We start from the raw sequence: 230,686 nt of genomic DNA, 5'->3' as shown, positions 1-230,686 counted from the left end.
GGTTATGAAAATGAATACGAAGCTAAAAATCTCATTAAAAGCATTACTAATTTCGGCAATGGCTATGATACTACTAGTTGGTTGTTCAGGTGAGAAATCAAGTTCAACACCTGATTCATCATCGGAAAGTACCGAAACATCTAAAACAGAAAAACCTGCTTCTCAAGATGAAAATACTGAATTTCCGATCGTAATAAAGCATGCATTTGGCGAAACTGAAATTGCTAGCAAGCCTGAACGAGTTGTTACAGTTCAATGGGCTAATCATGATGTTGTTCTCGCTCTTGGAGTTATACCTGTAGGCTTCTCAGCCGCTAATTACGGGGTTCAGGATGACAGCGGACTTTTGCCTTGGACAGCTAAAAAACTCGAGGAACTCGGCGCAGATGAACCTAATATCTTCCAGGATACCGATGGTCTTGATTTTGAGGCTATTTCAGATGCAAATCCTGATGTAATTCTTGCAGCTTACTCGGGTATAACACAGGAAGACTATGATGTTCTTAGTAAAATCGCTCCAGTCGTAGCCTATCAGGACGCTCCTTGGGCAACCGAATGGCGTGACCAAGTTATATTAAATTCAACAGGTATGGGAATGAAAGCAGAAGGCGAACAACTTATTAAGGACACTGAGAAACTAATTGAGGAGGAATCAAGTAAATATCCTGAGATGGAAGGCAAAAAAGTTGCCTGGGTCAACTTCTCGGCTAAAGATATGTCTAAACTCCATCTTTATACACCTAAAGATCCTCGAGGTGCTTTTCTAATTGAGCTAGGTATGGAATATCCTGAAAGTATCACGAATCAGATTACTGATCCTACTAGCTACTCATTGTCATTAAGCGCTGAGAATGCTGACATTCTTAACGACGTTGATATCATAATTGGATATGGTGATGAAAGCCTTTATGAAGCAGTTAAAGCTGATCCCCTGTTAGGCAAAATTCCAGCGATTCAAAGAGGTTCTGTTGTGTTCATTGGTAACGATACTCCTATGGCCGCTTCTGGAAATCCAAATCCACTTGCGATATCTTATACGATTGATGAATACCTTGAATTAATAGGAGGAGCCATTAAGAAATTAAATGAATAGTATATCGGTTTCCAAAATAAAAAAGTCAAGCTTACATATTCCGAAGAATTTTATAACAGTTCTGGTGATCTGTTTTGTCCTGCTCGGCTTGTGCATGTTTGCATCCCTGGCTTTAGGTTCTCGTATGGTGGGATTAAATGAAGTGATGGACGGTTTATTTCACCCTGACGTAAACTCCTACGAAGCAAATGTGGTTCGCAAAAGGATTTCACGAACAGTTTTCAGTTTACTTTGCGGTGCAGCACTCGGAGTTTCAGGAGCGCTTATGCAAGCGGTCACTCGCAACCCGATTGCAGACCCGAGTATACTGGGAGTTAATACAGGTGCATCATTGTTTGTCGTTTGCGGAATTGCATTCTTTAACATAAGCAGCGCCAATCAATATATATGGCTAGCTTTAGCTGGTGCTGCGCTTACTGCGATTTTCGTATTTGGTATTGGCTCTATGGGGCGTAGTGGAGCTACGCCCATTAAGCTTGTTTTGGCGGGAGCCGCTACAAGTGCCGCCCTTTCTTCCCTAGTCATCGCAATAATGATCCCACGTTCTCATGTCATGGATCAATTCAGGTTTTGGCAGGTAGGAAGTGTTGGCTCAGCAAACTGGAGCGCTATTACGACTTTTACCCCTTTTTTGATAATTGGAATACTGATAGCTATTATTTCTGCACCAGCACTAAATGCACTTGCCCTGGGAGACGATGTTGCAACCGGACTCGGCGTTAAAACAGGAATACTGAGGCTTGTTGCAGCTCTTGGGGCCGTTCTTTTGTGCGGCTCAGCTACTGCCCTGGCAGGTCCAATTGGCTTTGTTGGGCTTTTATCAACCCACGTCATGCGCCTTATTCTTGGCCCTGACCTGCGTTTTGTTATACCGATGTCTGCTATTTCAGGAGCCATCATTTTGACTGTATCAGATGTAAGCGGCAGGCTCATCGGTAGCCCTGGAGAGCTTGAAGTCGGTGTAGTTACAGCATTTATAGGAGCACCGATACTAATACTATTAGCTATGAAATCGAAAGTGCGGTCATTATGAAAAATGAATCTGTTAAGTTTATTATGGCGGGCAGACGTCAAAGACACCGTCGATGGATACTTGTTACCGGCTCCCTGGCAGCACTTGCATTCATTCTTTGCTGTGCGATGCTTTTACTGGGGAACACCATCTATCCCGTAATAGATGTAATCCGAGTACTTTCTGGAGAAGAACTCCAAGGTGCTTCTTTTGCCATTAATACCATACGTCTACCAAGAATGCTGGCAGGTCTTTTCGCTGGATTCGCTTTCGGCATTGCCGGAAACACCTTTCAGACTATGTTGCGCAATCCCCTAGCTAACCCGAATGTAATCGGTATTACTAGCGGCTCGAGCGCAGCGGCTGTTTTTTGTATAGTCATACTTCATACTAGCGGAGCTGTTGTTTCCATTGCTTCCGTGATTGCTGGCCTTGCTACTGTAATACTAATTTACATATTATCTAGGGGAAAGTCATTTTCAATCGGGAGATTAATTCTTATCGGAATAGGCATACAAGCCATGCTTGGCGCTTTGATATCCTATCTTTTGCTGATCGGTGCAGAACAAGATCTCCCCGCAGCGTTCAGATGGCTCAGCGGTAGCCTCAATGGCTCACAAATGCACGAACTTCCGCCTTTGATACTATCAGTTTTCATCTTTACGCCTATTATTATAGTGCTAGGAAAACACCTAAGTATATTGGAACTTGGAGAACAGTCGGCCACTTCTCTCGGAGTGAACACGGACAAGACAAGAATTGTGCTTATTTTTAGTTCCGTCTGCATGATTTCTCTTGCTACTGCTACCACCGGCCCAATAGCATTTGTCTCCTTCCTCTCCGGACCGATTGCAAAAAGACTAGTCGGAGTTGGCTTCTCAAGCGCAATTCCCGCAGGTCTTGTTGGCGTTAATTTAGTTTTGGCGGCAGATCTAATCGGACAATTTGCTTTTGTGGCCAGATACCCCGTGGGCGTCATTACTGGAATACTCGGAGCGCCGTATCTGATCTTCCTGCTAATCCGAATGAATCGAAGGGGAGAATTATAATGAAACCGACACATGTTTTTCAAGCCGAAGAGATAGTAGCGGGCTATGATAATAAAACGATTATCCATGGAGTCAGCCTTATTATCCCAAGTAATAAAATAAGCGTTATTATTGGAGCAAATGCCTGCGGAAAGTCTACGCTTCTTAAAACACTATCAAGGCTTATAAAGCCTACGTCTGGAAAAATCACCCTTGACGGAAGACCCATCAGCAAAATCCCATCAAAACAATTAGCTCGTGTTTTAGGACTTCTACCGCAATCCCCCATTGTTCCAGAAGGAATTTCTGTCGCTGATTTGGTTGGACGCGGAAGATTTCCGCACCAATCATTGCTCAGCGGTTGGACAAAAAAGGATTATGATGCAGTCGCCGAAGCTATGAGTATTATGGATATAACTGAGCTTGCAAATAATGATATTGACGAGCTTTCTGGCGGTCAAAGACAGCGCGTCTGGATCGCAATGGCTCTGGCTCAACAAACAGATATTTTATTTCTTGATGAACCAACAACCTTTTTAGATATCACATATCAAGTCGAAATTCTTGACCTACTCACAGACCTTAACCGAAAGCACGGAACTACGATTGTAATGGTTCTTCATGATATAAACTTGTCCGCGCGCTATGCAGACTATATTTTTGCACTTCGTAAAGGAAAGCTTATAGTTGAGGGTGAGCCATCAAAGGTTATTACAAGCACATTAGTTAAAGACATATTCGGCCTCGATTGTATGGTGATAAAAGACCCTGTTTCAGGCTCTCCTTTTGCCATACCAAAAGGACGTTATCATGTTAATAATGAATGTACTCCTTAAATGACCCAAACAGTGAATCAAACTACTCGATTTTATTTAAGCATTCATCATTGCCCTTATGCTTATGTGCACATTCACTTCAGCATTGCCAGTATTCCTTTCGACCTCCACTGCTTTGATTCGACACCAATACAGTAGAGGATTTTGAAAGGCAACAAGCTTTTTTATTCTCTAAGTTGCATAACACTATAAGTAAATATAAAAAAGTCCAATTTCTCAGTATAATAATTGAGAAATTGGACTTTTTTCGTTACTCCGGAAAAGTGCCCTTTGATGGAATAACCTTAATTCTGAAGCAATGCTGATTAACCGCTCAGTGAATCACTAGCTAGTTTAAATAAAAACTCCCTACATACGCAGATACTCAGTTCATTCCTATACCAAACGCTTTGGTGCCACGCGTTAATAGGTTGCTTAGCTTAACTCTATTCTGTTATCCGCATAAAGTTACTGCTGGATTATCTGAATATGGTTTCCACATGTATCGTCGAAGACAGCTATTGTAACTTCGCCCATTTCTGTTGGCTCTATAGAAAAGTTCACGCCGTGTTTCAATAACCTATCGTACTCTTTGTGAACATCTTCAACACCAAACATTGTTACAGGTATGCCTTCTTCAAATAGTTTCTTTTGATACTCCTTGGCTGCTGGATGATTATTTGGTTCAAGCAAAATCTCAGTACCTTCTTGCTCCTCGGGAGAAACAAGTGCAATCCATCTAAATTCTCCGGTAGGAACGTCATGCTTTTTTACAAAGCCCAACGTTTCTGAATAAAACTCTAGTGCCTTGTCTTGATCTTCTACGAATATACTAGTAACAATAATTTTCATACTGTTTTTTGCCTCCTTCGATATTTGCGATGTATGGTGCTGTGCTAACAATCTGGTTGCAAGTAAAAAAACGCACGTTCGTTCGAAATCCTGTTCCTACAATACCCTTTTTAATATACCATTCAAAACACACTCAGTGACTTCATCCGCCTTTTATCCCCTTACTTACGTCTTTGGAATATCTTTTTCTTGTTTTCCCACAAAATTACTCTATCCATCCATTCAGCAAGTTTTTAAGTGGTTCGGTGTTGAACATAAGTACTCGATATTTTCCCTTTCGTTTTGATTTTACAAGCCCTGCATCTTCCAATACAGAAAGATGTTTAGCTATCCCTTGTCGCGAAATGGTAAGGTTGTGCTTCGTAATGAGACGTACCGTAAGTTCATACAACGTTAGCTCGTTGCGTTCGGATAGTTCGTCTAATATCAGCCGCCGAGTCGAGTCGCCAAGTGCTTTGAATATAGCGTCTTTGTCCTTCATACATTAAGTATAAGCAACCGTGTAGTTGCTTGTCAATCGAACCGGATGCATACAATCCTTTTTCCAACTACCAAAGTTCACTTCATAAACTCAAGAAGTAACCTTAGCCCGAACCATCATGATTTTCACTTTCCCCAATAATTTGCGCTTATTTAAATTGTTATTTTGCACATCCAACTTTAAAAACCCAGCTACCTTCAAATGAGAAGATAGCTGGGTTTCATTATTATTTATAAAAAAATTCGGATCTCCCTAGTTAGAAAATGACTGCTCATATATCCTTGTCACAGGGTTCTAAACATAGACCGCAAAGCACCATGATGTCAATGATTCTCCTAAATCGAATGCTCTTCTTTTAAGATTTAAATGTATTGAATTATAGTATTTCTATATACCCTTCTGTTCCATTTACTCGAATACGTTGTCCATCTTTTATCAGCTTGGTAGCATTCTCCACTCCGACAACTGCTGGTAAGCCGTATTCACGTGCGATAACTGCTCCATGGGTCATCAGTCCACCAACTTCGGTAACAAGACCTTTTATGGAGACAAATAATGGTGTCCAGCCGGGATCAGTAAAGGAGGTGACTAATATATCTCCTTCTTTTAAAACAGCTTCTTCCATGTTTAAGATGACACGTGCTCGTCCCTCAATAACTCCAGAAGAAACAGGTAGTCCTACAATCGCTTCGGCTGGGAGATTTTCTCGTTTGTAGTTACCTGCAATGATTTCACCATCAGACGTGAGTACACGCGGGGGCGTTAGTTTCCCATAAAATTTGTAGTCGTTCTTACGTTTGCTGATAATCTCGAAATCCAGTTTTTTTGTTCGTACGACTTCACGAAGTTCTTCAAATGTGAGATAGTATATATCTTCTTTTTTATGAATAACGTTGGCTTGTACGAGTTGTTCGGCTTCTTTCAGTAACGCCTGCTTATAAACGAAGTAGCGACTAATCATGCCGTATTTGGGATATTCACGATAACCGATGAAATTCCGGATTAGGCTAATCACTCGTTTTGTCTCTTCGGCTTTTCGTTTACCATCCGGTAATTGCATCAATCGATCTACTAACTCTTGTTCTTTTTTCAAAGCTGCCTGCCGCCCTTGCTCAAATTTCCGTTTGCCAGAATCAGGCTCAAGTTCTTTGATGTTACTGAGAATCATAGGGACAAGTGTAGTTGGTTTTTCACTCCAACGAGTTTTAGTCATATCGATTTCTCCAGCACATCGCATTCCGTATTTGTTGAGATAAGCTATTATTGCATCTTGGCTTTCCTGTCCTCCTTCAAACGTAACGATTCCCTCCAAAAAGTTATCATCTTTTACATGCTGTAAATAATGAATTACTTCTGGATATGGACGAATCACATCTGCGACATCCAATAGCGCCAGACCCATTTCCGAAGTAATATTGTTTGGTACAGATTGGGAAAGCGTGTCTGCTACGTTTTTTTCACCCAACCACATATTCATTTTTTCATTGATCCATGATGAAGCATCCATAGCAGTCATAATCACACCCAAACTTTGTGGGTCAAATAGAATCTTCTTTAATTGCTGCAGATCTTCTAGTATAAAATCAAATAAATCTGATCCCGATTTCGTTTGGATGGTTTGTTTTAACTCGTTTATCGATGTTTCACCACTCTTTATCAAATCAGAAACGATTGTCGGATCGTTTTCGAATTGTGTTTGAAAACCCGCAGAAGACATACTTATATTACTACTACTTGGACTCAGCTCTTTGTCATCAGTTGGTAACAATTTAATGAAATCCCGCTCGATTATGGTCATTAGTGCGTCTTTTATGAGCGGATCGGATTGTCCCAGCGTATCTACTAAAATTTCTCTGCTAACAGGTGAAGCCAGACTATGTGTGATATCAACAAACAGCCTTCCACCAGCTTTACGCATGGGTGCAGGAGTCGTTAACAGGTAAAAAGCCAATCCTAATGGTTTCATGGGGTCGGTCATCATTTGTTGATGACCGACAGAAACGTAAACGTGATTTTCTTGATCATTCGCTTCAGGGACAGGGAATAAAGTAGTGATTGGGCGACTCTGGACAATATAAAATGTATCTTCAACCAAACACCATTCGATATCTTGTGGGCAACCAAAATAAGCTTCAATCTGTCTTCCTTTGCGTGCTAGTTGTAAAATTTGTTGGTCAGTAAGTGTTTGAGACTTTTGCAGATCAGGATTGATCTGCTGCGTCTCTGTTCCGCCTTCTTTTAGCCCATAGATAGCCAGTTTTTTGGTTGCTATCATCTTATCGACGATTTCATCTTCTTGCACCTTATAGCAATCCGCCGATACCAAGCCGGAAACAAGGGCCTCCCCTAGTCCAAAGCTAGCATCGATCGATAGTAGCTTTCGATTAGAAGTAAGCGGATCAGCAGTAAATAAAATTCCTGAAGCCTGTGGAAAAATCATGCGTTGAATGATAACGGATAGGAAAACTTGGCTGTGATCAAATCCATTTTGGATTCGGTAAATTACTGCGCGATCAGTAAATAGGGAAGCCCAACATTTACTGATGTGGCGCAATACTTTATCTCTTCCGATGATATTTAAATAAGTGTCATGTTGACCAGCAAAGGAGGCAAATGGAAGATCCTCGGCTGTTGCACTTGAACGAACAGCATATGCATGCTCTAGGCCAAATGTTAAGAGACATCGATCGATATCTTGTTCGATCCCCTTCTCGATTTCAATCCCCTCAATCAGCTCACGAATCTTCCAGCTAATTTCACTAATTCTTTTTCGTTCGTCCACTTTTTGAACTGCTAGTTGATCTAGTAATTGTTGAAGCTCCTCATTTTCCCCAATGACTCTTTTATATGCCTCAGTGGTAACACAAAAACCTTCTGGTACAAGTGTTCCTTCAATCCTCGAACACTCACCCAAATTCATCCCTTTGCCACCAACCACCATTTGACTCATTTTATCGATTTCCCGTAACTCTAGTACATATGGTTTCATTTCTTTCCCTCCCATTTATCGCTCAATACCAAGACGAATCATATGACAAAAGTTGTTCATCTGATCAACGAATTACGCTGTCCACTCGTTCTTGCTCCTGGCGAAGTTCCATATTCACATCAAACACTTCTTTTTTCAAAAAATGATTGACTGAAAAGGACTTTATGATGTATAATTAAAATAGGGTAATTTATATACTAATTCCTTGATGATGTGTAACTATATAAATTTACCACAGTTTCTCATTTTTTTCAATGAATTTATGCGATCATAATTGTTGCGAATTCGAAGATGAAAAATGATATCCAATTATTTAGTGTAGCATCAGGAAAATACGGATTTAAAACATTAAGAAATTCCAATATTAAAAAGTCCAATTCCTTAGTATTAATATTAAGATATTGGGCTTTTTTCGTTCCCCCTTATTAAAGAGCCTGATCACTGAGCACACTGCTGTTCAATTTGAAAGAGACGTTTTTTTCACTTTTTATAAACAATCAATTCCAACCAAATTCTTACCATAAAAAAACACCTAAAACATTGAAATCAACAATGTTTTAGGTGTTTTTTATTGAATCAATTTTCGTTACATAATGTCCCACGAGGACGTTTTTAGAGCGTTTAATTCCTGATATACCTAGGTTTCTTCTATTCAATCTCTATAATATGTGTAAGGCTTTTCATGACGTTATTTGTTATAAAGACTTACTTTTTCGAGTTAACGCTACCCAATATTCTCTTTAACTATATACACTGACCACTTATGTATTTTGCAACTTCAAATACTCTTTTTCGAATTCATTCGTCTGGCATAGAATAGCATTACTAATTGAATGGGAATATACAAAATACAGCTTGGGGTATTCGAGAATACGATTCGTTATAAATAAAGCGCGAAACGAACATTTTTTTATTTAGAAACTTTAAATCTTAGCACAGTCTTTAATTTTTCTGGAGCTGTTCTTCTAGCATCTGTAATATAGATTTCTCTATGGCTTTTTTCAATTCGTATCAAACCTTGTTCCTCACAATACTTTTCCATCTTAGAAAACGTTTCTGGTTCTTTATCGTAGCTACCATGGTGCATCATCTGAACACATAATCCATCAGAAAAAGATTCGAGTGTTGCTGTATCAACTGGTAAATGTTTCTTTTTTGCTCGTACACTTTCAACAGCCCTTTGAAAAAGTTCCCTCGTCACAAAGTCAGGCTGTCTGATCATTAATTGATAGACAAAATGATTTTTATTCAGGTAATCTAATTTTCTTCCCTCTTCATCTAAATCCCAAATTCCTTCAAGCGGAAATACTGTATATTCATAGTAGTCTTTTGGTGTGTAGCCACCCTTTGGCATCATTCGAATACTATAAGACAATGCATATAAAATTTCCACATTTATCCGGAATGAATCGCTATCTGGATGTCCTGCACCTTGCAATTTGATATACGACTTTTCGGTATCATTGTAAATAGTAGGTATCTGTTTTGGTAAATAGATTTTTTTATCCTTTTTTCGCCACTCATACTTTATCAATAAATTGCCCCCCTCATACTTCGTTTCTCTATCTACTACATTGTGCCAATTTGCTTCTTCCCATCCCAAGCGGGCTTCCACACGTGCATACTTTAACCGCCTTTTCTATTTATAATTGCTGCCTAGTTCTGTATGGTATTATCTTCGTCAAAATCGCCACCACTTCAGACTAGACTTGTTCCTTCTATAATAGGGGATTCAAGTGAAAGTATCAAAAAAACTCAAACTATTCTAGCCTGTACAATCTAGATAGTATATCTTATCTTCATTTCTCATATTTCTATTCCCTCTTTCAGTAACGTACTCGTTAGTTGAATAAGTGTTACCCATAAGAGTGAAATACCATATTTTTTTACAATGCCATTGTATGTTTGCAACCTTTTAGATAACAATATATTTGTGAGTAGTAACTTAAAAAGACTCAGAATAACTTCTGAGTCTAAACTTCTTATCATTTTCTCCCCAGTAGCGCCATTAAACCTTTATACATTAGGACAAGGGAGAAAATCACAATTGCCAAAATACCTATTAAGTTAGTTATCGGCTCTAAACCCGCTAAAAAAGTATCTGATAAGGGAACCTTTAATAATGCAAATCCAGCTAAAATACTAGCCAACATCAAAAGAATAAATCGATCCATTTAGTTTAACCTCCTCTCAATACATTATATGAACAAGTAAAAGGAAGGTTGAACCAATTGTCTCTCATGGACCGTTAGCTTATATAAAGCCTACTCAATTAACGAAGCGGGTTAACCATTCTCATTTTGTGTATACATAAATGGATTTATGCAAATAATATTTATGTATAAATTTCCCCTCACTGTTTAAAATGCTCTTAGAAATTATGTGTCAGATTAGATTTCAACCTCAAAGTATTGAATAAAGGGGAAAAGTAGATGAAAATCCGGTTCGGATATGTAGGTAATGCACTAGGCTTATGGGATGCGAGTCCATCAAAAACTCTAACTTTTACACGGTATTCAACGCTCCCTATAAACGAGAGAATGGAAAAATTGAAATCGATAACAGCACAAAATTTACAGCACACAAAAAGAATTTTGTATTATAATATCGCGCATGAAATAGAATTATACCGGTTTTCAAGCTCACTTGTCCCTTTAGCAACCCATCCGGAAGTGATGTGGGATTTCTTAACTCCATTCAAAAACGAATGGGAAGAAATCGGGAATTTAGTCCAAAATTTCAAGCTTAGAGTAAGCTTTCACCCAAATCAATTTACACTTTTCACAAGCCAAAGAGAAGAAGTCACAACGAATGCAGTAAGAAGTATGGAATATCATTTTAGGATGCTCAAAGCTATGAACATTCTTGATACGGGATTAATTAATATTCATATTGGCGGAGCCTATGGGGATAAAACTGCGTCATTAAACCGTTTCCATCAAAATCTCAAAAAATTGCCAAAGGAGATTAAGAAGCAGATGACGCTAGAAAATGATGATAAAACGTATGATGTTCGGGAAACACTCATTACTTGTGAAAAGGAAAACATTCCAATGGTACTCGATTATCATCACTATATGGCGAATAACGTGGAGAGTGACCTCCCTCTTTACTTAGACCGCATATTTAAGACTTGGAATACCTTTAATATTGTCCCAAAAGTTCACATTTCTTCACCGAAATCAGATCAAGCCTATCGTTCTCATGCCGACTTTGTTTCTTTAGACTTTGTCCTCCCCTTCTTAAAGATGGCAAAGGAGCTTAATAAGGACTTTGACATAATGATAGAAGCAAAACAAAAAAACCTTGCCATGCTGAAACTTGTAGATGAAATAGCTGCAATTCGAGGAGTCAAACGTATTTCAGGGTCATCTGTGGAATGGTAACCGCGAAGAATAGAGTTATTCAATTATTGAGTCCAGATTTTGAATCGAGCTTGAGGCCTACAGGATGTAGGTCATGCAACCGTTGCCGCAGGACGCGGCGAACTTAGATTGCCATTCTTTCTTTGGTCAGCGGACATTTGGATACCCGCTTAACAGGTAAAAAAAACGCATTCATCTCCCACCTATGGAGGTGAGAGTCTTCTGTAGCTGACGCTTCGCTTTCAGTACATAAACATTTGCTGAATAATGATAATACAGATGAGGTGGAATAAATGACGATTGTACGTCTTGGTTATGTCGCAATGAGTATGGAACTTGATAATGCATCCCCTTCGCAAACAATGACTTTTACCCAATTCAAAAAAATTGATGATAGGGAAGCTGCCATCCGTAAATTAGAACGTATTGCACTTTCGAATTTACATAATACACTAAGACTGTTAAAACATAATGTAGCGTCTGATATTCATTTTTATCGGCTAACCTCTCGCCTTATTCCTTTAGCAAACCACGAGGAGCTTCTTAAATGGAATTATATAAAGCCATTAATAGAACCGCTTCGTGAGATTGGAGATTTCGCAAAAAAACATAAGATTAGAGTTGATTTTCATCCAGATCACTTTGTTCTGATTAATTCTAAAGAGAAGCATATCTTAAAAAATTCAATTAGTACCTTAAAGCTACATTACTTATTACTAAAGGCGATGGGGATTGACCCGACTCATCGCTGTGTCATGCATGTTGGTGGTAATTATAAAGAAACCGAACTCTCACTTGAACGTTTTGTTGATAATTGGATGGACGTTCCGAAAAGGTTTCAAAATATGATTATGCTTGAAAATGATGATACTTCTTTTACGTTAGAAGATACACTTTACTTATGTGAAAAACTAGATATACCTCTTGTTTTCGATTATCATCATCATCTGGCCCATCACCTAGGTACAAATTGGAAAACCAACTGGAATAGAGTTATTCAGACATGGAGACATTCTCCGCTCTCAATAAAAATGCATATATCAAGTCCAAAGAGTGATAAAGCTTTTCGCCATCATTCAGATTATGTAGACATCGATATGTTTTTTAGATTCCTTCATGAAATAAAGGGCAGTATTCCACGAATTGACTGCATGATTGAGGCTAAGAAAAAAGATGAGGCGCTTTTCAAATTAATGGATGAAGTAAAAGCAAGGAAAGACGTTGAAATTATTGATGGCTCTTCATTCTCTTTAAAGTAAATGAAAAAGAGGTTACTTCCACAATTAGTTGAATTGTTTGTACATCGTTTTATAATGAAGTGGAAAAGAGCACAATCTGTAATTTTCAAAAAAGCATATTGGTAATAAATAAAGAGGACATTGAAGCCATTTGTATCGCTGATTTCGCAATGAAAAAGAGAAAGAGTTACGGTACCATCATGGTGAACCTAGCCAATGGTCGGGTCATTAATCCCGTAGAATCAAGAGAGATAGAAGATGCAGTTATCTAGCTTTCTTTTTTTGCTAATATAAATTATGTCTCAAGAGATAGCTCTCTTACTACTGAGATTTGGAAAGCCCCTCCTGAAGCCCACCATATCAGTGATCGATTTCAACTAGTGATAAATTTGACGGACGCAAACACTCATTTGAATAAAATGTATCTCTATTCTACAGGACAGACAAACAATTACTTGAATGAAAATAAAAATGAACCGTTATTTCCTTATGCAAGGACGTAACGGTTCATTTAATAAAGTAATTTTCTTTACCCAAAAGACTTCTTTTGTTTAATAAAAACCATACAGTAAGCAATAATCATAAAAGCTGATACCAACATAACTCATATGGTATAAACCCTTTAATTTCACGGAAGTACAAGCTTCCAATAGCGTTAGATTCATTCATCCAATTATATTTTTCTTTGTTTTATTAGGTCTATCAACACTTCAAGCCAGCTCGCTGTATGCTCGGCCTTGCTGGGGAAATAATCGCCCATAAATTCCATGAGCTTTTCTTTTTCTTTTCCAACATCTACGTGCTCATTTAAACTTTTCAAATACTCCCAGCGGTCTTTATGATCGGCTAACTTCCTTTCAAGAATGGCAATCACTTTGTCGCGATCAACGTACTCGATACTGGCTAAGCCCACAAGCATTTCACTGATTTTGTCGGCTTTTTCGAATAACTTGTATATTTTTTTCGGCAGTTCTTCACGGCCTTTTGCAGTAATAGAAAATACTTGCTTGTCAGGCCGATGATCTTCTTTGATGATTTCCACTGCCTCGATAAGTCTTTGTTTTGCTAAAGTATTAAAATTATAATACAACTTACTTTCTGTCAATCCGGCAAGTTTATCAAATGGAATCGGATCCGACAGCTGTCTTTTTAATTTATATGGATAATTATTGCCTTCGATTAATTTACTCAAAATGTATATTTGGATTGTCATGATCAATCTCCTTCGGCAAGTGACTCCCTCATTGTAACAAAATCATGCAGTGATTTCAGCCGTCTTAATACTTACAGACTCTGTTTCAGGTTCCGATACAGGCTGCGGCTTGTGGAGGAAAGCCACAATTAATATATTAATTAACATAGCCCCGGCTCCCACAGCCACCATCATCCACTGATTAGGCGCTGCACTGACGCTGCCATATAATGTCGCGAAGTACGCTTGGACAGAATAGTACATCGGCGAAATATAGCTCATCCATTCATATGGCAAGTACATCATTTCCCGAGGGATTGTCGCACCGTTGGCAAGTGTTTGGACCAATAGTATTGGCAAGTTGAGAACCATTCCGCCTTCACCCATCAAGAAAATTAAAATCGCCGTGAAATTGAAGCATACCATATAGTTCAAAATTTGCTGTGCAGTCAGGCTCACAAATATGTCAGCTCCATGGCTGCTGACTAAATATGCTATACCCAAAGCTACAAGGGATGATACAACCGCGATTAACAATGCTGTTAATTGAACATATAAGAATAGCCGCGTCTTGCTTGCTTTTCCGCGACTGGCTCTAAATGCTCCGACTAATTGCATAGCGCCAATCATTGCACCCGTGTATCCGGCCATTGTTAAGAACATTGGTAGCATAGTATTATTCATGCCCGCTGGAATCTCATTGATCGTGACCAAATTTCCAGCATATGCAGTTTCGATCATTTCCGCCATTTCAGTTGCTTGCTCTTCGGGTATATTCAAATTCATCAATACACCTTGTGCTGTTTGTGTGGAAAACTGTGTGCTTAATTGATTATTGATTTCGTTAACGATGGAAGTCATTGTCGAAGAAACAACTGTCGCACTTGCTCCATTGGTTGTAAAGTCAATGCTTGATGCTGTTTCCCCATTTTGCATGTCTTCAGAAAACGTTACAGGAATATGGATGATTAACGCCAATTCATTTTTTTCTAATTGTGCTAACGCTTGCTTGTTTGTCAAATCCGTTTCAATTTCTTCAAATGGTAGTTTCTCTGCAAGTTGTTCTGCAATCATTATCCCATATTCGCCTGCATCGTCATTCACCATAGCGATCGACATTTGATCAATATTATTCGGAATGGCTGAATACCCGGGGATAAATATTCCGAGCATGGCGATTGCGTAAAAAATCCCCATAAAAATAGCGGCAATAGCCCCTTTTGTTTTTAAGAAATGTATAAATTTCATGTATTTCTTCCTTCTTTCCAATAAAATATGTTTTTCGGTTTCAACAAAGTACTCTAATTAGAGTACTTCCGTATCTTACTCTTCCCTTTTTTAAAAGTCAATTGAATCGATTTCATATTACGTACTCTTAAAAAATCATAAAGAAACAGAGTCCAAATGATTTCTTTAAAAAAACCAATGAAAATTCCGATTACGCTGTTGTGAATAGTTGAAGCTGGATGAGTTGATTAACTGCAAGTTACTAGTGTTGCACTCAATATGAACTCCGACGAAATGAACTTTGGCTTTCTCTCCTGTATAATGTTAGATCTGATTTAGTAGAAAATAACCTTTGAGATTGGTGTTTACACGTTCACCGGAATTTATTTCCTTATAAGAATTCATTCCATCTCATCAATCCTCTTACAGGCGCTGTATATCGTCTGAGTTCATAATCTGTCTACTTTCTAAATCGACTTGGAAAAAGGATGGACACCAATATTTACAATTTTTTAGTAATCCTCTAGAGCTACATCCATTGAAGATAATCATGTTAATTGCTCTTTACGCTACAATCAATTTTATTAATTGATAAACAGAAATAGCTTTTTACTCCGTCCCTCTTCAGCCGTTTGCAGTAAGTGATCAGTATAGTCAACCCATTTCATCTTTCCACACCTTGTTTCGATTTTTCCAGTTAATTCTACTTCAATAGCAGTCATCAGATGGACCACTTTTGTTATGGGCAATTTAAAATGACGGCCCGCGAGTTCGTACGGAGAATTTGCCACTAGAAGACTAAGAAAATGATCAGCCGTTTCAGCACTTTCAGCCAAAGAATCTTCTAACTCAATGACAAACTGATACAGGCTCCTTTTTTCTTCCGTAAGCTTTTTAACCTCGCTTCTTAATAAAGACTCCATTAATCGATCATTCATTTTCCTCACCTCACGTATTTGTAACTTAAAAACCCAACCATTCTTTAATTAAAGAATGGTTGGATAGACTTTACCAACTTGCTTTTTTAACGCCTGGTAGGTGACATTTCACACAGAATCAGTGGTATGGAAGAATAAATGATTTATTCGACTTTGCATCTTCTATTAGACTGACTTTCACATTGTAAACATCTTTAATCGTTTCAGCGTTCAATACCTTTTTCGGTGTTCCGCCAACATACAGCGAGCCGTTTTTCATCAATAAAATTTCGTCCGCATATTGAAGTGCTTGGTTTAAGTCATGTAATACCAATAAAATTGTTTTTTGTTCTTTTTGATTAATCTCTTTTATCAATTCAAGCATTGCTAATTGGTGTTGGATATCTAAAAACGTTGTCGGTTCATCCAATAATATAATCGGTGTTTCCTGAGCAAGCGCTAAAGCAAGCCACGCCCGCTGTCTTTCTCCGCCAGACAAATAGTCCAATGGCTTATTCTTCAAATGATCAACTGAAGTCATTTCCAAAGATTTTTCGATGGCAACATGATCTTGTTTTCTGAGCATGCCAATTGCGCCCATATGGGGATATCTACCCTGCTCAACCAGTTCTTCCACCGTTATCCGAATCGATGCATCGTAAACTTGCGGGAGCAACGCCATTTTTTTGCCAGAGTTTTAGCAGAAAGGCTTGAAATTGGTGTATCTCCAAGCAAAACTTTACCTGTTTGAGGCGTTACAATATTTGAAATAGCTTTTAATAGCGTTGATTTCCCACAGCCATTCGGGCCTAAAAGAACAGTGATTTTCCCTTCTTTAATCGTTGCAGTAAATGCTGTCACTACGTCCTTTGAGCCAAAAGAAATCCCGATATCCTGCAATTGTATATCTTGTTGACTCAACTGACTTTACCACCTTTCATGTTTTTAGAAATTAAGTACATAAAGAAGGGTCCGCCAATTAAAGCTGTTACAGCACCCGTCTGCAATTGGATAGTAAACGGTACCCAAGCATCCGGCAGTAACGGAACTGCAACTTGAGCAATTATATCTGCAGCCAATAAAAGTAAAGAGGAAGTCAAGAAACTTATAGGCAGGAATAGTCGGGCATCTTCTCCAGCTAGGTGTCTGGCGATGTGCGGTCCAATGAGTCCTACAAACGCAATTGCTCCAACTGTTGAAACGGCACCTGCAGTTAGTAATCCCGCAACAAGCAGTATGTATTTTTTTGATGATTGTAAATTGATGCCCAATGTTTGAGCTTTCTCGTCACCTAGACGCAAGCCGTTCACTATACCTGCAAGAGAAAGTGCTATCGGTATCAAAATCAGTGCAAAAGGTACCACCATATAAAATTGCGACCATGTACGTCCGTTTAGCGATCCAATCATCCATAGTAAAATGCTCCCCATAGCTTGTTGTTGCTGCAATAGAATGAGAGAAATAAAAGCTTGTATAATAACTGAAAAAAGTACACCAATCAAAGCCAATTTCTGCATCCCGATATGAGGAAACTTCGAGATTCGATAAAGCAACGCAACAGAAAGCGTTGCTCCGATAGCTGCCACTACAGGAAGGCTATAACTCATAAGAATTGAAAATGGCGAGTAGGTAATCCAAAGAACAGCAAACAGCGTACTCAAAGCTGTCACACCAATAACACCGGGTTCAGCTAATGGATTTGAAATGACACTTTGCAATAAAGCACCTGCTAACCCAAGCATCCCCCCACAAAGAACAGCAATAATCGCTCTTGGTAAACGCAGGTTTAGAAGAATATTCCGGACTGTAGAATCATGATTAGGATTCATGAGCTCTTTAACAACTGTTTGAATTTCCACACTCAAACCACCTAAAATCAAATGAAGAGAAAAGAACAGCAAAAGTAAGATACATAGAATAGACCATAATCTTTTAAAAGTATATATATTCATAAGCCGGTTCTCCTTTTTATAAACATAAACAAGAGCCAGCTCCCACCAATTATGGAAGTGAGCAATCCTACAGGAATTTCAACCGGATAAAAATAAATTCGTGTAATTAAATCCATTCCTGTCAAATATGTTCCGCCCGCAAGAATACTTAATGGCATAACAACATAGCTGTTTGTACTTTGAACACCCCGACGTATTAGATGAGGGATAATAAGCGAAACAAAACCAATTGGACCACAATAAGCGACAACAGCAGCAGTTAAGGTAGTGCTTATTCCAAATACCAAAAGTCTGATGCGATCTACGGAAACTCCCCGCCCCTTTGCCGCTTCATCTCCCAAACGGAAAACATTTAAAGCTTTTCCGGCAAGTAATGCCAAAGGAACGCCGATGATAAACCAAGGTAAAAGGGCCAAAACATGCTCTTGCGTTCGGTTCGCTAAACTGCCGGTGAGATAGAAAAACAACAATCCGATGTCATTTGGACTTCCAATGCTTATCACCACAATCACCAGTGCATTTATTGTTGCGGTCATAGCAGCGCCGACCAGTAAGATAGAAGATCGTCGCAATTTACTGGAGGCTACTGTGACCACAATAATTCCGCTAAACATAGCGCCAGTCAGTGCTGCTAACGGATAAAGTGAAAAAGATAATGGCAGGCTAAATATAGTAACACATGCCATTACCATCGCAGCACCCGCTGACACTCCTGTCAATTCCGGTCCTGCTAAGTCATTTTGAAGGACGTCTTGAAGCATTGTACCAGCAAGTGCTAAAACAGCCCCTGCAATCCATCCCACAACCCATCTTGGTAATCGTATCTCAAAAACAACAATTTCCTCTAACTTCGTGGCCTGCCCATCCAACACTTGTAACAAGGAAGCAAAAGAGAGTCTAGGCTCGCCCAACATTAAACTTAAAATGAGTAGAACAAACGATAGAACCAAACATAAAAGTGCGAGGGATAAACTAATGGATAGTATTTTTTGCCCACTTCTCGGCTTATTTACCGTTTTCAATAATCCCAGTCACTTCATCTAAAACAATTGATAATGAACCTATCCCTCTACCATTTGCCCAGATATTGGTCCTAACTTCATAGACCTCATCATTTCGAACAGCTTTTAATTCTTTCCAAATTGGACTTTCAGAGAGTTGATCGGACAATGTCGGTCCTTTCTTATCAAAGGAAAATGTTTCGACAAAGATGATATCTGGATTTTGCTTAAGGACTTCCTCTAAGGAAAATTGAGCCCCCCCACTAGTATGACTTTCAGCATCTCCACCAGTAGACCATGGATAGCTGACACCTTCGGCTAATAAAGAGCCGACAACGCTTTCTTTTGTATCAATACCAAAATTCACATCAGATCCGTACATCACTAATGTGGTAATATCCATAGATGCTTGTTCTTTAAATAATTCAATTTTTTCCTCAAAGTTCTTAATTGCAGCCTCGGCCAAGTCCTGCCTTCCTGTTATGCTTCCCATTACACGTACGAATTCAATAGAATCTTTGTATGACAATGGACTAACTATATAAAGCGGTATATCTCCTAAACTTTCACGCAAGCTATCATGAACGCCACCTAAACCAATAACCAGTTGCGGATTCGTTTGATAAATATCTTCAATGTTTGGCTCAAAAAAAGTTCCGCCTATCAATGGGATAGCGACACCCGCTTCTCCAAAAAATTCTGATTCCTGCGTGATTCCAGCAGCTGATACAGCACTGGGCTCAATTTTTAAAAGATGCAGGGTATCCACACAGATTTCTGTTAAACAAATAATTTCAGAGGGTATCTTGTCTAATACAATTTCTGTACTCGTGCTATCTAGTAGCTTCTTCTCTTCCTTTGACTCAGCAGACGATTCCTCCGTTTTATTACTACAAGCTCCTACAACAAGTAACATGAGTAACAAACTGCTAAGCAGTTGATGTTTTATTGGCAAGACACTTAAATCTCCCTTCCGTTTCCTGTGTTAAACTGATACAGGCTCATTTATCCCACGCACCTCACATTGGAATAATTCAACCATTCTATAGTAACCGAATGGTTGAATATCTTTTACCAACTGGCTTTTTTAACACCTGGTAGTTGCCCTTTATGCGCAAGTTCCCGAAAAGCAATCCGTGACATGTTAAATTTCCGCATATATCCTCTTGGTCTCCCCGTCAGTTCGCATCGATTTTTCAATCGTGTTGGGGAAGAATCCTTAGGTAGCTTATTTAACGATTCATAGTCACCTTTCTCTTTCAATTCTTTACGAAGTACCGCATAGTGAGCAACCAACTTCCGTTGCCTCTTGTCTTTCGCTACCTTAGATTTCTTCGCCATTCTATTTCCACTCCATAATTAGTAATCATTACGATTTAAAACTTTGCAAATTTTTTTACTTTGTTTCTCTATGAATCGTGACTTTTCTCAAGCGCGGGCTGTATTTATTTAATTCAATCCGTTCGGGATTAGTGCGTTTGTTTTTTGTAGTTGTGTAATTGCGGTCTCCTGATTCTGTACAAGCTAATGTGATATTTACCCTCATACTAGTTCCTCCTATAGGTCAAATTTCGATTTGAAAATTAGGCAATGGATCCACAAAAATTGTCAAATCTTGCACTAATTCTTCTTCCGTAAGCAAGCATTTATCTAAGCCTTCCGTAATTTCCTGTTGATTCATCCGAATGCCAATCATTAACGATGACGGCGACTTTCAGCCCGTGTCGATTGTGTAAAGTATGATTCAATAAGGTCGTCTTCCCCGAACCTAAGTAGCGGCTTAACAACGTTACGGGTATCCTTTTTTTCATTCTCCCACTCCTTACGCTTTACTTATTACCCAATGCTTCCGCAAGTGTTGCAATGTTGTATTCCATCAAAGATAAATAGTCTGCTTTGTTTTCCACATCCTCACTTGTTAGAACACCAAGATTATGCAACATCAGTGAATTCGCTCCAATTTCCTTTCGAATGACATCAGTTAGTTTAGAGGAGACGTTTTGTTCGAATAAAACATATTTCACTTCATGTGCTTTCGCGTATTTAACAAGAGCAGCCAATTCCTTTTGTGAAGGTTCACTTTGCGAATTTAATCCGGCAACTGCGACTTGTTCAAGTCCATACGAATCAGCGATATAACCAAAAGCTGCGTGTGAAACGAAAAATGTTTTTGTAGTAGCATTGGAAGCCATGTCTTTAAATTTCAGATCGAGGGCGAGTAAATCCTCTTTTAACCCTTCAAAATTTTCTTTAAACATATCCTTTTTTTCAGGAGATGCTTCGATGAGTGAGTCTTTAATTACCGTTGCGAGTTCTATACTTAATAAAGGAGAAATCCAAACATGAGGGTCGAATTCGCTGTGCTCATGGTCGTCATGATCATGTGAATCGTTTTCTTCATGGTCCTGTTCGTGTGACTCATGCTCTTCTTCATCGTGCCCATCAGACTCATGCCCCTCCTCTCCGTGATCATGTCCTTCACCTAGCGACTCTTCTGGAATATTGTCAGCGACCGCTATCATTTTGACATGCTCGCCTTTCATTGTCTTTTCGGCATTCTCCACAAATCCTTCAAGTCCAAGTCCGATATAAAAGAATAAATCTGAATCAGCGAGTGCCATCATATCCTTTTGTGTTGGGTCAAACGTATGCTCATCTGCCCCCGGCGGATAAATAGATTGTACATCGACCGCGTCGCCGCCAATCCGTTCTGTGAAATATTGAAGCGGATAAACAGTAGTATAAACGGATATGAGGTCTTCGTTACCTTCCGCTTCTACCCTCTCATTCGTATGCTCTTTGTTGCCGCATGCTGCGAGCAATAGTAGAGTAATAATTGAAAAAATAGATAAAAACTTTTTATTCGCCACAAAAAACTCCTCCTTTATTCCCTTAAATCGTAATCATTACGTTTTAAGTATTTATTTATCATACAAGAGCATTTTTGAATTAGCAACTGTTTTTATTTCATATTGTGAAAAGTAATTCCTTTAAACTAAGCACACCTGTACTTTCAGGTCATGAATGAACTCTTTTTACTTTGCGAGTGATAAGGTAACCTTAATTATGATTAATGAATTCTTTAAATACTGTTTCACAAGATTATTGGAGTTAGTATAGAAGTTTGAACACACGTTGGTTAAGTCTACAACCTAAAAAGTAGAGATGACCGTTACCACATTAGTTCAGGCAATGGCGGTGGCATTTATTGAGTATTATTCCTTTCGTTGTATCAGGTCCATTTATTTCACGATAGCTATAAACAGGTTTCCGCACATTATCACACCTAAAAAACATAGCCCTTGTCCGGTTGACAAGGGCTATGTTTAATTTATATATGGATTTTCGGGCTCTTCTACCTTCTCTATGTCAGTTATCTGCAGGTAAGGATAATCCCAATCTTCTAGGGTTATTTTCGATAAATAGCCCGTTGCCCTAATCCATTCATCTTCCTCTACTTCAAACATTTCACCAGAAGTCGACAAAATGCCAAAGACAGAAGCATCTGCAACACAACAAGTAATTCCGAATCGTGCAACTACAAACTGATCTTCTTCCAAGTCAGGTTGCTTGTATACAAACCCAACAATTTCTATTTCCTTACCAAGAAACCAATCGAGATAAGCATAAATATTATCGGTAATATCCAGATATCTTGCTTCACTTACAATGATTTTATCGTTTTCTAATAGTTCATCTCTCAGACTTTCCATACGAGTAGGGTATTCATCATTTTCATAGTTCACATCTTCATCAGTCTTCGTTCCATCAATGGATTCTTCTACAATGTCAGGATCTGTTCCTGGCAAGTCATAGGAGGTATCCGTTTCATCATTTCTAACGGCTGGCAGTGTGGTATTCAAACCTGTTCCATATATAACCCCTCTTTTGGCGACAATTGAACTATCTAAAACGGTCATTGGAAACCACAATCCAGTCAGAACAGGTAAGACAAACAAAGTGTATATAAAAAATGTTTGTAAGGGGGTTCCAGTTTGAGTATGGCTAAAGCCACAATTACAGTATAATTCCTCCAGATTCTTCGATCCACTTCTCCATAGTTGCATAAGCCCCAATACCAATAAAATCACAAGTGCAAAATAAGAAAAGGGAATCATTTTAGGAGCAATATAATAAGTAATATCCCCTGATACTAGCAATCTAAATAAGAGTAGAAAAAAACCTAGTAATATAATTCCTCTAAACAAAGCATGAGAACTGTAATCCCGTTCTTCCTGCATAACGCACCTCACATAAATAAGTATTGGTATATCAAAATCATCACATATACAGACACAGTAATAATAGCCATTAAGCCTATAACGAATTTAGCACGGAAATAAGCAAATAGCATAACCGTACCTTTCAAATCTAGCATCGGCCCATAGACTAAAAAAGAAAGGAGTGATCCTGCGGAGAATGTGTGTGCAAACGAGGATGCTACAAATGCATCCGCTTCGGAGCAAAGTGATAAGATGAACGCAAATCCCATCATAACAAGAGGTGAAGTCATGTCATTGGCAGCAATACTTACCAATAGCCCCCTATCAAAGAACGTCTGAAATAAACTGGCAATCATTGCGCCCATGATCAAAAATTTCCCCATATCGAAAAACTCATCACTTGCATGATAAAATACAGCTTTTATTTTAGGGACTTCCCTGCCACCCGACTGTATAGGTCTATCCAACAGTTCCTCTGTTGTCCACTTTAATTGATTACGATTCCGATAGAAAGCATATATGAGACTACCAATTACAATGGCCAATACGAACGCCAATCCCATCCGGGCATACGCAATTGCTGGGGTAGATTGGAAGGCATAATAGGTAGATGCAAAGACGATGGGATTTAATACAGGTGCCCCAACAATAAAAATAATACCTATATGCAACGGCATTCCCTTTTTCATCAATCTTCGCACCACTGGAATAATTGCACATTCACAAACGGGAAAAATTGCACTTACTAGTACAGCTGGCACGATTGCTATAATAGGATTTTTAGGAATAAACCGTTGTACAGCCTCTTCAGACACAAACGTTTGGATTAGAGCTGATGTAAACACCCCAAGAAACACAAAGGGTAATGCTTCTAATACGATGCTCAGAAAAATGGTATTTACATGCAATATGCTTTTTGGAATTGCCGCTTGTATTTCTGTGAATCCTATTGATAAAAAGAAATAGAGGAGCACTCCTATGAAAAGTAAGCTCACCCCTAAACTTCGTTTGCTTGTCATGAATCGTACTCCTATCTCTCTAATATCCTTAATTTCTGTAAAGTGCTACGCAAAAAAATACGATTTTCATTGCTTTACGAGTTGCTTCCAATGATCGTTTATCTGCTCTGTGTCAAGCCCCAAGCCAATTAAAATAATAACTGGTTTTCTATTTAAAGCGGCGGGGACTGGAGTAAATGCTACCTTCCTTGAAGCATATTGGAAACTGTAAAGTTGGTGTGAGCTTTCGATTTCAACGAACCCCTTTCCTCGTAGTACATTGGCTGGAAGGTGTTTGAGCCATTTTTCGAATTCTTTCTTTCGAACTACAGGGCAATCCTCCAACTTAAGCGCTTGCAATGTCGAGTGATGATGATGATGATGTTCAACATCCAAAGGCGATTTTCCAATCGTAACAGAGTGGATACGCTTTTCAAAAAGCAATTCAGAATCAATTTTACCGTAGACACTTTCCATAATAGTTTTTTCTTGTTTCGATTTCTTTGTGATTTTTTGTTTAATACTTTCAAGTTGATTTAAAGGAACTAAATCCGTCTTATTTAACACCAGTAGACTTCCACAAATCATTTGTTCATATATTAAATTCCGGACTTCTGTTGAGCTTGAAAATATGCTTTGATACTCCAAATAATTACTAGCATCCAAAACTGTAATAATAGACATTAAGTCAAATTGATCAGTATATGGATGACTCAGAAGAACTTCTTGTATTTCCATCGGATTGGCTACTCCGGTTCCTTCTATAAATAAAACATCGAGTGGACTGTGTTCCATTTCCGTTATCAACTCGTTCATTGTTTCTTTTAAGTCTTCTTGGATCGTACAACAAATACAACCGTCTAACAGTTCAAATACCTTTTGATTTTCAAATAAATGACCTTCTACGTTTGTTTGGCCTATTTCATTTAAAATAATTCCCGGCTGTAGCCCCTTTTTCTTACAATGTTCTAGCATATTTAATAACACGGTGGTTTTACCACTCCCAAGAAAACCGCTTAGTACATATACTGGAATCTTCTTACTTGAGTTAATAAAAATCTCTCCTCTCAAATTAGGTTTATATCTATCCTTCTCTCATCAACGACCAAGACAGTTAAAATTATTATGCTCTGTAACAACTTTAGCCGGCACTATTTCTACTTCACTAATCACAAACAGTAATGTTTACGATTTACTTGTTTGTTTATCATACAAGAGAGTTTTTAAATTAGCAACTGATTTTTTCGTAATGCGTATTTCTAAAAAAAACCCCTAAAAAAGGTATATCTGACGATCCAATTGCATAGTTTCAAAATACAATCCAAGTCAACAAATCACTAAAATCACGCGCTTTCTTGGTTTATCTAGAAACTTATCGTTAAGAAATTGACCTACTTTAGTTGCATATTTATTGAACATTAAAAGGAATTGATGAACCTTGCCGCATCTTCGCATTGTGTAGAGAATTAATCTTGAAAAGGAAAAGATCATAGTGAATTCTCCTTACTATTTGTGATATCAAAAAAGCCGACTACCCCGTTTTGGGTAATTCGACTTTTAAAAGAAACGTCCCCTATTTTACTTTGACTAACCTAACTTTCTTTTGGCACTCATTTTCTGTTTTAAGTAGTCTTTACCAGCATCAGTAAGTGTCGCATTCTGATGATGACTGTTCTTTTACTCTACTTACTAAAAAAACTAGTTTGATATCATTCATATATTTTTTGTCCAAGGAGGGATTCGAGCCCCCGACCGACGGCTTAGCTAGACGCCAGGAACCTCACGATAATCTTTTGCAAATTTTACGTTGTGTAACTGATTATTCTTCGGTGCATCTACTCTCAAGCTAAATGACTTATCAAATCGTTTAGGCTCAAAGTAATAGCATTTCATCGGTTTGTGGACAATAAACGCAGTACACATCAATTTTGTTTTTGTCGACAACTGATGTAACTATTCCTTTTGTGTTGCAATAAGATGAACGAAATCTCACTTCTAGAATCCCTCTTGAAGTTAGCTCCCTATAGGAACACTTTGATATCCAGCTTCTCGAAAAGCGATCTAGCCGGTTCCAGAGTGACCCCTGCATACATCTGTTCAGCTTCCTCCAACGCTGCCGTATTAGCAAATGACTGACTGCTTACTTACATACTCATTGACTTTTTTCGCTACATCTTGCCCTTCTTTAATGGCCCAAACGATAAGACTTTGACCTTTTCTCGCATCTCCTGCAGTAAATACGCCATCTACATTTGTTGCATAATCTTTTGTTGTTGCGGCAATTTTTTTGTTTACAATGTTCACGCCCAATTGATTTGGTAATGAAAGCTCTGCTCCTTCAAATCCAATTGCAACAAACACAAATTGTACAGGCCAAATTTTTTCTGTACCAGGTATTGCTTTAAAGAAATGAACCCCATCTTCCCCTAGTATTTTTTCCATATGAATTGTATGAAGCTCTTTTAAATTTCCTTTCTCATCTGCGACCATTCTCGTTGTTTGGATTAAGTATTCACGAGGATCTTTGCCATATTTAGCTTCCGCTTCCTCATAAGCATATTCCAATTTGTAAATATTCGAATCGGTTGGCCACAAATTGTCTTCCGCTCTTGTATCTGGTAGCTGTGGATGTTTTCCGAACTGGACAACTGATTTACAGTTTTGACGAATTGCAGTTGCCACACAGTCTGCCCCCGTATCTCCTCCACCAATTATGATGACATCTTTCCCTTTTGTATTGATAAATTGCCCGTCAGCAAAATTAGAATCCAGCAAACTTTTGGTAGTAAAAGTTAAGTAATCTATTGCAAGATGAACTCCATTTGAATCGCTACCTTCCATGCGAAGTTCACGTTGTTTCTGTGCGCCGATACATAAAATAATCGCATCGAATTCAGCTTTTAATTGATCTGATGAAATATCTTTACCAATTTCCGTATTTAACACAAAATCGATTCCTTCTTGTTGGAGTAACTGAATTCGACGTTCGACTACATCTTTTTCTAGTTTCATATTTGGAATGCCGTACATGAGTAGTCCACCAACACGGTCCGCACGTTCAAATACAGTTACAGAATGACCCGCTTGATTTAACTCATCTGCGCTTGCAAGTCCAGCAGGTCCAGAGCCGACTATAGCGATTTTATTCCCTGTGCGCTCTACTGGAATTCTAGGTACTATCCAGCCATTTTCAAATCCTTTATCGATAATAGTACGCTCAATATTCTTAATCGATACCGCTGGATCTGAAATGGCAAGTGTACAAGATCCTTCGCAAGGAGCTGGACAAACACGACCAGTAAATTCCGGAAAATTATTTGTCATCGATAATCTTTCTAGTGCTTCCTGCCACTTTCCTTTATACACTAAATCATTCCACTCAGGGATTAAGTTATTAATAGGACAACCGGCAGTCGCACCTTGTATTTCAATCCCCATATGGCAAAAAGGAGTCCCACAATCCATACATCTTGCACCTTGTGTTTGAAGTGCTTCATCTGTTAACTTCGAGGCATACTCTCCCCAATTTTCAATACGTCTGAGAGGGGCTTCTTCCTTTCCTTTTTCTCGTTTATAATCCATAAATCCAGTAAGTTTACCCATTTACTATTCCCCCTCTCTTATTTTTTCACAAGCGCGAGTGGCTTTATTTCTCCGTTCACGGAAGTTGCTAAAAATGCTTGCATTGCAGCTGCATCATCCGTTAAACCATTCCTTTTAAAGTCAGCGATTTTTTCGAGCATTTTCTTATAATCATTTGGCACGACCTTTACAAATCTTTGAACATTTTCCTCCCATTTATCTAGTATGTTCATAGCTTTCGTGCTTTTCGTGTAATAATAATGATCCATAATTAATTGGCGAATCGCATGTTTTTCTTCTGATAATTCAATTCGTTCAAATCCAATCATTTCTGTGTTACATTTTTGTTTGAATCCGTCCAAGTCATCAACAAGTACATACGCAATTCCGCCAGACATTCCTGCACCGAAATTTTTCCCAACATCCCCTAATATGACAGCACGACCACCTGTCATATATTCACAGCCATGATCCCCAATGCCTTCTACGACAACATCTACTCCACTATTTCGAACTGCAAAGCGCTCTCCAGCACGTCCATTTATAAATGCAGTTCCACTTGTTGCACCGTATAACGCAACATTTCCAGCAATAACATTTTCTTCAGCAATACCTTGAATAGGTGCAGTGACAATCAGTTTTCCACCAGATAATCCTTTGCCAAAATAATCATTTACATCCCCTGTTACATACATAGACATGCCTTTTGGTATAAACGCACCAAAACTTTGCCCGGCTGCTCCGGTAAATCGAAGTGTGATCGAATCGTGGGCTAATCCTCTAGCACCATATAGTTTGGATATTTCGCTTCCAATAATCGTGCCTACTACACGGTCCGTGTTTGCAATTGGATAATTCAATTCCACTTTGGATTCATTTAGAATAGCATGTTCTACTTTTGGTAATAATTCACGTAAGTCAAATGATTGTTCTATTTTATGATTTTGTGGAATTTTAAACGTCCGTGCTCCCTCTGGCTGATAAAGCAATGCCGTTAAATCCAATTGTTTTGCTTTCCAATGTTCTTTTGCACGATCACTAACTTCTAACACATCCGCACGTCCTACCATTTCTTCTACAGTTCTGAATCCAAGTAACGCCATATACTCACGAACTTCTTCCGCTACGAATTTCATAAAATTCACAACATAATCAGCACTTCCTGTGAATTTATTGCGAAGTTCCGGATTTTGAGTCGCAATTCCAACTGGACAAGTGTCTAGATGACACGCACGCATCATAATACAGCCTAAAACGATTAATGGAGCTGTTGCAAATCCATACTCCTCAGCTCCAAGTAAGGCAGCCATTACAACGTCTTTACCAGTCATCAATTTCCCATCTGTTTCCAGTCTCACTCTATCACGTAAACCGTTTAATATTAATGTTTGATGCGCTTCTGCGAGTCCTAGCTCCCAAGGTAGTCCCGTATGTTTAATGCTCGTTTTAGGAGATGCACCTGTTCCACCGTCATATCCACTAATGACAATCACATCTGCTGCACCTTTTGCCACCCCAGCAGCAATCGTTCCAACACCCGATTTCGCCACTAATTTCACACTAATACGAGCAGTTCTATTCGCGTTTTTTAAGTCATGAATTAATTGCGCCATATCTTCAATCGAATAAATATCATGATGTGGAGGTGGAGATATTAATCCAACTCCAGTTGTCGATCCACGAACATCGGCTACCCACGGGTATACTTTATTACCTGGTAACTGACCACCTTCGCCCGGTTTCGCACCTTGCGCCATTTTAATTTGCAGTTCATCTGCCTGCACTAAATAATGACTTTTCACTCCAAATCGACCAGACGCTATTTGTTTAATGGCACTTCTTCGGTTATCTCCATTGGCATCTAGTTCATAACGGCTAGGATGTTCTCCACCTTCTCCGCTATTACTTTTACCACCTAGACGATTCATCGCAATAGCAAGTGTTTCATGGGCTTCTTTGCTTAATGAACCAAACGACATCGCTCCCGTTTTAAATCGTTTGACAATGGAATCTACAGACTCGACTTCTTCCAGTGGAATACATTTAACATCTTTTTTAAATGTCAATAAATTACGCAAAAATCCAATACGCTCTTCATTTGCCATTTCTGCATATTGTCTATATAAACCGTAATCCCCTTTTCGAGTAGCCCACTGAAGTGTGTGGATCGTCTTCGGATTAAATGCATGATGTTCACCAGTACTTCTCCACTGGAAATCGCTACCTGAATCTAAAGAAGCCCCAGTGGAATCTACAGCTGCTTGATGTCTTTTATGCGCTTCTTCCAAGATCGTTTCTAGATTAATACCTCCTATTTGAGAAACAGTTCCTGTAAAATAACGTTCAATCACTTCTTTACTAATCCCTACCGCTTCAAAAATTTGAGCTCCGCGATAACTTTGAACAGTTGAAATACCCATTTTCGACATTACTTTCACTACACCATCTGCAATACCTTTATTATATTTCGCAACCGCTACTGCATAACTACTATCAATATGCCCTTCTTCGATTGCTTCTGCAATCGTTGCATAAGCAATATATGGATTAATCGCATCTACCCCAAATCCAATCAGAGCAGCAAATTGATGTACTTCTCTTGTTTCACCAGATTCCACAATAATACTTACCTTCGTTCGATTTCCTGTGCGAAGTAAATGTTGATGGAGGCTACTTGCAGCTAGTAGGACTGGAATTGTAGATTGCTTTACATCCAACAGTCGGTCGGAAAGTATGAGCAAGGCTATTCCTTGTGCTATATATTCATCCGCTTGTTTAGAAACATGACATAAATCGATTTCTAATTTTGCAGACATAGTTAAATCTATAGTTGCACTTCGGAATTTGTTTGATTTCATATCGTTTAATTGGCTAAACTGGCTATTTGTTAAAATAGGTGTGTCTAAAAAGATTCGTTCGCTATTAGATCGATTTTGATGCAGTAAATCTCCTTCTGCTCCAAGTAGCGTCATTGTAGATGTCACAATATGCTCACGAATTGAATCTATTGGTGGATTTGTTACTTGTGCAAAGAGCTGTTTAAAATAATTAAATAACGATTGTGGTCGATCTGATAAAACGGCTAGTGGTGTATCATTCCCCATTGATCCAATTGGGTCTTTGCCATCTAACGCAATCGGAATCATGTATTTTTGAATATCTTCATATGTGTAGCCAAATGCTTTTTGTTTGAACAACAAATCATCTATTTGCTCTGGTTCTTCCATTTCAGATGTAATAGTTACTAAATTTTCGTCTAACCATTGTTGGTAAGGTAATGCATTTGCCATATCTGATTTAATTTCTTCGTCTGAAATAATACGACCTTGTTCTAAATCAACAAGTAGCATTCTTCCAGGGGTTAAACGTTCTTTGTATAAAATATTTTCTTCCTCTACATCTACTACCCCTACTTCAGAAGAGAAAATAATATAATCATCTTTTGTCACATAGTACCGAGCTGGTCGTAAACCATTGCGATCTAAAATTGCCCCAATTTGTTTCCCATCTGTAAATGAAATAGCTGTTGGTCCATCCCATGGCTCCATTAAACTGCTGTGATAAGAATAGAAAGCCTTTTTCTCCTCAGTTATATGAGGGTTTTCTGTCCAAGGTTCTGGTATTAACATCATGGCAGCGTGAGCTGGTTTTCTACCAGCAAGTACAAAAAATTCAAATGCATTATCTAACATGGAAGAGTCGCTCCCATTTGTATCAATGATTGGCAATAGTTTTGGAAGATCCTCCCCAAATGCTTCTGATACAAATTGTTGTTCCCGTGCTTTCATCCAGTTAATATTTCCACGTAATGTATTTATTTCACCGTTATGAACAATATATCTGTTTGGATGTGCTCTTTCCCAACTTGGAAAAGTATTGGTACTATAGCGAGAATGTACTAATGAAAAGGCAGATGTAAATAGCTCATCTTGAAGATCCACGTAAAAAAGATTCACCTCTTTGGGAGTAAGTAATCCTTTATAGACGATTGTCTGACTTGATAGACTTGCACAATAGAATTTTTTATCCTGTTGTACTGCCCAGTGCTCCACTTGTTTTCGAATGATATATAATTTACGTTCAAATGCAAGTGAATCAGTTGTGTTTATTGCTCTGATGAATACTTGACGAACGACTGGTACTGTTTCTTTTGCTTTTTCACTTAGAACACTAGCGTTTATTGGAACTGTTCTCCACCCGATGAGTTCTTGCCCTTGCGCAATAATCATGTCGTTAATTTTTTGTTCAATGCCCGCACGTTCTTCATTATTGTCTGTAAAAAATAGCATTCCTACGCCATAAGCTCCTTTTTCCGGCAAATCCCATTCATTACACACAACACGAAAATAAACATCTGGTATCTGCACCATCAGTCCTGCACCATCACCCGTTTGACCATCGCTTCCACGTCCCGCACGGTGATCAAGTCGACATAACATTTCTAATCCTTTTTCTACGATATCATGTGTTGCATTTCCTTTTATATGTGCATATAAACCTATCCCGCATGCGTCATGTTCAAACGTTGGATCATACATGCCCTGTGCTTTCGGTAATTGATGAAATGTCATTTGAACCCCTCCATTTTCCATAAAAAGTAACTTACTAATATTATATGTTTTCAAACTAATACAAACAATATATAATTTGGATATAAATGATCTGTTTTTGAGATAGATTAGGAGGGAAGTATGGAAATACGCCAGTTGAGGTACTTTATCGAAGTAGCAGAACGTGAACATATTTCAGAAGCAGCTATTCATTTGCATGTAGCCCAATCAGCTGTAAGTAGACAAATTGCAAATTTAGAAGATGAACTTGGAGTAGAATTATTTGAACGTGTTGGTAGAAATGTGAAGTTAACACAAATTGGCAAGATTTTTTCAGAACATAGCATTTCTGCTTTGCAAGCGATTGATTATGCGAAAAAACAAATAGACGAATATTTAGATCCAGATAAAGGGACTATCAAAATTGGATTTCCTACTAGTTTAGCTGGTCACCTATTACCTACTGTCATTTCAGCGTTTAAAAAAGAATATCCCAATGTAGCGTTTCATTTACGTCAAGGATCATATAATTATTTGATCGATGCTGTGAATAAAAGGGAACTAAATCTTGCCTTTTTAGGACCGCTTCCTCCAAAAGATGACTCGATCAACACATCTATTTTATTTACTGAAAATTTCTCTGTACTTTTACCTTCGAATCACCCCTTTGCAAAACGTGAGAAGCTACAACTTATTGATTTAAGAAACGATGATTTCATATTATTTCCAGAAGGATATGTACTAAAAAAAATCGCAGTAGAAGCATGTAATAGCGTTGGCTTCACACCGAAAACTTCATCAGAAGGAGAAGATATGGATGCCATCAAAGGGTTAGTAGCAGCAGGTATCGGTGTAACTATTTTACCCGAAAGCTCTTTTTACGATTCTACACCACGATTTACAGTTAAAATACCAATAGAAACACCAATCATTCGAAGAACCGTTGGAATCATTAGCCCCGCAACTCGAGAGCTTTCGCCATCCGAAAAGGTATTCCATCAATTCGTCACCCGCTTCTTCTCTATACTTGGTCAGTACCAGTAAAACCCCTGTAATATTGGCAAAAAATTATTAATAATAGGAGAAAAAATTGTGAGTTTCATGTTTTTCATTACTCATAAATATTCTGGATGGTTTTTACCCCATCCAGAATTTTACGGTAAATAAAAAACTTTAATTGGACTGTATTCATTGTTCTCGACAGCGGAGAATTTCTTGCGCACCCTTCAGGTCAACCCGCATGCGAATTAGTTTAAGGTCCCACTTTTTTCAAAATCTCCCGAATTCTTTTACCAGAATTCGACATCTGTTCCCTTAAGAAATACAGCCGTCTTCATTTTCACACAATACATTTCGTTCTTTGCCTAAAATCTTGTATTTGAAACAGCGTTTATCCTGACAAAAAAACGTCAAAACCTTATCAAAAGGGTTTGACGACTTTACGTGAATACTTTCGGAATTAGCACAGTGCCTCGGCAATCTACAGTTAAGATTGCAAAGGGTCAAATCTCTCCACCTTACTTAATAAGAAAGTCACGTCTGTTGATTAACCATTTTCTTGCATAAATAACAGGTATGCATAAGCTTGAAAACCCATTTTCACTGGATCATTTCCGGTTCGCTTTCGGCACACTATTCAAGTGAAAAATGCTGTTGCTTTAGAAGTAAAGAAGAGCAACCTTTTTCACAAGGTATCGGTGCCCGAAGATGCAATTTCGGGCACTCTGGTACATTGCACAATGTGTTCTTTAATAAGGCTTAAACTCCACATCAGGTAAGCTCCTATAGAAAGTGACACTTCCTAAAATAAGAAAAGACCATAGAGAAAGCTTCAGCCGCCAAAATTGCATCTTTGGCGGCTTTTACCCAGTTAGGAACCCTCCATTCCCTCGTTCCCAAAAGCATTAGCACTTCGTGTACCTTTGTCTTTGGGTCGCGACGGATGAACGACCACCAGACGATTACTGAAGAAGATGTATAGTAATGCGGCGAAGTCGCATTCCTATACATCAAAATAGCTCAGTTATATAAAGAAGTTGTTCAATGCAATGCGAGCCAGAAGCAACTGTACACCGAGCGTCTAGTAGTCAATTAAGTTATTTATTGGTTATTTTCAGTTAATGAACACATGTGTAAGAAAGTTTTCTATTCTATAATTTATAAGGTTAATAGATATTGTTGATTAGCAAGCTCTATTTTTTACGCCCGAATCCATTTCCAAATTTCGCCCGGTGTAGCGTTCTTGCCATACATCAGGATGCCAATCTTGAAGACTTTGCCCGCAAGTTTCATGAAGACCCAGACGCTGACGACAAGAATTCCGATGGCGATAATGATTTGCACCCACGGCCATTCTTCAAGAAGTGACAGGCGCATAATGAGAACGCCAGGTGATGTAAACGGGATATAGCTTCCAAGCTGCGCCCAGAATCCGCTTGGATCGCTGAAGACTGGTCCAATGAAAAGGAATGGGCTGAATGGTAACATCATGACCATGCCCTGGAAATTCCCCGCTGTCGAGATATCAGCCATTGTGGCACCGATTCCGACGAATAGCGCCGCATAGAGCAGGTATCCGAGGATAGAAATGAATATTAGCACTAGAAGTTCGGGCACTAACAGATACTCAATAATCGGAAAATCGATTTTCCAGATGAGCACCGGCAGCGCGATGACAATATAGACAACGACCTGGATGATACCGAGGACAAAATAGCCGATGATCTTGCCTTGCATCAGTTCTGCAGGCGTTAAAGACGACAGAATAATCTCAGCAATTTTGTCTTTCTTCTCCTGGGACGCGCTTTGGAAGATTGCCATTCCGGTGAAGACAATTGACAGCATGACGACAGCGGCAAATGCTCCTGGAATCACACGTTCCAGCATGTTTTCACTGAACAGGCCGCCTTCTTCCGGTTTTTCTGAAGCATCTTCAAAGACGACTCCCTGCGCGACAACTGCCGCTTCTTCCTGTGTCAGGCCGAGCTGTTCGATCTGCAGCATCTGTAGCGGACCACCGAGGATCTGGACTTCATCCATGAAGGCTGAACTCGTATCTTCATGCGTGTAAACTGCAACTTTTCCGGTTTCAATTGCCTGTTCGTCGATGAAGATATACGCAGCGTCTTCTTTGCCTTCAAGCGCTGAGGTGGCTTCCTGTTCTGTGGTGTCTGTCTGTTCCATCTGCCATTCGGTATTTGCTACCGCTGCTTCCAATTGTCCGTAGACCCCGAGCTGGTCATTGACGTAGACTGTCGTTGTCGCTGCTTCATCATCCGAACTGAACAGGTCCGGCAGCAGGAAAAATGCTAGGAAGATGATTGGTGTCAGGAATAGGCCGATGATGAACGACTTGCTTTTCATATTGCGTTTGATTTCCCATTTGGCGACTTTCATCGTGTTACGCATGCAACTCCCCCACTTCCTTCAAAAGATTCTTGTCCGTGGCGATATCTATGAAGATTTCATGGAGCGAAATCCGGTCGATCGATAGTTCCTGAATGTCGAGTTCATCTGGAAGATTTTTCAGCCAGACAGCGGGTTGCACATGTTTTGTGAGATAAAGCACAGCCGTTGCCCCGTTCTGTTCGACCCGCTCGACTTCTGGCAGGTTTTCAAGCAGGCTGCGGCTGTTGCTGCCGTTGATCGTGCATTTGAAATTAGCATATTCCTTTTTGACATCACTCAGGGTCCCGTAGATCACTTTCGTGCCGCGGTGAATCAAGAACAGCCGGTCCGCCATCTCTTCGACAAGGTTCATCTGATGCGAAGACAATAGAATCGCCGTGCCTTTTTTGGCCAGTGAACGGATTTCTTCTTTGAACAGCTCCTGGCTGACCGGATCAAGACCTGAGAACGGCTCATCCAGAATCAGCAGTTCCGGTTCATGAAGAATGGAGGCGATAAACTGGACTTTCTGACCCATCCCTTTCGACAACTCCTCGACCGATACTTTATCCTTGCCCTCTAGGCCGAACTTTTTCAAGTACTCGAGCGCGCGTTCTTTAGCTAGGTCCAGCGGATAATCCTTCAGGTCCGCAAGATACAGCAGAATGTCCATGACCTTGACGTTTTTGTAGAGCCCCCGCTCTTCCGGCAGATAGCCAATTTTATCACGCGGGATATCTTTCGTAGAGCGGTTCCGGAAAGCGATCGTACCTTCATCGGGATACAAGATGCCCATGATGTTGCGGATTGTCGTCGATTTCCCCGCCCCGTTCGGTCCGAGCAACGCCATAATCTCTCCCTTTTTCACTTCGAAGGAAATATTTGAGACAATCTTCTTATCCTTGAAGGATTTTCCTAAACCTTCTACAGTAAGCATTGTTTCCATTTCTCTCATCCTCTCTTAGTTCTCTACTTCAGCAGAAGGCTGATGATTTCTTCCAGTTCCAAGGCTTTGACGTCAATGACACTGTGTTCGTGTTGCGTGAAATACTGTTCCGTTGTGTCAGGATTATCTGATATCAGCTCGTTTTCGGAACGGGAAACCTCACCCGGTACTCGCACCGCTGGCATTTCTTTGAGCCAATAGCGGCGGAATCCGGCAGCGAGCATGTCTTTCTCATACCGGCCGACCGCCTGCCCGTCCTTCATCAGAAACAAGTAATCCGCCAGTTTCTGAAGATCCTCCGGCTGATGAGTTGTCAGGATGACAGCACGGTCCTCCTTTTCCATCCACTCGACAAGCAAATCCATGAATTGTTTTTTTGATGGGATGTCGAGTGACACGGTAGGTTCATCGAGAATCAGGATATCAGTATTCCGCGGCAATGCGAGCGACAGGCTCAGCTTCTGCTGGAGACCTGGCGATAATTTGCCGAAACGCTTATCGAGTGGGATGTTGAGTAGCTGGATCATGCGTTCAAAAAGCTTCTCATCCCATTTCGTATATAAAGGGGCAATCAGCCTTTTCAGGTCCTCTCCTGTATAGGCGTTCCAGCCAACAGCGTTTTGCGGTTGGTACGTGACATGCCTTTTCCAGCTTTCGTCTTTCCCGTCGACCGATTTACCAAAGACCCTGATCCCTCCTCCGTCCAGATTCGCCAGATTCATGATCAGCTTCAGCAAGGTGCTTTTGCCAGAGCCGTTATTGCCGACCAGCGCCGTGATGGTCCCCGGCTCAATCGCTAGACTGACAGGCCCGAGCTGAAAATCATCAATCTTTTTATTCGCGTCTTTTATTTCAATCCATGGCTGCATTGTCATTCCCCTTTCGCGAGTTTTTCTAAAGTCTCTTCAAAAACCGTTTTGATTTCATCGACAGTATAGTCGTAATCCATCGCGTTGCGGATGGCCCGTTCGAATTCCGTTTGGACGGAAGCCGTCATCGTTTCCTGTTTCATGGAGTTCTGTATTTCCGCGACAAAAGTCCCTTTGCCATGGACTGTTTCGATGAAGCCCTGTGACTCCAGGTCCTGATAGGCGCGACGTATCGTGATGACGCTAATCTCCAGGTCTTTCGACAGCACCCTGATTGATGGAAGCGGCGTTCCTGCAGGCAAATGGCCTCCCGCAATCAGTGCTTTCAGCTGCTTTTCAACCTGGTGATAAATCGGTTCACGAGAATCTTTGGATAAGCGTATCGGCAGCAAAGTCCAGCCCCCCTCTCACAGATATTCCGTTTTCTTTATGGTTTTTCTCATATCCGCTTGCCAGTATTTACAGCCCGCAATGCTCAAGACAATAGCCACGATGACTGACAGCAGTGTCCATTCAGTTGCAAGCGACATCGTCCAGTGGATAAAGCCGTTCTCTGATAAAAGCGGGAACATGAAATAAAGTGCAACGGCGCCAATCACCAAGTAAATAAACGATTTTACGATGGTACTCGTATTGAAATTTCCTCCCGCTTCGCTCGCCGCCATGATAAAGCCGACTGAAATCGATAAACCCAGCCAAATCAGCAGGAATGCGATGTAAGCGATAGGCGTCATCATGTCCCGGAAATTCTCCGACATCAGCGGCATCGCGATGAACAGAACCAACTGGAACGGAAATGAACAGAATGCATGAATGATGAAGCGGCTTTTGACGATGATGTTTTTGGAGATCGGCAGCTGCTGCAACATGATAATTGAGGGCGCTGTCCATAAATCCCCATCCATCTTCTGCATCTGGAATTCCTTACCTTTCATCCAGGCCGGAAACATGAAGAAAATCAGCATGAACATAAAATCAAAGAATTTGAATTCGCCTTCCAGGTAAACATCGAACGACAGCATGAAAATCAGGCTCATCACAATATAGAAAATCAAGATCAGTAGAAAGCTTTTTATTGAAGCCTTTATTTCAAAAGCTGCGAGCCTGTATGCTTCTTTCCATTCATTCATATATAAACACCCTTTCTTAACTGTTATACTGTTTATACTCATATACACAGTAACACATTCTTTTTAGAGTGGTCAATTCATTTTAAAAAAGAATAAACAGTAGTTGAGGAGCGTGGCATAATTTTCTTGAAGAGAAATATAGTGAAAACAGTTGAAATAGATGGAAATATCTATATTACAACTGGTGATGATTTTGCTTATTAAATAGCAGTGGACGCAAGTTATAAAAAACTTGCGTCCACTTTTTATTTATGATCAGATTTTATTCTCTATCTACAAGTTCTAAGAATTTATCTCTCCAAGCTACAGTAACTGCACGACCCTCTTCCGGCAAATCGTTTACAAATGGAGATAAATACAGTACTGTTGGTATCCTGTTCTTTTACCCTACTTACTAAAAAGACTGATCTGATGTCATTCATACATCTTTTTTTAATGCCCAAGGAGGGATTCGTCACCCCACCGACGGCTTAGCTAAACTCTAGGAACCTCGCGATAATCACGTTGTGGGCCTGATTATTTTTCGGCGCTTCTACTCTAAAACTTATGACTTATCAAATCGTTTAGGGTCAAACTACTAGTATTCATCGGTTTGTGGACAATAAACACAGTACAATCAATTTCGTTTTTGTCGGCAACTGATGTAACTATTCCTTTTGTGTTAAAAAAAGATGAACGAAATCTGACTTCTAAATTCCAACTTTATAAACAACATATCAATCGATATTTCTTTCAAAAGCATAGTGTCGAAACGCGCTAATCAATTGTCGTGTGAGAAATCCGCGTAGTTACTGTTCAAAACAATCAAATTCAACCAGGCTCTCAGCAAATAAAAAACACCTGAAACATTGAATTAACAATGTTTCAGGTGTTTTTTATTCAAATTAATTTTATTACATTATGTCCCAGGAGGACGTGCAAATGTATCGATAAACCTTGTGGCTATCACATTTCTAAATACGATGTGTTGTATTTGTGTTGTGTTTGATTAGAAACCAAGATTTCCAACACTCTAATATGCGAGACAGAAATACAATTACATTTTCAGTTAATCACCATCCTGCTTTAACCAAACATTCAACCATTCAATTTCCTCTTGCTGTAAACTCTGTTCTTCCTTCTTTTCTCTATCTACTACATAGTGCCAATTAGCTTCTTCCCACTCTAAGTGTGCTTCCCACTCACGTATTACTATAACGGCCTTTTCTGTTTCTAATTGCCGTCTAGTTTTGAATGGTATTATTTCAGCCATATTTGTCACCTCTTTGAACTAATATGTTACTTCCATATTAAATGTTATGGGATAAATAATCAAAAATGAAAAAAGAGCCAAAACCGAATTGGTCTATAGCTCCACTTTTACACTTTATTTAATTCAGTCATAATCTTTAGCGATTTAACCTACCAACTATACTTTTCAACTTTACTTCGTAAATGTCTCGTCTTTTTTAAGTATCCTGACCTAATCAACTTGTGCAAATCTCCCGTAGGTTTACTTTTGATAATGTTCGATATATCTTCTTTCTCAAAAGGTCGACTGCCGTTCGAATAACCCATTTCATTTACTTTAAATGCGACCTTTTCAACACTACCTATGTATGCGTACTCCTTAATGATTTGATCTTCGAGTGTCTCTGGCTGAAAGGATTCGACCAAATTAACAAACTCTTTTAATTTCGCAATTTCATCTTTTGCTTGATCTACGGTTTTCAAGTTCTTCATCAATCTCACCCCCTTATGCGGAATATTCTACACAATCACTAAAAACCCTCTTATTAACGATGCCAATGTTCTATAAGGTGAAAGTTAATATAATATTAGAATAACCCGTTTAGTTCACTGGTACAAAAACGTAATTAAACAACAAAAAAGAGTCGCCACCATTCGCATATGAATTGGGACTCTTCGTTTTGCCTATATATCAACCTTTAGGGTTAAAAAGCAACAGCTTTAGATAGCTTATCAGCAGACCAATCAACAGGCATACAATAACTATTGTAGCTCTGCTAATATATATGTTAAAGCCACTGCTAATTTGTAGGTTTAAAACACATTGATGTATTTTGTTAACTCATAAATATAAGGACCTATTAATTAGGTCCTTTCAAATTTCTTATTCCATTATCGCACCCGGTAGTTGAATAAGAACTTCAACCAATTGATCTTTTTTCAATTAAAACAATTAACTCAAATATACCTATTCATTAAATAAAGTAACTATAGTTTCATATGATGGATTGCTCACTCTTGCGATAATTTAAGAAGCCAGTTCAAAAATCCGGTTTTGTGCTTCAAGATAACGCTGCAGATTAATGATTGTATTCTCAGGTTGAGAAGATGTTTCTTTCTCTAGACTGGTTAGTTTTATCGCATTATCTGCTGCAAGTTTTTTTGTATACTCAAACATTCGATTCACAAATACATCCAACCCGTCCGTTGAAAGTACAATTCTGATTTTTTCAAAATCAGAATGCATTTTCATTTCGCCCAAACGTGCCATCAAATCAGTAATTATCTCCATTGTAAGAGCACCCTCTAGCACAGCATTGACGTAGACATCTAGAGCCTTTCTAAATTTTACAACAACATCAGGTTCTTGATTTTTCTTTGCATTATTATAAATTCCAGTGCCAATAGCTTTTGCTATTACAAACCCTCCTATAATAAGGGTTGTATTATTCTTGGCAAATTGTAAAACCTGTCCTCCCATTCCTCGTATTTTATCTTCATTCAAGTTGACCGGTTTAAGGAGTTTTACAATTTGCCCTTTCTGTCTGCCTATATTATGACGTACAACGCCTCCAATTCTTATATAATCTCCAGTTAGAATCTTCATATTAATTTCATCAGTTATGTTATATGTATCTTGGACAATTACCATTCTTTCATCTCCTGTCATCTGTTTCATCGGCCCGGCTACAGACTTCACGCCTTACTTTTAAGGTTACTAAATAAAGTAACTAACTCCATTTCATTAACCTATTATAGATTAGACTTCGATTCCATAACCTATTTTGGAAAGTTCCTTCTTGAACTTGGCCCGTTTGTTGAACTGTGAGCCTAAACTTACTTTACCGTTAGTATAGCAGAATTATTCCAAAAGTTTTTTTAAAAAAACCAAATGGCACAGTTAAATCCAATGCCATTTGATGTTCTAATTCGATGTTAACTCGCTTATTATTTCAGCTTTTGTACCACTCAACTGAACGGGTTAATATTAGAATCCCCTGATTTAAAAAAAAATTAAAAGCACTACCCTAAGGCAGTGCGAAATCGTACAGTTTTATTCTTTAGATTTCAAACGCAGTAAAACTTCCATTATCATCGAAATCCTTAACTTGGACAACTCCATCGGAAAACTCTGTCACCGTATTTGTGCTACTACCTATTACAAGGGATAGTACATTGAAGGCTTTTTCTTTTTTCTTCTTATTGAATGCATCTAAAAATGAATCCCTTAATCCGTCTTCGCCATCCGTAACAAAAACGACATCTGCTTGTTTAAAACGACTTTCGTTTATGACGTTCATCGCCTTTTCAAGTGGCAGTGCAAAGTTCGTACCTCCGCCTAGGAAGGTTTGAGCAAAATTAACCATATCAGAGCCTTTAATTTTCCCTTTCTCATATTTAATGATCTTTGTCCGAGTAGAAAACAAGATTAAACAAAAATCCCTTTTCTGTTTTCTCGCAATCGACATAAGAGCTAACGTAAACCCTTTTGATTGAGTATCAAGTTTGTGCATACTTCCTGACTGATCCAGACAAAGCACGATTGGACCTTTCCCCAATACCTCATGCCCTTTCTTCTCATATTGCATGGCCTGTCCTTCCACAAAGCGACTTAGGAAGTCGTTCTTCGTTATTGGATGTGTGTATAAGCCCAATTCCATCGGCAACAGCAGCTCAATATCGTTGCCTAACGTAACCCCACTTCTTTCCATCGAATCACTATGCTTGGATTTCTGCTTTCTACGGGCTATCTGTTTAAATCGACCAGCCCAATCTGCAATTTCTTTCATCTGTTTATTAAATGCAATTTTTTCAGCTAATGAAATTTGGTCCCGCAAAGGGACTTTTTTCAGTTCTGCGTCACCACTACCAGCACTCGTGCCTCCAAGTAATGATTTCAAGCTATCTTTCGTCTGTTTTGTTTCCTGCATTGCTTGTTCCATCGCTTGGGAGAAGCTATGACTGTTGTTCTGCAACGTCTGTTGAAGTTGATCCCCCAAGTCTGACATTGCTTTTTTTAAGTCTTCTTGTAACTCCTCACTACCATTTCCAGCTCCAATTTGTTGTTCCTGCTTTTGAAGTTGCCTTTTCATCGCCTGAATTTCTTGCATTTGTTTTTGCAGGTCTTCATCATGCTCTTTTTGGTCAGCCAGCCATTGATTCGTCTTCTCCCCGAATTTCACCGTGCCTATTGCTGATGATAAATCATCCAAACGAGTGAAGCTTCTATAATTGTCAAAGGATTCATCTGACATAATTTTTTCCATCAGTGATTTATTGACTTGAAGATCCGCGGCAACGTCCTCTTTCGTCATTTCAGGTTTCATCTTATATAAGGAAGCCCAAATATCAGCAAGTAATGGCTCGAACGTCGGCAACTCCCCCTCATCACTTATCTTCTGAAGTCCTTGTGACATCTCATAAATTTCTCTAAAACGCCTTTTATCGAATGCGTCTGTATTTAATACAGAACGATTTTCATTTTGAATTGTATTTCTTCTCATGAAGAACACTTCCTTTCCTTATTTTAAAAGAAATGACAAAGGAAGTCCCCTTGACATTTCAACACTTAATTCATCAATTTTTAAAACGGCATCTCTACTGTTTGCTTTTCATTTGAATTCTTAAAATCCATGGGCTCTAAAATGCTATCCAGGATCTTTTGTTGCATGGACTTCACTTTATCGAGCATTGGATCGATATCCATAGATCTGCTTTGATTATGTTTCTTAAGCTTATTCAAGTCAGTGACCAATGCCTTCATTTTCTGGGTAGCTTCCATCCCTGCATCAGTCGAATTATCCTTCAACATGGAATTGAACACTTCATTTGCTTCATTTTGTATGGAATCAATGGCACGAGTCACTACATCTTGTGCATGACTACGAACAATGAGCGATACGGTATCCTTTTGATCAACCGTTTCCCAGAGTGCGTTTTCAAGGATGACAATATCATCGATAATTACAATTTGTCTTTGGTTGATGAGTGCCTTCGCTTGTAGAACGCTAAGAGATTGTTTGAAGCGTCTATCCGAAGGGCGAATTCCTTCATCCCTTAATTCCATGCGTATCTTTGATAGTGCTTCATACACTTCATTAGGAATTGCAACCATGTCAGTAAAAAACTGAAGTTGAACTAATTCATCCATTGTCATAGATGGCATGATCTGATTTTGACCGGTGCCCTTCATCATAGAAACAAAATTCGTTTCATCTGCAATATAATCTAGCTCGAATCGAAGTAAGAATCTGTCGAAAAGAGCTTCAAGCCCTTCTCCTTCTTCGGGGTATTCATTTGAAGCTCCAATGACTGACATCAAAGGTACCTTTACAGGTGTGCCGTTATTATAGAATAGCCTTTCGTTTATAAGCGTTAGCAAACTATTTAGGATTGCTGAATTAGCTTTAAATATCTCATCCAGAAATACGAGATTGGCTTCCGGCATTTTAGTTGCTGTATTCCGCTTGTACACACCCTGTTCAAGGTCTTTTAACGACAATGGTCCAAAGACTTCTTCGGGTGTACTGAACCTCGTTAGCAACCATTGAAAATAATCTGTTCCCTGTACAATCTTGGCCAACTCTACCGATAATGCTGATTTCGCTGTTCCGGCAGGTCCAATCATGAGCATATGCTGCCTAGATAGTAGCGCAACAAGAATCCCCTCAACTTCTTCTTTTCGTTCAAAAAACTTTGCATTAAGCGCCTTTTTAATTTCCTCTAACTTGGTGAAATTAGTGTTTGTCATTTTGATTAACCCCTTTTTTTAGTTTAGATAGCAAAAGGAAGCAGGCTTCTAATGAAACCTTACTTCCCCTTTTAAGATTCATTTTAGTTTTTCGCTGAAAGAATAAATATTTCTTGTTCTTTTATCGATAGCTCCCGCATTTTCAACTGCAATTCCTGTTCTTTCAATTCATTTGAACGCTCAAGTTCTTGTGCAATTTTCTTTATAGATTGCACACACTCGACAACATCACGCTCGTAGAATTTTCTTCCCATTATTGTTTAAAAAAACTCAGACATTCTAATCGCTCCATTCCAATATTTCTTAAAGATTCGCAACCATTTTCGCAACTGCTGCACGAATCGTCATGATTTTATTTTCTAGCGTATCCGCTTCATTGGTGACAATACCTTTATAATTTCGGTAGTTAGCAATAACAGACTTCGCATTTTCAATAATCTCTTTCACTTGCCCCTTTTTCAGCCCAGCACTCGATTTACAATCATGTAAAATGGATTCCAAATGATCATTTAGTTTTGTGTTCACCATTTGCCTATTGTCGAATGTATTAACAACGGGGATTTTGAATCCTTCACTGTTCTCAAGCGAGGACGTGAAGTTTACGAGTTGGTTTAGACCCTCCGTATGTGAATCTGGGACAAAATATACGCCACCATTTGGACGTACAGGTGTGGGTGCTAACGATTGCAGAATTTTACTCACCATTACTCTTATTTGCTGCGCTGAATAATGGTCTTTATAAATATTGAAATTCCGCTCTGCTTCAAAGCACAGCTCTTTTGCAATTTCGTTCTCTGTTATAAACGTTAGAGAACTATTCTGCTTATCTAGTGTGATTACTCCCGCTTTACTGTTGTAATCAAGTCGTTTACCGGCCTGATCCACTTTTTCCACTACAATGTTTCTTTGCACGTGGCTTTTGTCCGAGAATACTTCACGTATAAGGAAGTTCTCGAATACCCCAGCGTGTCCAGTAGATTTTCTAGTCTCAATCTCCTTAGTACTTCTTCGGAAGGCATCGGCTAGACGAATCGCATTTGGCATCCACTCAACAGGTAACCCTGATTGAACAAGACCCCGCTCTAAATCATCCATTTTGACTAATTGCTTGCCTACAGAGAACCACATTAAGTGTCCTAAAATACCGCCTTGTTGCTCGTTTTGAACAGCTGTCATTTGATCAAGATTAATTGACATACCTATCTACCCTCTCTGTTTTGTATTTTAAAATAAATAAAAAAACGCACTTAACCTAGCAATCGCTAAGTAAATGCGTTTTAAAATAAACCGTTTTATGCTAGTTAAATAAACCTTCTTCAATCTCCCTCCATTACCTTTTCAAATGCAAAAAATCGACCTCTCCTGAATAGGAAAAATCGATTTTAATATATATATCACGCAAAATGCGCAAGTATACTCTATATAATGCTCAAGTAATTAATGACGTCAAAAACGTCTACCTAACTTTTCCTATAAAAAAGGAATACAAAGGCTCAAAAGTTTATGCCGAATCTCTTTCTGCGTGTGCATAAAGTATAACGACTTTCACCAGTAGAACAGTGACTTAATAACATAAAGAATATACTTTCACTTTATCAAAACCTAATGTAAATCGCAAATTCATCGAAAAAGATAACTTTGAATTTGGTTTATCAGCATCTGTATAACTATTTTATCGCTTCTGATCATTATTAAAGTTCTTATTCATAAGCTTAATTCTTCTATCTTCCTCATCTTTGGTTTCAATAATTGTTTTGACTTGCTTTGATTCTTTATTTGCAAATGACACCATTCTTTTTTCTTCTTCTTCCATAATCGGTTTTGCAAAAGCAACAAAATTTTCAATATCCTGTGGATCAGGAAACTCTTTTATTTGTGCTTCACCTAATAACTGCATGTACTCATTTTTTACTTCCTTCTTTATAATTAAAGGTGGTAAATTATTTTCCAGTAATGAATAGTTCATAATCATCCTACCTGTTCTTCCATTTCCATCAGAAAAGGGATGGATTTTTTCAAACTGGATATGGGTTTCTAAGATGATTTTTAATAAATCATCTTTTGTCTTAGCTTCTTCCAGTCGATAATTCAAATTTCCAATTAACTGATCCATTAATTGTGGTACTTGTTCAGGTGATCCCGTCGAGAATTCTACCCCTTTTATATAATTATCCTCAGTTTTAAATTGCCCTTTATCATGTTGCAGTCGATCCGTTAATTTTTCATGTATCTCTTTTATGATAGATACTGATAAAGGTTTATTATTTTCTATTGAATGCACAAGATACTCAAATGCTTGTTGGTGATTATCTACTTCGTAAAATTCTCTTCTCGTTATATTTGCGTTATTGGGTAGCGTATCATTCAGTATGATTGTAACTGTTTCTGGTAACGTGATTGTATTACCTTCAATTGCACTTGAATGATGTGCCAAACGAACCAAAACATCCTCTAAATATTCATATGTCATCTTTTCGATTAAGTGGCTCATTTACACCAACCCCCTTATTTCTATATTTTAATTATACCATTTTTAAAATTCTGAAGGTACAAGTGTATCTTCTATATTCTCGTTTTGAATATTCAAGTATGAATTGGTAATCAGCCTTTCATTAATTACATTTTCAAATCCGATTAGCCCATGCCGTGACTTATCAATTGTCATTTTATAATTCATCTTAATAAAATCTTTAATTAAAATGAAAAAAGAGAGGTAAGTATGACTACTCCTCTGTTCGTCTCGATTATAGTGATTAGGTTTTTATGTTGCTTGCCAACGTCTGGTACCCGAAGTCCAGATAGAGTATCAAGTTTTCACAGTGCCTAATCATCACCATAGTTCTATTATCAAGATAACATAAAAGCACTTCGATGAACATTGGCTTATCCGCTACTGAAAATCTTATTCATGACTATGTTCCATCTATTATATGCGTGAAATCTATACATGGACGCAATAAGCATAGCTGTTTAAACTAAAATTTTTAATGGTTGGAATTTTCACTTTACCTTGGAAAAGACAAAATAAATAACAAGCTTCATTGATTGGTTAAATGAAACGTTTTTTGTGTAAACGATTAATATAAAATCATATCATTTAAGCTGACATTAAATTCGTTGTAAATCTTATCCATGTGCCACAAACGAGCCCCAGTGTTGCATTACACCAATGGTTCATCTTTATCGCTTAATTTGATTCGAAACAGAAGAAATGGAATGAACATAAGGCTAACCCATCCCAGTGTAAATAGTCTCTGTGTTTCACCAGAAAGGTATTGTTTCTGCTCGCAATCAGGACACTTCTTTCCTATTTTCGAAAAACCAAGTTGCAGGATATCCCTCAGACTCCATTTATAATTACAATTTGTACATCGCGGCATAAAATCCCCTCTAATTTCTTTATTCCTATCTCGTAATTTAGGCCGATTACTTAATAATGACTTACATTTTATTTGTTAGCGCGATTGGCTTCGATTTCATCACTCAACTCAGGAAATTGTTTTTTAAAAGTTTTTACTATTTTTGTGGTTTTACTCACTGTATATTTTTTCACTTCGCTATAAGGTATCCATATTTCTTTATTCTGAATCTGTTCATATAGAGATGATATCACCATATCTCGGTGAACAGGAGGAAGCTTTCTTGTTGTACATCTTTCCTCCATCTTATCGTGATAAAGTTTATAAAGTTCCGTTGCGATCCAATCCTTTTGATTACTTTTTAATTGTGAAAAACGTTTGTTTATTTGAAGAAGTTTACCATCTATTTTCATATGATTTTTCATCAAGATTCATCCTTTAACGCAAGTTTTTATTGAACCATGTAAACGCTACTTGACGCTTACAAACCTTCTCCAATTTGATACCAGCCTTAAGAATGTACCACTTCCTCCATCTCCTATACCAGCAATTGCCCCAAACCTTACCACTCGCTGCCAATGAGTTTAAAAATGCGGTAACGTCAAGAATGTGCAAGTTTACAACGTTATGGATTTTGAAAGATAAAAAAGCCTAACTCCTCCATATATTGAACGAGGAATTAGGCTTATGATCTTCCGCAATCGCGCCCGTTTCTAGAATACAGTTATTATGAATAACTATCTTCCTTCTTGCTATAAATTTTATAAGCAAAATAACCAAATAACATACCCATTCCAGGTCCCCAAGCAATTGCAGATAGGAAGGAAAAGGGGGTAAATATGCTAAGAAGTATAGCAATAGCCAAACCAATCATCATTCCGAATGGTATTAAACTATCTAGTAAATTTTGAGCACTTTTTGTTTTTTTCTTACCCAGAGTTCCTTTCTTATACTTATGTTTCATTCTTAGAATTACAAATACTGCAATCCCACCTACTATTGCAACTGGCAGTACAATACGCGCAATTTCCAAAGATAAACCCATATTATAACCCTCCTTCCTTTCGCTTTTTTAGTTGGTTCAATTTCAACATAGTTTATTCCGTTAAATGGCCCGATTATTGCACAACAATAAACTTTTCGTACTTCAATACCACTATACGAGATACGCCCAAAGGAACCTTTTAAAAATTAACTAGCATCCGAAATATACATCAAATTCTTTTGAACACTAATATTCTATCCACATTAAATAATTCAATAAATCGACAATCCATTTAATTATCCATGTCATGTATTCATGTTAAGCTTGCTGTATGGAGTTGATGCTAATGGTTCAATCTATTAAGGCGAATATATTGCTCATAGAAGCAACCCGCTTTATTAATAATTGTTATGATGAACTTGATTTACCTAAAGAAGATCAATTGAAACGAATTGAGGAAATTGAGAATGAAATAAATACGACTGGAACATATTCGCATAAGACTTTTGAATTAACACATGGGGCAAAAATGGCTTGGCGGAATAGCAATCGTTGTATAGGTCGTTTACTTTGGAATACGTTACATATTTTTGATGCACGAGACGTACTAACAGCAGAAGATGCCTATGAAAAGTTAGTTAATCATATTGACTTTGCTACAAACGACGGGAAAATCCGATCAACAATTACAATCTTTGCACCTCGAAAAAATGGAGAAGATCCGATTAGAATTTGGAACCATCAATTGCTACGTTATGCCGGATACAAAGAAGGCGATAAAGTAATTGGTGATTCGACATCTAACCAAATGACAAAAATGTGCGAAAAAATGGGCTGGAAAGGTGATCGTACTCACTTCGACATTCTTCCTTTCGTCATTCAGGAAAAAGGACAAAAACCTAAACTATTCGAAGTGCCTAATGGAGTGATTAAAGAAGTGCCAATCACTCACCCGGAGCTTGATGGGATTCAGAAGCTCGGCGTAAAATGGTATGCTGTTCCAATCATTTCAAACATGCTTTTAGAAATAGGTGGCATCGAGTACCCGATGGCGCCATTTAATGGTTGGTATATGGGGACTGAAATTGGAGCAAGAAACTTAGCTGATCAAGACCGCTATAATTTATTACCAAAAGTCGCTGAAATAATGGAATTGGATACTAAATTAAACAGTTCACTCTGGATTGACAAGGCTTTAGTCGAATTAAATATTGCAGTTATCCATTCTTACCAACAAGCGCATGTCACGCTCGTTGACCACCATACTGCTGCAAAACAATTTAAGGTTTTTGAGGAAAATGAAATGAAAAGTGGTCGACCGATTACAGGTAATTGGGCATGGCTAATTCCACCAATATCACCTGCATCAACTGACATTTACCATAAACCATATAACAATAACATTGTAACGCCTAACTATTTTATTCAAGCAGACCCTGAAGAAAACTAAATATATAGTTCCAAAACCTTTTAAAATAAAGAAAAAAAGTCACGTTCCAAAGCAATGTAAACTAGCTTTGAAGCGTGACTTCTTTTAGTTTTTCAAAAATACTCCAAAGACACTATTTCACAAAGAACCTTTTAAGCGTATGAATGTAACCCTGCAAGAATCAAGTTTACAGCAATTAAGTTAAACATAATGATAATAAATCCTACCACTGCCAGCCATGCTGATTTTCGACCTTCCCAACCACGTGAAAGTCTTAAATGAAGAAAAGCTGCATAGAATAACCAGGTAACGAGTGCCCAAACCTCTTTTGGATCCCAACCCCAAAACCTTGACCAAGCTTCATGCGCCCAAATCATCGCGAAAATCAGTGCACCAAGTGTAAACACTGGAAAACCAATGAGGACTGCACGGTAAGTAATTTCATCCATTAATTGCGCATTCGCTTTTTTAGCGAATGGTTGAAACAATGTAACAAGTGGGCGTCTAATAATTAAGCGAATTAAACCATATAAAATCGAACCTACGATAATTGACCAAACAAATGATGTAAGTGTCTTTGCGTTAATAATTGGTGGTAACGCCACAAATGGCTCCATTTTATCAGGTGTTAACGACTCGTATTCATTCATCCCAAATAGCGCAGGCATATTGTACGTCAACTGACTAATTTGTTCATTTTTATCAACATAAGAAAACTTGGATTCATAACCTGAAATCGCAAATCCGGATGATACAATAATGAAACCTACAAATAAAGTAATCGTGAAAATAACTGATTCCAACCAAAATCTGTCTTTCGACTTTTTTGTTACATCTGTCGTTTTCAATAAATAGATCAGTCCTGCAACTGCACTAATCGATAGAATCGCTTCTGCGAGAACTGTCGTACTCACATGAACAGTTAGCCAATAGCTTTTAAGTGCAGGAATTAATGGCGTTATTTCAGTTGGGAACATACTTGCATAACCAATAATAATAATCGCAATTGGCAATGCAAATAAACCAAGTGAAGGTGTTCGATATAAATAAAACAGTAGAATGAATGCACCAACGAGCATCATTGCAAATGCGGTCGTGAATTCAAACATATTACTAAGTGGTGCATGTCCGGATGCTGCCCATCTTGTACCGAAATAACCAAGATGGGTAATAAATCCAATAGCTGTTAAGATGATCCCGATTGTACCGGAACGACTATTTTTATAACTTGCTTCTGATTTTGCTCCTCTAACTGCCCCACCAAAAAATAAGGTAGCAATTAAATAAGTGATGAAAGAGACGAGTAGCAAATTCGAGCTAAGTGATGCTAAGTCCATTATTTAAAATCCCCTTCCTGATTCTCCAACACAGATTCAGTATCTTCGCGGTCATTATAAGTAGGTAATTCTGCATACTCTTTTACGATGTTCATTTCTTTCTTCAAATAGTACCAGTTTTTATTCGTATGACTCGCCAACAACATTTCGTTGTTAGCGCTTTTTTGAACCCAAATTCTTCTGTGATTCCAATATGAACCCATTGAAACACCAATCATGAAGATGATTCCACCAAGAAGTAATACATAAAGCGTACGATCTTTTCGAATCGTAAGTCCAGAAATATCACGAGTTTCCGCACTTAAAAAGTTCACTTTATAATCATTTTCTTCTGTTTCTAGTGTCTGCTTAATCGCTACGAAACTCATTTCACCTTCTGGCGTATTTGGTGTAATTAACTTGAAAATAAATGCTGGATTATTTGGAATCGGTGATTTTGAGATTAATTCACCATCTTCGATGCCACCATAGTCTGGATAATAATCACGTAGCAACACTTTTGACCCATTCCCAAGATCATATTCATCTTCTGGGCTTATTAAATCTACTGTAAATTCACCTAATGATTCATTTGTTGCTTTTTCTGTTAATTGGAACTTCATCGCTTTCAATTCATCTAACCGATAATCCATTTGGAATATATTGTAACCGTCAAACTTCAATGGATGGTTAACGATGATTGACTCATCTTTTACAAATTCCAAGTTATCAGATTGACCCGGAAGTGCATCTTCTGGATTTTTGTACAAAGAAACATCGGTTTGATAATTTTTAGCGATTGTTCCGACGCGGTCTAATGCTGTTTCAAAAACTACATTATCCTCATTCGAGTAATTCTCAAGAATAAATTCTTTATTTTCAATATAATAGCCTGGTGCGCCTGGTATTGCTAGCGTATCCCCTTCACGCAGCCACATTGTTTCGTCCACGTAAAAGCCAGGTATGCCTCGTAATAAAATACCGAACAAAAAAGTAATTAATCCTACATGGTTTATGTAAGGACCCCATCTTGAAAAGCGGTTTTTTTCAGCGAGAATTGCGCCATCTTCAATTTTAACATTATACTTTAACTCTTTTAATTTCTCTTCTGCTTTTTTAAATGACTCATCTGGATTGCTTACCTCACCGATTCCGTATATACGTTGTCTCTTCATAAAGGAAGGGTGGCGCTTCGTACGCTGTTTCTTCAAAGATTTATACAGTGGAATAACACGGTCAATACTCGCAATGATGATTGATGTTCCGAGCATTCCAACAAGTATCGTAAACCACCAACTATTATACATGTCATAAAAACCAAGGTTGTAGTAAAGCTTACCAACAACTCCATATAAATGTTCATAGTAAGCAGCATACTCAGCATCTGTTCCTGCTGGGACGTATAGTTTTTGAGGAAATAATGTCCCAAGAGCTGACGTAATAAGAACCGCAAGAATAATACTAATACCAATTTTCACACTTGAAAAGAAATTCCAAACTTTATCAACTATCGTCCGCTTATATGTTTGAGATCTTCTTGCTGATCCTTCATAACGCATGTCCACAGTTTCGCTTTTTTTTGCTTCTTCAGTTTGTGGCCTTCCACATCGCTCACAAAGCACTGTGCCAAATGGATTTTCATGGCCACACTGGCATTTGATTTTGCTCATTTCAAATTAACTCCTTATTCGAGTTTAATGCTCAACAGGATGGTTCTTATTTCATTTACTTTAAGTTTTAGGTTCGATCCCGATATAAATAATTTCCCAAACCCATTTTGCCCATGCTTTATTATCCGATTTTAAAGAGGTTGGCTTATTAATGGTGTTAAACAATAAATTAACCAACACATCAGTTGGGATTTCTTCCCGAATGACATTCGCTTCTTTACCAATTCCAACGATGCTTTGAACTTGTCTGATGATGTGCACATGGTCTTTTATAAACTCTTGTTTTAATTTCGTTACGACGTCAGAATCACTTTGCAATAATGGGATGATTTGGAGAACACTATGGATATGCGAATATTTAATCATTAATTCAATGAGATGAAGCAATTGTTCTTTTGCATCCTCATGTGCAACGATTATCGCTAACTCATTTATGTAGTTCACCATCAGATCAGTCATGTAATCGGCAATTAAGTCGTCTTTTGAGGCGTAATATTCGTACATCGTACTTCTGCCAACTCCAAGCATTTTTGAAAGCACTGAAAAGTTGAATCCACCGTAACCTTGTTCGAGTAGTAGTTTTTCGGTTAATATTAGGAGTTCTTGTCGTTCTAACTTTTTACGTGTCATTTTATATCACCTTAATTATTTTTTTATACTCAATATACCACACTCCGATAGTTTATTTGGGAATTGATTAATTAATTGATGAGAATACTAATTGCTAAACTACACCTACTCGAATGCTGAATATTATTATTTTTTCGAAGAGGTCACTTTTTGTGGCCAAAGCGCCCATTTATCTAATTTCACCATAAGTGCTGGTACTAAAATGGTGCGCACTAAAAACGTATCTATTAATACGCCAACAGCGACTGTAAAACCAAACATAAATAGTTCAAGTATAGGTTGAGTCATCAGTACAGCAAATGTTGCCGCCAATATAATACCGGCTGATGAAATAACGCCACCCGTGCGTGCTAATCCTATTTCCACAGCTTTCTTAATTGGGTGTTTTTTCGCTTCTTCCTTAATGCGAGATATGAGCATTATGTTATAGTCGACGCCTAATGCGACTAGGAAAATAAATGAATATATTGGGATACGATAACTCATCGCATCATAGCCGAAGACGTTTTTGAACATGAAAATACTAAATCCTAATGCGGCAAAGTAAGATAAAATGATTGTTGCCATCATATAAATGGGTGCAATGAGTGATTGTGATTGAAAACCGAGTAGGATGGTTATCAATAACGTTATTGCAATAACAATAACGATGGTGTCGCGATCATTGATGGCTCTTGTATCAGCTTGCTTCGCCGTTTCACCAGCAAAATACAAGTTTGTTTGATCAAAACCCGCGTTTGACAGTAGCTTTTCCTCATTGTCTCGCAAAAAATTTAAATCATCCATTGTTTCTATCTCATAAGGATTTCCAGAAAAAACGATACTAAGCTTCGCTGTTTTTTCATCCTCCGTCAACCAGGAACCTTTGCCAAAAGCTGCTATTTCAGGGTTCGATAGGTCAGGTGTAACATTATCTACACCTTTACTGGCGAGAATTTCCTCTCTTAGCTTTGCTAGCTCTTCAACATTAAGTGCATCTTTTCCCTCTACGATTACAGTTGTCATCGCTAATTCACCTGGGGCAAAGTTTTCTTCAAGCACCTCGAATCCTTGTCGTGATTCCATATCCTCCGGAAAAGATTTAATGAGGTTAAAGGAATATTCATTCGTGGTGACATTAAACGAAATAATAATCAAGAGAACAGCGATGATTGAACCACTTGTAATTGGTCGCTGTGTTACTTTAGCGGCAAGTTTATCCCAAAAACCACGTTTCATTTTTTCAAGTGAACCAACTTTTGGAATGTACGGCCAAAATGATCTACGACCAAAGAGCACGAAAAGTGCAGGGAGTAGCGTTAATCCGCCCAATAAAATAAAGACGAGCGCAATCGAGAATACTGGCGCAAAATTTCTATAAGGTTCAAATACTGCTGCAAACAATACGAGCATTGCAGCAATGACTGTTGTTCCGCTAAAGAAGATAGGCTCACTCACTTTCGCTATTGCCAGCGCCATGGCTTTGTGTTTATCTTCGTGTTGGCGTAATTCTTCTCTAAAACGAGAGACGATGAATAAAGCATAATCGGTAACGACTGCTAGAAGAAGAATCGACATAATAGATAGTGACTGGCTTTCAATCGCCAACCCATTTTTGCCGAAAATACCAATCGTTTTATCTACAATTTGATAAATAATTCCCGCACCTAAAAGAGGAACCAAGGCAATAATTGGTGAACGGTAAATGATGATTAATATTACGAAGATTAATCCAACTGTCCCTAATAGTAAAACGAGGTCTGCACTCGCAAATATCGCAATCATATCCGAAACAATTCCTGCTGGACCTGTGATTTTTAATTCAAGATCTTTGTTATCTTTTAATTGTTTGGTGGCGATTTTGTTAATATCTTTAATTGTTGCGTTAATAACTTTTCGCTCAAGTCCATCTTTTAAATTAACTGGTAAAATGAATGTAGTTTCATTTTCCGAGATGAAAGTAGATTTAATTTCATCAGTTAATGCATAAACGGGTATAACTTCTTTTACGTCTTTTAATGACGCTTTTTCAATATTTTCGTTGATAATATCAATCTGTTTTAAGTCTTCGGAGGTAAGACCCTCTTCATTATGAAATACTAAAATTGCAGGAACACCGATTTCACCACTAAAATATGTTTGCAATTTATGTTCTGCAATAATGGAATCAGCATCTTTTGGAAGCCCTGTGTTATTAATACTTGTAGCATAATCTTTTGCACCTGAAGAAAGTCCACTGACCACAATCGCCAATATAATCCAAATAATGACTGTCCATTTGGCGCCTTTCTTACTACTCGCAGCTTTAGTTACTTTGTTTATTAATGTAAACAACTTACACCTCTTATCCCGACACAAGTGTCGAATTTAGTTAAAAAATAACCTCATGTCTAATACTAGTCAAACCCGACACAAGTGTCAATATAGAGATATAGAATTTTTTGTCTAATTTATGGCATTTATGATCTGATACAAAAAGAAGTCCTAACCGTGACGGGCTCTTTTGAAGGATGTAAAACGTTAAAAAACATATCAAAAGGGACCCACAATATTTTTAGTCCCTTCATTTTTGTTGCTATACATCGGTTTATGAGTGTTCTAAAACTATAGCGGTAAGCCAATTAGTACACTGATTATTAGTATTACAATAGCTGTTATAGCGTTACAAATTGAATAGATACAAATCCTATATGACAGATTCGTACTTTCCTGAAAGTTCAGACCAATCGCACCCTTATAGACAACCTTAAATTTCATTGTTCACTTCTCATACTTTGAATCGTAACACGGATTAACATTATAAGGCTCAAGCCTAAGCCTGCATATCCAAAGACATTTAAAAAGAAGTACCCATTAGATGCATCTGACTGCGCTAAAAACAAAGCTCCTAAAGAAATCTGTCCAAATGCAAGACCTGAAAAACCCATAAATACCAAAGACAGGACCGAATTAACGTATTTCACATTCGCTTCATCAGAAAAAAGCGACATTCTCAACCTCTTGAATAATGTTTTACTTTTCTGGGGAACTCCTTGATTTCGGGCAAAATGTTCAGTAGATCATCTTCCATACTTTCAGTGATTATTTCTTTCATACTTTTCAATGTCATTGTACTCCTAAATTGCATTATTAGGTTAGCCACCTTGTTAAAATCCCATGTATTTATGAAAGGCAAGGTTTTCCATTAACCTTAAAAAATCGGTTTTTGTTATGGATTCTAGTTGTGCAACGTCTCGATAATTTATTGCATGGTGCATATGCACGCATTTCCACTCATAAACCAAAAGCCCTCCGACCGATTGCTCGAACAGAGGACTTTTATTTCGTATCTATGCTTATTCAACGAAATGGCATCACTGCTTTTCATACGCTTTCAGGTAGAATCATGCTGTAATACTTTCGGAATCAGCTGATCACGCCAATGCCTAGTAAAATACCGAGTACAAATGAAATGACCCACAGTGTCCAAACGCCCAGACTGAATTTGTGAAACTGGCGTTTTGCTTCTTCATCACCTTTGTTATACACCCAGACAGCCCATAGAAAGTGAAACGCCATTAACACAAGAGCTGCGCCACCTGTAACCTGATGAAGCCCGAATCCCGAGTCGCCATCATGTGTTGCGATGCGGTTCATCAAAGTGGTGCCAATCGTATCGAACACCAGGCCACCCAAGAAGAACGTCAAGTGCTTGAATTGAATCGTGCCGCTTATCTTTTCTCCAAATACTCCGATACTATAAAAAATTAGTGCAATCACCATTGCCGAAGAAGCGAATATCAATAACGTACTCATTTAGCTCATCTCCACCTTTTATAAGTTCATGATAGTCCAGTAAAGTGAACGGAATGTGAACTGGAGTTTACAGATAGGTGGGTCAGTAACGCGTGCACCGCACAATTATAAATCGATAACAAAACTGAAAAACTCAAAAAATATTTTACCTTTGTAAAATTTATGTAGTTTTTTAAAAGTTATTTAGATTAATCTTTATGATGCAGGCTTAAAATAATGCTTGTTTATTTTATGCTTACTTCCACTTCGAAGTTTCGTAATAAGAAAAAACACCTCTAAAAGGTGGTGCCCCCCGAAAGTTAGAGTTTTAATTATGCAGCTGATTGGTTGGTTCGAGTCCGGTATTCTACTGGGCTTAAACCGACCAATTTTAATTTAATTCGTTCATTGTTATAATAATAAATATTCTTTTCGATTTTCTGTTTAAGCTCACCATAAGATAATAATGCCTCGCCATGATACATTTCTTGCTTCATAATCCCAAAGTAATTCTCCATTGACGCATTATCTTCGCATGTTGCTTTTCTCGACATACTTTGAAAAAACTTGTTTCTCTTTAATATTGTCACCCATTTATTGTGCTGGTAATGCCAACCTTGATCTGAATGAATAGTCGTACGATATTTTGCTTCTCTTTTAATGATCTCTACCGCTTCATGTAATGGCTGAAGAACCAATTCTAGGGTTGGCTTGTTTGAAATACCATAAGAGATAATTTCACCATTGTATAGATCTAGAATTGGATTCAAGTAAAGTTTTTCGTTGCCTAAGCACTTAAATTCGGTTATATCCGTGACCAATTTTTGTAGGGGTATCGTCGTACTAAATCGACGATTTAAAAGGTTTTTAGCCACCTTACCCACTTTTCCTTTATATGAATTGTAACGACGTGACTTGCGGGTAAACTTAATACATTTCAAACCAATAACTTTCATCAGCCGTTGTACTTTTTTATGATTTATTTTGATCCCTTTAGCTCTTAAAGCAAGATAAATTCGTCGATACCCATATTTTCCTTCATGTTGGTGAAATAACGTTGTTATTAATTCTTTGATTTCTTTATCGGGATCATCTTTCATCAATTGCTTAATATGATAGTGATAAGTCGCTTCAGGAATATCAACTATTTCCAAAGTATCTTTTAATTTGAATCCTTCTTGCTTGAGTTCAAACGCCAGCGCTGCTTGTGCTTTTCGAGATAGGCATCCGGATTCTCCTGAAAAGCTTTCAACTTTTTTAAATAGGAAACCTCAAGTCGAAGAAGTTCAATTTCCCGTTCTAATTGTTCTTCTCGTTCTATTCCTTTTTCTTTTTTTGGTGGGTTAGACTTAGTTTTTTTAGACATAGAAGGACGTCCTTTCGGTTTAGGTTCAAGCCCTTCTACTCCTTTCTTAAGAAAGATTCTATTCCAGTTTGCAATTATAGACCTTTCAGGTATGGAAAATCTATCTGCGGTTTCCTGGTAAGAAGCGCCTGTTTCTTTCTTAAAGTTTAATACATCTAGCTTAAATTGAACAGAGTATTCCTTTTTAGAATAATTTCTACGCAAACTGTCCTTACCTAGAGCTTGATAAGAATTAACCCATTTTTGAATTGGGGACTTGTCAGGCATGCCGTATTTTTGAGCTAACCGCTGATATCCTAGGAACCCTTCAAGATATTCTTTTACAATTATTAACTTAAATTCATCGCTATATTTCGCCATATAAAAACACCCCAAGAGTTAGATTTTTAGCTCTAACTTTTAGGGTGCGGTACCGTTTGTCATGACGAATTAATCAATCTCACTTCCAATAAGTTCAACATTAGAATTTATTATTTTGATGAACCCAGTGAAGCAAATAATTTGGGGGGTATATACCGTATTTTTTTAAACGAAAATCAAAGTCGTCAAAAAGTCTTGCAGGATTTTGCTCACGAACTAGGACACATCTTAAGGCACGAAGGACATCAACAAGCCATGTTTGAGCAGTTTCGTATCTACCAAGAATGGCAGGCTAAACAATTTGCTTATCATTTTTGCATACCCACATTTTTGTTGAACGAATTAGAACTGCCACAACTCCGCTGTGAAGCTGTCTGGGTCATTGCAAAGACTTTTAATGTCGAATTAACTTTCGCTGCTGAACGGTTAGAAAAATGGTTTCAAAATAGAAGGGATAATCTAACAGTTACTTATTAAAACTAGAATTGAGGTAAATTTAAATGGCAAAGTTCCTTCAGAGGGGAAAGACGTGGCAATACACCATAAGCCGATACACAGACGGCAAATATGATCCTATTCGAAAAGGAGGATTCCGCACGAAAGGAGAGGCGAAAATAAACGCCGATATAATCGAAGGTGAAATGGCGCAAGGTATATCCCCTATTTTGTCAAAAGACATTTTTGCGGATTACTTCTTCGAGTGGGTAAAGGATATGAAGTCAACAAAAGAAGAAGTGACATATGTGCGCTATCTGAACACGTTCCAAACCATAAGAGAATTACTTGGCAGGACTACTCTCCAAGCTATGACTAAACGACAGTATCAACGCTTTTTGAATGATTATGGAGAAACACGCGCATATGAAACTATAAGGAAATTAAATACGCATATACGGGCCTGTGTGAGGGATGCTGTGGACGATGGAAGGATACGAGTAGACTTTACCAGAGGTGTGGAATTCAACACAAAAATTGTTTCTAAAAGACCTGAAGAACGTCATCTAAATTATGAAGAGAGCGTAGCATTGATAGCTGAGTTGAAGGATCGGCTAGAAAAAAGTTTGGGATATTATCTGTTATTACTTGCGGTAGTTTCGGGTTTGAGATTTGGAGAACTATGCGGACTAAAAAGAAGCGATTTCGACTTTAAAAAGAATATCATAAAAGTAAGACAAGCTTGGGACTATAAAAAAGGGACTGGATTCGCCTCCCTCAAAAATCCCCAATCGAAAAGAAATGTTGCTATCGATAAAGTAACGATGGATATATTTAGAGACTTGTTTTCCAAATTACCAACCAATATTTACGAAACTTTATTTTTTAACACCCAATCGAGTAAAGGAACTTTAACAAATGAAGCAACCAACAAACTGCTTCGTAATACTTTAAAGAAATTAGAGATACAACCAATATCAATTCACGGATTGCGACATACACATATTTCGGTTCTATTATACAAAGGTGTATCCATTCAGTTTATATCTGAAAGAGCAGGCCATAAAGATATAGAGACTACGTTGAAATATTATTCACATGTATTAAAAGAAATGCGAATAGAGGAAGAGGAGAAATCAGTTAGAATAATGACTGCTATGCATGCGTAATTACATATTAAATGTGTTGCATTTGTGTTGTGTTCATTCGTTTCCAAACGTTTTCAGACGTATACTCAAAAAACAAAAAACGACTACAAACGCTGTTTTATCAACGTTTGTAGTCGTTTTTTCATTTCTAATCGTATTCAATTTTCACTGAAATATGTCCCAGGAGGGATTCGAACCCCCCCACCCGAAATCTTAGTAGGCCGTTGCTCTACCCAGCTGAGCTACTAAGACAACACAGTCATACCAACAATTTGAGACGTTTTTAAACTCTAATAGGGATTCGGTCAATTTACTTTTTCAGACCGTAACTACCTTTGAACCAATGATAACCTTATACAAGCCTATTGCAAAGCCCAGTTCGTTTCGTTAGCAATTTCAATTCACATGGGTGTATGAGGTCACTTATATATAGAAAGTTACCCTTCCTATATATCGGAAACTATGCCCCTCTATTTCCACAATAAGCTCTTTTTTCGCTTATAAGGAGAAAACAATGAAAGCAAGTCAACATCAAAAGATAGGAACGCTCACAGGATATTCTCAGATGGTATTATCTGTTTTGGCAATACATATAAAAAACGAGATAAACACTTGGTTACCTCGCATTCTCTTGCTTCTCAACCGCCTGAACTTGTTCTATACGCTCTTTTAAACTCACCTGAGCAACATACATATATATATACATTTGCCTTCGTAGGAGCGCTCATAAATCTATTCTCTGACCTCGCATTTGCCCAATATCAATGTTCTACCTGCTCATGTAAAAGAATGATTTTACTTTAATCCTCTTTACATAATCAAATTGTAATATATTAAATACTTAAACAAGTGTTATACCGTCACTAATTCTAAAATAGCCTTTTGCCATTGGTCTATTTTTGATAATTTTGAAGATATATCTTCCTTTTATTTATCTGTTTGTTCTTGCTTCTTTTTCAAATACTCCGCACGTATTTTTTCAAGTTGCTGCTTTTTATCAAATTTGGCAGGTATGTTTTTTTCATGATACTTTGTCACAGCTGCCTGACCTTTGGTGTCCAATTGATATTTTCCCACTTTGTTCACCTACTTTTCTTGTTTTTAAAGAGAATCTATTCAACAAATATAATATACTTTATTTTCGGAAGATAATTTCGTGTCTTATTACACGTAAAATACTAGGGTACAAAAAAAGGATTCTGCACCAGTGACCGAAGCCCTGACCGAATCCCTAATCTGTCTCAAACCCTATCACATCAAGGCTTGAACTGCGCTTTTTTAATGTCCCAGGAGGGATTCGAACCCCCGACCGACGCCTTAGAAGGGCGTTGCTCTATCCAGCTGAGCTACTGAGACGTGCGTTTCAAACTTTCATTCATTCCCTAAGGACAATACTTAGTATATATTGCATTAGGAATAAAGTCAACGCTTTTTTAAATCTTTTTTATTTCTATAAAATCTACTATTTCCGATGCCATATTCTTGAATGTAACGCGCACTGTTTCATCCCATTCTACAACAGCATAAGTCGCATCTTTCCCGCCCCGCGGCTGCATTGTGCTGCCTGGATTCAAGAACAGTATTCCGTCTTTCATCTCAGCACCATACAAATGCGAATGGCCAAATAGAACGATATCTGCTCCAGATTCTTTTGCATAATAATAAAGCCCCATCAACGATTGTTTCACATCATGCTCATGACCATGTACAGCTAAAACTGTCTTCCCCTCTACCTTGACCGCAACAGATGCGGGAAACCTAGCATCCCTGTCACAGTTTCCACGGACTCTATGCATTGTCTGTAAAACTGAATCATCGAATGACAGCTCACTATCACCGCAATGGAAAGTCGCGTCCGCAGAAAGTGCAGAAACGGCTTTCACCGTTTCCTTATCTCCATGCGAATCACTCATAACAACAATCTTCATTCTGAATCACCTGCCACTGTCATATATTGAGGTAATTTGAATTTCAACTGAGCTAAAGCTGCTCCCCTGTGTGAAATCTCATTTTTCTCTTCAGGTGACAATTCCGCCATCATTCGATTCTTTTCAGGCACGAAGAAGACTGGATCATAGCCGAAGCCGTTCTTTCCTTGACGTTCATGGTGAATCAGACCTTCACAGCTACCCGAAAACGTTTCTGTAACCAAACCAGGACCAGCCACTGCTAGCACGCAGCGGAATCGAGCGGTACGACCATCCACAGGCGTCGTTTCTAGCTCCTGTAGTACTTTGTCGATATTTGCATCATCATTCTTCTCGAGACCCGCATAACGCGCGGAGTAGACGCCTGGCGCGCCGCCAAGCGCATCGATTTCAAGTCCACTATCATCTGCAATAACGATTTTGCCAAGCAAGCGTGCGACCGTCTCTGCTTTCAGAATCGCATTCGCCTCAAATGTGTCGCCCGTTTCTTCTACATCGATATCTCCTTCGATATCATTTAACGTAAGAACTTTTACTCCCAGTGGCTTAAACAACGCTTCAAAGTCTTTTGCCTTGCCCACATTATTCGTGGCTATCAATACTTCCTTCATGATTCACCTTGTTCTTTCGGTTTGATCAACTGCGCAACAAGTCCAAGTGCTTCTTTTTGCACTTCAACTAGTTGGTTAATTCCTACTTCTGCAAGCTCCACAAGACCGTTCATCTCAACGCGCGTAAATGTCGATTCTTCGCCTGTCCCCTGAAGTTCGACGAAAGCGCCGGCACCAGTCATAACAACATTCATATCGACAGCAGCCGACGAATCCTCGATGTAGTCAAGATCCAGAATGAGTTCACCCTCAACCGTCTTCCCTACACTCGTTGCAGCAAGGAAATCAGTTATCGGGAATTTAGCTAATCCTTTTTCGATGTGTAGTTTCGAGATTGCCATTGCTGTTGCGACGAACGCACCCGTAATCGACGCTGTACGCGTACCACCATCTGCCTGGATAACGTCACAGTCCACCCAGATAGTTCGTTCACCAAGCGTCTCCAAATCGATGACAGCGCGCAGTGCACGGCCTATCAAGCGCTGTATTTCCATCGTACGTCCGCTAACCTTACCTTTTGAAGCTTCACGTTGCGTTCTTTGTCCAGTAGCGCGTGGCAACATAGAATATTCCGCTGTTATCCAGCCTTTTCCGCTATTACGTAAAAAATGTGGAACCCGTTCTTCTATAGAAGCTGTACAAATCACCTTCGTATTTCCGACCGTAATAAGAACTGAGCCTTCGGGGTGAATTAAATAATCTGTTTCAATTGTTACCGGCCTAATCATGTCGGCCATTCTTCCATCATGTCTCATATCGTGTACCCTCCATCATTCAGATTGCGCATTCATCTTATCATAACTCATTTCATATACGCAAAAACCCGGATGTCCAAATCTGGACATTCCGGGTTTCTTACAATTCAATATAGCTTACATTAGGCTTTTCAATCGACAACCAGTCTTCAACAATGCCTTGAAAAGTTTCTGACTCCCCTGTTGTATAAAAAACAGGTGCCACTACGCTGTCAGCAATGCGCTCAATGCCTTTAGAAAGTAGAATACGTTCAACATCACACACTGTTTCTACCGCGGATGAAATAATTTTTACATTATTCGGAAGGGAGGTTGTAATATGTTGCTGCAATAATGGATAATGTGTACACCCCAATATCGCCGCATCAAAATCTTTCCCCTCAAGTTCACGGAGTGTACGGTCAACAATGATACCTGCATTATCTGACTTATACTGACCACTTTCGACAATTGGAACAAATTCAGGACACGCAAGTGAGTAAACCATCGCATTCGGTGAAAGAACATGGATTGCATCATTATAAGCGCCACTTTTAATCGTTCCAGCAGTCCCAAGCACAGCAATTTTTCCCGCCACGGACGCATTAACTGCAGCCCGTGCACCTGGCACGATAACGCCGATGACAGGAAATGAAAATCGTGCTCGGATATCATCGAGTGCAACAGCCGTAGCCGTATTGCAAGCAATGACAAGCATTTTTATACCCATTTCGGAAAGTGCTGATGCCATCTCCATTGTAAACTCCCGGACTTCGTCAATCGGCCGGGGCCCATATGGACAACGAGCATCATCCCCTATATAGACAATGGGTTCATGTGGTAGTCGATTGAGCATCTCTTTAACCACGGTTAGCCCGCCGACGCCCGAATCAATTACTCCAATTGGTGCTTCCACTAAAATCCCTCAATCCTTTTTCATCTCTTGATGTAGTTTACTCAGCAAATCTGAGAAGTCCTTCACTTGTTGTTCATCGAAGTCTACTAACACCGAATTCAAATAATGACGGCGTTTATCAATTACTTCTTCGATTACCCGTTCACCTTCGCTAAGAAGATGAATTCGGACAACACGGCGATCTTGATCATTGCGGACACGCTTCACAAGCGAGTTCTTTTCCATCCGATCGACCAAATCAGTCGTAGTACTGAATGCAAGGAACATCTTGTTCGACAAATCCCCAATCGTCATATCTCCATGTTCAAATAGCCACTGTAAAGCAACGAATTGAGGTGGAGTGATTGTATAATTACTAAGAATTCTACGGCCTTGTTGTTTGATGATTGCTGCAACATACCGTAATTCTTTCTCCATATGTGCAACTTCATCTGTATATTGAATTTTTGGTGGGTTATTTTCCATCAACTGAACCAGCTCCCTGAAAACAAATACTGTCTACCTATTGTCCCCCTTTTTTGCGCTTATGGCAATACCTAATAAATTGATGGTAAAAAACGTTAAAAAAAAGCTGTTTGAGAGCTGCATAATGCAGATCAAACAGCTACTGTTACAAGGCATCAATCACCTACACTCGGCTATGATCACCCTTCATCATTAACACCTGCTTCAACGCAATTGTAACTCTCCCAACCGTAACAATTCGATTACCGCTTGTGCTCTGCCGGAAACACCTAGCTTTTGAATTGTGTTCGAAATATGGTTGCGAACAGTCTTTTCGCTGATTCCGAGCCGCCCCGCAATATCTTTTGTCGTTTGATCTTCAACGAGCAGATTAAAAATTTCTCGCTCTCTTGCCGTAAGCAAAGAACGGTTTTTAGAGTCCTCTATCAAGACGCGCCCTCCTATCCACTTTCACTTTAAAATATGTGAAGAGGCGGCGAGCTGTGCCGGCTACATGGTGATTTAGTTAACAAAAAGTATTTTCTCCTCTTCAGACCACGCAACACCTTTGCCCGTCTGTCTGCCAATCTGAACCATCGTACCTCGTCCTGTGAAGACGATATCATCTTTACTGTTCTTCGCCATATAGTGAATATCAACAGAACTGTTACCAACTGCGGCAGCTTTAACGAATATTTCCAACTTTTCATCAAAAAAGACTTGCTTCAAAAAATCACATTGCAAATCAGCAACGACCGGAAAATTTTCACCCTTTGGATCAAGCCAATTATTCATAAGCCTAATCTCTTTTAAGAACTCAATCCTCGCATGCTCAAAATAAATAAATGGGACCGTGTTGTTCAAATGACCATACATGTCCGTCTCAGAAAAACGAACGGATATAGGTACAGAAAACTTGAATTCCGATTCCCATGTCGACAACTCTTTTATGTACACTGCTTTCACTCACCAAACATCTCCTCTTCTAAAATGAATACCCATTCATCTATTCTATCAAATACTCCCTAATAAATGAAGGTGCTAAACAAAAATAGAAAAAAGCCCCGCCAAGGCATAATGCCGTAGCGAGGCTAGGGACTGAAATCAGTCCACCATATGGTCACTTCCGAAGAAGTTTTTGAACATTTGTACGTTCGTTGCACGGTTCATTGCTGCAATCGAAGTAGTCAAAGGAATTCCTTTTGGACATGCAACTACACAGTTTTGTGAGTTACCACATTCGCCAATTCCACCGTCTGTCATAATCGTCGCCAGACGTTCGTCTTTGTTCATTGCACCAGTTGGATGCGAGTTGAACAGCCGTACTTGTGATAGCAATGCAGGTCCCATGAAGTTCGTATTGTCGTTAACGTTCGGGCATGCCTCAAGACATACACCGCACGTCATACATTTTGAAAGTTCATATGCCCATTGGCGTTTACGCTCAGGCATACGAGGTCCTTCACCAAGGTCATACGTGCCGTCAATCGGAACCCATGCCTTAATTTTTTTCAACGAATCAAACATGAATTCTCTGTCAACAATCAAGTCGCGAACGACTGGGAATGTCTTCATTGGTTCAAGTTTAATCGGCTGTGTAAACTGATCTACAAGTGCCGTACAAGATTGGCGTGGACGTCCGTTGATAACCATTGAACATGCCCCACAAACCTCTTCCAAACAGCTCATTTCCCAGTTAACTGGTGTTGTTTGCTTACCTTCTGCGTTGACCGGGTTACGACGAATTTCCATTAAAGCAGAAATGACGTTCATATTCGGTCTATATTCTAATTCAAAACTTTCCCAATAAGGTTGTGATTCAGCAGTATCCTGACGTCGAATTTCAAAACGAACCGTTTTCTGTGACGTCTGCTGTTCACGTTCTTGTACTGCCGTATTGTTCTCGCTCATTTAGGTCAATCTCCTTTCTTCGCGGAGTAATCGCGTGTACGTGGTGGAATCAAGGAAACATCTACTTCTTCATAATGGAAGATTGGTGCAGAATGTCCATCGAATTTCGCCATCGTCGTTTTCAAGAAGTTCTCATCATCACGATTCGGGAAGTCCGGTTTGTAATGGGCTCCACGGCTTTCATTACGGTTAAGTGCACCAAGAGTGATAACACGAGCCAAGTATAGCATGTTTTTCAGTTGGCGCGTAAATGTTGCACCTTGGTTAGACCATAGTTGTGTATCCGTAATGTTGATGTTTTCATAACGCTCAAGAAGCTCAACGATTTTATCGTCTGTCGCTTGTAGTCTGTCATTGTAACGAACTACTGTTACGTTATCAGTCATCCACTCGCCGAGTTCTTTATGAAGAACATAAGCGTTTTCAGTACCGTTCATTTTAAGCGTATCATCCCACTTCTGCTGCTCTTCTTTCACTGCTGCGTCGAAGATTGTAGAAGGAAGGTCCACTACAGAACGTTTCAAACCTTTCATGTAATGAATAGCGTTCGGTCCTGCGACCATACCGCCGTAAATTGCTGAAAGGAGTGAGTTTGCGCCAAGACGGTTTGCACCGTGCTGTGAATAATCACATTCCCCCGCCGCGAATAGACCTGGAATACTTGTTTGCTGATTATAGTCAACCCATAGTCCGCCCATTGAATAGTGGACAGCCGGGAAGATTTTCATCGGTAATTTACGTGGATCGTCGCCTGTGAATTTCTCATAGATTTCGATGATTCCACCAAGCTTAATATCAAGCTCTTTTGGATCCTTATGGGAAAGGTCCAGATACACCATGTTTTCACCGTTGATACCAAGTTTTTGGTTAACACAAACGTCAAATATTTCACGTGTTGCGATATCACGCGGTACTAGGTTACCGTAATCCGGATACTTTTCTTCAAGGAAGTACCAAGGCTTGCCGTCTTTATAAGTCCAGACACGTCCACCTTCACCACGTGCCGATTCACTCATAAGACGCAGTTTATCGTCTCCTGGAATTGCTGTTGGGTGAATTTGGATAAATTCACCATTCGCGTAGTGTGCACCTTGCTGATAAACGATAGAAGCTGCAGAACCTGTATTGATGACAGAGTTTGTCGTTTTCCCGAAAATGATTCCAGGTCCACCTGTTGCCATAATGACTGCATCACCTTTAAAGGCTTGAATCTCCATCGTTTTCATGTTTTGCGCTTTAATACCGCGACAAACGCCTTCTTCATCAAGAATAACACCAAGGAATTCCCAGTGTTCGTATTTCGTCACAAGTCCAGCAACTTCATGACTTCGAACTTGCTCGTCTAATGCGTAAAGGAGCTGCTGTCCTGTCGTCGCACCAGCGAAAGCCGTACGGTGATGCATTGTACCTCCGAAACGTCGGAAATCCAACAATCCTTCTGGCGTACGGTTGAACATAACGCCCATCCGGTCCAATAGACTGATGATTCCTGGTGCTGCATCCGTCATTGCCTTAACTGGTGGTTGATTCGCAAGGAAGTCTCCGCCGTATACAGAGTCATCGAAATGAATGTCAGGTGAGTCGCCTTCCCCTTTTGTATTTACTGCACCATTAATGCCGCCTTGTGCACATACAGAGTGGGAACGTTTAACCGGAACAATGGAGAACAAGTCAACCGGCGTACCTTCTTCAGCGGCTTTGATAGTTGCCATCAGGCCGGCTAGTCCACCGCCGACGACAATCAATCTGCTTTTTGCCATTATTGTTTCACTCCTCAAATTATAGGTGATCTCGTAGTCATTTAGTTAAGTTGTTATTCAATTACGCCTCGGCGTAATTGCGTCCAAATTTGAATCAGCAGGGATTTCTGCTGATTCAAATTAAACAAATGCAAGTAGTGCTTGTATACCGATTACAGAAAGCACTAGGAATATTGCCATTGAGATATACGTAACGATGGTTTGTGAACGTGGAGATTGTGTAATTCCCCAGCTTACTAGGAATGACCAAACGCCGTTCGCCAAGTGGAATGTAGCTGCAAGGACACCTGCAATGTAGAACGCAAGCATGAATGGACTCGATAAGATGTCAGCCATCATATCGTAGTCCACATCAGCTCCCAATGCTTTTTGAACTCTTGTTTGGAAGATGTGCCATGCGATGAACACGACTAGGAATACTCCCGTAATTCGTTGTAGCATAAACATCCAGTTTCGGAAAGTCCCGTAACGCTTTACGTTATTTTTCGCTGTGAAAGCTATGTACACACCATAGAACGCATGGAACATAAGTGGGATGTAGATGATGAACCATTCAAGAAACAATACGAACGGTAAGTTACCCATGAAATTGGATGCAGTGTTGAATGCCTCTGGGCCGCGTGTGGCAAAATGGTTAATCACTAAGTGTTGGGCAACAAAAAGCCCCACTGGAATGATTCCGAGCAGTGAATGAAGACGACGCAAATAAAAATCTGATTCTCTCGACAAGTCTTTTACCCTCCTTTATTAACTGAGTCCTTCAGTGCGCCTCTGTCATCATTTCGACATGAAGCGACCGTTGACGACGTACCTCTTCGTGGTACAATATTATGACATAACCATTGTACTCCTCAGTTTTGAAGAGGTCAAGACGATGTGGGCTTTTCGACACGCCCGAATTTAATATATTATTATTCTCTTGGATTCACTAACGCTATCATTTAACCGAAAGGGTTGCATATTCGATTGGAAAATACTACATATGATTCACCAACCCGTTTTGGCTATGAAATTTTACGAGATCACGTGTTGCCAAGTATCCTCGGGAAACATGAAGATGAAATCCTCTATTGGGCCGGAAAAGAAGTAGCTCGAAAATTCCCGATTTTTGGTGTTGATGAACTTCCTGAGTTCTTTCAAGAAGCCGGATGGGGGCCCCTTCAACTCGAAAAGACGTTGAAAGACGAGGCTTTTTATTCTTTAAAAAATGATTTCGCTACAAATGCCCAAAACAGATCTTGCCAACTTGAAGCCGGTTTCATTGCACAACAGTACCAGAAATTTAGTGGATTGCTCACTGAGTGCTACGGAGAATTTAACGCAAAGGATGGTCTCATCCATTTCCAAGTCAAATGGGACTTAAAAACGAAAGTTGAGGCATGAAAAATAAGATGCATCCTTTAAATCGGGCGCATCTTCTTTTTCATACAACTAATATATATATGTTGAACTATTGATTCTATATGATCTCCAGCGAAGGCATCTCTATGCGCCGTGCGTTGTTCAGAGGTTTCTTTATGTCAACATATATAACTAAAAATAACCAGTAAATTACTGCTTATTTTCATGATGAAACACCCTATGTACAGTTTCCGTTGGGTTGCACCTCTCGCAGTTTTCTCGTTAATCGCATGAGGGGTTTTTGGGAACGAATGAATAAGCACTTTCCAATCCATAATAGAGCAGCCAAAGATGGAATTTTGGCTGCTGAATCCATCTATATAGCATTTCCTTTTTGATTTTAAGGAAGTGTCACTTTCTATATGGAATTGCACTGTAACTTGTATAGTCTTAACTAAAATTTACAAGGTAGGCTTTATTAAAAGTGATAGAGCGCCCTTTGTCTTCAGGCACTTGCAATAAAATGGTTAACAATAGACATAACAAATTATTTCAGTCGTTGTCTAACCCGAATTGTTTATGAAGCGCCGCTACCGCTATTTCCATATCCGATTCTGGAATAACTACGGATACCTTGATTTCAGACGTACTAACCATTTTCACAGGAACTGATGCACTACGGAGTATCTCAAACATTTGTGCAGCGACTCCTGGGTTGGATACCATTCCACTTCCAACGATTGAAACTTTCGCAAGACCCACTTCAAAGTCGGCTCTGTTGTAACCAAGGGCTTCTTTTTCTGTCTCCAAAACATTAATAGCTTCTGCAAAATCCTCTTTCTTAATGGAAAATGACACAGACGGCTGTACGCCTTCCATAATTGTCTGGACGATAATATCGACGTTAACATGGTGATCCGCAAGTGCAGTGAATATATTCGCAAGCGAGCCATTGTATGGAACGTCATACATAACTGTAATCCGAATAATATCTCTTTCAAAGGCGATGCCCCGAACAATTAAATTGTTTTCCAAATCAATTTCCTCCTTGATAATCGTTCCTTCACCTTCCATATGTGCAGGTCTGACCCGAAGCGGCATTTGATGGTTCTTGGCAAACTCCACCGCTCTTGGGTGAAGTACTCCTGCGCCTAAATTCGCGATTTCAAGCATTTCATCATATGATATTTCCTCAAGTTTCTTCGCTTGTCCAATTAATCTTGGATCTGTCGTAAATACCCCTTCAACGTCTGTGTAAATATCACAGATAGCTGCATCTATTGCAATCGCAATCGCCACAGCACTTGTATCAGATCCCCCGCGACCAAGTGTTGTCAACTCACCCGAGCTGTCAGCACCTTGAAAGCCGGTTATCACTGCAACAGCACCCGATTCAAGCGTCGATACAACCTTATCTGCATGGACTTGCTCGATTCGCGCATTGCCGTGAACTGACTCTGTCGTTACACCCGCTTGCCACCCTGTATATGAGCGAGCCTCCAAACCTTGTGCCGCAATTGCCATCGCTAAAAGGGATGCTGTTACTTGCTCACCTGTCGCAAGTAGCATATCAAGTTCGCGGCGGCCCGCTTTCGGATTAACTTCCACGGCGAGCTTTAGAAGATCATCCGTTGTTTTCCCCATTGCAGAGACGATAACCGCAACTTGATTCCCCCGACTTACTTCATCTTGTACAAGCTTTGCAGCGCGTGCAATCCTCTCGGGGTTCGCAACTGATGTGCCACCAAATTTCATTACAATTCGTTCCATAATTATTCCCTCCAATTTCCCCCTGAACGCAAAAACGGCCCTCATAAGTATGAGAGCCGGTCCGATTGGAGCGCTCGCCGAAGAGCCGCCCCGTTCAGATAGCTCTCCAGGTATTTTTATACCTGACAGACTTCCATTTATTCAATGGAAATCCAGCAGGACAATCGTGACAGCCGATTGGTCCGCTTCGGCGAATACTCCTTTCAATCCCGTTCATCAGGCTGCCGCCTTCCGGAGATTTACTATTGGTATCCGCACCTCTATCTTCACTACATATGCAATTTTTTAGTGAAAAAACTCAGTGCGTTCACTCTATCACATTACTTCTTTTCTCGCAATGCCTCTTCACGGAAATACGTTTCCACTGATTCCGCAACCACCTTCGGCAAGCCCGCTTGTTGCAGCTCTTCAACGGATGCTTCACGAATCTTTTTCATAGATTCAAAGTGTTTAAGTAATAATGTTTTCCGTTTCGGTCCGACGCCTGGTAATCCATCGAGCGCTGATGTCAATGAATTAGTTTCGCGCCGTTGCCTGTGGAAAGTAATTGCAAACCTGTGCACCTCGTCTTGAATTCGCTGTAACAAGTAAAACGCTTCACTCGTTCTCTTTAGCGGGATCATTTCAATCGGATTGCCATAGAGAAGTTGCGCCGTCTGGTGTTTATCGTCCTTCGCAAGTCCAGCAATTGGAATCGACAAGTTCAACTCATCTTCAATGATTTCCCTGGCCGCTTCCATATGACCTTTACCACCATCTATAACGATAAGGTCAGGTAATGGCAAATCATCCTTTAGCACACGGATATAACGCCGCCTTACAACTTCACGCATCGCCGCATAGTCATCGTGTGCTGCCGCAGTTTTCGTCTTATACTTTCGGTAGTCTTTACGGTTCGGTTTCCCATCAAGGAATGACACCATCGCAGAGACGGCATCTGAACCGTACATATGTGAATTATCAAATGCTTCAATACGGTACGGTATGGTGATATTCATCGCCTTGCCAAGTTCTTCACATGCGCCAATTGTACGAAGTTCTTGTCGTTCAATAAGTTGGAACTTTTCTTTCAATGATATCTCAGCATTCTTGATGGCTAGATGGACGAGATCTTTCTTTTTACCGCGCTGCGGAATGAAGACGTTGACATCTAGAAGTTGACGGACGATTTCACTATCCATTCCCTGAGGCAACAGGATTTCTTTCGGGATTAAATGTTGGGACTTACCGTAAAACTGCCCGATGAACGTTAGCAGTTCTTCTTCCGGTTCTTGATAAACCGGGAATAGCGATACATCCCGTTCAATTAGCTTTCCCTGACGGACGAAAAAGACTTGAACACACATCCATCCATTGTCCACAGCAAATCCGAAGACATCACGATCAGTGAAATCACTCATCGTCATCGCCTGTTTTTCCATAATCGCTTCAATATTAACAATCTGATCGCGGTATTCTTTCGCGCGCTCAAACTCCAAATTCTCCGCAGCTACAGCCATTTTTTCCGTCAATTCTTTTTTCACACTTTTATAGCCGCCATTCAAAAAGCGGGTAATATCATCAACCATTTCCTTGTACGTTTCCAATTCCACTTCATTGACACAAGGGGCGAGGCACTGGCCAAGATGGTAATACAAACAGACCCGATCAGGCATCGTATGACATTTTCGATAAGGATAGAGCCGGTCAAGCAACTTTTTCGTTTCACCGGCGGCAAAAGCATGAGGATACGGACCGAAGTATTTCCCTTTGTCTTTTTTCACTTGTCTCGTAATGATTAGTTTCGGATGACGCTCTGCCGTTAATTTTAAGTATGGATAGGTCTTATCATCTTTTAACATGATATTATATTTCGGATCATACTGTTTGATAAGGTTCAACTCGAGGACAAGCGCTTCCAGATTGGTTGAAGTGACAATATATTCAAAGTCTATGATTTCTCCAACAAGTCGCTGTGTTTTAGCATCATGGCTACCCGTAAAATAACTACGAACCCGATTTTTCAACACTTTCGCTTTTCCCACATAAATGATTGTCCCTTGCCTATCTTTCATCAAATAACAGCCTGGCAACTCCGGTAATATGGCCAACTTTTCTGCGATTAACTCATTCATCTAATTCACCTACCAAAAAACCGGGTGCCAATGAAGGACCCGGTTATTCTATCAAATACATCTCGGCTATTTGCGACTGCCGCTTCGCTTTCATCGCAAAAAATATTTCGCCCAGATTTTGAACTTCTGCTAAATCAAGTTACTAATTAAGCGTGTTTTGCAATCAATTCAGCAAGTGCTTCTTTTGGTTTAAAGCCGACAACTTTGTCAACAATTTCTCCATCTTTGAAAAGAACCAAAGTAGGGATTGACATGATACCATATTTACCAGCTGTTTCTTGGTTGTCATCAACGTCAACTTTAACAATGTTCGCTTTACCTTCGATTTCGCCGTTTAGTTCTTCAAGAACTGGAGCGATCATTTTACAAGGTCCACACCAAGGTGCCCAAAAGTCAACAAGGACAAGTCCTTCTTTAATATTTTCGTCAAAATTCTGATCAGTCGCGTGAATAATAGCCATAATAAATTTTCCTCCTCTTAATAGATAACCTATGTCTGTATTATAGCATGCAGCTATATGACGGGCTAAATATATGCTTAGTTATTGAAAGAAGCTCCCCACTATTGAGGGAGCTTCACTTTAAATTAGTTTGTCTTAATTTTTTTAATTTCTTCAATCATCATCGGAATAACCTCGAAAAGGTCACCAACAATTCCATAGTCTGCTACTTTGAAAATATTCGCTTCTGAATCTTTATTGATTGCCACGATTACTTTCGAGTTAGACATTCCTGCCATATGTTGGATTGCCCCCGAAATACCTGCAGCAATGTACAAGTCCGGTGTAACAACTTTACCAGTTTGCCCGATTTGTAGAGAATAGTCACAGTAATCCGCGTCACACGCTCCACGAGATGCACCGATTGCTCCACCTAAAAGTGTCGCAAGTTCTTGCAATGGTTCGAAGCCTTCCGCACTTTTCACGCCACGGCCCCCTGCAACAACAACTTTCGCTTCTGAAAGATCGACACCCTCTGTCGATTTACGAATAACTTCTGAAATGATTGTACGAAGATTGGTAACATCAACAGATAGTGCAGCTACGTCGCCTGTTCTGCCTGCGTCGTGCTCTAAAGGCGCAATATTATTCGGACGTACTGTGATGAATAGAAGTCCGTCTTTGTTCTTCACTTTTTCAAATGCTTTACCAGAGAAGATTGGACGGATGAATACCGCAGCATCGCCCTCGCCTTCAATAGTAGTTACATCAGAGATTAAACCTGATGCTAGTTTACTAGCAATCTTAGGTGACAAATCTTTCCCTAAAGCTGTGTGACCGAACACAATAGCTTCTGGTTTCTCTTGTTCGTAAACCGCCATAAACGCTTGGCTGAATGCGTCAGAAGTATATAGTTTCAAATGTGGATGTTCCACAGTTACGACACGGTCTGCTCCGTAATGAATCATTTCTTCTGCAAGTGACTGAACAGCATCGCCGAGCAATACTCCGACAACCTCTCCGCCTCCCGAAATCTTTTTAGCAGCTGCAATCGCTTCGAATGAAACGTTACGCAAAGCTCCTTCTCGTGCTTCCCCAAGTACTACTACTTTTTTAGACATTTATAGTCCCTCCATTACAATTAAAAGTCTGATTAGATTACTTTAGCTTCATTTTTAAGCAGATTTACAAGTTCATTCACTTGATCAGAAATTTCGCCTTCAAGAATACGTCCAGCAGCTTTTTGCGGCGGAAGGTAAATTTCGATTGTTTGTGTTTTCGCTTCTACGTCATCTTCTTCTAGGTCAAGATCATCTAGTTCAAGCTTTTCAAGCGGCTTTTTCTTCGCTTTCATAATACCTGGAAGTGACGGGTAACGTGGTTCATTAAGACCTTGCTGAGCAGTCACTAGTAACGGCAGTGACGTTTCAATTGTTTCAGAATCCCCTTCAACATCACGAATGATTTTGACGGATGTACCGTTGATTTCAAGGTTCGTAATCGTCGTTACGTAGTTAATGCCTAGAAGTTCTGCCACACGTGGACCAACTTGTCCAGAACCGCCATCAATTGCAACGTTTCCTGCAAGAATCAAATCTACTTCTTTATCTTTCAAATACTCAGCAATAATTTTAGCAGATGTGAATTCATCCATTTCATCAAGGTCATCTTCAGTATCGATTAGAACCGCTTTGTCTGCACCCATTGCAAGCGCTGTGCGAAGTTGTTTTTCCGCGTCTTCTCCACCGATTGTAATGACAGTTACTTCGCCGTCATTTGCGTCGCGTACCTGGATAGCTTCTTCAATTGCATATTCATCATAAGGATTGATGATGAACTCCGCACCATCCTCAGAAATTTTACCGTTAGAAACCGTGATCTTTTCCTCTGTATCAAATGTCCGTTTTACTAGTACATAAATATTCATATTGCAGGCCTCCCTAACTTTTTAATTATTTCCCTTTAAATACAGGTACACGTTTTTCAAGGAATGCTTGGATTCCTTCTTTTGCATCCTCAGAAACGAAAACTTCACCGAATGAATCAGCTTCTGCTTTCACACCTTCATAATAAGAAGGATGCTTCGTAAATTGCAGCATCTCTAGTGCAGCTTTCACTGCGACAGGACCCTTCTTAGCAATCTTCTTAGCAAGCTCCATTGTTTTAGGCAGGAGTTCTTCATCTGTATAAGCATGATTGGCAAGTCCTAGACGGGCTGCTTCTATCCCACTGATTGGATCACTCGTTAATAACATCTCCGCTGCTTTCGGCATGCCGACGTAACGCGGAAGACGCTGTGACCCAGCAAAACCGGGGATTAGACCCAATTGCAATTCCGGCAAGCCCAGTTTCGCATTTTCAGTTACAATCCGCATGTGACAGGCCATCGCTAGTTCAAGCCCACCACCCAGTGCCGCGCCATGAATAGCGGCAATAACCGGTTTAGAGAAACGTTCAAGCCGTTCAAAAACTTCTTGTCCGCTTGCGGAAAGTTTTGAAAATTCTTCGCCTGAAGTGACAGATGTAAATTCTTTAATATCTGCTCCAGCCGAGAAAAACTTGCCTTCTCCGTGAAAGACAATGACTCGTACAGAATCGTCGTTCTCCACTTGATCAAGTAATGCATTCACTTCCAGTATGAGTGCGCGTGAAAGCGCATTCGCGGGTGGCCTGTTAATTGTCGCAACAGCTACCCCATCATCAATTGCTACTGTTAGAAACTCCATTTCATCCCCACTTTCCATCAATTACGCCTCGGCGTAATTGCGTCCAAATTTTGAATTGTGCCTGCTGGATGCAGGTATGCAACCTTTGCCGCAGGACGCGGCGAACTTTGGTTGCCTTCCCGAACCCACTTCAAAATTTGCGACATCCGCCAGAGGCTACTTAACTTGATTCAAGTTACGCTTTCATTCCATTCATAATCAGCCTATGTACTTCGGGTGATAGTTTCATTAAATCATATTTTTGATCATTCATCACCCATGAAGTGATTGTTTCGTCAATTGTACCAAATACCATTTGTCTAGCAAGTCGGATATCAAGGCCTTCGTCTAGCGCCCCATTCACGATTCCCTCTTTCAAAATTGCATCTAGGAGCGTTAAATATTCTTTTAGGACTTCGTTAATACGAAGACGTAATTCTTTATTCGATTGACGAAGTTCTAGTTGCGTAACAATTGCCAAGTGACGGTCTTCATGCAGAATGCGAAAATGACTGTCAATCAGTCTGAATAGTTTTTCAGATGTATCAATATCCTGTTTCAATATAACTTCGACGTTATTTACGAAAATCGCCATTTTTTCTCTAAAAACAGATATCAGGATATCTTCTTTATTTTTGAAGTAAAGATAGATTGTCCCGTCAGCAACCCCCGCTTCTTTTGCTATCTTCGAAACTTGGGCTTGATGGTATCCATTCTCAGCAATGACAATGACTGCCGCATCTACTATTTGCTTATATTTTGGTCTATCTCGTTTCATATCTATATATCACCACCAAAAAGAAAATATGAATGATGATTCATTCATATTTTCATATTAGTTGTTAACGGCTACTATGTCAAGCATTACATCACAGTGGAAGTAATTCCTTTTCAGCTTTCTCTTTTTCTTCATCAATCAAAGCACGGCGTAAAATTTTCCCGACAGCTGTTTTCGGCAATTCTGTACGGAATTCATAAAGTCGCGGCACTTTAAACGATGCTAAATTCTCTCGACAATACTTATCAAGCTCTTCCTCCGTTACAGTAGCTCCTTGTTTCAAGACAATATAGGCTTTGACAGTTTCGCCCCTGTACGGATCTGGGATACCCGCGATAACACATTCCTGTATCGCTTCATGTTCATAAAGAACCTCTTCAATCTCCCGTGGATAAATATTGAAACCGCTTGCAATGATTATATCTTTTTTACGATCAACAACATAGAAATAACCCTCGTCATCCATATATCCAAGATCCCCAGTTAAAAACCAGCCATCGCGGAAAGTTTGTTCCGTATCTTCCGGTCTATTCCAATAGCCTTTCATCACTTGAGGGCCTTTTACCGCAATTTCACCAATTTCTCCATTCGCCAGCGGTTCTGATGACTCAGGACCAAGTATGCAAGAATCTGTATCAGGCCATGGAACACCAATTGATCCTTTAGCTCGTTTGTCTGCCCAGACGAAATTTGAATGGGTAACAGGAGATGTTTCCGTAAGGCCATATCCTTCAACTAGTTTTCCACCGGTGATTTTCTCGAATTTTTCCTGCACTTCGACCGGTAATGCAGCAGAACCACTAATACATGCTTTAATTGAAGACAGATCATATTTTTTAAGATTAGGATGGTTTAATAGTCCAATATAGATCGTAGGTGCGCCAGGAAATAAGGTTGGCTTCTGTTTATCGATTGCTTTCAAAGCCGTTTCAAAATCAAATTTAGGGATAAGTACCATTCTATTCCCTTGCATGACAGAAAGAATTAATACGGTTGTCATTCCATATACGTGGAAGAATGGCAAAATACCCATGACCGTTTCTTCGCCTTCTTTACACTTATACAACCATTCGCCACACATTTTAACGTTAGAAATTAGATTAGCGTGTGTCAACATGACTCCTTTTGGAGGACCCGTTGTGCCACCCGTATATTGCAGCAACGCAATATCTTCATCGTAATCAAAGTCATAACTAACCGGATCTGATTTTGCGACTTTCATAATTTCCGTGAATAGATGGTTCATTCCACGGTGCTCAACTTTCACTGTAATCCCGTGTTCTTTTTTCTGAATGAATGGATAGATGAGATTCTTAGGAAACGGTAGGTAGTCTTTTATTCCCGTTATTATTACATGCTCAAGTTTTGTGTCTTTAACGATTTTCGAAATTCGCGGAAATAGAATGTCGAGTGAAATGATTGCTTTCGCTCCAGAATCAACCATTTGATAAGCCACTTCACGCTCCGTATAAAGAGGATTCGTCTGAACGACGATTGCACCCACATACAATATCCCATAGTAGGCAATTGCCCCTTGTGGACAGTTTGGAAGCATGATTGCAACCCGGTCCCCTTTGACAATTCCGATAGTTGTCAAATAGTTCGCGAACTTCAAAGCTGATTCATGAAACTCTTTAAATGAGATGTCTTTACCAAGGAAATGCATAGCCGTCTTGTTAGGATATTTCTCGCTGGATCTTGTCAAGAATTCCTGAATAGGAATATGTTCATAGTCAAGCGTCTTTGAGATTTCAGCGGGATATAAGTCCAGCCAAGGTTTCATTGTCAAATAAAAGCCTCCTTTTTCCTCTTCTTCAATTCTTTGAATATTCCTAATCTAATTATAGTAGTAATTGAGTCAGGTTTCAAATAGAATATTTTATGTCAATAAAAAAAGCCTTGACCAGAATAAACTGGTCAAGGTGTATTTGCCGTCATCCAATAAATACCTACTGCGATAAATAATACGCAGACAACGAGTAATATTTTAGCTAATTTTTCCACAACTTCACAACCCTTATGAAATACTTGCTCCTATAACGAATGAAAGTCCCACTGATATCGTCAAAGATATGAAACCGACCGCACGATTATCTGCTTCGATTTCCTTATCAATATTGAATTTAGGTGTCAGGAATTCAAACAACAAATAGGCGAAAATAAGCAGGGTAAATCCAAACAAGCCCCAGCCAATCATTTGAGGTAATGAATTATGCTGTTCGATTGAGTATCGAAAAATGTTTGCTACCCCAAATATTTTACCACCTGTCGCAAGTGCCACTGCAACGTTTCCTTTTCTAATTTCTTCCCAATTCTTATATTTCGTGACGAGCTCAAAAAGCACCATTGAAACGATAAGACATAGGACTACTACACTGAAATAGCCTGCTGATTCTACTAATGGATGATTCCAAAATTCGGTTTTATTCATAGTTTTAGACTCCTTTTACGTTCGGTCATTCCTTCCTATACGGATAAGCACGTAAAAGGTTTCAAAAACGGGAATATACTTTTTCATTAGCGCATGAAACTTTGAGAGAATCTTATCCACTGCATAGGTGGATATAGAGATTCCTTTCAAGTCGCTGCGGCGCTCGGGGATGCCTTCCGCCCTTAGCGAGAGCACTGAAAAAGTACGATTTCCTTCAATCCCGTTGATTTCCGTTCCGAGCGGGCGCTTTCCGCGGGCACGGCTTCAGTCAATCGAACTACGAAGGGTTCGATTTGCCGTATTTCTGTGTTCTTTGCAGAAATTAAGGCATTCTTGCCCCGTGCTCCCAACGCTAGCAAAAGCCGCTCTTCACTACAATCAACTAGTTCTTACTATAAAAAAGAACTTTTTCAGTGACTCCCCCTTGTAAGGCGCCTTTGCTTGGTTTATACAGGTATACATTGGTTAACTTAAACAGTGGAATTATTTCAATTCAACAACAGTAACGCCGTGTCCGCCTTCACTGGCTTCGCCAAATCGGTACGTTTTCACGCGGCTGTGATTTTTCAAGAATTGCTGGATACCTTGCCTTAACGCCCCTGTCCCTTTGCCATGAATAATCGACACTTGGTGATAATTTGATAGGAGCGCATCGTCCAAATATTTCTCTGTGCGGAAAATTGCATCTTCATAGCGTTCTCCCCGCAGGTCGAGTTCCATTTTAACATGTGTATCTCGTCCCGCTACTGAAGTTGATAAATACTGTTTTTTCTCTTTTTCAGGTTTAACAAATTCCAGTCCTGATTGATCAAGCTTCATCTTCAAAATACCGATTTGGACAATCCATTCATGATCTGAAACTTTATCAATGAGCGTCCCTTTTTGACCATAACTGAGCACTTTCACTTCGTCACCTGTTTGAAGGGCCCTTGGCGCTGCCTTCGCTTTCACTGCCTTCTTCTTCGCTTCAGCAGGAGCAGCGCCTTCAAGACGTTTTCGAGCTTCAATCAATTCGTGTTCTTTTACGTTTGCCCCCACATTCAGGCGCATTGCACGTAAATCTGAAATGATTGCTTCCGATTCACGCTTCGCATCTTCGATGATTTTTTTGGCTTTCTCTTTTGCTTTTGCTTCCATTCGTTCTTTCTTGTTATCAAACTCTGCTAACTTTTCTTCCAATTCACGTTTCAAACGATCCGTTTCCAGTAAGATGTCATGCGTTTCTTCTGCATCTTTTTCTGATTGCACACGGCTTGTCTCGAGCGAAAGGATCATTGAATCGACTTCACCGCGATCTGTACCCGTGAATTTTTTCGCCCGATCAATAACCCAGTCCTGCAATCCTAGTCGCTTTGAAATTTCAAACGCATTACTGCGTCCTGGAACGCCTATTAACAAACGGTACGTAGGACTAAGCGTGTCAACATCAAATTCAACACTTGCATTGGCAACGCCTGGACGGTTATAGCCATATGCTTTCAACTCTGGATAATGAGTTGTTGCCATTACTCTTGCACCACGTCCATGCACTTCATCCAGAATCGAGATGGCAAGTGCCGCCCCTTCCTGCGGATCCGTACCCGAACCGAGCTCATCGAATATAATAAGGGAACGGTCATCGTATTTCTCTAAAATATCGACGATGTTCACCATATGTGAAGAGAATGTACTAAGGCTTTGCTCAATCGATTGCTCGTCTCCAATATCAGCATAGATCGAATCGAACACTGCAACTTCAGAGCCGTCGAGTGCCGGTATAGGAAGTCCTGCCTGTGCCATTAGCGTACATAATCCTACCGTTTTTAATGTGACCGTTTTCCCGCCCGTATTAGGTCCGGTAATAACGATGGTTGTGATATCTTTACCGAATTCAATTGTATTCGCAACTGCTTCTTCCATCGACAACAAGGGATGTCGCGCTTTCGTTAGACGAATATAGCCTTTATTGTTCACTTCGGGTTTCGTGCATTTATGCGCTTTGCCAAATTTTGCTTTCGCAAGGATAACGTCGATTTCAGATAGTATCGCAACAAGGGTGAATAAATCATGTGCGACTTCCTGCACTTTCGCGGACAGATCGATAAGGATTTTCTCGATTTCTTCCTGTTCCTGCAGTTTTAATCTTCTAATTTCATTATTTGCCTGCACGACTGCATCAGGCTCGATGAAAAGCGTTTGACCAGACGACGACATATCGTGAATAACACCACGGTAATGCGAACGATACTCCGACTTTACTGGAATCACATAACGGTCATTCCGGATAGTGACAATGGCGTCGGATAACATCGTTGCAGCATTTTTCCCACGTGTATAACTTTCCAGCTTTTCACGTACGCGGCCTTCCTGCATTCGCAAACCTTGCCGAATTGTACGTAGCGATCCTGAAGCGCTGTCGACAACATGTGCATTGTCATCAATGCATGCATTGATTTCGTGTTCCAAGCCTGTCAAAATCGGAATGGCATCTTTTTTCGCAATGAAATGCGGAATTTCAATATCTTCATCTGCCACAATCGCTTCAATGAATTGACGCAGGTTCCGGCTTGCACGGATTGTGTTGGCTGTTTCCATCAATTCATAAGCACTCAGCATGCCGCCCATTTGTGCACGTTTGGCATGGGGTCTAATATCGCTAATTCCGCCCATTGGCACATTGCCACGAACGCGAAGTATCGATAACCCTTCGTCTGTTTCTTCCAGCAGTTTTACAACTTCGTCAAAATCACTGACGGGTACTAATTTCTCCATATAAGATCGACCGGCGAATGATGTGCAATGAGTTGCTGCCATATCCCGGATTTTATCGAACTCAAGTGTTTTTAAGACACGGTTTTCCAATGTCTTACACTTCCTCTCACTTCCGCACAATTTCGCGGATAAATTTATCGAGCGGCCACGTATTAACGACCGTCTCTTTTTTCAACCATGCTTTTTTACCGTAGTTTACACCAGTAGTCATATAATTTAGTTGTTCAATTGCATGTGCATCTGTATTAATGGCAATAGTAACTCCAGCTTCCTGCGCCATAATCAGATGATCAGTCGCAAGGTCGAGCCGATATGGGTTCGCATTCAACTCAAGTATTTTACCATACTCCTTCGCCCACTGAATAAGTTGGGGTACATCAGGATTATAACCTTCCCGTTGACCAACGATTCGACCGGTCGGGTGTGCAATCATATCGACGTGCGGATTTTTCATAGCCGTATGGAGCCGTTCCATAATCAATTCCTGTGATTGACTGAAATTAGAGTGAATAGAAGCAATGACAAAATCTAACTCACTTAGCAGTTCATCATCAAAATCCAGTGTCGCGTCAGGTAGGATGTCCATTTCCGTTCCGCAAAAAATTTCGATATCATCATATTCTTTATTCAACGAACGGATCTCCACGATTTGTTCACGTATTCGTTCAGGTGTTAGTCCGTTCGCAACTTTGAGATACTGCGTATGGTCTGTGATAACCATATAAGAATAGCCCTTAGCACGGCAGGCCTCAACCATTTCACGGATTGAGTACGCTCCGTCCGACCATGTTGTATGCATATGAAGGTCCGAACGGATGTCCTCGATCGCTACCAAGCCGGCTAGTTCATCGACACGATCGATTTCACTGCCATTTCTGCGCACTGCAGGCGGGATGAACGGCAAACCGAAGTGAGCGAAAAATTGTTCTTCTGAATCGAATGTCTCGATGGAACCATCTTCATTCTCCACTCCGTATTCACTTATTTTCATTCCTCTAGATTTCGCAAGTTGGCGCATTTTGACGTTATGGTCTTTCGAGCCAGTGAAATGATGAATAGCACTTGCGAATTGTTCTGCTTTCACGAAGCGGAAATCGGCGTCAATCGCCTCTTCCAAGTCGAGTGTTACAGACAGTTTCGCATCCCCTGCCGCAATCGTCGCAACCAGAGGTAATGTGGCAAGTAGCTTTTCCCGTACAGTTGCGGGATCGTCCGTCACAATGATGAAATCGACGTCACTACTTTCCTCTTCCGTTCGACGGTAACTTCCAGCGACAGAAAAATGTTTAATCTCTGGTATCAAACGAAGTTCCTGCTCAACAAATGTAACAACCTTCTCCATTTGCCAATGCGGAAATTTCCCTTGACGAGTTCCTAAGATTTCAATTTCGCTCAACATATTCTCTTCTGTCTTCTTGCCGAAACCAGCTACTTTACTTACTTCCCCTGCCATGCATGCCGCATGGAGCGATTCAACCGAATCGATGCCAATCGCTTCCCGTAGTTTGGCGATTTTCTTGCCACCTAGGCCTGGTATTTTCAACAATGGAATAAGCCCTTTTGGCACAGCTTCTTCCAGTTCTTTCAGCAGATCAGACTCTTCTTTTTCTAGCAAATCGGTAATGACAGCACCCGTGCCTTTGCCAATCCCTTTCAACTTTAAAATATCATCCATTTCGGATAAACTGCGTGGATCTAGTTCAAGCACGTTGGCCGCTTTTCTAAATGCTGCTACTTTGAAATGGTTTTCCCCAAGCAACTCCATATATAAAGCGATTTTTTCAAACGTGCGAATGATTGTTTTTTTATTCACTATAAGCCCTCCTGTTCTGATATACGGAAGCGTCCTTTTGCATTCGGCCGCTGCGGATAGACAATTCTAGAAAAAAGCTTCCCTCCAAAAAGGGGGAAGCCGTCAGTTTGTATAAATGTACCACCATTTTTTCACAGTTTCAGATAACACCGGCGTATGTTCAAACATCGACTTAGCAAGCAATGAATTGCTTATCCTTTCTTGGATAAACTCTATCGGTAGCATAGCCAGCAGATAGAGAACAAGGAACATAAGTATATAGAATTCGATAAATCCGAACAAAGCCCCCGCAATACGTGCAACGAAACCTAGGACGGGCAAATACTTCAGGAAATCAAACATAGATGCAATGAGCTGCAATCCAAATTTGACAACAAGAAATATCAATACAAATGCCAGTAATTGATAGAACGTCCCATCTAGATCAAGTTGTTCGACTGTCATGGATAATTTTGAACCGGCAGTCACACCTGGATAAGGAACCCAAAGAACAAATGCTTCCGCAAGTTGTTTATAGTACGTATAAGCGACGACAAGTGCGATGATGAAACCTGTCATATGTATAATTTGGACAATGAGTCCCCGTCTGAATCCAGTTACGAGTCCCCCAAATAGGAGGATAATAATTAATAAATCAAGCATGTAATACCGTCAACCCTTCAGCTTATTCAATTCTTCTTCTAATTGTTCAATTTGCATTTTTAATTTAAGATTATCATGTACACTATTAACGGCGGTTAGCACAGCGATTTTTGTACTGTCGAGATAAGGGTTATGGGCACTGATTTCCCTCATCCTTTCATCGACCATCGAGGCGACCAGCCGCATATGAGTGCTTGTTTCGGTACCGACCATTTTATAGGTCTGTCCGTATATGTCAACTGCTATGCGTGTCTTCTGTTCGTCTGCCAATGATACGACCTCCCACATAAAAAACTCTGTTATTAATCATACCACGAAATGGTTTTAGTTGTGAATTAAGTCGACGAGAGGAAGTTATAAATTGAGTAATCAAGTTATTATTGTAAACAGTCAAGATATGAAAAAAGTGATAAATCATTACACGTCTTCAAAAGTCGTACGCAATGCTCCTGGCGTCGTCTTTGCAGCGAAACTACCTGATACCTCAATCACAGCCTACAAGTCCGGAAAAGTACTATTCCAGGGCGCAGGATCTGAACGGGAAGCCGCACGCTGGGGTACTGCAGAAGTTAAAGCGGGGTCGGCCGCATTGAAAACAAAAGGTGATGTGCTGCCAGACCGCTTAGCACAGTTATCCGTTCTCGGGTCAGATGAAACAGGAACGGGTGATTTCTTCGGGCCTGTTACTGTTGCAGCTTGTTTCGTCCGTGCCGATCAAATAGAGCTTGTTCGCGAACTTGGTGTAAAAGATTCAAAAATGCTAACAGATGACCTCATGCGAAAAATCGCACCTGATTTACAGGAGGCGCTCATTTATAGTGTGCTGACGCTTGAAAACGAGAAATACAATGATGTACAAGCGAGCGGCTGGTCTCAGGGAAAGATTAAAGCCCTCCTTCATAATCAGGCACTTAAGCATGTACTCCGGAAAATGGACGGAGAGAAACCCGATTATATTTTGATTGACCAATTTGCGGAGCGCGGCATTTATTATAATCACATCAAAGCGGAGTCTGAAATTGTGCGAGAGAATGTGCTGTTTTCGACAAAAGCGGAAGGTCTTCATATGTCGGTTGCAGCTGCGTCAATTATTGCACGTGTTGCGTTTTTAGAAGAGATGGACCGGTTGAGTCGTATTGCGGGAATGACACTGCCGAAAGGCGCGGGACCAAGAGTGGATGAGGTGGCCGCCAAGATTTTATTGAAAAGCGGTGAAGATACGTTGAAATCACTGACGAAGTGGCATTTTGCGAATGCAGGGAAAGCTAAGAATCTCGCGGCTAGGAAAAGACGGTGAGTTTTGGAGTGTAATCACAACTTTCGAATTCTAATACCAACTTTGAGAATCTAATACCAACTTTTGAATTCTAATCTCAACTTCGATGTTCTAATCTCAACTCTTCGTTTTCGCGAAAATCTAAGCAACAAATGCCAAGGTAATTACTGTAATTGCAACTTTACGTTTTTAATGGCAACTCTATGATTCTAATTGCAACTTTTCAACTGTAATTGCAACTTTTCTTTTCTAATTGCATTTCCCCAAAAAGAGGCACACAGAATAGAATTCTGTGTGCCTCTTGATTTTAGTTATCCGCGAAGCAAAGCTCCTGCTTCTGTTGTTAATGCGTTCAATACTTTGTCATGCGCTTTGACAACTTCTTCGTCTGTCAATGTGCGCTCAGCATCTGAATATGTCAGTGAGAACGCAAGTGATTTCTTGCCATCTTCAACATTGTCCCCTTCGTACAGGTCAAACAATCTAACGTCTTTCAACAATTTACCACCAGCGCTGCGAATAACGTTTTCAAGCATACCTGCTGATGTATCGCTCGAAACGACAAGCGCAATGTCCCTTGAACTCGATGGGAAACGTGGAACCTGGGTATATAAAAGTTCTTCCGTTTCAACTGCCAAAATTTTAGCAAGGTTCATTTCCATTACATATGTGTTTTTCAAATCACGTTTTTTCTGTTCTGTCGGGTGAATTTGTCCAATCAAACCTATCCGTTCGGCATTATAGAAAATGTTTGCTGTCCGTCCAGGATGCATCCCGTCAAGAACAGTTTGTTCGAATGACAGACCTTCAGAAAGACCGAGACTATCCATCATGCCTTCGACAATCCCTTTAAGGACGAAGAAGTCAACCGATTTCGTTTCTGCTTGCCATGCATGGTCAACCCATTTTCCAGTAATAACAGCTGCAACATGTTCAACTTCTTGTGGCAGTCCATCTTCCTCTTCACCAAGGAATACCGATCCAGTTTCATAAAGCGCTACCGAATCCATACGGCGTGCAACGTTGTATGTTGCAGCCTCAAGGAGATGCGGGATAAGACTTTGCCGAAGGATACTGCGGTCTTCACTCATCGGCATCAGAAGTTCTGTAACAGGTGCTGTTTCAAGCGCGTAGCTTTGTGCCTGTTCCTTAGATGTTAATGAATACGTCAGTGCCTGGAAGAGTCCTGCGCCTTCAAGGAACGCTCTAACTGTACGACGTTTCGCTTGATACGGCGACAACCCACCCGGCGTCGATTCCGTTATTGGAAGTGTCATTGGAATCAAGTCATAGCCGTACATCCGTGCAATCTCTTCGATAATATCTTCTTGGATTCGAAGATCCTGCCTGCGTGTCGGTGCATCTATGATCAATTTTCCGTTCACCGCTTCTGTAGGGATTTGTAATCCGTCTAAAATAGCTAGCATTTCTTCAAGAGGGATCTTCATACCAAGGCGGTTGTTAATATAATCCGGTGAAACAGTAATTCGTACAGGCGTTTTATCGAGTTCATCAACAATGACAGATCCAGCAAGCACTTCGCCCCCCGCAATTTCAGCCATAAGCTGTGCGGCACGTTCTGCTGCTGCTTCGACTCGATTAGGATCGACTCCTTTTTCAAAACGTGTACTCGCATCACTACGAAGCCCAAGCTCTCTCGAAGTGCGGCGGACAGATCCTGATGAGAAGTAAGCAGATTCGATGACAACCGTCGTCGTTCCATCATGTACTTCCGTATTTAATCCGCCCATTACGCCAGCAATCGCTACAGGTTCTTTACCGTTCGTAATAACAAGTTGATGCGCTTCCAGTGTTCGTTCAGTATCATCCAATGTCGTGATTTTTTCACCTTGTTCTGCAAGACGGACAGCGATTTCACCTGTTCCAAGACGGTCATAGTCAAATGCATGAAGCGGCTGACCGTATTCCATCAAGACAAAGTTTGTAATATCGACAACGTTATTATGTGGACGTACTCCAGCAGCCATTAAACGGTTTTGAAGCCATAACGGCGATGCTTCTACTTTAACGTTTTTAACGACTTTCGCTACGTACATCGGATTTTCTTCTTTTGCATCGATACGCAGTTTCAGCATATCTTCGGCTTTTTCATTTGAAGCCGTGTAGTTAATTTCAGGGAGTTGGATACCTTGTGATAAAATCGCTCCAACTTCATACGCAACGCCTATCATGCTGAGTGCGTCTGAACGGTTTGGCGTTAAATCGAATTCAAGCACTTGATCATCAAGACCAAGCAGCGGGAGTGCGGATTCACCTGGTACAGCTGATTCAGGAAGCACATAGATTCCTTCTGCATATGCTTTTGGTACAAGCTTGCCTTCAATTGCAAGCTCTTGAAGTGAACAGATCATTCCGTTCGATTCCTCACCACGCAGTTTTGCTTTTTTAATCTTCATGCCGCCTGGTAGTACTGCACCTGGACGTGCAACAATGACTTTTTGCCCTTCTGCAACGTTGGGAGCACCACAAATAATTTGTGTAGTTTCTTCCCCAACATCCACTTGACAAATATTCAACTTATCCGCTTCAGGATGTTTCACACATTCCAACACATAACCCACAACTATGTTCGTCATACCATGCGAACGGTCGATGATGGAATCAACTTCAATGCCCGAACGTGTAATTTTCTCCGCAAGGTCTGCCGTAGAAATTCCCTCTATATTTACATATTCACTTAACCATTTTGTAGATACTAACATATTCGTCTCCTCCTCAAGCTTCCGTCCGGTGGAATTGCGATACAAACCGCACGTCATTTGTATAGAAATGACGGATATCTTCCACACCATATTTCAACATTGCAATACGTTCAGGTCCCATACCGAAAGCGAAACCTGATACAACAGCGGGGTCATAACCAGCCATTTCCAGTACATTCGGGTGTACCATACCGGCACCTAAAATTTCGATCCAGCCTGTTTTCTTACAAACGTTACAGCCGTCTCCGCCACATTTGAAACATGAAATGTCCATTTCAACAGACGGTTCCGTGAATGGGAAGAAACTCGGACGCAGACGGATTTCACGCTCATCGCCAAACATTTTTTTAGCGAATAAAGAAAGTGTCCCTTTCAAGTCGCTCATGCGGATATCTTCACCAATAACAAGCCCTTCAATTTGCGTGAATTGATGAGAATGCGTCGCATCGTCACTATCACGACGGTACACTTTACCTGGGCATATAATCTTAATCGGCGCGCCGCCTTTCGCTTCCATCGTCCGTGCTTGAACTGGTGACGTATGTGTACGAAGAAGAATATCTTCGGATATGTAGAACGAATCTTGCATATCACGTGCTGGATGGCCTTTTGGCAAGTTCAGCGCTTCAAAGTTGTAATAATCTTTCTCAACTTCAGGACCCTCAGCAATTTCATAGCCCATGCTAATGAAGAAGTCTTCGATTTCCTCAACAACACGTGTTAACGGATGGTGATTTCCAGTACGTGCAGGACGTCCAGGCAATGTTACATCAATCGATTCTTTTTCAAGCTGTTCGTTGATGGCTAATTCTTCAAGTTTCGCCATACGGTCTTCGAGCACTTCTGTCACTGCCTCACGAATAACATTGACAAGCGCCCCCATTTTCGGACGTTCTTCAGCAGGAAGTTTTCCCATGCCTTTCAACAAATCAGTAATTGGCCCTTTTTTCCCTAAGTAGGCTACACGAACTTCATTCAATGATTTTACATCTGAAGCTGCTTCAATTTTTGCAAGCGCCTCTACTTTCAACAGTTCTAATTGTGCTTCCATGTCAATTCTCCTTTCAAAATAAAAAAAGTGTAGGGCGTCTGGCGCCCGAAACTAGACGAAATAAAAACCCCGCCCCTTAAAAAAGGGACGAGGACGATTTCGCGGTACCACCCTGATTATCATACCCGAAGATATGATCACTCAAATCGGAATAACGGTCCGGCACCGGCACACCTTTACAGCTTACGCTGGTCCTGGCGGCAGCTCACGGGGTGAACTTCGACAATCATTTACCCATCTGCGCTTTCAGTCAAGGCGCGGACTCCCTTTCGGCTCATGTATTGTTTACTTTTCCCGATCATTGCTTTTCATTTCTGTTCATAACCAATAGTATACCCGATTATGATTTGATCATCAACAACATGCTAGTTTTCACACTTTAGAATACGTATATAGCAGGATGCCCGTTGCCACTGCGACGTTTAACGATTCTGCTTTGCCGTACATTGGAATCTTGACCGTATTATCCGCCATCTCAAGCAAATCCGGATTGACGCCACTGCCTTCATTTCCAACAATCAATGCAAATTCGTCTTGTGGCCAGATATCAGAATGATTTACAGCATTTTTCAATCCTGTCCCTAAAACTTGAATGCCCGCTTCTTTCGCCTTAGCCGTCCATTCAATAAGATCACCTTTGACGATTGGGATATTGAAATGTGACCCTTGCGCAGAACGTACTGTTTTCGGGTTATACGAATCAGCGGTCCCCATTCCAAGAATAACTGCATCCATTCCAGCAGCATCTGCCGTCCGAATCATCGTTCCGACATTACCAGGATCCTGGACTGCGTCAATTAATAAAAGTTTTTTCCATGCTGAATAATCCTCTTCGGCATGCTCCGGCTGACGGCAATGTGCATAAATACCCTGCGACTGCTCCGTTTCCGAAATTTCTTTCGCAATTGCCTCTGTTATCTCAACAAGCTTTACACCTTCGATAGACCATCCTTGAGGTATTTCAACTCCGTCACGGGTGATTAACGCGAGAATTGCCCCATTACTTTTTAATGCTTCTTCAACGAGATGAAAACCTTCGACAAGGAATTCTTTCGACAGATCGCGTTCTTTTCGTGTTGTGACAAGCTTTTTCCAATGTTTCACGAGTGCGTTTTGTGATGATTCAATTCGTTTCATATGTACGTTACCGCCTTTTTCTTTTCAGTGTATCAAATGACGGTATAGTTGGCGATTTTTGTGTCCAAAATGAAAGTGGGAGGTTGATAAAATGGATTTTCAAATAAGAGATGCCATTTCAGCAAACATGACGAATAATACAGCGGATGATATCCGTAACGTTGTGGAAGATGCCATTAAACGAGGTGAAGAGCACCTGTTACCTGGACTAGGGGTGTTTTTCGAAAAGCTGTGGAATCATGCAGGAGAACAAGAAAAAACAAAGATGGCCGGAGAGCTAGCACAAGTATTTGCGGCAAGTTAAATTATTCAAAGATTGCACGGAGCACTATCACCGGCGCAATCTTCTATCACGGCGTTTGGATAAACGTAAAGCCGCTCATTAATTGAGCGGCTTTTGTATTTTAAGAACTAGCTATTTTCCAAAAAGAAATCAAAGCCCATCGCCGTTACAAAGCCAAACACAAGTATCCATAATGCAATACGGATGGTCATCCATATGGTTGTGTTCACTTTGCTTGCTCCATACAATAACCCGATGAGTGCGGCGGTATGCGTGCCAATCCAGGCATGCCGTATTTACTTCAAATTCATTTTCCCCATTCGTTCCGACTCGAATTCCTTTTTCCACGACCCCATCTATCCACTTTTTAAAGCAGTGAAAATAGAAAGAAAAACTCGAAGAAAAGTATATTGGATAATCCGAAAAATTTTATAGTCGTTTTAGTATTTGCAGTGATTAATGTTATATTGTATTTGTTCATGAAAAAATCAAAAAATGTGAATTCAAAATAACTACAACTGATTTATTATATAATTTTAAAAGGAGTTTATGACTAATGGCAACTGATTATAAAAGTATTGTAGTAGCTGTAGACGGTTCAAAAGAGGCCGATTTTGCATTTCGTAAATCACTTGAGATTGCATATCGAAATCAAGGATCACAATTAAACCTCGTTAACATTATTGATACGCGCTACTTAGGACCTCTTGATAAAGAAATTGCTGGGCAAGTCAAAGAACAATCTCAACAAATTTTAGAACGCTATAAAGCACGCGCAGCAGCTGCTCGCGTTGAAAATGTAACTATCATTATTGAATATGGTTCACCTAAAACGGTGATTACAAAAGAGATTGCTAAATTGGTGAAGGCAGACTTAATTATTTGCGGCGCTACGGGGCATACGCCAGTAGAGCGCTACTTAATTGGTTCTGTATCTGAAGCAATCGTACGTTCAGCTAAATGCGATGTTTTAGTCATCCGTACGCCTGCTGAATGAATAATAAAAAAATCGCTCAGACTTTTGAAAAGTCTGAGCGATTTTTTTAGATATTTTGTGTATTCGTTTGAACTGCGGCTTTTCTATCTTGCGCTGCGTGCATTTTAACCATTACTAAACGTGCAAATGGTTGGATCACTACGCTCTCTAAAAATAGGGCGAGTAAGAAGTTACGGGGCCAGATTTGGATAAAGTGTGCAAAGATATCAGTTGTAAAACCATCCCCAATGATAACCCCAACAAATGTCATTGTAAATGACATGCCTAATACTGTGAAAATTGTACGGAACATAATACGAGCAGCAAAACCATCTGTTGGCGAAATGAATTTAGATGATAAAAATTCTGCAAAACGACCGATTGCTACCGGTTCAATTATCATAACGAAAACCCAAATAATAGGTAACACGATTAGCATGTTCATTGCAACATCTTTGTTGAAGCCTCCAGCAGCAAGGATCATATTGATTGGTCCCATTGTTAATACTGATAATGTTACGATAATTGCGCCAAATAACGCGCCCTCTTTACCGTTTTTCGGTAGTCTGTTTTCTTGATGCATAGTTTGTTTTTCTTCCTTTCAAAATTCATATTTGAGACCTACGTTAAATACATCGATGAATATGCCAATAACAAATCACGCTATGGAGTGAATAATCGTAATATATATCAATAAAACCGCAGTAAATGCAATTTACACTAAAGATGCACTCAGTTTAACAAACACAATATTAACGGGTTCTGTCGAATTTACTTGTTCACTTTTAATATACCCGGCAATAATGTGGCAATTGTTTTCAAAGGTGTTGCGGATTTTTGCGTCAAACATAGCATCATTGCCCCCTCAATCGAAGCTGTCATCAACAATGCAATAGCGGAAGCTGATTCACTCGAATAGCCTTCCGTTATAAGTTTCTCATAGTAAAGGTGTTGAATGTTTTCATATAGAGCACTACAAGCAGTACGGACTGGTTCACTCATCGTTGCCATTTCACTGACAATGCTACTAAATGTATAGCCGATAATGGTGCCACTTTTTTCAAAATCCTGAATTAACTTATCAATCATTGAGAGTATGGCATCCTTAGCTGATAGATGCCTGCTGAATATAGCTTTGATATCTGTGGTAATGGCCTCATTTAAACCTTGTAAACAAATAATCAATAATTCTTCTTTTCCGTTTGGAAAATGATGATAGAGCGCTCCTTTTGTAACATTACAAGCTTTTAAAATCTCGTTAAGTCCGACATTTTTATATCCTTTTTGTTGAAAAAGGGTCGTAGCAGTATCAATTAATTGCGATTTTATATCCATATTTAATGTATCTCTCCCCACATACCAACTGGTCTGTTTGTAAGTATAACAAAGTTTTACCCAGAATTACAGTTTTCAGTTTTATCGAATTTAAGATGACAAAGGACACGCCTTATTTTAAGGGGTTATTTCAGAATACTAGGAGTTTTTTCTTAGCGATAGGCGGAGGAATATCCATGAATATTCTTTTAAAATTAATTGACAAGAAGACTGTACTTATTTTATAGGAGCGGATTCTCTTTTCAAAGAGCTTAATTTCATTTTCATCATAGATAGCGGCTTAGGTTTTTATCTATTGAAAAAAGTAAGGAAACCATTCTTTGGTTTCCCTACTTTTATTTTTCAGATTCTTTTTTAGGAGCCTGTATGATTGGTTGCTCGGCAGCTGTAGATATTTCTTCTTTAGCTCTTTTTACTTTCAGCTTAAAATATTCGTCTACAGCTTGTTGGATAATTTTATTTTGAGCGCCAGTCGTGTGATCTCCTGGCTTTGTAGTGATGTTTGGGACAAGAACCGCATAAGCAATTTCCGGATTTTCGTAAGGTGCAAACCCCACATGGGATAGATTGATTGTCGATTTCCCTGAACTGAATGCTTGCGCAGTTCCCGTCTTCCCTGCTCCATCATAGTCTTTTCCATCAAAAATTTTCGGGGCCGTTCCTTTAGGTGCATAATACACGTAATGCATACCACGCTTCACTTGATCAATTTCTGCATCAGTACTCTGAATCCTATTTAAGATATTGACCTCTGTTTCTTGAATGAGAGAACCAAGAATTTCACCATCCTCAGATGGTTCGCGTATTTCTTTTAATACTTTTGGAGCTATCCGATAACCGCCATTTGCAATTGTTGAGACGTATTGAGCCAATTGAAGTGTTGTATAGGTATCGAACTGCCCGATGGATAAATCCATTAAAATACCGATTGAATTACTTTCGCCAATCAGACCGCCTAACTCCCCCGGTAAGTCAATGCCGGTTTTTGTTCCAAGTCCAAAAGAGGCGAAAGATTGTCGGAACGTATCAAATGCATTTTCCCTAATGCGTTTCGCTCCTTCAGAGCTGTTGTTAGAATCCGCCATAGCCATTGCGATACGGAACATATAAACGTTCGAAGACTTGCCGATTGCTTCAATATCAGTTACAGCAACCCTAGAGTATTGATTAAACAGCGATCTTTTTGTAATACCACCGATTCTAATTGGTTCATCTATCTTCGTTTCGCCGATACGTACCACATTTTCCTGATACCCTGTAAGAAGCGTCGCCATCTTCACTGTTGATCCTGCTTCATGGACCGCAGTAAATGTACCATATGCGTAGTCCCATATTTCGAGTTTTCCTGTTTCTGGATTCGTAACAACTTGCTTACCTACAAGCGAAAGAACTTCACCGTTATTCGGATTCATCATGACTAGAAAAGCCCTATCCAATTCTCCGGTATTGGGTCCTCTTTTTAATTCCAACAGTTTTTCCGATACAATATTTTCAAGTGTCTGTTGCAGTTCACTATCAATCGTCAGAATAAGATCCTTACCAGGTTCGCCTTGTCGGATTGTTTTCGTTTCGACGACACGCCCGCTACGATCTTTAATATTCTTCACAATTGTTTTTTGCCCTTTTAACAAATCCTCATAATATTGCTCAATATAACTTTTTCCAACACGGTCATTTCCTGAGTAATCCCGTGCCAAGAAATAATTCTCACGGGATTTAGGAATACCTTCAATGGGGCTCGTGGTTGTCCCTAGAATCGTATTGTCTGATCTTCTCACACGTTCCCAATCTGTCGTTGTATCCACGCCCGGTAACTCTCCTAGACGTTCAGATACAGTTGCGAATTCCTCGTCCGTCACATTTCCACTTTTCACTATTTGCGGTGAGTATGCATAGCCCGACATCATTTCTCTGTAAATCGCAAGTACTTCTAGCTCCTCTTCCGTAAAAGAATCAATTTCTTCGTCCGTAATTCGTTTTCGTGTAAGCCTATTAATCTTCTTCTGCAATTCCGTCCGTGAAAGCTTACTATCCTTTTCAAGTCTCTCTTGTTCCTTTATAGAAACTTTTTCCGTTGCTGCTTTTGAATTCTTTAAAATCCAAAAGTCTCTCTTATCTCCAGGGGTAATCCTTTTCGTCTCTTGTTCAATCAAGACCGCAAGTTGCTCAGCAACTTTTAGCATCTCGGCTGAAGTCGTCGACGTCATTTTCGTATATGTAATGGCGTTCTTCGGATCATTATCAACTAGAACAAGCCCCATACGGTCAAATATTCTTCCCCTTGGCACACTTGTGTTGACAGGTATTTCTTCCTTTTTTTCCAACTCACGGGAATACTCTTCACCTTTAACGATTTGTAAATAGCCAAGGCGAAAAATGAGCAATGAAAATAGGACAAAGATTGAAAAGAATAGGAAGTTCATTCGCAATACGATCTGTTTTCGTTGGCGTATTTTAGCCTGATCCGCCTTGCGTATCTGTTTTTTCATTACGCCCCTCCCTCCGTTACTTATTTTGAATTATATCATTCATAATTGAAAATTCACATATTTTTACGTTCACGGAAGTATTTACCTCTCACTCAATAAGAAAAAGCTCCCCCGTAAGGAAGCCGATTCTTCAACTAAAGCATTCGGTAGTGAAATAAATTAGATGCAAAAATAATCCAGTAACAAAAAAGTGAAAAAACAATAAAGACAATAGTATACAATTAACGTTTAAAAGAGAATTACACAATCATAATTGAAATTATAAAAAGGAGCTGCTTAAGCTCCATTACTTATGCTAATGCGCTCGTTCGCTGAAAAAGAGATATAAAAACAGACCATTTAACTGGTCTGCCTATTCAAAGGTTAATTATGTCTTACATTCCCAATCTTTTCTAAGTAAACCCATAATATAAATATCATGATACTTACCAAATCTAAAGAGTTCTTCTTTTAGAGTACCTTCCAAAAGAAAACCACATTTTTCATAAGAACAAATCGCCCTTTTGTTATAGCCAAATACTTGAAGTTTCACTTTATTTAAATTCATATAATTAAAAATAAAATCTACCAATACTTTCATTGAATCGGTTCCATAGCCTTTTCCTTGGTTTTCAGGTCCTATTGAAACACCAACGTGACAAGTACTACTTTTCCAGTTCACTAAGTAAACAGCGATAGTTCCAATGAATAGTTTTTCGTCTTTAAGTTCGATGGCAAACATGTAGTCATCTTTCTCAGAACTAATCTCACTAAGAAATTTCTCGTGGTCCGCCTCAGTAGGTGGAAATGGAATACCATCATTCATTAATAAACGACTTTCCATTATATCTTCAATTGCAAAGAAATTCGCATAATCCTCTTTTGTAATTTTACGTAAAGCAATTTTATTTCCTGATAAAAAACTCTCACTATAATGCTTAATCAATTTAATGTCCCCCAATTAAATTGCAGGGGTCAGCAGTAAGGGTTTGCGATATTCTACTGTGCCCTTGCGAAGTTTTTTTGTTCACTTAATTCTTTTAAAACTTCTACTGCAATGCTCGATAACATAGGCTAATCTCCCTTTTTTTTGATACTCAAAGTATACATTGAATTCACAGAAATTTCCAACCAATTATAGTTTTTTAATTTTCAAGGGAGTTCGATAAGATAAAACATGCCCAAGAAACCTAAGTAGCTCCGGTAATGTGGATATAAGGTTGGAAGACAACAAATAACATATTGTTCAACAAGTTAAATAACATTAAACTTAGCACAAAAAATCGCTTGGATATCATGCGGCCACTGAAAAAGTTCTTTTTCATAGTAAGAACTAGTTGATTGTAGTGAAAAGCGGCTTTTGCGAGCAAGGGTCAAGAATGACTTAATTTCTGCAAAGAACACAGAAATACGGCAAATCGAACCCTTTGCTTTCGATTGGCTAAAGCCGTGCCTGCGGAAAGCATCCGCTCGGAACGAAAATCAACGGGATTGAAGGAAATATGACTTTTTCAGTGGCTTCATATCAATCCGAGCGATTTTCATTTTAGCGTACTTATCTTTTTCAATTAAAGCCATCTTTGCTTAAACAAGGGATTTATTCACCTGGCATATAGCCAATTACTTCATTGAGATTGGGGTCAATAAGTATTAAAGGGGTACCAACCACAACATTCTCTTTGTCTTCAAAAGAAACGATTAATATCTCTTTTCCTTCATAAGTTTTATCCAACAATTCATAGCTATTATTCGCAATCATTTTCTTCACTTTCGCACTTTTCCAGTCTTTTTTAGCATTGTCATTCCAACCTTTTTCTTCGATAAACGCCCAAGCAACTTCTCTGACATTTTCATAACTATCTGTATCAGTGATATTCCCTACTTCTTGGTTATTTGAACAACCAACAATCAAAAATGCTGTTATTGCTAAATATAAAAATTTCAACTTCATATACTTTTCACCCACTTTTCTTATTACTCGCCAGGTTTACCAGTATAAATCACTACACCTTCACTATTGTAAGCAATATATTCAGCTTCATAGACATCATTACTATCAATTCTAATGATTCAAACCTTTCAGCAGAACCTTTGGGTAGAAGTTCAAAGTCATAGAAAATGTCCGTAAGTCATTGACGATTGGAAGCAAAGTGTGTTTTGCTAGTTCCTTCACCATTTAATTGTTGAAGTGGCCGTGGTCGATCCAACAATTAAAAAAACAAACTAAACAAACACGAAAGTTTAAACTTTCGTGTTTGTTTCTGTATTATTAGATTCAAAGGTTTTCCACGAAGAAATCGAAGCCCATCGCTGTCGCAATGCCGAATACAAGCGTCCATAACGCAATGCTAATCGTCATCCAAATTGTCGTATTCACTTTACTTGCCCCAAATAACAATCCGATAAACGCCGCAATATGTGTTCCGATTAAAACCGGACCGAGCAACGCGAGTCCAGGCATACCATATTTATTCCAGATTCGTTTCCCCCGCTCAGTCCGCTTCGATTCTTCTTTTCCATCCTTCTTTTTCCTTGACTCCATCCATTCCTTCACTTTTTGGAATGCAATAATGAGAATCAGCACCGTCAACATATTACCAACGAATGCAAGGATCATGACCCAAATCGGGGACAACCCTCTAATGATGCCTAGCGGGATGACAAGTGCGATTTCTAACCACGGAATGGCAGCACCTAGAAACACTAAAAAATATTCAAACATCATTCATCTACCCCCGTATATTTCCTGACTTCTGTGTAATAAATTAAATATTGCCCCATTGAAAGAAGTAAAAGAACCATTACCACACCAATCGTTCCAACTTGGAGTCCTAAAGACAAACCAGCAAAAAGGGGGATGGACCAAACAAAATAAGTATAGACTTTCTTTGTCGCCCGTTTCGTAACCTCTTGAAATAGTTCGTCATCCTCCATATATTCTTGCGGCTTCCATGAGAATACATTAATTTTATGATTCGGCATCCGTTTATTGTGCTTGACAACATTCCAAGTAAATAACGCTAAATAGAAAACGAAAACAAGCAGCGCAACTCCCCAAATCACTCCCCATTCCCCTTGCACATTAACCTCGAAGCTCCTATCTCCCACTGTGAAAACAGAAGATAAACCAACCAGCCAAGTGAGGAGCATTGCTATAACGATGACACCCATTTGCCATAGAGGATACGTAATTCTCATATCATTCTTCATTGTCATTCCTCCCCTTCTAACCAAAATAATTCGTTAATGTCACATTCCAATGCACGTGCCAATCTCAATGACAGTGTCACGGACGGTGAAAATTCCCCTTTTTCGATGAAGCCAATTGTTTGTCGTGTCACGCCAACACGTTTTGCCAGTTCAATTTGTGTGAAATCATGTCGTGCTCGCAATTCTTTCAGCCGATTCTTTAACATCGTGACACCTCCTATTCATAATGTATACTAAACTTAACATTATGTACAGTATTATTAACATTAAGTTAGGTTTAATATACAAAAAAAGCCCAGGCATTAAAACCTGGACTTGTTAATCTATAGAAGTTGGATGTAAGTACTTGCCAATTAGTTACAAGTCATTTATTGATGTAGTCAGGACTGTCGATTACGTTATGACCGGCATGGGGCTAGTTATGCTCACCACGGGTGTACTTATGACCGCCACGTAGCTCCTTATGCTCGCCATGGAGGCGCTTATGACCGCCACGTGCTACTCACATCAAAACCTGGACTTGTTTATTTATTTTATTACAACAATGAAGCAAGAACCGCTTTTTGCGCATGCAGTCGATTGCCCGCTTGCTGAAATACATAAGAATTCGGTCCATCAATAACAGACGTCGCAACTTCTTCTTCACGGTGTGCAGGTAAGCAATGCAAGAACATATAATCTTTTTTCGCATGTGCGACCAATCCGTCGTTAATTTGAAACTCTTTGAATGCTTCTAGGCGTGCAGCCGCTTCCTCTTCTTGGCCCATACTCGTCCAGACATCTGTATAAACGACGTCAGCTCCAGCGACAGCCTCTATTGGATTGGTTGTTTCAAAGACACTTCCGCCATTTTTAACAGCAATGGCTTTCGCTTTCACTAAGAGGTTCGGATTGTATTCGAACCCTTTTGGCGTCGCGACAGCTACGTTCATACCCATATGTGCCGCAGCAATTACAAGTGAATGCGCTACATTATTACCGTCTCCTACATAAGCTAACTTCAGCCCCGCTAATGAACCTTTCACTTCCAAAACTGTCAGCAAGTCTGCTAGCGCCTGACACGGATGGAAAATATCCGTCAAACCATTGATGATTGGAACCGAAGTGTGTTGTGCTAGTTCCTTCACCATTTCATGTGAATTCGCACGGATCATGACGCCGTCCAAGTACTCAGACAATACATGACCTGTGTCATAAACGGACTCCCCACGGCCAATTTGCAAGTCACGTGCATTCATGAACATTGCATGCCCCCCAAGTTGGATCATACCCACTTCGAATGAAATACGTGTACGCGTTGAATGCTTTTCAAAAATCATCCCCAGTGTTTTTCCGGCCAATAAATTCGGCATCTTGCCAGCCGCCATATCTTTTTTCATCGCATCTGCTTTATGCAATAAATACGATACCTCTTCATGTGTATAATCAAGCAGGGTAAGTAAATCTCTCCCTTTCAATCCTTCTACTATTTTCGCATTATCCATTTCAATCTTCACCATTCCCTCATCCCCTATCGTTTATTTCAATTGGTATCTCTGATTATATGTATGCATAATTATAAAGTCAAGTGTATTTTTATAGATTTATTCAAATAAAAAACTGCCCAGACCATTTAATTGGCCTGAGCAGAATAATCGTTCAATTATTCAAATGTAATCTTATTCACCGTGTCACGGTCTAATTTCTTAATGACTGCGACAATCAGTTTCACTGTATTTTCATAATCGTCGCGGTGCAGGATTCCTGCATGCGAGTGAATATAACGTGTTGGAATACAGATTGCAAGTGATGGTACGCCATTGCCTGACAGATGAATTGAACCTGCATCTGTTCCTCCGCCTGGAATCGTTTCAAACTGATAAGGAATGCTATTCTCTTCAGCTGTGTCAACAACAAGTTCACGCAACCCTTTATGCGATACCATTGAAGCATCGAATAATAGAATTTGTGGACCATCGCCCATTTTACCAGTAGCTTCTTTGGACGTAACACCTGGCGTGTCGCCAGCGATTCCTACATCAACTGCAAATCCGATGTCCGGCTGAATTTTCGTTGCCGCTGTGCGCGCACCACGAAGACCTATTTCTTCTTGTGCAGCCCCCACTCCGAAAACGATATTTGGATGTTTTTCATCTTTAAGCGCTTTCATTACGTCAATCGCAATTGCACAGCCGATACGGTTGTCCCACGCTTTTGCAAGAAGGTATTTTTCATTATTCATCACTGTGAATTCGAAATACGGTACAACCATATCTCCAGGTAGAATACCCCACTCCATTGCTTCTTCTTTCGAAGTTGCACCAACGTCAATGAACATATCTTTAATATCGACCGGTTTTTTACGCGCTTCCGGCGATAAGATGTGCGGTGGTTTCGATCCAATAACACCCGTCACTGTATCTCCTTTGCGTGTAACGATTGTCACGCGCTGTGCAAGCATTACTTGTGACCACCAGCCGCCTACTGTTTGAAATGATAGAAAACCTTTATCGTCAATTTTAGAAATCATGAATCCAACTTCATCAAGATGTCCTGCTAACATGATTTTGGGTCCATCTGCTTCGCCTGTTTTCTTTGCGATTAATGAACCAAGACCATCCTGTTCAATATCATCTGCAAATGGCTCTATGTACTTTCTCATAACTTCACGGGGTTCACGTTCGTTACCTGGAATCCCTTTTGCGTCTGTAAGTTCTTTCAGCATCACTAACGTTTCATCTAATTTCGTCAATTCCTTCGACCTCCTAAATAAATCGTACATGAGTAGTATATGCGAAATGGTTGCTATTATCAAAACATTTTGGATTGAGAATCAAAAAGTAAGGAACTTACTATTGAAGAAATGTGAAATTGAACAGTAACAGTTACAGAATATCCCGGACCACATACATTCATGACTGTGCGGTCTATAAAAAATAAACTATTGTACGTAAAAGTACCTGAATGCTTCCAATACGTGGGTCATCGCTTAGAAGGTATTTTCTTGAAACGACTTTCCTTTGTCATTCAAAATGTTAAATATTAATTTCAAATTCTTTCACATATACCGCATTTCCCGTTATCTGTATATCATGACCTTCTTTATTTTTAGAAACACTAACCAGTACACGGCCATCTTTTTCGATTTCATGACCTTGCTCTACCACAAGATTCAACTGTTCTTCAAAATCATTGTCGATGTACGTTGCATAAAAAGCACCCATGACTCCTGAAGCCGTTCCTGTAACAGCGTCTTCAATTGTTCCTGAATAAGGTGAAGAGAAGTGACGAGCATGCATATGGGCATTTGCATCATACGTTTCTAAACAAAATGGATGAATTGATGCTTTAGGCATTTCTTTTAAAATGCTCGGGAATAGTTCAGTATTTGGTTTCATTCTAGTAAAAGCACTAAGCGTCTTGATTGGAACTAACAATGTCCATATCCCTGTACTCCCATAGACAATCGGGAAATCACTATCAATATCGTCTTTTTCAAGTCCGATTGATTGAGCCACTTCTTCGGATGACCCTTTAAATTCTTTAAACTGTGGTGAAGTCTGCTTCATTGTTATGCGAAATTCATCATCCGGCAGCAAATCTATACGTATCGGCAAAATCCCTGCTCTTGTTTCAATTGTGAAGTCATCTTTTTCAGTTAATAGTCCACTAGATTTCAAAGCGAATATCGTAGCCATCGTTGCATGCCCGCATAAATCCATTTCATGTCCTGGCGTAAAATAACGGATTCCAAGGTCTGCCAAGGCTGATTTAACTGGAAAAGCGGTTTCATTAAAACCTACTTTGGCAGCGATTTCTTGCATCTCCCTATCTGTTAGATTATCTCCATTTAACACGACTCCTGCAGGATTTCCTATATTCGGTTCTGTGCTAAATGCATCGTAATGATAAACCGTAACTGTCTTCATGCTTCATTCCCCCACCAACTATATTTTTAACTAAATGAGCTATACCTCAGAAAGTTGCAGAGGACAATATTCCCCTTAGTTAGTTGCATCTATTTATTTCAAATTTAAAACTGAACACTAAACCCTTTAAATGTATGAAGACCTGTTCCAAATCTGACAAGGTCATTATCCCTAAGAACCCTAACCGCATTTTTCACTTCTTTCAATACATCCGCATGAAGACCAATCGTATTATGTCCTCCGAAAATCTTAGTGACATGAGGAATTTTCGATATTTTTTCTAATGACTCTACCAAATCGATTGGATTAGTTGTAGGAAAAAATGCATAGATTGGGGTCCTATCATATAGCAAATCTCCCGTAAATAAGTATCCGTTTTTAGTATCCAAAATAGATACATGACCTGGCGAATGACCAGGTGTATGGTAAACAGTCAATAGTCGATTACCAATATTAATTTCATCTCCATCATACAACAAACCTGTTGGGATTCCTTGAAAAGGTTTATATGTCTCTGGATTGAAAGTTGCTGGCTTAGGAATTGTAATATCACGGCTTACATCTTTTCTTATTTGCTCAATAGATAGCTTTTGAATACCATTGATTAGCCAATCTTCTTCATCTTTATGCACATACAGATGCTCAAATTCACCATGGCTTCCAATATGATCCCAATGAACATGCGTTGTTAGCACAATAATCGGAAGATTCGTCAGTTGATCTGTAATTCTTTTTATGCTATCGATTCCAAGTCCTGTGTCAATAAGTACCGCTTGATTTTCACCAATTAATAAGTAGGAATGCACCTGTTCCCAGTGTCCATACTCACTAATTACAAAAGTAGTATCATCTATTGCTTGAACCGTGAACCAAGAATCTTTAATCGCAACCAATTTTTAGTCCCCCTTTTCTTACCTATACAGTCGGCACTTAACAAATAGAATGTTCTTCCAACATCGCTTTGTCGCTTGGTAATGGCCTAACGCAATAACTTGTCGCTCCTTCGCTAGATTTATTCTCTATACTGGTGAGGTATGCCATCTAGTTAATTCTAAATAAGTAGTGCCGAATATATACATAACAAATAATTCTCCATTTTATCGAAAATACCTTTATTCGATACCTATCACCACGCACTCCATATCCTCTATGTAGAGAGGGAATTAAGGAGTTATGATAATCACAGAAATGGAAGGATACGCAAAAAACCGTACCAACACTGTCATCGACAAGGGGGTGGCACGGTTTCTATTAATTTATTTATATTTGTTGAACAAATGAATACCTATATAAACTGAGCAAAGGCGCCTTAAAAGGCATAGCCGTAGCGAATTCAATGGAGTCCTTTATTTCAATAAATATTTCCAACTACAATTACAGCAATTCTTTCCGTAAATCTGCAGCACTTTTTGGAGAAAGCAATCCAGGCGCAATGTCGAAGACTGTTTTCGCACCCGTCTCACCGTTTTGATGCAACCTATAAGCTGCGCGTGCGTACGCAACAAGCACGCTTGATGTGAATTCAGGGTTGCTGTCGAGTTTCAAGGAATACTCCATCACTTGTGCGCTGTCTTCTCCTGTCTTACCGCTGCGAATCACGAAACCGCCGTGTGGCATCGCAGAGTGATCCTGTTTCAATTCTTCTTCAGTAATAAAAGTCACTGTCGTATCGTAATCTGTAAAGTAGTCAGGCATCGTGACAATCGTTTCTTTCACTTTGTTGCCGTCAATGCCATCTGCTAAGACTACATAACATTCGCGGGTATGCTTCTCACGCGTAGTCAATTCTGGTAATGAACCGCTACGCACTTTGTCAACAGCGTCCGGAACAGGAATTGTATATTGGACAGCACCTTTTACGCCTTCAATTCTTCTAAGCGCATCGGAATGTCCCTGACTCAATCCTTTGCCCCAGAACGTGTAAGTCGCACCTTCTGATAAGACCGCTTCGCCATAAAGACGATTAATGGAGAACAAACCTGGATCCCAGCCGACTGAAATGATGGCAATCTTACCGTTAGGTTTAGCCGATGCATCTACCGCTTCAAAGTAACCCGGAATTTTCGCATGTGTATCAAAGCTATCCACCGTGTTGAATAAAGCTGATAGTGCCGGGCCTTGCTCTGGTAAATCATTTTTCGATCCGCCGCAAAGGATGAGTACATCGATTGCATCAGTAAATTTATGGATGTCATCCATCATATGTACGGATACATTGCCATTCAGTAATTTCACATCTTCCGGATTTCTCCTTGTAAACACACCAACCAGTTCCATATCTTTATTCTGATTGATTGCAGACTCAACACCGCGTCCTAAATTTCCGTAACCTGCAATTCCGACTCTAATTGTCATCGTCGTATTTCCCCTTTCAATCTGTTGCATTCAATTTCAGCAATTTATAGTATAAGTTTATCTCTTTATTGGTCATTTTTCTATATAACTCGTCCGCTTTCGTAAAAAAAACTTCATCAATGGCAACGAACCCATAGCCACCGCCATTTTGTCTTAGCACAGGAAGGCCCTCGTATTTTAAGGGATAGCCGCCTTCCTCGCGAATAAACCCTTTTAACGACTTCATATATTTCATAATTTCACTATGCAATTTTTCATTACCATGCATCGGTTCCGATGATGTAAAGATAAGCGTCGTCGTCTCTCCGTATGAACCCGTTCCGATTGAATCTGCCACGTTTTCTGCAATCCATCCTGTAAACCGACCTTTGACACCTAGACGACTAATTTTATCAAAAGCTGAACTTAGAATTTTAATTTTCATCAAAGACAAGTCTGATTCCTCTTCCTTCAGCTTCTCATTATCAAAATGCATGACCCATCCTCCAGTCGTCATTTCTCGATCTGATACGCTTTCTAGCCCGACAAAAGGTCCGAATTTCCTGGGTTCATCACTATACAGCTCTGCGAAAGTGTTTTGCATATCTTCTTGGACCACTTCGGGCATGTTCACAAGCAGTTACTTTTCTATTGTGAACACTTCATTCACAATCTGCCCAAAATAGAATGGTATCTCTTTTTGAACACTGATTAATGCTGCAGCCAATCGGGAGCTCTCGTCTTCAAGACGGAGATTCAGCAAAAATGGAATTGTTTCCACCTGACCGTTACGCTTCCAAATAATTGCTTCCATCATTATCCTATCAACAGAAGATTGCACATGTTTCACAGCAATACCCGCTTTGATGATTTCCTCCACATCGAAATAATCCGTTAGAATGAACAATTCGATAGAAGTATCTGCTTTAAGATGCGGGATTAATGACACTCCTGCAGCAAATGATTTGTGAACGCCCCTATATTCAAGTTGTTTCAAATCGGGAGAGGGCATGTTTACTAAATCCCTCGCAAAAAACGGTTCGGAATAATGTTCCAAGTCTAGTTGAACGAAAATATATCGCTTTTCAATTTCATTTACAATTTCGCTATCATCTTGTTTTTTAAATAAGTTTGTAAAAAAGCCCACTCACCGTTTCCCCCTTTACCCATTCATATATTTCATTAATCTTATCGTTATCTTTCATTAATTGCTAAAGAATATGTTTTGTTCACAATCTCTCCTTTTCCCCTTAGGTCCAAATAATGCTAAAGTATAGGGTAGGATGTTATCTATTAATTGAAAAGAGGCTTCATTATGCGTGGTTTTGTTTACCTCATCGTTTTCTTCTCGTTTTTTGATTTATTTTCGCAACTGCCTGTCATGAGCCCATTTGCATTATCTCTTGGTGCTACACCATTTTTAGTTGGACTTGCAGTTGGTATGTATTCATTTTCAAATACTATCGGGAATGTCATTTCCGGTTTCATGACTGACAAAAGAGGACCTTTTTTCATACTCGTACTTGGACTATTTGCTTCGGCACTCTCTCTCTTCCTCTACGCGTTTGTTGATGGACCAATGTCATTGCTCGGTGTCCGCTTTGTCCATGGTTTTATGGAAGGGCTAATTGTACCAGCTGCGTTCACTTTCCTGGCAAATCGTGCAGAAGAATCTAAACGAGGTAAAAGTGTTGCAATTTCAGGTGCATTCGTTGGATTGGCAGCGATTATCGGTCCAGCTTATGGTGGTATTGTGGCAGCTAAAACAAGTACACCTTTTATTATGGCGGTCAACGGCGGCATCATGATGCTACTGGCAATACTTGCATTCTTTGTTCTCCGATCGTTTACATATGTACGAAAACAGCCTTCAAAAGGAGCTGACAGTTTCCGTGTCAGATATCTTTTCCAACATCCGGGGATGGTCAGAGCATTCGCGGGAGCATTCTTCTTAATGTTCTCACAAGGTGTACTTGCCCTTGTGTTGCCGCTAAAAGTTGAATCACTTGGATTTGATACCAAAACAACGGGGTTGTTACTAAGCACATTTGGCGTCGTCGCTATTCTCATCTTCTTATTGCCCATCAATCGAGTTTTTGACCGTGTACGGCCAGTTGTGACACTTGCATTCGGAATAACACTTATGGGATTAAGTATGCTGTTCCTGAGTCAAGTTGAGGAATTGAATTACTTATATATTGCAATGTGTATTTATGGGGCTGGATTCGCTTTCCTCTTCCCATCCATCAACTCGCTGCTAATCGATTCTTCATCTCCTGAATTTCGCGGGAAAGCATATGGTTACTTTTACGCGTTCTTCTCGATTGGTGTCGTTGCAGGTTCAAGCTTGATTGGATTCTTGGACTTGGAGTACCGAGGCGCTTTCATGCTGACAGGATTCATCCTCCTCGCTGTCGCTTTATATGCCTTGATTGGCTTGAAGAAAAAAGGATCTATTGACAAATCATCGCACGTCCTATAATGTCAGATACGAAATGAATACCCTGTTCGGGAGAGGTTCATAGCGACCCTCTATAAAAAACTATGGATGACGGAATTTACGCCATGTGCATTCGATATGGCCGTTTTCCCGGCGCCTATGGACCTCCCTGACAAAATATACGGGAGGTTTTTTTAATTGGCTGGAAGAGATGAAGCAACATTGACCGACTTAACTTTGCTCGGCAATCAAAACACGAAATACGTGTACGAGTACAACCCCGATGTTTTAGAGGCTGTCGACAATATGCATGTGGATCGCGATTACTTTGTTAAATTCAACTGTCCGGAGTTTACATCACTTTGTCCGATGACAGGGCAACCCGATTTCGCGACGATGTATATCAGTTTTGTGCCGGATAAAAAACTTGTGGAGAGTAAAGCACTCAAATTATATCTATTCAGTTTCCGAAATCATGGCGACTTTCATGAAGACTGCGTCAATATTATTATGAATGACATAATCAAACTAATTGAACCGCGTTATATCGAAGTATGGGGGAAATTTACGCCGCGTGGCGGCTTGTCAATCGATCCTTATTGCAACTATGGCAAACCCGAAACAAAATATGAACAAATGGCGGAACACCGGATGATGAATCACGATATGTATCCGGAAAAAGTTGATAATAGATAATTTGATAAACAAAAAAATACCCGGACTGTTCATTGTCCGGGTATTTTTTATGCGTTTTGCATTTGAAAAGTCTTGATTTCTTCCATGAATGCTTCCCCGTATCTTTCCAATTTCGCAAGACCAACACCATTTACTTCGAGGAAATCATCGTTAGTCACAGGCATTCTGGCCGCCATATCACGCAACGTTTTATCTGAAAAGACGACGAACGGCGGTACACCCGCTTCTTGAGCCAGTTTCATACGTAGTGCACGAAGCTGGTCGAATAGTGGATCATCATTCGCAACTTGCATTGTAATAACAGTCACTTTTCGATTGACAGTCACTTTGCCTGTCAGCACATCTTTCCCTTGTTCACTGACGTAAATGGTTGGAAACTGCCCATTCTCCACGCCAAGATAACTTTCTGAAATGATGAACTCGATGAAATCAGATATATCTTTTGCGCTACGCCCTTTCATTAAACCGTATGTCGTTAATTTATCGAAACCGAATTCAATCACCTTCTTGTTCCGAGATCCTGTTAATACTTGTGCAATCATCGCCTTGCCAAACCGTTGTCCCATTCGAATGACACATGACAATACTTTTTGAACGTCTTCAGTCACATCCGTACTTTCACGTGTGTCGGTACAATTTGCACAGCGACCGCAGTCCTTCACATCTGTCTCTCCGAAATACAAAATAATGAATTTCTGAAGGCATGTTTCTGTATGGCAATAGTCAATCATTGACTGCAATTTTTCAAGCTCTGCCGGAATTCTGCTTGGGTCTTGTGATTGATCAATCAAGAAACGCTGGGTTTGTACATCCTGTGATGAAAATAGCACAGTACAAGCACTGTCAAGCCCATCACGTCCTGCACGCCCTGCCTCCTGATAATAGCTCTCCATATTTTTCGGCATCTGGTAATGAATAACATAGCGGATATTGGATTTATCAATTCCCATGCCGAATGCATTTGTCGCAACCATGACTGACGCCTCATCATTCAAAAAACGGTCTTGTCCAGACTGACGTTCAATATCTCCAAGTCCAGCATGATATTTCGCAACAGACACTCCACTTTTTTGAAGAATGTCGTGCACATGATCAACCGCTTTTCGTGTAGCAGCGTAAATAATGCCCGCTTCTCCTTCATTTTTACGGACGTATTCTTTTACAAATTTTTCACGGTCTTGCCCTTTGACGACCGAAAAAGTGAGGTTTGCCCGCTCAAATCCTGTCATAACCGTATTATTTTCACTAATTCCAAGCTGACGGCAAATATCTTCCCGGACAGCTGGTGTGGCAGTAGCTGTTAGTGCAAGGAGAACCGGCTTTTTATCAAATAGAGAAACAATACTGCTTATATTGCGGTAACTTGGACGAAAATCGTGACCCCATTGCGAAATACAATGTGCTTCGTCAATAGCGACCATCGGAATTGTCATCCGCCGCAACTGATTTTTGAAAGACGGTGAGTCAAGACGTTCAGGGGCGACGTAAAGAAGCTGATACTCGCCCAACACGGCTCTCTCCATTGTTTCAAAGTATTCCTCTGATGAAAGTGAACTATTGATGTACGCTGCGGGAATCCCTACTTGGTGGAGTGCATCGACTTGGTCTTTCATCAGTGAAATAAGTGGTGAAATAACAAGAACGGTGCCATCCATCACGAGTGCGGGCACTTGGTAACAGACAGACTTCCCGCCCCCCGTTGGCATAACGCAAAGTGTATCCTGATAACTCATAACGCCCCGGATAACTTGCTCCTGACCTGTCCTAAAAGAAGGATACCCAAAATATGTTGTCAATATCGATAAAGCTTTTTCGATTTGGACCATCTCCTAACTATATATCAAAGAAAAAAGCACCGGTTAATGGCGCTTAAAGTAGTATTAGTTTTCAAAAAGCATGCGTTCTTCATCGCGGCTATGTATTTCATTGACGACGATTAATGCATGAAACCTATGAAGTACAGCAGGACTCAGATTTTCATCCTCACGCAGTTGTTCAATATCCTTCACGATAATCCGTAGCAAATCATGGTCTCGTGTCAATTGAACAACAGTTTCCTTCAGATCAGGATTCCGTTCGGCAACTTCTCCGTAAAACCCTTGTTCTTCGGCATCCGCGTGACTGATAACACGTGTCTTCCAGTATTCAATTAAATCATCAGCCGCCTGGTTCGCCAACGCAAGATCACCCTGTTGAAGAAATTCCATCATACCCTCTGTCTTACTAACTGCCCCTGAAAGTCCGCCTTCATGAATTGCGCGGTGGGAGTGTAGTTTCTTAAGTGCTGGTCCAGCCATTTCAATCATCCTTCCGTTTAGAGCTTTGCTTTAAGAATAACAGATTATGCGGCGTATTGAAATGAAAGTCCGTTCGCCATTATATGAATTTCGTTTTCATTGATGTTTTACCTTTTGCCACTTCGATTTCCATATAAGCACCATTAACTAATGTATTTCCCAGTCCGTGAACCTTTACCCCGTTGGAATTTAGACGAGAAAAAACCCCACAATCGAAAATCCGATTGCGGGATAATACTACTTCTAACTACTGTTTATCACTTAAACATACCGTCGATATACCTTGTTCCGATCATATGAATAGACGACTTGCAAATTCTCTACATACGTTTCTAGATGTACAATCCGTCCCCATAATTGATAAATATAAGGAAGCACACTTTCTAAATACTTAAGATCCAGCTCGGTCCCCTCGTATTTATGCACCAAATACAGTTCTCCGTTGCGCAAGTAATCCCCATTTTCAACTACGATATATGGAAAACCACCGTTTACACGCATGGATACTAGTTGATTTCTTACATTTTCATAATCTTTAGTAGTAATTTGATAGTTGCCGCCCTTTTTTTCAAAGAGATATAAATCTTCCTGTTGAACTAACTCTTTGGTGACATAGTTGCGGATAAAGGATATATCCGATTCAATTTCTCTCACTTCAAAGATTTTTTCTATACCCGTGTTAGGCTGGACCCCTAACCTTCTCAATTTCTCCGTCGGATTATTGTATCTCTTTTCAATATCCTCGTAAATTTTCAATCCTAGATAATAGGGATTAATCGAGGTTTTCGAAGGCTGGATAACATTCGCATTCAATGTAGCAAATTCGATTGTTTCATCTGAGGTTAAATCCATTTCCCTCAAAATACGTTGATGCCAAAAAGATGCCCAGCCCTCATTCATAATTTTCGTTTCAAGCTGTGGCCAAAAGTAGAGCATTTCCTCTCGCATCATCGTTAATATATCACGTTGCCATTCTTCCAGTTCACGACTATACTCCAAAATGAATAGCAAAAGATCTTTTTCCTGATTTTGAGGTACTTTCTTTCCCTTTGGTGTTGTTACTTTCTTCTCTGCCGCTTTTCTATCCAAATTCCATAAATCATCATAAGGCGTTTTCCGTATAATTTCTTCTTCAACACTTTCCTCATCCAAATCATCAGCTGGCCGTTGAGGCCTTAGTATAGAAGGATCAATATGTTCCTGAATGGCTAATACAGCATCTAAAAAACGTTCTACCTCATCTTTACCATGGATCATTTCATAATTCGCAATGCGCTCAGCCGTTGCAGTCATACTCTCTACCATGTCTTTTCTTGTGTTAGAGAATCGAACATTATTTTTGAAAAAATCACAATGGGCAAGAACATGGGCAACAATAAGTTTGTTTTGAATAAGGCTGTTCGTATCCAGCAAAAACGCATAACAAGGATTTGAATTAATGACTAACTCATAGATTTGACTCAAACCAAGATCATATTGCAACTTCATTTTATGAAATTGCTTTCCAAAACTCCAATGAGTAAAACGGGTTGGCATCCCATAAGCTCCAAATGTGTAAATTATATCGGCAGGGCAAATTTCATACCGCATGGGATAATAGTCGAGACCAAATCCAGTTGCGATCTCTGTGATTTCATCAATCGCACGGTGAAGCGCTTTTATTTCCGTCAATCGAATCCCTCCAAGTTTTTATGGAAGAAGCTTTTAAGCGCAAAGTAAACATCTCGTTTTTCTTTCAATATATAATGACGGAATTTCGGGTCATCGATTTTTTTAAATGAGGACATCATTGTTGAAAAACGATTATAGGCATTTACCTCACCGTAACCAAACATATTGGAAACAGCCATAATTTCTTGAACAAGCTTTATACATTTTTCATTATCAGATGACATGTTTTCTCCATCGGAAAAGTGAAATGGATAGATATTATAGCGTACAGGATTGTATTTATTTTCAATCAATTCAAGTGCTTTTATATACGCGGATGAACAAATAGTACCCCCACTTTCCCCTTTCGAGAAAAAGTCCTCTTCAGTTACCACTTTTGCTTCTGTATGATGCGCAATAAATTCAAATTCAACTGTTTCATATTTCGTGCGCAAAAAATTAGCCATCCAAAAGAAAAAACTTCTCGCCATCATTTTTTCGAAATTACCCATTGATGCACTCGTATCCATCATGGCAAGAACTACTGCTTTAGATTCAGGTTTTTTCACATCATCCCATGTTTTAAAACGCAAATCATCATTGTGAAAGGGTGCGATTTCAGCTTTCCCTTTGATGGCATTCCTTTTAATAGCAGTTAAAATCGTGCGTTTTTTATCAATATTTCCGATAAGTCCTTTTTTTCGGATATCATTAAACTCAATTTTTTCAGCCGTGTTTTCGGCCTGCTCTTTTTGTTCCAAATCCGGTAATTCCATTTCTTTAAACAAGGCATCCTCTAATTCAGCAATCGAGACTTCTGCTTCATAATAGTCTTCCCCCGCTTGATCCCCGGCTTGTTTCCCTGTCCCTGGCCCACTTTTCCCCTGCGATCCATCTTTCGCAACCACATCACCTACTTGGCTATCTCCATTTCCTTGCCCTACATGCTTTGATTTGTCATGATTGTAACGAATTTTATATTCATCTAGCGAACGTATGGGGATTTTAATAACGTCCTTACCTTTTGACAAAATAATACTTTCCTCACTGATTAAATCAGGCAAGTTATTTTGAATAGCTTCTTTCACTTTATCTAAGTGACGTTGCTGATCTTGATGGCCCTTTCGGTGAAGAGACCAGTTTTCTTGTGAGATAGCAAAATGTTCATTGTCTTTTTCACTCATCTTCATCCACACCCATCTTTTAGCCAATGTATGCTTGTGATTTTTAGAAAAAAACAAGACCAATGCTTCATCAGTCTTGCTCCTTTATCTTCCAGCATTTATCGATTTAGTAGACTTCCAACATAGCGCAACAATTCATTTGCCGAAATTGAATTATAACCATACTCATCGATAAGTCGTGCGATGACTTCATTCACCTTTTTAAGATGCGATTCGTCTGGAGTTTTGGATGAAGTCGTAATTTTGACAACATCTTTTAAATCTGAAAACAGTTTCTTTTGAATGGCTTCTCGCAAACGCTCATGGGAATTATAGTCAAAACGCTTTCCTTTCCTTGCATAAGCGGAAAGTCGAATGAGAATTTCCTCTCGAAAAGCTTTTTTAGCATTTTCCGAAATACCAATTTGTTCTTCAATGGAACGCATCAATTTTTCGTCCGGATTCATTTCTTCTCCTGTTAAAAAATCTCGCAATTTGTTTTTATTGCAATAGGCTTCAACATTATCGAGGTAGTTATCCATCATCGATACCGCGGACTCTTCATATGAATAAACGAATGCTTTTTGGACTTCTTTCTTTGCAATTTCATCAAATTCTTTTCTTGCGATTGCAATATAGTTCATATACTTTTCACGGTCTGCTTGCGAAATGGAAGCATGCTGGTCTAGCCCATCTTTCAAAGAACGTAAGACATCTAGTGCATTAATTGAAGAAACTTCTTTTCGAATGATAGCCGATGAAATTCGGTTGATGACATAACGTGGATCAATGCCGTTCATTCCTTCATTCGGAAACTCCTTCTTCAATTCCTCTACATCCATTTGATTAAATCCTTCAACACTTTCCCCGTCGTAAAGACGCATTTTCTTTACAACATCGATTCCTTGTTTCTTAGAATCTTCCAGACGTGTCAACACTGAAAATATCGCAGCTACCTTAAATGCATGTGGAGCAATATGAACATGCGTCATATCACTTTCTTTAATCATTTTTTCGTAAATACACTCTTCTTGGCTAACTTTTAGATTATAAGGAATCGGCATTACAATAATTCTTGAGTGAAGAGCCTCATTTTTTTTATTGGCAATAAAAGATCGGTACTCTGTTTCATTGGTATGCGCAACAATTAGTTCATCTGCGCTAATCAACGCGAACCTGCCCGCCTTAAAGTTACCTTCCTGGGTCAGCGATAATAAATGCCATAGAAACTTCTCATCCAGCTTCAGCATTTCCTGAAATTCCATCATGCCTCTGTTTGCTTTATTCAATTCACCGTCAAAGCGATAAGCACGCGGATCCGATTCGGAACCAAATTCGGCAATTGTAGAAAAGTCGATACTTCCCGTTAAATCCGCAATATCCTGTGATTTTGGATCGGAAGGTGTAAATGTTCCAATACCGACACGTTTGTCTTCCGAGAAAAAGATTCGTTCTACCAGTACATTTTCAATTTCACCATCGTATTCTTGTTCAAGTCGCATAGAATTTAACGGCGACAGGCTTCCTTCAATACGAATACCATACCCCTCTAAAAAATCTTTGCGTAAATGTTGCGGGATTAAATGTAGCGGATCTTCATGCATTGGACAGCCTTTGATGGCGTAAACCGCACCCTCGTCTGTTTTGGAATAGTTCTCAAGTCCGCGTTTCAATAAAGTCACGATTGTAGATTTACCACCACTCACTGGTCCCATCAACAACAAAATCCGTTTACGAACCTCTAGTCTTTTAGCTGCGGGATGAAAGTATTCTTCCACAAGCCTTTCAATTGACTCTTCAAGTCCAAAAATCTCTTCTCCAAAAAATTGATAGAGCCTGTTACCATCTTTCTCCACTAATCCAGAGCTTTTAATCATATTATAAACACGTGAATGTGCTGTTTGTGCGACTTCTTTTCTGTCCTTCACTATGGCTAGGTACTCAGCAAACGTGCCTTCCCACTTAAGTCTGTTTTCTTCTTCTCGGAAATTTCTTACTTTGTTTAATATATCCATCAATTTCCCTCCAGTCAGGGCATGTTTTATCCATAGTATGCGAGGAGGGAAGTTATAATGACGGTCAATATGAAAAGTGCCACATCCAGAAACGGTTCAATCCGTTTCAAATGCGGCACTTTTCACTACTTATTGACGATTGATGTTTTGCTCTGTGAACTGAACATATTCGCGACGACGAGACCTGTAAAGAACGCAATGACACTCATGACAAACGGTGTTCCACTTTCAGGAATCCCGGGATAGATGACGAATAACGAACCTACAATAAGTCCGATAATCACAGCAAACATGATGTACTTAAAATGCTTCAGCAAATAACTGATTGCTTTGTTGCTGACGATGAACCCCACAATGATTCCTGCACCGATAACAGCGATAATTGGTAAATTAAAGTTCGATAATGCACCAATTGCCGTCGAGTAGACGCCCAAAACCAGCAAAATGAATGAACCGCTAATACCCGGCAATAACATGGCGATACTTCCCGCCCATCCAGCGAAAAAGAGTCCAATCGCATTGGAGGCAGTCAGAGATGTAATGACCGCTGTATCTTGTGGTTTAATGAATGCCAGTGAAGCGAGTGCTCCTCCAACTAATAGAATGACTATGAAATGTTGCCATGTAAAATTTCTTTTCACACCTGCTTGCTTTGTAATAAAAGGTAGTACGCCGACGACAAGCCCCATAAAGAAATACTGAGTTGGCGCAGGCTGATTTTTAAGTAAGTATTCGATTACCTTACTGAACAATAGAATTGTGATTCCGATTCCAATACCTAACGGCAATAAAAATCCGATGTGTTTTTTCCAATTACGGCTGAAAAACCCGCTAATCGATGCTAGTAATTCATCATAAATACCCAAAATGAACGCAATTCTTCCTCCGCTCACACCAGGAATAAGATCGCTAATCCCCATAAAGAATCCACGATATAAATTTCTCCACTGCATAACTATAGTTCCTCCAATATCAATTGACTGTTCTTAGTATAACACTTTGACGTGCCTATAAGTAAGAGGGTAAGTGACAATTTAAGCCTACTACATGTAAAGCAAAGCATCCTTTTTGTATAGTTAACTTTACAAAAGGAATATCATACTATACAATCAACTTAACATTCAGCAAGGAGGAATCCATTTGCTTACAAACCGCGTGAAGGAATTAAGAGCGCGTTTCAATTTGACACAAGGTGATCTCGCCGACAAGGTTGGGGTAACAAGACAGACAATCGTCTCGCTCGAAAAGGGTAGCTACACCCCTTCCCTACTATTAGCTATGAATATCGCAGAAGTGTTTGAAATGCCGATTGAGAGAATTTTTTCGAAAGAGGAGAAAAATAAATGAGTATGTACATTACAGTGTTTTTAAGGATTATGCTACTGCTATCTCTAGCGGTAATGGTTTTTGATTATTTAAGGGTGGAGCAGCTATATATTCAAATGGACCGAGGCTTTATTGATGGGTTTGAAGTCTTTATCACTCGATGGCCAGGGTTTATTTTTATAATTATCGTCATTTTATTTGTCATCATAAATACCATACAATTTATTCTCGTCCGTAAAAACAAACACTCTGTTTTGAATGCATTCTTAGCCGTAGAATACGATGTTTCAGACGAACGAGCTGTTCAAATTACACATAAAGCAGTCAGTAATGCATTTGTCTTTATTTTAGTTTACTCATTTTTTATTGTTGGATCTTATATGTTCATTCCAAATTATTTTGTTGATTATATTTGGTATCCACTCTTTACAACAGTCTCCATTCCTATCGTTGGATTGCTGACGTATTTAATTTCATTTAAAGTACTGCAACATAAGTAATGAATGTGTGCGGATTTCAGATGAGAAGCTTAACCTAACCTTATCTCTTAGAATTTGACAATTATTACATTTAGTCTTCATGTATCGGGCACCTTTTATTTGATTCAACTGTATATGTTGAACAAATGAATACGGCGTATGCGCTTTACAAGGGCTTTTGGGAGACCACTGAAAAGCCCTAATACTTGGAGTGAATTGGAGTTCCCGCTAATACCGCTTCGACGCTTTGTGGATGCCTCCCGCGATAAGCCAGAAAGGAGGCCGCTTTCAGTCTTATCGCTCCGGCTACCACGAAGTCGCGTCTTCGCTGGATGGTCTATTTGAGATAGCGCACTTCATTAGCTGTGATGAAATCTGCAACCTGGAGTGCGTCATTCTTTACTATAGTTAGTATCAAATAATAATCACCTTACAACCTCAGCATATACATCTCAAGATTACATTTCTCTCAATAATGAACACCCTAGCGCAGGCGCGGCAATGGGGTCGCCGAAGCCGTAAGACTGGATGCAAAGCGCTAATCCAGGCTTACGGTGAGAGGCATCCCCGAAGCGCCAAGTGTTCTACAATACACACACCGAATTACAACTCTCTCATTATCGAGAAGCACAGCAGATTCAATGGGATTCTTTAATTCAACATATATACATCACACAATAGTCCAAGTCCTTATTTCACGCTTTCCTTTTGGATTGTATTAGGGCTCATTTGTTTTCAGCAGTATAAGCATAGAAAGAACAGTCCTGACGGTCGGTTTATTATGAAGGAAATGATTTTTCCTGAATTTTATTCGAATGATGAGCGGGAAGCAGTAATAACTGAAAGAGCGGCAAAAGATGCGCTTTCAGCCATACTTCTTTTCACTCCTATCGCCCTAGTGGCAATGGCTTTAGCCCTGATCTTCGAGGGGAAATTCCGGCTTATGGTATCTTTATTGATTGCTTCTTCCATCCCGATTGCCGGTATGATTGCTTATTACTTTTCTTATCGCCACCATTATTTACGATAAAAATCTGACGAATTATTTTCTATACTTCCAACAAAAAACGCCTAAACAGATAAATCTGTTTAGGCGTTTTTCATTTAAATAGCTTGCATTTCATTTTTACGACGTTCAATTGCTTCGAGACGCTCGTCATATTGTTCTACTGTCAAGTTATGCTCAACGAAGTAACGGTTCCGCGGATGTGTACGACATTCGTCCGTACAACTGCGCATATACAAGTGCTCATTTTCTTCAGAACAAATGATTTTTGCGTTACATATCGGATTTGCACAGTTCACGTAGCGTTCACACGGCGTATCATCAAAATGATCACGGCCGACGATTACATGCTCCACTTGATTGATTGGAACCGCAATTCGCTCGTCAAATACGTAACATTGTCCGTCCCAAAGCTGACCTTTGGCAACAGGATCTTTTCCGTACGTGACGATTCCTCCGTGCAATTGACCAACATCTTCAAAACCTTCACGTACAAGCCAACCGGAGAATTTTTCACAACGTATTCCACCAGTGCAATACGTCAGGATTTTCTTCCCTTCGAACTGTTCTTTGTTGTCGCGAATCCACTCAGGCAGGTCGCGGAAGTTTTCAATTTCTGGACGAACTGCTCCACGGAAATGTCCAAGATCGAACTCGTAATCATTACGTGCATCAATGACAACTGTATCTTCATCTTGCATCTGCTTGAAGAACTCTTCAGGACTTAAGTAATTACCCGTTAATTCATTTGGGTTAATATCATCAGGTAAGCTCAAGTTAACGATTTCTTCACGAGCGCGCACATGCATTTTTTTGAATGTATGTCCATCTGCTTCGTCGATTTTGTAAACGATATCTTTGAAACGATCATCGCTTTTCATCATGTTCATGTACGCTTCCGTCTGTTCAACGGTTCCCGAACATGTACCGTTAATTCCTTCAGTACCTAAAATAATACGACCTTTTAAACCAATTTCATTACATGCCGCCAAATGTTCAACAGCTAACGTTTCAGGATCTTCAATCGTTACATATTTGTAATAGAGAAGAACCTGGTATGCGTTTTTTTCCATTTTTTCCAACCACCTTGTTTTTATAATTGCATGTTATAGCAACAACCGGCTCGGATTATTCACAAATAATTGTAAATATACAAAAGCAAACCCGTATTTGCAAGATCCGGGACGCTGATATTATATCACAAATAGACAAAAGCGCAAGCGCCTGTTCAGAGGCGACAGGCATAAGACGAGCTGGCCAAGCCGATTTTTTACCGCACAGCAGGACCGACTTATGACCCGAGCCTCTAGGCGCTGAAGTCTGGACGTAGCAAGCTTCTTTAGCTACGTTGGTCAAGAATTATTCCGAGTCAATATATACCCAAATTACCCTTCTATTAACTAAGGTTAATTAGTTTTCCCGAATTTTATGTCAATACTTGGTACATTTCTTTTTTTCATGTATACTATAAAAGTATGTTTAATGATAGATTTCGACATATATATAACTTTTTGAAACTATTAACGAGACTCATCCGTCTAACTTTTTATAAACAGTAAAGGAGCCTACAACATGAAAAATATGCACCGAAAACGTCGTTCATCCTGGATTGACATTACATTTTCAATAGCTATCATCGCATTAACCGTATCGGCCATCTATTTAATTTCACAAACTACTAAGAACGAGGCTTCTTCGCTTCCTGAAAAGAACAAGGCTTCAACTTCGGTCGTAATCGATACGATTGACTCCCATTATCCAGGTATTAAAATTATTACGGAAACTTCTAATGATACATATATTCCATTTGCCATTCAATATCCGCAAAGTTTACATAGTCCATTCAATGAAGCTATTTCCAAATACATAACAACAGCTAAACAAAACTATTTAACTACAATGGCAGAAAACAAAAAAAACGGTAGTAAATTCACAGGTGAACTCAACATTTCTTTTGAAACCCTTTCCCATTATTCAGGAAACTATTCGTTTGTTCTTGTTAACAGTAGTTCAACCGGCGGGGCAAACGGTACAACCGATATTCGATCATTCCATTTGAATCCTGAAACAGGAGAAACGTTTACAATTGCGGACCTCTTTGGACGTGATCCAAAAAATCTCGAACAACTTTCTACTTTAGCACGCGAAGCAATTTACAACGATCCTTTACTTGCAGATCACGTTTTCCCGGAAGAAGTGCATCTCCAGACTGAACCAATCTGGGCAAACTTCGATAATTTCGCAATCACGGATGAATCTCTTATTCTTTATTTCGATGAATACGAACTAGCAGCGGGAGCAGCCGGTCCACCGATTATCGTAATTCCAGTGAGTGATATAAACAGCTTACTTTCCGAAAAGTTCCAATTAGTAGTTGAAGATACTGATGAGAATACGATTACCAAAGATCCGGTGAAGGAGGAAAATCCAGCTACGCCTCCTAACGATACAGAATCCTCTACAAATCAAGGCAACAACGATAGTGATACTTCTGAAGATGAAACGGAAGGATCCACTGAAGAAGTCGATGATGGCATTAAACAAATTGCCCTTACATTCGATGATGGGCCCGATCCTAAAGTGACCATTCAAATTCTTGAGACGTTAAATAAATACGATGCAAAAGCAACATTTTTCATGCTTGGTAGTCGGGTTGAATACTATCCGGAAATCGCAAAAAAAGTACAAGAAGCAGGTCACGAGCTTGGGAATCATACCTGGAACCACCCTGATTTAACAAAGGCAAACGTCGAAAAGGTTCGCAGTGAAATCAACGAGACGTCTTCCATTATTGAAAATGTCACCGGTCAGAAAGTAACTGCATTCAGGCCCCCTTATGGTGCAGTTAACAAAACTGTTCGTAGCCAAACAAACTTACCCGTTGTTCTATGGGATGTAGATACGCTTGACTGGAAACACCGTGATCCAAACCAACTTCTTGCACATGTAAAAGGGGCAACAAAAGATGGTAGCATTATTCTTATGCACGATATTCACCAATCGACAGCAGATGGTCTCGATGCAGTTCTAGCTTACTTGCAGAGTGAAGGCTATACATTCGTCAAAGTTTCAGAGTTACAATAAGTAGTCACTTTACTCCCCCTGGACTGGATGTTCAGGGGTTTTTAGTTTAACTTGAGTCAGTAGAAGACTCTGCTGATTCAAGTTAAGCCTCCAACGGATGTCACAAATTTTGAAAGGTGTTAATTGCGCAAGCGCAACTACGCCAAGGCGTAATTGATTAATGTAAACCAACACTTGCTCTATACATAATAGAACACTTTTGTTATAATAGAATTAGAACAGTTAGGAGGTAATCAAATGTTCATCCAAATCGAACCGGAATCGGATATACCAATTTACGCACAATTAGCCTCCCAACTAATCGAAGCGATTGCTCGTGGAAAACTGGTAGGCGGGGATGCGCTACCATCCGTTCGATCATTAGCAGCAGACCTTGGCATGAATATGCATACCGTCAATAAGGCTTACCATGAACTTGAAAGAAAAGAAATCATTCGGATTGTTCCAAAGTCAGGAGCTATCGTCAATCCTCTTTCACAAGATGACATTCGTGGGGATCATCTTGAAAGAATTTCCACAGAAATAAAACCAATCATCGCAGAAGCAATCGTGCTCGGGATGAAACCTGAAGCTATTAATAAATTAATTTCATCTATCATTTTATCTATTAAGGAGGAGTAAAGGAATGGAACTTACACTATTTTTAGTCATAATCGGTTTTCTATTTGTACTGCTATCCGCCACCCCATTTTTATTGAGACGGACAATTGCGTTCGGCGTAACGATTCCAGAAGGACATACAGACGACCCTACAATTGCTTCTTTCAAGAAAATATATGCCGCAACTATTTTCATTACCGGTCTCATTTCACTGATTGCTTATTTTACCTTGGCCAACACTAGTAGCCTAACGGAAGACAAAATTATCTTAACCGGATTAGCGATTCAGTTCGGTATCATCTTTTTGAGTATGGGGCTCTATTTTTACTTTCATGCAAAAACAACACGTCTTAAACAACTCAATGAATGGGGCTTACATTTGAAACAGGTCCGAATCGCTGATTTAGCTATCCGAACAAAAGACGAAATGCTTCCTTCATTTCTTTATGCTTTACCAATGATTATAACTATTGGCCTAATTGCCTATACTGCAACCCAATACAGTAGTATGCCTAGTATGATTCCAACACATTGGGGACCAAGTGGCCAAGCAGATGCCTTTAGTCCGAAAACACCTTTCTCCGTAATTGCCCTTCTACTCATTCTGTTGGTTATGCAAGGGATGATGCTTGGGATCAATGCATTCACAAAAAAGTCCGGCATTAAATTGAATGCCGCAAAACGAAAAACATCTCAAATTCAACAATTATCGTTCCGTAAATACACGAGTTGGTTATTATTTATGATAAGCGTACTCATGACCGTTCTTTTGGGATTCCTACAGCTTACGACAATCCATGAAGGACTTGGTAGTGCAGTACTTATGCTTGCATTACCGTTGGGTTTCTCACTAATCGTCCTTATAACGACAGCTATCTATGCTTTCAAAGTCGGTCAGAGTGGCTCACGGATCAATGTTGACATTGAAGATGATTCTATTGCTGGTATTACTGACGTCGATGACGATAAGTATTGGAAAGCTGGGATCTTTTATGTGAATAAAGACGATTCCTCCATTTTTGTTGAGAAAAGATTCGGTGTCGGTTGGACCATCAACTTCGCCAACCCGATTGGATACATCATCCTATTTGGCCCATTGCTACTCATCCTGGCTATCACTTTCTTTTTATAGTTTTAAATGCAGCATGTTTCAGAGATTAACGAATACACTACAGCTGTATATAAGCTGAACTAAAACCCATTATGAGCTACAAACCATGCAGAGTATTATTTTAAAACCCACCTTGGCCAAGGTGGGTTTTCTGTTGCTCATTCTACTAAAGCCCTCATTAGTGAAAAACCACTTAACAGCTAGTCCATCCACTTTAAATGATTGACCAAAATGGCGCACCACTAAATTATTTTTACTTTTGAATTTCATTTCTCCATTTCAAATAAGTGTAGAGCAATTGAACAGGTAAAGTAATTAATAATGCCGTAATCCAAATCTTTTTCTCTAGTTCAGGTATTTCTGAAATTAGCAGTACTATGATTGCGATAATACAAATTGGAATATATCATAAAGTTCTATATATGTTGAACAAATGAATACGGCGTATGCGCTTTACAAGGACTTTTGGGAGGCCACTGAAAAAATCTAGTACTTTGAATGAAATAGAAATCCTACGAATACCACTTCGACGCTTTGTGGATGCCTCCCGCGATAAGCCAGAAAGGAGACCGCTTTCTGGCTTATCGCTCCGGCTACCACGAAGACGCGCCTTCGCTGGATGGTCTATGTGAGAAAGCGCATTTCATTAGCTGTGATGAAATCCGAAACCTAGAGTGCGGATTTCTTGACTATAATTATATATGTTGAATCCGGTATATATACTGAGCCAAGGCGCCTTAACAGGGGTAGCCAACTGAATAACGAAGAGTTCGGTTTGTATAATTTCTGCGTTCTTTGCAGAAATTATACAGTTAATGCCAAGAGGTTATTCCAGATAGATTAAAGAATACCTCATCTGACTTATGGTGAGAGGCATCCCCTAGCGCCGTAGCGGTTCAATGGAATTCTTTATTTCAATTTTTATAGTATCAAATAGTAATCACCTTACAATCTCGCCCTATACATCTCAAAATCACATTTCTCTCGATAATGAACACCCTAGTGCAGGCGCGGCAAAGGGGTCGCCGAAGCCGTAAGACTGGATGCGAAGTCTAATCCAGGCTTACTGCGTAAGGCATCCCCAAAGCGCTAAGCGTTCTACAATCCACACCCGAATAAATACTCTCTCCTTATTGATCGCCATAGTAAATTTAGTGGGATTCTTTAATTCAACATATATGATAAAATTTTTTCTATAATTCAACTTCCAGTAAATAAAACCACTATCACGACCATTTTTCACAGTTAGCACCTCCTCTTTATGTACTACTACTATTGCGTTCTATATCGTAGGGAAGCTTCAAGCAAATCACTACTGATAAATATTTTCCCGAATTCCACGCAAAAAAAACCGCGCAAGGCGGTTTTTCAATTTACCATAAACTATATTTAACTAAAGATACTTGTACTATGAAGTGGTTGCAATCTTGCTTTTGGATCGACATAAGCTTTCGCATGATTCACCGCAATCGGCGCTTCGCCAAGTCCGACTGCGATTAGCTTCACCTTGCCTTCATAATTTGTAACATCTCCAGCTGCGTAGATACCTTCGATGTTTGTCTCCATACGCGTGTTAACCATAATCGAGTTACGATCCATTTCTAGACCCCAATCTTTCAAGGGCCCAAGAGAAGATATATTACCGTAGTTAACAATTAAATGATCCACGTCAAGACGTTCCTCAGTTCCGTCTTTTTCTGCTAAGACGATACCACTAACCTTGCCATCTTCCCCTTCAATCACTTTCACAGCACGGGAAGTTTTCACATCAACTTTCGATTCCATCAGTTGATTAACGCTCGTCTCATGTGCTGTAAAGCGTTCACGTCGGTGAACCAGTGTCACAGTTGAAGCGATATCCTCCAACATAAGTGACCAGTCAACCGCGGAGTCCCCACCGCCACAAACGAGTACATTTTTATCTTTAAAAATCGTCAGATCCTTAATGCTGTAATGAAGTGTATTTCCTTCAAAAAGTACTTCTTCAGGAAGACCAATCTTACGTGGTTGGAATGCACCGATTCCAGCAGTCAAAAGAATGGTACGTGTCAAATGAACGCCTTTATCTGTTTTAAGAATGAAATGATCTCCATCACGCGTTGCTGACATAGCCGTTTCACCGAGAAGGATTTCTGGTTTCGAATAATGAGCTTGCGTTACTAGATTCGCTACGAAATCTTTCGCAAGAATTTTTGGGAATCCGCCCACATCATATATATCTTTATCAGGATACAGTTCGATCAGCTGACCGCCAAGTTGTGGCAAGCTATCGATGATTTTTACCGACATTTCACGCATTCCAGCATAGAAAGAAGCGAAGAGTCCTGTCGGTCCTCCCCCGATAATTGTAATATCAACGATTTCGTTATTCATAGTTAAACACTCCAATTAGATTAGTCTCGGATAAAAGTTTTCTTCTTCTCTATCCACTCTACACATTATCTAACAAAATACAATAAAATACACATAATCTGATTTTCGAATTAAAGGTACTCAATAAAAGGCCTGTACACATCAAATGTGTACAGGCCTTTTATTTCTACCTATTCGCGATGCGCTCTGCAATATGCAAGAACAGTTTCTTTCTCGTCATCTTCCAATTCGAAATCAAGAACTTTCTCACTTGAACGCTCAAAGAAGTGATATGAAGCAATTCGACCTTCATCCTCGTCAATTGCAAAGATTACTCGAAGGCCCGTTCCACCTTCAGAATAAAGCTCGTCTTCTTCATCAAGATTAATGTACAATCGGTATTCATAACGCTCTCCAGCAATGATCCCAGTAGGATCGTTAATTTTTTTGATGATATACTCAGTAATTTCCATAGTAGTACCAACCTCTCACTTACAATTTTAGATTCCCCGGCTACAAAGCCACTACACTCCATAATACATCATTCAACACCAAAAGGGTTAACTTTGGCACATACCTTATTTTTTAATGAATTTAATCATTTCGTTTATCAAGAGAGGCAGCAGACTTAAAGCGGCAATAACTAGCCATTCCATAGGCCCTAGTGAATGCACACTAAAGACTTTTGCGATTGGACCAACTGACACGATAACCACTTGCAAAATGATTCCAAGCAAAATTGAGTAAATCAAGAATTTGTTTTTGAAAATCCCTGCTGTAAATACAGACTTATCCATCGACCTGAAGTTAAGGGAGTGAACAAGTTGGGAAAAACTTAGTGCGATGAAAGCCATTGTCTGTCCGTGAACTAGTGCGCTTTCTGGAATTCCCGATGAAAACAGGGCTAGGAAACTACCTTCATGCTCACCTGACATGTATACTCCAACCATGAAAGCGACGAGCGTAATCGCCCCAATCAAAATTCCGTTTAAAATCAAAAATGGAATAGATCCTCTGAATATACTCTCATGCCGGTGTCGTGGTTTTTCTTTCATTACTCCAGGCTCTTCAGGATCCACACCGAGTGATAGTGCTGGAAATGTATCTGTCACAAGATTTATCCACAGTATATGAATCGGACGCAATAGTAGCGGCCATCCTAGTAAAATCGCGGCAAAAAGCGCGATGATTTCACCTAGATTACATGACAATAGAAATATGACGGACTTCTTAATATTGCGGTAAATCACACGTCCCTCTTCGACAGCTTTCACGATTGACGAAAAATTATCATCTGTCAAAATCATGTCTGCTGCACCTTTTGCAACATCAGTTCCCGTAATCCCCATTGCCACGCCAATATCTGCCGCTTTTAATGATGGTGCATCGTTGACGCCATCCCCTGTCATCGACACTGTATGACCTTTCATTTTAAGTGCTTGTACAATCTTCACTTTATGTTCTGGCGAAACACGTGCATAGACATTAATCTCTCCGGTTTTTTCTACCAATTGATCCCCCGTTATCGAATCAATTGTTTTCCCTTCAATTACTTCTGATTTCTGAGTCGCAATTCCTAGTTCTTTCGCTATTGCAAATGCCGTGTCCTGATGATCACCAGTAATCATGACTGTTCGAATCCCAGCTTCTTTCGTCACTTTAATCGCGTCTTTCACTTCTTCACGCGGCGGGTCAATCATTCCGATAAGGCCTAGGAATGTCAATCCTTCTTCAGCTTGGTCTAGTTCCATGGCTTTGGCTTCTTCTACAATCTTATAGGCGGAGCCTAATACACGTAACGCTTTAGAAGACATCGCCATGGCCGCTTCCAGAATTGATTGCCGGTCGGCTTCATCAAGTATCCTTGACCCATCAGCTACTTCAATATGTGTACACTTCTGTAGGATGCCGTCAATAGCACCTTTTGTATGTGAAAAAATTGCATCTGCAGATCGATGTACCGTAGTCATTCGTTTCCGATTTGAATCGAATGGTAACTCCGTGATTCTAGGATAGTTATTATCCAACAGTTCTTTTTCCAGTCCGGATTCTGTCGCCGCTACGACAAGCGCAATCTCTGTTGGATCTCCTGTTTCTCCTGTTTTAGAATACGTCGCATCATTACACAATGCGATATTCTCAAACAACAATTTTTGTACCGGGTTTTTCAGATTAGCTTTACTTAACTCATTTAAAGTCCCATCTGCAAAAAACGTTGTAACCGTCATCCTATTTTGAGTCAACGTCCCGGTTTTATCAGAGCAGATAACATCCACAGAGCCTAGCGCTTCCACAGCAGGGAGTTTTCGGATGATAACGTTTTGCTTAATCATCCTTTGAACGCCGATTGCAAGGACGATTGAAACGATCGCAGGCATCCCCTCAGGTATTGCTGCAACTGCAAGACTGACCGCTAACATAAACATTTCCAAATAGCCACGCCCTTGAAGTATGCCAATCGTAAATATGATGACACAGATGGCAACAGCAGCAATGCCAAGATATTTACCTAATTGGGCAAGGCTTTTCTGAAGAGGCGTCTCGTCGTCCACTTCCTGGTCAAGCATGGTAGCCACTTTCCCTATTTCAGTCTTCATGCCTGTTGCAATAGCAATTCCTTTTGCACGCCCATATGTAGTCAATGTCGACATAAAGGCCATGTCTTTTCGATCTCCGATTGGCATTGAGGGATCTCCACTAAAATGTGCATCCTTTTCAACAGGCACAGATTCACCTGTCAGTGCCGCCTCTTCAATTTTCAAATTTACTGATTCAATTAGTCTGATATCACACGGAACATACCTGCCTGCATCAAGGAGAATGATATCACCTGGAACGACTTCTTCCGACGGTATCTCTTGCTTGACACCATCCCTTCTTACAAGTGCTTTAGGTACTGCCATATTTTTCAACGCTTGAAGCGCTTCCTCCGCTTTCGATTCCTGGACGACCCCCACAACTGCATTGATGATAACGACCAATCCAATAATAATTGAGTCTGCCACTTCCCCAAGTATTCCGGAAATAACAGCAGCAACGATTAATACATAAATTAACACATTATTGATTTGTGCAAAAATCCGTTGTATCAGCGTACGGCTTTTACTACCCGTAAGTTTATTCGCCCCGTATTCATCCAGCCTTTTATTCACTTCCTCTTCACTTAATCCAATTTCCACATCCGTATCCAGCAATTGTGCAGTTTCATTTCGCATTTTATTGTTCCCTCCATATACCTCTTAAATATCCAATCTATCACATGTGTTGATTTACCAAAAGCAACCAGTAAATGACTGAATCCAACACTAGGCACTTCTTGTACAATTACTTTTGGATTGCTTGGATTGAACGACCTCTATACGATTAACGAGGTGTCTTGATGTGAAGAAATCGCATGGTGCTTATTCATCCGTCGCTATCCAAATACATTCGTACACAAAGTACTAAAGATTTTCGGGACGAAAGAATAGCGGGCTTCTTATCTGGATAATAGTCGCCAAAGATACAATTTTGGCGACTGAAGCCTTCTCCATAGTCTTGTCTTTTTTAGTTAAGAAAGAGTCACTTTCTTATAGTCCATTTCATGATAAGATGCATACTCTTTACTAAAAGTAAGCAAGGAACACATTGTAGAAAGTACTAGAGTGCCCGAAATTGTATCTTCGGGCACTTACAACCTTTATAAAGAGTCATCTATTCTTTTTTTCTAAAGAAGCTGTATTTTTCACTTGAACGTTGTAGGAACGCGACAGGCAACTATTCGTAACAGGATTACTTAGGAGGAATGAACTGCAATTCCTCCCCAAAGGGTGTGGCTAGGAATGACGAAGTCATTTCTAGCCACACTTGCCCCTCAGTAAAGTTGTCATGAATAGCTCACCGAAAGCGGACCGGAAATGATCCAGTGAAAATAGAGTTTTTCAAGCCTTTCTTACCTGCTCTTTATGAAAGAAAACGGTTAATAAACAGACGTGCCAATGTAGACGACTATTTTCATACTTCTTCTATTACTATGCTTTAGTCATGATACTTCTTTAACAAGCTAATTTGACAAAATACATGAAAATCGTAAATTTCTTTTGCAATATTCCGGAACTTCGTGAACAATATAAAGAGTGAAGTAATTCACTAGTAAACTAGCAGGGGGAATCATTTTGATTAAATTTGAAGACTATCAATACTCAAAGCTCAATATGGCAGAAGTAAAACAAGACTTTGACGAGTTGCTACAGGAATTCCGTTCCGCAAGTTCTTATGACCAGCAAAATGAAGTCATTGAGAAGATCAACACGATTGGTAAAGACTACTCAACAATGGCCAACCTTGTCTATATCCGCGCATCCATCGATACAAACGATGAGTTCTATCAGAAAGAACGCGATTATTTCGACGAAATCGGACCTGAGTACCAAGAACTTGAAACCGCTTACTACAAAGAACTGGTTTCCACTCCTTTCAGAGCACAACTCGAAGAAAAATGGGGCACTCAACTATTCGCTTTAGCTGATAATGCCATAAAATCGTTTTCTCCAGAAATTGTTGGCTTGTTACAAAAAGAAAACAAACTAACTTCCGATTACTCGAAACTGGTCGCATCTTCACAAATCGAATTCGATGGTAAAACACTTACACTTGCTCAAATGGGACCCTATGCAGAATCTACGGACCGCTCCGTTCGTAAGTCAGCTATGGAAGCTTCCTACAAATTCTATGCTGACAACGGTGAAAAGTTCGACGTAATTTATGATCAACTTGTTAAGCTCCGTCATGAAATCGCGACGACACTTGGTTACAAAAACTTTGTGGAGCTTGGTTACCTAAGAATGGACCGTATCGACTATGATGCAAATATGGTGAAGAAATTCCGTGATCAAGTACGCGACCATATCGTTCCGCTCGCAAGCCGCCTTTATGCGCGCCAAGCTGAACGTATAGGCGTAGACGAATTGAAGTTTTACGATCAGTCCTTAGACTTCCTTACAGGCAATGCAACACCCCAGGGATCTCCTGACTGGATCATTGAAAACGGTAAAAAGATGTATGCTGAACTTTCACCTGAAACTGATGCATTTTTCAAATTCATGACGGACAAGAACTTACTAGACGTCGAAGCGAAGACAGGGAAAGAAGCGGGCGGCTATTGTACATTCATCGATAATTACGATTCGCCTTTCATCTTCTCTAATTTCAATGGAACTTCTGGAGATATCGATGTGTTAACGCATGAAGCCGGGCACGCATTCCAAGTGTTCTCTAGCCAGAATATTGGTATATCAGAATATATGTGGCCTACATCTGAAGGTGCAGAAATTCACTCAATGAGTATGGAGTTCTTCACATGGCCTTGGATGGAACTCTTCTTCAAAGAACAAACGGATAAATATAAATTCGCACACCTTAGCAGTGCATTGCTCTTTTTACCATACGGTGTCGCAGTCGATGAATTCCAGCATGTCATCTATGAAAACCCTGAAATGACAGCTGCAGAACGAAAAGCTGCATGGAAAAAGATCGAGAATATCTATCTACCTATGCGTGATTACGATGGCATTGAATACTTGGAATCGGGTGCTGTTTGGCAGCGTCAGGGTCACATTTATGAAAGCCCATTCTATTATATCGATTACACCCTTGCACAAATATGTGCGTTCCAATTTTGGAAACGCTCATTCGAGGACCGTGATGCGGCATGGAAAGATTATTTACATCTTTGCACACTCGGTGGTTCAAAATCATTTACAAAACTAGTCGCCGAAGCCAATTTAATATCACCTTTCGAAGACGGCTGTGTTGAGTCTGTTATCGGAACAATCGAATCATGGCTCGATTCGATTGACGATAAAGCACTTTAAAATAAAGTAAGTAGAAGCAGAAATGCTTCACGGTTTCTCTTCGGAGGTGCAAACAAGCAAATAACATTAAATTTCGTAGCCAAAACCACATTGTATTAGAGCATAAATTAGCACTGCAATTCGCAGTGCTTTTTTGATTTATATAGAACAACGAAGGTTCGCTTTTGGGCGTAATAATAAAAATCCTCCCAATTTATAAACGGACGGGATACTCTAAAGCGATGGAAAATTTTAATTTCTAAGTATTGTTGGTATAATAGAATATTGGAATTATTTATTATTGAACTAACGACAGTTTTTCTCAATGAAAATATTGACTTAGATCCAACATTTCAGGAGGTAGATATAATGACCAATATACTAATTGTAAAAGATGAAGTTCATATAGAGGCTACTCCTTCAAAAGTATGGGAGGTACTCATTAACCCAAAATATATTGCACAGTGGGATGAACTTCCAGAAAATTATCCTAGTGAAAATATGAGTAAGGGAAGTAAAGTGGTTTGGGAGCATCCTAACGGTGACCAGACTGTTACAACAATTATAAAAGCAGAAGAATTGAAGGAATTAAAACTTGCCTTATACTCATCAAATTGGGAAGTAAAACCGAATGAAGGTGATGTGGCATATCTGTTTAAGTTAGAAGACCTAAATGGTAGTACTTTACTAAAAATTGAAATTGGTGATTTTTCACTCCTAAAAGATGGGCAAGACTATTATGATGCCTCGGTAGAATTTGCATCTGAAGCAAAAAAAGTAATTAAAGAATTAGCTGGAAGTCTATAGGTATATTCTAATAATAGCTACACCTCTTATTATGCTAATCAGTGCTTTAGTTCAATAGGGAGGAAATTATTTCGTTGTTTTAAAAGCAAACACTGAATTACTGTTCAGTGTTTTTTATCGTTTATAGTTAATTATCATACCACGTATACACTCGCTTACTAAATTGCCACCTAAATAAACTGATTTAAATATGTTTGCTTCTAAGCGAAACATGATTCGAGACTTACTTAATTAACAATGAGGTTGTCCCCAATTATTTGGACAACCTCATTAAATTTATTACCTATCCACAATTTCAAAAATCACATTAAACCTACTGCATTGCCTTGTAAATCGATATCCATCTGAAGTGCTGCAGGCGTTTTCGGCAACCCGGGCATCGTCATAATATCCCCTGTCAAGCAGACAAGAAATCCTGCTCCAAGTTTCGGAATGATTTTTCTAACAGTAATAGTAAACCCTTCAGGGCGCCCAAGTATTTTCGGATCATCTGAAAATGAATATTGGGTTTTGGCCATACAAATCGGCAAAATTCCCCAGCCATTGTTCTCGATATTTTTGAGATCTTTTAACGCTTGTTCTGTAAATACAACACCCAATCCACCATATACTTTTTGAACAATAGCTGTAATTTTATCACTTACGGGCTGTTCTACATCATAGAGTGGAGCGAAATTATTTGGTTCATCCAGAAGCTTTAAAACTTCCTGCGCCAAAGCAATGCCACCATCTCCACCGCGTTCCCAGACATCAGTGAGTGCTACCCTTATTTCGTTTTCCTCACACCACTCAAAAATGACTTCCAGTTCTGCACCAGTATCCGTGATGAACTTGTTCAACGCAACGACCGGTTGGACACCGAATGCGCGAATGGTATCAATATGCTTAGCTAAGTTCACTAATCCATCCGTGACAGCCTGTACATTCTCCTCTGCAAGCTGGTTTTTCGGAACTCCGCCATGCATTTTAAGTGCACGTACTGTTGCCACAATAACAACTGCATCAGGTGAGAATCCACCTTGACGTGCTTTTATATTCATGAATTTCTCAGCACCTAAATCGGCACCGAATCCAGCTTCCGTAACGACGATATCAGCAAGTTTACGTGCCGTATTTGTTGCAATTAACGAGTTACAGCCGTGCGCAATGTTCGCAAAGGGTCCACCATGTATAAGTGCCGGAGTCCCTTCAATTGTCTGCACAAGGTTTGGTTTGAATGCCTCTTTCAGTAGAAGTACCAATGCCCCCTGGACACCAAGGTCTCGTACCGTTACCGCCTCTTTATCATACGTATAACCGATAACGATACGTGCAAGTCTTTCTTTCAAGTCTTGCAGGCTTGTCGCTAAACAAAAAATCGCCATAACTTCAGATGCGACTGTAATATCGAAACCATCTTCTCTTGGAACTCCTTGTGTAGGGCCGCCGAGTCCAATTGTTATGTTGCGTAATGCGCGATCATTCATATCCAAGACGCGTTTCCAAGTAATTCTCCGCGGGTCAATCCGAAGCACATTTCCGTGGTGAAGATGATTATCTATAAGTGCACTAAGCGCATTATTCGCAGTCGTAATTGCATGAATATCACCATTAAAATGTAGATTAATTTCTTCCATTGGCAACACTTGAGCATAACCACCGCCTGTAGCCCCACCCTTCATCCCCATAACAGGTCCAAGGGATGGTTCGCGTAAAGCAATCATTGTCTTTTCTCCGAGCTTTGAAAGGGCATCAGCAAGCCCTACAGTGACAGTCGACTTCCCTTCCCCCGCCGGCGTTGGGCTAATGGCTGTGACAAGAACCACTTTTCCATCCTTGCTACTCTCGGCTAACTTAGTTACATCAATTTTTGCTTTGAATCTGCCGTATGGTTCGACCGCTTCTTCGGGTATACCTGCCTCTTTGGCTATAGTCCAAATCGATTTCATCGTGGCCTGTGATGCTATTTGTAAATCAGTTAATGGCGATACTTTTTTTGTCATGTCTGTCCCACCTTTTTTATTTTAAGTATACCCCGGCTATATCCAAATAGCGGGATATCTCAGTAAATTTTATACGACATTATAATTAACTGAAGTACTACATCATTTCGTTACTTGCAGTACCACTTTTCCAAATTGCTTACTCTCTTCAATATAATCGAATGCCTCTGCCGCTTCATCCAAATTGAAGACTTTATCGACAATTGGACGTGTTCCATATTTTTCGACATGCGCAATCATGTCACGTAACTCTTCTCGACTACCTAACGTAGAACCGAAAAGTTGGTACTGTCCATAGAAAAACGCGCGCAAATCCAAGTCGACTGTATCATCAGTCGTTGCTCCAAAAATGACGATACGCCCGCCTTTTTTCAATAAACTAAGCGAACGATTAAACGTCGCCCGGCCAACACTTTCGATAACGAGGTCGATTGTCTCTCCTTCTAACTCCTTGTTCCAATCCCCATTCGTATCAAGAGCGATGTCCGCGCCAAGGTCAAGCGCCTGTTTTCGCTTAGCTTCACTGCGGGAAGTAACAATCACACGTGCTCCAACGTTTTTAGCGAATGAAATAAGATACGTGGCTACTCCACTGCCGGCACCTGGGATGAAAACTGTATCCCCCGCTTTCAATCCCCCTTTAGTAAATAGTGCACGATAACCTGTTAAACCCGCTAACGAAAGTACCGCTGCCTCTTCCCAGGACAAGTGAGTGGGTTTCCTTTCAATCTGTTCAGCCGAAATAGCAATTTTCTCAGCAAATGTCCCATTATCTGGCATTCCTAAAATATCAAATTCTGCCGGTGGGGCATCGCTGTTTTCAAACCAACGTAGCGAAGGATTAATCATTACTTCATCCCCGACTGCAAACGCCGTTACTCCTGCACCTACTGACTCAATAATTCCTGCACCGTCAGATCCTAGCGTCAATGCTTGTGCCTCATTCCCCCTACGTCCAGGTATATATAAGTCTCGACGGTTCAAACCTGCCGTCTGAATCGCAACGACGACTTCACCACTTGCTGCAACTGGTTCTTTCATGTCACCTATTTTCAACTGCCCTAATTCATGGATAAATGCTTTCATCTTAATCATCCTTTCTTAAGTGCATACTATCTCTATCATACCTTAATAGTTACCTTTTTTCACACTCTTCTAAATAGTAAACGAAATGAAAGAAGGCAAGAAACCAATTATAGTTCAAATAGGTTTCTTGCCTTCTTAACAATTGAAGTAATCTTTTATTTGCCGTCGCTTATCTTTTCATCTTCCCAACATTCTGCACCTTTTAGCCCGGGAATCGTACTAGACTTGAATATAGGATTGAGTCCTCTTTTTCGTTGTTCTGTATAATCATCTAGTGTTTTGAATGCCACTTTTCCTAGAAGGAAGATAACTATTAGATTAATGACTGCCATCATGCCCATGAAGAGGTCCGCCATGTTCCAAACAAGATCCACTTTTGCAAGCGTTCCAAACATGACCATCGCGAGTACACCAAAACGGTAAAGAGTTAACCATATTTTATTCGCGTTGATAAATTCAATATTCGTCTCGCCATAATAATAGTTTCCAATAATTGAACTGAAAGCAAAAAACAAAATGGCAATTGCCAAGAAATAAGGTGCCCACTCTCCTACATGTACACCAAGGGATGTCTGCGTCAAGAGAATTCCATCCACTTCACCTGTATTATAAAGATCGGCAAGAATAATAATGAACGCCGTTGCAGAACAGATGATGATTGTGTCAAAAAACACACCTAGACTTTGAACAAGACCCTGTTTTGCCGGATGCGATGTACTTGCAACCGCAGCAGCGTTCGGTACACTCCCCATACCTGCCTCATTGGAGAATAGTCCACGTCGCACTCCTTGCATAATCGCTGCCCCGACTGCCCCACCGACCGCTTCGTTCATTCCAAATGCGCTCGTGAAGATTAGTTTAAATACTGCGGGAACCTCATTTATATTCATAATAACGACATATAAAGCAACAATAATATAGAGAATAGCCATAATCGGAACGATAACTTGTGTGACGTTGGCAATCCGTTTAACGCCTCCGAAAATAACAAGAGCCGTTATAAAAATAAGAACTAATCCAATAACCCATTTTTCAATATGAAACACACTATTGAATGATAAACTTATTGTATTTGACTGTACAGCATTAAAAATAAAACCGAAGCAAAGTGTCAGCAAAATAGCGAATATGATACCCAGCTTCCGATTCCCCAAAGCCTTTTGCATATAATAAGCAGGCCCTCCCCTGAATGTATCGCCGTCCTTCACTTTATACACTTGCGCGAGCGTACTTTCGATAAACGCAGTCGCCATTCCGATTATCGCAATGACCCACATCCAGAAAACTGCGCCTGGCCCTCCAATGCCAATTGCAAGGGCAACCCCAGTGATATTCCCTGTTCCAACCCGTGATGCAGCACTAATTGTAAACGCTTGAAAGGAAGATATCCCGCCCTTCACTTCCGGTTTTTCCACTATAAGTTTAAACATTTCACCAAACAGGCGAAACTGTACAAATTTCGTTCGAATCGTAAAATAAATACCTAAACCAATTAACAAACCGATTAGGATATACGACCATAAAAGGTTATTCCCTGTCGTTACAATCCACTCTAAAGCACTTTGAATCATTTCTAGTTCCTCCCTATTCCATTTTTAACATTCGCAGTGTAATTTTTATACACATGTCAAAAATGCCTTTACCTTAACTACGGATACTTTCACGTTAAGTACATATCATATCCTATTTCGACAAATGAGAATAGCAGTTATTTAATGGGATTTTACGGTAGATTCTATTATTATTTTCAACAAAAAAACCTCCTTCAATAATCGAAAGGAGGCTAGGACTATTCTATTGTGCGTAATGTGACAACTACTATTTCCGGTTGATTGAACAGCCTCACTGGAATGATGCTATTGCCCAGGCCGCGACTGACTACCAAGTCGCTGCCATTCTTCTCATGGACGCCTGATGAATATTTGGGAAACCAACCTTGTCCGGGTGAAACGAGGCCACCTATCCCTGGTATACGAAACTGTCCGCCATGAGCATGACCACTGAACGTCACATCTATCCCGGCTTCAGCGTATACATCAAATTGCTCAGGTCTATGTGACAATAGCACTTTAAACATCTCATCAGGTATATTTTCAAATGCTTGTTCTATCGATATTTTAACGGCTTCATCATCTTCAAGCTCACTTGCCAGCGGATCTTCAATTCCTCCTATTGCTATTGAACTATCGGGAAACAATGTTATTACATCCGCTTCGTTCGATAAGACACGAACCCCCAAGTCTTCGAGAGCCCCCTTAATACGGTCCATATCCTGCGTAGCGATTTCATGGTTTCCTGTCACGTAATAGATTGGAGCGACAAATTTAAGCTCTTCAATAAGAATCAGACTTTTTTCAAGATCGTAGCGGTTACTGTCGATAAAATCACCCGTAATGAATATCGCTTGAGGCGTGATCATTTTCACCCTATCAACAACATGTGAATGGTTTTCACCCAATTCGGCATCATGTAAATCAGAAATCTGGACGATAGTATATTTGTCGTAATTAGCAGGGATCTTGTCCGACGCAATTTCATAATGCGTTACCCCGACTGTTGTATTTCCTTTATATACGACAAAGCAAAGAAGGACAAGTATGAATAAGATGAAAAACCATTTACGCCGTAAGGGCATCTTTTTTTTCGTTGTATTCGTAGTCGTTTTCATTACAACCAGCGTTTTTTCAACCTTGCAAGTTCTAAAAGTTCTAGGACCTCTTTTTTCGGCAGTTCTGTCAGTATCGCAAGCATTTCGATTTCTGCACGTTTTCTGCCCTTTCCGCTTCTATACGTTTCTTTGTGTATAGCATCAAGTTCTGCATACAGTTCGTCTGTATGACTCGTTTGTTCTTGTTCTTGCGTTTCTATATCGCTAATAACATTTTCTCTCAATTTGTCGTAAAGCATATCTACATTTGCAGATCCCGTGCTTTTAAACGGTTTTGACGTCTTCGAATTCCCTAGAATCAGCTCATCAGTTGTAACATTAAAGCGTTCAGATATTTTTGCCACCCAAGCCGCCGATGGAGCATTCTTCCCTTTTTCCCAATCTTTAATACGACTTGCTGACGTTCCTATAGCTGCTCCGAATGCCATCATTGATAATCCGCGTTCTTCACGCAATTTCTTTAACCTTATACCAAAATCCTCTTTGTTCCAATCGTTCACATTTACGCCCCCTAAAAAGTTTATATACAACTCTATTATTTTTTATCTGGAGGCTTCTGTCAATCTATTTTTTGATTTTTCTATAAAACAATTAATAACCTGTTTTTTGACGGTTATAATTTTCTTCATTCTTCGCTAAGTACGCACCAATAATATCTTCATTTGTGAAACCAAGTTTTTTAGCAATGGCCCCATAATGAATCCAGACTTTCTCATAAGCCGTCATGCTAAGTTCATTCAGGAAACAGTGAATAGCAGCCGTAGTTTCTAGGAATAATTGTGTCAATTCTCCTTCAACTTCACCTTCCGGCCAATTTGTTAGCGTATGTAAGTCCTTTTCTATACCCAAGGAAAGTAGAAAATGAATCGAATCTACATATTCTTCAAGAATCACAGCATCATCTGAAGGACCTTTTGTGCTCCAAAATTTGAAACAACGCGTTTCATTCGCAAGTTCCGCGAGTTCAATTAAGAGTGCAAGTCCTTTTTCTAGAAAAACATCTGTTTTTTCCTCTCTGTTATTTTGGATAAATAAATCGAGTTCACGTTGCATGGTAAATAGTTTTGACAGTTGCATAAAAAAACCTCCATTTTTTTAACTATATTGAAACTTTTCAGATTGTCATCCGTATAAGATAGTATCTATAAATTCATAAGGGGGATCCGTTATGGGATTACTGATCCGCTTGATCATTATTGCTTTTATCATTTATTTAGTCTACCGCGGGATTCGTTATTTGACGGACCCCAAAAGAAAGCTTGATGATGCATACGCGGAGGAAAAGTATTATTTCTATGATGAAGTAAATAATGTGCGAAAAAATTTCTTCCTATCGTATAAAGGCGCTATGTTTGAGGGTGAAAAATACTTAGATACAACAGATGATTCCATTGACGTCATCTCCATTTTCGTTTGGGTGAAAGATGAAACAAAACTTCAAGATTTCACAAAAGCGGATTTTGATTTTCTTTCATCCACAATCTTATCCAACTACCCCAAAGCCGCTATTAGTTGGAAAAATCCAATCGAACGACTAATGGAACAATAGAACAAGCCCGTTGAAAACCGGGCTATTTTACACTTCCATCATTCCTGGTAGGGTAACACCTAGAAGATAGAGTATGCCAATACCATAGGCAATTGCTAAAATAAGAAAGCCGATCCGGAAAGATGTACGTCTTGTCTTATGACGGAATGTTTGCATCCCAAGATATGCACCAATGCCTCCACCAAGCAGTGCAAGCGTCCATAAATTCTTTTCAGGTATTCGTTGTCCTTTTCTCTTTGCCTGACGCTTATCATACCCCATCGTAATAAATGCCCAAACGGACATAATTGCAATCCATCCTAATAGTGTCGTTTGCAAGTATGATTCCCCTCTTTTCTTTCTCTACTTACATTTTACACTGTTTAGCAGTCAGAGAGTAATAATATAATTCTTTAAACTGTACGACAGATTCACGGATCTATAAGATCCTCTTCCTAAACTCCTCAATACGAAAACTTTACCGTCGCCGTAAAAAAAACAAATAAAAAAGTCGCCTCGCACCCAGATTAACTCTGGACCGTTTGGCGACTTTTATTGACGTTCTTATTTAGCGATTGATTTTTTCGCTGCATCTGCAAGTTGTGTGAACGCTTGCGCGTCAGTCACTGCAAGATCAGCAAGCATTTTACGGTTAACATCAATGCCAGCTACTTTCAAGCCGTGCATAAGAGTGCTGTAAGAAAGACCGTTGATACGTGCAGCCGCATTGATACGTGTAATCCAAAGTTTACGGAATTCACGTTTCTTCTGACGACGGTCACGGTATGCATAGTTGAATGATTTCATTACCTGTTGGTTTGCTACCTTGTAAAGTCTATGTTTTGAACCAAAGTAACCTTTTGCTAATTTCAATACTCGATTACGACGCTTGCGCGTCACTGTTCCACCTTTTACGCGTGGCATAGTTCATTACCTCCTGCTTTTCTGTCCGATTGTGTTTTAAATTATTTCATGTAAGTGATCATTTGACGAATGCGTTTGAAATCGCCTGAAGAAACTAGTGAAGCTTTACGCAGGTGACGTTTCGCTTTTGTCGGTTTGTTTGCAAACAAGTGACTTGTGTAAGCACGGCCGCGTTTCAATTTACCAGAACCGGTTTTTTTGAAACGTTTCGCTGAGCCGCGGTGAGTTTTCATTTTTGGCATGTTCTGTTCCTCCTAAATCATTCATTGTTACTCTTTTTCAGCAGTTGGTGCAAGCACTAGGAACATGCTGCGGCCTTCCATCTTCGGTCGTTGTTCAACCGTAGATACATCTTTGCACGCTTCTGCGAAACGGTCAAGGACACGCTGTCCGATTTCCTTGTGCGTAATCGCACGTCCACGGAAACGGATTGAAGCTTTAACTTTATCGCCTTTTTCAAGGAACTTGACAGCGTTCCGTAGTTTTGTCTGGAAATCATGCTCATCGATTGTCGGGCTTAACCGAACTTCTTTAAGCAAAATGATTTTCTGATTCTTACGGACTTCGCGATCCTTTTTCTGCTGTTCAAATTTGAACTTTCCGTGGTCCATGATACGAGCCACTGGGGGTTTCGCTGTTGGTGCTACAAGGACAAGATCCAAATTCGCAAGAGCGGCAATTTCAAGTGCCTCAGTGCGTGTTTTGATTCCGAGCTGATCGCCGTTGTGATCAATAATGCGTAGCTCGCGGGCACGGATGCCCTCATTTACGTACATGTCTTTGCTAATAGTAATCCACCTCCGGATATTTCTCGAATACATGGTTTGGGTATACCGTCCGGTTCGGGTCGGCCCCACAGGTCCATCCAATTAAAAAAGGTAGACAAATTGGATTTGTCTACCCGCGTATGTGTACGTGCAAATGCACGGCACTTCACTCATGTTTTAACCCGTCAACAACGTCTAGGCGTCGAACAGGTGAGAAGCGGGTAGCCTCTTCTTATACCACAAACTGTATTCAGTCATTACTAACCTTAATTACTTTACCATGTGATAGTAAACTTGTCAACATGTTTTAATCTGCGGCTTGGCTAATTCACGGTTACCGCATTGCTTTCATCGCTGAAAACATGCGTTAAAATTTATATAGTTAGTGTTTGACCACTGCTGTATAAATTTAAATACTTGTAACTTCTTCTTTTAGTCTAGCAAGGAATTCGTCGAATGGCAAGCTTTCAGATTGCTGTTCGCCGTATTTACGAACGTTCACTTCGCCTGATTCGACTTCTTTGTCTCCAAGAACGAGCATATAAGGTACTTTTTGCATCTGTGCTTCTCGTATCTTGTAACCAATTTTTTCATCACGGCTATCAATATTAACGCGGAATCCAGCAGCAACCAATTTTTCACGAACGCCATCTGCATAATCAAAATGCGCATCTGGTGAAACTGGAATTACTTCAACTTGGACAGGTGCCAACCAAGTTGGGAATGCACCTTTGTATTCTTCAATTAGGAATGCAACAAAACGTTCCATAGTTGAAACAACGCCGCGGTGAATGACGACTGGACGATGTTGTTTTCCATCTTCGCCAACGTATGTTAGATCGAAACGTTCAGGAAGCAAGAAGTCGAGTTGCACTGTTGACAATGTTTCTTCCATACCAATTGCTGTTTTCACTTGAACGTCAAGTTTAGGTCCGTAGAATGCAGCTTCCCCTTCTGCTTCAACATAGTCAAGACCAAGTTCATCCATCGCTTCTTTCAGCATTGTTTGTGCACGATTCCACATTGCATCGTCATCAAAATATTTCTCTTTATCCGCTGGATCGCGGTAAGAAACACGGAATGAATAATCCTCGATATTGAAATCTTTATAAACGTCAATAACAAGTTGGACAACGCGTTTGAACTCATCTTTAATCTGATCCGGACGAACAAAGATATGCGCATCATTCAACGTCATTCCACGAACGCGCTGCAAGCCTGATAGTGCTCCGGACATTTCATAACGGTGCATTGTACCAAGTTCCGCAATACGTAACGGCAGGTTTCTGTATGAATGAATTCCATTTTTATAAATCATCATATGATGAGGGCAGTTCATTGGACGCAAAACAAGGTCTTCGTTGTCCATACTCATTACAGGGAACATGCCGTCCTGATAATGATCCCAGTGGCCTGAAGTTTTATATAATTCGACGCTACCGAGAACTGGTGTATAGACATGATCATAGCCAAGCCTCTGTTCCTTATCAACGATGTATCTCTCGATGATTCGGCGAATCGTTGCTCCCTTAGGCAACCACATTGGCAAGCCCTGACCCACTTTTTGAGAGTTCATGAAAAGATTAAGTTCTTTCCCTATTTTACGGTGATCTCGCTCTTTAGCTTCTTCCAAAAGACGAAGATGTTCTTTTAGTTCATCTTTTTTAAAGAACGCTGTACCGTAAATTCGTTGTAGCATTTTGTTATTCGAATCGCCGCGCCAGTAAGCGCCTGCGATGCTAAGAAGTTTGAATTCCTTTAACTTCCCTGTAGATGGAACGTGAACACCACGGCACAAGTCGATGAAGTCGCCTTGTTCATAAATAGACACTTGCTCGCCCTCAGGAATCGCTTCTAGAAGTTCTAGTTTGTATTCGTCATCGATTTCTTCAAAACGCTTTTTCGCCTCTTCACGAGATACATCATGACGAATTACTTCCACGTTTTCAGCAATAATTCTTCTCATCTCTTTTTCAAGTTCTGGTAAGTCTTCTGCTGTAATCGGTTCAGGCGAATCAATATCATAATAAAATCCGCTTTGGATAACTGGCCCAATACCTAGTTTTGCATTAGGAAACTTACGTTTTACAGCTTGTGCAAGAAGATGTGCTGTACTGTGGCGTAATATTTCAAGCGCTTCCGGTGATTGAGGTGTGATAATCGCGATATCACCGTCCTCATAAATTGCTGATTTCAAGTCTACTAACTTGTCTCCAGCTTTACCTGCCAGCGCACTTTTTCGCAGTCCCGGGCTAATTGATCCTGCTACGTCTTCTGTAGTTGTGCCTTGTGGAAATTCTTTCACGGCACCATCTGGAAATTTCAAATTAATCATATTTGTCATTGTTAAGCACTCCTCATTTATTATTATTGGAAAACAAAAAAAGCCCCATCCCTGGAAAGGGACGAAGCTTTAGCTCGCGGTTCCACCCTTCTTCCTTCAATCCGGAACACTTGAAAAGCGTAAGTGGCCTGTTTAGACCGCTGAAGCTAGACAAACGTACCGAAAAGATGAAGCTTGACGTCGGGTAACGGACCGGATTCCGTCATCGGTTACTGCACTGTTCACCGATGCTGCTCCAAGGTGGTAAATCATCCTTCTATCCTTCAGGGCTTCCAGCCAATGGCCCCGTTCTCTTTAGGTAGACGAAAAGATTGTTGTCCTCTTCCAAGCATTTCAGATTATTAATTAAAACTGAGTATACGTCGATTACGTAATAAATGCAAGTTCGTTCTACATGTATCTCCATAATTCATTGCATTAATAATTATAAAACAACCTAATCCTCTAGGTTCCTCCAGCTGTTTTTCTATTTATTTAGATTGCAGTGTTGCCAGATAATCAAAAGTATAGTCCTTAGATGAACGGGAAGCCTACTAGTATCAAGATATTGAATGGAGGATTTACCATGGAACAAAGTGATAAAGCTGCCGTAGATTGGCCTGAACATCTTCAATTAGTTAAATGTATTGCATATGAGGAAAAAGAATGAAAAAGATCATTTACATGATTATGATTTTTATTGTGCTAGTCTCAGTGCCGAGCATTCTCATTAAGACATTTACAGCTATTTCTTCAAAGCCTGACGCCGAAAGCTCCATCACTACTTTCTCAGAAGCTGATAATGATGAACTTATTAAAATGATTTCAGCTTATAATGACCAACATAAAATTGAACCTATTAACGCTAAAATCGACAGAGTCTGGAAAGCAATACCCGGATATAATGGCTTAGAAGTAGATATTGAAGCCAGCTATAAGAACATGAAACCCAGCACAGATATTGATACAAATAAAATCATTTTCAAGGAAACTTCTCCGGAAATCCATTTGAGCGATTTAGAACCCTCACCGATTTATCGTGGGAATCCTGAAAAACCAATGGTAGCCCTACTCATAAATGTCGCTTGGGGCAATGAGTACATTCCGGGTATCCTGAAAACATTATCAGACAACCAGGTAAAGGCAACATTCTTTTTTGATGGTAGTTGGGTTAAAAATAATCCCGATCTGGCTACAATGATTAACCTTGAAGGTCACGAAATCGGCAACCATGCTTATAGTCACCCCGACCTTAAACAGCGTTCTCGAAATGAAACAGTGAATGAATTGAAAAAAACAAATGATGTAATTGAGGAAACTCTCGGTATAAAACCGATATGGTTTGCACCGCCAAGTGGAAGTTTTAATCAGGAAACCATTTTGGTCGCCAATGAGCTTGGCATGAAAACCATTCTATGGACGGTCGATACAGTTGACTGGAGAAAGCCAGCAACCTCCGAAATGGTTGTGCGTGTTGTCTCTGGGGTAAGTAACGGTGCGATGGTTCTAATGCACCCCACAAAAGCCGTTTTTGAAGGACTGGAAACTATGATAATTGAAATTAAAGGGAAAGGGCTTCGACTAGGTACCGTAAGTGATTTAATGAGCGAAAAGCGGATAGATGACTAAAACCATCCCTAGTAGCAACTGAATTTTATAGTGAGGTATAAGGGAGATAAAGTGAATAACGAGGACATTCATCCGCCCGATATTGATATGGTAAATTTACAATCATTCAGGCTTCTTTTCCGAAGAATTTGAGCCAGAAAGAACAAAACATCAAATTCTGTGCAGGGGTAAATAGGGAGTTTGTAGCATTATTGTTATCAATTACGAAACGCGAAGGCTTGTTAAAAATATGAAGTTAAAAATCAGACATCGCACTTGATAGATATGTTGAACTAATGATTCTATGTGCCGAGCGTTGTTGAGAGCATTCTTTATGTCAACATATATAGGTAGAATTAATTACCATGGAATGAAAAGCTGCATTAAACACATGATACGTTTATGGAGGTGATTAATCTTGCCAAATAACAAAGACAGAAATCCAAACCGTGACCAAAAACAAAATCAAGACCGTAACAAAAACCAAAAACCAAATGATATGCGTGAAGAATTCGGCTCTACATTCGATATCGATAAGTTGAATACTCAAGAAAATGAGAATCAAAAGCAAAGAGAACAACGCACAAACCGTTTTGAAAAAAGATAATAAATAAACTATTAAAAATGACAGAAGCTCAATGCTTCTGTCATTTTTAGGTTTCCCTTTTATTTATCGCGTCTATTTTCACCATCGAGTCGTATTGGAATGCTAATCATTTGCACCCTCTCCATGATTCTTGCCGCTTTTACAGCTTCTTTTTCACCACGCTGTGTGTATGTCAAATGATCTTCAAGTTCAGCGTAACTAAGGTTAGATGTGAAAAAAGTCGGCAATTTTTCTGCCATCCTGTATTGTAAAATAGTGCCGAGCACTTCATCACGCGTCCAAGCAGACATTGTTTCTGCACCAATATCATCAAGCATAAGTACTTGTGCGTTTTTCACAAAATCAATTTTCTCATTTAAGGTCTGATCTTGAATAGATTGTTTCATTTCCCTTAGGAATTCCGGGACATATACAGCAACTGTACGTATCCGACGATTGGCTAATTCGTTCGCCAATGCTCCAAGCACGAATGATTTACCGATTCCAAACGGGCCATAAATGTACATACCTCGCTCTGGAAGTTTTCCGGTTTCATCGAAAGCGTTCAAGAAATCTTTTGCAGCTCGTACCGCCGGCACCCTACTATCATCAAAAAACATATCAATGCTTTGCAATTTCGCTTCCATGACATCTTTGGGCATATACATACTGTCTATCATCTTCTTAATATTACGTTGATCATCATCAACTAATCTGTTGGGACACTTTGTATATTCCACATCTATAAGCCCACGGGATAATACCAACTTCGGTTCGAAGCCGTTCATGATATTCACACATCCTGCGAGGTCGGGACATTTTCCACAACTATGGGAAGCGGTGGCGTATTCGTATAGTTTGCCAAGACTCCGCTCGACAACTTCACCATCAACTTCAGTGGAATGATCCGTCAAAAATTGTTGTACCCCTGGACTCTCCATCACTTCTCTGCGCAATTCATCATATCTTGCGGCAAATGCCGGTGATTTCACGACCCGTTTCAACGTATCGCCAATATGTTCCATTTCACTTCACCGTCCCGTCCCCCGTTACGCCTAATTCCTCAAGTAATTTACGGCGTTCTTCATCAATCTCTGAAGAAGACTTAACAGGTTTATCTGATTTTGTTTTCTTTTCTTCTTTTTTATAAAACCACTCCGGCACTTTCTCTTCACGCGCGGATTTTCGTCTAGGCGCCGATTTCGATCCTGTGCTCTGACCTTCATTTTTCCATTTAACATACTGGTCATGCTCATTCCTCGACATTTCAAGTGCAGTTTTCACTGTATCAACCTTTTTGTTCATCCAATGGGAAGCAATCCGCTCAACATAACTATTCGTTATTTTCCCGTCATTGCGCAAATGAACGTATTGCAGCAGAACATTGACGACACCGACGGACAATCCATGTGTATTGACCAACTTTTCTGCAAGCTTCACGTCTACAGAAAGCGGCTCTTTCCCGTTAATCTCACGCAACATTTCAAGTGGCGCCGTATTTTCAAGGTAATGCACCAATTCTTCATCTCGCGTTAATAGTCCTGTTTCAGGCTTAGGCAATTCTTTCGCATACACTTTATGCAAGACTGGCGCCTCTTTTGAAACATTCATTTTATAAAACTCCGCTGCTGACTTTCGCAATCTGTCTTCCGGCAACTTGAGATCTTCATCGAGAGCCATCATGATGACTTTTTGCATATCTAGCGGCGTGAGCGAATAAAGGAATGCGATTTTCGCAATTAATTCCTTAGAAACAGAAGATAATGAAGCTTTGGGAACCATTTGTTCAGATAACCCCGAACTTAGCAGATTGAAATCAAAGTCTGAATGCAAAAACGGAACACCTTCCGGCTCATTCCGTCCGATAAACTGCTGGCCCTCGCCCATATCCATGCTATAGCCCTGCTGAACGGGCGTATACACATCTAAAAATGTACGAGAAACATCTTCAAATCCAACTTCATTAACACTGTCTAGCGCAAAGCGGCTACGTAGATTTCGGTATGCCTGTTCTCCGATTTTACTAAACAAGAATGTCGACAACAGTGGATCTAGGAAAAAAGCTTTGGCATCAAGTGGAGGAAGCAAATCGTAAACAAATAATCTCGCATCTCCATCTTTTTTCTTGTACGTTCGTAATAAGCCGATTGCTTCAAGAGATATACGGGCTTCGAAGACAGGTCCCAGTGGCATCGTCAAAATGTTCATAAGGTGGTAATGGTTGTATTCACGGTCATCTTCACGCTCTGCGTCCGCCCATAATGTCATAAACAAACTCATCGCACCTGGGCCAATCAGCGGTTGGTAAAATAAAGTGAGGAGTTGTCGGTCATAATCTGAAAAGGGCTGCGATAACCGTATTTTGTATGCGTCAACTGGCTGTAGTTCTTTATAAAGGGGTGCCATCAAACTCTACTTCCTATCTGAATGGGATACGTTACTTTTTCGTTCGTTTTTGTAGGTCTTGCAATTCTTTTATGAAAACTGTGATGTCTTTATATTGGCGATAGACTGAAGCGAATCTGACATAAGCGACTTCATCAACTTCCGATAGCTGTTCCATAACCATTTCCCCAACATCATCAGAATTAATCTCCACGACACCTGCGCTTCTCAATTCTTTTTCAATAGAATAGACGATCTTTTTTAGGTCCTCAAGGGAAACAGCGCGTTTTTCACATGCTCGAATAAGACCTCTGAGCACTTTTTCTCCACTAAATTCTTCACGCGAATCGTCTTTCTTCACGACAATCAAAGGCATTTCCTCAACTTTTTCAAATGTCGTAAAACGGAATGCGCATTGTTCGCATTCTCTGCGACGCCGGATGGATCTATTCTCCTCGGCCGGTCTAGAATCAACTACCCGGGTGCCATTGAACTGGCAAGCTGGACATTTCATAATGTGTATCCTCCGCTTTTTCTTAGATAATAACTTAATTATAACAGAAAACGACAAAAAAAATCGAAATAGAGTGGAAAGAAGCATTGTACAATGAGAAAAGCGCAAGACGCCATCCACCCCGACAGGCATAAGTGATAAAAGAAGGCAGTTGAAGTTCGCGACGTCCTGTCGCTATGACTGCTTACAAGTACGAGGAGGCGTACTTCAACCCCCACACAGGAGAGATGTAGTTCAATCCCTTCCCAAACAACTTATGACCCAAGGGTTGGCGCCTGGAGCCTGGGCACCGTTCCACGTCGAAAACATATACTTGTCTTCCAAGAAAAAACGTCCCTAAAGTCATCGTTCACTGACTTTAGGGACGCTCTCTATTCACAATTAAGCAAGTTCTTTTGTTTTCAAAGCTACTGCAACTTTCTTTGTCAAATCGACGACGCGTGCAGAATAACCCCACTCATTATCGTACCAGGCAAGTACTTTCACTTTGCGATCTGCCATAACAATTGTTGAAAGACCATCAATGATTGCTGAGTCAGTTGTTGTATTGTAATCAATAGATACAAGCGGCTCTGTTGAGAAACGGAGAATACCTGCCATCGCTCCTTCAGAAGCCTGCTTAAATGCATTGTTTACCATCTCTACTGTCACGTCTTGCTTCAAATCTACAACTAGGTCGACAAGTGAAACATTCGGCGTAGGTATACGAAGTGACATTCCGTGAATCTTCCCTTCCAATTCTGGAAGCACAAGTGCCAACGCTTTCGCAGCCCCAGTAGATGTTGGAATGATAGATTGTCCGCATGCACGTGCACGTCGAAGGTCCTTATGAGGATTATCCAAGTTCTTTTGGTCATTTGTATACGCATGAACCGTTGTCATTAAACCGTTGTCAATCCCAAATGCATCATTTAATACCTTAGCTACAGGAGCAAGACAGTTTGTTGTACAACTTGCATTCGAAATGATGTCATGCTTTTCGATATCTAATTTATCATCGTTTACGCCTAAAACAATTGTGATATCTTCATTTTTACCAGGTGCCGATATAATGACTTTTTTTGCCCCCGCTTCAAGATGAAGTGCCGCTTTGTCACGCGAATTGAACTTACCAGTCGCTTCAATGACAATATCGACACCAAGCTTTTTCCAAGGAAGGTTAAGCGGGTCACGGTCAGAGACGATTTGCACTCGTTTCCCATTGACGACAATCGCATTTTCTTCTGCAATGACTTCGCCATCAAATGTACCGTGATTCGTATCGTACTTTATAAGATGAGCGAGTGTTTCTGATGAATACATTGCGTTAATCGCAACGATTGTTACATCTTCTTCTGTAATCATTTGACGGAATACCATTCGTCCAATTCGTCCAAACCCGTTTATCGCAATAGAAGTAGTCATATAAAGATCCTCCTGTATGTATGTTATACTTTTTATCTAATACTCGTCATTAGTATAACACATATTATGCTAAAACCAAGATTTACTATGGACAATTGAAATGTTTCATTTTTCAGAATCACTTCAAGGCTCTGCATTCCATTTAGAAAGTACCTCAGTCAACTGGCTTTCTGTCTCTTCCACTGGACCGTTATTGAATAAAACCGCGTCTGCAATCAGTTCCTTCTCTTCGATTGATAGTTGGGAACGGATTCGTGCATCCGCTTCTTCTTCCGATAACACATTCCTCGCAATGAGACGTTCCTTTTGTATTTCTGCTGTGACAGACACGACAATAATTTTATCCACGAACGATTGCAACTTGCTTTCAAACAACAAAGGGATGTCCATGATAACTGTATTCGATCCCGTTGAAATCAATTGCTCTTTTTGCCTTAACATCTCTTGTCGTATTGCAGGATGGATGATACCATTCAACTTTTGGCGCTCTTCTACATTACCGAATATTTGCTGTCCTAGCTTTTCACGATTAAGCGATCCGTCCGAACGTAAAATCCCCTGACCAAATACTCGACTGATCTCTTGTAAAACTGGACTCCCGGGTTCGACAACAAGACGTGCAATTTCATCCGCATCTACAATTGGAAAGCCCTTTTTCTTCAACATCTTGGATACGGTGCTTTTCCCACTTGCAATACTGCCCGTTAAACCGATAATCATAGCTCACACAGCCCTTCAACAATCATTTCTGGCATGTCGGACAATAAACGGATGTCCTACCTGCGATTTTCATACTCTCCGTGGCAGAGCCGCAAGCAGGGCAAAATTTCCTGCCATACATTTTAAGACGATCCTGCATTGTGCCCGCTTCCCCATTAATATTCCGGTAATCAGAAATGGAGCTGCCTCCCGCATCAATACTTTCCTGTAAAATAGCCACAATCACATCAAATAATTCATTTTTTCTTTTTAGACTAATCCGCTCCGTAGTCCTTTCGGGATGAATCTTCATCTTATAGATTGCTTCCGTCGCATAAATATTCCCACATCCAGATAGTACATGCCCGTCCATAATGACTTCTTTGATTGGTTTTCGGGCATATTTCGGCATAGCTGCAAACTCAAGGAAATGCTTGCGCGCTCCAGTAGCGAACGGTTCAGGAGCCATTTTCAATAGTGGCGGATGATCTGCTTCACAGCCAAGAAGCCTTAGTTCTCCAAAACGACGAATATCCGAATACACCAGTAGTCCCCCGCCTTCCAGCGTAAAAACAACATGAACATGGTTACGGAACTTCATTTCCGTAATGTCATCAACGCTGTCAACGGTGAACCAAGCCCCTGTCATACCAAGATGACTGACAAGAAGACAGGTGTTACCATCTTTCATTAAATGAAAGTAAATGTATTTACTGCGCCGTGTGACATTTCCAATCGTCATACCAGCCATATCTACTATAAAATCTTCGGTTGTAATTCCTTTTATCACAGCTTCTTTACCTAGTTGTTTTGATTTGATAACCGTATCTGAAACGGTTATGTTCTGGATTTTCCTTCCAATCGCAATTGGTGCGAGTGCACGGACAACCCCTTCTACTTCCGGTAATTCAGGCACTTAATCCCCTCACTTCGTCTCATACCAAGATAATCCGAATGCCCAATCTACTTTCAATGGCACGTCAAGCGCTAGAGCAGATTCCATCACTTCAGGTACGATTTCTTTTAGTTTCTCAATTTCTTCTTGTGGTGCTTCAAAGATCAATTCATCATGTACTTGCAGGAGCATACGTGTCTGCATGCCTTCAACTTCAAGCCTGTTAGCCATTTCAATCATTGCTTTTTTAATAATATCGGCTGCACTTCCTTGAATCGGTGTATTCATAGCAGTCCGTTCCGCAAAACTTCTTAAGTTGAAATTCGAACTTGTGATTTCTGGTAAATAGCGTCTCCGGTTCATAAGCGTCGTCACATAGCCTTTCCTTTTCGCCTCTGCAACAATGTCGCTCATATACTGTTTGACTCCCGGGAAACTGCTGAGATAAGTATCGATGAATTGTGCTGCGTCTTTGCGCGTAATATCCAAGTTTTGCGAAAGTCCGTAATCACTTATACCGTAGACAATTCCAAAGTTGACTGCTTTTGCTGCTCGTCGCATGTCTGACGTCACTGAATCTTCATCAACACCGAAAACATCCATTGCTGTCTTCGTGTGAATATCTGCACCTGCACGGAAAGCCTCAATCAGTTTTTCATCTTGCGACATATGTGCGAGTACCCGAAGTTCGATTTGTGAATAATCCGCGGCAAATAGATACCAGCCCGGTTCAGATGGAACGAACGCTGCACGAATTTTCCTTCCCTCTTCAAGCCGTACAGGAATGTTCTGTAAATTGGGATTGATGGAACTAAGTCGACCTGTTGTCGTGAGTGCTTGCTGGAAACGGGTATGAATCTTGCCATCCTCGTGAATTTCTTTCAATAGTCCTTCGATATATGTCGAATTCAATTTACCGAGTTGGCGATAGTTCAATATATGGCTGATAATTTCATGTTCGCTTTCAAGCTTCTCAAGCACATCCGCCGCAGTTGAATAACCAGTTTTCGTCTTTTTAATCGGAGTAAGTCCGATTTTCTCAAAAAGGATGACGCCAAGCTGTTTAGGTGAATTAATGTTGAATTTTTCTCCTGCAATTTCATAAATAGTTGTCTCAAGTGTGGCCAGTTTAGCAGACAGTTCAGTTCCGATTGTCAGAAGCGTCTCTCGGTCCGTCTTAACACCAGTCGTTTCCATTTTCGCAAGAATCGCCGCAAGCGGTAACTCAAGTTCATGGTATAAATCATATTGATCATTATCTTGTAATTTCTCTTCAATCTCTGCGTGCAATTTCCAAATCGCCAGCGCTTTTCGACCGGCGTGGTCTGCAATTATTTCTTCGGTCGGTATCGCTTTCTTAGCACCTTTTCCATAAATCACTTCATCCTGCTCGACTTCTGTGTAACCAAACTCTCCTGTAATGGAAGCTACATCGGTATAGGTCGTCGATGGGTTGACGATGTACGTCGCTAGCAATAGGTCGAACTGGAAGCCTTCTGCATCTAGACCTTGACGCGCTAGTGATGCACTAGCTGCTTTCGAGTCAGACGAGTATTTCAGCTTGTTCGTATTTTGCAACCAGTTTTTGAATGGTGTCGATTTTTTTGCAACTTCAAGCGGTATAAATAGAATGTTTTTTTCATCCGCTAGACTAATGCCTAAAATCTCTGCAGTCAAATAGTTTTCATCCATCATTTCAACATGAATCGCCATCTCATCTGATAAATCCTTGTCCAAGAGTTCGGCAACAATCGTGACTTCAATTGCTTCTTTTGGTTCTTCAGCTGCTTGAGGAGTAATTTTTTCGAGGAGCGTTTTGAATTTCAACTCCCGGTAAATAGTCGTCACTTGATCCATATCGGGGCCGTCATACGCTAAATCATTAATGTTAACCGTGATCGGTGCATTCACTTCAATTGTCGCAAGATCTTTGCTCATAAACGCTTGCGCTTCATTTTCCGTTAGGTTCTGATTCAGCTTTTTAGCAGTAATTTTAGCAAGTGATTTATAGACATTTTCAATCGAACCGTATTCGATTAACAATTTGAGCGCAGTTTTCTCCCCGACTCCAGGAACGCCGGGAATATTATCGGATGCATCGCCCATTAGTCCTTTCATATCAATGATTTGATGGGGCTCAATGCCGTATTTCTCCATGACGTGTTCAGGCGTGTATTTCTCAATATCCGTCATCCCTTTTCGAGTGATGAACACCGTTGTATGGCTACTGGCAAGTTGCGTTAAATCCTTATCCCCTGAAATGACGACGATTTCGGAACCGTCCGCATCTCCGACTTTGCTAAGCGTGCCGATGATATCATCCGCTTCGTACTGATCTAGTTCGTACTGAGGGATATTGTATGCTTCAAGCAACTTACGCAAATAAGGGAATTGCTCGGATAATTCAGGTGGCGTTTTCTGACGCCCACCTTTATATTCTCCGTATGTTTTATGCCTGAATGTTGTTTTTCCAGCATCCCATGCCACGAGAATATGCGTCGGTTTTTCATCCTCAAGGATGTTTTGTAGCATCATCGTGAAGCCATATACCGCATTGGTATGGATACCGTTATCATTTGTTAATAAAGGTAATGCAAAAAATGCCCGGTACGCAAGACTGTTTCCGTCAAGTAACACAATTTTCTTTGTCGTCATGTACATTCCACTCCATTCAAAAAAACGTCATCTTCATTCATCTTACCACGGGGGTGGATAGAATTGAAAATGACGCGTTGTTTAGTCTGCTTCTGTAATTCTTTACTTATGAACATGTCTGTTGATTAACCATTTATTCGTATAAAATACTGGTGAGAAGGGCTTCATGACCTTCATTTTCACTGGATCATTTCCGTTACGCTTTCGGCGAACTAATCACGACACATTTAACGAGAGATATGTGTGGGTAGAAGTGACTCCGTCACTTCTACCCACACTTTTTCGGTAATCCTGTTGAGAATAGTTGCCTGTCGCGTACCTACAATGTTCAAGTGAAAAATGCGGTTAAGTTTGAAAGAAATGAATAGATGACTTTCTATAGAGATTGTAGTGCCCGAAGATGCAATTTCGGGCACCCTTTCACGTTGTACGATGTGTTCCTTGCTTACTTTTAGTAAAGTTTATGCATCTAATTATGTGATGTCTACTAGAAAGTGACACTTCTTTTAAATAAAGAAAGGCAAAACCATAGAGTAAGCATCAGCCGCCAAAATTGCATCTTTGGCGGCTTTTATCCAGGTAGATGCCCCTCTATTCTTTCGTCCCAATAAGCTTGAGCACTTCGTGGACTTATCCATTTGGAGCAGGGCGGATGAAGGACCACTATACGATTACCGAAAAAATGTGTAGGGATGCGACAAATTCGCATCCCTACACATCCAGACATCTCGGTAAAAGTATAGAAGTCATTCAATCCAAGCAAACCAAAAGCAATTATACACGTAGCGCCCAGTGTGTGATCCTGGTTACTTTGGTTAATCAACAGACGTGGGATTGCTTAATTACCTTGTCGCAAAGGTAGACAGATACGAATCAATGTACCAACACCGATTGTGCTCTCCACTTCGACTGTACCACTATGGGCTTCCACTAGATGTTTGACAATGGCTAGTCCTAACCCTGTGCCACCCGAGTCACGGCTCCTTGCACGGTCAACACGGTAGAAGCGTTCAAACAGCCGTGCCAGTTCAACTTGTTCGATACCGATTCCTTCATCTTGTACTTCAATAATTACATTTTGCGCTATTCTTTTTACTGAAACAGTGATTTTTGTCTGTTCTTTTGAATAGTTAATCGCATTTGATAAGAGATTCACCATTACTTGAATTAATCGACTTGCATCGCCTTCGATAGCAATTTCATCTGCAATATCCAAGTTGATAGCCATCTTCTTACGCTCCAAACTACCGGAAACGATTTTCAATGCATCATTCATCAGTTCTAACAGCTCAACATGTCCAAACTGAAGTGAAAAGTTTTCTCTTTCCATTGCTGATAATTCGAGCAAGTCATCAATTAATAGATGTAGGCGGTTACTTTCTTTCTGAATGATTTCAAGAAATTCTTTCATTATGACAGGTTCATTCATCGCACCATCTAATAATGTTTCAGTGAACCCTTTAATTGAAGTAATAGGAGTACGAAGTTCGTGGGATACATTTGCAACGAAATCTTTTCTTACTTCTTCTAGCCGGACAAGCTTTGTAATATCATGCATGACAACAACAATTCCGAGCCAATTCCCATGATGGCCGATAACAGGCGCACCATAAACGCCCATGTAGGAATAAAAACCTCCAGAATCAATCCTAACCTGTTTTTCACGTACTTGTTCTGTCATAAAAACATCTTCAATCAAATCTTCAATTTCAATAGGCAAACCGATTGTTTTGAACGTTTTACCTATTGGCTCCTCTTTTGAAAATCCAAATGTCTTTTCGAATACCCCATTTACAAGATTGACTGATCCTTCACGACCAAACATCAGAAGACCGCTTCCCATACTTTCTATAAGTGTTTTCAAGCGTTCTTTTTCCATCATTCGAAGTGTCGACATTTCTTGCAGATTACTCGCTATTTTGTTAATAGAAATCGCAAGTTCATTATCATATTCTGGTTCATCCGTTTTAGTCCTTGCATGGTAATCGCCCTGTGCAATTTGAACGGCCACTTTTGTCACTTCATCGACCGGACGAGCGTATTGCATCATCATCCGCATGGCTATAAAGAGAGAGAGAATAAATGCAATTATCAGCGTGACGATTAAATAGACCCAGTATTGTCGTTGCAGATCAAGTGTGATATCACGCGCGAATAAAGGGAAAAACTGACCCAGGACAATACCGAGGCCAGTTAAAAGAACCGAAAGAAGAATTGCACACGCAATAGTTAATCGGGAATATAAATCTTTCATCAAATTTTCGGCTCCTCAAATTTATAGCCAATTCCCCTTACCGTCTTGATGAAAACAGGTTTCTTCGTGTTTTCTTCAATTTTCTCCCGTAGATGACTGACGTGAACATCGACGATGCGTGTATCGCCAGCAAAGTCATAATTCCAGACTGCACTTAAAAGTTGGTCCCGTGATAGAACACGATTCTTGTTCTGCATGAAATAAACAAGAAGTTCAAATTCCTTTGGTGTGAACTCAAGTTCTACTTTGTCAAGATAAGCTTCATATTGTTCAGCGTGCACAGTTAAAGATCCAGTGGTCAAAATCCCTGTTTCTTCGACACGGCCTGTCCATTCCCCACTACGTCTCAATACAGCCTTAACGCGTGCAACAACCTCTCTAGGACTAAACGGTTTCGTCATATAATCATCCGCGCCAATTTCAAGACCTAGCACCTTGTCGAGCTCGTCCCCTTTTGCCGTCAGCATGATAATCGGAATATCGAGTCCCCGCTGTCTTAACGTTTTGCAGACATCAATCCCATCCATTTTCGGAAGCATTAAGTCAAGTAAAATTAAATCAGGTTTTTCCATTTCTGTTTTCAATACAGCTTCTTCTCCGTCAGCAGCGGTGATTGTTTCGTATTGCGCCTGCTTTAAGTTGTATTCTAATAGTGTTCGAATCGGCTGTTCGTCATCGACAATCAATATTTTCTTTATACTTGAACTCAACTTGCATCAATCCCCCGTCAAAAGTTATCCATTGCTTGTGATGTAAGACGCTCTTCCACTTTTGGCGGAGTGACTGTCACTATTCCAGAAATAACGATATCTTCCTTTTCGTCACACGCTTCTATTGAAATGTCTATTGAGTTTTTTTCTTTATCAACATGAATTACTTCGAGCAAAAAATTGATAGTTGTATAGTGATACACAGCTTTTGGGAATGACAATTGCTGTTTCACGATATGTGAACCAGGTCCAGGTAAATACTTTGAAACGGCGGATGTCACAATCCCTGTCAGCATAATAGTTGGTACGATAGGCAATCCATAAGCCGTCTGTGAAGCGTAATCATGCTGTATATAGAGCGGGTTACTATCATTTGTTAGACCAAGATAGAGTAGGAGATCTTTATCTTCAATTTTCTCTGTCAATTTCAACTTTTCTCCAACAGTGATTTCCTCTATCTTTCTACCTAGACGTCTTTTCTTCCCTAGTATCAACTTATTTCCCCCTTTTAGTGTGATAATACAAGTTTATCAATAATCAGAATAAAAATCGAGTAGCATATGCTACTCGATTTTTATTAAAGATATTAGACAAGAACTTTCATAACAGCTTTAACTGATTCAGCAGAATTAGCCAATGCCGCCATTTCGTCTTCAGTCAATTCAAGTTCGATGATTTTTTCGATACCGCCTGCGCCAAGCACAGTTGGAACACCAATGTAAATACCGTCAAGGCCGTACTCACCCTCAAGATATGCTATCGAAGGAAGTACACGTTTCTGATCTTTTAGAATCGCTTCAGCCATTTCAACAAGTGATGCTGCTGGTGCATAGTAAGCAGAACCATTACCAAGAAGGTTTACGATTTCTGCTCCACCTTTGCGTGTGCGATCTACGATTTCTTCAAGACGCTCAGGAGAAATCAACGTTTCAAGTGGAATACCACCCGCATATGAGTAGCGTACAAGTGGAACCATATCATCGCCATGACCGCCAAGAACGAAACCAGTGACGTCTTTAACAGACAAGTTCAATTCTTGCGCTACAAACGTACGGAAACGTGCAGTGTCAAGTACACCAGATTGTCCGATTACGCGTTCTTTCGGCAATCCTGATTCTTTGTATACTGTGTACGTCATAGCATCGACAGGGTTTGTCAATACAATGATGGTTGTATTCGGAGAATGTTTTACGATTTCACCTGTTACGATTTTCATGACTTTTTGGTTCGTCTGAACAAGGTCATCACGGCTCATACCTGGTTTGCGTGCAATACCAGCTGTGATAATGACGATATCAGAGTCTTTTGTATCCGCGTAATCTGAAGTTCCAATAATACTCGCGTCAAAACCTTGAATAGGTCCAGCTTCCATCATATCAAGAGCTTTCCCTTTTGTCGGATTTTCCATTTGTGGAATATCAACGATCACTACATCACAAAGCTCTTTTTGAGCTAAAAGAAATGCTGTAGTCGCACCCGTGAAACCAGAACCGATAACTGAGACTTTTTTACGTTGCATTGTCATGAGTTGTCTCTCCTTTTATTCATATGTATGAGGGGTTGAGCCCTCATTTAATCTACTATAAACCTTCAGCGGTGAAGAAAACCGAAGTCTTCTCCACCGCTAAAGTAGTAATAATTAAAGGTTTTTGATCAATTCATTTGCGAATTCAGATGCTTTCACTTCAGTTGCACCGTCCATAAGACGAGCAAAGTCGTATGTTACAACTTTAGAAACAATTGTTTTTTCGATTGAAGCAGTGATCATAGCTGCCGCTTCGTTCCATCCAAGGTGCTCAAGCATCAAGACGCCTGAAAGAAGGAGTGAAGAAGGGTTAACTTTGTCAAGTCCTGCATATTTCGGTGCAGTACCATGAGTTGCTTCAAAGATTGCATGCCCAGTAATGTAGTTGATATTTGCTCCAGGAGCAATACCAATTCCACCAACTTGTGCAGCAAGTGCATCAGAAATATAGTCGCCGTTCAAGTTCATTGTTGCAACAACATCGAACTCTTTTGGACGTGTCAAGATTTGTTGCAAGAAGATATCAGCAATTGCATCTTTAACGATGATTTTGCCTGCTGCTTCAGCTTCAGCTTGTGCTTTGTTTGCAGCATCAGTTCCATCAGCATCTTTGATTTGATCATACTGGTTCCATGTGAAGACTTTATCGCCGAATTCTTGTTCAGCAACTTCATAGCCCCAGTTTTTGAATGCGCCTTCTGTAAACTTCATGATATTTCCTTTATGGACAAGCGTCAGTGACTTGCGGCCTTCTTTAATGATATAAGCAAGAGCAGCACGTACAAGACGTTTTGTACCTTCTTCAGAAATAGGTTTGATACCGATTCCAGAAGTTTCTGGGAAGCGGATATTTTTAACACCCATTTCGTTTTGTAGGAATTCGATTACTTTTTTCGCTTCAGGTGTACCTTCTTTGTATTCAATACCTGCATAGATATCTTCCGTATTTTCGCGGAAAATAACCATATCGCAATCTTCAGGACGTTTAACTGGTGAAGGAACACCTTCAAAGTAACGTACTGGACGTAGGCAAGTGTAAAGATCCAATTCTTGGCGAAGCGCAACGTTCAATGAACGGAAACCGCCACCAATTGGCGTAGTAAGTGGTCCTTTAATAGCGATCAAATACTCATCGATTGTGTCTAGTGTTGCTTGTGGAAGCCATTCGCCAGTTTCGTTGAATGCTTTTTCCCCTGCAAGAACTTCTTTCCACACAAGCTTTTTCTTGCCGTCGTAAGCTTTATCAACAGCTGCTTCAAGTACGCGTGATGCCGAATGCCAAATATCCGGACCAGTACCGTCACCGATAATAAAAGGAATTGTTGCGTGATCAGGAACGTTTAAAACACCATTAGTTACTGTAATTTTTCCACCGTTAGTCATGAATAATTTCCTCCCAAATTCAAAATCAGAGGGCCGGCATATATCTATGCTGCCCCATGTATTTTCGTTCTTATCGTTCTTTAATTGGAACGTATTTTTGCATGCCCGGTCCCGTATAATCTGCACGAGGACGGATCAATCTATTGTTCGCATATTGCTCACGGATATGTGCAATCCATCCCGAAATACGAGATACTGCGAAAATTGGCGTGAATAAATCATGATCGATGTCGAGTGAATGATAGACAGAAGCCGAATAGAAATCGACGTTCGGCGGCAAATTCTTTTCGCCGGTAACAATTTCTTCGATTTTATTGGACATATTGTACCATTTCTCTTCGCCGCGAAGTTCAGTCAAACGCTTAGACATCTCACGAAGATGTTTCGCACGTGGATCACCTTTACGGTAGACACGGTGGCCGAAGCCCATGATTTTTTCTTTGTTATCCAATTTTGCACGGATATATGCTTCTACTTTGTCTTCTGAACCGATTTCCATCAGCATTTTCATTACTTGTTCGTTTGCGCCACCGTGAAGTGGTCCTTTAAGTGCACCAATCGCTGCTGTCACACCTGAATACATATCAGAAAGCGTAGCTACACAAACACGTGCTGTGAATGTAGATGCATTTAGCTCATGGTCTGCATGTAGGACAAGTGCTTTGTCGAATGCTTCAATTGCAATTGCTTCAGGCTGTTTTCCTGAAAGCATGTATAGGAAGTTTTCAGCATAGCCAAGTTCAGCTTTTGGAGCAACCGGCTCAAGGCCTTTACGGATACGTGAGAATGAAGTAACGAGTGTAGCGATTTTCGCTTGAAGCTTAATCGCTTTTTCGTAATTTGCTTCATCAGACATATCTTCTGCTTTTTCATCGTATAGTCCAAGTAGAGATACTGCAGTACGCAGTGCAGCCATTGGGTGTACTTCCCCAATAGGATACGTTTTGAAATGATTAAGTACTTCTTGAGGAACAGACATATTCTCTGCAAGCTGTTTTTTCAGCTCTGCAAGCTCGTCCTCTTTTGGCAGACGTTGGTGCCAAAGAAGATAAATAACTTCTTCAAAGCTGGCGTTATCTGCAAGATCATCAATATCATAGCCGACATATGTAAGTGTGTCATCAATAATAGAACTGATTGCTGACTGTGTCGCTACGACTCCTTCCAACCCTTTGGTTGACGTCATATAAATCGCTCCCTCTTTCAGTACAGCTGTCCAATCTACAAAAAGGAGACAGAAGAACAGCTAGTCTGCTAATACTAATTCGCTACTTAAAAACGCTTACAACGACCATTATAATCAATATTGTCATCTTTGTGAATGGATACGCTTGTTTTTGTTTTTAGTTTTATAAAAAGGGGGACGGAAAATGCCAGAAAACCGGAACAAGCAACAAGCATTTCAATCAATTTTCATGAAATGGTTGCCTGCTTTTTTGGCGGGTATTATCCTGTTCACTGTTCCCCCGGCGGCAATCGCTATCATTATCGCCTACTTCACTGCCCCTATCTTATCATCCGTCCGCTCAATGACCAAGCTTCCGCTTACAATTGCAACATTATTCGTTATGACACTTATGCTTTTTTTAATTAGCGCGTTCACTTTCATCGCAATCCATGGGCTTATTGACACCGTTCCAACTGTCGAACGCCATATAGCCCCATTCACACAAAATACCGACATCCCTAGCAAGCTATTCACTTTCCTCGAGGATAAAGTTGTAGAATATGGCCATGCGCTTTTAGAATACACCCTAACAATCATCAGTACCGTTTTTCAACAGTTATTCAGTTTGTTCATTTTCCTCGTTGCTTATTTTTTTGCCTTACGGGAATCCGGAAAAAACCGCTACTGGTTTCTAGTCTATTTCCCTAGCACCATACGCCTGCCAGCAAAAGGTATGTTTACGAAATCCGGTAAACTTATCGGCACTTTCGTATCAGTAGAAGCCCGCTTATTCTTCCTGACATTCTGTATTATCTCAATAGGGTTCTTGCTTTTACGGTTCGAGTCACCCATTGGCAACGCTTTTCTTATCTCGCTTGCAGATAGTCTGCCATTCCTCGGTATCGGCCTGTTCCTACTGCCCATGGCCGCTTTCTTCCTATACACAAACAATTTATATATAGGTATCTCACTTATTTTACTCTATCTATTCACCATGATAACTAGACAAATGGCCGAATCATACATGTGGGCATCCACTTTCCACCTAAAGCCAATTCATGCTTTTTTCATAACGGCTTCTTCCTTCTATTTATTCGGATTACCCGGTATTCTACTGACACCATTCTTACTTTTTACCGCACTGAAAGTCAGACAGCATCCTTTATTTACCGGATAACAATTTGTCCTTTTTTCATTTTATTATAAATCCAATTCTGAATAAATGGTCTGATACTATTTCTTGGTCCTTTGAAAAGGAGTAATAAGCCGACTAAGTCGGTAATGAAACCAGGCATGATTAGCAGAAGCCCCCCAAATAGGATACAAACACTATCAATAAGTGCATCTCCAGGTGTCTCCATAGCTGTCATACGCATTTTCAATTCAGTCCAAGCCTTCATACCTTGGCGTTTGGCGAGATATGCCCCTCCTATCCCCGTGATAAAGATAATAGCTATCGTGGGCAATAGACCTAGCGTCTTCCCTGAATAAATTAGTAAAGCAAGCTCAGCTGCCGGAACAGCAATAAATGTGAGTACTATCCATTTCATGCAAAATTCATCTCCTAAAAAAGGCTGCTTACCGAGCATTTCGGAAGCAGCCTTATCTTATTTATCCCGAATGGGTAGGGCCAATGAGGAAGAATTGCAGTTCATTCCTCCCTGTTGGTTACTTAGGTTTTGCCACAGGACGTGGCGCACTTAGCCTAAGTTCTTTAAACAATCAGTGGGGGATGAAGAACCCCCACTCTGATTGAAGATTAACTTTATAGAACGCTCGCGTGTCCATTATAGATAACGCCAGATTCAGCATCCATCGTAATTTCCTTGCCATGTTGGATAAGCTGGGTAGCATTTTCAACTCCGACAATTATCGGTATACCTAAACTGAGTCCGACAATTGCACCATGACTCGTCAATCCGCCTTCTTCCGTAATGAGTCCTGCGCATTTCTCGATGGCAGGCATCATATCACGATCAGATGCGTTCGTTACAAGAATAGCTCCTTCTGTATCATACGCCAATGCTTCAGCTGCATTTTTGGCTACAACAGTTCGACCATAAGCTACATCTTTGCCAATTCCTTGTCCTCGTGCAAGCAAATCACCTATGACATGTATTTTCATCAAGTTCGTCGTTCCCGCTTCACCAACTGGAACACCTGCTGTAATGATAACCACATCACCATGTCCGACATATTGATGTTTAACACTCTCTTCTACAGACTCTTGCAAGATTTCATCAATCGAAGAAGCTTTTTTTCCAACTATCGGGTAGACGCCCCAGATAAGTGATAGTTTTCTTGAACACATTTCAGATGACGTTACCGCAATAACTGGGCAACCTGGACGATATTTGGCAATCATTTTAGCTGTGTGACCACTTTCTGTTGGGGCAAGGACAGCCTTCACTTTCAAGTTGATAGCCGTGTATGCTGCAGCTTGTCCAATCGCTTCAGTCATATTACCATGTTTTTCTCGTCGACGTGTCGACACTACAGAGCGATAATCGATGGCCGCTTCCGTAGTAAGCGCAATTCGATCCATCGTTTGGACTGATTCGACTGGATAAATTCCTGCTGCCGTCTCTCCTGACAGCATAATTGCATCGGTACCGTCAAAAATCGCATTCGCTACATCGCTCGCTTCTGCACGTGTAGGACGCGGGTTACGCTGCATCGAATCAAGCATTTGTGTTGCCGTGATAACCGGTTTACCCGCCTGGTTACACTTCTCAATCAAATTTTTCTGGACAAGTGGTACTTCTTCTGGTGGTATTTCTACACCCAGATCACCACGTGCTACCATAAGACCATCTGAAACATTCAAAATTTCATCGATATTGTCGACGCCTTCTTGGTTTTCTATCTTCGGAATAATTTGCAGGTTCGAGCCGTTGTTGTTCTCAAGAAGGGCACGGATTTCCATAACATCGGAAGCCCGTCTTACGAATGAGGCAGCTATGAAGTCGACACCTTCCCTAATACCAAACAGGATATCTTCTGCATCTTTTTCCGTCATTCCAGGAAGTTGTACTGAAACACCCGGTATGTTAACGCCCTTATTATTGCTTAATGACCCCGAATTAATAATTAGTGTATGAATTAACCCTCGTGCTACGTCTTTACCAGTAACTTCTAATTGGATTAGACCATCGTCTAAAAGAATGACAGAACCCTCGTTTACATCTTCAATAAGTTTATCGTAACTTACTGAAAATACATCATTGTTTCCTTCGACTTGCGTCATGGAAATATCAATTTTTTGTCCCGTTACAAGTTCCAACTTTCCATTCATCATGGAATGCGTCCGAATTTCAGGTCCTTTCGTATCTAATAGAATCCCAACAACTTTGCCTTTTTCACGAGCGACTTTTCTAATGGAATCGATACGGGCTTTATGTTCCGCATGATTACCATGGGAAAAATTCAGCCTCGCTACATTCATACCAGCCTCAATAAGTTGTTCCAATAATTCCGGTGATTCACTTGCAGGGCCAATCGTACATACTATTTTCGTTTTTCTCATCAAATATCGCCTCTTTTAGTTTTTTTAACAACCCAATTAATTGCACCCAGATTTTAAATAGTGCTCGCTCGATTCAGCCGACATTTTGATGCCCTCTGAATTACTGACTTCGTTCGCGTTTGTCTTCCCACGTATAAAGGCAGGGAATTTTTGCTACACAAAATTAAATAGACAATTCGTTGGACAGCTTGTACATTTCCATATCCAAACCATTTGATTGTTCGAAAACATCTGTCAACTCATAGTCTACCACCACATGATTTCGCATGCCAATCGCAATGCCACCGCGTCCTTCTTTCAATACTTCTACAGCTTTTGCTCCGTACTGACTTGCAATGACACGATCACGTGCAGAAGGTGAACCTCCTCGCTGAATATGTCCAAGCACTGATATACGTGTTTCGATATCTGCTTCGCGCTTCAATATTTCAGCAAGCTCTGCGGCCGACATAACCCCTTCAGCTACAATAATGATACTATGCTTTTTACCTCGTCCCTTACCGCTTTTCAGCCGTTCGATGATCGTAGGCAATTCATACTTCTCTTCCGGTACAAGAATCGTTTCAGCACCGCCAGCCAGTCCCGCCCATAAGGCAAGGTCTCCAGCATCGCGTCCCATAACTTCAATAATGAATGTACGTTCATGAGATGTAGCAGTATCGCGAATCTTATCGATGGCATCTATGACTGTATTCAATGCCGTATCAAAACCGATTGTGAGTTCAGTGCCATTGATATCATTATCTATTGTTGCTGGAACACAGACACATGGTAGACCAAGAGCCGTTAATTCAAGTGCACCTCTGAACGAACCATCACCGCCAATGACGACTAAAGCCTCAATCCCGTTCAACTTCAATTGTTTCAGTGCTTTTTGACGGCCTTCGAGCGTCCGGAATTCAGCGCTGCGGGCTGACCGTAATATGGTCCCGCCCCGTTGAATTATATCACCCACGGAACCCAGTTGTAGAAGTTCGATTTTTCCTTCGATTAATCCTTGATAACCATTGAAAACGCCTGCAACTTCAAGTCCTTCATAAATTGCTTTCCGAACAACTGCACGAACTGCAGCATTCATCCCAGGCGCGTCTCCCCCACTTGTCAACACAGCAATCTTCTTCATTAAAATCACTCCTATGTAGATTTTTATGAACACGAAAAAATGCGGTCACCCGCACCTTTCTTTTATTCAGAAAAAACGCCTATACAGCGAAATTTATCATAACGATGGTCAACTAAACCTTTACCATCTAGCGTTCCTAATTCATCCAACGAAGTTCGAATTGCATTCCCGATACTAATAGCTTGCGCTTTCGAGTCACGATGCGCACCACCTCGAACTTCTGGAATAATATCATCGATAATACCCATTTCTTTCAAGTGTGGAGCTGTAATCTTCATAGCTTCGGCAGCTTGTTTGGCAAGACTTGAATCTTTCCAAAGAATGGTAGCGGCTCCTTCAGGTGAAATAACAGAGTAAGTTGAGTGCTCAAGCATATGAATATGATTTGCCACCCCAAGTGCCAGCGCTCCGCCACTCCCGCCTTCTCCGATGACGATAGAGATAACTGGAACAGTCAAGCCAGCCATTTCAACAAGATTACGTGCAATCGCTTCGCTTTGTCCCCGCTCTTCAGCCGCCTTGCCAGGAAAAGCACCTTTCGTATCGATGAAGCAAATGATTGGTCTGCCGAATTTCTCAGCCTGTTTCATAAGGCGCAATGCTTTCCTATACCCCTCAGGATGCGGCATTCCGAAATTCCGTTTGACGTTTTCTTTTGTGTCTTTCCCACGCTGATGGCCGATAACTGTTATTGGAACCGATTCAAATGAAGCGATCCCCCCCACAATTGCTGCATCATCACCATAAGCCCGATCCCCGTGCAGTTGCATAAAATCTTCAAACAACATATTGATATAGTCAATTGTAGTTGGACGTTCCGGATGCCTTGCCACTTGAACACGGTCCCACGGTTCCATATTCTCATATATTTCTTCTTCCAAGTTCTTCAAACGAACCTTTAACGTTCCGATTTCATCTGAAAGGTCAACCGAATTGTTCGCTGTGAACTCTTCAAGTTCTACGATTTTCTCGCGCAGCTTGACGATTGGTTCCTCGAATTTCAACGTTTTCCCCATTTCAGTTAGCCCCTTTCACGTGAAGTCGAACAATCTTAGATATAGTTTCTTTCATATCCGTACGATGAACGACTGCATCCAGTTGGCCGTGGTCCAGGAGAAATTCTGCTGTTTGGAAGTCGTCTGGCAATTTTTCTCTAACAGTTTGTTCGATAACGCGTCTACCTGCAAAACCTATGAGAGCTTTTGGCTCCGCGATATTAATATCACCAACCGATGCGAAACTTGCTGACACGCCGCCTGTCGTTGGGTATGTCATGACTGATATATATAACAAACCTTCACTGGCGTGACGCGTAAGTGCGACACTTGTTTTCGCCATTTGCATGAGTGATAACACGCCTTCCTGCATACGTGCCCCACCGCTCGCAGAAAAGATAATCATTGGAATGCCAAGTTCAGTCGCTTTTTCGATTGCGCGGGTAATCTTTTCACCAACAACCGACCCCATCGAGCCCATACGGAAATGTGAATCCATAATAGCTACAGCAATTTCCAGTCCATCGATTTTACCTGTTCCAGTAAGAACTGCCTCATTCAAACCCGTTTTTCTCGAATCTGACTCAACTTTTTCAGTGTAAGCAGGAAAATTAAGTGGATTTTCCGTCTTCAAATGATCGTCAATTGATTTGAATGTCTCTTCATCGAATAGACAAGCTACACGTTCTGCTGCTGTCATCTTCAAATGATGATCACATTTCGGGCAGACTTTCATTAGTTTGATTAGATCTTTTGTTAAAATAATATTTTTACATTCTGGACACTTTGTCATAATTCCTTCTGGTACATCATTTTTAGCGTCAACGGAAGGAATTGTCGTCGTATGCTTTTTTCTATTTTTCATAAATAGATCGCGAATCATTTATTATTGTCCCCTCTTTCACTTTCAACTAGTTCAATCCATTCAGAATAGGCTTCCAACGTGGCAATCACGTTGCCATCACCCAAGTTTAGAAGCAACATTTTCACACTATCGTTTTCATCAACTTTTGTCATTTCACTGAATGGTACTTTACTATATTGTTTTAATAAAAACCAAATTTTAAGCGATAATCGATTTCCCGCTGCAACAATCATCTCACGGACAAGGTCCTCTCGTAAAATTTCCCCATCCTGATCAATTTTTTTCAGCAAGCTCTCCCATACTGGTAATGCCCGTAATGCACTGTCCTTACATATAGCGAGGATTGCCGCCGTTTCGTGAATTCTCCGTGTTTCCTGAACATCGATGACGGAATCGGGCTGTTGCATGATGAAAGCTGCAAGGACTTCAACAAGTTGATGCTTCCTGAAATCGACAAGGAACGTACCTTCACCACGCCGAGTTTCGATAAGCCCGAGCAGTTCCAAACTTCGTAACGCTTCACGAACCGTGGATCTTCCTGCCTGCAGACGTTCTGCCAGTTCACGTTCGGAAGGTAGCTTTCCACCGGTTTCAATGCCCTCTTCTTTAATTATCGATTTAAGTTCACCGACAATATCTAGAAACATTTTCGACGATGGTTTTGGATTTTGCATGCGTGGACCCCTTTGGAAATAGACATGATGATAAGTGGTCTGACCACTCCTGCCTTTAGCATACAGAAAACGATGCTGAACGTAAAGTGAAAGATGGAAATCGAATCAAACCGTAATACACAACACATACTTTTATGCAACGATTAAGAGACATGCCTGTTATATCAGCATGCCTCTTAACTGCCTTTCGTTTGTTGAACAAGTATTTGTGGCTTCCCTCTACGACGTTCGACAGTTCCTTCTACATGAATTATCGCCATTTCAGTAAGCTGACTTTCTGAAATCATATACTGTTTCGGGAATAATGTACAAGAAATTTGTCCCGTCTCATCTTGAATCGTAACAAATGCCATAGATTCCCCTTTTTTCGTTCTTATTCGTTTTATCTCAGTAATCAGACCCACCATTTTCACATATGCGCGGTCTGGAATTCCATCAATTGAAATAATGGTATGGAATCCACCACCTGCCGCTTTTTTCACTTCTGCTGCAGGATGTTCTGAAAGATAGAAGCCAAGTACTTCTCTTTCATATTCGAGTAGCGTCATGCGGGGCAGTGTTCCACCCGGAGAATATTTTGGGCTCGCCACCGAACGAAGCACTTCACTTAATAAATCATCGCCATCATCAGGGCGGATGAACAATGCATGAGATATCGCCGCGTCAATTGAAGCGATCAAAATAGCCCGTGATTCTCCAAACTCATCGAGTGCCCCTGCTTTTACAAGTGGCCTAATCGCCTTCTCAGTAAATACATCCCCACCGACTGATGCTGCCATATCAAATAATGTCTTCCAATTACCACCAGACTTCCTTGCACGCTTTATAGCATCGTAAAATGTAGGCGTCACACCTTTGATAGCGCCAAGTCCAATCCGAATTGAGCCTTTTTCAACTGTATACATATATTTACTGTGCTTAATAGATGGCGGTAAAATCTTAACGCCCGCCGCCTCAGATTCGCGCATTAACTCCATTGCCTTGTCATTATTTCCAGTCATTGATGAAAGGAGTGCAGCATAAAAATAAGCGGGTTCATTCGCTTTTAAATAAGCAAGCCGGTACGAGATAAGGGAATAGGCAACAGCATGACTTTTCGGAAATCCGTAGTCCGCAAACTTTACAATAAGATCGTAAATTGCAACAGCGGTATTTTCCGGAAAACCATTTCCAAGAGCTTTTTGCGTGAAATGAGTTCGTTCATTTTCTAGATTCTCCCGATTTTTCTTACTTACAGCACGCCTTAACAAATCCGCTTCACCCATCGTAAATCCTGCCACGCGGACAGCGATTTCCATGATTTGTTCTTGATAGACGATAACCCCATAGGTTTCTTTCAAAACAGATTCAAGTTGCGGATGAATATACGTTATTTTTTCATTATCATTTTTACGCCTGCTATACAATGGAATATTGTCCATCGGTCCTGGTCTATAAAGTGCATTAATTGCAAAGATATCTTCAAATTTATTCGGTCGAATCAAACGAAGGGCATCTCTCATTCCATCCGATTCAAACTGAAAGATCCCTGTCATATCTCCCGCCCTAAAAAGCTCAAAGGTTTTTTCATCGTTTAGGGGAATCTTTTCAAAATCCAAGCGAATTCCTCTGTCATAAGTAATCATAGATCTGATACGGTCTAATAAAGTTAAATTACGCAGACCTAAGAAGTCCATTTTCAATAAACCTTGTTCTTCAACATCTCCCATCGGCCATTGGGTAAGGTAAATTCCATCCGCACCACTTTGAAGCGGTACCACCTCAACAAGCGGGACAGGCGATAAAATCACACCTGCAGCATGTGTAGATGCGTTACGAGGTAATCCTTCAAGACGAATTGCTCCTTTCAACCAATCATTTCTTAGCGGGTCAATTGCAATCCAATCTTGCAGTGCCTTCGATTCTGCAACTGCCGCTTCAAGCGTAATTCCATGTCTATTAGGAATTTCCTTCGATAAATAAGCCATTTCTTCATTTGAAAAGTCAAACACACGTGCCACATTTCGAGCAACCGATCTGGCAGAAAGCGTGCCAAACGTAATGATTTGCGCAACATTTGTCTTCCCGTATTTCTGTGCAACATAGTCAATTACTTCCGCACGTCGATTATCCGCAAAGTCAATATCAATGTCCGGCATTGTTACCCGGCCCGGATTTAGAAATCGTTCAAAAATGAGCCTATATTTAATCGGATCAACATCTGTGATGCCAAGCGCATAAGCAACGAGCGATCCGGCCGAAGACCCCCGCCCTGGACCCGTCAAGATAGCATTTTCTTTAGCGTAACGCATAAAATCTTCGACAATCAGGAAGTAATCGGCAAAGCCCATTTCACTAATTACACTAATTTCATAACGGAGTCGTTTTTCATATGCCTCATCCACTTTGCCTAGTCGTTTTTGCAAACCCGTCATTCCATTTTGCTCCAACAAACTTGTCGCCGTTTCTCCCGCCGGAACTGGAAACACAGGCATAAGCGATTGACTCGGAGGCAATTCTGCATCACACGCCAAGAGGATACTTGACGTATTTGTAAGCCACTCTGCTCTGTCTGAGAACCATTCAGCAAGCTCAGCTTCTTCTGGTAGATATGCTGCCTTGTGACGGTTTTCAGGCCTAGCAGGGTCATTCAGCTTGAATCCTGTCCGAATTGCTTCCGCAACTTCATAAGCGAATGCATCCTCCTTGTCGGTGTACCGACTTTCATAAACCGCAACGATAGGCGTATTGGTTACATCTGCAATTTTCTCAATTAATTCTTCATCAGGATGTCTGACGCCTTCTGTCCTAGCAACACCAATGAATATCGATGACTTGTCGCAATCCTTTATGACGCGCTGGAACACTTCTTCGTTATGTGATAGTGAAGGCCCCCAGGATATATCCGTCAACGGACAAACGATGATACAGCCTTTGCTGTATGCTTTCAACCATTGTAGCGGCAGCGTTTCAGACTCTCTTACGGAAACGGCACTGCTCATCTTCAACAAATTTCGATAACCTTCATCATCTTTTGCGTAAACGTAAAGAAGAGCAACTACCCCTTCTTCAATTTCTAAAAAGATAGATAATCCTATAACCGGACGAATTCCGTATTTTTTCATCACCTTATAAAATGACCGAATACCGTACAACTTCGAGTTAACGATCGCGACGGCTTTAGCCCCTCTCCTTTTCAGAAGCGGGGCTAAATAATCTAGTTTATTAATTCCACGCAGAAGATCGGCGCCAGTTACTACTTGCGGATAGACAAGTGTCAATGCAATCCCTCCGCCTGTTTTTTATAGACATAATTGTTTTAACTTCGCGATGACTTCGTCTACTTCTTCCCATGAATGAACAGAAGCACCCGAGGCAAGAGGATGTCCACCGCCACCGTATTGGGCAGCTAAAGTATTGATGACAGGACCTTTTGAGCGTAGTCGAACGCGAATTTGATCCTCTTCTTCTATGAATATGATCCATGCACAAATCCCTTGCACGTCACCTAACGCCCCAACGAGTTGAGATGTATCAGATGCAGTTACGCCAAATTGTTTAAGTGTCGCTTTATCTATTTTAACAAATGCGGCTCCATTTTCATCCATGGTAAAGTTTTGGTACATATATCCTTTTAAATGTAGCAATTCCCGCTTAACTTCGTACATTCCCGCAAATAATTCCGGACGATCAAAATCAAATTTGATAAGCTCGCTAACTGCTTCAAAAGTTGTTGTTGTTGTACTTGGAAACAGAAAACGTCCTGTATCCCCGACAATTCCCGCGAATAGCAACCTAGCCACATCAGTGGTCATTTTCCACCCATAAAACTGTTTGCCTTCTTCATACAACGAGTAGATCATTTCAGATGTCGAGCTTGCAGAGGTGTTAACCCATTTGATATCGCCGTATGGGTCTGCATCAGGATGATGATCAATTTTCATAAGTACAGCACCTTCTGTATAAAACTCGCTGTCAATTCGACCCGTGTTTCCTGTATCAGTGACAATCACAAGAGCTCCTTCATAAAACGACCGCTCGACGTGATCTTGTTGCGCGAGATAGGTAAGTGATTCTTCGTGTTGGCCAACTGCAAACACTTGCTTATTAGGATAGTTTGCTTTTATCAATTCCTTCAGTCCTGATTGTGATCCGTATGCATCAGGATCTGGTCTCACATGACGATGAATAATGATTTTATCGTACTTTTCAATTGTGTCGATGATTTGTCTTTTCATATCCGATTCCCCCAAGCTTCGATATATTCAGTTCGCATTCTGCTCCAAAAGCCGCTACAATGTAAGAAGTTTGTATGTAATGGAGGGCTTTCATGTTAACGATAAATTTCATTTTCGTATTTTTCATCATCGCTTCTGCGGTCTTCTACTTTTACTTTAAGACTCGGCAGTTCCGCACAAGATCACTATTTCCAATTCGCAAGAAAATGTATGCTAGTATGTCTGGCGCCTCGCTCGGCGGTTTGCTGTTGTTTTTCGGATTCAATCAGCTGATGCTTTTTGACGGTATCACAACATATGTTATCGCAGCCTTATTTATCCTATTCGGAGCTTACGTAGGTATTTTTAATTTCAAGGCCTATAAACATTACAGAAGCTTTGTAGATGAAGAAACAAAGTTGAACGACAACTGATGCGCACATGTGCATCAGTTTTTTTGTCTTTATACGTTAAAATAGAGAATTCCATTGAATCCGCTGCGGCTACCCCTTGAAAGGCGCCTACGCTCAGTTATCAATACTTCAACTTATATGACCAATTTACGACAGGATGCTGCGTCCTTGGACCGCGTTCTTTAATTATCGTTCAAACAATTGATACATAATCATGGCCTTTGCAACTAGGTCCCCTTCGGTTAGTATGTCGAAATCGACTTTTACAAACCTTCTGCTCATATGTAATATCTTTGGAATAACGACAACTATACTTCCAAGTTCAACATTCTTAATGAAGTACAGTGACATATTTTCCGGGACACTTTCCCCGCGTTTCCGCATTTTGATAGCTCTGTTGCCTGCCTCAGTTAAAAGGGTGGTCAAAGCTCCGTATGACAAAGAACCAAACTGATTCGTCATCTGCGGGATAACTGTAAATTCGACAGTATGCGGTTGTTCAGGAATGGATTTCATCTGATTTTTAACAATATCATCAATTGTTTCACCCTGCTGAGGTTGACGCTGAGTCATTTGAAGCGCCTTCAAGACATCTTGACGACTAATAATTCCAGCAAGCAATCCCGCATCCGAAACAACTGGTAACAAATCAATACCTTCCCAAATCATACTATGCCCAGCCGAAGCAACAGATGTTTTTCCCGTAACTGTTATCGGATGACGTGTCATTACTTTTTCAATCAATTCATCATCCATTTTACCAATCGCGTCACGTGAAGTAATTACACCCACAAGTTTCCCCTTTTTCTCTACAACTGGATAACCAGTATGAGATGTCCTATCGTTCACTTCATGAAAATGAGTGACCTGATCTTTTGCTGAAAGTGTAATTGTGTCAGCGAGCGGGGTCAAAATATCTTCCACCAGCAAAATTTCTTTTTCAATTAACTGATCATAGATTGCCCTATTCAACATCGTTGCTACGGTAAATGTGTCGTAACTCGTCGAAATAACCGGTAGTTCCAATTCATCCGCTAACTTCTTCACTTCATCGGATGCGTCAAATCCACCAGTGACTAGCACTGCAGCCCCTGCAAGAAGCGCAGTTTCATGCGCTTTCAATCTATTTCCGACAATCAAAAGACTTCCCGCATCGATGTAGCGCATCATGTCGTCTAATTGCATTGCACCTATAACGAATTTCGTCAACGTCTTATGTAATCCCCCACGGCCACCGATTACTAGCCCGTCGACAATGTTAAGTACTTCTGCAAATGTGAGTCGTTCAATATTCTCTTTCTTTTTCTTTTCAATCCGGATTGTTCCTACACGTTCAATCGTATTGACGAGCTTCTGATTTTCCGCCTCTTTGATGGCCCGGTAAGCAGTCCCTTCGCTGACAGACAGCGCCTTCGCTACTTGGCGGACCGAAATTTTCTCACCGACGGCTAACCCCTCGATATAGCGGAGTATCAATTCATGTTTTGTCGCCATGTCTTCACCTTTTCTCTATCATGACCTTAAGGACATTCTACCACAAAAGGCTTAAGAAAAGCGCTAACCGGGCGCCTGGACGCAATAGATAAGCTATTTCAAAAAACTTTCGCATAGCTCTTTTATAATTCAAAAACTTCTCCCGCTATCATTATTTTCACTTCATGTCCTTCCACTAGCGCTTTGAATGTTTCGGGGTCTTGCTCAATCGGCGGAAATGTATTGAAATGGATTGGTACAGCTAGTTGCGGATTGAGCAACTTGACTGCGCATGCAGCATCTTCAGGGCCCATTGTAAAATTATCACCTATTGGAACAAATGCGACATCGATTGGATGACGCTTACCAATCATCTCCATATCGCTAAAAATTGCCGTATCCCCAGCATGATAAATTGTTTTCTCTTCCACCATTACTAAAATACCTGCTGGCATACCTGTATAAATGATGTCATTGGTCTCTGTTGTGTAAGAAGAACTATGAAATGCTTGCGTATATTTTACTGTACCGAATTCAAATTTACAGGCACCTCCAATATTCATGCCATGTGTTCTTATTCCCTGCCAACCCAAGTAAACGGCAAGTTCATTTGGTGCTATAACTAGTGCATCGCTCGCCTTTGCAATTGCCACCGTATCTCCAACATGATCATTATGTCCATGCGTCAGTAAAATAATATCCGGTTTTTCGTTTCCAACTTCAAGATCTGTAAGCTTATTTCCTGTAATGAACGGGTCAATGAGAATTGTGCAGTTGCCTGTTTTTATTTTCACAATTGAATGACCGTGGTATGATATTTGCATTGAATAATCTCCTCCATTTTCTTATCTTATTAAACAATTTTCGTTATACAACCTGAAAACCCTCTTTTTTGTTATGATAGAAGTATATTAGAGGAGGTCATTGAATTGAGTAAAGTTAAAGAAATACAACAGTTTTTACAGAAAGAAAACTTGGACGCGGCATTTATCACTACACCAGATAACGTATTTTACGTATCTGGATTCCAGAGTGACCCGCATGAACGTCTTCTTGGCGTAATGGTATTTAAAGATGCAGAACCATTTGTAATTTGTCCCTTGATGGAAGTACCTGACGTAAAAACAGCGGGCTGGTCCTATGACGCTGTTGGTCACGAAGATACAGATGATGCTTGGGTTATCGTAATGGAGGCTGTCCGTAAACGTGGAGAACTCCCTGCTTCAATCGCAATTGAGAAATCTCATTTGACAGTGGAGCGTCTTGAGCGGATGAATGAACTGTTTACTGGCGCTAAATTTGTTCGCCTTGACGAACAGCTAAACGGCATGCGTAACATCAAAAGCGAAGATGAACTAAATAATTTACGTAAAGCCGCTGAACTGGCTGATTACGCTATTGAAGTTGGTTGCAGAGAAATCGCTGAAGGAAAAACTGAACTTGAGATTCTTATGGCAATTGAGTTTGAAATGAAGAAAAAAGGAGTTCAGAAAATGTCGTTCGATACGATGGTTCTTTCTGGCCCGAAAACAGCATCTCCACACGGTACACCTGGAGATCGTAAAATCCAAAAAGGCGACTTCATCCTCTTTGACCTAGGCGTCGTTTATAACGGCTACTGTTCAGATATTACACGCACAGTTGCGTTCGGTGAACCAACGGATGCAATGCGTGAAATTTATGAAACGGTAAGAAAAGCGGAGCAGGCTGCTGTTGATTTGGTTCGTCCCGGCGTCAAGGCTATGGAAATTGATAAAGCTGCGCGTGATGTGATTGATCAAGCGGGTTACGGTGAATACTTCACACACCGTATCGGTCACGGACTTGGAATTTCAGTTCACGAGTTCCCATCCATGACTGGTACAAACGAATTTGCCCTTGTGGAAGGTATGGTCTTCACAATCGAGCCAGGTATTTATAATCCAGCAGTTACAGGTGTACGGATTGAAGATGATGTTGTCGTTACAGCTGATGGCGTCGAAGTATTAACCAAGTTCCCTAAAGAATTACAGATTATTCAACCATAATTAGAAAAGGCTGTCCACACTCTAACAAGTGTGGACAGCCTTTTTATATCAGCAGGGACTTCTGCTGAATCAAGTTAAACATTATTGATTCAAAAGTGTTTCAGCGGATACATACTCAACACCTTGAGCATCTGCTACAGCTCTATACGTAACATGCCCTTCCATTGTGTTGATACCTTTTTGAAGAGGAACGTTGTCTAAACAAGCTTGTTTGTAGCCTTTATTCGCAATTTGAAGTGCATAAGGAACTGTAACGTTCGTTAATGCAGTTGTTGAAGTTTGTGGAACTGCACCTGGCATATTCGCTACCGCGTAGTGAACAACACCATGTTTCACATAGGTTGGCTCATCATGAGTCGTTACACGATCCGATGTCGCAAAAATACCACCTTGGTCAATTGCAATGTCTACAAGAACAGATCCAGGTTTCATTGATTTAACCATTTCCTCTGAAACAAGTTTCGGCGCTCTCGCTCCTGGGATTAAGACCGCCCCGATAACAAGGTCTGCATTTTTTACTGATTCAGCAATGTTGAATGGATTTGAAACAAGTGTCTGAATATCATTGCCGAAGATTTCGTCTAATTGACGCAGACGATCGACTGACAAGTCAAGAACAGTTACTTTCGCACCCATACCAACCGCAATACGAGCAGCATTTGTTCCAGCTTGCCCACCACCAATAACAGTTACGTGGCCACGTGAAACGCCCGGTACGCCACTCAATAGAATACCTTTACCACCATTTGTTTGTTGTAAGTATTGTGCACCAATTTGTGTAGCCATGCGGCCTGCAACTTCACTCATAGGAGCTAGAAGAGGCAACGAGTTATTTGGAAGCTGCACTGTTTCGTAAGCGATTCCTACAACTTTATTGTCAAGAAGTGCTTTTGTTAATTCTACTTCAGGGGCAAGGTGCAAGTAAGTGAACAAGATAAGCCCTTCACTGAAATAACCATACTCAGCGGCAACCGGTTCTTTTACTTTCATAACCATATTTACATTCCATGCTTCTTCTGCAGTTGCAACGATTTTAGCGCCTGCTGCAGTATAATCCTCGTCCGTAAAACTTGAACCTAGACCTGCACCTTTTTCAATGATAACTTCATGACCTGCCGACTTTAAGTTAAAAACCCCTGCAGGTGTCATAGCGACACGGTTTTCGTTGTTTTTCACTTCTTTTGGGACACCAATAATCATTGCGATTCCTCCTAAAGATAACATTTAGTTAGTTGACCATTCGAAAATCTTTCATCCAGGCCAATCTATTTTTAATATTATCAGATAGTAAGGATTTATGCTGTATTTTATCAATTCGCAGAATACTCTATTACTCAAAAGTCTTATTATTCGAGAATTTTTTTAACCTTAATTCGAAAATGTGACATTTTTGTCGAAACTAAAACTATTCGTCACTTTATTCTTTATTATTAAAAGGTTTTTCATCCTTTTTATCGAAGTAAGTAAGTATACCTATTTAAAGAATGGAGTGAAATTAAATGACATTAGTATACAAACAAATTCTTGTTGCTGTCGACGGATCAAAGGAATCAGAGTGGGCTTTCAAAAAAGCGGTGGCAATTGCCGATAGAAACGAGGCTACATTAAACTTGATTAACATCATCGACACACGTTCATATGCTGCGGTCGAAGCTTATGATCGGTCGATTGCCGAAAGAGCACAAAAGTTCGCAGAAGAATTGTTAAACGACTATAAATTGGAAGCCGAGAAAGCTGGCTTGCAACGCGTTAATGTCATAGTAGAATATGGGTCACCAAAAACAATGATTTCGAAAGATATTTCTAAAAAACTAAATGCAGACCTTATCATTTGTGGTGCAACTGGCTTGAATGCGGTCGAACGTTTCCTAATCGGTAGTGTATCCGAAAACATCGTCCGTTCTGCAAAATGTGACGTCCTCGTCATTCGTACACCTGAAGCATTATAATACGAAAAGCGCAAGGCGCCTTCTAGACAAAGTGCTAAGTCAAAACTTATATCTTCTTATCTTTTCAAAAAAGAGTTGCCCATTATTTCCCTGGGCAACTCTTTTATTATCTAACACTCAATTGGATGTTTTATAACTTCGCAACACGCATCGTATCACGTGCAATCATTACTTCTTCATTCGTCGGGATTACTAACACCTTAACGGGAGAGTATGGAAAGCTGATATGCACTTCCTTGCCCCTGATAGTATTCAAATCTGGATCAACATAGACCCCCATGAATTCAAGACCTTCTAACACTTTCTTACGAATGACATCACTATTTTCACCGATTCCGGCTGTAAAGATAATCGCATCCACTCCGCCCATCCTTGCCGCATACGAACCAATGTATTTATGAATTCGATCTGCGAAGACATCTAGAGCCAGTTGTGCACGCGCATTCCCTTTTGAAGCCTCGATTTCAATGTCACGTAAATCGCTTGAAAACCCTGAAATAGCAAGCATTCCCGATTGTTTATTCAAAACGTCTAGGACTTCTTCGACCGTCTTTCCCGTCTGCTCCATAATATATGGGATGAGTGCCGGATCGATATTTCCTGAACGCGTCCCCATTGTCACCCCCGCAAGAGGGGTAAAACCCATCGACGTATCGAGTGATTTCCCACCTTCAACAGCAGCTATACTTGCACCATTTCCCAAATGGCAGGAAATAAGACGTGTATCTTCAAGTGGACGATTTAATAATTCCGCAGCACGTTCCGTTACATACTTATGACTTGTACCGTGGAAACCGTATTTTCGGATGCCATATTTTTCATAATACTCGTAGGGTAACGGATAAAGAAAAGAACTTTCCGGCATCGTCTGATGAAACGCCGTATCAAAAACCGCAACAGCAGGCACATTAGGCAATGCTTTACTAAACTCCTTAATGCCAACAATGTTTGCGGGATTATGGAGTGGCGCAAGGTTTGATAGTCCCTCAAGCGTTGCAAGTATCTCATCATTGATGAGTACGGAACCGCTGAAAACTTCGCCACCGTGTACAACACGGTGACCGATCCCATCAATTTCATCGAATGATCGAACGACTCCTTCACTAATCAGCATCTTAAGAAGCATAGCTACAGCTTCGGTATGATTCTGGATATCTTGACCCTTTTCTACCCTGCGTTGTTCGAACTTCATGTTGAAAATCGATTCTGAATGACCTATTCTGTCAATTTGTCCCTTTGCTATTACGTGCTCTTCTGGCATCTGGAGAAGTTGAAACTTCAAGGACGAACTTCCAGCGTTTATCGCTAAAATGTTCCGCATATAAAGCGCTCCTTTTACACATATTTCTTTACCAAGCAATTCTAAACACACAGCTACCGAGTAAGTCTAGATTCCAGCTTTATTCAGTAGCCCAAATATCGATTTTCTGAAGAAACAGGGCCATGGCATGCTTATCAGTCATATTAGGAACTTTAGCAAGAAGAACATCATGTGTCACTTTTGCTTCTGGTAAAGGTTTTTGTAAGATTAATATACTTTTTGCATGCGCTACATTTTTAAATAACGAATCAGGTAACTGAATAATTGCCCGGATATTCGTTTGTTTTTTCAAATAGGGATGCAATGTAGGCGATTGATCGGACTCAAACAAATTTGCAGGTATGATGAATACACCGTGCCCACCTGGTTTCGTATGCTTCATTGATTGTTCAATGAACAGATGATGTGCATAAGCATGCCCCTCTGCAGGCATCAATTCATAATTGATTGCATTTTCATCATCAGGATAAAATCCGACAGGTAAATCGCTTATGGTGATGTCGACTGGATCGACAAATAACGGTCGCAATGCATCCTGCACATAGAATGTGACAGGGTGCTCAAGTAATTCCGCAGTAACAGCGGACAATCTCACTAACAAATCATCAATTTCTATTGCTGTCGCAGTGACATCGTTCTCAATTGTGTTCATGACCGTATAGAGAAGATTTCCTGTACCAGCTGCAGGGTCAAGAAGTGTAATACCTTGTTCACCTATCGCCAATTTTCCAGCAATATGTCCAATGAGCATTCCGATTGAATCAGGAGTCATCTGGTGGTTAGGCTGTACATTTTGCTTCATCCCCTTCAGGACTGCAAGCTGGATACCTCTACGGATATCCTCTTTAGTTACTGTTTCTGATACCGCAGGTTGCGATTCTCCTGAAAGCCATTTTTGACAAATATCAATGGTTGCTTCCAGGTAAAGTACTTCTGTAGATTCTGCATATGCATCAATGAATGAAAATATTTTTTCTGTATTAGTTGTCATTTAGTTATCCCTCAACTCACAAAACCCACCCGTTTCCGAGTGGGTTTTCATTAGTATTTTTTAGTTACTTCGTTAATTCTTTTACCGCTAAGATTGCTTGTTCATAGTTAGGATGGTCTGTACCTTCGCCGACATACTCAACATACGTCACTTTATCATCTTTACCGATAACGAAGACAGAACGTGCAAGCAAGCGAAGTTCTTTCATTACGACGCCGTACGCTTCTCCAAATGATAAATCGCGATGATCGGATAATGTCTGTAGATTTGCAATACCTTCAGCAGCACACCATCTCGCTTGTGCAAAAGGAAGATCGGCAGAAATCGTCAATACTTGAACGTCATCCCCAAGTGAAGCAGCCTCTTCGTTAAATTTACGCGTCTGTGTTGAACAGACACCCGTATCAATTGAAGGAATCACACTGATTAACCTGATTTTCCCTTTTGAATCGGCAAGTGTCACCGGACTCAAATCGTTCGCAAGTGCTGTAAAATCTTGCGCAGTATCACCTACTGCAACTTCTTTTCCAAGCAATGTAACAGGGTTGTTCTTGAATGTAACGTTAGCCATTAAGACGCCTCCTCTTCTAAGTCTATCTTACTAAATGATAGTACCGTCTTGCAACTGTTGTCCCTCAATCCGTTTACGGTAATCTACAACCATCTCTTTTTCATAAGAATGCTCATGTTCAACAACAGTATCGGCGAATAAGTCATGCAATGCTTCTTTTCTAGGCATAAATAGGACCAGCAGATAAGGGATGACCAACATTTTGGATATGAATCTTCCGATGACTTCGCGGAATATGACAGACCCCCACGTAAGCTTACCCTCGTCTTTAGCCACTACTCTTATGCCCATGATCATCTTCCCTACTGTTTGCTGTAAATACTTCGTCATAAGCGCAAAGTAAAGTAACATCAAAATAAGGATAGTAACTTTATAGGTGCTGAAGAAGAAGAATGAGGGATTTGTAATCTCCCAACCTGCAACTCGAAAAATCGGTTTAATGATAATCCCGCTTATTGCTGATAAAACAAGAAGATCGATTGTATATGCCCATAGTCGCGTCCAGAAACCCGCATACTTCGCCCGATAATGTTCAGTTTGAATAGTCTCGTAATCTGGAATAGGCGTCGCAGCAGTGGAATTCCCCGTCAGATCCGGTTGTTGTTCGATGTGTTCCGACATTCGCTAGCCCTCCTTATTTTTCACCATACAAATACATCATCCGTGGTGCATTATAATCGTTTAATAACTTACCGATTAGTTCAGACTCAATATTACCGCCAAACATATTTCCTGCTTTCACGCCGAGTATTGAAGTCCAGCTATCAAGGGACGTATACTCAAAGACTGTGGCATCTTGAAGATTATAATCTTCTTTCATGGCAGCAATAACATCACCCGCCTTGCCGAATTCATCTGCAAGCCCAGCTTCGATTGCCTGACGCCCATTCATGATACGGCCGTCAGCTACTTTTTTCACTTCAGCCTCTGTCATGCCGCGACCTTCTTCGATAATATCAACAAAGCGTTCGTAGGAATCATTTATCATTTCTTGAAGCATTACGCGTTCTTCATCTTTCATCTCACGAGATCCACTCATAATATCTTTATATGGACCTGTTTTAATCGTGTTAAAATCAATGCCGTATTTCTCAGCAAGTTTCGCATAGTTAACACTTTCCATAATGACACCGATTGAACCTGTAATCGTTTCACGATTAACAAATATCTTATCAGCTGGAGCTGATACATAATAACCGCCTGAAGCAGCCATTCCGCCCATCGAAACATACAGCGGAATCTCTCTTTCTACTTGAATCATACGGAGAGCATCATAAATGTCCGCTGATTCAACGACTCCGCCACCTGGTGAATTCACTTCAAGCACAACGCCTTTTACATTAGTATCTTCAAGAATTTCAGACAACTGATTCATGAAATACTGATGATTATAACCTGCAGATTGGAAAAGGGATGACGTATCCCCTAAGTCCTGAATAACCCCATCAAGAGAAAGAACAGCGATTTTATCATTACCCGTTCCTTCCTCAATAATCGCTTCCTCATACCCCGAAGATGAAGTTGCCATCATGTCTTCAAAGAATCCGTTGAAATCTCTCGTAAATATGTACGATAGTGAATTTATGCCTATTGACACAAAAACAAGTGCTGCAGCTACGATGATTGCAATCCATCGTTTAATTGTCATTTCAAATTCCTCCTTTTTCATTCCATTAACTTATACGTTCGGACACACCAAAATGTTTCACCACGTGGTAAAATCAGTATAACTTATTCAGAGGGGGCTTTGTGTAATGACAGATCGAATGAATATTTTTATTTACAGTAAACATGATGAAGATTCACTTGATAAAAAATCCAAAGTGGCAGATGCGTTGATTCATGAGGGTTTTACAATGACCGACAACGATAAAGATGCAAATATTATCATCAGCATCGGTAGCGATGGTTCTTTTTTACAAGCGGTTCGAAAAACCGGTTTCCGACAGGATTGTTTATATGCAGGTATTTCTTTAACAGGTAAACCCGGACTTTATTGTGATTTTCATTATAACAATCTTTACGAAATGACGCAGACCATTCGTAAAGAAGGTCTTGAAGTGAGAAAGTATCCACTTATCGAAGTAAAGATTGATGATCACCAACCATTCTATTGCCTAAATGAATTCAGTATTCGCTCGAATATCATTCGGACATTCGTCCTGGATGTCATTATAGATGATAAATTATTCGAAACATTCCTCGGTGATGGTCTAATAATTTCCACACCGACTGGCAGTACTGCTTACAATAAGTCTGTCAATGGAGCGGTCGTTGATCCACTACTTCGGTGTTTCCAAGTGACTGAGCTTGCTTCCGTAAACAATAATAAATACAGAACACTTGGCTCGTCCTTCATAATGAGTGGCGAACGTAAATTCCAACTAAAAGTTCATCAGGATGGCAACGTTTTCCCTTTAGTTGCTGCTGACAATGAAGCGCTGGGGATTCGCCAAGTTGAAAGTGTGGAAATTAGATTAAGCGATAAAACTGTGAAAACTGTAAAACTAAAAAATAACTCCTTCTGGGAGAAAGTGCAGCGAATTTATTTATAAAAGAAAAGCAATTCTGCCTGTCGATTACCGTTTTATAGCAATACATATGATTTCAACATTGAAAAGCTCAACTACTTTAGTAAGAACCTTTCAATCTACAATTACGTCTGTTGATTAACCATTTATTTGCATAAAACACTGGTATTAAGGCTTGGAAAAACCCATTTTCACTGGACCATTTCCGGTTCGCTTTCGGCGAACTAATCACGACATATTTACCGTGAGGCATGTGTGGCTAGAAGTGACTCCGTCGCTTCTAGCCACACTTTTTTTGGGTCATCCTGTTGTGAATAGTTGCCTGTCGCGTACCTACAATGTTCAAGTGAAAAATACAGTTGTTTTGAAAGAAAAGAATAGATGACTTTCTATAGGGATTGTAAGTGCCCGAAGATGCAATTTCGGGCACTCTTGCACGTTATATTGCTTACTATTAGCAAAAGAGTATGCATGTAATCATGTGATACCATATAGAAATTGACACTTCATTACTAGTAAAAAAGAGAAAACCCTAAAGAAAGTTTCAGCCGCCAAAATAACATCTTTGGCGGCTATTATCCAGGTCTATGCCCCTCTATTCTTTCGTCCCAAAAAGCTTTAGCACTTCGTGTACTTATGAAATTGGAGCGCGATGGAACAATCATGATTTATCTTCGTCTTAAGTATGTACTTACTCCTAATTCTTTCATTTTATGGCATTACCCTATCTCCATAACCTGATTTCTCCATAAAAATTTTAAAAATATGTTTTAAAGTATTTCGGCATTATTAACTCACTTATCCCTAGCTCTATATATGTTGAACAAATGAATACAACGTATGCGCTTTACAAGGGCTTTTGAAAGGCTACTGAAAAAAACAATAATTGGAATGAAATAAAAATCCTACGAATACCGCTTCGACGCTTTGTGGATGCCTCCCGCGATAAGCCAGAAAGAAGACCACTTTCAGTCTTATCGCGCCTGCGCTGGATGGTCTATGTGAGAAAGAGCTTTTCATTATCTACGATGAAATCTGCAAGCCGGGGCACGTCTTTCTTGAATATAAATAGTAGCAAAAAGTAATCACATTATAATCTCAGCATATACATCTCAAAATCATATTTCTCTCTATAATGAACACCCTAGCGCAGGCGCGGCAAAGGGGTCGCCGAAGTCGTAAGACTGGATGCGAAGCGCTAATCCAGTCTTACAGCGAGAGGCATCCCCAAAGCGCCAAGCGTTCTACAATCCACACACCGAATTACAACTCTCTCATTATTGAGCACCATAGCAGATTCAATGAGATTCTTTAATTCAACATATATACTATATTTTTTAATCCTGTTTTATCATATAGATGAGCTCTAAGCTCTAAAAAAGTAAAGGATATGTACGTGAAGATTTATTAAAATTGAAAAGGATTTTTAGAAGGGAGTGGAATGGAATGGAAATAACTATTAATTCATTGTCCTTTATACTTTCTTTACTTTGTATTCCTCTGTTTTTAATCGCAATATCGTCTGCAGATTTTTTTAGTTTTACCACAAAAATCATAGGGCTTTATTCATTAGATATTGTCTTAGGCATAACAGTGATAACATTTTTTCTTGGAGTCATCGGGTTAAAGGATGTAAGGGAATGGAAGGCAATGGCAAGAGGTATATTTACTATAATTTTCATGTCAGTTTTTTCAATCGTATTAACTTTCATTATATTCATCGGCAGAATGCTTGGTTAACCTTCTTCAACTAACTGCTTCGTTCGTTGAAGAAGGTTTAATCTCTATTAACAAACCCATTAACCTCTTGAACTGAGCTAGTTGAAAGTCTGTAAATAGTATGAGTGTCTTTTGTATTCATTATTGTTCCATTGTCTTCTGAAATCCAAAGGGAATATGATTCTTCACCAAGGTCGAATCTATACGACGGATTTACCATATTAACAATTCCTAGTTCGCTGGTCGAATCACTCACCGCTTTACTGAATATAGCTATTCCACTTTTTTCTTTTAAATCTAAATACCCCGTTTTTGTTTCTATTTGTTCCTTTTGAAAACTCCCTACTAGTAAAGTTCCTAGTATAATAAATAGCATTGATAACTCTTTCATATTATCCCCCCTTTCTACTAATAGACGTGTACTTATCAGATGGGTTTCACAATATGGCTCTACTAGGAAAGAAGGCTGTTAGCGATATCGAGTTATTTTCTTTTCAAATGAAGTTATTGATAAACCTTCCATTACTTTTGTTTCTCCAGTTATTATGAATCCATTTTTTTCATAGAAGGAGATTGCTGGTGCATTTTTAGAACCCGTTGATACGATCAGTTTTTCATTCCCTTCTCCGACGCTTTCAATGAAATCTAATAATCTCTTGGCAATTCCTTTTCTAAAATGTTTTGGGTGCACCATCAACCGATGAATATCTATTAGATTCTCTTCTGCCTTTATAGAAATGACTCCGCTTAACTCTCCATCTAAATAGCATCCATAGAAATTTTCGCCACATTGTTGCAATGTGCTAACCGAATCCCTTAATGGCGGAATGTCATAGAAATCAATCAACTCCGCCTCTACCTTATACGAAGCAATTTGAACGCTCAATACCTCCTTAGCAAGTTTCGGATTTATAATATCTATTTTATTAATCAATATTATCCTCCTTTTTTTTCAGTTAATGTATGAACAGATGAATATATTTAGCCTAGACATCCCCAAAATACCAGAACGGGTTTGATGTAATTCTTTACTTCAACATATAAAGTTAGCCTTTTTCAGTAGCCTCCTAATTTAAAGGAGGCTCTTCTTCATTTTCATCACTTCAATTAGTTTAGATACCGTAAAGAGTAACAATGCTGCCCAAATGAAAGCGAATGACAATACCTCAATTTTTCCGAACGTTTCTTTGTACACAACAACTCCGAGAAACAGCATCATCGTTGGGGCTATGTATTGAAGAAATCCAGCCATATATAGCGGAATTCTTTGTACGCCTTTTGCATACATAATAAGTGGTAAAGCCGTTGCTATACCTGTTAGGATAAGTAAAATGTCCGTCTTGATGTCAGAATGTAAGAACACTGCATTGCCTTCCATGAATAGCCACACATAATAGATGACAGCGAACGGAACAATGAAGAACGTTTCAATTGTCAACCCACGAAGTGCATCTAGCTTAATTTGTTTCTTGATAAGACCGTAAACTGCAAACGTTATTGCCAGTGTAAATGCCAACCATGGAAACTTACCGTACGAAATCGTCAAAATTGTGACTCCTGTTGCCGCCAGTAAAAAAGCAACTTGCTGTGCTCTTGACAACTTTTCTTTCAAGAAAAAGATTCCAAGTAGTACCGATATAAGCGGGTTAATATAGTAACCAAGACTTGTTTGGACAATATAGTTATGATTCACTGCCCATATGTAGATAAACCAGTTCGTTGAAACAAGTGCTGAAGCAGCGAACAAAGCCCAAAAGTCTCTTTGCGAGATCCACAAGGTTTTTATATCCGCCTTAAGATGACGTCCATTTTTCATAAGAAGAACTACTACTAACGTTAGAACAAATGCCCACACGATGCGACTCACTAATATTTCAGCACTTGCGACATGCTCAAGGCTTTTCCAATAAATCGGCATAATCCCCCAAATAAGATACGAACCGATTGCCCAAAGGACACCGCTTTTTTCTGTTTGCATCACGACGCCCCCATATATTTTGATTACCGAAATAATAAACTAAGTATAGCCCCATTAATTCACTACGTAAAGATGAGATTATTTAGAATACTGACAACCTACTCGTAAACACCAAAAACCGCTTAAAAAGTACGGAATAACCCGTGCTTTTTAAGCGGTTTGTTTTCTGGAATGATTTACAGTTGTTCTTTTTTCCTTAATTCAATTCGCATGATTTTTCCTGAAGCAGTTTTCGGCAAAGTATCCAGGAATTCAATTTTACGTGGATATTTATAAGGCGCTGTCAAACTTTTCACGTGATCCTGCAAGTCTTTAATAAGACCCTCTTCATTTTTCCTTTCAGGGTCACGTAGCACCACGAATGCTTTGACGATATTCCCCCTGACTTCATCCGGACTCGCAACGACTGCGCATTCACGGACTGCGGGATGCTTCGTCAATGCATCCTCTACTTCAAATGGTCCGATTGTGTAGCCGGAACTGATAATAATGTCATCCCCGCGACCTTCAAACCAGAAATAACCATCCTCATCCATTTTTGCACGATCACCAGTTACGTAATAATCACCTCGGAACTGCATTGTTGTCCGTTCCGGATCTTTTAAATACTCTTTGAATAACGCAGGTGTCGATACGTGTACCGCAATATCCCCAACTTCCCCAACAACCGCTGGATTTCCTTCGTCATTGATAATGTCGACCTTATTGCCAGGCGTCGGTTTTCCCATAGAACCCTTCCGCGCCTCCATACCTAGCATCGTCCCGACGAGTAATGTGTTTTCCGTCTGCCCATAGCCATCTCTTACTGAAAGCGAAAAAGTCTTATCAAATATATCAATTACTTCACGGTTAAGCGGTTCTCCAGCCGAAACCGCACTACGAATAGAAGAAAGATCAAAATCCCCAAGGTTTTCGGCCTTCGCCATAAACCTGTATTCCGTTGGCGTACAACATAATACATTCACTTGATATTTACCAATCAACTCTAAATAAGTCGTCACATCAAACTTCCCGTCATATACAAGTCCCGTTGCGCCGCTACCAATTACGGATAAGAAAGGTGTCCAAATCCACTTTTGCCATCCTGGTGCAGCCGTAGCCCAGACTACGTCACCTTCATTGATACCCAACCAGCTTGCTCCTGTTGTCCGTAAGTGCGCATACCCCCAAGCGTGTGTATGTACGACACCTTTTGGTTTCCCCGTCGTGCCTGATGTGTAAGATAGAAATGCCATGTCCGAACTTTTCGTTTGTGGTGCTGTAAACGCCGTTGATGCAGTTTCCATTAGATCGGTTAATGAAAGTTGATCTTTCTTAGCCTGTCCAACAACGAATACCTTGACATCCCCTATGTTTTTTACTTCGCTAAATTGATCAGTAAACGCATCGAACGCAACGATTGCTTTAGCATCACTATGTGCCAATCGATATTCAATATCGGAAGACCGTAACATTTCTGAACTCGGGATTACGACAAGTCCCGCTTTAAGGGCGCCGATATACGTCACATATGCTTCGATTAGCCTTGGAACCATGACAAGAACGACATCACCCTTTTCAAGTCCGTTCGATTTGAAGACATTGGCTGCCTTATTCGCTAAAGTGATTAATTCATCATATGTAATTTCCTTCTTGTTTCCTTCTGCATTAACATAAATTAGCGCTTTTTTTCCTGTACCTGTTGCATACTTTTCAAATTCACTGACAAGGTTATATTGTTCTGGCGCAATCAGTTGTTCACGATTCATGCAAATTCCCCCTTAGATGTATCATCTAAGTATACAAATAAAGTACCGATAATTCAAAACTAATTTACTTTTCTAAATAAACCTAAGAGTAATTCATTCTTTACTAGCTAATACTTGTAAAAATTATGAAAAGCTGTTCCGGAATAATTCCGGAACAGCTTTTCATTAAACAATTATTCTTAGTGACCCTTCATCTGTTCTTGAGCCTGTCGCACTAAGCGCTTTGTAATTTCTCCGCCGACGGATCCGTTGGCACGCGCTGATGCATCTGGTCCCATTTGTACGCCAAATTCTGTTGCGATCTCATTTTTCATTTGATCCAATGCTTGTCGTACGCCTGGAACTAATAGCTGATTCGAGTTGTTGCTGCTGTTGTTGTTCGCCATGATTGCCACCTCCTTGTATAATTAGAATGTGCTAGATGCAGAAATTCATGCAAAATTATAGGTGGTAAAGTTTGTAAATCACTTTGAATTGATTAAGCAACTGTACTTTTGATAACACTGTATAAGCGAAAGCTGTTTTAGATAATACCTAAACCAGCCTCACAGTTAAAGAGTTATTTTTGGTACCCGCTCATTTGTTGTTGCGCTTGACGCACTAGTCGTTTTGTAATTTCTCCACCGACCGAACCATTAGCACGTGATGATGCATCTGGTCCCATTTGTACACCAAATTCTGCTGCAATTTCATTTTTCATTTGATCCAGTGCTTGTCTTACGCCTGGAACTACTAACTGATTTGAATTACCACTGTTGTTGTTTGGCATGTTTGTCACCTCCTGTGCACATAGAATGTGCCGTTTATAAAACTTTATGCATTTATTTGTTATGGTAATGTCCACCAATTACATAAAATAGTTTAAACATCTGCATTTTTGCTTACACTATATTAGCGAAAAGTTGTTCCGAAACATCTTTTCATTGAATAAATCTTTATTTATTGCCATTCATTTGTTGTTGCGCCTGACGCACTAATCGCTTAGTAATTTCTCCGCCGACGGATCCGTTGGCACGCGATGATGCGTCTGGCCCCATTTGTACGCCAAATTCTGCTGCAATTTCATTTTTCATTTGATCAAGTGCTTGTCTTACGCCTGGAACTACTAGCTGATTCGAGTTGCCGCTGTTGTTGTTCGCCATGTTTATCACCTCCTTGTGCAGTTAGAATGCACAAGTTAATAAAATTCATGCGCGAATAATAAGTGGTAAATAACGCCAAATAATTAAGATTAGTTTAAGCAACCATTCTTTTGCTTACACTATATAAGCCAAAAAGCTGCATCAGACAATGTCCGATGCAGCTTTTATATAGGTTGAAATAAAGTTAATCTTCAATCAGAGGAGGGCTTCATCCCCACTGATTGTTTAAAGAACTTAGGCTAAGTGCGCCACGTCCTGTGGCAAAGCCTAAGTAACCAACAGGGAGGAATGAACTGCAATTCCTTCTCGTTTGCCCTAACCATTCGGGCTTTTACTGCCCGTTAATGCGGGATAAAGAATTTCACTGAATTTGCTCAGGCGCTAGACGATGCCTTCGTACAGTTTATACAGATACTTATTTGTTCAACATATCGTTCTTCAATTTGATTGAGTTCCCATTATTCCATAATCCACTTAAATTAATGCCTTTAACTTTGGTACTAACTTCTATGTGCTTTTAGAATGCATCGCAAACGGAATTTCATACAGTGGATGTAAACAGTAATTTATTCTAACATTAAAGAAGGTCTTCGAAGTCGTCCTTTTGTTGAAGTGGTAGTTCAACGATTAGTCGTTTTTCAATCGCTTCTTCAATCATTGGCTCGAAATCAGTAAAGCTTTCATAATAAGCTACTTTTTCAAGCTTTGGTTTTGTTTTCGGGTTTGAAGGCGAGAAGATTGTGCAGCAATCTTCATAGGGTCTAATTGAAATGTCGTATGTGCCAATCTTTTGGGCAATATCTATAATATCCAGTTTGTCCGTTGCAATGAGCGGGCGCAAAATAGGGGAAGAGGTCACAGCGTTAATAGCCGTTAAGCTTTCGAGCGTTTGACTAGCAACTTGTCCAAGGCTTTCCCCTGTTACAATTGCGAGCGCACCTTCTTCTTCACGCACTTTATCAGCAATTTGAAGCATTAATCTCCGCGTTGTCGTCATTGAAACATTATCAGGTACTTGACTGACAATCGCTTGCTGGATTTCAGTGAATGGTATTATATGAAGCCTAACTGCTGCTCCGAATGAACTTAACTTCTCAGCAAGGTCCATCACTTTCTTTTTAGCCAAATCACTTGTGAATGGCGGACTGGCAAAGTGAATTGCATCAATCGACACACCACGCTTCATCATAAGATAGCCTGCAACTGGGCTATCGATACCACCTGAAAGCATTAGAATTGAATGTCCATTTGAACCTACTGGCATACCGCCTGCACCTTCATATACTTTCGCTGTTAAGAAAGCTCCTTCTATTCTAATATCAATGAGTAGCACGATATCAGGTTTTTTCATTTGCACAATGAGGTCTGGGAAGCTGCGTAACACATGTGACCCAATTTCTAGCTGCAACTCGTTTGTCACAAGCGGAAACCTTTTGTCTGTACGTCTCACTTCAACTTTAAACGTTTTTCCAGCTGTTTCGTTTGCCCCAATGATTTCTAAGGCTTTTTCTTTAATCGCTTCAAGCGTCGCTTCACATTTTGCAACTGGACTGAAAGATTGAATGCCGAAAATATGTGGCAAACGAGCTATCGCTTCTTCCATATCGCTTTTTTCTTCCGCAAAAAGAAACATGCGATCACGTTCAGGTTTAATGATTACCGTTTTCAAATCACTCAAAGCATCTTTAATATTGTTTCTTAATTTCTTGACGAATACATTCCTGTTTCGTCCCTTTAATGATATCTCTCCATAGCGTATCAATAGTTCGTTCCATTCCATTACTTATTTCCCCTTCCAAGCAGTTCCATGAACCGTGCAAATACTTGCTCGAATTCCACTACATGCTGTTCTATATTATTTTTTCCAAAGCTGACACGGATTACTCCATTTTTAAATTTCCCATTAACACCTATAGCTTCTATTACATGCCCCGCAGTGCCACTTTTCGATGAACAAGCGCTAGATGTAGAAATCGTAATACCGTTTTCTTGAAAGAAATTAACTGCAACTTCCCCTTTTACTTTATAAAAAGCGACAGCTAAAATATGCGGTGCTGCCTTATCAGGGGCAAGTACACGAACGTTCTCAAATTGCCCGATAAACCCTATAAGCCGATTTCTCCATTGCCTGAAATCCTTCTGCTCGATAGCTATCGCACTCATCCGTATTGCCTTTGCCATCGTCACTGCATTCGCTACGGATACGGTACCGTTGCGAATACCACTTTCCTGGCCGCCGCCATAACTAATTGCTTCTGGTGTCATTCCTTTTCTTAATGCTAGTATGCCCGAACCTTTCAAGCCATTAATTTTATGAGCTGAAATCGTTATTGCGTCCGGACCATCTCCAGTTAACGAAACGGGTAGTTTTCCGAAACTTTGAACAGCATCCGAATGAAATAGTGCCCTTGTATTTTCTTTAATGAGGCGTGCACATTCAGCAATTGGCTGTATTGTACCGATTTCATTATTGACATGCATAATACTGACAAGTATTGTATCTTTCCGAAGTTTACTTTTCAACTCTTCAACAGAGATCATTCCTTGCTCATCAACTGACAAATAATCCACTTCAAACCCTTGCGTCTCTAAATATCCCATTGAATGAAGAACAGAAGGATGTTCAATTTTTGTTGTGATGAGATGGTTGCCTCTAGCACGCAAAGCACGTGCAAAACCGATTACCGCTAAATTATTGGCTTCCGTACCACCCGATGTGAATAAAAGCTCTCCATCATGTGCACCAAGAATCGATAGGATCTGTTCTCTCGATCGTTCAAGAAGCGCCTCGGCTTCCTTTCCAGCAAGATGTATTGAAGCGGGATTCGCAAAAAAGCGCTTGTTCACTTCTATGAAAGATGTAAGCACACCCTCATCAGGAGCTGTTGTAGCGCTATTATCAAAATAAATCATGTGAATCTTCCTTTCATTTTACATTAAATACGCATTTCAGCATTGATCCCACCACTTATAGAAGTGGGTACTACTTTAGCTAACGCTTCGCTTTCAGTACAAAAAAATTACTGAATCAAGTTCAATGCGTGACAAAGCCACCTGCATTATATGCCGGTGGCTATTTGTAGTCTACTTTTTAACTCAGACATGTTCTTTCACAAGTTCTTCAATTCGTTTCATAGCACCCGGTTCCATTTCTTCAACCGCTGTCGCTGCTTCTTCCAATGCTTTTGCATAACGGAATTGTCTGAATGACTCTTCAGCATCTAACAGGCGGGCGTGAACTTCCGGATTGGATGCACGGTATCTGTTTCCATATTGGATGATCCACTCAATCAGTAATACATTCTCAAGCATCTCTTCAACTTTTATAGATACATCATTTATAGCTTTCCCTGCGTTCTCCAAATAAGAATCGACGAGACTCATATTAAGCGGTACTTCCTGTAAACTTTGTGTCACAATATAAATTTGTTCATCTGCTTCTTCAAGACGTGCTTCCATATCATCCGGTATACCTGGGATATTCCCCTTATGTAGCATACGTTCTGAATTTTGTAATTTACGCGACAGTTCATCCAGTTTAGTTCGAACATTATTTTCATCAATCCGCAAGTTTTTCATACGATTTGTGAAACTTTCCTGTTCAACAGCAATTTGCTCTAGTTCTTCAAAAATGGATTGCAACTCTTCCTGTAATCCCGAATAAGCAGATAATTGTTCCTCAAGCCTATAAATAAGCACACCAAATCGTTTGTCGAGAGAACCTAACTTTTTGAGAGCCAGCTGTGGAATTTGTGCTTCTTTTTCATCCATTCGATAACTTTGCTGAACAAAAGCCGCCTCGTCTGAAGTTTCTCTTGTCAATATCGTTATTGCGTGAAGCCTCTCAGCAATTTGATTATAGTACTCATCTACATAATGCTTTGCATTCACTTCATTTTCAAGCGCATCGTAAAATGAATCAATGCGATCATTTATTTCACTTGTACACTGTTGAACAGATTCAATTTGAAGATCAGCCATTTTTAACAATAGTTCTTCAAGTTCAATCTCAATTGTTCTAAGTTGTTTTGTCAGTTCTAGGTGTTGCAAATAATAGGACTGTTCTTCCATCTCTCTCGTTCCATTTCGTAGTTCACGAATCGATGCTGGAATTTTGCTTTGTATTTCAGAAAGCAACGATGGGATCTCGTGGATTAACGTAAAAACATGATCTCCCTTTGCTGATAATGCCATGACAATTTCCCGTGCCAACAAATAATTGCCATTCGCTGTCAACTCGTCATATTCTGCGAATTTCGGGTTAAATGATTCCAGTTCCTTTTCAAGTGGATTCGCTGTCATCCCAAACGAATGTTGATGAGCGAGTACCGCTTTGCGAGCGGCACGATGCTGCTCTTTTAATTTTTCCATCTCAATGCGATTTTTTTCTTCACTGCCAACGAGTTCGTTTAGCTCTTGCAAAATATTATTCATTTTTTTATCGCAAAATCGAACTTTTTCTTGAATTTCTTTCTCTAATCCTGTTGCTTTTCTAAAACGGAAACGATCTACTACATCCTCTACATCAAATAATAATGTATCGATTTTTGGCATATGTACGTCCATCAATTCTGTCCATTCGCTACGCCACCGTTCGAATTTCTCTTCGGTTTCGCCTGTCATGTTCAGTTGTTTCACTTTTGTCATCTCTTCTAAGATAGGTTTGTGTTGAATTTGTAGCTTCTCCTGCTCCAACCGACCAATTTCCTGGATATGTTTACGCCTGAATAAGAAGGCGATTGTCGTTAATATAATAACTACTAGTATGGCAATGATGATGATTTTCATCGTGGTCCCCCTGTCCAAGTCACTGTACCATGATATTATCCTATATAGTACCACGTTTAAACCCTTTTGGTTGCGAATATGAATGATTTATAGGGAAAATCCTGTTTTCCACCCTAATAATCGACAAAATTTGTTTATAAACGTCTTAATATGTATACTTATTTAAACAAAATATACTTAACAAGGGGTGTTCTATTTGTTTCAAGAAATTGACTATGCCACTGATTTAAAAGTGAAATATGAACAACTTTCAAGTCAATTGGACGCATTGTTGACGGGTGAGAGAAATATGTACGCAAACTTGAGCAACGCTTCTGCTTTACTCAATCAATTTTTCGACCGCATCAATTGGGTCGGTTTTTACTTAATGGATGACGGAGAACTGGTGCTTGGTCCTTTCCAAGGTCTTCCCGCGTGCATTCGTATTCCCCTTGGAAGAGGCGTCTGCGGAACAGCTGCTGAAACAAAAAAATCCATTATCGTATCGGACGTCAATGCTTTCCCAGGACATATTGCATGCGATGCAGCTTCCCAGTCTGAAGTTGTCATTCCTATTTTAAAAGATGGTGTCTTACTTGGTGTCCTTGACATCGACAGCCCCGAGTTGAATCGCTTCACAAAAGAAGATCAGGCTGGACTGGAACATCTTGTCGAGGTACTAGTCAAACATCTTTGAACAACAAGCTGCCCTGGCCACCAGACAATCGGTGCCAAGGCAGTTTTTTCATTGCTCAACAATCATGAAATCCTGCTCTGTTGTTAATTATAGCAGAGAGGTTCCTGTCCTATTTGTTCAAAGATAAAAAAGTATATGTTTTTTCGCTTAAAATAGTATCTAGTTTCCAGGCGCCTTGCGATTTTCTTATTTTAAGCCCGCTCGGTAATCACTGTCTCCATGATTGCGAATGCCGCCTTGAAGTCAGCTATGAGATCCTCGGCATGTTCAAGACCGACTGAAAGCCTTAGTAAAGAATCAGTGATACCCATCTGTAGTCGCTCCGCCTCAGGAATAACAGAATGTGTCATCGTCGCAGGATGCTGGATAAGCGTTTCTGCGTCTCCTAGGCTGACTGCAATCTTAATGAGAGAAAGGCTATCCATGAATAGCTGAGCCCCTTCTTTACCACCTTTAACTGTAAATGAAATCAGGCCGCCTCCTGCTCTCATTTGACGTTTCGCTATTTCATATTGTGGATTGTCTTTATCGAACGGATAATAGATTTCTTCAACAAGCTTCTGACCTTTTAAATAAGCTATCACTTTTTCCGCATTCGAAGTATGGCGCTCCATGCGAACCGATAGCGTTTTCAATCCGCGGATTAAAAGCCAAGCATCGAATGGCGATATGATGCCTCCGAAATCTTTCTGCACAGACATACGAATTGACTCCATCTCTTCTTTGTCAGCTCCGACAAGAAGCCCAGCTATGACATCTCCGTGACCGTTAATATACTTTGTTGCGCTATGCAAAACGAAGTCCGCACCGATATCGAGCGGATTCTGCAAATAGGGCGACGAAAAAGTATTGTCAACTACAACTCGAAGTCCATGACGTTTAGCTACATTCACGACCGCGTGAATATCGACAAGTTCCATTGTTGGATTGATAGGCGTTTCAATATATATACAGACCGTTTCCGGTGTAATAGCCCGTTCAATCTCCTCTTCTGTCTTCATCTGAATAAGGTCATGCGTGATATTGTATTTCTCATTCAGCATACCAAGAAGTCCAAATGTGCAGCCATAAATTCCACGTGAACACAGAATATGATCACCCGATTTCGTCAAGTGGACGAGAATCGTACTGACTGCTGCCATCCCCGAACCAAACGCAAGTGCACCTTTTCCGTTCTCAAGAGCTGTCATACGCTCTTCTAACACGCGGACAGTCGGATTACCAAGCCTGGAGTAAATGTTCCCTCCCTCTACACCTGAAAAGCGATTCTCCCCTTGCAATGCTGTTTCAAACGAGAAGGTCGATGTTTGGTAAAGTGGTACCGCTAAACTCCCCTGATGTTCCCTATCATCATATCCCTCATGAATGACAATCGTATCTTTGTGAAGGTTTTTTTTGTCCATTTCCATTGCCCTCCTTATGTTTAAAAGAATATTCTAACTCTACATCTATTAGTTTACTCTTTAATCACAGTTAGGAAAAGGTATAACTGGTTTCTTCATGGATTACTACTTGGTTTTTACCGTTATTTTTCGCTATATACAGTGCTTTGTCAGTGTGTTGAAACAGCTCTTTATAAGTCGACTGTCTTTTAGACGTCCAGTTATGCATCCCTATCGATACCGTAATTGAGGGTTCAGTGGCAGCAGGAATAAGTTTAACCAGTCGTTCCGCAAATAATGCCCCTTCTTGAAATTCTGTCAACGGCAAAAAGATAGCGATTTCCTCTCCACCCCATCTTCCCGCAACCCCTCTACCGGATACCTCTGCAAGTATGATGGTAGCGATTTGCTTCAGCACATCATCACCAGTTACATGACCATATGTGTCGTTTATCTTCTTGAAGTCATCGACATCTACGAGAACAAACACACCCATTTCATCATCAACAATCGACTTTTCAATAATCTTATCTACGTAACTTCTTGTATAGAGTTTGGTTAAGTGATCTTTATCAACAAGTTCCTGTAACTGGTCGCGTAATACCGAGTTCGCAAGTGCAAGCGAAGAGTGTCCAATAAGTGATTGCATGAGTTTGAAGCTGTCGAATGAAAAGAAGTATTGATCCATATGCAGTAGTACAACGAAACCCGTAAGTACCTCTTGATTCACAATCGGAATCGCTATGATTGACTCGTAACCAATAGTTTCGTTCATGGTTCGGCTAAAATTCGCATCAAATAAAGCTTCTTTGCCACTCCTCAAGTATTTCGATGAGAATTCAATATAATTCTTGCCTGATTCCGTACGAAAAAAATCTGAACTTAATTGAGAGAGGTCATAACCATCTTGTTCATTGTTAAAAACAAATGCAATTTCTGCTGGCCGAAACGCTTTCAGCAATTGCTGTTTCAAAAATGCTGTCATTTCTCCAAAATGCATATTGCTATTCAATTTTTTCGACGTTTCATTGACAAGTTGTAAATCTTCGATAACACGGTGGGATTGATCATGTAGAATCGCTTTTTCCAGTGCACTTCCTGCTGTATTTACTACCATACTGATAAACTTTTTCTGTGTCGATGAAAAAACGAGGTCAATTGGTGCTTTAATTTGCAACACACCATAGATACCTTGTCTTCCTCTAATTGGTGCATTAATCAGCCTGCATGACAATTCAGGCATTACTTCCTTTGTCGTTTCACCCGATACAAACGCATTCATCGCAGACGGTCTTTCGTTCATGTAATCAATTAACTTATAGTTATGCGTCACCCCTTTTTGATCATGTGATAAAAGAAGTCCCACTTCAGATGACGGGAAATTTTTAGATATCGCAGAGACTACGCCATCTAAAATCACATTACTTTGCATTGTTGAATTGAATAATTCGGTGACTCCGAACAAACGCTTGGAGCTTTTTTCCTCTTTTATAAGAAAAACCATTTTCTTTACTATCTCAATGAGGTCGCTTACCGCCTTTTCAAGTTCATGTAAAAATGGCGATGTAGCAAATGCGTTCCATTCATTAGTAGATTTCAGAACCAGCAATCCGAGTGGTTCAGATTTCAAATTCCGGAACAGAAGAAAGTCATCGGCATAGCTAAAACCTGTCTCTCTAACTCGCGAGATTAAAGAATCATGGCTAAACGCTTTTCCGGTTTTAAGTGCATCAAATACCAAGGCTTGTTCTCTCTTAGAAACGGACTTATGACCTTTAAGTGCCACAAAACTATTATTTGCATATATGAAAAAATCCGCTTCTGCAATATTAAAATGGTGATTTAGTTTTGGTTTTAACGCCTTAAACCATTGTTCATACGATTGCAAAGCAGTATCTTTGGTCCATAAATCCATCAAATCGCTTTTAATTTTCAACATCGTCAATTGATGATCCGTCACATAATCACCCCAATCCTAATCTGTATATAGAATTCAAATAAGTCTTACTATCATTGTAATGCATTGGTACTATAGTTACCATTACTTTACATAGACCATTTGGCTTATTTTAGTTTACAAGTATGACGCTTGACTCTTACTTCTATAGTTGTTATGATGGAACTTGTGTAAAATAGTTGCAGCAGTTGTGTGTTTCAGATTGTCCAGTCTATTCCTTTTACAAGGTGCATCGAGTAACTTCCTGGCTGCGGAGGCGAGGGTGCAAGATGATAGAATGGCATTTGGATTGAACACATCTGGTTCTTATTTTACAACAAAATAAAACCAACAATAGAGGAGGAGTCTTTCATGGCTCGTTATACAGGTCCATCATGGAAACTTTCCCGTCGTCTTGGGATTTCACTTACAGGCACAGGAAAAGAAATCGAAAAACGCCCTTACGGTCCAGGACAACACGGTCCTAACCAACGCATAAAACTTTCTGAGTACGGAAAGCAATTACAAGAAAAACAAAAACTTCGTTTTATGTTTGGCGTAAACGAACGTCAATTCAAAACGATGTTCATCAAAGCAGGTAAAATGCCTGGTAAACACGGTGTTAACTTCATGATTCTTCTTGAGACTCGTCTTGATAACATTGTATACCGCATGGGTCTTGCACGCACACGTCGTGCATCACGCCAACTTGTAAACCACGGCCATATCATGGTTGATGGTAAACGCGTTGATATCCCTTCTTTCAGCGTTAAACCTGGTCAAGAAATTTCTTTCCGTGAGAAATCTCAAAACCTTGATACTGTAAATGAATCGCTTGAAGTGAACAGCTATGTTCCTGAATACGTAACATTCAACAAAGACACTAAAGTCGGTCAATTCGTCCGCATGCCTGAGCGCAGCGAACTTGCAGCAGAAATTAACGAATCACTTATTGTTGAATTCTACTCTCGTTAATAGCATCTTTGGAAAAGAGCCCTTCACAGGGCTCTTTTTTTTCGTGATATACTGTACATACTACGACTTATGAGGTGATTATATGAAACTTGTATCGATTTGTCCGAGTAATACGGAACTACTTGCCTACCTTGGCCTCATTGATCAACTCGTTGCAGTTGATGATTTTTCTGATTGGCCTAGCGGAATCAATTCTTTACCCAAATTAGGGCCTGACTTGTCGATTGATATGGACAAATTGGAATTGTATGAACCTGACTTAGTGCTTGCATCGCTCAGTGTTCCCGGAATGGAAAAAAACATCGCAGAACTCGAGAAGCGAATGATTCCACACGTAGTATTAGATCCACAAAGCCTGGATGATATCGCAGAAGACCTGTTAACTGTCGGAAAAGCATGTGGAATTGAAGAACACGCACTTCAAATTAAAGAAGAGTATTTATTATTTATTCAAGACATGAAAAAACGTGCCGAAACTGTCGAAGTTACCCCTTCATTATACTGGGAGTGGTGGCCCAAACCTGTATTTACACCTGGAAAAATTAATTGGCTGACTGAAATAAGCACTATTTCCGGAGCTTTGAATGAATTTCGCGACGTCGAATTTGCCAGTGTTCAGACTGACTGGGAGGATGTTCTAAATAGAGCACCTGATTACATCCTTCTAGCGTGGGTCGGAGTACGAATCAATAAAGTGAAAAAAGAAGTTGTTCTGAAACGGCCCGGTTGGAAGGAGTTGGACGCCGTGAAAAGTGACCGCCTTTCAGTAATGGAAGAAGAACTGTATTGTCGCCCTTCCCCGCGGCTCCTTGAAGGCGCTTTGAAATTAGCCAAAATGATTCACCCGGAAATTTATGCGGATTTACAACTACCGCAGTGGGTTAGAAACGCGTAAAATAAAAAGGCTGTTTTCCCCTTCCTAATAGGGAAAACAGCCTTTCGCATTATAAGCAATGTTATTTCTAGACACTTTCAGTTGTTGCCGCGACAGTTGCATGACTTGCCATGACAGTTCTCGTCGTTGTCCTCACAGTTTCACAACTTCCCATGATAGTTCCAGCCGTTGGCATCATAGTTCGAAAATTCAGTTCAAAATTCTCTTCTTCAGTCATTTTCATAAGGAATCATTTCTGATTTTTCGTGCAGACTCGGAAATAGATTTGCGAAGTCAAATGCCCTCCGCGAACTGGCAAACTCATAAAACCATTCTGCAATGAGTCGATTTAACTTCAGTTATGGAGTTTCTAACATAGCCCTCGAACATCTCTTTTTTCCTGCCGAATGAAAAGTTTGCGGGTTTCGCTTTCATGAATCTCCACAGTTAAACGAATTTCACCATTTTGTAATTTTTCTTACCGCGACGGACAATCGTAAACCCATCATCCAAACGATCTGCTGCGCTCACCTCGTATGCCGTATCCGTCACTCGTTCGCCGTTCAATGATATCGCACCATTTGTCACATCTTCACGAGCTTGTCGTCTTGATGGCGACACGCCAGAATCGACGATAAAGTCAACGATGTTTTTATCCTCTTTCGCCATTTCAAACGAAGGGACATCTTTGAATGCGTCTTTCATTTCATTCGCGGTTAGTGTTTTTAAATCACCACTGAATAATGCTTTGGAAATACGGATTGCCTGGTCAAGTGCTTCCTGACCGTGAATCAGACGCGTCATTTCTTCTGCCAATCTAAGTTGCGCTTTCCGTAAATGTGGTTCTTCTTGAACTGTAATTTCAAACGCTTCGATTTCTTCGCGCTCAATGAATGTGAATATTTTCATATATTTAACAGCATCCGCATCAGCTGTATTTATCCAGAACTGATAGAATTCATAAGGTGATGTTTTTTCTGCATCAAGCCATACTGCGCCGCCCGCACTTTTACCAAATTTCGTACCATCCGCTTTCGTAACCAGTGGAATTGTGATACCGAATGCTTTCACTTCTTCTTCGTGCGTTTTACGAATCACTTCAAGCCCTGTCGTAATATTGCCCCACTGATCCGATCCACCGATTTGAACTCTGCAGCCATAATTATTGAATAAATGGTTGAAGTCAATTCCTTGAATAAGCATATATGAAAACTCAGTGAAAGAAATTCCACTATCAAGACGTGATGCAACATTGTCTTTCGCAAGCATATAGTTAACGCCTAACAACTTACCGAAATCGCGTAAAAATTCGATGACGCTCATCGAACCTACCCAGTCATTGTTGTTCACCATTTGAGCGCCGTTTTCAGAATTGAAATCGAAAATTTGTTCCATCTGCTTCTTAATCCCGGCAACGTTTCTATCGATCTGTTCAGTTGTTTGGAGCTGTCTTTCTTCCGAGCGGCCTGATGGATCCCCAATCATACCCGTAGCTCCTCCAACAAGTAGAATCGGACGATGTCCATGCATTTGGAAACGGCGTAGCGTAAGTAATGGCACGATATGTCCGATGTGCATGCTATCCGCAGTCGGATCGACGCCGCAATACAGTGAGATTTTCTCCTTATTCAGCAAATCCTCAAGACCCGCCTCATCCGTCTGTTGGTAGAGTAACCCTCTCCACTTTAAGTCTTCCATCAATTTCTCTTTCATCCTAACCCCTCCTGTAATTTAAGTAATAACGCATCGCGTCAAATGAGTTTCAAAGCGCTTAGCACCTGGAAGTAGACAACAAAAAAGCCCTTACACGATTTAAAAAAATCATGCAAGGACGCTAATTATTGTATTAACGCGGTACCACCCGGCTTGAGAAAAAATTCTCCACTCAAAACGCAATAACACTGCGCACGCGTCACACTCCAGAGCTGTAATTCATGATTGGTTTACCGGACAGCTTTCACCAGCCGCTGCCTCTCTAAACGGTTCCCCAACCACTACTTCGACTCATTCAACATGTGAAAGTATATGTATCAGTAATTCTAACCGATATTCAAAAGTTGTCAAATATTATCGATTGGCATTTATGGAAATGTGCTATAATAGGTAAGATTTCAGGAGGTTGATTTAAGTGAGTAAACATCAAAAGAATCGTATTGATCTAATAGAAGAGAAACTTGAAACAATGACTAAAACTAAATGGGCTAAAGGGATGCGCATCACCTCAGGCGTCACCTGGAACCTTTTTCTTCTATTCATTGTAGTAGGTTTGACACTGGTAGTGTTTGCCGGTTCAGTCGGAGCAGGCTATTTTGCTTCATTGGTAGCCAAAGAACCGCTTCGTTCAAAGCAAGAAATGCGGGATGCAATCTTCACCTACGAAGAAACGTCCGAACTTTATCTCGCCGGCAATATCTATATCGGTAAAGTTAACTCTGATATAGAACGGAAAGAGACGAAACTCGAAAGTGTATCCCCTTTCGTTATTGATGCAGTATTCGCCACAGAGGATGAGTATTTCGCACAGCATGAGGGCATTGTCCCAAAAGCGATTTTCCGCGGACTATTACAGGATGTAACGAACTCCGATAACCAAACTGGCGGTTCGACTTTGACACAACAACTTATTAAGAACCAAATTTTAACCAACGAAGTGTCATACGAACGAAAAGCGAAAGAAATGCTACTGGCAATGAGAATTGAGCATTTCATGACAAAAGATGAAATTCTCGAAGCTTACTTGAACATTATTCCATACGGCCGTAATTCAAATGGGCAAAACATTGCAGGTATTGAAACTGCAGCTGGGGGTATTTTCGCTTTAAAAGCAGCGAAATTGAATTTACCGCAAGCCGCCTTCATAGCCGGCCTTCCTCAGGCCCCCTTCGCTTATACCCCTTTTAAAAGTGGTGGCGGATTGAAAGAACAAGAATTCTTACAGCCGGGAATCAATCGGATGAAGACAGTTCTTTTCAGGATGAAGGAAACTGGTTACATAACTGAACAGCAGTACAATGAAGCAATCGTCTATGATATTACAAAGGATTTCCGTGAACCCGTCATGCGCGCGAATGAAAGATATCCTTATTTGACGCAAGAAATTCAGAATCGCACGGTCGATATCCTCGCGGAGATTATCGCAGAAAAAGACGGAGTCGATGCTGAACGTCTTGAACAAGAAGATAAATTACGAGAAAAATATTCAATACTTGCGACGCGTTCAATGAAAAATGATGGCTATAGAATTTACTCTACCGTTAATAAAGATCTATATGACAAGATGAATGAAGTCGGTAATGATTTCGAAAGTTACGGATTTACCTATACACGCGAAGTAAAAGATTCTCATTCCGGCGAGGTCGAATTCGCGGAGGATCCAGTTCAAGTCGGTGCTATTATGATCGAAAATAGCACTGGTAAAATCTTATCCTTCATTGGCGGCCGTGGACATGAACACCAAGCGCTTAACCATGCTACACAAGCATTCAGACAGAACGGATCTGCTATGAAGCCACTTCTCGTTTATGCACCAGCTATTGAATATGGCGTCATCGGGGCTGGAAGTCCCGTCGTCGATGTTAAATTCAGTGTCAAACAAGCGAATGGCTCTATGTGGACACCTAGCAACTATACAAAATCGATGGAGTATGGAATCATTCCTGCAAGGGAAGCACTCTCCAAGTCATTGAACTTGGCAACAGCAAGATTATATCGCGACATCCTTGATCGACGGCCTGCCGAATTCCTCGACAAGATGGGTATTTCAAAACTTCTCCCAGGAGACTATGTCAATCCCTCTACTTCATACGGGGGCATGACGGTCGGAATGAGTGTTGAGGAAAACACGAATGCATTTGCAACATTTGCGAATGGTGGGCAGTTCATAGACGCATACATCGTCGAAAAAATCGAAGATATGGATGGCAATATCGTCTATCAACATGAAATTGAACCTGTCGATGTTTTCAGCCCTGAAACGAGTTATATTGTTACTGATATGTTACGTGATGTTGTAAAAACGGGCGGCACTGGCTCGCAAGTAACGCAAAACATGAAATTCACTACAGATCTTGCTGCCAAAACGGGAACAACACAAGGTTACGGTGACGCTTGGCTTGTTGGATACAACCCAAATGTGTCTCTTGGTGTTTGGCTCGGATACAAAGACCGAACACGAAGTCTCTATTACGGACTCGAAAAGCAAACATTGCATCCTACTACAAGGACAAGTATGCTTTTCGCCCGTATTATGAATGCTGCGAACGAAGTCACACCAGAAATAGTCGGAGCCTCTGCAAAATTCAGTCGTCCTGACGGTGTCGTTGAAAAATCGTTCTGCGGTATTTCTGGGCTTGCTCCCTCTGCTGCATGTTCGTCTGCAGGGCTCGTTAAAACGGATTTATTCAACGCAAAAGTGATGTTACCAACAAAACCGGATGATAGCATTACCTCTTCTTCTTATGTATCTGTTAAAGGGACGAGGTACCTTGCACTTCCATCAACACCAAGCGAATTCGTGTCATCAGGTGGCACAGGCGTTAACCAAGTGTTCATCGACCGAATGCTCGGACCGTGGGGAGGAGATGCTTCAAAATTGTTCCCAGCGAACTCCGCTTTCGCATCTCATGTCGTGTCGGGAGCTATATTTAATGCAGATGATGTCGCTCCTGCACCAGTAAATGTTAGTTTAAATGGAACGACAATAACATGGGGCAATTCACCTTCCAACGATGTTATTGGGTACTATGTTTATGATAATAATGTTAAAATCGGAACAATAAGAGACGGTTCTTCGAATACATTTACAGTCGGTTCTGGCTCATACTCAGTCAAGGCTGTCGACATTACCGGAAGACTTTCAAATGGCTCCAATGCAGTCACCATTGCGGCGCCTGAGCCTGAAGAGGAAGTTATCGAAACACCTCCAACGGAAAACGTACCACCTGTTACACCACCTCCTGTAACTGAGGATGGGAACGACGGTGGTACCCCGCCTCCTACAAGTGGAGACGATGAAACTGGGGAATGAAATAGGAAAAAGAGCCTGTCCGCTATCAATAGCGGACAGGCTCTTTTTTGAATGCTAAGAAAGTATAAGTTTTTTCGACTTAGAATAGTGTCTAGCTCCAGGCGCCTTGTGTCCTTGTGTTTTTATTAGTTACTCAATGTTAGTCTTCCATTGTCGACAAATCACCTGTCGGCAAATTCAGTTCCCAAGCTTTTAACACACGACGCATAATTTTTCCACTTCGTGTTTTCGGTAATTTATCTTTGAATTCAATTTCACGTGGAGCAGCATGTGCGGCCAGCCCTTTTTTAACAAATTGTCGAATTTCTTCTTTTAATTCATCTGTCGGCTCAATTCCTTCATGAAGCGATACAAATGCTTTTATAATTTCGCCACGAACTGGGTCAGGTTTACCTATAACCCCAGCTTCAACAATCGCGGGATGCTCAAGCAGTTTACTTTCCACTTCGAATGGTCCTACGCGCTCTCCACTCGTCATAATCACATCATCGACTCGGCCCTGGAAAAAGAAATATCCGTCCTCGTCGATGTATGCTGAATCACCCGAAACATACCACTCATCATTGATAAAGGTAGATGCATATTTTTCAGGATTATTCCAAACTTGCCGCATCATTGCAGGCCATCCTTTTTTAATAGCTAAGTTACCCATATGATTTGGAGGTAATACGTTTCCTTGATCATCAACGATGGCTGCTTCAATACCGGGAACCGGCTTGCCCATTGATCCAGGTTTAATTGGCAGACATCCGAAATTACAGATTGTTTGTGCACCTGTTTCTGTCATCCACCATGTGTCATGAATTCGCAATTTAAACGCTTCAGATCCCCAACGGATTACTTCGGGATTAAGTGGTTCACCCACGGAAAGAATATGGCGCAGTGAAGAAAGATCAAACTTGCTTAGTGGCCCTTCCCCAACTCCCATAAGCATCCGGAATGCGGTTGGCGCACTATACCAAACCGTGACACCATATTCCTCTATCGCTCCATACCAAGCATCTGCCGAAAATCTGCCGCCAAGAATCAAGCTAGTTGCCCCGGCAAGCATTGGTCCGAAAATACCATAAGCTGTGCCTGTCACCCAACCTGGATCCGCTGTACACCAGAAGATGTCCTCATCTTTTAGATCCAGTACCCACCGTGTTGTCTGCAGTTGCTGTACCATCGCTTCCTGTACATGTACGATGCCTTTCGGCTTTCCTGTTGAACCTGAAGTGTAATGTAGAAGTGTTGGGTCTTCTTTATCCATCCATTCAACTTGGAAGTACTGGGAAGCATCTGCCATATGCTTGTTAAAGTCGACAATAAGACCTTCTTCCACCACATTTTCTCCTACAATAAAGATTGTCTTCAGGTGTGGTAATTTGTCAACAGGCACTCGTTCAAGAAGTTCAGGTGTCGTGATGATTGCAGTTGCCTCACTATCAGACAATCTGTCATAGACAGCACCTTCCATGAATGCTTCGAAAAGCGGTCCAACAATAGCACCCAGCTTCAACGCGCCCAAAAATGAGAAATACAATTCCGGTGAGCGAGGCATAAAGATGAAAATCCGGTCCCCTTTTTCGAGCGGCGACTGATTGCGCAATACGTTTGCAGCTTTATTTGACATCTTTTTCATTTCATTATACGTATAGCTTTCTTTTCGATTAGCGTCCTTATAATAAAGTGCAACCTTGTTTTTTCGATAAGAATCCGCATGGCGATCTACCGCTTCATGAGCAATATTCATGAGTCCGCTTTCAAACCAGCTGAAGTCTTTTTCTACATCCGTCCATTTAAATTCTGCGGCTGTACGATCATAATCTGCTAACTGATAATCCCCATGAACTGCGGGCAATGTTTTCATTACCATTCATTTCACCCTTTCAAGAATACAATATAACTATCATTCTACCTCAATCCAAACCTAATTGTCTAATTAATTATATTTTTCCAACAGTTTTAAATTTGTAGTAATCAACAGGCTTTTATTTATCCATATTGTTGTATACTAGGTAGTAGGTTTATATCAAATACGGAGGTGATCATATTGGAACATATAAAAACATATAACGCAATGGAGATAAAACATAAGAATGGAGACATCGTTATCGAGGGGCCCATTACTGCCGATTACCTTGCTAGCCTTGATTTTCACGAGGATCTTGTTGCATTCAGACCTCCCGCACAACAACACAAGGCACTCATTGAAATTGCAGGACTCCCAGAAGGTCGTATTTTAATCGTTCGCGATTCAAATGAAATTGTGGGCTACGTAACTTATTTGTATCCCGACCCTCTGGAGCGATGGTCGCAAGGAAGTATAGAAAATTTAATCGAACTTGGAGCAATTGAAGTTATTCCAAAGTTCAGGGCCGGCGGGGTTGGCAAGTCACTTTTACGCGTTTCCATGATGGACGATGCAATGGAAGATTATATTATCCTGACGACTGAATATTACTGGCACTGGGACTTGAAGGGTACGAAACTCAACGTTTGGGAGTATAGAAAAGTAATGGAGAAGATGATGAATGCCGGAGGTCTGGAATATTACGCAACCGATGATCCTGAAATAAGTTCTCACCCAGCCAATTGCCTAATGGCACGAATCGGCAAAAGAATTAATCAAGATACCGTCCAGCAATTTGACAGTCTCCGGTTCATGAACCGGTTCATGTATTGAAGGGAGGATAAATCAGATGCTAATTGAAGAAATAATGATAAAAGATGTTCTAACCCTATCACCAGAAAATACGGTAAAAGATGCACTTGACGCCATGCGGGATAGAAAAATTCGCCACTTGCCAATCCTATCTATGGATGGCATAGTAGTCGGCATCGTGACAGACCGAGACTTGAAAGAAGTTGTTCCCTCGTCCATTTCCGAAATAAAAGACAGTAGCCCATATGATACTTTACTTTCTGAAGTGATGACGAAAAATCCGATTACCGGACATCCAATGGACTTTGTTGAAGAAGCAGCGGTACTATTTTATGATAATAAAATCGGTTCACTGCCAATAGTGTCCAATAAAAAATTAGTTGGAATCATCACTGAAACGGATTTACTTTACAAATATATTGAATTAACGGGCGCACATCAACCTGGCTCACAAATAGAAGTACGGGTTCCTAATACACCTGGAATCCTTTTCGAAGTATCCAAAGTTTTCCACGAGCAGAAATTAAACGTTTTGAGTGTGCTCGTCTATCCCGATAAAGAGAACGAAGCAAATAAAATTCTTGTCATCCGGATTAACTCAATGAATCCTCTCAAAATTATTGAGGGATTAAAGGTAAGCGGATTTGAGGTCCTTTGGCCAAATGTCCCGGGCATTGACGTATGAAAAAAGATGCCGTTTTCATCTTTTCAGAAGAACAACTTGGATACTCTTTTTCAGATTCACATCCATTTAACCAAAAAAGAATTCTCTTGACTCTCGACCTTTTAAAGAAATCTGGGGCCATTCAAGATAGCGATATCATCGCCCCTCGCATGGCAACAGACGAAGAATTACTTCTCGCTCATGATAAAAAATTTATTGAAATAGTAAAAAAGGCTGGTAAAGGTGAACTAACTGAGGATGTTGGTAGCATTTACGGTATCGGTACAGAGGATACGCCAATTTTCCCGAATATGCATGAAGCCAGTGCTATGCTGGTCGGCGGTACATTGACTGCGGTAGATGAAGTGATGCAAGGACGCTCTAAGTATGCATTGAACCTAGGCGGAGGTCTGCATCATGGATTTCATGGACGTGCTTCCGGCTTTTGTGTATATAATGACAGTTCAGTTGCCATAAAGTACTTACAAAAAAAGTACGGGGCACGCGTTCTTTATATCGATACAGACGCTCATCATGGAGATGGCGTTCAATGGAGCTTCTACGATGACCCTACAGTCTGTACACTGTCCATCCATGAAACTGGGCGTTATCTGTTCCCTGGAACCGGAAGTATAACCGAACGCGGCAATGGTTCTGGCTATGGGACTTCCTTTAATTTCCCGATTGACGCTTTTACAGAGGATGAGTCATTCCTTTCTGTTTATAAAACAGCCATAAAAGAAGTGACTGAATTTTTCAAACCCGATGTCATCTTGACACAAAATGGTGCAGATGCGCATTATTTCGATCCCTTAACCCACCTTTATGGAACAATGGATATTTATAAAGAAATCCCTCGGGTTGCACGCGAAATTGCAGAGCAATATTGCGAAGGCCGCTGGATAGCCGTCGGTGGTGGCGGATATGATATCTGGCGCGTTGTCCCAAGGGCTTGGGCTCATATTTGGCTGGCGATGAAAAATATCCCTACACCTACTGGTCCACTGCCAGAGGACTGGTTATCAACGTGGCAGGAGCAGTCTCCCGTTACACTTATTCCGACTTGGGAGGATCCTGTACCACTATACGAACCTATTCCACGAAAAGATGAAATCAACGAGAAAAATGCACAGATGCTTAGCCGAGCCTTACATATGATCCGCAACGAAAAAATTGACAAATAACCACGTCTGGTGAGACTGGCTTGATATCCCCCATTTTCACTGGACCATTTCCGGCTCGCTTTCGGCGAAATATTCGTGACATTTTTACCGAGAGGCATGTATGGCTAGAAGTGACACTTCTTTAATAAAAAAGAGAAAACCCTATAGAAAGTTTCGGCCACCAAAATTGCATCTTTGGCGGCTTTTCTCTAGTTAAGAAGCCAGCTATTCTTTCGTCCTAAAAAGCTCTAAATGCACTTCGTGTACTTATGTAGTTGAAGAACGACGGATGAAGGACTACCCTACGCATCCAGACATCCGGTAATCGTAATAGAAGTCAATTCCAATCCAAAGCAATCCAAATGCAACTATACACGTCGCAGCCAGTGTGTGATCAAGTTACTTGCTGGTTACTTTGGTTATTCAACAGACGTGACAAATAGCAGTATTATTCCTCAAAAAGAGCAATCCCCTTCAGCCGGATATATCCGATTGATAAGATTGCTCTTTTTTCATTTCATAGATTTACGTTCTTCAAGCCGGAAAGGTAAAATGACCTGTTGCTCTTCAACCTCTTCCCCATTCATCAATTTCGTCAACAGACGCATTGACACTGCACCCAAATCATAGAGCGGAACGACAATAGAAGTGAGTTGCGGTCTTACTACCCTTGCCAAAATTGAATGTTCAAAACAGATGAGTTCGTAATCTTCAGGTACAGATAGTCCTCCATCCCTAATTCCATTCAACAAACCGACAGCAATCGCATCACTTCCTGCAATGATGGCAGTTGGTTGACCCTGCAATTCACGGATTTGTTTCCAGCCCTCATATGCACCATCGTACGTATCTTCCATTTCAATGACAAACTGCTCATCGACTGGAATATCCGCATCTTGGAGGGCTCTCATGTATCCCACTTTTTTACTGATACGGTTGATATCTCTTGTAAATGGCCCCGAAACAAACACGATTTTCGTATGACCATTTCGAATTAATTTATTGACCGCCACATAAGCAGCTTCTTCATAATCAATATTCACCGTTGCTAATTGTTTTTCCACGTCCAACGTTCCAGCCAAAACGATCGGAACATTCGCTGTGGACATTCCGGCACGAACTTCATCAGAAATCGAATCACTCATAAAGATGAGCCCGTCCACCTGTTTACCGAGATGGTCTTCTATTAATTCTACTTCTCGGTCTGTGCTCTCATCGGAGTTCGACAGGATCATATTATATTCGTACATCGTCGCAACGTCCGCTATTCCACGGGAAAGCTCCGAGTAGAAACTTTTCGAGATATCAGGAACGATGACTCCGATTGTTGTCGTCTTCTTACTAGCCAGACCTCTCGCAACTGCGTTCGGTCGATAGCCAAGCCGTTCAATGCAGTCGAGAACTTTCTTTCTCGTTGCAGGTTTTACATTTTGATTGCCGTTAACGACACGGGAGACCGTTGCCATTGAAACATTAGCCTCCCTGGCTACGTCGTAAATCGTTATAGCCATTAAAATTCCTCCTTCTATATACATTCATTATACCTTATGTCACATGTGTTGATTAACCAAATTTAACGAGTAAATAACTCAATCAAATACTAGGCGCTCGTGTACAGTTACGTTTGGATTTCTTTGGTTTAATGACTCTTATATGATTACCGGGATATCTTGATGTATATGGAAGCCATAAAGTCGCATTCATATACATTTTTCCGGTAATCGTATGGTTATCGTTCACCCGTCGCTCCCCAAAGGCATATGTACACAAAGCGCTAAAGCTTTTCGGGACGAAAGAATAACGGGGCTTCTTATCTAGATAAAAGCCTCCAAAGATACAATTTTGGCGGCTGAAGCCTTCCCCATTGTTTTGTCTTTTTTCAGCAAAGGAAATATTCGTGACAAGATGACCATGGAGGAATGAATTGCAATTCCTTCCCAAAGGGAGTGGCTAAGAATGACGAAGTCATTTCTAGCCACTCCTGTCCTCGGTAAAGGTATCATGATTATTTCGCCGCAAGCGAGCCGGAAATGGTCCAGTGAAAATGATGATTTTCAAGCCTTTCTTACCAGTGTATTATGCAAGTAGATGTTTAATCAACAGATGTGACCTATGTAATCAAAACGCCGGAACCATTATAGGCCCGGCGTCTACTCATGAGATTGTTGTGTGCGTGTTCATGAATTGGTTAATTGCGTCATAAAATTCATCAAATTGTTGCAGATCCATCTGTTGTGCAGAATCGGATAATGCAACAGCTGGATCTGGGTGCACTTCAGCCATTACGCCATCCGCCCCAACTGCTATCGCAGCTTTCGCTGTAGGTAGTAACAAATCTTTTCTACCTGTTGAGTGTGTTACGTCAACGAAGACCGGAAGATGCGTCTCCTGCTTCAAGATTGGAACGGCAGAGATATCTAATGTGTTGCGAGTTGCCCGTTCATATGTACGGATACCACGTTCACAAAGGATGATCTGGCTATTACCTTTAGAGAGTATATATTCAGCTGCATGAATGAATTCATCGATTGTCGCTGCAAGTCCACGTTTTAGAAGAACTGGTTTATTAATCATTCCAGCTTCTTTCAACAATTCGAAGTTTTGCATGTTACGTGCGCCAATCTGAACTACATCGATATATTCAAGTGCTTCTTCGAGATGTGACGGCGTAATAATTTCCGTAACAACTGAAAGACCTGTTTCATCAGCAACTCGTTTAAGTATTTTCAAACCTTCAAGGCCGAGACCTTGGAAATCATATGGCGATGTACGAGGTTTGTAAGCTCCTCCTCTTATCATCGTTAACCCTTTTGCTTTGATGGACAATGCAACAGCTAAAACCTGCTCATATGATTCGACTGCACATGGACCGTAAATGAATGACGGTGTTCCGTCCCCAATTTTATGGCCATTAATGTCGACAATCGTATCTTCGGCTTTTCTCTTACGGGAAACAAGCAAAGCATTGCGTTGGTCGTCTTCTTGTATCTCAAGTGCAGACATGAATATTCCTTTAAAAATCTGTTCAAGTACTCCATTAGGTAACGGACCGTTGTTAGATTCTTTTAAGAAGTTAAGCATTTCACGTTCGCGAATCGGATCATACCGATTAACACCCTGCTTTTCTTTTACTTTACCAATTTCTTGGACCACAGTTGTTCTTTCGTTAATAAGATCCAAAACTTTACCATTCAGCTCGTTTACACGGCCGCGCAATTCATCTAAATCATTTTGTCTCATCTGTCCGTCTCCTCCCCGTATATATAATTCTCTTTCAGTAGAGAAGAATATATGTTACATTTTTGATAATAGACCTAAGTATAAAGAAGACTATTTGAAAAGTCACGTTATTTCTACTTATTCTTTTAAATACGGGACATTTATCGACAGAAAGGATGAATAATTCTGGCTACTACACTATTTGCACTCGACATCGGGACGCGTTCTGTCGTTGGAATCATCCTGATTGAAGACAATGGTATTTTTCATGTTGCTGATCTTGTTTCGATTGAACATAAGGAACGTTCAATGATTGACGGACAAATACATAACATTTTAAGTGTTGCAAACGTCATTTTAGAAATCAAAGGAATTCTTGAGGAAAAGCACGGTCCTTTGAAACGGGTCAGTGTTGCTGCCGCAGGTCGTGCATTGAAAACATCGGAAGGGTCAATGGCTATCGATATTTCAGAAAGGTCCCTCATTGCTGACGAAGACGTCAATCGTTTAGAACTTGCAGCAGTCCAACAAGCCCAGCAAAAACTGCTGTCCTCCGATACAGTGACAAAAGACGACTATTATTATTGTGTCGGTTATTCCGTTCTTTACTATAAACTTGAAGGTGATGAAATAGGTAGCCTGATTGATCAGGCTGGACGGTCTGCTTCTGTTGACGTCATCGCGACATTCCTTCCTCGAGTCGTCGTCGAATCACTTCTTTCTGCGCTCAAACGTGCAGGACTCGAAATGGAAGCCCTGACACTGGAACCGATTGCAGCTATCAACGTCCTAATCCCACCATCCATGAGACGCCTAAACGTCGCGCTTGTCGATATAGGTGCAGGGACATCAGATATAGCTATTACCGATAACAACACCGTTGTGGCTTACGGAATGGTGCCACTTGCAGGTGATGAAATTACAGAAGCACTCAGCAACCATTATCTCCTTGACTTCCAACTTGCTGAGACTGCAAAAAGAAGTATTACAACAGAAGATACAATTGTCATGACAGACATTCTCGGCTTTGAAGATAATGTTGCTTCAAGTGATGTAACCGCTATTATTAAACCTGCTGTAGATCGGCTTGCCAAATCCATTTCGGATGAAATCAAGCGCCTGAACAATGGAGTTTCCCCTAAAGCAGTCATGGTTGTTGGCGGCGGTAGTTTAACGCCGGGGCTGACAAAAGAAATTAGTATATGCCTAGGACTACCCGAAAACAGGGTAGGTATTCGTGGGTTGGATGCTCTCTCGGGAATTACATTGGAACCCGGTATAGCTTCATCGCCAGAACTCGTCACACCAATCGGTATCGCTATCGCAGCAAGAAGAGCGCCGATTCATTATATGTCCGTGTCCGTAAATGACAAGGTGCTACGACTCTTCGAATTAAAAGAGATGACCGTCAGTGATGCACTCCTTGCAGCAAACATTAAAGCCCGTCAACTATACGGTATGCCCGGACTTGGAATGACGATAACAGTAAATGACAATGATATAATAATACCTGGAGAACATGGTACACCCTCAACAATCCTATTAAATGGGGTAAAAGCAAGTACAAAAGACTGCATTAAAAATGGAGATACAATCGACTTACTTCCCGGCAGTGATGGTACTAACGCAATAGCGACTGTGCGTGACCTTGTTGAGGATATGAGAGCCATCAGTGCAATGTTGGACGGAGTTGCCGTGCAATTGGAGCCCCTTATTCATATTAATGGAATTCTAAAAAGCATCGATACATCGATACAAGACCGTGATAAAATCACAGTTTCACACACCAAGACAGTCGCGGCAGTATTTGAAAAAGCACATCGAAATGACCTTTTAAAGGACAATCTTTTCACAGTATCCGTCAATAAAAGAACGGTCACCTTGAAAAAAAAGAACAACGAGTTCTTCATCATGGGGACTTCGGTGCAGCCATCGCACGTACTGAAAGATGGAGACCGAATTACAACCCAAAAACCGCCATTCCCTACCATAGATGAAGTTGTAGCTGAGATAGGTAAAAAGGCGTTCGATAAACTAACAGTACTATTCAACAATGAACCCGTCACAATTCAAAAACCACGTCTTACCTTTACTTTAAACGGGCATAGTGCTGAAGTATCTGCCATTGTAAAACCTGGGGATCATCTTGATTTTGTATCACTAAGTGAAAGTCCTATTACTTTTGGCGACATCTTTGCGTTTACAGATTATAGTTTACCGGAAAACCCATCAAGTAATTATAAACTGCTTCGAAACGACACACCAATCGGATTCAACGATGCTATTTTCGGCGGCGACAGACTTGAAATTAGTTTTACTTAAGAAAAGCAGAAGACGCCGGTTAGCCCCGACAAGCGCTGGAGGTCTTGTAGATAAAGGCGCTCTTTGCCTTTTCTGCAAGACCGAAGCGACTCGAGGGGCTGGCGTCTGAAGTCTAGACAATAAGAAAAGCGGAAGCGCCTTGAGAGACCCGACAAGCGCTGGAGGTCTTGAAGATAAAGGCGCTCTTTGCCTTTTCTGCAAGACTGAAGCGACTCGAGGGGCTAGGCGCTGAAGTCTAGACACTAAGAAAAGCGGAAGATGCCGGTTAGCCCCGACAAGCGCTAGAGGTCTTGTAGATAAAGGCGTACTTTGCCTTTTTTGCAAGACCGAAGCGACTCGAGGGGCTGGCGTCTGAAGTCTAGACAATAAGAAAAGCGGAAGCGCCTTGGGAGACCCGACAAGCGCTGAAGGACCTTAAGATAAAGGCGCTCTTTGCCTTTAACTTGAGGTCCTAAGCGACTCGAGGGGCTAGGCGCTGAAGTCTAGACACTAAGTAAAGCGGAAGACGCCGGTTAGATCCGACAAGCGCTGGAGGTCTTGTAGATAAAGGCGTACTTTGCCTTTTCTGCAAGACCGAAGCGACTCGAGGGGCTGGCATCTGGAGTCTAGACAACAAGTAAAGCGGAAACGCCTTGGTAGGAACATTTATACTTGCTTACCTTTAAAAAAAGTCCATCTACTCATATTTGAGTAGACGGACTTTTTTCTATTACTTTTTATTTTTCAAGAATGTCTGACACATAGTTCTGGTTAGTTATTTTATCTTTACCAAGGTTCTCGCTATTACCATAAGAGACATCACTATTTCCAGTTGTAGCTTTCTCAGCATTATTAGCTTTTCCCACGACTGCTTTTTTTACAGCTTCTGCAGTAGCTGTAATACTTTCTTCTCCAGCCTCAATAGTATTTTCAACTTTGGATTTAGCTGTATCAACAAAATCAATAGACTCTTCGCCTTCAGAAGATGCTGTTCCATCATCCATCGGCATAGATGTTTTCGATTTCATCGATTTCACTTTATCGACAAGTTGTCCAGACTGTTCTTGGATTGTTTTCGATAATTCACCAGTCTTCTCTTTTGCGACCGAAGTTAGCTCTGTAGCTTTTTCCTTCGCAACAGAACTGATTTCAATACTCTTATCTTTCAGTTGAGTTGCTTGAGTTGTAAGGTTTCCTCGCATTTCACTACCCGTTTTTGGTGCCAAGAATAGTGCCGCAGCTGCTCCGATAACTCCTCCCACAAGTGCACCCATTAAGAAGCTTCCCGCTCCTGAACTTTCATTTTCATCATAGAAAGAATCTGTATAGTCCTTGTTATAATCATAATTTGCCGGTAGGTATGATGGTTGGCCATACGCATTTTCATAACCTTGACCACCCTGGTTGTATTGTGGGTCATTATTATTTGATTTCACTTTGTTTTCTTCACTCATATCCAATTCCTCCTGTTTTTTAAGTATATATATATGTTGAAATAATGAATCCTATTGTATCCGCTACGACGTTAGAAGATGCCTCTCGCCCTAAGCCAGGCAGCTTTCACCACAGTCTTAGGGCTTTCGGTTACCCCAATTATGGCGCCTTCACGTAATTTAAACACGCATTTATATATTCAACTTAAATACTTCATATTTAAGTTCTATTTATCTGCCTTTATTCGGGCTAGGCAATCTCTTTTGGCCTGGTACTGGCTTGTAAACAGTCCACCCTTTCGCGCTTGCCTTACCTGTCTTCCGTTCCTTTACTTTACCCATTATATCGATAACCACATTGCTCCATTGAACGATTTGTGCAATCTTGTCACTGTTCCGTTCTGCCTCTGTAGCGATATTGCTGGAAACCCTTCTAACGGAGGAATTAAGTACTGTGACAGACTCGCCTACGCCTTTCACAGCTTCGACAACAGTGTTCAGTTTTTCGGCTTTCTGCTGAATGTCTTCTGCAAGTTGATTTGTTTTATGAAGAAGTTCTGTTGTTTCCGTTGTTACCCCTTCAAGTTGAGTTGTCAACCCTTCCATTGTTCCAGAAACACTGTGTAATGTGTTCTTCAATGAGGATAGGGTACTCGCTAAACTAATGCATAAAATCAAAAATGCGATTGCAGCGACAATTGCCGCTATGTACAGTAAATTCTCCACGGTACTGCCTCCTTCAAATACTCATATAACATTGTCTACCCTTGTCGAAGGTAAAATAAACGTTATACACATTATTACTTCTTCGACATTAGTCTTCATTTTCCTTCATCAAACTAGAATTCATTTTATTTTTTGTGACAACTTATTCATTCCCAAAACGAAAAAACAGCTAGCCCTGGATCAAGTTAAATCTTTCCCGTCCAGGGTCAAGCTGTTTATATAACTATGCTATACATTCAACTTATATAGTGTCCTGTTAAACCGTTTCTTCTTTATCAAGGTAAGACTTGAATGCGCTCATGTATTTCTGAACATCGCCTGCCCCCATAAAGAGGTATACTGCGTTTCCATGAGATTCAAGTGATTTATTATCATCAAGATCAAGATGCTTTGCACCCGGAATTATATTAATCAAGTCATTAATGGTTAAAATACCTGCCTTTTCACGTGCGGACCCGAATATATCGCATAAATAGACGTGGTCAGCAGTTGAAAGACTTTCCGCAAATTCATTCAAAAGGGCAGCGGTCCGCGTAAATGTATGCGGTTGGAATATCGCAACAATTTCACGGTCAGGATATTTCTGTTGCGCAGTTTGCAATGTCGCCTGGATTTCAGTAGGGTGATGAGCGTAGTCATCCACAATAATTCGATCTGCTATTTCCATTACCGTAAAGCGCCTTTTAACACCATGAAAAGTAGACAGTTTTTCTTGAATAGTGGACGCCTTTACTCCTTCATAATGACAGAGCGCAATTACGCCTAGCGAATTCAAGATTGCATGATCCCCAGCCAGCGGTATTGTAAACGTATGATAAAACTCATTCCTTACAAAAACATCAAAGGATGAACCTTCCACAGTTTTGATGATATTTTTCGCAGCAAAATCATTCGACTCTTCAAATCCGTAATAGAGCACTGGAACATTGGCCTGAATTTTTTGCAAGTGTCTATCATCACCGCAGGCAATTAGGGCTTTCTTCACCCGGAGTGCCATTTCACCAAATGCGTCCATCACATCCGCTAGATCCTTAAAATAATCTGGATGATCAAAATCGATATTTGTCATAATCGCATAGTCAGGTTCGTATGCCAGGAAATGTCTTTTATATTCGCAAGCTTCGAATACAAAGTACTCGCTGTCTGCTGGGCCACTTCCCGTACCATCACCAATTAAATAGGAAGTAGGTGAATGTCCAGATAACACATGAGCAAGCAAACCGGTAGTCGATGTTTTACCATGTGAGCCTGTAACTCCGATCGATATGAATTTCTCCATATACTTTCCTAAAAAGTCATGGTATCGAATAATTTCAAGGCCAAGTTCCTTAGCCCTTATAAGTTCTGGATGGCTATCAGGAAATGCATTTCCTGCGATAACTGTCATTCCTGATTTAATATTGTTTTCATCAAATTTCAACACAGTTATTTTTCTTTCATGAAGCGGATCTTCTGTGAAGAACCATTTCTCCACGTCTGAACCTTGTACTTCATTCTCAGAATCGTGAAGTATTTGGGCGAGCGAACTCATTCCAGCGCCCTTAATGCCAGTAAAATGGAACAACGTCATAATGCAACCTCCCGGGATCATTTCTGTTCCCCTTAATTAAATATCATTAGTTTATTCCCTCTACAATTATCAGTTAAGTATTTTGATTTACAGCCCGCATTGCAAGGCTCCTTACTATTCTATACGATCTGTAAGTCGATCGAGATCACTTTCTGTCAAAAAGACATCGCGTGCCTTACTTCCCCGCGGCCCTGAGATGAATCCACTTTTCTCCATTCGATCCATTAGTTTGGCGGCTCGATTGTATCCGATACTAAAATTACGTTGTAACAGAGACGTTGATGCACTGCCTGTTTCATGGATAAAGAGACAAGCCTCTTCAAAAAGTGGATCGGCTCCTTCTTCTTCAATACTACTTGCAAGAAGGTCTTCTTGGCCAAATAAATAATCTGGTGTTGCCTCATTCCGAACGTGTTCTATTATACGCTCTATTTCCTCATCCGTGACAAATGTACCTTGTAGTCGAACGCCAGAAGATTGTCCATTTCCAATGTATAGCATGTCACCTTTCCCAAGAAGCCTTTCTGCTCCAGGGGAATCAATTATTGTCCTAGAATCGATTTGTGATGAAACTGAAAATGCGATTCGTGTTGGGATATTCGCTTTGATTGTACCTGTAATAACATCGACAGAAGGACGCTGTGTCGCGATGATCAAGTGGATACCGCATGCACGTGCTTTTTGTGCAATTCGACTAATTGATACTTCGACATCTGCCGGCGCCATCATCATTAAATCTGCAAGTTCATCAATGACAATTAAAAGATAAGGCATCTTCAAAGAGAACCGACGACTTTCTACAACTGCTTTATTGTAACGCTCGATATCCCTCACACCTGCATGAGCAAGTAGCTCGTAACGTCTTTCCATTTCCGCCACTGCCCATTTTAGTGCAGCAGTTGCAGCTTTGACGTCCGTAATCACAGGACTAATTAGATGTGGTATGCCGTTGAATGGTGCAAGTTCTACCATTTTAGGGTCAATCAGCATCATTTTCAAGTCTGTTGGTGTAGCTTTGTAAAGCAAACTGACCAAAATCGAGTTAATGCAGACGGATTTACCTGAACCTGTAGCCCCAGCAATCATACCATGTGGCATCTTGCGGAGATCTAAGGTTACTGGTGTTCCAGTTAGGCTTAATCCAAGCACAGCCTCAAGGGGAGACGTGGAAGCTCTGAACTGTTCCGTCGCAATAACTTCGGATATCCGAACAGGTCTTGTCTTCCGATTTGGAATTTCAATTCCTATGGAACTTCTTCCGGGAATCGGTGCTTGGATACGAATATCTTCGGCTGCTAGCGCCAATTTTAGGTCATCTGTTAAATTACGTACTTTACTCACTTTAGTCCCCACTCCGACAGTCAGTTCAAAACGAGTGACTGTCGGACCTTGCATCGCTTCGATAACGGTCGCTTTAACCGCAAAGTGCGACAACGCTTCCTCAAGCTTTTCAGATTGCGATTCCAGCCACTCTGTATCTTCGATTTGTGATTCAGGGGGGATCAGATAATCCAGTGACGGGAATGCGTAATAAGGTTCCTCTTCTTCTAAGGTTTCGCCAGCTATTTCTTTCGTCTCTACCAAAACCTCTTCTCGAATGTCGACCAAAGGTTTCGTACTTATCGGCTCAGAGATAGTTACTTTTTTGCTTTCATTTGGAACCTTCACACTTAAAGGTTCTACTACTTTTAGCTTCTCTTTATCGGACTTCAACATCAATACATTGAATGGAACAGTCCGTTCTTTTTTTGTTACTTGACTTTGTTGTTCTACCAATTCTGGAATGCCTGGAGAGGGCTCTACTTTTACTTCAGCCTCTACATCAGGTAACGCATCCTTAGTATGGTCCACTTCATCCGAAATAATTCCCTTAAAGTCCTCTTCAATCACTAGTGATTCGATTGTAGCAAATTCATCCTTAGAAAGCTCTATGGCATCTGGCAATACTACGGTCTCTTCGTCCTCAGTTACTGTCGTTTCAGTTTCGTAGACTTCAACTTTTAGCGGCTCTATCTCACTAGATGTGAGTTCTCTGCTGTCATTTTCAATCACAAAGTCCTCGTTCAAAATTGGTATACTACTCGTTTTTTCATTTTCATAATAATATTCATCCGTCTTTGTCAACTGTGATTCTGTAACAACTACCTTTTCTTCCGGTGGCTGCGACTTCACTTCTTCCGTTTTTAAAGGTGTCGTTACTTCTCTCCTTGGATTAATAAATCCATGAACGGGCGAAGGTACTGCGGTCGGTGTAAATGGCTTACTGGAACGTTTTTGTACCGTCACATTCACTTTCGGTGGAAGTTCCTCCTGAAGAGCCTTTTTTGTGGAGGAGAAAGAACTTCTTTTTTCTTTCTCTTTTACGCCATATTTTTGTAATGAATCAGCCCTAAAGATATTGACTGTTCTGTTATCACTTGGCCATTTAGCATTTTCGGAAAGTGGTTTCGTTTCATAATTATCGTCCGCATCTTTATTTTTAGTTGTGTATTTCGGATAATCTACTTCAGTAACAGATTCATCGTCCCAACCATATATTTCTGCATCTGAGATAATCGGAAAGCGAAATGATGTGTTGTTACTAGTTTCATTTTTATTTAATGATTCGTCAATTTCATTTTCAGTTTTTTCATATTCTGGTTCCACTTTATTATTGTCTTCATCCGGTCCAAATAACCGGTCTACTATTGTTTTAAACCAACTCAAGACTATCACTCTTTTCATGTCAATCACTCTATTTTAACAGTACTGACACGACAAAATCAAATCAATTTATGAAAACAAAAAAACGTACCAAACCGGTACGTTTTTCGTGCTCTTATTTTGTGAAGATTTCACCAGTAACAGCATTGTTATCTAGTACTAAAATCCCTTTTTCTTCAGGCGCATCAGGCAAACCTAGTTCTTTTGCTGAGCAAATCATTCCAGCCGATGGAACCCCACGCAATTCTGCATCACGAATGACCATTCCAGATGGCATAACAGCTCCAACTTTCGCGACAACAACCTTCTGGCCTGCATCCACATTCGGTGCTCCACAGACAATTTGAACTGTTTCACTGCCAACATCGACCGTGCAAACACTTAACTTATCGGCGTTCGGATGCTTTTCTTTTGTCAAAATATGTCCTACAACAAACTTTGGTGTAAAGTCTATGTCAAGTTTAATCTCTACGCCATTCTTTAGAAGTGCGTCTTGCAATTGCCCTGCCACCTCTTCAGTCAGCTCAACTTCCCCGACCGCTTCATTTTTCACGTAAGATGATGCATTGAATAGGTTAAATGCAGTTAATTCTCCAGTAACCTCGTCATGGATTAACGTAACATCCCCTTGTGACTTAATTACAATAGATTCTGGACGTGTAAGTGCAAGCTGCACAAGCAACACATCTCCAACACCATTTATGTTATAAAAAATATTCACTTTTTCTTTCCTTCCCTTCTTGCTAAACGATTTTTAGCCATAATGAAAATTGGTTCAAGTTTTCCATCTTCATAGATAAATGATAAAGATGTAACCGGTACAGTGCCAGTGGTAAAGAAATGCATAGCCATTTGCGCAAGTACATCATACCCCGTATCGTTCCGGATATCACCAATAATTAGTACATCTTGGTGTGGGACAGAAACAGTCATATGACCCTCGATTTTCGCTTCCATCTCTTTCAGAAATGTGCTGTTCAATATTCTACTAGCATCATAACCATCGTTATTATTGACAAAGTAATAGATGTTACCCGAGACTTCATCCTTCTTCATCGCGGTCGGTAATGCTCTTACACGGAATAATGCAGACTCTGTTATCTCCGTTTCAGACATACCAAGAGACTCCAACATACTTTCATCAATTAACCGGTAGGTAGTTCCAAGGTCAAGTGCATAATAGATACACGTTTCAGCCGTATGGTCCTTCATAAGAAAACGATGTCCTACAGCAGATTCTTTCGGAAACGATGAAGACCTGATCACAGGATAAATAATCGTACTATCAGAGAATCCTATTGATTGTTCTTTTTCCATCGCTTTAAACGTCTCACCAATTGTATAAACTATTTCTTTTATTGCCGCCTCTTTTTTCTGTTCATATTTCACAAGGATTTCCGGGAGTGAAATATCCATCCCTTTTTTTAGAACCGAATGCTCTAGACGAACCTTATCCGTTTTCCGGTCAAATCGCCACTTGAAATGTTCAGATGGAAGATGCTCTTTTAAAATTTCAACAAGCTGCGCAGAATTCATCTATTTTTCCCTCCATTCATTATGAAAAGCGTAAGACGCCTTAAAGGAACGCAGCTTAAGTACGCGACGTCCTGTCGCAACGACTGCATACCTGCATCCTTGCAGGCACGACGTGGCGGTCCTTTGCCACATAGTTGGATTGCTTATGACCCGAGCGGCTGGCGCCTGGAGCCTAGACAATAAGAAAAGCGTAAGGCGCCTTAAAGGAACGCAGCTTAAGTACGCGACGTCCTGTCGCAACGACTGCATACCTGCATCCTTGCAGGCACGACGTGGCGGTCCTTTGCCACATAGTTGGATTGCTTATGACCCGAGCGGCTGGCGCCTGGAGCCTAGACAATAAGAAAAGCGTAAGGCGCCTTAAAGGAACGCAACTTAAGTACGCGACGTCCTGTCGCAACGACTGCATGCCTGCATCCTTATAGGCACGACGTGGCGCACTTTGCCACATAGCTTGATTGCTTTCAAGGAACCTAGCCTAAGTACGCCGCGTCCTGCGGCAATGGCTACGTGACCCACATCCTGTGGGCCTCCAAGCGGCTGGCGCCTGAAGCCTAGACACTTAGAAAAGCGCAAGGCGCCGTTTAGACGCGACGGGCATAAGTCAATCCAGCGACGTGGCGCACTTTGCCACATAGCTGGATTGCTTATGACCCAAGCGGCTGGCGCCTGAAGCCTAGCCACTGTTCCTTGTCGAAAATCTTATACCTTCTTACTTTTCTCGGAAAATTGCATCTATTCTTGATTAATAGAACGCACGATTTCCATCATTCTTGCTAGGTTTTCTTCGATGTTTCCTTTTTTCGTCATTGTCGTCATTTTTGATCCGCCCACGCTCGTCATAAGCTCAACATCGTCATTGCCGCTTTTGATTACCGCCGCAAAACCAAAAATGCCTTCATCCGTAAACGTTGCCTGCTCGACAATTTCTTTACTTTTATCAGCAAGAAGCAAATCATAAAACAGTTTACTGTCATTTTTTTCATTTGGATTGACAAAAAGGATAAATGTTTCTTCTTTTTTCGTAAAGACGATATTTTGTGCATCTGACTTATCATTCATCTTAAATCCGGCAGGTAGATATAGTTTAATGCCGTCAATCTCTTCAGTACGTTTTTTATCATTCGAGTGAAATGCTTCTCTCGCCGCTTCGACTCCTGAAGTTGCACTTTCGTCAAGCGTTTTTCCACATGCTACAAGCGTTAATACAGATATCGTCAACAGGAATATGAATTTCCATTTTCGGAACATTCGATTTCCCCCAATCATTAATTTAAACACTATTTATCATTTTAATGTTGTTACGGATTACTTGCAACCAAAACACGTTGCAATCAAGCACTTCGATATTTACTGGGATTGCAGATGGTATTTATATTGTCCCACCAAAAGCTGTAAAATATGTACGAATAGTTCATCGCGTTTTACCGCGTTCGCAGTCAGCATACCGATAGCTCCTTCCTTCATCCGAATTCCGCTCAACTTGAAATAAGTATCGACAACCGGACCCAGTTCTTTCCCAGCCATCAACTCATCCGCAATTTCTTTCGGTAATGGAATCTGTGCACCTCCTGCTGTAAACCTCGTCCCATCAGGAAGTGTCAACGCACCCCAGTTACAGAGATACATCTGTCCCTCAAGAATCCGGACACCTCCTTCCAGCCCGATCCCAATTGCACTTGCTTCCTTCCCCGCTGCGCGTAGTGCACGATTAATTGCACCAAGCCTAGTTTCATCATCACTAAAAGGTTGGTCTGAAACACCTGATCCTACGTCAGTCTCAGCAATAAGTGCCTGCGGAAAATGAATTGCCAAAACTTCCTTAACTGCTTTTACTTTTGCAGGGTTCGTAGATCCTATCATAAATTCCATTCATATCCTCCTCCATTCATCCAAGTAAAAAACCGTCCTCTACGCCATTTAATAGCGCAAGGACGGATTTCAGTTTATAATTATACGTTACTTTTAATCGTTGCTACAGTTGTCTTATCACATGCTTTAACAAGTTTCACAAGAAGCTCTTTCGCTGCTGCGTAGTCGTCGGTGTGAATGATAGATCCCGATGTATGGATGTAGCGTGAACAAATACCAATGACAGCACTTGGAACACCTTCATTCGACGTATGGACCCTTCCTGCATCCGTCCCCCCCTGTGAGAGGAAGTACTGATAAGGAATATTATGGGTCTCTGCCATATCAAGGATGAATTCGCGCATACCGCGGTGAGTTATCATAGAACGGTCAAAAATCCGGAGTAATGTCCCTTTTCCAAGTTGACCGAATTCATTTTTGTCACCCGCGGCATCATTTGCTGGACTTGCATCTAGCGCAAAGAATAAATCCGGATTGATCATCGTTGCGGCTGCCGCAGCACCACGAAGTCCAACTTCTTCGAGAACATTTGCCCCGGAGTACAAATTATTCGGCAATTTTTCACCGTGCACTTCTTTTAACAATTCGATTGCGAGTCCGCAACCATAGCGATTATCCCAAGCTTTAGCAAGTATTTTCTTGTCATTCGCCATCGGAGTGAACGGGCTAACTGGAACAATTTGCTGACCTGGACGAATGCCGATTTTCTTCGCATCTTCTTTATCGTCTGCACCAATATCGATAAGCATATTTTTTATATCCATTGGTCTATTTCGTACTTCATCACTTAACAAATGCGGCGGAATCGAACCAATGACACCAATAACTGGACCGCTATCCGTAATAATTTCAACGCGTTGCGCTAGTAGTACTTGGTTCCACCATCCGCCAAGCGGTTGGAAACGAATCATTCCGTTATCCGTAATCTGACTAACCATAAATCCAACTTCATCCATATGACCCGCAACCATTATACGCGGGCCATCTTCAGGCCCTTTTCTAACGCCAAAAATACCCCCCAGATTATCTTGGATCAATTCATCAGAATACTTCCCAAGTTCTCCACGCATATAACCACGAACTGCATGTTCATTCCCAGGGGCACCCGGAAGTTCGGTCAAAGTCCTAAACATTTCAAGTGTATTTTTTTGCATTAAATAGTTCCTCCCACTTTTCATATATGTACCTACTGTATATAGTGTAGTCGATTATTCAGAAACTTTCCATCGTTTAATTCGGAAATCGAATTACTATTTCAATAGACTGGCTTGGCAAAGATAAGTAAAATTGTGGTACACTGTTTGAAATACCGACTATAGGGGGTAAAAAGAATGAAAGTATCAGATTTCCTAGCAGGAGTATTAACGGGTGTTGCGGCTGGTATTGTTGTCAGCGAAACAATCGATCGAGTTAACCAAAATGTTTCAGCAGACTCTGTTCTAAACACAATTAAAGATGCTTTTAAAAATGAAGGTCCGATAGATGGTTCATGGATCGTCATGAAAACTGAGCCTTTCACAAACAAAGTCATTACAATGGACGTTTACCGCGGCGGCATATCACGCATTAAAGAAGGCGAACTGGAACAATTCGAATTTGCAGCAGATGCAAAAACGGGTACAGTCGTTGAACTCATAAAAGCTTAAAACAATGCGCCGAAGTCTATATATATCAATAAAAACCGTCACATTCCCAGACTCCTCTGGTAGTGTGACGGTTTTTTAATTAACCAATGGATATATATGTTGAGCTTATAAAGACGTGCAGCGATCAGGCTTAAGGCGGGAAGCATCCCGAGCGCAGGAGCGAAATTAATGGAATTCTTTAACCCAACCTAACTAGAAACTGTAACGGATTCGATGATTTCTTTTCCGCTAGCATCCCATTTTACAAGTCTATAATAGGCATCATGATAAAACGTAAACTTATAGCCCCCAGCAAGCGCCTCTTTCATCAATTTCTCTTTAGCAAAGATTGACGTCATTGGGTAATCATCAAAAGCCAGAACCCACAACGGATTACTATGTGCTTGTGTAGGCATAATATCAGCCATATGAAGAATCGTCTCACCATGCTGTGTCAATTTAATAATACTATGACCATCGCTATGACCGCCTGTATGGATCATTTCGATTCCTGGCATGATTGTAATGCTTCCTTCGAATGTCTTCACCTGCTGCTCAACAGGCTCCCAGTTCTCTTTTAAATATGTATTTCTGGAACGAATATTCGGATTACGTACTTCATCCCATTCGATTTGTGAAACGTAAATTTCAGCATTCGGAAATACAGAAACAAAATCCCCTTCGCGTAATTCCGTCAAACCCGCTGCGTGATCATTATGCAAGTGCGTCATGAGAATAATATCGATGTCTTCTGGTGACAAACTGAGCTCAGCAAGATTCCCCTCAACCCTTGCCTCTTCAACTATGCCTAGATTCTTCATCATTTTCTCACTGAGTTTCCCTTTTCCATGCCCTGTATCAATCAATATATTTTTTCCTTTATACTGAATGAGAATCGGATCGTTTCTCATTTTAATACGGTTTTGTTCATCCGCTTCATAACGTCTTGACCACAGTGCTTTTGGAACAACCCCAAACATAGTTCCGCCGTCTAAAAAATTGCCACTACCATCCAGCCATGTCAACGTCATATCATGAAATGTATAAGTATCCACAGAAACATTCCCCCATTCCCTTACTTGTTTCTATCAAGAATTAGTAAAATGTGATTCAAGTCTGTATATCGGGTGTCCTTTTGCTGAAAACTTCTCTTCATATTCCGTCATAATATTATCTTCCGGCATCTCTGCATGCAAATCAAGTGATACAAAACCTAACTTCATACCGTACTGAGACATTGAGACGAGTGAGTACTCGAACAACAGACGGTTATCTGTTTTAAAGTGAATTTCTCCACCTTCTGCTAGTACCTCTTCATAAAGTTTTAAAAATGTTTCAT

Annotated in this window: 208 protein-coding genes, 1 tRNA gene, 2 pseudogenes, 2 riboswitches and 1 other annotated feature (1 of these 214 running past the window's edge); of the genes and pseudogenes, 42 read left to right on the top strand and 169 right to left on the bottom strand. The window is 40.4% G+C overall.

The window, feature by feature from the left end; all coding sequences use genetic code 11:
• Positions 1–10: 10 nt before the first annotated feature.
• From MKX62_RS16435 to MKX62_RS16420, 4 genes are read left to right on the top strand one after another with little or no spacing between them, the layout of a single operon-like run.
• The gene (locus MKX62_RS16435) at positions 11–1,093 is read left to right on the top strand and encodes an iron-siderophore ABC transporter substrate-binding protein (protein ID WP_067213905.1); all 1,083 of its coding nucleotides are present in this window, start codon (positions 11–13) and stop codon (positions 1,091–1,093) included.
• On the top strand, positions 1,086–2,126 hold the full coding sequence (locus MKX62_RS16430) for a FecCD family ABC transporter permease (RefSeq protein WP_338652824.1): 1,041 nt from the start codon (positions 1,086–1,088) through the stop codon (positions 2,124–2,126). Before MKX62_RS16435 ends, MKX62_RS16430 begins: the two co-directional genes overlap by 8 nt.
• The gene (locus MKX62_RS16425; protein WP_067207974.1) at positions 2,123–3,154 is read left to right on the top strand and encodes a FecCD family ABC transporter permease; all 1,032 of its coding nucleotides are present in this window, start codon (positions 2,123–2,125) and stop codon (positions 3,152–3,154) included. Before MKX62_RS16430 ends, MKX62_RS16425 begins: the two co-directional genes overlap by 4 nt.
• The gene (locus MKX62_RS16420; RefSeq protein WP_067207972.1) at positions 3,154–3,969 is read left to right on the top strand and encodes an ABC transporter ATP-binding protein; all 816 of its coding nucleotides are present in this window, start codon (positions 3,154–3,156) and stop codon (positions 3,967–3,969) included. Before MKX62_RS16425 ends, MKX62_RS16420 begins: the two co-directional genes overlap by 1 nt.
• A gap of 447 nt (positions 3,970–4,416) precedes the next feature.
• On the opposite strand, the gene MKX62_RS16415 is transcribed toward MKX62_RS16420, so the two are convergent.
• The 5 genes from MKX62_RS16415 to MKX62_RS16395 form a co-directional block, all read right to left on the bottom strand.
• Positions 4,417–4,800, bottom strand: a complete 384-nt coding sequence (locus MKX62_RS16415; protein WP_338652826.1) for a VOC family protein — start codon at positions 4,798–4,800, stop codon at positions 4,417–4,419.
• Positions 4,801–5,005: 205 nt separating this feature from the next.
• Complete coding sequence (locus tag MKX62_RS16410; protein WP_338652828.1) at positions 5,006–5,281, bottom strand: ArsR/SmtB family transcription factor; 276 nt, start codon at positions 5,279–5,281, stop codon at positions 5,006–5,008.
• 376 nt (positions 5,282–5,657) lie between these two features.
• Positions 5,658–8,270, bottom strand: coding sequence for a phosphoenolpyruvate synthase (gene ppsA / locus MKX62_RS16405; protein ID WP_340741881.1), 2,613 nt, complete (start codon positions 8,268–8,270; stop codon positions 5,658–5,660).
• Between the two features lie 910 nt (positions 8,271–9,180).
• Complete coding sequence (locus MKX62_RS16400; RefSeq protein ID WP_340741880.1) at positions 9,181–9,804, bottom strand: GyrI-like domain-containing protein; 624 nt, start codon at positions 9,802–9,804, stop codon at positions 9,181–9,183.
• A 451-nt stretch (positions 9,805–10,255) separates the two neighbouring features.
• Positions 10,256–10,444 (bottom strand): hypothetical protein, encoded by a 189-nt coding sequence (locus MKX62_RS16395; protein ID WP_067207961.1) that lies wholly within the window; start codon positions 10,442–10,444, stop codon positions 10,256–10,258.
• Positions 10,445–10,702: 258 nt separating this feature from the next.
• Between MKX62_RS16395 and uvsE (MKX62_RS16390) the strand changes: the two genes are divergently transcribed.
• Positions 10,703–11,656, top strand: a complete 954-nt coding sequence (gene uvsE, locus MKX62_RS16390) for a UV DNA damage repair endonuclease UvsE (RefSeq protein ID WP_338652832.1) — start codon at positions 10,703–10,705, stop codon at positions 11,654–11,656.
• A gap of 272 nt (positions 11,657–11,928) precedes the next feature.
• Positions 11,929–12,894: a UV DNA damage repair endonuclease UvsE gene (uvsE, locus tag MKX62_RS16385; protein ID WP_340741879.1), complete on the top strand. Its 966-nt coding sequence runs from the start codon at positions 11,929–11,931 to the stop codon at positions 12,892–12,894.
• A gap of 652 nt (positions 12,895–13,546) precedes the next feature.
• On the opposite strand, the gene MKX62_RS16380 is transcribed toward uvsE (MKX62_RS16385), so the two are convergent.
• The 18 genes and pseudogenes from MKX62_RS16380 to gltB form a co-directional block, all read right to left on the bottom strand.
• On the bottom strand, positions 13,547–14,086 hold the full coding sequence (locus MKX62_RS16380) for a PadR family transcriptional regulator (RefSeq protein ID WP_187047418.1): 540 nt from the start codon (positions 14,084–14,086) through the stop codon (positions 13,547–13,549).
• 42 nt (positions 14,087–14,128) lie between these two features.
• Positions 14,129–15,313, bottom strand: a complete 1,185-nt coding sequence (locus MKX62_RS16375; protein ID WP_340741878.1) for a YhgE/Pip domain-containing protein — start codon at positions 15,311–15,313, stop codon at positions 14,129–14,131.
• A gap of 563 nt (positions 15,314–15,876) precedes the next feature.
• The gene (locus MKX62_RS16370; RefSeq protein WP_340741877.1) at positions 15,877–16,230 is read right to left on the bottom strand and encodes a hypothetical protein; all 354 of its coding nucleotides are present in this window, start codon (positions 16,228–16,230) and stop codon (positions 15,877–15,879) included.
• A 118-nt stretch (positions 16,231–16,348) separates the two neighbouring features.
• Positions 16,349–16,795, bottom strand: coding sequence for an ABC transporter ATP-binding protein (locus MKX62_RS16365; protein ID WP_340741876.1), 447 nt, complete (start codon positions 16,793–16,795; stop codon positions 16,349–16,351).
• Between the two features lie 53 nt (positions 16,796–16,848).
• Entirely contained in the window at positions 16,849–17,130 is a 282-nt protein-coding gene (locus MKX62_RS16360) for an ATP-binding cassette domain-containing protein (protein WP_340741875.1), read from the bottom strand.
• Positions 17,127–18,161, bottom strand: a complete 1,035-nt coding sequence (locus MKX62_RS16355; protein ID WP_340741874.1) for a FecCD family ABC transporter permease — start codon at positions 18,159–18,161, stop codon at positions 17,127–17,129. The genes MKX62_RS16360 and MKX62_RS16355 overlap by 4 nt, the downstream gene beginning before the upstream one ends.
• Positions 18,158–19,183: a FecCD family ABC transporter permease gene (locus MKX62_RS16350; RefSeq protein WP_340741873.1), complete on the bottom strand. Its 1,026-nt coding sequence runs from the start codon at positions 19,181–19,183 to the stop codon at positions 18,158–18,160. The genes MKX62_RS16355 and MKX62_RS16350 overlap by 4 nt, the downstream gene beginning before the upstream one ends.
• Complete coding sequence (locus MKX62_RS16345) at positions 19,167–20,078, bottom strand: ABC transporter substrate-binding protein (RefSeq protein ID WP_338652843.1); 912 nt, start codon at positions 20,076–20,078, stop codon at positions 19,167–19,169. Before MKX62_RS16345 ends, MKX62_RS16350 begins: the two co-directional genes overlap by 17 nt.
• A gap of 155 nt (positions 20,079–20,233) precedes the next feature.
• A complete protein-coding gene (rpsN, locus tag MKX62_RS16340; protein WP_338652844.1) occupies positions 20,234–20,503 on the bottom strand; it encodes a 30S ribosomal protein S14 in 270 nt (89 codons plus the stop codon).
• A 55-nt stretch (positions 20,504–20,558) separates the two neighbouring features.
• Positions 20,559–20,708 (bottom strand): 50S ribosomal protein L33, encoded by a 150-nt coding sequence (rpmG, locus tag MKX62_RS16335; RefSeq protein ID WP_340741872.1) that lies wholly within the window; start codon positions 20,706–20,708, stop codon positions 20,559–20,561.
• 145 nt (positions 20,709–20,853) lie between these two features.
• A pseudogene (locus tag MKX62_RS16330) lies at positions 20,854–20,973 on the bottom strand (GTP-binding protein); the annotation flags it as partial.
• Between the two features lie 18 nt (positions 20,974–20,991).
• Positions 20,992–22,032: a metal ABC transporter solute-binding protein, Zn/Mn family gene (locus MKX62_RS16325; RefSeq protein WP_340741871.1), complete on the bottom strand. Its 1,041-nt coding sequence runs from the start codon at positions 22,030–22,032 to the stop codon at positions 20,992–20,994.
• 456 nt (positions 22,033–22,488) lie between these two features.
• The gene (locus MKX62_RS16320; protein ID WP_340741870.1) at positions 22,489–23,403 is read right to left on the bottom strand and encodes a TIGR03943 family putative permease subunit; all 915 of its coding nucleotides are present in this window, start codon (positions 23,401–23,403) and stop codon (positions 22,489–22,491) included.
• A gap of 8 nt (positions 23,404–23,411) precedes the next feature.
• Positions 23,412–24,404, bottom strand: a complete 993-nt coding sequence (locus MKX62_RS16315; protein ID WP_340741869.1) for a permease — start codon at positions 24,402–24,404, stop codon at positions 23,412–23,414.
• A gap of 66 nt (positions 24,405–24,470) precedes the next feature.
• Complete coding sequence (locus MKX62_RS16310; protein WP_340741868.1) at positions 24,471–25,454, bottom strand: CobW family GTP-binding protein; 984 nt, start codon at positions 25,452–25,454, stop codon at positions 24,471–24,473.
• A 693-nt stretch (positions 25,455–26,147) separates the two neighbouring features.
• Positions 26,148–26,409 (bottom strand): annotated as a pseudogene (locus MKX62_RS16305) (group I intron-associated PD-(D/E)XK endonuclease); the annotation flags it as partial.
• A 95-nt stretch (positions 26,410–26,504) separates the two neighbouring features.
• Positions 26,505–27,986 (bottom strand): glutamate synthase small subunit, encoded by a 1,482-nt coding sequence (gene gltD / locus MKX62_RS16300; RefSeq protein WP_340741867.1) that lies wholly within the window; start codon positions 27,984–27,986, stop codon positions 26,505–26,507.
• Positions 27,987–28,003: 17 nt separating this feature from the next.
• Positions 28,004–32,536 carry a glutamate synthase large subunit gene (gene gltB / locus MKX62_RS16295; protein ID WP_340741866.1) on the bottom strand — a complete coding sequence of 1,511 codons (4,533 nt, stop codon included), beginning with the start codon at positions 32,534–32,536 and terminating at the stop codon, positions 28,004–28,006.
• A 120-nt stretch (positions 32,537–32,656) separates the two neighbouring features.
• On the opposite strand from gltB, the gene MKX62_RS16290 reads away from it, so the two are divergent.
• On the top strand, positions 32,657–33,559 hold the full coding sequence (locus tag MKX62_RS16290) for a LysR family transcriptional regulator (protein WP_067207950.1): 903 nt from the start codon (positions 32,657–32,659) through the stop codon (positions 33,557–33,559).
• Positions 33,560–34,714: 1,155 nt separating this feature from the next.
• On the opposite strand, the gene MKX62_RS16285 is transcribed toward MKX62_RS16290, so the two are convergent.
• The 16 genes from MKX62_RS16285 to MKX62_RS16210 form a co-directional block, all read right to left on the bottom strand.
• Complete coding sequence (locus MKX62_RS16285; protein ID WP_187047403.1) at positions 34,715–35,923, bottom strand: ABC transporter permease; 1,209 nt, start codon at positions 35,921–35,923, stop codon at positions 34,715–34,717.
• Positions 35,916–36,848 carry an ABC transporter ATP-binding protein gene (locus MKX62_RS16280; protein WP_067207944.1) on the bottom strand — a complete coding sequence of 311 codons (933 nt, stop codon included), beginning with the start codon at positions 36,846–36,848 and terminating at the stop codon, positions 35,916–35,918. The genes MKX62_RS16285 and MKX62_RS16280 overlap by 8 nt, the downstream gene beginning before the upstream one ends.
• 23 nt (positions 36,849–36,871) lie before the next feature.
• The gene (locus tag MKX62_RS16275) at positions 36,872–37,717 is read right to left on the bottom strand and encodes an ABC transporter ATP-binding protein (protein ID WP_340741865.1); all 846 of its coding nucleotides are present in this window, start codon (positions 37,715–37,717) and stop codon (positions 36,872–36,874) included.
• Positions 37,718–37,719: 2 nt separating this feature from the next.
• Entirely contained in the window at positions 37,720–38,109 is a 390-nt protein-coding gene (locus tag MKX62_RS16270; RefSeq protein ID WP_340741864.1) for a GntR family transcriptional regulator, read from the bottom strand.
• A 15-nt stretch (positions 38,110–38,124) separates the two neighbouring features.
• Positions 38,125–38,847: a hypothetical protein gene (locus tag MKX62_RS16265; RefSeq protein ID WP_067207936.1), complete on the bottom strand. Its 723-nt coding sequence runs from the start codon at positions 38,845–38,847 to the stop codon at positions 38,125–38,127.
• Positions 38,848–39,895: 1,048 nt separating this feature from the next.
• Positions 39,896–40,099, bottom strand: coding sequence for a hypothetical protein (locus MKX62_RS16260; RefSeq protein WP_340741863.1), 204 nt, complete (start codon positions 40,097–40,099; stop codon positions 39,896–39,898).
• 149 nt (positions 40,100–40,248) lie between these two features.
• Complete coding sequence (locus MKX62_RS16255; RefSeq protein WP_340741862.1) at positions 40,249–40,569, bottom strand: hypothetical protein; 321 nt, start codon at positions 40,567–40,569, stop codon at positions 40,249–40,251.
• A gap of 535 nt (positions 40,570–41,104) precedes the next feature.
• Positions 41,105–41,728 (bottom strand): hypothetical protein, encoded by a 624-nt coding sequence (locus tag MKX62_RS16250; RefSeq protein WP_340741861.1) that lies wholly within the window; start codon positions 41,726–41,728, stop codon positions 41,105–41,107.
• Positions 41,729–42,137: 409 nt separating this feature from the next.
• On the bottom strand, positions 42,138–43,580 hold the full coding sequence (locus MKX62_RS16245) for a VWA domain-containing protein (protein WP_340741860.1): 1,443 nt from the start codon (positions 43,578–43,580) through the stop codon (positions 42,138–42,140).
• 80 nt (positions 43,581–43,660) lie between these two features.
• A complete protein-coding gene (locus MKX62_RS16240; RefSeq protein WP_340741859.1) occupies positions 43,661–44,827 on the bottom strand; it encodes an AAA family ATPase in 1,167 nt (388 codons plus the stop codon).
• Between the two features lie 83 nt (positions 44,828–44,910).
• Positions 44,911–45,081, bottom strand: a complete 171-nt coding sequence (locus MKX62_RS16235) for a hypothetical protein (RefSeq protein WP_340741858.1) — start codon at positions 45,079–45,081, stop codon at positions 44,911–44,913.
• A 49-nt stretch (positions 45,082–45,130) separates the two neighbouring features.
• Positions 45,131–46,024, bottom strand: coding sequence for a DUF6744 family protein (locus tag MKX62_RS16230; protein WP_340741857.1), 894 nt, complete (start codon positions 46,022–46,024; stop codon positions 45,131–45,133).
• 475 nt (positions 46,025–46,499) lie between these two features.
• Positions 46,500–47,318 carry a Fic family protein gene (locus MKX62_RS16225; RefSeq protein ID WP_340741856.1) on the bottom strand — a complete coding sequence of 273 codons (819 nt, stop codon included), beginning with the start codon at positions 47,316–47,318 and terminating at the stop codon, positions 46,500–46,502.
• A gap of 42 nt (positions 47,319–47,360) precedes the next feature.
• Positions 47,361–47,492, bottom strand: a complete 132-nt coding sequence (locus tag MKX62_RS16220; protein WP_340741855.1) for a hypothetical protein — start codon at positions 47,490–47,492, stop codon at positions 47,361–47,363.
• Positions 47,493–48,275: 783 nt separating this feature from the next.
• Positions 48,276–48,611: a hypothetical protein gene (locus MKX62_RS16215; RefSeq protein WP_340741854.1), complete on the bottom strand. Its 336-nt coding sequence runs from the start codon at positions 48,609–48,611 to the stop codon at positions 48,276–48,278.
• Between the two features lie 302 nt (positions 48,612–48,913).
• Positions 48,914–49,231: a hypothetical protein gene (locus tag MKX62_RS16210; protein ID WP_340741853.1), complete on the bottom strand. Its 318-nt coding sequence runs from the start codon at positions 49,229–49,231 to the stop codon at positions 48,914–48,916.
• 286 nt (positions 49,232–49,517) lie between these two features.
• On the opposite strand from MKX62_RS16210, the gene MKX62_RS16205 reads away from it, so the two are divergent.
• Positions 49,518–50,621 (top strand): nitric oxide synthase oxygenase, encoded by a 1,104-nt coding sequence (locus tag MKX62_RS16205; protein ID WP_340741852.1) that lies wholly within the window; start codon positions 49,518–49,520, stop codon positions 50,619–50,621.
• Between the two features lie 131 nt (positions 50,622–50,752).
• Here the strand turns inward: MKX62_RS16205 and ccsB are convergent, their stop codons facing one another.
• The 8 genes from ccsB to MKX62_RS16165 form a co-directional block, all read right to left on the bottom strand.
• Positions 50,753–51,937, bottom strand: coding sequence for a c-type cytochrome biogenesis protein CcsB (gene ccsB / locus MKX62_RS16200; RefSeq protein ID WP_340741851.1), 1,185 nt, complete (start codon positions 51,935–51,937; stop codon positions 50,753–50,755).
• Positions 51,937–53,586, bottom strand: coding sequence for a cytochrome c biogenesis protein ResB (gene resB / locus MKX62_RS16195; protein WP_340741850.1), 1,650 nt, complete (start codon positions 53,584–53,586; stop codon positions 51,937–51,939). The genes ccsB and resB overlap by 1 nt, the downstream gene beginning before the upstream one ends.
• 60 nt (positions 53,587–53,646) lie before the next feature.
• Entirely contained in the window at positions 53,647–54,216 is a 570-nt protein-coding gene (locus tag MKX62_RS16190; protein WP_340741849.1) for a TetR/AcrR family transcriptional regulator, read from the bottom strand.
• 126 nt (positions 54,217–54,342) lie between these two features.
• Positions 54,343–56,529, bottom strand: a complete 2,187-nt coding sequence (locus MKX62_RS16185) for an MMPL family transporter (protein WP_340741848.1) — start codon at positions 56,527–56,529, stop codon at positions 54,343–54,345.
• 419 nt (positions 56,530–56,948) lie between these two features.
• Entirely contained in the window at positions 56,949–57,185 is a 237-nt protein-coding gene (locus tag MKX62_RS16180) for a hypothetical protein (protein WP_340741847.1), read from the bottom strand.
• 415 nt (positions 57,186–57,600) lie between these two features.
• Positions 57,601–57,990 (bottom strand): HsmA family protein, encoded by a 390-nt coding sequence (locus MKX62_RS16175; RefSeq protein ID WP_340741846.1) that lies wholly within the window; start codon positions 57,988–57,990, stop codon positions 57,601–57,603.
• Positions 57,991–58,301: 311 nt separating this feature from the next.
• The gene (locus MKX62_RS16170; RefSeq protein WP_340742593.1) at positions 58,302–59,168 is read right to left on the bottom strand and encodes an IS3 family transposase; all 867 of its coding nucleotides are present in this window, start codon (positions 59,166–59,168) and stop codon (positions 58,302–58,304) included.
• Positions 59,132–59,695 (bottom strand): helix-turn-helix domain-containing protein, encoded by a 564-nt coding sequence (locus MKX62_RS16165; RefSeq protein WP_340741034.1) that lies wholly within the window; start codon positions 59,693–59,695, stop codon positions 59,132–59,134. Before MKX62_RS16165 ends, MKX62_RS16170 begins: the two co-directional genes overlap by 37 nt.
• 72 nt (positions 59,696–59,767) lie before the next feature.
• On the opposite strand from MKX62_RS16165, the gene MKX62_RS16160 reads away from it, so the two are divergent.
• Both MKX62_RS16160 and MKX62_RS16155 read left to right on the top strand, forming a co-directional pair.
• Complete coding sequence (locus tag MKX62_RS16160) at positions 59,768–60,172, top strand: ImmA/IrrE family metallo-endopeptidase (protein ID WP_340742592.1); 405 nt, start codon at positions 59,768–59,770, stop codon at positions 60,170–60,172.
• A 23-nt stretch (positions 60,173–60,195) separates the two neighbouring features.
• A complete protein-coding gene (locus MKX62_RS16155; RefSeq protein WP_340741845.1) occupies positions 60,196–61,299 on the top strand; it encodes a tyrosine-type recombinase/integrase in 1,104 nt (367 codons plus the stop codon).
• Positions 61,300–62,205: 906 nt separating this feature from the next.
• On the opposite strand, the gene MKX62_RS16150 is transcribed toward MKX62_RS16155, so the two are convergent.
• The 12 genes from MKX62_RS16150 to MKX62_RS16095 form a co-directional block, all read right to left on the bottom strand.
• Complete coding sequence (locus tag MKX62_RS16150; RefSeq protein WP_197485383.1) at positions 62,206–62,355, bottom strand: hypothetical protein; 150 nt, start codon at positions 62,353–62,355, stop codon at positions 62,206–62,208.
• A 205-nt stretch (positions 62,356–62,560) separates the two neighbouring features.
• Positions 62,561–62,634, bottom strand: a tRNA-Arg gene (locus MKX62_RS16145).
• A 77-nt stretch (positions 62,635–62,711) separates the two neighbouring features.
• Positions 62,712–63,206, bottom strand: a complete 495-nt coding sequence (locus MKX62_RS16140; RefSeq protein WP_187047347.1) for a metallophosphoesterase — start codon at positions 63,204–63,206, stop codon at positions 62,712–62,714.
• On the bottom strand, positions 63,203–63,817 hold the full coding sequence (locus MKX62_RS16135; protein WP_067207875.1) for an XTP/dITP diphosphatase: 615 nt from the start codon (positions 63,815–63,817) through the stop codon (positions 63,203–63,205). The genes MKX62_RS16140 and MKX62_RS16135 overlap by 4 nt, the downstream gene beginning before the upstream one ends.
• Positions 63,814–64,572 carry a ribonuclease PH gene (rph, locus tag MKX62_RS16130; RefSeq protein ID WP_067207874.1) on the bottom strand — a complete coding sequence of 253 codons (759 nt, stop codon included), beginning with the start codon at positions 64,570–64,572 and terminating at the stop codon, positions 63,814–63,816. Before rph ends, MKX62_RS16135 begins: the two co-directional genes overlap by 4 nt.
• Before the next feature lie 100 nt (positions 64,573–64,672).
• Positions 64,673–65,467, bottom strand: a complete 795-nt coding sequence (gene racE, locus MKX62_RS16125; protein ID WP_067207871.1) for a glutamate racemase — start codon at positions 65,465–65,467, stop codon at positions 64,673–64,675.
• Between the two features lie 9 nt (positions 65,468–65,476).
• Positions 65,477–65,932, bottom strand: coding sequence for a MarR family winged helix-turn-helix transcriptional regulator (locus MKX62_RS16120; protein ID WP_067207869.1), 456 nt, complete (start codon positions 65,930–65,932; stop codon positions 65,477–65,479).
• Between the two features lie 204 nt (positions 65,933–66,136).
• Positions 66,137–66,361, bottom strand: coding sequence for a helix-turn-helix domain-containing protein (locus MKX62_RS16115; RefSeq protein ID WP_067207867.1), 225 nt, complete (start codon positions 66,359–66,361; stop codon positions 66,137–66,139).
• A 72-nt stretch (positions 66,362–66,433) separates the two neighbouring features.
• Positions 66,434–66,877, bottom strand: a complete 444-nt coding sequence (locus tag MKX62_RS16110; protein WP_067207864.1) for an acyl-CoA thioesterase — start codon at positions 66,875–66,877, stop codon at positions 66,434–66,436.
• A 138-nt stretch (positions 66,878–67,015) separates the two neighbouring features.
• Entirely contained in the window at positions 67,016–67,822 is an 807-nt protein-coding gene (gene sdhB / locus MKX62_RS16105; protein WP_338652857.1) for a succinate dehydrogenase iron-sulfur subunit, read from the bottom strand.
• Between the two features lie 5 nt (positions 67,823–67,827).
• Complete coding sequence (sdhA, locus tag MKX62_RS16100; protein WP_067207858.1) at positions 67,828–69,582, bottom strand: succinate dehydrogenase flavoprotein subunit; 1,755 nt, start codon at positions 69,580–69,582, stop codon at positions 67,828–67,830.
• 120 nt (positions 69,583–69,702) lie between these two features.
• Positions 69,703–70,311 (bottom strand): succinate dehydrogenase cytochrome b558 subunit, encoded by a 609-nt coding sequence (locus MKX62_RS16095; RefSeq protein WP_187047345.1) that lies wholly within the window; start codon positions 70,309–70,311, stop codon positions 69,703–69,705.
• 237 nt (positions 70,312–70,548) lie between these two features.
• On the opposite strand from MKX62_RS16095, the gene MKX62_RS16090 reads away from it, so the two are divergent.
• Positions 70,549–70,965: a YslB family protein gene (locus MKX62_RS16090; RefSeq protein ID WP_340741844.1), complete on the top strand. Its 417-nt coding sequence runs from the start codon at positions 70,549–70,551 to the stop codon at positions 70,963–70,965.
• Positions 70,966–71,475: 510 nt separating this feature from the next.
• Here MKX62_RS16090 and MKX62_RS16085 read toward each other — a convergent pair.
• From MKX62_RS16085 to zapA, 13 genes are all read right to left on the bottom strand, one after another.
• Positions 71,476–72,693 carry an aspartate kinase gene (locus MKX62_RS16085; protein ID WP_340741843.1) on the bottom strand — a complete coding sequence of 406 codons (1,218 nt, stop codon included), beginning with the start codon at positions 72,691–72,693 and terminating at the stop codon, positions 71,476–71,478.
• A gap of 91 nt (positions 72,694–72,784) precedes the next feature.
• Positions 72,785–72,964, bottom strand: a riboswitch (Lysine riboswitch).
• Positions 72,965–73,013: 49 nt separating this feature from the next.
• Positions 73,014–74,807 (bottom strand): excinuclease ABC subunit UvrC, encoded by a 1,794-nt coding sequence (gene uvrC / locus MKX62_RS16080; protein WP_340741842.1) that lies wholly within the window; start codon positions 74,805–74,807, stop codon positions 73,014–73,016.
• Positions 74,808–74,953: 146 nt separating this feature from the next.
• A complete protein-coding gene (gene trxA, locus MKX62_RS16075) occupies positions 74,954–75,268 on the bottom strand; it encodes a thioredoxin (RefSeq protein ID WP_067207845.1) in 315 nt (104 codons plus the stop codon).
• A 125-nt stretch (positions 75,269–75,393) separates the two neighbouring features.
• Entirely contained in the window at positions 75,394–76,368 is a 975-nt protein-coding gene (locus MKX62_RS16070; RefSeq protein WP_187047342.1) for an electron transfer flavoprotein subunit alpha/FixB family protein, read from the bottom strand.
• Between the two features lie 32 nt (positions 76,369–76,400).
• Positions 76,401–77,174 (bottom strand): electron transfer flavoprotein subunit beta/FixA family protein, encoded by a 774-nt coding sequence (locus MKX62_RS16065; RefSeq protein WP_187047341.1) that lies wholly within the window; start codon positions 77,172–77,174, stop codon positions 76,401–76,403.
• A gap of 25 nt (positions 77,175–77,199) precedes the next feature.
• Complete coding sequence (locus MKX62_RS16060; RefSeq protein ID WP_067213902.1) at positions 77,200–77,973, bottom strand: enoyl-CoA hydratase; 774 nt, start codon at positions 77,971–77,973, stop codon at positions 77,200–77,202.
• Positions 77,974–78,148: 175 nt separating this feature from the next.
• Positions 78,149–78,730, bottom strand: coding sequence for a TetR/AcrR family transcriptional regulator (locus MKX62_RS16055; protein ID WP_067207836.1), 582 nt, complete (start codon positions 78,728–78,730; stop codon positions 78,149–78,151).
• Between the two features lie 91 nt (positions 78,731–78,821).
• Positions 78,822–80,519: an AMP-binding protein gene (locus MKX62_RS16050; RefSeq protein ID WP_340741841.1), complete on the bottom strand. Its 1,698-nt coding sequence runs from the start codon at positions 80,517–80,519 to the stop codon at positions 78,822–78,824.
• 228 nt (positions 80,520–80,747) lie between these two features.
• Positions 80,748–81,161 (bottom strand): DUF350 domain-containing protein, encoded by a 414-nt coding sequence (locus tag MKX62_RS16045; protein WP_067207831.1) that lies wholly within the window; start codon positions 81,159–81,161, stop codon positions 80,748–80,750.
• A 483-nt stretch (positions 81,162–81,644) separates the two neighbouring features.
• Complete coding sequence (locus MKX62_RS16040) at positions 81,645–83,954, bottom strand: endonuclease MutS2 (RefSeq protein ID WP_445683554.1); 2,310 nt, start codon at positions 83,952–83,954, stop codon at positions 81,645–81,647.
• A 64-nt stretch (positions 83,955–84,018) separates the two neighbouring features.
• A complete protein-coding gene (polX, locus tag MKX62_RS16035) occupies positions 84,019–85,725 on the bottom strand; it encodes a DNA polymerase/3'-5' exonuclease PolX (protein ID WP_340741838.1) in 1,707 nt (568 codons plus the stop codon).
• Between the two features lie 102 nt (positions 85,726–85,827).
• On the bottom strand, positions 85,828–86,367 hold the full coding sequence (locus tag MKX62_RS16030) for a CvpA family protein (RefSeq protein ID WP_067207826.1): 540 nt from the start codon (positions 86,365–86,367) through the stop codon (positions 85,828–85,830).
• Positions 86,368–86,376: 9 nt separating this feature from the next.
• A complete protein-coding gene (zapA, locus tag MKX62_RS16025) occupies positions 86,377–86,655 on the bottom strand; it encodes a cell division protein ZapA (protein WP_399631710.1) in 279 nt (92 codons plus the stop codon).
• Positions 86,656–86,728: 73 nt separating this feature from the next.
• Between zapA and rnhC the strand changes: the two genes are divergently transcribed.
• Positions 86,729–87,664, top strand: coding sequence for a ribonuclease HIII (gene rnhC, locus MKX62_RS16020; RefSeq protein ID WP_340741837.1), 936 nt, complete (start codon positions 86,729–86,731; stop codon positions 87,662–87,664).
• Positions 87,665–87,954: 290 nt separating this feature from the next.
• Here the strand turns inward: rnhC and pheT are convergent, their stop codons facing one another.
• From pheT to MKX62_RS16005, 3 genes are all read right to left on the bottom strand, one after another.
• Positions 87,955–90,366 carry a phenylalanine--tRNA ligase subunit beta gene (gene pheT / locus MKX62_RS16015; protein ID WP_340741836.1) on the bottom strand — a complete coding sequence of 804 codons (2,412 nt, stop codon included), beginning with the start codon at positions 90,364–90,366 and terminating at the stop codon, positions 87,955–87,957.
• Positions 90,367–90,379: 13 nt separating this feature from the next.
• Positions 90,380–91,417, bottom strand: a complete 1,038-nt coding sequence (gene pheS, locus MKX62_RS16010) for a phenylalanine--tRNA ligase subunit alpha (protein ID WP_067207815.1) — start codon at positions 91,415–91,417, stop codon at positions 90,380–90,382.
• An 80-nt stretch (positions 91,418–91,497) separates the two neighbouring features.
• Positions 91,498–91,728, bottom strand: a binding site (T-box leader).
• A 61-nt stretch (positions 91,729–91,789) separates the two neighbouring features.
• Positions 91,790–92,554 carry a TrmH family RNA methyltransferase gene (locus MKX62_RS16005; protein WP_067207813.1) on the bottom strand — a complete coding sequence of 255 codons (765 nt, stop codon included), beginning with the start codon at positions 92,552–92,554 and terminating at the stop codon, positions 91,790–91,792.
• A gap of 91 nt (positions 92,555–92,645) precedes the next feature.
• Between MKX62_RS16005 and sspI the strand changes: the two genes are divergently transcribed.
• Together sspI and MKX62_RS15995 are read left to right on the top strand one after the other, a co-directional pair.
• Positions 92,646–92,858: a small acid-soluble spore protein SspI gene (gene sspI, locus MKX62_RS16000; RefSeq protein WP_067207810.1), complete on the top strand. Its 213-nt coding sequence runs from the start codon at positions 92,646–92,648 to the stop codon at positions 92,856–92,858.
• A gap of 535 nt (positions 92,859–93,393) precedes the next feature.
• Positions 93,394–93,834: a universal stress protein gene (locus MKX62_RS15995; protein WP_340741835.1), complete on the top strand. Its 441-nt coding sequence runs from the start codon at positions 93,394–93,396 to the stop codon at positions 93,832–93,834.
• Between the two features lie 46 nt (positions 93,835–93,880).
• Here MKX62_RS15995 and MKX62_RS15990 read toward each other — a convergent pair whose 3' ends face one another.
• The 15 genes from MKX62_RS15990 to MKX62_RS15920 form a co-directional block, all read right to left on the bottom strand.
• A complete protein-coding gene (locus tag MKX62_RS15990; RefSeq protein WP_338652868.1) occupies positions 93,881–94,396 on the bottom strand; it encodes a DUF2798 domain-containing protein in 516 nt (171 codons plus the stop codon).
• A gap of 188 nt (positions 94,397–94,584) precedes the next feature.
• Complete coding sequence (locus MKX62_RS15985) at positions 94,585–95,148, bottom strand: TetR/AcrR family transcriptional regulator (RefSeq protein WP_338652869.1); 564 nt, start codon at positions 95,146–95,148, stop codon at positions 94,585–94,587.
• 335 nt (positions 95,149–95,483) lie between these two features.
• On the bottom strand, positions 95,484–97,637 hold the full coding sequence (locus MKX62_RS15980; RefSeq protein WP_340741834.1) for a peptidoglycan D,D-transpeptidase FtsI family protein: 2,154 nt from the start codon (positions 97,635–97,637) through the stop codon (positions 95,484–95,486).
• Between the two features lie 367 nt (positions 97,638–98,004).
• Positions 98,005–98,562 (bottom strand): GNAT family N-acetyltransferase, encoded by a 558-nt coding sequence (locus MKX62_RS15975; RefSeq protein WP_255428630.1) that lies wholly within the window; start codon positions 98,560–98,562, stop codon positions 98,005–98,007.
• A 651-nt stretch (positions 98,563–99,213) separates the two neighbouring features.
• Entirely contained in the window at positions 99,214–99,567 is a 354-nt protein-coding gene (locus tag MKX62_RS15970; RefSeq protein WP_067207792.1) for a hypothetical protein, read from the bottom strand.
• A gap of 324 nt (positions 99,568–99,891) precedes the next feature.
• The gene (locus MKX62_RS15965; protein ID WP_340742591.1) at positions 99,892–100,338 is read right to left on the bottom strand and encodes a small multi-drug export protein; all 447 of its coding nucleotides are present in this window, start codon (positions 100,336–100,338) and stop codon (positions 99,892–99,894) included.
• On the bottom strand, positions 100,338–100,826 hold the full coding sequence (locus MKX62_RS15960) for a hypothetical protein (RefSeq protein WP_340741833.1): 489 nt from the start codon (positions 100,824–100,826) through the stop codon (positions 100,338–100,340). The genes MKX62_RS15965 and MKX62_RS15960 overlap by 1 nt, the downstream gene beginning before the upstream one ends.
• Positions 100,827–100,828: 2 nt before the next feature.
• Positions 100,829–101,032, bottom strand: coding sequence for a helix-turn-helix transcriptional regulator (locus MKX62_RS15955; protein WP_187047331.1), 204 nt, complete (start codon positions 101,030–101,032; stop codon positions 100,829–100,831).
• Between the two features lie 330 nt (positions 101,033–101,362).
• On the bottom strand, positions 101,363–102,325 hold the full coding sequence (gene argF / locus MKX62_RS15950; protein WP_340741832.1) for an ornithine carbamoyltransferase: 963 nt from the start codon (positions 102,323–102,325) through the stop codon (positions 101,363–101,365).
• Positions 102,326–102,468: 143 nt separating this feature from the next.
• The gene (locus tag MKX62_RS15945) at positions 102,469–103,557 is read right to left on the bottom strand and encodes a M42 family metallopeptidase (RefSeq protein WP_340741831.1); all 1,089 of its coding nucleotides are present in this window, start codon (positions 103,555–103,557) and stop codon (positions 102,469–102,471) included.
• A 283-nt stretch (positions 103,558–103,840) separates the two neighbouring features.
• Complete coding sequence (locus MKX62_RS15940) at positions 103,841–104,734, bottom strand: PhzF family phenazine biosynthesis protein (RefSeq protein ID WP_340741830.1); 894 nt, start codon at positions 104,732–104,734, stop codon at positions 103,841–103,843.
• Positions 104,735–104,838: 104 nt separating this feature from the next.
• Complete coding sequence (locus MKX62_RS15935; protein WP_340741829.1) at positions 104,839–105,627, bottom strand: MBL fold metallo-hydrolase; 789 nt, start codon at positions 105,625–105,627, stop codon at positions 104,839–104,841.
• Positions 105,628–106,108: 481 nt separating this feature from the next.
• Positions 106,109–107,089, bottom strand: a complete 981-nt coding sequence (locus tag MKX62_RS15930; protein WP_340741828.1) for a diaminopimelate dehydrogenase — start codon at positions 107,087–107,089, stop codon at positions 106,109–106,111.
• A 16-nt stretch (positions 107,090–107,105) separates the two neighbouring features.
• A complete protein-coding gene (locus MKX62_RS15925) occupies positions 107,106–107,672 on the bottom strand; it encodes a hypothetical protein (protein WP_340741827.1) in 567 nt (188 codons plus the stop codon).
• 36 nt (positions 107,673–107,708) lie between these two features.
• Complete coding sequence (locus MKX62_RS15920; RefSeq protein ID WP_340741826.1) at positions 107,709–108,215, bottom strand: hypothetical protein; 507 nt, start codon at positions 108,213–108,215, stop codon at positions 107,709–107,711.
• 168 nt (positions 108,216–108,383) lie between these two features.
• Here MKX62_RS15920 and MKX62_RS15915 point away from each other — a divergent pair, with 168 nt between their 5' ends.
• The gene (locus MKX62_RS15915) at positions 108,384–109,550 is read left to right on the top strand and encodes an MFS transporter (protein ID WP_067207773.1); all 1,167 of its coding nucleotides are present in this window, start codon (positions 108,384–108,386) and stop codon (positions 109,548–109,550) included.
• A gap of 26 nt (positions 109,551–109,576) precedes the next feature.
• Positions 109,577–109,620, top strand: a riboswitch (PreQ1 riboswitch).
• 86 nt (positions 109,621–109,706) lie between these two features.
• Positions 109,707–110,204, top strand: a complete 498-nt coding sequence (gene queF, locus MKX62_RS15910; protein ID WP_340741825.1) for a preQ(1) synthase — start codon at positions 109,707–109,709, stop codon at positions 110,202–110,204.
• A 47-nt stretch (positions 110,205–110,251) separates the two neighbouring features.
• Here the strand turns inward: queF and recQ are convergent, their stop codons facing one another.
• From recQ to MKX62_RS15880, 6 genes are all read right to left on the bottom strand, one after another.
• Positions 110,252–112,030, bottom strand: coding sequence for a DNA helicase RecQ (gene recQ / locus MKX62_RS15905; RefSeq protein ID WP_067207768.1), 1,779 nt, complete (start codon positions 112,028–112,030; stop codon positions 110,252–110,254).
• 54 nt (positions 112,031–112,084) lie between these two features.
• Positions 112,085–112,501: a hemerythrin domain-containing protein gene (locus MKX62_RS15900; protein WP_340741824.1), complete on the bottom strand. Its 417-nt coding sequence runs from the start codon at positions 112,499–112,501 to the stop codon at positions 112,085–112,087.
• A 261-nt stretch (positions 112,502–112,762) separates the two neighbouring features.
• The gene (locus tag MKX62_RS15895) at positions 112,763–114,172 is read right to left on the bottom strand and encodes a SpoVR family protein (RefSeq protein ID WP_067207763.1); all 1,410 of its coding nucleotides are present in this window, start codon (positions 114,170–114,172) and stop codon (positions 112,763–112,765) included.
• Positions 114,169–115,335: a sporulation protein YhbH gene (yhbH, locus tag MKX62_RS15890; RefSeq protein WP_340741823.1), complete on the bottom strand. Its 1,167-nt coding sequence runs from the start codon at positions 115,333–115,335 to the stop codon at positions 114,169–114,171. The genes MKX62_RS15895 and yhbH overlap by 4 nt, the downstream gene beginning before the upstream one ends.
• A gap of 98 nt (positions 115,336–115,433) precedes the next feature.
• On the bottom strand, positions 115,434–117,329 hold the full coding sequence (locus tag MKX62_RS15885; RefSeq protein ID WP_067207760.1) for a PrkA family serine protein kinase: 1,896 nt from the start codon (positions 117,327–117,329) through the stop codon (positions 115,434–115,436).
• Between the two features lie 125 nt (positions 117,330–117,454).
• Positions 117,455–118,282: a DUF368 domain-containing protein gene (locus MKX62_RS15880; RefSeq protein ID WP_340741822.1), complete on the bottom strand. Its 828-nt coding sequence runs from the start codon at positions 118,280–118,282 to the stop codon at positions 117,455–117,457.
• Positions 118,283–118,469: 187 nt separating this feature from the next.
• Between MKX62_RS15880 and MKX62_RS15875 the strand changes: the two genes are divergently transcribed.
• The 3 genes from MKX62_RS15875 (at position 118,470) to MKX62_RS15865 (ending at position 120,164) form a co-directional block, all read left to right on the top strand.
• Complete coding sequence (locus MKX62_RS15875; RefSeq protein WP_370569981.1) at positions 118,470–118,676, top strand: helix-turn-helix transcriptional regulator; 207 nt, start codon at positions 118,470–118,472, stop codon at positions 118,674–118,676.
• Entirely contained in the window at positions 118,673–119,155 is a 483-nt protein-coding gene (locus MKX62_RS15870; protein WP_340741821.1) for a hypothetical protein, read from the top strand. Before MKX62_RS15875 ends, MKX62_RS15870 begins: the two co-directional genes overlap by 4 nt.
• A 760-nt stretch (positions 119,156–119,915) precedes the next feature.
• Positions 119,916–120,164, top strand: coding sequence for a hypothetical protein (locus tag MKX62_RS15865; RefSeq protein ID WP_338652882.1), 249 nt, complete (start codon positions 119,916–119,918; stop codon positions 120,162–120,164).
• Positions 120,165–120,238: 74 nt separating this feature from the next.
• Here MKX62_RS15865 and trhO read toward each other — a convergent pair whose 3' ends face one another.
• Entirely contained in the window at positions 120,239–121,213 is a 975-nt protein-coding gene (trhO, locus tag MKX62_RS15860) for an oxygen-dependent tRNA uridine(34) hydroxylase TrhO (protein WP_187047323.1), read from the bottom strand.
• Positions 121,214–121,712: 499 nt separating this feature from the next.
• Between trhO and MKX62_RS15855 the strand changes: the two genes are divergently transcribed.
• The 3 genes from MKX62_RS15855 (at position 121,713) to MKX62_RS15845 (ending at position 124,956) form a co-directional block, all read left to right on the top strand.
• Positions 121,713–123,224: a polysaccharide deacetylase family protein gene (locus tag MKX62_RS15855; protein ID WP_340741820.1), complete on the top strand. Its 1,512-nt coding sequence runs from the start codon at positions 121,713–121,715 to the stop codon at positions 123,222–123,224.
• Positions 123,225–123,461: 237 nt separating this feature from the next.
• The gene (locus MKX62_RS15850) at positions 123,462–123,845 is read left to right on the top strand and encodes a GntR family transcriptional regulator (protein ID WP_187047322.1); all 384 of its coding nucleotides are present in this window, start codon (positions 123,462–123,464) and stop codon (positions 123,843–123,845) included.
• A 4-nt stretch (positions 123,846–123,849) separates the two neighbouring features.
• On the top strand, positions 123,850–124,956 hold the full coding sequence (locus tag MKX62_RS15845) for a DUF1648 domain-containing protein (RefSeq protein WP_338652887.1): 1,107 nt from the start codon (positions 123,850–123,852) through the stop codon (positions 124,954–124,956).
• A 1,042-nt stretch (positions 124,957–125,998) separates the two neighbouring features.
• On the opposite strand, the gene MKX62_RS15840 is transcribed toward MKX62_RS15845, so the two are convergent.
• From MKX62_RS15840 to MKX62_RS15825, 4 genes are all read right to left on the bottom strand, one after another.
• Positions 125,999–126,178, bottom strand: a complete 180-nt coding sequence (locus MKX62_RS15840; protein ID WP_340741819.1) for a hypothetical protein — start codon at positions 126,176–126,178, stop codon at positions 125,999–126,001.
• Between the two features lie 146 nt (positions 126,179–126,324).
• Entirely contained in the window at positions 126,325–127,308 is a 984-nt protein-coding gene (locus MKX62_RS15835) for an NAD(P)/FAD-dependent oxidoreductase (protein WP_067207734.1), read from the bottom strand.
• A 170-nt stretch (positions 127,309–127,478) separates the two neighbouring features.
• Complete coding sequence (locus MKX62_RS15830; protein WP_067207728.1) at positions 127,479–127,760, bottom strand: DUF6509 family protein; 282 nt, start codon at positions 127,758–127,760, stop codon at positions 127,479–127,481.
• A gap of 105 nt (positions 127,761–127,865) precedes the next feature.
• Positions 127,866–130,502: a cation-translocating P-type ATPase gene (locus tag MKX62_RS15825; protein ID WP_340741818.1), complete on the bottom strand. Its 2,637-nt coding sequence runs from the start codon at positions 130,500–130,502 to the stop codon at positions 127,866–127,868.
• A 978-nt stretch (positions 130,503–131,480) separates the two neighbouring features.
• Here MKX62_RS15825 and MKX62_RS15820 point away from each other — a divergent pair.
• Together MKX62_RS15820 and MKX62_RS15815 are read left to right on the top strand one after the other, a co-directional pair.
• The gene (locus MKX62_RS15820) at positions 131,481–133,139 is read left to right on the top strand and encodes a M3 family oligoendopeptidase (protein WP_399633108.1); all 1,659 of its coding nucleotides are present in this window, start codon (positions 131,481–131,483) and stop codon (positions 133,137–133,139) included.
• Positions 133,140–133,487: 348 nt separating this feature from the next.
• Positions 133,488–133,925: an SRPBCC domain-containing protein gene (locus MKX62_RS15815; protein ID WP_067207723.1), complete on the top strand. Its 438-nt coding sequence runs from the start codon at positions 133,488–133,490 to the stop codon at positions 133,923–133,925.
• Positions 133,926–134,227: 302 nt separating this feature from the next.
• Here MKX62_RS15815 and MKX62_RS15810 read toward each other — a convergent pair whose 3' ends face one another.
• From MKX62_RS15810 to MKX62_RS15785, 6 genes are all read right to left on the bottom strand, one after another.
• Positions 134,228–135,907, bottom strand: a complete 1,680-nt coding sequence (locus MKX62_RS15810; RefSeq protein WP_187047318.1) for a formate--tetrahydrofolate ligase — start codon at positions 135,905–135,907, stop codon at positions 134,228–134,230.
• 102 nt (positions 135,908–136,009) lie between these two features.
• Entirely contained in the window at positions 136,010–136,993 is a 984-nt protein-coding gene (locus MKX62_RS15805) for a zinc-binding dehydrogenase (RefSeq protein ID WP_338656884.1), read from the bottom strand.
• 155 nt (positions 136,994–137,148) lie between these two features.
• Complete coding sequence (locus MKX62_RS15800) at positions 137,149–138,564, bottom strand: alanine/glycine:cation symporter family protein (protein ID WP_187047316.1); 1,416 nt, start codon at positions 138,562–138,564, stop codon at positions 137,149–137,151.
• Positions 138,565–138,782: 218 nt separating this feature from the next.
• A complete protein-coding gene (locus MKX62_RS15795; protein WP_338652893.1) occupies positions 138,783–139,661 on the bottom strand; it encodes a metallophosphoesterase in 879 nt (292 codons plus the stop codon).
• On the bottom strand, positions 139,661–140,161 hold the full coding sequence (locus MKX62_RS15790; protein ID WP_067207712.1) for a helix-turn-helix domain-containing protein: 501 nt from the start codon (positions 140,159–140,161) through the stop codon (positions 139,661–139,663). The genes MKX62_RS15795 and MKX62_RS15790 overlap by 1 nt, the downstream gene beginning before the upstream one ends.
• A gap of 91 nt (positions 140,162–140,252) precedes the next feature.
• Entirely contained in the window at positions 140,253–140,738 is a 486-nt protein-coding gene (locus tag MKX62_RS15785) for a dUTP diphosphatase (RefSeq protein WP_067207709.1), read from the bottom strand.
• Positions 140,739–140,829: 91 nt separating this feature from the next.
• Here MKX62_RS15785 and MKX62_RS15780 point away from each other — a divergent pair, with 91 nt between their 5' ends.
• Positions 140,830–141,210: a sigma-w pathway protein ysdB gene (locus MKX62_RS15780; protein ID WP_187047315.1), complete on the top strand. Its 381-nt coding sequence runs from the start codon at positions 140,830–140,832 to the stop codon at positions 141,208–141,210.
• 27 nt (positions 141,211–141,237) lie between these two features.
• On the opposite strand, the gene MKX62_RS15775 is transcribed toward MKX62_RS15780, so the two are convergent.
• From MKX62_RS15775 to thrS, 5 genes are all read right to left on the bottom strand, one after another.
• On the bottom strand, positions 141,238–141,528 hold the full coding sequence (locus MKX62_RS15775) for a DUF1294 domain-containing protein (RefSeq protein WP_231885791.1): 291 nt from the start codon (positions 141,526–141,528) through the stop codon (positions 141,238–141,240).
• A 225-nt stretch (positions 141,529–141,753) separates the two neighbouring features.
• Complete coding sequence (gene rplT, locus MKX62_RS15770) at positions 141,754–142,113, bottom strand: 50S ribosomal protein L20 (protein WP_067207704.1); 360 nt, start codon at positions 142,111–142,113, stop codon at positions 141,754–141,756.
• Positions 142,114–142,154: 41 nt separating this feature from the next.
• Positions 142,155–142,355 (bottom strand): 50S ribosomal protein L35, encoded by a 201-nt coding sequence (gene rpmI, locus MKX62_RS15765; RefSeq protein WP_067207701.1) that lies wholly within the window; start codon positions 142,353–142,355, stop codon positions 142,155–142,157.
• Between the two features lie 27 nt (positions 142,356–142,382).
• Complete coding sequence (gene infC, locus MKX62_RS15760; protein ID WP_067207698.1) at positions 142,383–142,889, bottom strand: translation initiation factor IF-3; 507 nt, start codon at positions 142,887–142,889, stop codon at positions 142,383–142,385.
• A gap of 400 nt (positions 142,890–143,289) precedes the next feature.
• The gene (gene thrS, locus MKX62_RS15755) at positions 143,290–145,224 is read right to left on the bottom strand and encodes a threonine--tRNA ligase (protein ID WP_340741816.1); all 1,935 of its coding nucleotides are present in this window, start codon (positions 145,222–145,224) and stop codon (positions 143,290–143,292) included.
• Between the two features lie 645 nt (positions 145,225–145,869).
• Here thrS and MKX62_RS15750 point away from each other — a divergent pair.
• Positions 145,870–146,832 (top strand): polysaccharide deacetylase family protein, encoded by a 963-nt coding sequence (locus tag MKX62_RS15750; protein ID WP_340741815.1) that lies wholly within the window; start codon positions 145,870–145,872, stop codon positions 146,830–146,832.
• A 397-nt stretch (positions 146,833–147,229) separates the two neighbouring features.
• Positions 147,230–147,418, top strand: coding sequence for a hypothetical protein (locus tag MKX62_RS15745; protein WP_067207690.1), 189 nt, complete (start codon positions 147,230–147,232; stop codon positions 147,416–147,418).
• 59 nt (positions 147,419–147,477) lie between these two features.
• Here the strand turns inward: MKX62_RS15745 and dnaI are convergent, their stop codons facing one another.
• The 13 genes from dnaI to citZ form a co-directional block, all read right to left on the bottom strand.
• On the bottom strand, positions 147,478–148,422 hold the full coding sequence (dnaI, locus tag MKX62_RS15740; RefSeq protein ID WP_067207680.1) for a primosomal protein DnaI: 945 nt from the start codon (positions 148,420–148,422) through the stop codon (positions 147,478–147,480).
• A gap of 1 nt (position 148,423) precedes the next feature.
• Positions 148,424–149,803: a replication initiation and membrane attachment family protein gene (locus tag MKX62_RS15735; RefSeq protein ID WP_067207678.1), complete on the bottom strand. Its 1,380-nt coding sequence runs from the start codon at positions 149,801–149,803 to the stop codon at positions 148,424–148,426.
• 31 nt (positions 149,804–149,834) lie between these two features.
• Positions 149,835–150,296 carry a transcriptional regulator NrdR gene (nrdR, locus tag MKX62_RS15730; protein ID WP_067207676.1) on the bottom strand — a complete coding sequence of 154 codons (462 nt, stop codon included), beginning with the start codon at positions 150,294–150,296 and terminating at the stop codon, positions 149,835–149,837.
• Between the two features lie 381 nt (positions 150,297–150,677).
• The gene (locus MKX62_RS15725; RefSeq protein WP_067207674.1) at positions 150,678–151,700 is read right to left on the bottom strand and encodes a glyceraldehyde-3-phosphate dehydrogenase; all 1,023 of its coding nucleotides are present in this window, start codon (positions 151,698–151,700) and stop codon (positions 150,678–150,680) included.
• A 123-nt stretch (positions 151,701–151,823) separates the two neighbouring features.
• The gene (gene coaE / locus MKX62_RS15720) at positions 151,824–152,420 is read right to left on the bottom strand and encodes a dephospho-CoA kinase (RefSeq protein ID WP_340741814.1); all 597 of its coding nucleotides are present in this window, start codon (positions 152,418–152,420) and stop codon (positions 151,824–151,826) included.
• A gap of 22 nt (positions 152,421–152,442) precedes the next feature.
• Positions 152,443–153,315 (bottom strand): bifunctional DNA-formamidopyrimidine glycosylase/DNA-(apurinic or apyrimidinic site) lyase, encoded by an 873-nt coding sequence (gene mutM / locus MKX62_RS15715; protein WP_340741813.1) that lies wholly within the window; start codon positions 153,313–153,315, stop codon positions 152,443–152,445.
• Between the two features lie 9 nt (positions 153,316–153,324).
• A complete protein-coding gene (polA, locus tag MKX62_RS15710) occupies positions 153,325–155,949 on the bottom strand; it encodes a DNA polymerase I (protein ID WP_340741812.1) in 2,625 nt (874 codons plus the stop codon).
• 838 nt (positions 155,950–156,787) lie between these two features.
• Positions 156,788–158,203, bottom strand: coding sequence for a two-component system histidine kinase PnpS (pnpS, locus tag MKX62_RS15705; RefSeq protein WP_187047836.1), 1,416 nt, complete (start codon positions 158,201–158,203; stop codon positions 156,788–156,790).
• Complete coding sequence (locus MKX62_RS15700) at positions 158,203–158,913, bottom strand: response regulator transcription factor (protein ID WP_082786522.1); 711 nt, start codon at positions 158,911–158,913, stop codon at positions 158,203–158,205. The genes pnpS and MKX62_RS15700 overlap by 1 nt, the downstream gene beginning before the upstream one ends.
• A gap of 17 nt (positions 158,914–158,930) precedes the next feature.
• Positions 158,931–159,407, bottom strand: coding sequence for a MaoC/PaaZ C-terminal domain-containing protein (locus MKX62_RS15695; RefSeq protein WP_067207661.1), 477 nt, complete (start codon positions 159,405–159,407; stop codon positions 158,931–158,933).
• A gap of 92 nt (positions 159,408–159,499) precedes the next feature.
• A complete protein-coding gene (gene mdh / locus MKX62_RS15690) occupies positions 159,500–160,438 on the bottom strand; it encodes a malate dehydrogenase (RefSeq protein ID WP_067207658.1) in 939 nt (312 codons plus the stop codon).
• Positions 160,439–160,552: 114 nt separating this feature from the next.
• Positions 160,553–161,821 (bottom strand): NADP-dependent isocitrate dehydrogenase, encoded by a 1,269-nt coding sequence (gene icd, locus MKX62_RS15685; RefSeq protein ID WP_067207657.1) that lies wholly within the window; start codon positions 161,819–161,821, stop codon positions 160,553–160,555.
• A gap of 70 nt (positions 161,822–161,891) precedes the next feature.
• Positions 161,892–163,007, bottom strand: coding sequence for a citrate synthase (citZ, locus tag MKX62_RS15680; protein WP_067207654.1), 1,116 nt, complete (start codon positions 163,005–163,007; stop codon positions 161,892–161,894).
• A 184-nt stretch (positions 163,008–163,191) separates the two neighbouring features.
• Here citZ and MKX62_RS15675 point away from each other — a divergent pair, with 184 nt between their 5' ends.
• Entirely contained in the window at positions 163,192–164,166 is a 975-nt protein-coding gene (locus MKX62_RS15675) for an AI-2E family transporter (RefSeq protein WP_187047307.1), read from the top strand.
• On the opposite strand, the gene MKX62_RS15670 is transcribed toward MKX62_RS15675, so the two are convergent.
• The 8 genes from MKX62_RS15670 to MKX62_RS15635 form a co-directional block, all read right to left on the bottom strand.
• On the bottom strand, positions 164,156–164,539 hold the full coding sequence (locus MKX62_RS15670) for an FxsA family protein (RefSeq protein WP_340741811.1): 384 nt from the start codon (positions 164,537–164,539) through the stop codon (positions 164,156–164,158). The genes MKX62_RS15675 and MKX62_RS15670 overlap by 11 nt on opposite strands.
• Before the next feature lie 215 nt (positions 164,540–164,754).
• On the bottom strand, positions 164,755–166,515 hold the full coding sequence (gene pyk / locus MKX62_RS15665; RefSeq protein WP_340741810.1) for a pyruvate kinase: 1,761 nt from the start codon (positions 166,513–166,515) through the stop codon (positions 164,755–164,757).
• Between the two features lie 163 nt (positions 166,516–166,678).
• On the bottom strand, positions 166,679–167,638 hold the full coding sequence (pfkA, locus tag MKX62_RS15660) for a 6-phosphofructokinase (protein ID WP_067207620.1): 960 nt from the start codon (positions 167,636–167,638) through the stop codon (positions 166,679–166,681).
• Between the two features lie 62 nt (positions 167,639–167,700).
• Positions 167,701–168,654 (bottom strand): acetyl-CoA carboxylase carboxyl transferase subunit alpha, encoded by a 954-nt coding sequence (accA, locus tag MKX62_RS15655; RefSeq protein WP_338652901.1) that lies wholly within the window; start codon positions 168,652–168,654, stop codon positions 167,701–167,703.
• Between the two features lies 1 nt (position 168,655).
• Positions 168,656–169,516, bottom strand: a complete 861-nt coding sequence (gene accD, locus MKX62_RS15650; RefSeq protein ID WP_082786521.1) for an acetyl-CoA carboxylase, carboxyltransferase subunit beta — start codon at positions 169,514–169,516, stop codon at positions 168,656–168,658.
• Positions 169,513–170,172, bottom strand: coding sequence for a FadR/GntR family transcriptional regulator (locus tag MKX62_RS15645; RefSeq protein WP_067207615.1), 660 nt, complete (start codon positions 170,170–170,172; stop codon positions 169,513–169,515). The genes accD and MKX62_RS15645 overlap by 4 nt, the downstream gene beginning before the upstream one ends.
• Positions 170,173–170,348: 176 nt before the next feature.
• Positions 170,349–173,432, bottom strand: coding sequence for a DNA polymerase III subunit alpha (gene dnaE / locus MKX62_RS15640; protein ID WP_067207613.1), 3,084 nt, complete (start codon positions 173,430–173,432; stop codon positions 170,349–170,351).
• 21 nt (positions 173,433–173,453) lie between these two features.
• On the bottom strand, positions 173,454–174,389 hold the full coding sequence (locus MKX62_RS15635) for a DHH family phosphoesterase (protein ID WP_067207610.1): 936 nt from the start codon (positions 174,387–174,389) through the stop codon (positions 173,454–173,456).
• 92 nt (positions 174,390–174,481) lie between these two features.
• Between MKX62_RS15635 and MKX62_RS15630 the strand changes: the two genes are divergently transcribed.
• Positions 174,482–174,802: a YtpI family protein gene (locus MKX62_RS15630; RefSeq protein WP_067207609.1), complete on the top strand. Its 321-nt coding sequence runs from the start codon at positions 174,482–174,484 to the stop codon at positions 174,800–174,802.
• 165 nt (positions 174,803–174,967) lie between these two features.
• Here the strand turns inward: MKX62_RS15630 and MKX62_RS15625 are convergent, their stop codons facing one another.
• The gene (locus MKX62_RS15625) at positions 174,968–176,275 is read right to left on the bottom strand and encodes a DRTGG domain-containing protein (RefSeq protein WP_067207606.1); all 1,308 of its coding nucleotides are present in this window, start codon (positions 176,273–176,275) and stop codon (positions 174,968–174,970) included.
• A 122-nt stretch (positions 176,276–176,397) separates the two neighbouring features.
• Positions 176,398–177,078 carry a metal-dependent hydrolase gene (locus tag MKX62_RS15620; RefSeq protein WP_067207604.1) on the bottom strand — a complete coding sequence of 227 codons (681 nt, stop codon included), beginning with the start codon at positions 177,076–177,078 and terminating at the stop codon, positions 176,398–176,400.
• A gap of 105 nt (positions 177,079–177,183) precedes the next feature.
• Between MKX62_RS15620 and MKX62_RS15615 the strand changes: the two genes are divergently transcribed.
• Positions 177,184–178,281, top strand: coding sequence for a M24 family metallopeptidase (locus MKX62_RS15615; protein WP_338652903.1), 1,098 nt, complete (start codon positions 177,184–177,186; stop codon positions 178,279–178,281).
• 81 nt (positions 178,282–178,362) lie between these two features.
• Here MKX62_RS15615 and ald read toward each other — a convergent pair whose 3' ends face one another.
• Positions 178,363–179,481, bottom strand: coding sequence for an alanine dehydrogenase (ald, locus tag MKX62_RS15610; protein WP_067207599.1), 1,119 nt, complete (start codon positions 179,479–179,481; stop codon positions 178,363–178,365).
• A 299-nt stretch (positions 179,482–179,780) separates the two neighbouring features.
• Here ald and MKX62_RS15605 point away from each other — a divergent pair, with 299 nt between their 5' ends.
• A complete protein-coding gene (locus MKX62_RS15605) occupies positions 179,781–180,230 on the top strand; it encodes a universal stress protein (protein ID WP_067207597.1) in 450 nt (149 codons plus the stop codon).
• A 130-nt stretch (positions 180,231–180,360) separates the two neighbouring features.
• Here the strand turns inward: MKX62_RS15605 and MKX62_RS15600 are convergent, their stop codons facing one another.
• The 5 genes from MKX62_RS15600 to sppA form a co-directional block, all read right to left on the bottom strand.
• Complete coding sequence (locus MKX62_RS15600; RefSeq protein WP_067207594.1) at positions 180,361–181,551, bottom strand: acetate kinase; 1,191 nt, start codon at positions 181,549–181,551, stop codon at positions 180,361–180,363.
• A gap of 79 nt (positions 181,552–181,630) precedes the next feature.
• Positions 181,631–182,542, bottom strand: a complete 912-nt coding sequence (locus MKX62_RS15595) for a class I SAM-dependent methyltransferase (RefSeq protein WP_340741809.1) — start codon at positions 182,540–182,542, stop codon at positions 181,631–181,633.
• A 64-nt stretch (positions 182,543–182,606) separates the two neighbouring features.
• A complete protein-coding gene (gene tpx / locus MKX62_RS15590) occupies positions 182,607–183,113 on the bottom strand; it encodes a thiol peroxidase (RefSeq protein WP_340741808.1) in 507 nt (168 codons plus the stop codon).
• Positions 183,114–183,143: 30 nt separating this feature from the next.
• Positions 183,144–183,734, bottom strand: a complete 591-nt coding sequence (locus tag MKX62_RS15585) for an RDD family protein (protein ID WP_082786520.1) — start codon at positions 183,732–183,734, stop codon at positions 183,144–183,146.
• A 13-nt stretch (positions 183,735–183,747) separates the two neighbouring features.
• Positions 183,748–184,761, bottom strand: a complete 1,014-nt coding sequence (gene sppA / locus MKX62_RS15580; RefSeq protein ID WP_340741807.1) for a signal peptide peptidase SppA — start codon at positions 184,759–184,761, stop codon at positions 183,748–183,750.
• A gap of 106 nt (positions 184,762–184,867) precedes the next feature.
• Between sppA and MKX62_RS15575 the strand changes: the two genes are divergently transcribed.
• Both MKX62_RS15575 and MKX62_RS15570 read left to right on the top strand, forming a co-directional pair.
• Positions 184,868–185,668 carry an NAD kinase gene (locus tag MKX62_RS15575; protein ID WP_067207583.1) on the top strand — a complete coding sequence of 267 codons (801 nt, stop codon included), beginning with the start codon at positions 184,868–184,870 and terminating at the stop codon, positions 185,666–185,668.
• A 1,422-nt stretch (positions 185,669–187,090) separates the two neighbouring features.
• On the top strand, positions 187,091–187,384 hold the full coding sequence (locus MKX62_RS15570) for a hypothetical protein (RefSeq protein ID WP_340741806.1): 294 nt from the start codon (positions 187,091–187,093) through the stop codon (positions 187,382–187,384).
• A 37-nt stretch (positions 187,385–187,421) separates the two neighbouring features.
• Here MKX62_RS15570 and MKX62_RS15565 read toward each other — a convergent pair whose 3' ends face one another.
• From MKX62_RS15565 to ezrA, 10 genes are all read right to left on the bottom strand, one after another.
• Entirely contained in the window at positions 187,422–187,754 is a 333-nt protein-coding gene (locus MKX62_RS15565; protein WP_187047299.1) for a hypothetical protein, read from the bottom strand.
• A 78-nt stretch (positions 187,755–187,832) separates the two neighbouring features.
• Positions 187,833–188,297, bottom strand: coding sequence for a GNAT family N-acetyltransferase (locus MKX62_RS15560; RefSeq protein ID WP_067207576.1), 465 nt, complete (start codon positions 188,295–188,297; stop codon positions 187,833–187,835).
• Positions 188,298–188,435: 138 nt separating this feature from the next.
• Complete coding sequence (gene rarD, locus MKX62_RS15555; RefSeq protein ID WP_338652926.1) at positions 188,436–189,341, bottom strand: EamA family transporter RarD; 906 nt, start codon at positions 189,339–189,341, stop codon at positions 188,436–188,438.
• A 176-nt stretch (positions 189,342–189,517) separates the two neighbouring features.
• A complete protein-coding gene (gene mbcS / locus MKX62_RS15550) occupies positions 189,518–191,089 on the bottom strand; it encodes an acyl-CoA synthetase MbcS (RefSeq protein ID WP_067207570.1) in 1,572 nt (523 codons plus the stop codon).
• Between the two features lie 179 nt (positions 191,090–191,268).
• Positions 191,269–191,475 (bottom strand): alpha/beta-type small acid-soluble spore protein, encoded by a 207-nt coding sequence (locus MKX62_RS15545; RefSeq protein WP_067207567.1) that lies wholly within the window; start codon positions 191,473–191,475, stop codon positions 191,269–191,271.
• A gap of 173 nt (positions 191,476–191,648) precedes the next feature.
• The gene (locus MKX62_RS15540) at positions 191,649–191,858 is read right to left on the bottom strand and encodes an alpha/beta-type small acid-soluble spore protein (protein ID WP_067207564.1); all 210 of its coding nucleotides are present in this window, start codon (positions 191,856–191,858) and stop codon (positions 191,649–191,651) included.
• 166 nt (positions 191,859–192,024) lie between these two features.
• Positions 192,025–192,231: an alpha/beta-type small acid-soluble spore protein gene (locus tag MKX62_RS15535; protein ID WP_067207561.1), complete on the bottom strand. Its 207-nt coding sequence runs from the start codon at positions 192,229–192,231 to the stop codon at positions 192,025–192,027.
• Between the two features lie 577 nt (positions 192,232–192,808).
• On the bottom strand, positions 192,809–194,011 hold the full coding sequence (gene thiI / locus MKX62_RS15530; protein WP_340741805.1) for a tRNA uracil 4-sulfurtransferase ThiI: 1,203 nt from the start codon (positions 194,009–194,011) through the stop codon (positions 192,809–192,811).
• The gene (locus tag MKX62_RS15525; RefSeq protein ID WP_340741804.1) at positions 194,011–195,144 is read right to left on the bottom strand and encodes a cysteine desulfurase family protein; all 1,134 of its coding nucleotides are present in this window, start codon (positions 195,142–195,144) and stop codon (positions 194,011–194,013) included. The genes thiI and MKX62_RS15525 overlap by 1 nt, the downstream gene beginning before the upstream one ends.
• A 183-nt stretch (positions 195,145–195,327) precedes the next feature.
• Positions 195,328–197,019 (bottom strand): septation ring formation regulator EzrA, encoded by a 1,692-nt coding sequence (ezrA, locus tag MKX62_RS15520; RefSeq protein ID WP_067207555.1) that lies wholly within the window; start codon positions 197,017–197,019, stop codon positions 195,328–195,330.
• Positions 197,020–197,215: 196 nt separating this feature from the next.
• Here ezrA and MKX62_RS15515 point away from each other — a divergent pair, with 196 nt between their 5' ends.
• Positions 197,216–197,695, top strand: a complete 480-nt coding sequence (locus MKX62_RS15515) for a GAF domain-containing protein (protein ID WP_067207552.1) — start codon at positions 197,216–197,218, stop codon at positions 197,693–197,695.
• Positions 197,696–197,886: 191 nt separating this feature from the next.
• Here the strand turns inward: MKX62_RS15515 and megL are convergent, their stop codons facing one another.
• Both megL and MKX62_RS15505 read right to left on the bottom strand, forming a co-directional pair.
• The gene (gene megL / locus MKX62_RS15510) at positions 197,887–199,098 is read right to left on the bottom strand and encodes a methionine gamma-lyase (RefSeq protein WP_340741803.1); all 1,212 of its coding nucleotides are present in this window, start codon (positions 199,096–199,098) and stop codon (positions 197,887–197,889) included.
• A 70-nt stretch (positions 199,099–199,168) separates the two neighbouring features.
• On the bottom strand, positions 199,169–201,037 hold the full coding sequence (locus MKX62_RS15505; protein WP_338652935.1) for a sensor domain-containing diguanylate cyclase: 1,869 nt from the start codon (positions 201,035–201,037) through the stop codon (positions 199,169–199,171).
• A gap of 348 nt (positions 201,038–201,385) precedes the next feature.
• On the opposite strand from MKX62_RS15505, the gene rpsD reads away from it, so the two are divergent.
• Together rpsD and MKX62_RS15495 are read left to right on the top strand one after the other, a co-directional pair.
• Positions 201,386–201,988 (top strand): 30S ribosomal protein S4, encoded by a 603-nt coding sequence (gene rpsD, locus MKX62_RS15500; protein ID WP_067207545.1) that lies wholly within the window; start codon positions 201,386–201,388, stop codon positions 201,986–201,988.
• Positions 201,989–202,070: 82 nt separating this feature from the next.
• On the top strand, positions 202,071–202,883 hold the full coding sequence (locus MKX62_RS15495) for a cobalamin-binding protein (protein WP_340741802.1): 813 nt from the start codon (positions 202,071–202,073) through the stop codon (positions 202,881–202,883).
• 67 nt (positions 202,884–202,950) lie between these two features.
• Here the strand turns inward: MKX62_RS15495 and MKX62_RS15490 are convergent, their stop codons facing one another.
• Together MKX62_RS15490 and tyrS are read right to left on the bottom strand one after the other, a co-directional pair.
• Positions 202,951–203,106, bottom strand: a complete 156-nt coding sequence (locus MKX62_RS15490) for a hypothetical protein (RefSeq protein WP_340741801.1) — start codon at positions 203,104–203,106, stop codon at positions 202,951–202,953.
• A gap of 203 nt (positions 203,107–203,309) precedes the next feature.
• Positions 203,310–204,575, bottom strand: a complete 1,266-nt coding sequence (tyrS, locus tag MKX62_RS15485; RefSeq protein ID WP_340741800.1) for a tyrosine--tRNA ligase — start codon at positions 204,573–204,575, stop codon at positions 203,310–203,312.
• 415 nt (positions 204,576–204,990) lie between these two features.
• On the opposite strand from tyrS, the gene MKX62_RS15480 reads away from it, so the two are divergent.
• Positions 204,991–207,888 (top strand): transglycosylase domain-containing protein, encoded by a 2,898-nt coding sequence (locus MKX62_RS15480; protein WP_067207538.1) that lies wholly within the window; start codon positions 204,991–204,993, stop codon positions 207,886–207,888.
• Positions 207,889–208,027: 139 nt separating this feature from the next.
• Here the strand turns inward: MKX62_RS15480 and acsA are convergent, their stop codons facing one another.
• The gene (acsA, locus tag MKX62_RS15475; protein ID WP_067207535.1) at positions 208,028–209,746 is read right to left on the bottom strand and encodes an acetate--CoA ligase; all 1,719 of its coding nucleotides are present in this window, start codon (positions 209,744–209,746) and stop codon (positions 208,028–208,030) included.
• Positions 209,747–209,923: 177 nt separating this feature from the next.
• On the opposite strand from acsA, the gene MKX62_RS15470 reads away from it, so the two are divergent.
• From MKX62_RS15470 to MKX62_RS15460, 3 genes are read left to right on the top strand one after another with little or no spacing between them, the layout of a single operon-like run.
• Positions 209,924–210,556, top strand: coding sequence for a GNAT family N-acetyltransferase (locus MKX62_RS15470; RefSeq protein ID WP_067207534.1), 633 nt, complete (start codon positions 209,924–209,926; stop codon positions 210,554–210,556).
• Between the two features lie 16 nt (positions 210,557–210,572).
• Positions 210,573–211,220, top strand: a complete 648-nt coding sequence (locus MKX62_RS15465) for an acetoin utilization AcuB family protein (RefSeq protein ID WP_067207531.1) — start codon at positions 210,573–210,575, stop codon at positions 211,218–211,220.
• The gene (locus MKX62_RS15460; RefSeq protein WP_067207529.1) at positions 211,217–212,383 is read left to right on the top strand and encodes an acetoin utilization protein AcuC; all 1,167 of its coding nucleotides are present in this window, start codon (positions 211,217–211,219) and stop codon (positions 212,381–212,383) included. The genes MKX62_RS15465 and MKX62_RS15460 overlap by 4 nt, the downstream gene beginning before the upstream one ends.
• Before the next feature lie 491 nt (positions 212,384–212,874).
• Here MKX62_RS15460 and ccpA read toward each other — a convergent pair whose 3' ends face one another.
• Positions 212,875–213,873, bottom strand: a complete 999-nt coding sequence (gene ccpA, locus MKX62_RS15455; RefSeq protein ID WP_067207526.1) for a catabolite control protein A — start codon at positions 213,871–213,873, stop codon at positions 212,875–212,877.
• Between the two features lie 643 nt (positions 213,874–214,516).
• The gene (locus tag MKX62_RS15450) at positions 214,517–215,602 is read right to left on the bottom strand and encodes a bifunctional 3-deoxy-7-phosphoheptulonate synthase/chorismate mutase (protein WP_067207524.1); all 1,086 of its coding nucleotides are present in this window, start codon (positions 215,600–215,602) and stop codon (positions 214,517–214,519) included.
• A gap of 288 nt (positions 215,603–215,890) precedes the next feature.
• On the opposite strand from MKX62_RS15450, the gene MKX62_RS15445 reads away from it, so the two are divergent.
• A complete protein-coding gene (locus MKX62_RS15445; RefSeq protein WP_340741799.1) occupies positions 215,891–217,903 on the top strand; it encodes a cell division protein FtsA in 2,013 nt (670 codons plus the stop codon).
• Between the two features lie 716 nt (positions 217,904–218,619).
• Here MKX62_RS15445 and MKX62_RS15440 read toward each other — a convergent pair.
• The 9 genes from MKX62_RS15440 to MKX62_RS15400 form a co-directional block, all read right to left on the bottom strand.
• Positions 218,620–219,336 carry a YtxH domain-containing protein gene (locus MKX62_RS15440; RefSeq protein ID WP_338652941.1) on the bottom strand — a complete coding sequence of 239 codons (717 nt, stop codon included), beginning with the start codon at positions 219,334–219,336 and terminating at the stop codon, positions 218,620–218,622.
• Between the two features lie 210 nt (positions 219,337–219,546).
• Positions 219,547–220,041: a DUF948 domain-containing protein gene (locus MKX62_RS15435; protein ID WP_340741798.1), complete on the bottom strand. Its 495-nt coding sequence runs from the start codon at positions 220,039–220,041 to the stop codon at positions 219,547–219,549.
• Between the two features lie 256 nt (positions 220,042–220,297).
• Positions 220,298–221,611, bottom strand: coding sequence for a UDP-N-acetylmuramate--L-alanine ligase (gene murC, locus MKX62_RS15430; RefSeq protein ID WP_067207514.1), 1,314 nt, complete (start codon positions 221,609–221,611; stop codon positions 220,298–220,300).
• 114 nt (positions 221,612–221,725) lie between these two features.
• Positions 221,726–224,317, bottom strand: coding sequence for a DNA translocase FtsK (locus MKX62_RS15425; protein ID WP_340741797.1), 2,592 nt, complete (start codon positions 224,315–224,317; stop codon positions 221,726–221,728).
• A gap of 112 nt (positions 224,318–224,429) precedes the next feature.
• Entirely contained in the window at positions 224,430–225,035 is a 606-nt protein-coding gene (ytpR, locus tag MKX62_RS15420) for a YtpR family tRNA-binding protein (protein WP_340741796.1), read from the bottom strand.
• The gene (locus MKX62_RS15415; RefSeq protein WP_067207509.1) at positions 225,032–225,850 is read right to left on the bottom strand and encodes a DUF1444 domain-containing protein; all 819 of its coding nucleotides are present in this window, start codon (positions 225,848–225,850) and stop codon (positions 225,032–225,034) included. Before MKX62_RS15415 ends, ytpR begins: the two co-directional genes overlap by 4 nt.
• A 735-nt stretch (positions 225,851–226,585) precedes the next feature.
• Positions 226,586–227,101: a hypothetical protein gene (locus tag MKX62_RS15410; RefSeq protein WP_067207506.1), complete on the bottom strand. Its 516-nt coding sequence runs from the start codon at positions 227,099–227,101 to the stop codon at positions 226,586–226,588.
• Positions 227,102–227,200: 99 nt separating this feature from the next.
• Positions 227,201–227,722 (bottom strand): DUF84 family protein, encoded by a 522-nt coding sequence (locus tag MKX62_RS15405; protein ID WP_338652944.1) that lies wholly within the window; start codon positions 227,720–227,722, stop codon positions 227,201–227,203.
• 80 nt (positions 227,723–227,802) lie between these two features.
• Positions 227,803–228,876 (bottom strand): M42 family metallopeptidase, encoded by a 1,074-nt coding sequence (locus MKX62_RS15400; RefSeq protein WP_340741795.1) that lies wholly within the window; start codon positions 228,874–228,876, stop codon positions 227,803–227,805.
• Positions 228,877–229,053: 177 nt separating this feature from the next.
• Here MKX62_RS15400 and MKX62_RS15395 point away from each other — a divergent pair, with 177 nt between their 5' ends.
• The gene (locus tag MKX62_RS15395) at positions 229,054–229,368 is read left to right on the top strand and encodes a peptidase M4 (protein WP_067207498.1); all 315 of its coding nucleotides are present in this window, start codon (positions 229,054–229,056) and stop codon (positions 229,366–229,368) included.
• Between the two features lie 188 nt (positions 229,369–229,556).
• Here the strand turns inward: MKX62_RS15395 and MKX62_RS15390 are convergent, their stop codons facing one another.
• Positions 229,557–230,402 carry a YtnP family quorum-quenching lactonase gene (locus tag MKX62_RS15390; RefSeq protein ID WP_338652945.1) on the bottom strand — a complete coding sequence of 282 codons (846 nt, stop codon included), beginning with the start codon at positions 230,400–230,402 and terminating at the stop codon, positions 229,557–229,559.
• Positions 230,403–230,435: 33 nt separating this feature from the next.
• A protein-coding gene (gene trmB / locus MKX62_RS15385) for a tRNA (guanosine(46)-N7)-methyltransferase TrmB (protein ID WP_067207493.1) crosses the window boundary here: on the bottom strand, positions 230,436–230,686 show its end. 397 nt of this gene lie beyond the right edge of the window; 251 of the gene's 648 nt are visible here — the last part of the coding sequence; its start codon lies beyond the right edge, outside the window; the stop codon is at positions 230,436–230,438.

The sequence above is a fragment of the Sporosarcina sp. FSL K6-5500 genome (genome assembly GCF_038005665.1).
In the GTDB taxonomy this organism is placed as follows: Bacteria; Bacillota; Bacilli; order Bacillales_A; family Planococcaceae; genus Sporosarcina; species Sporosarcina psychrophila.
Note: the sequence above shows the minus strand (reverse complement) of the source record. Positions and strands in the feature narration are given on the sequence as shown.

What these genes read in the sequence shown, in the direction of transcription:
- MKX62_RS16435 (WP_067213905.1), top strand. Translation starts at nt 11, where the DNA reads ATGAATACGAAGCTAAAAATCTCATTAAAAGCATTACTAATTTCGGCA.
- MKX62_RS16430 (WP_338652824.1), top strand. Translation starts at nt 1,086, where the DNA reads ATGAATAGTATATCGGTTTCCAAAATAAAAAAGTCAAGCTTACATATT.
- MKX62_RS16425 (WP_067207974.1), top strand. Translation starts at nt 2,123, where the DNA reads ATGAAAAATGAATCTGTTAAGTTTATTATGGCGGGCAGACGTCAAAGA.
- MKX62_RS16420 (WP_067207972.1), top strand. Translation starts at nt 3,154, where the DNA reads ATGAAACCGACACATGTTTTTCAAGCCGAAGAGATAGTAGCGGGCTAT.
- MKX62_RS16415 (WP_338652826.1), bottom strand. Translation starts at nt 4,800, where the DNA reads ATGAAAATTATTGTTACTAGTATATTCGTAGAAGATCAAGACAAGGCA.
- MKX62_RS16410 (WP_338652828.1), bottom strand. Translation starts at nt 5,281, where the DNA reads ATGAAGGACAAAGACGCTATATTCAAAGCACTTGGCGACTCGACTCGG.
- ppsA (WP_340741881.1), bottom strand. Translation starts at nt 8,270, where the DNA reads ATGAAACCATATGTACTAGAGTTACGGGAAATCGATAAAATGAGTCAA.
- MKX62_RS16395 (WP_067207961.1), bottom strand. Translation starts at nt 10,444, where the DNA reads ATGGATCGATTTATTCTTTTGATGTTGGCTAGTATTTTAGCTGGATTT.
- uvsE (WP_338652832.1), top strand. Translation starts at nt 10,703, where the DNA reads ATGAAAATCCGGTTCGGATATGTAGGTAATGCACTAGGCTTATGGGAT.
- uvsE (WP_340741879.1), top strand. Translation starts at nt 11,929, where the DNA reads ATGACGATTGTACGTCTTGGTTATGTCGCAATGAGTATGGAACTTGAT.
- MKX62_RS16380 (WP_187047418.1), bottom strand. Translation starts at nt 14,086, where the DNA reads ATGACAATCCAAATATACATTTTGAGTAAATTAATCGAAGGCAATAAT.
- MKX62_RS16375 (WP_340741878.1), bottom strand. Translation starts at nt 15,313, where the DNA reads ATGAAATTTATACATTTCTTAAAAACAAAAGGGGCTATTGCCGCTATT.
- MKX62_RS16370 (WP_340741877.1), bottom strand. Translation starts at nt 16,230, where the DNA reads ATGAATGATCGATTAATGGAGTCTTTATTAAGAAGCGAGGTTAAAAAG.
- MKX62_RS16365 (WP_340741876.1), bottom strand. Translation starts at nt 16,795, where the DNA reads ATGCTCAGAAAACAAGATCATGTTGCCATCGAAAAATCTTTGGAAATG.
- MKX62_RS16355 (WP_340741874.1), bottom strand. Translation starts at nt 18,161, where the DNA reads ATGAATATATATACTTTTAAAAGATTATGGTCTATTCTATGTATCTTA.
- MKX62_RS16345 (WP_338652843.1), bottom strand. Translation starts at nt 20,078, where the DNA reads ATGTTACTTGTTGTAGGAGCTTGTAGTAATAAAACGGAGGAATCGTCT.
- rpsN (WP_338652844.1), bottom strand. Translation starts at nt 20,503, where the DNA reads ATGGCGAAGAAATCTAAGGTAGCGAAAGACAAGAGGCAACGGAAGTTG.
- rpmG (WP_340741872.1), bottom strand. Translation starts at nt 20,708, where the DNA reads ATGAGGGTAAATATCACATTAGCTTGTACAGAATCAGGAGACCGCAAT.
- MKX62_RS16320 (WP_340741870.1), bottom strand. Translation starts at nt 23,403, where the DNA reads ATGCAGGAAGAACGGGATTACAGTTCTCATGCTTTGTTTAGAGGAATT.
- MKX62_RS16315 (WP_340741869.1), bottom strand. Translation starts at nt 24,404, where the DNA reads ATGACAAGCAAACGAAGTTTAGGGGTGAGCTTACTTTTCATAGGAGTG.
- gltD (WP_340741867.1), bottom strand. Translation starts at nt 27,986, where the DNA reads ATGGGTAAACTTACTGGATTTATGGATTATAAACGAGAAAAAGGAAAG.
- gltB (WP_340741866.1), bottom strand. Translation starts at nt 32,536, where the DNA reads ATGACATTTCATCAATTACCGAAAGCACAGGGCATGTATGATCCAACG.
- MKX62_RS16290 (WP_067207950.1), top strand. Translation starts at nt 32,657, where the DNA reads ATGGAAATACGCCAGTTGAGGTACTTTATCGAAGTAGCAGAACGTGAA.
- MKX62_RS16285 (WP_187047403.1), bottom strand. Translation starts at nt 35,923, where the DNA reads ATGCGTAACACGATGAAAGTCGCCAAATGGGAAATCAAACGCAATATG.
- MKX62_RS16280 (WP_067207944.1), bottom strand. Translation starts at nt 36,848, where the DNA reads ATGGAAACAATGCTTACTGTAGAAGGTTTAGGAAAATCCTTCAAGGAT.
- MKX62_RS16275 (WP_340741865.1), bottom strand. Translation starts at nt 37,717, where the DNA reads ATGCAGCCATGGATTGAAATAAAAGACGCGAATAAAAAGATTGATGAT.
- MKX62_RS16265 (WP_067207936.1), bottom strand. Translation starts at nt 38,847, where the DNA reads ATGAATGAATGGAAAGAAGCATACAGGCTCGCAGCTTTTGAAATAAAG.
- MKX62_RS16260 (WP_340741863.1), bottom strand. Translation starts at nt 40,099, where the DNA reads ATGGCTGAAATAATACCATTCAAAACTAGACGGCAATTAGAAACAGAA.
- MKX62_RS16255 (WP_340741862.1), bottom strand. Translation starts at nt 40,569, where the DNA reads ATGAAGAACTTGAAAACCGTAGATCAAGCAAAAGATGAAATTGCGAAA.
- MKX62_RS16250 (WP_340741861.1), bottom strand. Translation starts at nt 41,728, where the DNA reads ATGGTAATTGTCCAAGATACATATAACATAACTGATGAAATTAATATG.
- MKX62_RS16245 (WP_340741860.1), bottom strand. Translation starts at nt 43,580, where the DNA reads ATGAGAAGAAATACAATTCAAAATGAAAATCGTTCTGTATTAAATACA.
- MKX62_RS16240 (WP_340741859.1), bottom strand. Translation starts at nt 44,827, where the DNA reads ATGACAAACACTAATTTCACCAAGTTAGAGGAAATTAAAAAGGCGCTT.
- MKX62_RS16235 (WP_340741858.1), bottom strand. Translation starts at nt 45,081, where the DNA reads ATGGGAAGAAAATTCTACGAGCGTGATGTTGTCGAGTGTGTGCAATCT.
- MKX62_RS16230 (WP_340741857.1), bottom strand. Translation starts at nt 46,024, where the DNA reads ATGTCAATTAATCTTGATCAAATGACAGCTGTTCAAAACGAGCAACAA.
- MKX62_RS16225 (WP_340741856.1), bottom strand. Translation starts at nt 47,318, where the DNA reads ATGAGCCACTTAATCGAAAAGATGACATATGAATATTTAGAGGATGTT.
- MKX62_RS16220 (WP_340741855.1), bottom strand. Translation starts at nt 47,492, where the DNA reads ATGACAATTGATAAGTCACGGCATGGGCTAATCGGATTTGAAAATGTA.
- MKX62_RS16215 (WP_340741854.1), bottom strand. Translation starts at nt 48,611, where the DNA reads ATGAAAAATCATATGAAAATAGATGGTAAACTTCTTCAAATAAACAAA.
- MKX62_RS16210 (WP_340741853.1), bottom strand. Translation starts at nt 49,231, where the DNA reads ATGGGTTTATCTTTGGAAATTGCGCGTATTGTACTGCCAGTTGCAATA.
- MKX62_RS16205 (WP_340741852.1), top strand. Translation starts at nt 49,518, where the DNA reads ATGGTTCAATCTATTAAGGCGAATATATTGCTCATAGAAGCAACCCGC.
- ccsB (WP_340741851.1), bottom strand. Translation starts at nt 51,937, where the DNA reads ATGGACTTAGCATCACTTAGCTCGAATTTGCTACTCGTCTCTTTCATC.
- resB (WP_340741850.1), bottom strand. Translation starts at nt 53,586, where the DNA reads ATGAGCAAAATCAAATGCCAGTGTGGCCATGAAAATCCATTTGGCACA.
- MKX62_RS16190 (WP_340741849.1), bottom strand. Translation starts at nt 54,216, where the DNA reads ATGACACGTAAAAAGTTAGAACGACAAGAACTCCTAATATTAACCGAA.
- MKX62_RS16180 (WP_340741847.1), bottom strand. Translation starts at nt 57,185, where the DNA reads ATGTCGCTTTTTTCTGATGAAGCGAATGTGAAATACGTTAATTCGGTC.
- MKX62_RS16175 (WP_340741846.1), bottom strand. Translation starts at nt 57,990, where the DNA reads ATGAGTACGTTATTGATATTCGCTTCTTCGGCAATGGTGATTGCACTA.
- MKX62_RS16165 (WP_340741034.1), bottom strand. Translation starts at nt 59,695, where the DNA reads ATGGCGAAATATAGCGATGAATTTAAGTTAATAATTGTAAAAGAATAT.
- MKX62_RS16155 (WP_340741845.1), top strand. Translation starts at nt 60,196, where the DNA reads ATGGCAAAGTTCCTTCAGAGGGGAAAGACGTGGCAATACACCATAAGC.
- MKX62_RS16140 (WP_187047347.1), bottom strand. Translation starts at nt 63,206, where the DNA reads ATGAAGATTGTTGTTATGAGTGATTCGCATGGAGATAAGGAAACGGTG.
- MKX62_RS16135 (WP_067207875.1), bottom strand. Translation starts at nt 63,817, where the DNA reads ATGAAGGAAGTATTGATAGCCACGAATAATGTGGGCAAGGCAAAAGAC.
- rph (WP_067207874.1), bottom strand. Translation starts at nt 64,572, where the DNA reads ATGAGACATGATGGAAGAATGGCCGACATGATTAGGCCGGTAACAATT.
- MKX62_RS16120 (WP_067207869.1), bottom strand. Translation starts at nt 65,932, where the DNA reads ATGGAAAATAACCCACCAAAAATTCAATATACAGATGAAGTTGCACAT.
- sdhB (WP_338652857.1), bottom strand. Translation starts at nt 67,822, where the DNA reads ATGAGCGAGAACAATACGGCAGTACAAGAACGTGAACAGCAGACGTCA.
- sdhA (WP_067207858.1), bottom strand. Translation starts at nt 69,582, where the DNA reads ATGGCAAAAAGCAGATTGATTGTCGTCGGCGGTGGACTAGCCGGCCTG.
- MKX62_RS16085 (WP_340741843.1), bottom strand. Translation starts at nt 72,693, where the DNA reads ATGGAACGAATTGTAATGAAATTTGGTGGCACATCAGTTGCGAACCCC.
- uvrC (WP_340741842.1), bottom strand. Translation starts at nt 74,807, where the DNA reads ATGAATGAGTTAATCGCAGAAAAGTTGGCCATATTACCGGAGTTGCCA.
- trxA (WP_067207845.1), bottom strand. Translation starts at nt 75,268, where the DNA reads ATGGCTATTATTCACGCGACTGATCAGAATTTTGACGAAAATATTAAA.
- MKX62_RS16070 (WP_187047342.1), bottom strand. Translation starts at nt 76,368, where the DNA reads ATGTCTAAAAAAGTAGTAGTACTTGGGGAAGCACGAGAAGGAGCTTTG.
- MKX62_RS16065 (WP_187047341.1), bottom strand. Translation starts at nt 77,174, where the DNA reads ATGAATATTTATGTACTAGTAAAACGGACATTTGATACAGAGGAAAAG.
- MKX62_RS16060 (WP_067213902.1), bottom strand. Translation starts at nt 77,973, where the DNA reads ATGGAGTTTCTAACAGTAGCAATTGATGATGGGGTAGCTGTTGCGACA.
- MKX62_RS16055 (WP_067207836.1), bottom strand. Translation starts at nt 78,730, where the DNA reads ATGAAACGAGATAGACCAAAATATAAGCAAATAGTAGATGCGGCAGTC.
- MKX62_RS16045 (WP_067207831.1), bottom strand. Translation starts at nt 81,161, where the DNA reads ATGAATAAAACCGAATTTTGGAATCATCCATTAGTAGAATCAGCAGGC.
- MKX62_RS16040 (WP_445683554.1), bottom strand. Translation starts at nt 83,954, where the DNA reads ATGGCAGCAACTCATTGCACATCATTCGCCGGTCGATCTTATATGGAG.
- MKX62_RS16030 (WP_067207826.1), bottom strand. Translation starts at nt 86,367, where the DNA reads ATGCTTGATTTATTAATTATTATCCTCCTATTTGGGGGACTCGTAACT.
- zapA (WP_399631710.1), bottom strand. Translation starts at nt 86,655, where the DNA reads ATGTGGGAGGTCGTATCATTGGCAGACGAACAGAAGACACGCATAGCA.
- pheT (WP_340741836.1), bottom strand. Translation starts at nt 90,366, where the DNA reads ATGTTAGTATCTACAAAATGGTTAAGTGAATATGTAAATATAGAGGGA.
- pheS (WP_067207815.1), bottom strand. Translation starts at nt 91,417, where the DNA reads ATGGAAGCACAATTAGAACTGTTGAAAGTAGAGGCGCTTGCAAAAATT.
- MKX62_RS16005 (WP_067207813.1), bottom strand. Translation starts at nt 92,554, where the DNA reads ATGAAACGAATTGAATCATCACAAAACGCACTCGTGAAACATTGGAAA.
- sspI (WP_067207810.1), top strand. Translation starts at nt 92,646, where the DNA reads ATGGATTTTCAAATAAGAGATGCCATTTCAGCAAACATGACGAATAAT.
- MKX62_RS15995 (WP_340741835.1), top strand. Translation starts at nt 93,394, where the DNA reads ATGGCAACTGATTATAAAAGTATTGTAGTAGCTGTAGACGGTTCAAAA.
- MKX62_RS15990 (WP_338652868.1), bottom strand. Translation starts at nt 94,396, where the DNA reads ATGCATCAAGAAAACAGACTACCGAAAAACGGTAAAGAGGGCGCGTTA.
- MKX62_RS15985 (WP_338652869.1), bottom strand. Translation starts at nt 95,148, where the DNA reads ATGGATATAAAATCGCAATTAATTGATACTGCTACGACCCTTTTTCAA.
- MKX62_RS15980 (WP_340741834.1), bottom strand. Translation starts at nt 97,637, where the DNA reads ATGAAAAAACAGATACGCAAGGCGGATCAGGCTAAAATACGCCAACGA.
- MKX62_RS15970 (WP_067207792.1), bottom strand. Translation starts at nt 99,567, where the DNA reads ATGAAGTTGAAATTTTTATATTTAGCAATAACAGCATTTTTGATTGTT.
- MKX62_RS15965 (WP_340742591.1), bottom strand. Translation starts at nt 100,338, where the DNA reads ATGTTTGAATATTTTTTAGTGTTTCTAGGTGCTGCCATTCCGTGGTTA.
- MKX62_RS15960 (WP_340741833.1), bottom strand. Translation starts at nt 100,826, where the DNA reads ATGAAGAATGATATGAGAATTACGTATCCTCTATGGCAAATGGGTGTC.
- MKX62_RS15955 (WP_187047331.1), bottom strand. Translation starts at nt 101,032, where the DNA reads ATGTTAAAGAATCGGCTGAAAGAATTGCGAGCACGACATGATTTCACA.
- argF (WP_340741832.1), bottom strand. Translation starts at nt 102,325, where the DNA reads ATGGTGAAGATTGAAATGGATAATGCGAAAATAGTAGAAGGATTGAAA.
- MKX62_RS15940 (WP_340741830.1), bottom strand. Translation starts at nt 104,734, where the DNA reads ATGAAGACAGTTACGGTTTATCATTACGATGCATTTAGCACAGAACCG.
- MKX62_RS15930 (WP_340741828.1), bottom strand. Translation starts at nt 107,089, where the DNA reads ATGACAATTAGAGTCGGAATTGCAGGTTACGGAAATTTAGGACGCGGT.
- MKX62_RS15925 (WP_340741827.1), bottom strand. Translation starts at nt 107,672, where the DNA reads ATGCAAAACACTTTCGCAGAGCTGTATAGTGATGAACCCAGGAAATTC.
- MKX62_RS15915 (WP_067207773.1), top strand. Translation starts at nt 108,384, where the DNA reads ATGCGTGGTTTTGTTTACCTCATCGTTTTCTTCTCGTTTTTTGATTTA.
- recQ (WP_067207768.1), bottom strand. Translation starts at nt 112,030, where the DNA reads ATGGTCCAAATCGAAAAAGCTTTATCGATATTGACAACATATTTTGGG.
- MKX62_RS15900 (WP_340741824.1), bottom strand. Translation starts at nt 112,501, where the DNA reads ATGGCTGGACCAGCACTTAAGAAACTACACTCCCACCGCGCAATTCAT.
- yhbH (WP_340741823.1), bottom strand. Translation starts at nt 115,335, where the DNA reads ATGAGTGAAAAAGACAATGAACATTTTGCTATCTCACAAGAAAACTGG.
- MKX62_RS15885 (WP_067207760.1), bottom strand. Translation starts at nt 117,329, where the DNA reads ATGGATATATTAAACAAAGTAAGAAATTTCCGAGAAGAAGAAAACAGA.
- MKX62_RS15880 (WP_340741822.1), bottom strand. Translation starts at nt 118,282, where the DNA reads ATGCAGTGGAGAAATTTATATCGTGGATTCTTTATGGGGATTAGCGAT.
- MKX62_RS15870 (WP_340741821.1), top strand. Translation starts at nt 118,673, where the DNA reads ATGAGTATGTACATTACAGTGTTTTTAAGGATTATGCTACTGCTATCT.
- MKX62_RS15865 (WP_338652882.1), top strand. Translation starts at nt 119,916, where the DNA reads ATGAAGGAAATGATTTTTCCTGAATTTTATTCGAATGATGAGCGGGAA.
- trhO (WP_187047323.1), bottom strand. Translation starts at nt 121,213, where the DNA reads ATGGAAAAAAACGCATACCAGGTTCTTCTCTATTACAAATATGTAACG.
- MKX62_RS15855 (WP_340741820.1), top strand. Translation starts at nt 121,713, where the DNA reads ATGAAAAATATGCACCGAAAACGTCGTTCATCCTGGATTGACATTACA.
- MKX62_RS15850 (WP_187047322.1), top strand. Translation starts at nt 123,462, where the DNA reads ATGTTCATCCAAATCGAACCGGAATCGGATATACCAATTTACGCACAA.
- MKX62_RS15845 (WP_338652887.1), top strand. Translation starts at nt 123,850, where the DNA reads ATGGAACTTACACTATTTTTAGTCATAATCGGTTTTCTATTTGTACTG.
- MKX62_RS15835 (WP_067207734.1), bottom strand. Translation starts at nt 127,308, where the DNA reads ATGAATAACGAAATCGTTGATATTACAATTATCGGGGGAGGACCGACA.
- MKX62_RS15830 (WP_067207728.1), bottom strand. Translation starts at nt 127,760, where the DNA reads ATGGAAATTACTGAGTATATCATCAAAAAAATTAACGATCCTACTGGG.
- MKX62_RS15825 (WP_340741818.1), bottom strand. Translation starts at nt 130,502, where the DNA reads ATGCGAAATGAAACTGCACAATTGCTGGATACGGATGTGGAAATTGGA.
- MKX62_RS15820 (WP_399633108.1), top strand. Translation starts at nt 131,481, where the DNA reads ATGGCAGAAGTAAAACAAGACTTTGACGAGTTGCTACAGGAATTCCGT.
- MKX62_RS15815 (WP_067207723.1), top strand. Translation starts at nt 133,488, where the DNA reads ATGACCAATATACTAATTGTAAAAGATGAAGTTCATATAGAGGCTACT.
- MKX62_RS15810 (WP_187047318.1), bottom strand. Translation starts at nt 135,907, where the DNA reads ATGACAAAAAAAGTATCGCCATTAACTGATTTACAAATAGCATCACAG.
- MKX62_RS15805 (WP_338656884.1), bottom strand. Translation starts at nt 136,993, where the DNA reads ATGAAAGCATTTATCCATGAATTAGGGCAGTTGAAAATAGGTGACATG.
- MKX62_RS15800 (WP_187047316.1), bottom strand. Translation starts at nt 138,564, where the DNA reads ATGATTCAAAGTGCTTTAGAGTGGATTGTAACGACAGGGAATAACCTT.
- MKX62_RS15795 (WP_338652893.1), bottom strand. Translation starts at nt 139,661, where the DNA reads ATGAAAACGACTACGAATACAACGAAAAAAAAGATGCCCTTACGGCGT.
- MKX62_RS15785 (WP_067207709.1), bottom strand. Translation starts at nt 140,738, where the DNA reads ATGCAACTGTCAAAACTATTTACCATGCAACGTGAACTCGATTTATTT.
- MKX62_RS15780 (WP_187047315.1), top strand. Translation starts at nt 140,830, where the DNA reads ATGGGATTACTGATCCGCTTGATCATTATTGCTTTTATCATTTATTTA.
- rplT (WP_067207704.1), bottom strand. Translation starts at nt 142,113, where the DNA reads ATGCCACGCGTAAAAGGTGGAACAGTGACGCGCAAGCGTCGTAATCGA.
- rpmI (WP_067207701.1), bottom strand. Translation starts at nt 142,355, where the DNA reads ATGCCAAAAATGAAAACTCACCGCGGCTCAGCGAAACGTTTCAAAAAA.
- infC (WP_067207698.1), bottom strand. Translation starts at nt 142,889, where the DNA reads ATGTACGTAAATGAGGGCATCCGTGCCCGCGAGCTACGCATTATTGAT.
- thrS (WP_340741816.1), bottom strand. Translation starts at nt 145,224, where the DNA reads ATGACAAATATGATTAATTTGAAATTTCCAGATGGTGCCGTGAAAGAA.
- MKX62_RS15750 (WP_340741815.1), top strand. Translation starts at nt 145,870, where the DNA reads ATGAAAAAGATCATTTACATGATTATGATTTTTATTGTGCTAGTCTCA.
- dnaI (WP_067207680.1), bottom strand. Translation starts at nt 148,422, where the DNA reads ATGGAACATATTGGCGATACGTTGAAACGGGTCGTGAAATCACCGGCA.
- MKX62_RS15735 (WP_067207678.1), bottom strand. Translation starts at nt 149,803, where the DNA reads ATGGCACCCCTTTATAAAGAACTACAGCCAGTTGACGCATACAAAATA.
- nrdR (WP_067207676.1), bottom strand. Translation starts at nt 150,296, where the DNA reads ATGAAATGTCCAGCTTGCCAGTTCAATGGCACCCGGGTAGTTGATTCT.
- MKX62_RS15725 (WP_067207674.1), bottom strand. Translation starts at nt 151,700, where the DNA reads ATGACTACTTCTATTGCGATAAACGGGTTTGGACGAATTGGACGAATG.
- coaE (WP_340741814.1), bottom strand. Translation starts at nt 152,420, where the DNA reads ATGATTATCGGTTTAACGGGCAGTATTGCAAGTGGGAAAAGCACCGTA.
- polA (WP_340741812.1), bottom strand. Translation starts at nt 155,949, where the DNA reads ATGACGACAAAGAAAATTGTGTTACTTGACGGAAACAGTCTTGCGTAC.
- pnpS (WP_187047836.1), bottom strand. Translation starts at nt 158,203, where the DNA reads ATGAAAGATTTATATTCCCGATTAACTATTGCGTGTGCAATTCTTCTT.
- mdh (WP_067207658.1), bottom strand. Translation starts at nt 160,438, where the DNA reads ATGACAATGCAACGTAAAAAAGTCTCAGTTATCGGTTCTGGTTTCACG.
- icd (WP_067207657.1), bottom strand. Translation starts at nt 161,821, where the DNA reads ATGACTAACGGTGGAAAAATTACAGTAACTAATGGTGTTTTAAACGTT.
- citZ (WP_067207654.1), bottom strand. Translation starts at nt 163,007, where the DNA reads ATGACGTCAACCAAAGGGTTGGAAGGAGTCGTAGCGACACAGTCAGCA.
- MKX62_RS15675 (WP_187047307.1), top strand. Translation starts at nt 163,192, where the DNA reads ATGCCAGAAAACCGGAACAAGCAACAAGCATTTCAATCAATTTTCATG.
- MKX62_RS15670 (WP_340741811.1), bottom strand. Translation starts at nt 164,539, where the DNA reads ATGAAATGGATAGTACTCACATTTATTGCTGTTCCGGCAGCTGAGCTT.
- pyk (WP_340741810.1), bottom strand. Translation starts at nt 166,515, where the DNA reads ATGAGAAAAACGAAAATAGTATGTACGATTGGCCCTGCAAGTGAATCA.
- pfkA (WP_067207620.1), bottom strand. Translation starts at nt 167,638, where the DNA reads ATGAAGAAGATTGCTGTGTTGACAAGTGGGGGAGACGCGCCTGGGATG.
- accA (WP_338652901.1), bottom strand. Translation starts at nt 168,654, where the DNA reads ATGGGGAAAACGTTGAAATTCGAGGAACCAATCGTCAAGCTGCGCGAG.
- accD (WP_082786521.1), bottom strand. Translation starts at nt 169,516, where the DNA reads ATGATTCGCGATCTATTTATGAAAAATAGAAAAAAGCATACGACGACA.
- MKX62_RS15645 (WP_067207615.1), bottom strand. Translation starts at nt 170,172, where the DNA reads ATGCAAAATCCAAAACCATCGTCGAAAATGTTTCTAGATATTGTCGGT.
- MKX62_RS15635 (WP_067207610.1), bottom strand. Translation starts at nt 174,389, where the DNA reads ATGAAAAGACAAATCATCGACACAATTGAAAAGTACGATAAAATCATT.
- MKX62_RS15630 (WP_067207609.1), top strand. Translation starts at nt 174,482, where the DNA reads ATGTTAACGATAAATTTCATTTTCGTATTTTTCATCATCGCTTCTGCG.
- MKX62_RS15625 (WP_067207606.1), bottom strand. Translation starts at nt 176,275, where the DNA reads ATGGCGACAAAACATGAATTGATACTCCGCTATATCGAGGGGTTAGCC.
- MKX62_RS15620 (WP_067207604.1), bottom strand. Translation starts at nt 177,078, where the DNA reads ATGCAAATATCATACCACGGTCATTCAATTGTGAAAATAAAAACAGGC.
- ald (WP_067207599.1), bottom strand. Translation starts at nt 179,481, where the DNA reads ATGATTATTGGTGTCCCAAAAGAAGTGAAAAACAACGAAAACCGTGTC.
- MKX62_RS15605 (WP_067207597.1), top strand. Translation starts at nt 179,781, where the DNA reads ATGACATTAGTATACAAACAAATTCTTGTTGCTGTCGACGGATCAAAG.
- MKX62_RS15600 (WP_067207594.1), bottom strand. Translation starts at nt 181,551, where the DNA reads ATGCGGAACATTTTAGCGATAAACGCTGGAAGTTCGTCCTTGAAGTTT.
- MKX62_RS15595 (WP_340741809.1), bottom strand. Translation starts at nt 182,542, where the DNA reads ATGACAACTAATACAGAAAAAATATTTTCATTCATTGATGCATATGCA.
- tpx (WP_340741808.1), bottom strand. Translation starts at nt 183,113, where the DNA reads ATGGCTAACGTTACATTCAAGAACAACCCTGTTACATTGCTTGGAAAA.
- MKX62_RS15585 (WP_082786520.1), bottom strand. Translation starts at nt 183,734, where the DNA reads ATGTCGGAACACATCGAACAACAACCGGATCTGACGGGGAATTCCACT.
- sppA (WP_340741807.1), bottom strand. Translation starts at nt 184,761, where the DNA reads ATGACAATTAAACGATGGATTGCAATCATCGTAGCTGCAGCACTTGTT.
- MKX62_RS15575 (WP_067207583.1), top strand. Translation starts at nt 184,868, where the DNA reads ATGACAGATCGAATGAATATTTTTATTTACAGTAAACATGATGAAGAT.
- MKX62_RS15570 (WP_340741806.1), top strand. Translation starts at nt 187,091, where the DNA reads ATGGAAATAACTATTAATTCATTGTCCTTTATACTTTCTTTACTTTGT.
- MKX62_RS15565 (WP_187047299.1), bottom strand. Translation starts at nt 187,754, where the DNA reads ATGAAAGAGTTATCAATGCTATTTATTATACTAGGAACTTTACTAGTA.
- rarD (WP_338652926.1), bottom strand. Translation starts at nt 189,341, where the DNA reads ATGCAAACAGAAAAAAGCGGTGTCCTTTGGGCAATCGGTTCGTATCTT.
- mbcS (WP_067207570.1), bottom strand. Translation starts at nt 191,089, where the DNA reads ATGAATCGTGAACAACTGATTGCGCCAGAACAATATAACCTTGTCAGT.
- MKX62_RS15545 (WP_067207567.1), bottom strand. Translation starts at nt 191,475, where the DNA reads ATGGCGAACAACAACAGCAGCAACAACTCGAATCAGCTATTAGTTCCA.
- MKX62_RS15540 (WP_067207564.1), bottom strand. Translation starts at nt 191,858, where the DNA reads ATGCCAAACAACAACAGTGGTAATTCAAATCAGTTAGTAGTTCCAGGC.
- MKX62_RS15535 (WP_067207561.1), bottom strand. Translation starts at nt 192,231, where the DNA reads ATGGCGAACAACAACAGCGGCAACTCGAATCAGCTAGTAGTTCCAGGC.
- thiI (WP_340741805.1), bottom strand. Translation starts at nt 194,011, where the DNA reads ATGGAATGGAACGAACTATTGATACGCTATGGAGAGATATCATTAAAG.
- MKX62_RS15525 (WP_340741804.1), bottom strand. Translation starts at nt 195,144, where the DNA reads ATGATTTATTTTGATAATAGCGCTACAACAGCTCCTGATGAGGGTGTG.
- ezrA (WP_067207555.1), bottom strand. Translation starts at nt 197,019, where the DNA reads ATGAAAATCATCATCATTGCCATACTAGTAGTTATTATATTAACGACA.
- megL (WP_340741803.1), bottom strand. Translation starts at nt 199,098, where the DNA reads ATGGACAAAAAAAACCTTCACAAAGATACGATTGTCATTCATGAGGGA.
- rpsD (WP_067207545.1), top strand. Translation starts at nt 201,386, where the DNA reads ATGGCTCGTTATACAGGTCCATCATGGAAACTTTCCCGTCGTCTTGGG.
- MKX62_RS15495 (WP_340741802.1), top strand. Translation starts at nt 202,071, where the DNA reads ATGAAACTTGTATCGATTTGTCCGAGTAATACGGAACTACTTGCCTAC.
- MKX62_RS15490 (WP_340741801.1), bottom strand. Translation starts at nt 203,106, where the DNA reads ATGAAAATGACTGAAGAAGAGAATTTTGAACTGAATTTTCGAACTATG.
- tyrS (WP_340741800.1), bottom strand. Translation starts at nt 204,575, where the DNA reads ATGAAAGAGAAATTGATGGAAGACTTAAAGTGGAGAGGGTTACTCTAC.
- acsA (WP_067207535.1), bottom strand. Translation starts at nt 209,746, where the DNA reads ATGGTAATGAAAACATTGCCCGCAGTTCATGGGGATTATCAGTTAGCA.
- MKX62_RS15465 (WP_067207531.1), top strand. Translation starts at nt 210,573, where the DNA reads ATGCTAATTGAAGAAATAATGATAAAAGATGTTCTAACCCTATCACCA.
- MKX62_RS15460 (WP_067207529.1), top strand. Translation starts at nt 211,217, where the DNA reads ATGAAAAAAGATGCCGTTTTCATCTTTTCAGAAGAACAACTTGGATAC.
- ccpA (WP_067207526.1), bottom strand. Translation starts at nt 213,873, where the DNA reads ATGGCTATAACGATTTACGACGTAGCCAGGGAGGCTAATGTTTCAATG.
- MKX62_RS15450 (WP_067207524.1), bottom strand. Translation starts at nt 215,602, where the DNA reads ATGAGACAAAATGATTTAGATGAATTGCGCGGCCGTGTAAACGAGCTG.
- MKX62_RS15445 (WP_340741799.1), top strand. Translation starts at nt 215,891, where the DNA reads ATGATTGACGGACAAATACATAACATTTTAAGTGTTGCAAACGTCATT.
- MKX62_RS15440 (WP_338652941.1), bottom strand. Translation starts at nt 219,336, where the DNA reads ATGAGTGAAGAAAACAAAGTGAAATCAAATAATAATGACCCACAATAC.
- murC (WP_067207514.1), bottom strand. Translation starts at nt 221,611, where the DNA reads ATGACGTTGTTCCATTTTACTGGCATTAAGGGCGCTGGAATGAGTTCG.
- MKX62_RS15415 (WP_067207509.1), bottom strand. Translation starts at nt 225,850, where the DNA reads ATGAATTCTGCGCAGCTTGTTGAAATTTTAAAAGAGCATCTTCCATCT.
- MKX62_RS15410 (WP_067207506.1), bottom strand. Translation starts at nt 227,101, where the DNA reads ATGTTCCGAAAATGGAAATTCATATTCCTGTTGACGATATCTGTATTA.
- MKX62_RS15405 (WP_338652944.1), bottom strand. Translation starts at nt 227,722, where the DNA reads ATGGAATTTATGATAGGATCTACGAACCCTGCAAAAGTAAAAGCAGTT.
- MKX62_RS15400 (WP_340741795.1), bottom strand. Translation starts at nt 228,876, where the DNA reads ATGCAAAAAAATACACTTGAAATGTTTAGGACTTTGACCGAACTTCCG.
- MKX62_RS15395 (WP_067207498.1), top strand. Translation starts at nt 229,054, where the DNA reads ATGAAAGTATCAGATTTCCTAGCAGGAGTATTAACGGGTGTTGCGGCT.